This is a genomic window from Streptomyces sp. NPDC050548 (assembly GCF_044457385.1).
In the GTDB taxonomy this organism is placed as follows: domain Bacteria; phylum Actinomycetota; class Actinomycetes; order Streptomycetales; family Streptomycetaceae; genus Streptomyces.
In genome coordinates this window covers 464,237-657,784 of record NZ_JBITGV010000003.1, presented here as the reverse complement: position 1 = coordinate 657,784, position 193,548 = coordinate 464,237, and the positions used below count along the sequence as shown (strand labels likewise).

Below are 193,548 nucleotides of genomic sequence, written 5' to 3'. Positions count from 1 at the left end.
ATTCTAACGGGGGTCGCGTGGGACACCTCGCCGTGTGGGGGGGGGGGGGGGCGCGCCCCCCCCCCCCCCCCCCCCCCCCCCCCCCCCCCCCCCCCCCCCGGCGGCGGCCCCCCCCCCCCCCCCCCCCCCCCCCCCCCCCCCCCCCCACTCTGCTGTAACAGGTGAAACGGTTACTGGTCCCTGTACATCTCGGCGACGAGGAAGGCCAGGTCAAGGGACTGGCTGCGGTTGAGGCGCGGGTCGCAGGCCGTCTCGTAGCGCTGGTGCAGGTCGTCGACGAAGATCTCGTCGCCGCCGCCCACGCACTCGGTGACATCGTCACCGGTCAGCTCGACGTGGATGCCGCCCGGGTGGGTGCCGAGGCCCTTGTGGACCTCGAAGAAGCCCTTCACCTCGTCGAGCACGTCGTCGAAGCGGCGGGTCTTGTGGCCGGAGGCCGCCTCGTACGTGTTGCCGTGCATCGGGTCGGTGATCCAGGCGACGGTCGCGCCGGACGCGGTGACCTTCTCGACCAGCTCGGGCAGCTTGTCGCGGACCTTGTCCGCGCCCATCCGCACGATGAAGGTGAGCCGGCCCGGCTCGCGGTCCGGGTCGAGGCGCTCGATGTACTGCAGCGCGTCCTCGGCGGTGGTCGTCGGGCCGAGCTTGATGCCGATCGGGTTGCGGATCTGGGAGGCGAACTCGATGTGCGCGCCGTCCAGTTGGCGGGTGCGCTCGCCGATCCACACCATGTGCCCGGAGACGTCGTAGAGCCTGCCGGTGCGGGAGTCGACCCGGGTGAGGGCCGACTCGTAGTCCAGCAGCAGCGCCTCGTGCGAGGAGTAGAACTCGACGGTCTTGAACTCCTCCGGGTCGGTCCCGCAGGCCCGCATGAAGTTCAGCGCGTTGTCGATCTCCCGCGCGAGCTGCTCGTAGCGCTGACCCGACGGGGACGACTTCACGAAGTCCTGGTTCCAGGCGTGCACCTGGCGCAGGTCGGCGTAGCCGCCGGTGGTGAAGGCGCGGACCAGGTTGAGCGTGGAGGCGGACGCGTTGTACATCCGCTTCAGGCGCTCGGGGTCCGGGACACGGGCCTCTTCGGTGAAGGCGAAGCCGTTGACGGAGTCGCCCCGGTAGGTGGGGAGGGTCACCCCGTCGCGGGTCTCGGTCCCCTTGGAGCGCGGCTTGGAGTACTGGCCGGCGATACGGCCGACCTTGACCACCGGCACCGAGGCGGCGTACGTCAGTACGGCGCCCATCTGGAGGAGGGTCTTCAGCTTGTTGCGGATGTGGTCGGCGGACACCGCGTCGAAGGCCTCGGCACAGTCGCCGCCCTGGAGGAGGAACGCCTCTCCCTTGGCGACGGCCGCCAACCGGGCACGCAGCTGGTCGCACTCGCCCGCGAAGACGAGCGGCGGATACGACGCGAGGTCCGCGATCACTGCGCGCAGAGCCTCGGTGTCGGGGTACTCGGGCTGCTGCGCCGCGGGCAGGTCTCGCCAGGTGTTGCCAGCGCTGGCGCTGGTCTTAGCGTTCACGGTCACGTCCTCAACATTACGGGGTCGTGTCGAGTCGTTTTCGCACGGCTCGACAGGTGAGACGTCCCCATGCTCACCTGGGCGTGGGGTAGGGTGCGTGCCATGTTCGCGCATTCGACCCAGAACTGGTGGTGGACCGCTCATCCGGCGGCCCACTGACTGCGCGTACTCCCAGTACTTCGCGAAGGCCGCCTGAGGGCGGCCTTCGGCGTTTCCGGGGCCGTTCCTCACCCATCGATGGCAGAGGAACCATGGACCTGACACAGCTGCTGACCGACGACCGCCCGTTCGCCCTGCTGCGCCGCCGCACACCGGGCCACGACGAGAACACGGTCGAGGTCTTCCTCGGCCCGGTCTCCACCCACGACCGCCTCGCCGACCTCCCCGCCGAGGGCCTGGCCCTGATCCCCTTCCGCCAGATCCGCGAACGCGGCTTCGACGTCCGTGACGACGGCACTCCCCTGGCCTTCCTCACCCCCGAGGAGTCGTACGGCATCCCGCTCGCCGACGCCCTGGACCAGCTGCCCGCGCACGACGTACGGGTCGAGGGCGGTGGCTTCGACGTCGGTGACGAGGCGTACGGGGAGATCGTCGGGCGGGTGCTGCGGGAGGAGATCGGGCGCGGCGAGGGCGCCAACTTCGTCGTCCGGCGGACGTACGAGGGCGAGATCCCGGGGTTCTCGCGCAAAGACGCTCTCGCGCTCTTCCGACGGCTCCTCGAAGAAGAGCGGGGCGCGTACTGGACGTTCGTCGTGCACACCGGGGAGCGCACGCTCGTGGGCGCGAGCCCCGAGGTGCACGTGCGGATGTCCGGCGGGACCGTCGTCATGAACCCGATCAGCGGGACGTACCGCTATCCGGCGGAAGGTCCCACCCCCGAGCACCTGCTCGCCTTCCTCGCCGACGGCAAGGAGATCGAGGAGCTGTCGATGGTCGTCGACGAGGAACTCAAGATGATGTGCACGGTCGGCGACATGGGCGGGGTCGTCGTCGGGCCCCGGCTGAAGGAGATGGCCCATCTCGCGCACACCGAGTACGAGTTGCGCGGCCGGTCCACGCTGGACGTGCGGGAGGTCCTGAAGGAGACGATGTTCGCGGCGACCGTCACCGGGTCGCCGGTGCAGAACGCCTGCCGGGTCATCGAACGCCACGAGGTGGGCGGAAGGGGCTACTACGGCGCCGCACTGGCCCTGCTCGGCCACGACTCCGGCGGCGCCCAGACCCTCGACTCCCCCATCCTCATCCGCACCGCCGACATCGACCCGGCCGGCCGGCTGCGGGTCCCGGTGGGCGCCACCCTCGTCCGCGGCTCCGACCCGGCGGGCGAGGTCGCGGAGACCCACGCGAAGGCGGCGGGAGTCCTGGCGGCTCTCGGCGTACGACCGTCCCGGCCGCGCGAGGAGAGCACCCGCCCCCGGCTGGCCGACGACCCCCGGGTGCGCGCCGCCCTCGACGGTCGCCGCACCTCTCTGGCCCCCTTCTGGCTACGGATGCAGGAGCGCTCCGAGGAGCTGACCGGGCACGCGCTGGTCGTCGACGGGGAGGACACCTTCACGGCGATGCTCGCGCATGTGCTGCGGTCGAGCGGTCTGGAGGTGACCGTGCGGCGGTACGACGAGGAGGGGCTGCGGGAGGCGGTGCTCGCGCACGAGGGGCCGGTGGTCCTGGGGCCGGGCCCCGGTGACCCCTCCGACACGGCCGACCCGAAGATGCGGTTCCTGCGGGACCTGACCGCCGAGTCCCTCCGCGAGAACCGGCACGGCGTCCTCGGTGTGTGCCTCGGGCACGAACTGATCGCGGCGGAGCTGGGGTTGGAGATCGTACGCAAGGAGGTTCCGTACCAGGGGGCGCAGACGACGGTCGATCTGTTCGGGCGGGAGGAGACCGTCGGCTTCTACAACAGCTTCGTGGCACGCTGCGACGACGAGGCCGCCGCCGAGCTGGAGGCCCATGGTGTGGAGGTCAGCCGTAGCGCGAGTGGTGAGGTGCATGCGCTGCGGGGGCCGGGGTTCGCCGGTGTGCAGTTCCACCCGGAGTCCGTGCTGACGCTCAACGGGGCCGCTGTCGTACGGGAGTTGGTGGGTCAGCTGCGGGGGACGAGCACGCGGTCGGTGTAGTCGAAGCCGGTGGAGCGCCGGCCGGGCTGAGTCGCCCGGCCGGCGCCCGAAGTGCGGCCACGCCTCAGCCGAAGAACACCGCGACCTCCTCGTACAGCTTCGGATCCACCGTCTTCAGCTGGGCCGTGGCCTCCGCGATGGGTACGCGGACGATGTCCGTGCCGCGCAGGGCGACCATCTTGCCGAAGTCGCCGTCGCGGACCGCCTCGATGGCGTGCAGGCCGAAGCGGGTGGCCAGCCAGCGGTCGAAGGCGCTGGGCGTACCGCCGCGCTGGATGTGCCCGAGGACGGTGGTGCGGGCCTCCTTGCCGGTCCGCTTCTCGATCTCCTTGGCCAGCCATTCGCCGACCCCGGACAGCCGGACGTGCCCGAAGGAGTCGAGGGTGCCGTCCTTGAGGACCACGTCGCCGTCCTTGGGCATGGCCCCCTCCGCTACGACCACGATCGGGGCGTACGACGCCTTGAAGCGGGAGGTGATCCAGCCGCACACCTGCTCGACGTCGAAGCGCTGCTCGGGGATGAGGATGACGTTGGCGCCGCCGGCCAGGCCGGAGTGGATCGCTATCCAGCCGGCGTGCCGGCCCATGACCTCGCAGACGAGGACCCGCATGTGCGACTCGGCGGTGGTGTGCAGCCGGTCGATGGCCTCGGTGGCGATGCCCACGGCGGTGTCGAAGCCGAAGGTGTAGTCGGTGGCGGACAGGTCGTTGTCGATGGTCTTCGGTACGCCGACGCACGGCACGCCGTACTCGTCCGAGAGCCGCGCGGCCACGCCGAGGGTGTCTTCGCCGCCGATCACGATGAGTGCGTCGACCTCCTGCGCGGCGAGGTTGGCCTTGATGCGGCCGATGCCGTTCTCCAGCTTCAGCGGGTTGGTGCGGGAGGAGCCGAGGATGGTGCCGCCGCGGGGCAGGATGCCGCGCACCGCGGGGATGTCGAGACGGACGGTGTCGCCTTCGAGCGGGCCTCGCCAGCCGTCCCGGTAGCCGACGAAGTCGTAGCCGAACTCCTGGACGCCCTTGCGGACGATGCCCCGGATGACGGCGTTGAGTCCGGGGCAGTCGCCGCCTCCGGTCAGTACTCCGACGCGCATGGAAAATTCCCTTCGCCGCAGTTTCCTGTGACAGCCACGCTAATGGTGATCCAGGTCACAGGGGGATGGGCGGGAAGGTCAATTCCGAGATCAATTCAGTTGAATTGTCGGGTAGTTGATCTACCCCGGCCCGGCTACGCGTCGTCGAGGCCGCGCTCTATCGCGTACCGCACCAGCTCCACGCGGTTGTGCAACTGGAGCTTGCCCAGGGTGTTCTGGACGTGGTTCTGGACCGTGCGGTGCGAGATGACCAGGCGTTCGGCGATCTGCTTGTAGCTCAGGCCCTTGGCGACCAGGCGCAGCACCTCGGTCTCCCGGTCGGTGAGTTGGGGCGCCTTGGGCTCGTCGCTGCCGGCGGCCGGTGCCGGGTCGGAGGCCAGGCGGCGGTACTCGCCCAGGACCAGTCCGGCGAGCCCCGGGGTGAACACCGGGTCACCGACGGCCGTCCGCCGCACCGCGTCCAACAGCTCTTCCGTGGAAGCCGACTTGAGCAGATAACCCGTCGCGCCCGACTTCACCGCCTCCAGCACGTCGGCGTGCTCACCACTCGCCGAGAGCACCAGGACGCGCAACGCCGGGTTGGCGCCCACCAGTTCCTTGCAGACCTGGACACCGGGCAGCACCGGCAGGTTCAGGTCGAGGACCAACACGTCCGGGGCGGCGGCCCGGGCCCGGCGTACCGCCTGCTCGCCGTCCCCGGCGGTGGCGACCACCTCGAAGCCGGACTCGGCCAGGTCGCGCGCCACGGCATCGCGCCACATCGGATGGTCGTCGACCACCATGACCCTGATCGGGCCCCGCTGCTCACTCATCGTGCCCCCGCCTTCCCCCGCGCCTTCGGTACCTTCAACTCAACTTCCGTGCCCTGCCCGGGAATCGAGACCAACTCGGCACTGCCGCCCAGGTCCCGCAGCCGCCCCCGGATCGACAGGGCGACCCCGAGCCGCCCCTCCCCCTCGGCCTGCGCGAGCCGCCCCTCGGGGATACCGGGCCCGTCGTCCCGCACGGTCACCACGACCTCCCCGGGCTCGTCCTCGACCAGGATCCAGGCACGGGCCTCGTCACCGGCATGCCTGCGCACATTGTCCAGCGCGGCACCGACAGCGGCGGCCAGCTCCTTCGCGGCGGGCGCGGGCAACGGCACCGGGGCACCGGGCTCGGCGAAACTCACCTTCGCCGCGGCGTACGGGGCGAGCAGCGACCGAAGATCCACCGGACCGTCTTCGTCGACATCATCGGATTCCTCCTCCACGGCTCTCACGACCGCGCCCTCCGCCGCGTCCAGCGAGATCCGGGAGACGGGCACCAGGCCGCCGGAGACCAGGGTGCGCAGGGCGATCTCCTGCTCGCCCGCCATCCGGCCCAGTTCGCCCGCCTCGCCGCCGAGCACGGCACCGCGCCGCTGCACCATGGCCAGCACCTGGAGCACACCGTCGTGGATGTCCCGGGCGAGCCGCTCCCGCTCCCGGGTGGTGGCCTCGATCTCCAGGGCGCGGGCGAGGGTGCGCTCGGAGGCGCGGGCGACCTCCACGACGTAGCCGATGGCGATGGAGGCGACCCAGACGAGCACCACGTTGTGGACGGTGTCGCGGGCCGGGGAGCCGCGTTCGATCAGGTTGGCGACGGCGACCGGGGTGGAGGCGAACGCGGCCCAGCGCCAGCCGCCCTTGATGGCGTAGGCGAGGACCGAGCCTGCGGTCCATATCGACGGCAGGGTGGGGCCGCCGCTGTCGATGTGGTGGTCGTTGGCCGCGAGCGGGGTGAGGACGATGCCGGTCAGCGCGATCGCGAGGTCGGCGGCGAGGAAGCGCTTGGTGCAGGCGACCGCGCTCTGCACGCGGGGCAGGGTGGCGAGCGTCCAGACGAACAGGACGACGTAGAAGGCGATGGCGATGCCCGGGCGGTCGAACTGGTCGTACTCGGAGGCGAACAGTCCGACCGCGTACAGCATGGTCAGCACCCGGTAGCCGCTCAGGGCACGCCACAGCGGCTGCTCGACCGACATTCTGATGACGCGCTCGCGCTTGGCCAACTCCCCCACCCCCGACACAGCCGACCCCACCCTAGGGGCTGGTCTGTTCCTTCTCCGCTTGTGCGAGCGCGGCCTTGCCGGCCTTGTCCGCTTCCTTCTCGGCCTTCGCCGCCTCCGCGATCTGCCGCTTGGCGGCCGTCGCGTAGATGTCTACGTACTCCTGGCCGGAGAGCTTCATGATTTCGTACATGACCTCGTCGGTCACGGCGCGCAGCACGAAACGGTCGTGCTCCATGCCGTTGTACCGGCTGAAGTCGAGCGGCTTGCCGATCCGGATGCCCGGGCGCATCAGCTTCGGCACGACCTTGCCCGGCGGCTGGATCTTCTCCGTGTCGATCATCGCGACCGGGATCACCGGGGCACCGCTGGCGAGCGCCACGCGCGCGAGGCCGCCGGGTTTGCCGCGGTACAGGCGGCCGTCCGGGGAGCGCGTGCCCTCCGGATAGATACCGAACAGTTCACCGCGCTCCAGGACGTCGAGCCCGGCCTTGATCGCGGCCTCGCCCGCCCCGCGCGCACCCGAGCGGTCCACCGGAAGCTGGCCGGCACCCTTGAAGAACGCGGCCGTCAGCTTGCCCTTCACCCCGGGCGTCGTGAAGTACTCGGCCTTCGCGATGAAGGTCACCTTGCGGTCGAGGACCGCGGGCAGGAAGAACGAGTCCGAGAACGAGAGGTGATTGCTCGCCAGAATGGCGGCGCCCTCCGCCGGAATGTTCTCAAGGCCCTCCACCCACGGCCGGAAGGCGACCTTCAGCGGCCCACCGATGGCGACCTTCATCGTGCCGTACAACAACCGAGTGCCTCCTGTGCTCATCGATCAGACCTTAACCCGGAGCACCGTCAAAGGACCCGACGGCCCTGGTCGGTGTCAGTGCGGTCGCGTACGGTTAACCGCACCTGGACTCGTTCACGCCTCACTGACGCACACCCTTCTTCATGAACATGAACACGCCCCTCTCATGAACAGGAGACCGAAGGTGCCGGTCCTCCCCGGAGCCGAGCCGTACCGCCACGAGGGCGGGGAGGTCGGAGTTCTCCTCTGCCACGGCTTCACCGGTTCCCCGCAGTCGCTGCGCCCCTGGGCGGAGTATCTGGCCGAGCGCGGCCTCACCGTGTCGCTGCCGCTGCTGCCCGGGCACGGCACCCGCTGGGAGGACATGCAGCTCACCGGCTGGCAGGACTGGTACGCGGAGGTGGACCGCGAGCTGCGCGCCCTGCGCGAGCGCTGCTCGCAGGTCTTCGTCGCGGGCCTGTCCATGGGCGGCGCGCTGGCCCTGCGGCTGGCCGCGAAGCACGGCGACGAGATCAGCGGAGTCGTGGTCGTCAACCCCGGTATCAAGGTGCACGGCCTCGCCGCGTACGCCCTTCCGGTCGCCCGCCACCTGGTGCGTACGGCGCCGGGTATCGCCAGCGACATCGCGAAGGAGGGCAGCGACGAGGTCGGCTACGACAAGGTGCCGCTGCACTCCGCGCACTCGCTGCGCATTTTCTTCCGGCTGGTCGACCGCGAGCTGCCGCAGGTCACCCAGCCGCTTCTGCTGCTGCACAGCACCCAGGACCATGTGGTGCCGCCGGCCGACTCGGCCCGTGTCCTCAGCCGCGTTTCCTCGGCCGACGTGACGGAAATCCTGCTGGAACAGAGCTACCACGTCGCGACGTTGGACCACGACGCGGACCGGATTTTCGAGGAGAGCTTCACGTTCATCGGCCGGCTCGCACCCAGTGTCGGCAAGCAGGCGTCCGACACGGGCCGGGTGAGCGAGCAGGAAGGGACGGCCACAGGTGGCTGAGCACGACTCCGACCGCGAGGGCCTCGAACCGGACGAGCAGGGCGTCCCGTTCGACGAGGAGGCCGCGTGGGCCGCGATCGTCGCCGGATACGGTGACGAGCCCAAGGATCCGCCGGGCGCCAAGCCGTTCAAGTCGATCGAGGACCTGGCGCTGCTCGACCCCGAGAAGAACGACGAGCAGCCCAAGGCCAAGGAGCAGTCCTCCAAGGACAAGGACACAGGCGCGGAGGAGCCGCCGCCCGCCAAGCCGCTGGGCAGCTCCGTCTCCTTCGCTCCCGGCGTCGGCGGCCCCCGCGACTACACCGCGCCGGACGCCTCCGAGGAGGACTTCGACGAGGACGACGAGGGCCACTTCGTGCCGCCGGAGCCGCCGCCGCTGCCGGCCGCCGACACGACGGCCAAGTTCGCCTGGCTCGGGGTGATCGGCGGCCCGATCCTCCTCCTGCTGGCGGTGCTGCTCGGCTGGGACATGACCTGGTGGCTGGCGACCGTCGGCATCGGCGGCTTCCTGGGCGGCTTCGGCACGCTGGTGATGCGGATGCGGACGGACGACGAGGAGGGGGACGACCCCGGGCGCGGGGCCGTCGTCTAACTCGCGGGCACTTTGAGGGCGGCCAGGACCGGGAAGTGGTCCGTGGCCGCCCTCAAATCTGTCTCCGTCACTCCCGGCTGCTCCGACGGCACCCCGCACCCCAGCACCTCGACGCCCTGCGTCGCGAAGATCGCGTCGATGCGCTGGAAGGGGTTGCCGGGGGTCCAGGTGTACTCCTTGCCCCAGGGGCTGGTGACCCAGCAGTCCTGGAGGTCCTTGGCCAGCCGGGTGAAAGTCCGGCCTCCGGGGCGGTCGTTGAGGTCGCCGCCCGCGATCGCGTGGTCCACGCCCATGCCGGCCAGCCGGTCGAGCAGCATGCCGCCCTGGTCGTAGCGCTCGTCCTCGCGCAGGCTGAGGTGGCAGCTGAGGACGCCGAGCCGGGCGCCGCCGAAGCGGACGACCGCAGTCGCGAAGCCGCGGCGGTGTTCGCCGGGGGTGAGGGGGAGGAGTACGTCCTCGGTGCGTTCGACTGTCGCCCGGAGCGAGCAGAGCAGGGCCGGACCCGCGGCGGTGCCGCCGCCGGAGAGGACGACCAGGTCGGAGGCGGACGCCAGTCTGGCGAGCTTCTTGCGCCAGCGGAAGAAGCGGGGGGCTTCCTGGATGAGGACGAGGTCCGGGGCGCAGGCCCTGATCACCCGGGCCAGGGCGGCTGTGTCGTCGCGCATCGAGCGGATGTTGTAGCTCAGGACGCGGATGATCGCGGAACCGTCGGGTTCGGTGCGGGAGTTGGGGAGCGGCGCCATGTGGATCAATTTACGCCGCGACGGAAACGGCTGCGCGCCCAATGGCTCGGGGCGCGGGGTACGTGTGCGACTGCCGGTCGGATGTGGCTGGTCGCGCAGTTCCCCGCGCCCCAAAAGCAATAGCGAGGCGCGAGGAACACGAGCGGCTGCCGGTCGTTCGCGACTGGTCGCGCCCACGCGGCGGAGCCGCACATTTACACAGCCCCGCGCCCCTAAAGACATGAGGCGACGCGCTTTACATGATCGGGTCGGGCTCTCGTGCCAGGTCCGCCGCTCCGACCATCCCCGCCTTGTTGCCCAGCTGGGCCGCGATCACGTCGGCCACCGGGCGCCAGTTGCCGCCCACCAGCCAGCGTTTGTAGGACTTGCGGATCGGGTCGAGGACGAGTTCGCCCTCGTCCGAGAGGCCGCCGCCGACGATGAACGCGGAGGGGTCGAAGAGGGAGGCCAGGTCGGCGAGGCCGGCGCCGGCCCAGCGGGCCAGCTCGCGGTAGGAGTCGACGGCGACCGGGTCGCCCTGCCGGGCGGCCATGGAGATGTGCTTGCCCTCGATGCCCTCGGGGGTGCCGTCGCCGAGCGAGAGCAGGACGTCCGCGGCCTCGGGGGTCGCGTTGGCGCGCTGCTTGGCGTAGCGGACGAGGGCGCGGCCGGAGGCGTACTGCTCCCAGCAGCCCTGTGAGCCGCAGCCGCACAGCAGGCCGTCCGGCACCATGCGGATGTGGCCGAACTCGGCGGCCACCCCGAAGTGCCCGCGGCGCAGCTTGTTGCCGATGATGATGCCGCCGCCGAGGCCGGTGCCGAGGGTGATGCAGATGACGTTGCGGTGGCCCTTGCCGGCGCCGAACTTGTACTCGCCCCAGGCCGCGGCGTTCGCGTCGTTCTCCACGACGACGGGGAGGCCCACGCGGGCCTCGACCTTGTCCTTCAGCGGCTCCTGGCGCCAGTCGATGTTCGGCGCGAAGTAGACGGTGGAGCGCTGCCGGTTGACGTAACCTGCCGCGCCGATGCCCACGCCCACGATCTCGTGCCCGGCGCGCGCTCCGTCGACGGCGGCGGCGATGGCGTCGACGATGCCCTCGGGCGTGCCCGGGGTGGGCACCTGGTGGGTCGACAGGATGTTGCCTTCCTCATCGACCACGCCGGCCGCGATCTTGGTGCCGCCGATGTCGACGCCGATGGTGAGTCCCATGAATCCCTCAGTTTCGGTCGAGCCCCGCTACGGCCCACCGTACCCGAGGGGCCGGCGTCGGATTGGCGACGTCGGTCCGGAGAGCGGGCCCTCCGGAGCAGGTCCTAGTCGAGGTCGATGCGCTCTCCGGGGCCGGAGTCGTCGCCCGGGTCGCGCAGGTTCTTGAGTTCGCTGTCGCGGGCCGTCCAGCGCTGTTCCTGGGCCTGGACGGCTGAGCGGTACGCGGCGAGGAGTTCGTTTCCGGCCGCCGCGAGGTGGTCGAAGACGTCCGGGTTGCGTTCGATGACGGGCTCGACGGCGGCCTTGGCCTGCTGGACGACCTGCTTGACCACCTGCTGGGCGGCCGGTCCCGCGACCTGGCCGAGCAGCGGTGACTGAAGGCCGGCCAGCTTGTCCGTGACGGTGTCGACGAGCTTGCGCAGTTCCTCGGCGGCCGAGCCCGGGGGCGGGCCGTACTGGGTGCGGCGGCGGGCCTTCTCCGCCGCGAGGTCTTCGGCGGCCGCCGTCGCCCAGGCGTCGGCGTCGGTCGCCCGCACCTCGTCGAGCGCCTCTTCCTTGCCGGCCTCGTACGGGGGGAGCTCTTCGCTCATGACGGACTCCTGACTACGGTTCGTCTCTACGACGTTACCCGAATGGGCGTACGTGCTTCACGTCTCCGCACGCACCAATGCTCACCTTCCCTGCGGCCACAGTCCCGGGTCGGGTGTGAAGCGGATGCGCAGCTCGCCCTCGCGGAGGGCGGCGCCTGCCACGGTGCAGCGGCGCAGGGCCGAGGGCAGGGGGACGATACGGCGGAACTGGCCGACGGTGACGACCAGTTCGTCGCCGCGGCGGACGAGGTCCAGCTCGTCCCGTATCGCGCCGGGCAGCGGGATGTGCCAGACCAGAACTCCGTCTTCGGCGAGTTCGTCGGTCACGGGCCACTCGACCGTGGAGCCGGTCGCGTTGACACCGGGCACGGCGAGCGCGGCGAGGTCGTCGGTGCCGCGCGGGTCGTGGCCGAGGTGGCGGACGGGATGGCAGTCGTACGTGCCCTGCCACTCGTCCAGGGTCTTGCGCTGCTGGGCGTTGAGGCCGGCGAGCCAGGTGTCCTCGACGGACTCGGGCAGCACCCGGTTGGCGATCAGTACGTCCGGGCGCAGGCCGCGCAGGGCGAGGGCGAGACCGGCCGCGCGGACGGCGTCGGCGCCTGCCGGGCCGGGTTCGGCGACCAGGCGTACGGAGGTGTTCCGGTCGGCGAGGACCGCCTCGACGGCCGCCAGTTCCACGTCCCAGCGGCCCGCGGTGTCGTAGAGCCACTCCGAGGGCATCGGGACGCCGGCGAGGCGGCCGAGGACCGGGCGCAGGGCGCGGGCCGCCTGGCGCTCCGCGGGGAGGAGGCGGCGGAGGTAGCGGCGGAGTTCCTCGGGGAGGGCGAGGAGGGCGAGGGCCTGGGGGGTGGGCGGGAGGTCTACGACGAGGAGGTCGTAGGCCTCCGAGAGGGCCGCGTCGCGCAGGGCGCGGAGCAGGGCCAGTTCCTCGGCGCCGGGGAGGGGGGTGAGTTCTTCCGCGTCCAGGCGGGCGGCGCCCAGGAGTTCGAGGGCGGAGGAGGCCCGGTTCTGGAAGGCGGTGAGGTCTGCGCGGAACGACTCCGTGGCGTCGGGGCGCCAGGCGGTGAGGTGGTCGGTGACCCGGACGGGCGCCGCTCCTGTCGGCACGGCGAGGGCCGCGCCGAGGGTGTCGGCCCGGTCCGCCCCCAGGAGCAGGGTGCGAGTGCCGTTGCCTGCGGCGGCTTGTGCGGTGGCGGCGGCGAGGGTGCTGCGGCCGCTGCCGCCTGGGCCGGTGATCAGGAGGGTGCGCATATGAGTGAACGGTAGTCGGTCGGTGGGGGGTGAGCGCCGTTGCTGGGGGCTGCCGCCCCCAGGCCCCCGCTTCGGCCCTGAAGGGGCCTCGTCCTCAAACACCGGACGGGCTGACTGTGGCGGCCTGTGTCGAAAAGGCGCCGGACGGGCGGACAAGTGACCGGCGCCAATAAGTCGCCCTACTTCTCCCCCGACTCCACCCGCTTCTTCAGCCCCGCCAGCGCCCTGTCGATGATGACCTTCTCCGCCTTGCGCTTGATCATGCCCAGCATGGGGATCTTGACGTCCACGGTCAGCAGGTACGTGACCTCCGTGGCGCCCGCGCCCTTGGGCTTGAGGAGGTAGGAGCCGTCCAGGGAGCGCAGCATCTGGGACTTGACGAGGGTCCAGGAGACCTCGTTGTCGCCGGTCCAGGTGTACGCGAGGACCTGGTCGTCCTTGATCGCGCCGGCGTCCATGACGAGGCGGACCTGTTCGGCGCGGCCCCGCTCGTCGGTCTTGAGGACGTCCGCCTCCTTCACCTCGCCGGTCCAGTCCGGGTAGCGGGCGAAGTCGGCGATCACCTCCATGACGTCGGCCGGTGCCGCCTCGATCGTGATGCTCGAACTGGTGTGTTCCGCCATCGCTGTGGCTCCTCCAGATGCGGACCGGCAGGGCGTCGTCATCGTGCGCTTGTGCGTGCAGCGTGAAGGCTACCTCCCCGCCAACCCCCTTACCGCACCCCCTACCTGCGGCATCGGCGGGCGGTCACCATTCCAGTGCCCACGGCTTGCCGCTGCCCGCGAAGTGGCCGACGTTGACGCACTCGGTCGCGCCGATCCGCATCCTGCGGACGAGCGGCTGGTGGACGTGGCCGAACAGTGAATAGCGGGGCCTGCTGCGGCGGATCGCGTCCAGGAGGGCCCGGCTGCCGCGTTCGAAACGGCGCGCGACGGTGTCGTAGACCAGCTCGGGGACCTCGGGCGGGATGTGGGTGCACAGGACGTCGACCTCGCCGACGGCCTCGATCTTGGCGGCGTACTCCTCGTCGCTGATCTCGTACGGGGTGCGCATGGGGGTGCGCAGGCCGCCGCCGACGAAGCCGAAGGTCCAGCCGCCGATCTCCACGCGTTCGCCGTCGAGCACGGTGGTTCCGGGTTCGGCGTACTCGGGCCACAGGGTCGGTATGTCGACGTTGCCGTAGGTGGCGTACGTCGGGGTGGGGAAGGCGCCGAACATCTCCGCGTACTGCTTGCGGACCGCCTTCTCGATGAGCGCGGCGCGGTCCCCGCCGACCGTGCTCCACAGGCGGGCGCCGAGTTCGCGGGCCTCCTCGAAGCGGCGGGCGGTGCGCAGCTCGACCAGACGGTCGGCGTTCGCCTCGCCGAACAGTTCGGGGAAGATCCCGCGCGCGTGGTCGGCGTAGTCGAGGAAGAGGACGAGGTCGCCCAGGCAGATCAGGGCGTCGGCACCCTCGCCGGCTTCGGCCAGGTCACGGGCGTTGCCGTGCACGTCGCTGACCACATGGACGCGCGTCCGGGAGTTTCCGGATGGTGTGGGTGCCATGACGATCAAGCGTAGGCGTGTGCGGCAAACGTGAACAGTGGCGGCCTCCCTCGCGGTTACTGGCCAGTGAAGAAAGGGGTGGACTACTGTGCGCGAGGAAACACCAATCTGTGTGACGCAGCGAACATCTCGCCGGACCCCCCTGTCGTAGGAGCCATACCGGCGGGTAACGTCCGGGCAGTCCAGTCGTGCTCAGGATTTCCATCACCGGTCCTGACGCACCTGCCCGAGCCTTGGACCGGACCGTCGCATCACACAACGTCGTGGCGCCGGCGCCCTATGAGGAGCAGCAGTCTTGCGCGAGTTCAGCCTTCCGGCTTTGTACGAGGTCCCTGCGGACGGCAACCTGACCGACATCGTCCGCAGAAACGCCGCGCAGCACCCAGATGTCGCCGTCATCGCCCGCAAGGCGAACGGCGGCTGGCAGGACGTGACCGCCACGGTCTTCCTCGCCGAGGTGCACGCGGCTGCCAAGGGGCTCATCGCCTCCGGCGTCCAGCCCGGCGACCGGGTCGGGCTGATGTCCCGCACGCGGTACGAGTGGACGCTGCTCGACTTCGCGATCTGGTGCGCGGGCGCGATCACCGTGCCGGTGTACGAGACCAGCTCGCCGGAGCAGGTGCAGTGGATCCTGAGCGACTCGGGGGCCACCGCGCTCGTCGTGGAGCAGGACGGGCACGCCGCCGCCGTCGAGTCGGTGCGCGACCGGCTGCCCGCGCTCAAGCACGTCTGGCAGATCGACGCGGGCGCGATCGACGAGCTGGGCCGCGCGGGCAAGGACGTCTCGGACGCGACCGTCGAGGAGCGCAGCTCGGCGGCGAAGGCCGACGACCCGGCGACCATCGTGTACACCTCGGGTACTACGGGTCGTCCCAAGGGCTGTGTGCTGACCCACCGCAGCTTCTTCGCGGAGTGCGGCAACATCGTGGAGCGGCTGCGTCCGCTGTTCCGCACCGGCGAGTGCTCGGTGCTGCTGTTCCTGCCGCTCGCGCACGTCTTCGGGCGGCTGGTGCAGATCGCGCCGATGATGGCGCCGATCAAGCTGGGCCTGGTCCCGGACATCAAGAACCTCACGGATGAACTCGCCTCGTTCCGGCCGACGTTGATCCTCGGTGTGCCGCGTGTCTTCGAGAAGGTCTACAACTCGGCGCGTGCCAAGGCGCAGGCGGACGGCAAGGGCAAGATCTTCGACAAGGCGGCCGACACCGCGATCGCGTACAGCCGCGCGCTGGACACGCCGTCGGGTCCGTCCCTCGGTCTGAAGATCAAGTACAAGACCTTCGACAAGCTCGTCTACAGCAAGCTGCGTGCCGTCCTCGGCGGGCGGGGCGAGTACGCGATCTCCGGCGGCGCGCCGCTGGGCGAGCGGCTGGGGCACTTCTTCCGGGGCATCGGCTTCACGGTCCTTGAGGGGTACGGGCTGACCGAGTCCTGTGCCGCCACGGCCTTCAACCCCTGGGACCGGACGAAGATCGGCACGGTCGGGCAGCCGCTGCCGGGCTCGGTGGTGCGCATCGCGGACGACGGCGAGGTGCTGCTGCACGGCGAGCACCTGTTCAAGGGCTACTGGAACAACGAGGCCGCCACGGCCGAGGCGCTCGCGGACGGCTGGTTCCACACCGGGGACATCGGCACCCTCGACGAGGACGGCTACCTCAGGATCACCGGCCGCAAGAAGGAGATCATCGTCACCGCGGGCGGCAAGAACGTCGCCCCGGCCGTGATCGAGGACCGTATCCGCGCGCACGCGCTGGTCGCGGAGTGCATGGTCGTCGGGGACGGGCGGCCGTTCGTGGGCGCGCTGGTCACCATCGACGACGAGTTCCTGGGCCGCTGGGCGGCGGAGCACGGCAAGCCGGCGGGTTCCACCGCGGCGTCGCTGCGGGACGACCCGGATCTCGTTCAGGCGATCCAGGACGCCGTCGACGACGGCAACGCCGCGGTGTCGAAGGCGGAATCGGTGCGGAAGTTCCGCATTCTGTCCTCCCAGTTCACGGAGGAGTCGGGCCACCTGACGCCGTCCCTGAAGCTCAAGCGGAATGTGGTGGCGAGGGACTACGCGGACGAGATCGAGGCCATCTACCAGAAGTAGAGGGCGAGTTGGGGCTTTCGGCTCAGAAGTCCTCGGCGAGGACCCGTTCCAGCGTGCGCTCGGCGAGCGCGGTGATCGTGACGAACGGGTTCACGCCGATGTTGCCGGGCACCAGCGAACCGTCCGTGATGTACAGCTTCGGATACCCCTTCACCCGGCCGTAGTTGTCGGTCGCCTTGCCCAACACGCAGCCGCCCAGCGGGTGGTAGCAGAAGTCGTCCGCGAAGACCTTGCTGGGCGTGCCGAACAGGTCGGAGCGGTAGATCGTCGCGTTGGCCGAGTTGATCCGGTCGAACAGCTTCTTGGCCATGGCGACCGAGACCGCGCTCTGGGCCGCGGTCCAGCCCAGTTTCACCGTGCCGCTCGCCGAGTCGTAGGTGAACGAGGCCCGTTGGGGATTCTTGGTGATCGCCAGATAGAGGCTCACCCAGGTCTCGAACCCGATGGGCAGCGGGGCGATCTCCGCGAAGACCGGGTTGTCGGTGTTGGACCAGTCGTCGATGCCCATGACCGGCATGGTCGCCTGGTTGGCTCCGGTGGTGTCCCAGATGTGGTTGGCGCGGCCCACCATGGTGTTGCCGTTGGGCCCCCAGCCCGCCCCGACCGTGGCGTCCAGCGCGGGCAGCGTGCCGGTGTCCCGGGCGCGGACGAGGAGTTCGGTGGTACCGAGGCTGCCGCCGCCGAGGAACAGATAGGCGCAGCTGTACTGCTTGGTCTCGACGACCGCGCCGGTGTTGTCGATCCGGTCGACGGTCAGCAGGTACGACCCGTCGCTCGCCCGCGTGACGGCCTTGACCTTCTCCATGGTGTGGATGGTGACCTTGCCGGTGCCGAGCGCCGAGGCGAGGTAGGTCTTGTCGAGGCTCTTCTTGCCGTAGTTGTTGCCGTAGATGACCTCCTGGGCGAGCGCGGACTTGGCGGCGGTGCCGGCCGCCTCCTGCTGCATGTAGCCGAAGTCGTAGACGTTGGGCACGAACGTGGTCGTCAGACCGGTGTTGGCGGCGGCCTTCCGTGAGGTGCGGGTGAACTGGTACCACTCGGTCGACTCGAACCAGGTCGGGTCGACGGTGTTGACGCCGAGCATGGTGCGGGCGCGCGGGAAGTACGTGTTGTACATCGCGGTCGCGTCCACGGTGGGGAACTGCTCGGTGAAGTACGACTGACGCGGCGTGACCGCCATCCCGCCGTTGACCAGCGAGCCCCCGCCGACACCGCGTCCCACGTACACGGACATGCTGTCGTAGTGCACGCGGTCCAGGACGCCCGGGTACGGGGTGATGTCCTTGTTGACGACGTCCAGCCAGAGGAAGCTCGCGAGCGGGGCCTCGGTGCGGGTCTTGAACCACATGGAGCGCTGGTCCGGGTTGGCGGTGTTGCAGAAGATCTTGCCGTCGGAGCCGGGGGTGTTCCAGAGCCTGCCCATCTCCAGGACGAGCGTGGTGATGCCGGCCTGGCCCAGGCGGAGGGCGGCGACCGCTCCGCCGTAGCCGGAGCCGACGACGATCGCGGGGGCGGTTTCGACGGCCGCGGGTTCGACGGCCTGGGCCGACTGGAGGCCGATTCGGGTGAGACCGGCCGCTGCGGCGGTCTGGAGGGCGATCATGCCCAGTATTTGACGTCTCGTCAGCTGATGCTGCGTCAGTTTTGCTGTCATGCGCGCAGCATGTGCGGATTATTCGGTTCCGCCAAGGGGCTGCGCCGGTTTTGGGGCGCCGTGGGGGGGTACCGGGTGAGGTGGTCGGGCGGGTGCGGGTGCGTGGGGGCTGGTCGCGCAGTTCCCCGCGCCCCTGAAGACAGCGGCGCGGGGCTGTATCGATATGCGGCTCCGCCGCGTGGGCGCGACCAGCCCCTACAACAGCGCCCTCAGCCGCTCCGCCAGGAGGTCCCAGCGCCACCGTTCCTCGACCCAACTCCGGCCCCGCTCCCCCATGTTGCGGCGCAGTTCCGGGTCCGCGAGCAGCGCGACGATCCGGTCGGCGGCCTCCTCCGGGGACCCGCCCCGCACCACCCACCCGGTCTCGCCGTCGAGCACCGCGTCGGGCGCGCCGCCGGAGTCACCGGCGACCACGGGCAGCCCGGTGGCCGACGCCTCCAGGTAGACGATCCCGAGTCCCTCGACGTCGAGCCCGCCGCGCCGGGTCCGGCAGGGCATCGCGAAGACGTCACCGGCGCCGTAGTGCGCGGGCAGCTCGGCCCAGGGCACGGCCCCCGTGAACCGCACGGAGTCGCCGACGCCCGTCTCCCGGACCAACCGCCGCAGGTCCTTCTCGTACGGCCCGCCGCCCACGATCAGCAGGACGGCGGCGGGCTGCCGGGCGAGGATGCGCGGCATGGCGAGGATCAGCGTGTCCTGCCCCTTGCGCGGCACGAGCCGCGAGACGCACACGACGACGGGCCGCTCGGTGAGCCCGAGCCGCGCCCGCACCTCGGCGCCACCGGAACCCGGATGGAACACCTTCTCGTCGACACCCGGCGGCAGTTGGACCATCCGGGCCGCAGCCTCCGGACTCAGCGCACCGGCGATCCGCGACCGCGTGTACTCCCCGAGGTAGGTGATCGTGTCCGTCGACTCCCCGATGCGGTGCAGGAGTTGACGCGCGGCGGGCAGCTGCGCCCACCCGGCCTCGTGCCCGTGGGTCGTGGCCACCAGCCGCTCGGCACCGGCCTTCCGCAGCGCCGGCGCCATCAGCCCGAGCGGCGCCGCCGCCCCGAACCACACCGCCGTACACCCGTGTTCACGCAGCAGCCCGACAGCCGTCCGGGTCGCGGCGGGCGTCGGCAGCAGCATGGTCGTCGAGTCCCGTACGACCTTGAAGGGCTGCTCGGCGTCGAAGGCGGCGGTCGCCTCGGCGCCCTCCCGGCCGCGCTTCCAGGTGGAGGCGTAGACGACGAGCCGCTCGGGATCGAGGCGCAGCGCCATGTTGTGCAGGAAGGCCTGGATGCCCCCGGGCCGGGGCGGAAAGTCATTGGTCACGATCAGGGTCTTGCGCACGCGGCAGACCTTACCCGGGGAGGGTTCACAGCTCGGCACGGCCGCGCTTCATGGCCATCGCACAGCCGCTCGGGAGAACATGTGGCCCTCACCCGGCAGGCACGGCACGGAACAGGGGCTCAGGTGGAGATCGCGGGCGCGAGACGGCGGCTGGCAGCGCTGCTGGGGACCTGGGGCCTGACCCGGATCGTTCTGCTGCTGTTCGTCTTCAAGGTGTTCGTGTTCCCCGGTCCGGACGTCACCAGCGATGTGTCGGTGATCTACCAGGGCTGGTACGAGACTCTGCGCCACGGCAGCTTCCCGCTGGACGACGTCACCTGGCAGTACCCGCCCGCCGCCGCCCTCCCGATCCTCTCCCCCGCCCTGCTGGGCTTCCTCGACTACGCGTCGGCGTTCTTCGTCCTCGCCTGCCTCGCCGACCTCGCCGTCCTGGCCCTGCTCCTGTACACGGGCCTGCGCCCCGGCCGGACGCTCCGCGGCGCCTGGGTGTGGGTGGCGGGCGTCCCGCTGCTGGGCCCCACCGTGTACGCGCGCTACGACGTGATGGTGACCGCGGTCGCCGTGGCCGCGCTGCTCGCCGGCGCCCGGCACCCGCGCGTGATGGGCGCGCTGGTGGGCCTCGGCGCCCTGCTGAAGGTGTGGCCCGCGCTGCTCCTGCTGGGCGCGGTCAAGCGCCGGGCATGGGGCGCGGCGGCGGTGACCGTGGGCGTGGTCGCCTCCGTCTTCGCGGTGTCGATGCCGGGCGCGTTCGCCTTCCTGACCTTCCAGCGCGAGCGGGGCACGGAGGTGGAGTCGCTGGGCTCCCTGGTCTTCCATGTGGCCAGGCACTTCGGCTGGCAGGGCCAGGTGCTCCTCAACTACGGCTCGGTCGAGTTCGTCGGCCCCTACGTCAACTGGGTCAGCACGGCCGCCCTCGGCCTCACCGCGATCGCCTTCGGCTGGCTGATGCTGTGGCGCCTGATGGCGGCCCGCTTCCTCCCGCACACCCTCGCGGACGCGGCCTTCGTGGCGGTGCTGATGTTCACGGTCACCAGCCGGGTGATCAGCCCCCAGTACGTCGTCTGGCTGATCGGCCTCGCGGCCGTCTGCTCCTGCTTCCGCGCCAGCCGCATGAAACTCCCGGTCGGCCTGGTCCTGGCGGCGGCCTTCGTGACGGTCCTGGAGTTCCCGGTCTGGTTCGCCGACGTGGTCGCCAGCGACAACCTCGGCATCGTCCTCCTGCTCCTCCGCAACGGCCTCCTGGTCGCAGCGGCACTCACCGCCGCCCGCGAACTGTGGCGGGCCTCGGTCACCTGGGCGGACGTACCCCCGCTCCCGAGTCAGGCGACACGCTCGAAGACGGCCTCGACGTCCTCCTGACGCCGGGCCGCCCGCCGGAACAGCACCGCCACCCCCGCGCACTGCACGCAGGTCGAGAGCGCCATCGCCCGCCTGGATCAGGCGAGTTGAGTCCTGAGGTAGTCCCGCCACTGCGCGGTGAAGTCGTCCAGGCTCACTCCGAGGACCTTCTTCATCGCGTCCTCCACCGCCCCGGCCCGCTTCTTGTGGGCACCAACCGCCCGGTAGAACTTGCCCAGTTGGACCACTCCCCACCGGTCCTCGATCATCCGGCAGGCCAGCCAGCCGCCCTCGTAGGCCTGCGCCAGTTCGCCCGCCTCGCTGCTGAAGCCGAAGTCCTTGTCGGCGGGGAGCGCGGTCGGGACGTGGCCGTCCTCGACCGCGCGGTACAGCTCGGGCGCGGCCTGCGTCGGTGTGCGGCCCGTGCCCCGGTAGCCGATCCAGTCGGCGTAGCCCTCCGAGAGCCAGAGCGGGGTGGCGGGGGTGGTGTGGGCGCGGGTGGCCACGTGGGTCGTCTCGTGGGTGAGCACGACCTGCTTGCCGACCGAGCCCAGCAGGGCGTACGCGTCCGGGTTGACGATGATCCGGTCGGCCGGGGCGTCGCCCGAACCGCCCGCCTCCCCCGTCGTCACCGCGGCGATGCCCCGGTAGGACGCGGCGGGTGCGCCCAGGAGCCCCGCCATGGCGTCCAAGGAGTCGGGGACGAGCACGACGACGTGCCGGGTCCATCCGGTGCCCCAGGCCCCCGACACGGCCGGTACGGCGTGGTCGGCGAGCGTGCGGTACTCGCGCAGACCGGCGGCGGACTGCCCGACCCCCATCACGAGGCTGTGCGCGCCCTTGACGACGCTCACCTTCCCCTGGTCCCACAGCTGCTGGCCCGACTTCTTCGCGGGCTTGTCGGAGTCGACGTACCACTGCCCGTCGGCGGTCAGGCGGAGCGTGAGGGTACGGCCGACAGTCACGGGTGAGGTGTCGTAGCCCCGGACGCGGTAGCTGAGGTCGGCGTCGGCGGTCGCGGTGGCGCCGGAGCGGTGCAGCGAGGTCAGCCGGTAGGACCAGGACGCCAGCGGTACGGCGCTCAGGTTCTCGTACGCGGTGCGCGCGCCGGTGCGGGTGTACGCCGTCTCGTCGTGGTGCACGACGGCCGCCGCCTGGGTGTCCAGCAGGCGCTGCACCACCGCCTTCGCACTGTCCGCCGCCGGCTGCCCGCCGCACGCCACCAGCGAGCCGAACAGCAGACACAGCGCGAGCACTCCGGAGCGCGACGCCCGCCTACGACCAGTCACTTCCCGATCGTACGACCCTTTCGCGCCGGTCAGACCCTCGTGACCGACGAGACCGGCATCATGCCGACCGGGTCGTAGCGCACCGGCGCGCCGGGGTAGGGGGCGTGGATGACCTGGCCGTTGCCCGCGTACATCGCGACATGGCTGGCGTCGGAGCGGTAGACGACCAGATCGCCGGGCTGCGCCTGGGAGAGCGGGATCTGGTGGCCGGCGTAGCGCTGCTCCTGCGAGGTGCGCGGGAGGTGGACGCCCGCCCGGGCGTACGACCACTGCATCAGGCCGGAGCAGTCGAAGCCGCTGGGGCCGGTGGCGCCCCAGACGTAGGGCTTGCCGAGGGCGGACTGGGCGGCGGCCACGGCGGCCGCGGCGCGGCCCGAGGACGGGACGCCGGCGCCGAGGTCGGGGATGTCCACGCGGGAGGAGCGGGAGGCCCGGTCGAAGGCGGCGCGGTCGGCGAGCGGCATCCCGTTGAGGATCTGGCGGGCCTTGGCGAGCTTGCCCTCGACGGTCTTCTTGTGACCGGCGACGGCCTTGCGGCTGCGCTCCAGTTCGGCGAGGTGTCCGGAGGCCTCGCTGCGCTCCTGCGCGAGTTCGCGCATGGCGTCCTGGAGGTCCTTCAGCTCGCCCGCCTGCTCGGTGGTGATGCGGTCGAGGACGGAGGCCTTGTCGAGGTAGTCGGCCGGGTCGTCGGAGAACAGCAGCGCGACGGTGGGGTCGATGCCGCCGGAGCGGTACTGGGCGCCGGCGAGCGAACCCAGCGCGTCCCGCATGGTGTTGATGCGCTGCTGCTGCCGGGCGATCCGGTCCTGGGCGTCGCTGACCTGCCGGTGCAGCTGCCCGGCGCGCTCGTCGGCCTTGTCGTAGGCCTGGGTCGCCTTCTCGGCCTCCTGGTAGAGCCGGTCCACCTCGGCCCGGGCGTCGTCGTGCGGCGCGGCCATGGCGGAGGTGGCCGGAAGGGCGCCCAGTGCCGCGGCGGCGGCGGACATCACACAGACCGCGGCACTGGCGCCTCGGTCGAACCCGGACGGTGCTTGGCGACGACGGGATCCCACGGGAAGCCGCACTCCTTCCGCTGGCGGACACGGACCGCTCCCCCGATGCGGGGAAACGCGCCAGACAGTAGCTCTGTGAAGGGGTGCGGGCCAAAGACCTCCGCGGACACACAACGTGACGCCCCGCCTATGACGCAGGTCATGGGCGGGGCGTGGAGTCAGCGTGGTGTGTCGTAATTCGCCCGTTCGGGCGGTCCGGAACGACCGGATACGGACCGGATCAGATCCGGACGCCGAACTCGAACGTCATGTTGCCGATCGCCTCGTAGCGGACCACGGCACCGGTGTGCGGGGCGTGCAGCACCTGGCCGTTGCCGGCGTAGAGGCCGACGTGGTGGTAGTCGCCGTAGAAGATGACCAGGTCGCCGACCTTGAGGTCGCTCTCGCTGTAGATCCGGGTACCGGCGTTCGCCTGCGCCTCGGAGGTGCGGGGTATGGAGACACCCGCCTGCGCGTAGGCCCAGGAGGTGAGGCCGGAGCAGTCGAAGGAGGAGGGGCCGGAGGCGCCGTAGACGTACGGGGAGCCGATCACGGACTGGGCGGCGGCGAAGGCCGCGGCGGCGCGGCTGGAGGCGGAACCGGTGTTGCCGAGGTTCACGCGGGAGGTGGAGCGGCTGGCCGCGTTGGCCTGCTCCTTGGCGAGGGCCGCCTTCTCCGCCGCCGTCAGGGTGTTGAGCAGCTTCTGGGCCGAGGCCAGCTTCGCCTTGACCTCGTCCTTCTTCTTCTTGAGCTCGGTGCGGGTGGCGGAGAGGTCCTTGAGCTTGGTGCTCGCCTCCGCGCGCTCCTGGGCGAGTTCGCGCTGCTTGCTCTGGATCTTCGTGAGCGCCTCGACCTGCTGAGCGCTCAACTGGTCCATGGTGGACGCCTTGTCGAGGTAGTCGCTCGGGTCCGAGGAGAGGAAGAGCTGGATCGACGGGTCGATGCCGCCGGTGCGGTACTGGGCGCTGGCCATGGTGCCGAGGCCGTCCCGGAGCTTGTTGAGCTCCTCCTGGCCGCGGGCCACGTTGTCCTGGATGGTGGAGATCTCCTTCTGGAGCTTCTCCTGCTTCTCCTGGGCCCCGTCGAGCTTCTCGGTGGCCTGCTCGGCCTGCTCGTAGAGGGCGTCGACCTTCGACTTGACCTCGTCCTTGCTGGGCTTCTCGCTCGGCGCGGCGTTGGCGGCCTGAGCGCTGAAGGCAACGGCGGCAGCGGCTGCGGTGGTCAGCACGGTGACACGCGTGCGGCTCGGCTGCTTCGGTCGACGATGGGACGCCACGGAGTCGAGCTCCTTCTATTGAGTGATCACCCGTTCGGAGGTTCGAGGCACGACCCTAGTGATGATCCTGTGATCAGTTCAAATCCTCACACGAAAAAATGCCGTCACTCAAAGCATTCTTTGCACATAACCAACATGCAGTGATGGCCGATTGACGCTACGTTGCGTGACCGATCGGTCAATTCCGGCATTAAACCTGTACGTTGACCTTCACGACAGTCGCTTGAGGAGTACCGCAGAAGCGACGGGCCGCGCGCCCGCCTTCGCGATGCCGTCGGCCACCTCACGGTCGGTCGAGGCGACGATGACCGGCCTCCCCGGCGGCTCCGCGCGCACCAGCTGGCGGATCAACTCGTCGGCGGTGACGCCCGGTTTGGAGAACAGCACCCGTACTCCGCGCGGCGGCGCGAGCAGCACCGGCGCGGCCAGCTCGGCCCCGTCGAAGACACAGGTGACCTCGGCGCCGGTCTGCGCGGCCAGCTGGGAGAGCTGCCCCAGCAGCCTCAACCGCTGTTTCTCCAGGGGCATTTGGGGATAGCCGGTCTTGGTGACGTTGTAGCCGTCGACGACCAGATGGGCCTGCGGCAGCGCGAGCAACTGGTCCAGGATCGCGGGGTCGTTCTCGGACAGCGCCCGCGCCGCGATGTCTTTCGGGGTCATTCGTCCCGGTTCGACCGCGTCGACGGTCTCGGCGGGCCGTACGGAGACGGGCGGCAGCGCCAGTTCGCGGCGCAGCCCCTGGGTCGCCTCCAGTACGGTGTCGAGCAGCAGCCGTACCCGCATGTCCTCGACGCTGCGCCCCTCCCGGGCCGCCTTGCGGGTGGCCTCCAGGGCCGCCTCCGCCTCGGCGAGCCGGGCCTTGAGCCGCCGGCCCTCGCTCTCGGCCGCGGACAGCTGCGCCTGGCCCTCGGCGCGCGCGGTGTCCGTCTCGGCGCGCAGTTTGCGCAGGGCGGCCTCACCGCGCTTGATGTCGCTGTGCGCGGACCGCAGCTTGCGGTGCAGCGATTCCGTTTCCTTCTTCGCCGCGTCCAGCTCGGTGCGCAACCGCTCGGTCTCGGTCCGGGTCGCGTCCCGCGCCTGCGCCAACTCCTCGCGCAGCCGCTCCAGTTCGGCCCGGCTCTCCTCGTCGGCGCGCTCGGCGTCGGCGCGCAGCGCCTCCTCGCCGGCGGCGGTCACCAGCTTGACCCAGCCGGTGGGGCGCAGCACATAGGCCGCGGCCGCCACGTCGAGCGGATCCGCGGCCGGGGGCGGCGAGCCGGAGTCGAGGGCGCCGGTCAGCTCCGGCTGGGTCTCTCTCAGCTTCTCCCCGATACGCTGCCGGAACAGCGGATCGGTCTCCAGCGCGGCGGCCATCGCGTTGCCGGCGAACTTGGCGCGCCGGTTGGGGGCGAAGCGGGCGTACTGTCGTAGCTGCGCGGGCAGTTCGGCGACGGTGAGACCGCCGAACCCGTCCGACACGATCTGTACGACTCTCCTCCGCACGCCGTCGGGCAGCGGACGGTCGAGCACCTCGGCGGCGCCGTCGCCCGGCCCCCCGCCTGAGTTCTCCACCATCCCTCACACCCCAATACGTGTGCGGGGCCGCTCCCTCTCAGGAGCCGGCGCCCGGCCTGTCCACGAGTTCCACCTGATCCACGGCGTTGCACCAGCGGCAGCGCACCGACTCGATGGTCTCACTGACCACCTCGCGCTCCTCCACCTTCGGCTCACCCGCCAGGTCCAGGTGGAGGTACTCCACGACCTTCGACGAACGCGTCACGTCGAAGCGCGTGAGGTTGCCGCAGAGGGTGCAGCGCCACCGCGTCGAGGCGGTCGGCAGGGGTACCGTCATCGTGGCTGTCCGCTTCCTTCTTGTTCCAGTTTCCGTGATCGCCGGTTTGCCCGGCGAGTGTGGCTCGTAACCCTACGGCCTGGCGGGTACTCGCCGCTCGGTCGTCCACAGCGGCGAGGCACCCTGCCCCGGTGCGTCCCGTTACGTCATGCTCTGTATCCATGATCAGCACCTGGGCGACAGCGGCCGTCAGAGCCCTCCGGAACACCTCGGCACCGATGACATACGCCCTGATCGCCCTGTGCTGTCTGATCTTCGTCCTCGGCCCGGCCTCGGGCTTCGTCCCCTCCTACGGCACCGGGGACGCGCTGCTCGCCGCCCAGCGGGCGTACTTCCACCGCTGGGGAGTGGTACCGGCCGACCTGTTCGCGAGCCCGGGGCGAGAGGCGCTGACCCCGGTCACCGCCCTTTTCATTCACGGCAGCTGGATCCATCTCCTCGGCAACATGCTCTTCCTCTACGTCTTCGGAGCGATGACCGAGGAACGTCTTGGCCGAGTCGAGTTCACCCTCTTCTACCTGGCCTGCGGTTATCTGGCACTGCTGGGCTACGCGCTGGCCAACGCCGACTCCGCGCAGTCGCTGGTCGGCGCGTCCGGGGCGATCTCGGCGGTCCTCGGGGCGTTTCTCTACCTCTTCCCCCGGGCCCGCGTGACGAGCCTCCTCCCCTTCCTCTTCTTCCTGCCGCTGCGCTTCCCGGCGTGGGTCGTACTCCCGTTCTGGGCGGCGCTGCAGTGGCTCGCGGCGGGCCAGGCCGCACAGGGGCCCGGGGTGGCGTACCTCGCCCACCTGGTGGGCTTCACGCTGGGGTTCGGTTACGCGTGGGTCAGATTCAGGAAAAAGAAGGGCCCGAAGGGCGGCCTTGGAAGGGCGGTGGCGGGCGACGGGCGGGCGACTAGAGTGAGGGCCGCCCCAGCAACGGTCCCCGAGGGAGAGAACCAGCCGTGATCACCGCGATCGTCCTCATCAAGACCAGCGTGGACCGGATTCCGGAGATCGCCGAGTCGATCGCCGCGCTCGAATCCGTGAGCGAGGTCTTCTCCGTCACCGGTACGTACGACTTGATCGCGATGGTGCGGGTGCGACAGCACGAGGACCTGGCGGAGGTCATCCCCGGCCGGATCAGCAAGATCCCGGGCGTCGAGGGCACGGACACGCACGTGGCGTTCCGGACGTACTCCCAGCACGATCTTGAGGCTGCGTTCGCCATTGGGCTGGATTCTTGAGGTTGGGCGCCTAGTGGGGTGGGGGGCGCGGATCGTTTGCGACTGACCGTGCGTTGTGGCTGGTCGCGCAGTTCCCCGCGCCCCTGGGTGGGCTGCTCCCGAGGCCCGTCACCCGGAACCGTCGGGACGCACCGTCCTGTGTCTGCGTCACGTCCGCCCAGCGACGGACCTGCACACCGTACGGCCGCCGCCGCTCCGCTCGCCCCAAGTAGAATCCCCACCCCTGGACGGTCACACCGCCGGCACGCAACGGCCGTCCTGCGTACGGTAGTTCCACTTCGCGCCGTCGGTCACCAGTTCCCGTACTGCCGTCACGAAACGCTCGACGTGCTCGTCCGGGGTGCCCGCGCCGAAGCTGACGCGGATGGCGTTGAGGGACTTCTCGCCGGGGGCCGCCTCGGGGGAGCCGCACTCGCCCTGGGTCCCCGGGTCGCTGCCGAGCAGGGTGCGGACCAGGGGGTGGGCGCAGAAGAGGCCGTCGCGGACGCCGATGCCGTACTCGGCGGAGAGGGCGGCTGCGAAGTGGGAGCTGTTCCAGCCTTCGACGACGAAGGAGATCACGCCCACGCGCGGGGCGTCGTCGCCGAAGAGGGACAGGACCTTGACCTGGGGGATCGCCGCCAGGCCCGCGCGGACCTCGGCGATCAGGTGCTGCTCGCGGGCCACCAGCGCGTCGAAGCCCGCCTCCGTCAGCGCCTTGCAGGCCGACGCGATGGAGTAGGCGCCGATGACGTTCGGGGAGCCGGCCTCGTGGCGGGCGGCGCTGTCGTGCCACTCCACGTCAACTCCCCCGTCCTCACGCCGAGTTACCTTGCGGCTGGCGCCGCCGCCCGCGAGGTAGGGGTCGGCGGCCTGGAGCCAGTCGGCGCGGCCGGCGAGGACTCCGGAGCCGAAGGGGGCGTACAGCTTGTGGCCGGAGAAGGCGATCCAGTCGACGTCGAGGTCCTGGACGGACACCGGGTGGTGCGGGGCGAGTTGGGCGGCGTCTAGAACGATCCGGGCGCCGTGGGCGTGAGCCGCGGCGGCCAACTCCCGTACCGGCCACAGCTCGCCGGTGACGTTCGAGGCGCCGGTGACGCAGACCAGGGCCGGGCTGTAGGGGTCACGGGCGGCGAGGGCCTGCTGCAGGGTCTCGACGGCCTGGGCCGGAGTGCGCGGGGCGTTGAGGTAGGTGACCCGGGCGTCCTTCCAGGGCAGCAGGGACGCGTGGTGCTCGGTCTCGAAGACGAAGACCTGGCAGTCGGCGGGGAGGGCCGCGGCGAGGAGGTTCAGGGAGTCCGTGGTGGAGCGGGTGAAGATCAGCTGGTCGTCGGGGCGGCAGTCCAGGAACTCCTCGACCGTCTTCCGCGCGTTCTCGAAGAGGTCCGTCGACAGCTGCGAGAGGTAGCCGGCGCCTCGGTGGACGCTGCCGTAGTACGGGGCGTAGGCCGCCACGTCGTCCCAGACGCGCTGGAGGGCGGGGGCGCTGGCCGCGTAGTCGAGCGCCGCGTAGGTGACCTCGCCGCCCGTGACGAGCGGGACGGTGACATCCCGGCCGAGAACGGGCAGCGCCCCCGAAATGTCACTGCAAAGCGTCGTAGCGGTGGCCGTGGTGGAGACAGACATGGCGAACTCCTGTGAGAGGCAAGGCGGTTCCGCCGTGCGAGCGGGACATGGCTCAAGCACGGAGGGGGTGAAAGGGGATGTGCGGAGGCGGGGCTCGACGCCCTATCGCATTCGCTTGCTCACAGAGGGCTCCCTCGATGACCAGGACCCCTGGTGTCTTTCGAGGGGCCCGCGCTTGCCGCAGACCTCGCTGCCTACGGCCTGGTCTTCACCCGGGGCACCCCGCCACGGACGGAGGGTTGCCGGACAGTCGGCCGGGGCCTCATGACTGTCACTCATGACCTGGTCGGAAAACGTACGTGAAGTGATCGTCGTCCCGCAACCCGTGTCCGGATCGCGGGACGACGACCGCCGTACGGACGGCTACGCGTTGGTGGCGGCCGCCCAGCGCTCCAGGGTCCGCTTGGCGGCACCCGAGTCGATCGACTCCGCCGCCTTCTCCATCCCGGCCCTGATCCGGTCCGCCAACGGCCCGTCCCCCCGCTCCAGCGCCACCAGGGCAGCCGCCGAGTTCAGGAGTACGGCGTCCCGCACCGGGCCCGGCTCGCCGTCCAGGAGGCGGCGGGCGACGCCCGCGTTGTAGTCGGGGTCGGCGCCGCGCAGGGCCTCCACGGGGACGAGTTCGAGGCCGACGTCCCGGGGATCGAAGGACTCCTCGGTGACCTTGCCGTCGCGGACGATCCACACCCGGGAGGTCGCCGTGGTCGTCAGCTCGTCCAGACCGTCGTCACCGCGGAACACCAGCGCGGAGGAGCCGCGCTCGGCGAGCACGCCCGCGATGAGCCCGGCCATACGGGTGTCGAAGCAGCCGACCGCCGACGAGGTGACCTTCGCCGGGTTGGTGAGCGGGCCGAGGAGGTTGAACGCGGTCGGAATCCCCAGCGCCCCCCGGACCGCGCCGACGAACCGCATCGACGGGTGGAACTTGGCCGCGAAACAGAAGGTGATCCCGGCCTCCGCCGCCACCCGCGCCACCTGCTCGGTCGGCAGGTTCAGATTGATGCCGAGCTTCTCCAGCACGTCTGAGGAACCGCTCGCCGAGGACGCGGCCCGGTTGCCGTGCTTGACGACCTTCGCCCCCGTACCGGCGATCACGATCGCGGACATCGTCGAGATGTTGACCGTCTTGGCCCGGTCGCCGCCCGTACCGACGATGTCGACGGCAGGACCCGGAATGTCCAGCGGCTTCGCGTGGGCGTACATCGTCTCGACGAGACCGGTGATCTCCTCGACCGTCTCGCCCTTGGCCCGCAGCGCCACCAGGAAGCCCGCGATCTGCGCGTCCGCGGCCTCACCGCTCATGATGCGGTCCATCGCCCACGCCGTGTCGGCGGTGCTCAGGTCCTGTCCGGCCAGCAGCGCGCTCAGTACGTCGGGCCAGGAACGGGCCGCCGCGGTGTCGCCTCCAGCGGGGGTCACAGCGCTCATACGGCCGCTCCTGAGTGTCGTAGAAACATGGTTCAAATATGCGTCCCCACCCTATCCAGCTCAGGACACGGCGAAGGGCCCCGTCCGGTGTTCGGACGGGGCCCTTCGACTGTGGCGTGGCGACGCCTCAGCGATCAGTGGTGGCCGTGGCCGCTCGTGATCTCCTTGTACTCCTCGACGGTGGGCTTGGCGATCTGGGACTCCTCGCCGTAGTACGCCTCGCTCAGCTTGGCGCGCAGCTTCTCGGTGCCCTTGACCTTGCGCTCGACACCGTTCTCGTCGACCGTCGCGCCGATCGCGGCCGGCACGTACTGCTCGTGCGCGGTGAGCGTGTGCAGCGCGTCCTGGCTGAGCGGCTCGTGGATCTCGACGAACTCACCGTGCGGCAGGCGCTTGATGATGCCCGACTCGCGGCCGTGCAGCACCTTGTCCTTGTCGCGGCGCTGGAGGCCGAGGCAGATCCGCTTGGTGGCGATGAAGACGAGCACCGGCACCACGAAGAAGGCGACACGCACGAACCAGGTGATCGAGTTGATCGACAGGTGGAAGTGCGTGGCCCAGATGTCGTTGCCGCCACCGACGAGCAGGACGAAGTACCACGAGATCCACGCGGCACCGAAGGCCGTACGGGTCGGGACGTTGCGCGGGCGGTCCAGGATGTGGTGCTCGCTCTTGTCGCCGGTGACCCAGGACTCGATGAACGGGTAGACCGCGATCGCGACCAGGACCAGCGGGAAGATGATCAGCGGGATGAACACGCCCAGGACGAGCGTGTGACCCCAGAAGTTGATCTCCCAGCCGGGCATGAAGCGGATCAGGCCCTCGGAGAAGCCCATGTACCAGTCGGGCTGGGCGCCCGTGGACACCATGTCCGGGCGGTACGGGCCCATGGCCCAGATCGGGTTGATCGAGGCGATCGCCGCGATGGCCGCGATGACACCGAAGACCAGGAAGAAGAAGCCTCCGGCCTTGGCCATGTAGACCGGCAGCAGCGGCATGCCCACGACGTTGTTGTTCGTCTTTCCGGGACCCGCGAACTGCGTGTGCTTGTGGTAGAAGACCAGGATCAGGTGGCCGACCACCAGACCGAGCATGATGCCCGGCAGCAGCAGGATGTGGATCGAGTAGAACCGCGCGACGAAGTCGCCGCCCGGGAACTCTCCGCCGAAGAGGAAGAACGACAGGTACGTGCCGACGATCGGCACGGACAGGACCGCGCCCTCCATGAAGCGGACACCGGTGCCGGAGAGCAGGTCGTCCGGGAGCGAGTAACCGGTGAAGCCGGTGAACATGCCCAGGACGAACAGCAGGAAGCCGAACAGCCAGTTGACCTCACGCGGCTTGCGGAACGCACCCGTGAAGAACACGCGCATCATGTGCACGAACATGGCGGCCAGGAAGATCAGCGCCGCCCAGTGGTGGATCTGCCGGATCAGCAGACCGCCGCGCACATCGAAGGAGATGTGCATCGTCGAGTTGAACGCCTCCGACATCAGCTGCCCCTGGAGCGGGACATAGCTGCCGTGGTACGTCACCTCGTTCATCGACGGGTGGAAGAACAGCGTCAGATACACACCCGTGAGGATGATGATGATGAAGCTGTAGAGGCAGACCTCGCCCAGCATGAACGACCAGTGGTCGGGGAAGATCTTGCGCATGTTGGACTTGGCCAGGGAGTAGATCCCGAGGCGTCCGTCCGCCCAGTCGGCGATCTTCTCGCCGGCCGGTGCTTTGTCGCGCCGCTCGTTGGTCTCGTTGGTGCTCATCCGCGCTCCCAGAATGCAGGACCGACGGGCTCCTCGAAGTCGCCGAGCGCTTCGAGGTAACCCTCGTCGCTCACGCCGATGCGCAGCTGCGGCAGGGCGTGACCGGCCGGGCCGAAGATCACTCGGGCACCGTCGGAGAGGTCGAAGGTGGACTGGTGGCACGGGCACAGCACGTGGTGCGTCTGCTGCTCGTACAGGGAGATCGGGCAGCCCACGTGGGTGCAGATCTTCGAGAAGGCCACGATGCCCTCGTGCGCCCACTCCAGCTCGCGCTTGTCCTTGATGTTCTCCGGCTGCAGCCGGACGATCATCAGCGCCGCCTTGGCGATCTCGGTCTGGAACTCCTCGTCGGTCTCCTCCAGGCCCTCGGGCTTGGCGAAGGTGAGCGAGCCGACGGCCACGTCCGAGGGACGCAGCGGCAGGTTCGTGTTCATGTTGACGAGCAGCTTGCCCTTGGACCAGATGGTGTGGCGGAGCTTCGTCCCCGGCAGCGGGCCCAGGTCGCGCAGCAGCATGACACCGGAGAGCGGGAACAGGGCCAGCGCGCCGAACATCGTGTTGCGAATCAGCTTGCGACGGCCGAGCGCCGACTCCTTGGCACCCTGCTTGAAGTCGGCCAGAACCTTGGCCTTGACCTCGGGGGGCGCCTCGATCGCGTGCCGCTCGTCGGCGATCTCCACGTCGGACATCAGGGTGCGGGCCCAGTGGACCGCGCCCGCGCCGATGGTGAAGAGCGCTCCGCCGAGGGTCAGGCCCAGCGCGAAGTTGAGCGCGCTGATGTGACCGATCGGGAAGACGAAGATCGACTTGTCGGCCGGGATCGCCACGTACGAGGCGATGAAGCCGACCGTGAGGAGCATCGACAGCGTGAACAGGAAGGCGACGACGCGCTCGGACCGCTTGGCGGCCCGCTCGTCGATGTCCTGGACACGGTGCTCGTGCGGCGGCAGTCCCGGGTCGGCGAACGGGTTCTGCTCGTCCGCGACCGACACCGCGCCGTGCGCGTCCTGCTCAGCGGGCAGGTTCTCTTCTGGAATGTCTTGGCTACTCATGACTTCTTGGCCTTTGCGGTCCGAGCGGCGACCCAGACGGCTACCGCGATCAGCGCGCCCAGACCGAAGATCCAGGCGAAGAGACCCTCACTGACCGGACCGAGACCGCCCAGCTCAAGACCGCCGGGGCTCTCGGTGTTGTCGCCGTTGACCGCGTTGAGGTACGCGATGATGTCCTTCTTGTTCTTCGACGACAGCGTGGTGTCGGGGAAGGAAGGCATGTTCTGCGGGCCGGTCTGCATGGCCTCGTAGATGTGCTTCGGGGCAACGCCTTCGAGGCTCGGCGCGAACTTGCCGTGCGTCAGCGCGCCGCCCTTGCCCGTGAAGTTGTGGCACTGGGCGCAGTTGGTGCGGAACAGCTCGCCGCCCTTGGCGATGTCCGACCCCTCCGGCCCGTACTCGTTCTTCGTCGGGATGACCGGGCCGGCGCCCAGCGAGGCGATGTACGCCGCGAGCTGGTCGATCTCGGCCTGGGAGTAGATGACCTTCTTGGCCGGGATCTGAGCGCCCGGCTGCTGGGCCGGCATACGGCCGGTGCCCACCTGGAAGTCGACCGCCGCGGCGCCGACACCCACCAGGCTCGGCCCGTCGGAGGAGCCCTGACCGCCGGTGCCGTGGCAGCTGGCGCAACCGACGGCGAAGAGCTTCTTGCCCTCGTCGATGGAGAGGGACTGAGCGGACTCGTCGGCCTGCGCCTTGCTCGCGGGCGCGAGCAGGCTGAACGCCCCCCCGGCTGCCGCCAGCGCGAGGAGTAGTACGACGACCGCCGCCAGCGGATGGCGTCGTCGTGTGGAGAGCTTTTTCACGGATTACCCCGGTGTCAGGATCTTCTGCGTCGATGCTTCTGGAATGTGCGCTTCTTGGCCGCGCGCGGGATCGGGCCCGACTACTTGATCAAGTAGATCGTGGCGAAGAGGCCGATCCAGACGACATCGACGAAGTGCCAGTAGTAGGACACGACGATGGCCGCGGTCGCCTGTTCATGGGTGAACCTCTTCGCCGCGTAGGTGCGGCCGAGAACGAACAGGAAGGCGATGAGGCCGCCCGTCACGTGCATGCCGTGGAAGCCGGTGGTCAGGTAGAACACCGAGCCGTACGGGTCGGAGGACAGCGACAGGCCGTCCTTCTTCACCAGCTCCGTGTACTCGAAGATCTGACCGCCGATGAAGATCGCACCCATCACGAACGTGATGATGAACCAGCCCCTGAGCTTCTTCACGTCCCCGCGCTCGGCGGCGAAGACGCCGAGCTGGCAGGTGAGGGAGGAGAGCACCAGGATCGTGGTGTTGGTCGCGGAGAACGGAAGGTTGAGATGGCTCGCCATCTCCTTCCAGTGATCCGGACCGGTCACCGATCGCAGGGTGAAGTACATCGCGAAGAGGGCCGCGAAGAACATCAGCTCGGAACTCAGCCAGATGATGGTTCCGACGCTGGTGAGGTTCGGCCGGTTGACCGACGGGTGCGCGTGCCCGGTTTCTACTGTCGTTGCTGTCGCCACGACCGACATTATGTCGGTCGCTTATCCCGCCCTCACTCCGGGGGGTGCCGTTCGGAGTGTTCGCAGCGTGTGTACTGCCCGGATGGCCCATCGCAGGGGTGTTCCAACAGGTGTTGACGGGGTGTTCAAGGGAGTAGCATCCGCGCAACGGACCTTGGGAGGAAGAATGCAGCCGACCGCCACGGTGCTGGTCTACAGCGATGACTCCAACACCCGCGAGCAAGTCCGGCTGGCCGCGGGGCGCCGGCCGGCTCCGGACGCGCCGTTGGTCGAGTTCCTGGAGTGCGCGACGCCTGCGGCGGCTTTGAAGGAGCTGGACCGGGGTGGGGTCGATGTCTGTGTGTTCGACGGGGAGTCCGTGCCGATGGGTGGCATGGGGCTGTGCCGTCAGGTGAAGGACGAGATCTTCAACTGCCCGCCTGTGCTTGTCCTTATCGGGCGGCCGCAGGATGCGTGGCTTGCCACGTGGAGCCGGGCGGATGCGGCTGTGACGTTGCCTGTCGACCCTGTTGAGTTCGCTTCTGCTCTGGCGTCTCTGTTGCGTGAGAAGCGGGCTTTGAGCGCCTAGCAGCTCGGGGCGGCCCGCAGTTTTGCGGCTGCGGGCCGTCATCGGTTGCTCGCGCAGTTCCCCGCGCCCCTGACGGGGCGCTTCACACGGACTCTGGCCGCAAGCGCGCCGCGTCCTCAGGCCTCGGGCCGTCCGGTGTTCCGCCGACCAGGGCGCTGCCGCCCCGCCACTTCTTCCAGCCGACGTTCCAGTCGCCGAAGCCGTTGCCGAAGGGTTCCATGTCGTCGCCGTTGGAGTTGACGACCTTGACCACGTCGCCCTCGTGGATGGTGTCGAAGAACCACTCGGCGTTGCTGGTGCTCATGCCGGTGCAGCCGTGGCTGACGTTCTCGGAGCCCTGGGAGCCCACGGACCAGGGGGCCGCGTGGACGTACTCGCCGCTCCAGGTGACGCGGGTGGCGTAGTACACGGGGAGGTCGTACGAGTCCGAGGAACCCTCGGAGATGCCGACGGTGGTACCGCGCATCCGTACGAAGTACTCCTTGCCCAGTACGACCTTGACGCCGTTTCGGGTCTCGAAGCCGGGCTTGCCGGTGGTGACGGGGATCTCGTTGATCTCCTCGCCGTTCCTGTAGACCGTCATCTCGTGGGACGCGGCGTCCGTCACGGCGATGATCTTGTCGCCGGTGGTGAGTTTCAGCCCCTTGGACCTACCGCCCCACAGGCGGTCGCTGATCTTCACGCCGTCGAGGTCGCTGTGGACCTGGATGGTGGCGTGGGCGGGCCAGTACTCCTTGGGGCGGTAGTGGAGTTCCTTGTCGTCCACCCAGTGCCAGGCGCCCTCCACGGCGGGCACGGAGTCCACCCTGAGGGCGCGCTCCACGACGGCCCGCTGTGCCTTGTCCTTGACGGGCTTGTTGAGTTGGGCGGTGACCGGCTGGCCGACGCCGTAGGTGCCCGCGTCCGGACCGAACTTCACGGTCAGGCTCTTCTTGGTGGTGGGCTTGGTGGTGTCGAAGGTGAGGACCTTGCGGCCGGGGGCGCCGTCCTCGTCCTCCGTGCTCACCCGCACCGTGTAGTGGGCGTTGGCGGCCAGTGGGGAGGTGCTGCGCCAGCGGGTGCCGTCGGCGTTGAGTTCGCCCGTGACGTAGCGGCCCGTGGCGTCCGTGGCCGTGACGTCAGTGATCCGTCCGTCGTCCTCGGAGGTGGTGACCTCCAGGGGCTTGTCGGGGTCGGCCTTCTTGCCCTTGCCGGACGGGCCGTTGAAGGAGATCTGTCCCGCCGCGTCGTACGGCTTGGCCGACAGCGGGTTGCCGCCGTCGGACCCGCAGGCGGTGAAACCCGCGCCGAGCGAGATCACCAGCAGGGTGCAGCCGACGACGGTTCGGGTGCGCGGAGTGTGGCTCATGAGGTGAGGCTATGAAGCATCGTCAAGCTCGGCGCGGTGGGTAACTCGGACGAGCGACCCGCATTGCGGCAAAAGCACGAGCCCGGACCCTCCTGACGGAGTGTCCGGGCTCGTGTGCGTTCGGTGTGTGCTACTGAGTGCGGTTCTCACCGCGGTAGTACTCGAAGACCCAGCCGAACAGGCCGAGCATGATGAGCGGCGCCGAGAAGTACAGCAGCCACCAGCCGATGGCCACGCCGAGGAAGGCCAGCGCGCCACCGATGCCGAGGGCGAGGGGCTGCCAGCTGTGCGGGCTGAAGAAGCCCACCTCGCCGGCCTCGTCCGCGACGTCGGCCTCCTTGTTGTCCTGCGCCAGCGTGTCGACCCGCCGGGCGGTGAAGCCCAGGTAGAAGCCGATCATGACGCAGAGGCCGAAGGCCATGAAGAGGGCCGTGGTACCGGCCGCCTCCTTGGACCAGAGGCCGTAGACAACCGCCATGGCGAGCACGAAGACGCTCAGCCACATGAACATCCAGCCCTGGACCTTCACTTGCCCGCCTCCTTGCCGCCGGCGAGGGCCTTGTCAGCGTGGTGCGCGTTCTCCAGCTGGTCGAGAGCCGCGATCTCCGGGTGGTGCAGGTCGAACGCCGGGGATTCGCTGCGGATCCGGGGCAGGGTGAGGAAGTTGTGCCGCGGCGGCGGGCAGGACGTCGCCCATTCGAGCGAACGGCCGTAGCCCCACGGGTCGTCGACCTCGACCTTCTTGCCGTACTTGGCCGTCTTCCACACGTTGTAGAGGAACGGCAGGATCGACAGGCCGAGCAGGAAGGAGCTGATCGTCGAGATCGTGTTCAGGGCGGTGAAGCCGTCGGCCGCGAGGTAGTCCGCGTAACGACGGGGCATGCCCTCGGCACCCAGCCAGTGCTGGACCAGGAAGGTGCCGTGGAAGCCGATGAACAGCGTCCAGAACGTGATCTTGCCGAGGCGCTCGTCCAGCATCTTGCCGGTCATCTTCGGCCACCAGAAGTGGAAGGCGGAGAACATCGCGAACACGACCGTGCCGAACACCACGTAGTGGAAGTGCGCGACCACGAAGTACGAGTCCGAGACGTGGAAGTCCATCGGCGGCGAGGCCAGGATGACACCGGTCAGACCACCGAAGGTGAAGGTGATCAGGAAGCCGGTGGCCCAGAGCATCGGGGTCTCGAAGGACAAGGACCCCTTCCACATCGTTCCGATCCAGTTGAAGAACTTCACGCCCGTTGGCACGGCGATGAGGAACGTCATGAAGGAGAAGAACGGGAGGAGGACTCCGCCGGTGACGTACATGTGGTGGGCCCACACGGTCACGGACAGGCCGGCGATGGAGATGGTCGCGGCGATCAGGCCCATGTAGCCGAACATCGGCTTGCGGGAGAAGACCGGGATGACCTCGGAGATGATGCCGAAGAACGGCAGGGCGATGATGTACACCTCTGGATGGCCGAAGAACCAGAAGAGGTGCTGCCACAGCAACGCACCGCCGTTTGAGGCATCGAAGACATGTGCCCCGAATTTCCGATCCGCCTCCAGCGCGAAGAGCGCGGCGGCGAGAACCGGGAAGGCCAGCAGAACGAGTACGGCGGTCAGCAGCACGTTCCACACGAAGATCGGCATGCGGAACATCGTCATGCCCGGTGCGCGCATGCAGATGATCGTGGTGATGAAGTTGACCGCACCGAGGATCGTGCCGAAGCCGGAGAACGCCAGACCCATGATCCACATGTCGGCGCCGATACCCGGCGAACGGACCGCGTCCGACAGCGGGGAGTAGGCGAACCAGCCGAAGTCGGCCGCACCCTGCGGGGTGAGGAAGCCGCCCACCGCGATGGTCGAGCCGAAGAGGTAGAGCCAGTACGCGAACATGTTCAGCCGCGGGAACGCCACGTCGGGCGCGCCGATCTGCAGCGGCATGATCCAGTTCGTGAATCCGGCGAACAGCGGCGTCGCGAACATCAGCAGCATGATCGTGCCGTGCATCGTGAACGCCTGGTTGAACTGCTCGCTCGACAGGATCTGCAGACCCGGCCGCGCCAGCTCGGCGCGCATCAGCAGCGCCATGACGCCGCCGATCAGGAAGAACGCGAAGGACGTGACCAGATACAGCGTGCCGATCGTCTTGTGGTCGGTGGTGGTGAGCCACTTGATCACGACGTTGCCGGGTTGCTTGCGCCTTACCGGCAGCTCATCCGCGTAGTGGGACTCTGCTGCCGCGGCACCCTGAGGTTCGTTGAGGATGCTCACAGGTTGTTCGTCTCCCGGTTCTTCTCGTGGCTCGTCTGCGCGATGCCAGCGGGGATGTAACCGGTCTGCCCCTTCTTGGCGAGGTCCTTGAGGTGCTGCTGGTAACGCTCCGGCGAGACGACCTTCACGTTGAACAGCATCCGGGAGTGGTCGACGCCGCAGAGCTCGGCGCACTTGCCGAGGTAGGTGCCCTCCTTGGTGGGGGTCACCTGGAAGGCGTTGGTGTGACCCGGGACGACGTCCATCTTCATGAGGAACGGCACCACCCAGAAGTCGTGGATGACGTCACGCGAGGTGAGGACGAAGCGAACCGTCTCGCCCTTGGGGAGCCAGAGGGTCGGACCCGGGTTGCCGGTCTGCGGGTTCTTCGTGGCGGGCGTACCGACGTCGTAGACACCGCCGGCGTTCGCCGGGAAGTCCTTCTTGAACCGGTCCGGGATCGCGGCCAGGTTCTTGTCGGTCGTCGCGTCACCACTGACACCGTCGACGTTCTCGATGTAGTTGAAGCCCCAGCTCCACTGGAAGCCGACGACGTTGACCGTCACGTCGGGCTTCTTGTCGAGGCTCAGGAGCTTCGTCTCATCGCGGGCCGTGAAGTAGAACAGCACCGAGACGATGATGAGCGGAACAACCGTGTACAGCGCCTCGATGGGCATGTTGTACCGGGTCTGCGGGGGGATCTCGACCTTGGTGCGGCTGCGCCTGTGGAACACGACGCTCCACATGATCAGGGCCCACACCAGGACGCCGACGGCGAGCGCGGCAGCCCAGGATCCCTGCCACAGGGAGAGGATCCGCGGACCCTCCTCCGTGGTCGGGGTGGGGAAACCAAGGCGAGGGAAGTCCTTGGATGTGCAACCGGTCGCGGTCGCCAGGACCAGGCCCGCAGTCATTGCCTGCAGCAGCTTCCGCCGCATCGGGCGCCGCGGCGAGCGGTCGGAGCCGTTGGGACTCACGTAGCGCCTTCCCGAGAGTCTCGCCCGCGCGGATTGGCTGCGGCCTGCCTTCACGCGGGTCGGTCGCCGCCCTGCGTCGGGCAGGGGTTTGGATGTTTATGCGGACCAAACCCTAGCCGACGCCCTCCGGGGGTTCAGCGGGAGGGTGGCATACGCGCGGCGGGTTACTCCTTGCGCCTAATAGCTCGGGGGTTCAGGTGGTTTGGGCGGGTGCGGGGCGCGTTGTGGCTTGTCGCGCAGTTCCCCGCGCCCCTGCTTTGCTCGCCTTCGTTTTAACGTTGCCGTGTGTCCTACTTCGATGCTGCCTCTTCCGCTCCCCTTCATCCTGTCGCCCGGCAGGCGCTGTTGGCCGCTCTCGACGACGGGTGGGCGGATCCGGCTCGGCTCTATAGAGAAGGACGTAAGGCACGGTTGCTGCTCGACGCCGCGCGGGAGGCCGCTGCCGAGGCCGTCGGGTGCCGGGCCGACGAGTTGGTGTTCACCACCTCGGGTACTCGGGCCGTGCACACGGGAATTGCCGGGGCTCTGACAGGGCGGCGGCGCGTCGGACGTCACCTGATCGTGTCAGCGGTTGAACACTCTTCCGTGCTCCATTCGGCCGAGAGCCTGGTGGCGGCGGGCGGTTCGGTGACCGACGTTCCCGTGGACCGGACGGGCGCGGTGAGCGCGCGGACCTACGGCGAGGCCCTGCGCCCGGACACCGCGCTGGCCTGTCTGCAGTCGGCCAACCACGAGGTGGGGACCGTACAGCCGGTCGCCGAGGTGGCCGAGGTGTGCCGGGCGGCCGGGGTGCCGCTGCTGGTCGACGCGGCGCAGTCGCTGGGGTGGGGGCCGGTCGAGGGCGCGTGGTCGCTGCTCACGGCCAGCGCGCACAAGTGGGGCGGACCGGCCGGCGTCGGACTGCTGGTGGTACGCAAGGGGGTGCGGTTCGCGGCCCAAGGCCCCGTCGACGAACGGGAGTCGGGACGCTCCCCCGGCTTCGAGAACATCCCCGCCGTCGTGGCCGCGGCGGCCTCCCTGCGCGCGGTCCGCACGGAGGCGACCGAGGAGGCGCTACGACTGCGGGAGCTGACGGAGCGGATCCGGGCGCGGGTGCCGCAGCTGGTGCCCGACGTGGACGTGGTCGGCGATCCGGTGCGGCGACTGCCCGGGATCGTCACCTTCTCCTGTCTCTATGTCGACGGAGAGACTCTCCTGCACGAACTGGACCGCGCCGGTTTCTCCGTCTCGTCCGGATCGTCCTGCACGAGCAGCACGCTGACACCCAGCCATGTGCTGAAGGCGATGGGCGTGCTGAGTGAGGGAAACGTGCGGGTGTCGCTGCCGCCGGGCACGACGGAGGAGGACGTCGAGCGTTTCCTCGCGGTGCTGCCGGGGGCGGTGGCGGGGGTGCGGGAGAAGCTGGGGGCGGCGGCACCCACAGCCGTCGTGAAAGAGGACTCGTTGGTGGTGGACGCGCTCGGAAAGCGCTGCCCGATCCCGGTCATCGAACTCGCCAAGGTCATCGGTGACGTGCCCGTGGGCGGCACTGTGCGCGTCCTGTCCGACGACGAGGCAGCACGGTTGGACATCCCGGCATGGTGCGAGATGCGGGGCCAGGAGTACGTGGGCGAGGAGGAAGGCCCGGCGTACGTAGTCCGCCGGACCAGCTGACGCGCCCTAAAGGGGCGCGGGGAACTACGCGACCAGCCCCCACGCGCCCGCACACAACAAACCAGCTCAGCCCAGGTACTTACGTACTTCCACTGCCGCGTCATCCCCGTACGCCTTGGTGAACCGCTCCATGAAGTGCCCCCGAGACACCTGGTACTCCTGCGTACCGACCGTCTCGATGACGAGAGTCGCGAGCATGCAGCCGACCTGCGCCGCCCGCTCCAGCGAGACACCCCACGCCAGCCCCGACAGGAACCCCGCACGGAACGCGTCGCCGACACCCGTGGGGTCGGCCTTGCGCTCCTCCTCCGCGCAGCCGACCTCGATCGGGTCCTCGCCGACCCGCTCGATGCGGACGCCGCGCGAGCCGAGGGTGGTGACGCGGTGGCCGACCTTCGACAGGATCTCCGCGTCGCTCCAGCCGGTCTTGGACTCGATGAGGCCCTTCTCGTACTCGTTCGAGAAGAGGTACGCCGAGCCCTCCAGCAGGATGCGGATGTTGTCGCCGTCCATGCGCGCGATCTGCTGGGAGAAGTCCGCGGCGAAGGGGATGGAGCGGGTCCGGCACTCCTCCGTGTGGCGGAGCATCGCCTCGGGGTCGTCGGCGCCGATCAGGACCAGGTCGAGACCGCCCACGCGGTCGGCGACGGTCTTCAGCTCGATCTGGCGGGCCTCGCTCATCGCGCCGGTGTAGAAGGAGCCGATCTGGTTGTGGTCGGAGTCGGTGGTGCACACGAAGCGGGCGGTGTGCAGCGTCTCGGAGATACGGACCGAGTCGGTGTCGACGCCGTGACGGTCGAGCCAGTCGCGGTACTCGGCGAAGTCGGAGCCGGCGGCGCCGACCAGGATCGGCCTGGTGCCGAGCTGGCCCATGCCGAAGGCGATGTTGGCGCCGACGCCGCCCCGGCGTACGTCGAGGTTGTCGACCAGGAAGGAGAGCGACACCGTGTGCAGCTGGTCCGCGACCAGTTGGTCGGCGAAGCGGCCGGGGAAGGTCATGAGGTGGTCGGTGGCGATGGAGCCGGTGACTGCGATGCGCACGGCGAGGACTCTCCTGAGGGAGGCTGCGTTGACAGTTCACGCTACCCGGTCGGCCCGGCGGCTCTGAAGCGGCCAAAACTACCCGATAGTAGATCTTTCTTCGCGAGGTAAAGCGTGCATACGGTGCCGCTATGACGAACCTCAAAGTCGACGGCCCCGTTCCGGTCCACCTCGAAGGCGAAGGTGAGGCGGATCTCGCGGCACTGCGCGGCGACTGCGCGCGGATGGCTCCGCACTGGACGGTTCCGGACCGGATCGTTGCCCTTCCGGTGTCTCCGTCACTCATCCACGGTGTGTCGGTACCGTCGAAGTCGGCTCGGCTGCTGGACGCCATGGGCGAATACGGCGACTAGTCGGGAGCTCGCCGGCTCGATCGGCGCGTTCGGTGGAACCGTGCGCTCCCCCGCTGCGTCCCATCGCTGTCCCCCGTAAAGGGGATGCGGGATACGACCCTTCTGCCTGCCGCTTTGACAGGGGCGGGTCAGGGTCATGGGACAGTTGCGCAGCCGAAGGAGCGATGCGGTGAACACCGAACGACCCGACAACGAGGACGCGATCGGCGCCTCCGATGATGTGCCGGGCGTGGGGGACGCCGCGAAGGGCGCCGTGGAGGGGCCCGAGGTCGAGGACACGGAGGAGACTGCCGTTTCCGAGGAGGCCGAACGGCCGGAGGGAACGGAACCCGAGGCGACGGAGCCCGAGGCATCTGACGTAGAACCCGGCTCCTCGGAACAGCTCGACCCGGTGACGTCCGAGACGCGGCCCGACCAGCCGGAGGCGTCGGACACCTCCGAAATCTCCGAAATCTCCGACCGCTCCGACCGCTCCGACCGCTCCGACCGCTCCGACCGCTCCGACCGCTCCGACGACGAGTACCCGCCGCGATCCCGTTCCCGTTCCCCCCTCGTCATCGCCTCCGTGGCCGCCGCCGTACTGCTCGTCGGAGGTGGCGGGGCGTACCTCGCGTCCTCCTCGTCCTCCGGAGGTTCGGGCGACGGGACCGGATCCGCGGCATCCGGCACCGACGGCACTCCCCCGCCGCTCGCGCTCGACGGGTACGCGACGGGCGGTACGAACGGGATCGCGTCCGGCGAGCCGAATCCGTACGGCGAGACGTACAAGGCCCAGGGCACTCTGCCCGCCGGGCCCGGCTCCGCGGCCGTCTACTCACCGGAGGGCGCCGTCGCCAAGGACGAGGTGGCCCGGCTCGCCAAGGCGCTCGGTGTCGTGGGGACACCGGTGGCCGAGGGGCAGTACTGGAAGGTCGGCGGGCAGGACGGCAGTGGGCCGAGTCTGCAGGTGAACAAGGCGGCGCCCGGCCTGTGGACGTTCAACCGCTACGCGCCCGGCACCGACAACTGCACCGACACCCTCAAGTGCGCGCAGGATCCCGGCACTTCGGCCACCGACCCGGTGAGTGTCGCGGTCGCGAAGCAGGCCGCCGCCCCGATCCTCAAGGCCGTCGGCCAGGACGACGCGAAGGTGGACGCGAGTCAACTCATGGGCGCGCAGCGGATGGTGAACGCCGAACCGCTGATCGGCGGGCTGCCCACGCACGGCTGGACGACCGGGCTGACGGTCAGCGCCCAGGGTGAAGTCGTGGGCGGGAGCGGGCAGTTGGCGGCGCCGATGAAGGGTGACGTCTATCCGGTGCTGAGCGCGCAGAAGACGCTGGCCCTGCTGAACGCCGCGCCGGGGACCGACCACCGCATGGGGATCGGCGGCTGCGCCAGCCCCGTACCGCTGAAGGACCGGCTGGAGGCGCCCTGCGGATCGTCGACCGCGATCTCCGCCACGCCCGCGCAGGCCGCGGCGACCGTCGAGCACGCGGTGTTCGGGCTCGCCGCGCACTCCGTGGCCGGGAAGCAGACGCTGGTGCCGTCCTGGCTGTTCGAGGTGAAGCAGTCGGGTGGGCAGGACAGCTTCACGGTGACGTACCCGGCGATCGATCCCAAGTATCTGGCCTCGGCCGGTACGCCCACTCCGACGCCGACCCCGACGGCCACCGCGGCTCCGCACGATGTGAAGGCGGACGGCTACTCGGCCGACGGGAAGAGCCTCACCGTGGCCTTCACCGGCGGGGTGTGCGCCGACTACAAGGTGGCGGCCTCGGAGAGTTCGGACAAGGTGACGGTCACGGTGACCGCGACGCCCTGGCCGAACAAGGTCTGCGTCATGATCGCCAAGTTCTACCACCGGACCGTGCAGTTGAAGGCGCCGCTCGGCGACCGGGAGGTCGTGGGTCCGGACGGAAAGGCGATCCCCGTGGAGAAGAGCACCCAGCCGACCGCGGGCGCGGGGCCTTCGCCGGCCCGGTAGGCACTTGAGCACTCCTGCACTGCACGGGCATCGGAAAGGCCCGAAGGCGGCGGCCCTGTCGGAGGGGGCCGCCGCCTTCGCCGTACTACGACTGCTGGGTGGGGCTCAGCTGAACGAGTCGCCGCAGGCGCAGGAGCCCGTCGCGTTCGGGTTGTCGATCGTGAAGCCCTGCTTCTCGATCGTGTCGACGAAGTCGATGGACGCGCCGCCCAGGTAGGGGGCGCTCATGCGGTCGGTGACCACCTTGACGCCACCGAAGTCCTTGACGACATCGCCGTCGAGGGAGCGCTCGTCGAAGAAGAGCTGGTAGCGCAGGCCGGAGCAGCCACCGGGCTGCACGGCGACGCGCAGGGCCAGGTCCTCCCGGCCTTCCTGGTCGAGCAGGGCCTTGACCTTCGCCGCGGCGGCGTCGGACAGAAGGATGCCGTCGGTGACGGTGCTGGTCTCGTCCGATACGGACATCTACATCTCTCCCGGGTTGTACGGAGACTGCTTGCCGACGAGTTCAACCGCCGGGGCCGCGGATTCATTCCGGACCACGTCCGGTGTCTTTCCGTCGGCACCTCTCTCCATGCTCGCACACCCCCGCAAGGTCCCCCGCTGAGCGCGTATCGAGCACCTGCCGGGATTGATGTCACATCGACGCTATGGCCATCGTCAAACTGACGTGAAGCGGTTATGATAGATAGCGTCAATTCGACGAAAAGGCTTGTCTGTCAGAACAGAAAGGGTGCGTGTCGTGACCACCGCCCAGACCCAGGAGCTCGACGTTCAGCCGACGCCCCTCGCCCTGCTGCTGCTCGGCCGGGAGGCCGACCCGAGGAGCGAGCGCGGTGTCGAGTGCCCCGGCGACCTGCCCTCGCCGTCCGACCCGGACCTGGTCGAGCGGGCCCGCGCCGCCAAGGAGAAGCTCGGCGACAAGGTCTTCGTGCTCGGCCACCACTACCAGCGCGACGAGGTCATCCAGTTCGCCGATGTCACGGGCGACTCCTTCAAGCTGGCCAGGGACGCCGCCGCGCGCCCGGAGGCCGAGTACATCGTGTTCTGCGGTGTGCACTTCATGGCGGAGTCCGCGGACATCCTGACCGGCGACGACCAGAAGGTCGTCCTGCCCGACCTCGCGGCCGGCTGCTCGATGGCCGACATGGCCACCGCCGAGCAGGTCGCCGAGTGCTGGGACGCTTTGACCGAGGCCGGCATAGTCGAGCGGGTCGTGCCCGTCTCGTACATGAACTCGTCCGCGGACATCAAGGCGTTCACGGGCAGGCACGGCGGCACGATCTGCACCTCGTCGAACGCGCAGCGCGCCCTGGAGTGGGCCTTCGAGCAGGGCGAGCAGGTGCTGTTCCTGCCCGACCAGCACCTGGGCCGCAACACGGCCGTCCGCGACCTGGGCATGAGCCTCGACGACTGTGTCGTCTACAACCCGCACAAGCCCAACGGCGGCCTCACCACCGACCAGTTGAGGGCCGCGAAGATGATCCTGTGGCGCGGCCACTGCTCGGTGCACGGCCGCTTCTCGCTGGAGTCGGTGGAGGACGTACGGGCCCGCATCCCCGGTGTCAACGTCCTCGTCCACCCCGAGTGCAAGAACGAGGTCGTGGCCGCGGCCGACCATGTCGGCTCGACGGAGTACATCATCAAGGCACTTGAGGCGGCCCCGGCCGGTTCCAAGTGGGCCATCGGCACCGAGCTGAATCTCGTACGACGGCTCGCGAACCGTTTCGCGCCCGAGGGCAAGGAGATCGTCTTCCTCGACAAGACGGTCTGCTTCTGCTCGACGATGAACCGCATCGACCTCCCCCACCTGGTCTGGACCCTGGAGTCCCTCGCCGAGGGCAACCTCGTCAACCGCATCGAGGTCGACAAGGAGACGGAGACCTTCGCCAAGCTGGCGCTGGAGCGGATGCTGGCGCTGCCGTAAGCCTGCTGGCTTATTCCACCCGCGGCCGGACCAGCCCCGACTCGTAGGCGATGACGACGAGTTGGGCCCGGTCGCGGGCGCCGAGTTTGGCCATGGCGCGGTTGACGTGGGTCTTCACCGTCAGGGGGCTGACTTCGAGGCGTTCGGCGATCTCGTCGTTGGAGTGGCCGCCCGCGACCTGGACGAGGACCTCGCGTTCGCGCACGGTGAGGGCTTCGAGGCGTTCGGCGCGGGCCGGGTCGCGGTCCTCGTCAAGGTCGCCCTGGGCGAGGAAGCGGGCGATCAAACCCTTGGTCGCCACGGGGGACAGCAGGGCCTCGCCGGCCGCGGCGACCCTGATCGCGCTGAGGAGTTCCTCGGGCTCGGAGCCCTTGCCGAGGAAGCCGGAGGCGCCCGCGCGCAGCGACTGCACCACGTAGTCGTCGACCTCGAAGGTCGTCAGTATCACCACCCGGACGTGGGCGAGGGACGGGTCGGCGCTGATCATGCGGGTGGCGGCGAGGCCGTCCGTGCCGGGCATCCGGATGTCCATCAGCACCACGTCGGCCCGCTCCTCCTTCGCCAGCCGTACGGCCTCCGCACCGTCCGAGGCCTCTCCCACGACCTCCATGTCGGGCTCCGAGTCGACGAGTACGCGGAAGGCGCTGCGCAGCAGGGCCTGGTCGTCGGCGAGCAGGACACGGATCGTCGTCATGCGGGGTCCCCCGAGGCGCGTGGGCGGGTCTTGACCGGCAGGATCGCATGAACGCGGAAGCCGCCTCCGTACCGGGGACCGGTGGTGAGGGTGCCGCGCAGGGCGGTGACCCGCTCGCGCATGCCGAGCAGGCCGTGACCGCCGCCGGAGTCGGGGTCGTGGTCCTCGCCGGAACCGTTGTCGAGGACGGTGACCTCGACGTTCGGGCCGACCCGTACGACGCTCACCTCGGCCTTCGCCTCGATGCCGGCGTGCTTCTGGACGTTGGTGAGGGCCTCCTGGATGACCCGGTAGGCGGCCAGGTCCACGGCGGCGGGGAGGGTGGTGCCGTTGTCCGCGCGGGCGACCAGGACCTGGAGGCCGGCGCTGCGGAAGGTGCCGGCGAGTTCTTCGAGGCGGTCGAGGCCGGGGGCCGGTTCGGTGGGGGCCTCGGGGTCGCCGGACTGGCGCAACAGACCGACGGTGGCGCGGAGTTCGTTCAGCGCGGAACGGCTGGCCTCGCGTACGTGCGCGAGGGCTTCCTTGGCCTGGTCGGGGCGCTTGTCCATGACGTGCGCGGCGACTCCGGCCTGCACGTTGACCAGGGCGATGTGGTGGGCGACGACGTCGTGCAGGTCGCGGGCGATGCGCAGCCGTTCCTCGGCGACCCGGCGGCGGGCCTCCTCCTCGCGGGTGCGCTCGGCCCGTTCGGCGCGCTCGCGGATCGCGTGCACGAACTCCTTGCGGCTGCGTACGGCGTCCCCGGCCGCGGCGGCCATACCGGTCCAGGCGAAGATGCCGAGGTTCTCCTGCGCGTACCACGGGACCGGGCCGCCGAGCATCGCGGCGCCGGTCAGCACGATCATCGTGAGCAGGCCCACGCGCCAGGTGGTGGACCGGTCGGTGGAGACGGCGACGGTGAACAGGGCGACCACCGCGCACATCGCGACCGGCGCACGGGGATCACTGGTGACGCTCTCGACGAGGGAGGCGGTGCCGGTGACGGCGAGAACCAGCATGGGGGCGCGGCGGCGGAAGACGAGTGCGGCGGCGCCTACGGCCATCAGGACCAGACTGAGGGGGGCAGGGGTACGGATGCCCCAGCTGACGCCGTGCCCGCCGTGCGGGTCCACGAACGACCCGGCCACCATGCACACGAGGACCGCGGCGGCGAGCACCGCGTCCAGCGCGCAGGGGTGCGCGTTCGCTTGGCAGCGGGCTCGGTCGAGAACGCTCATTCTGGCACCGTACGGGGTCCCTGGCGGGGGCGGAACGGGGGGCAGCTGTACGTTCCCTGTGCTTGTGCGGGGTGTTGGTGTGGGCGTCTCGGGGGGCTCCGCCCCCGGGCCCCCGGTCGGCCCTGAAGGGGCCTCGTCCTCAAACGCCGGACGGGCTGATTTTGTTGGCCTGCGCTGAAAAGGCGCCGGACGGGCTGGTTGCAGTCACCGGCGTTGCAAGGTCAGCCCGGGATCAAGCCGTCGTCGCTCAGCAGGTCCCGGACTTCCTCCAGGGTCGCGTCCGGGGACGGGAGGATCAGCTCCGACGGCTCCAGGGAGTCGTCGGGGAGCGGCTCGCCCAGTTCGCGGACCTTGGCCAGGAGGGCCTGGAGGGTCTCGCGGAAGGCGGGGCCGTCGCCGTTCTGCACTTCCCTCAGGAGTACGTCGTCCAGCTTGTTCAGCTCGGTGAGGTGGCCGTCGGCCAGCCTCACCTGCCCCTCCCCCATGATCCGTACGATCATGTCGCCCTCCTCAGGCGTGGGCCGTCACATCACGTCACTGCTTGTCGAAGCGCGGGGTGTCCTGCGGCTGGGAGGAGGACTGCGACTGGGACTGGTCCTTGCCGCCCTCGATCGCCTGCTGCGACGACGATCCGCCGGCCAGCTCCGCCTTCATCCGCTGAAGTTCCAGCTCTACATCCGTACCACCCGACAGCCGTTCCAGCTCGGCCTGGATGTCGTCCTTGGCCATGCCGGTCGGGTCGTCGAGCGCTCCGGAGGCGAGCAGTTCGTCGATGGCGCCGGCGCGGGCCTGGAGCTGCTGGGTCTTGTCCTCGGCGCGCTGGATGGCAAGCCCGACATCGCCCATCTCCTCGGAGATGCCGCTGAAGGCCTCGCCGATCCGGGTCTGTGCCTGGGCCGCCGTGTACGTGGCCTTGATGGTCTCCTTCTTCGTACGGAAGGCGTCCACCTTGGCCTGGAGGCGTTGGGCCGCGAGGGTGAGCTTCTCCTCCTCGCCCTGGAGGGTGGTGTGCTGCGTCTCCAGGTCGGTCACCTGCTGCTGGAGCGCGGCCCGGCGCGAGAGCGCCTCGCGGGCCAGGTCCTCACGGCCCAGCGCGAGCGCCTTGCGGCCCTGGTCCTCCAGCTTCGAGGACTGCGACTGCAGCTGGTTGAGCTGGAGCTCCAGACGCTTGCGTGACGTGGCGACGTCGGCCACGCCCCGGCGCACCTTCTGAAGCAGCTCCAGCTGCTTCTGGTACGAGTAATCGAGGGTTTCGCGCGGGTCCTCGGCCCGGTCAAGGGCCTTGTTCGCCTTCGCGCGGAAGATCATCCCCATACGCTTCATGACACCGCTCATGGGCTTCGCGCGCCCCCTTCTGACGGACTCCAGCTCCAGCGACTACAACAGGACTCACAGTACGGGCCCTGCATCCATTACCGCACTGTTCGGGGACGGATGCGCTCATCCCCAAGGACGACTGCCTACGGTCCCGCTCCGGCGTAAGGAGTAGGTGTTCCCCGGGTAACGCCCCGGAGCCGCCCGTCTGCGACGTCTCTCTTGTCCCCCTACAGACGACTGGTGTTGCCGGATCGTTCCCCACCGGACTGGGGTCCAACCGCATGCACCCCTTAAGCTTGGGTTTTGTGTTCCGTAGCCGTGCCAAGGAAGAGAAGGCCGCGACCGCCGACCAGGCCTCGCCGACCGACTCCAAGCAGCCCCGAGACCCGCAGGCCCCCAAGGGTCGGCCCACGCCCAAGCGGAGTGAGTCGCAGACCCAGCGCCGCAGCGTGGCCAACACCACGCTGACGCGCAAGGACGCCTCCAAGCGCCAGCGCGACGAGCGGCGGGTGCAGCTGGAGAAGCAGCGCTCGGCGCTGGCCGGCCGCGGCAACGAGCGGGATCTGCCGCTCCGTGACAGGGGCCCGATCCGCAAGTTCGCGCGTGACTACATCGACGCGCGCTTCAACGTCGCCGAGTTCTTCCTGCCGATGGCCGTGGTGATCCTCGTGCTGAGCGTGGTGCAGGTGCCCGCGCTGCAGAACATCGCGCTGCTGCTGTGGCTCGTGATCATCATCCTGATCGTGGTCGACTCGTTCCTGAACGTGTTCCGGCTGCGCAAGCAGCTCGCCGAGCGCTTCCCGGGCCAGGACACCAAGGGCACGGTCTGGTACTCGCTGATGCGCTCCCTCCAGATGCGTCGACTCCGGCTGCCGAAGCCGCAGGTCAAGCGCGGAGAGAAGCCCTGAGCGCGGACTCCTTCTCCGGGGGCGCGGTGGATGCCTGGCTGGCGAAGCTGGGCGGGCTGCGGGATGTCGTACGCCAGGAGCTGGTGGCCCGGCAGCTCGACGAGCAGATAGCCGGGCGCTATCCCGTCGGGCAGCGGCTGCGGGTGCTGGACGTCGGGATGGGTCAGGGCACGCAGGCGCTGCGGCTGGCCCGGGCCGGGCATCAGGTGACCGGGCTCGAACAGGAACCGAAGATGGTCGCCGCGGCCCGTGCGGCACTGTCCGGCGAGCCGGAGGGCATCCGGGAGCGGGTGCGGATCATCGAGGGCGACGGCCGGGACACGGGCGTGCACTTCCTGCCGGGCAGTTTCGACGTCGTGCTCTGTCATGGCGTACTCATGTACGTGTCCGAGCCCGATCCGCTGCTCGCGGGGCTTGCCCGGATGCTGGCGCCGGGCGGGCTGCTCTCGCTGCTCGTACGGAACGCCGACGCGCTGGCGATGCGGCCCGGGCTGTCCTGGGACTGGGCGGCGGCGTCGGCCGCGTTCGACTCGACCGCCTACCGCAACCGGCTGGGGCTCGATGTGCGGGCGGACCGGCTGGACACCCTGACGGCGACGCTGGCCGGGATCGGGGCTCCGTTGCAGGCCTGGTACGGCGTGCGGGTCTTCACCGACACCGCCCCGGAAGGGGTCGAGATCCCGGCGGACGTCGAACCGCTGCTGGCCGCCGAGGAGCGGGCCGGGCGGTCGGATCCGTATCGTTCGGTGGCCGCGCTGCTGCATCTGTGCGGCGTGCGGGGCTGAGCGCGGACCCCTCGCCGGGGGCCCGTTCGGGCGAGCAGCACGAGCCGGACATTCACCCCAAAGAGACACTCGGCACATGGCCTTCTCCCCTGCCCGTGTCCGCGTCCTCCGGCCCATGGCTCTGCTCGTCTGTTCGCTCGCGCTGATCGCCGGATGCGGCGGCTCCGGGTCCTCCTCGAAGAAGGACACCTCGACCGCGCAGGCCGCCCAGGCCGCCGTACCGATGGCGAGCGACGACCTGCAGAGCGACTACCAGAAGGTGATCAAAGAGGTCCTGCCGTCGGTCGTGCAGATCCAGGCCAGCAGTGATCTGGGGTCGGGGGTCGTGTACGACGACCAGGGACACATCGTCACCAACGCGCACGTGGTCGGGGACGAGAAGACCTTCAAGGTGACCACCGCGAACAGCGAGGACGTGCTCACCGCCAAGCTCGTCTACTCGTATCCCGAGCAGGACCTGGCCGTCGTCAAGCTGGACAAGGTGCCGGACGGGCTGAAGGCGGCGACCTTCGCCGACTCGTCCAAGGTCCAGGTCGGGCAGATCGTCCTCGCCATGGGCTCGCCGCTCGGACTGTCGTCCAGCGTGACGCAGGGCATCGTCTCGGCGACCGGACGGACCGTCAGCGAGGGCGGCAGCGACGGGGGTACGGGCGCGACCATCGCCAACATGGTGCAGACCTCGGCGGCGATCAACCCCGGCAACAGCGGGGGCGGGCTGGTCAACCTGAACGGGCAGGTCATCGGCATCCCGACGCTCGCGGCGACCGACCCGAACCTCGGGGGCGGTGCCGCGCCCGGGATCGGGTTCGCGATCCCGGCCTCGATGGTGAAGACGGTCGCCGGCCAGATCGTCAAGGACGGCAAGGTGACCGACTCGGGGCGGGCCGCGCTCGGCATCACCGGCCGTACGGTCGTCGACGACAGCTACCAGGCGGCCGGGGTGGCCGTGGTCGAGGTGAGGAGCGGCGGGGCCGCGGACAAGGCCGGCATCCGGGCCGGCGACATCATCACGAAGCTCGGCGACACGGACATCAGCACGATCACCTCGCTGTCGGAGGCGCTGGCGTCCGAGAAGCCGGGGCAGAAGACGACGGTGACGTACACGCGGAACGGTGCGTCGAAGAAGGTCGATGTGACGCTGGGCGAGCAGTGAGAGAGAGGGCGGCCGGTGTCTCCCGGCCGCCCCCTCTCCTCCCCGTTACGCCTCCTCGGCGTGCAGGCTCATCGGGCCGTAGATCTCCGAAGAGTCCTCGAACAGCCGTACCTGGTCCGCGCCACCCGCGACGAGGTCCTTCCACACCTCGCCGAGCCAGGACTCCGCGTCCCCCTGCGTGGTGAACTCCTCCGGCGGGACCGCGGGTTCGACCTCGGTCCCGTCGGACTTCTCGAACCGCCAGATCCATGCCGCCATGTACGCCTCCAAGGTCTCAGCGCATGCAGAGCAGAAACCGGATCTTGGTCCGGCTTCTGCCGAGAAGCGTATTCGCTCTGCTGGGTTAGCGGGGGATGAGCTGCGGATATTCGTTCAGGCGCGGGCCGGTGGGGGCTGGTCGCGCAGTTCCCCGCGCCCCTAGGTGGGTATCGGCCGCGCGCGTCTATCAGTGACCGGAGAAAATCGAACCCGTGGAACTCACTCTGCTCGGTACCGGTGCCCCCGCCGGCCTCCCCCGCCTCGACTGTCCGTGTGCGGCCTGTGCCGTGTCGCTCGGAGTTGATGCCCGGGCTGCCACCGCCGTGCTCGTGGACGGGACGCTGTTGCTGGATCTGACGCCCGGCGCGGCCTTCGCGGCGGCTCGGGCCGGGCATTCGCTGGGGGGTGTGCGGCAGGTGCTGTTGTCGCATCCGCACGACGGGCCCGCCGTGGAGGTGCCGGTGGGGCTGCCGCAGCCGGGGCGGGTGCCGGACGGGCGGGAGCTGGCGTTGCTGACGGGGCACCGGGTGCGGGCGGTGGCGATGGACGCGCCGGGTACCGGGTACGCCGTCACGGGGCCGGACGGGCAGCGGGTGCTGTATCTGCCGCCGGGGGCCGCGCCGGCCGGGTTGGAGGAGGGGGGCGTCGAGTCGTACGACATGGTGCTCGCCGATGTCGTGGGGCGGCCGGACGCGCTGGCCAAGCTGCGGGCGGTGGGGGCGATGGGGCCCGCGACCGATGTGATCGCCGTGCATCTCGACCACGACGTTCCGCCGGGCGCGGAGTTGACGCGGCGGCTGGCCGCCGTGGGGGCACGGGCCGTGCCGGACGGGTCGACACTGACCGTGGGCGTCTACGAGGACGTGCCCGATGTGCCCCGGCGGACGCTGGTGCTGGGCGGGGCGCGGTCCGGGAAGTCGGTGGAGGCGGAGCGGCGGTTGGAGGCCTTTCCCGATGTGCTGTATGTCGCGACCGGCGGCTCGCGCAACGGGGACACCGAGTGGGCCTCCCGGGTCTCCGCGCACCGGGAGCGGCGGCCGGGGTCGTGGCGTACGGCGGAGACCTGTGACCTGGTGCCGTTGCTGGCGCAGGACGGGCCGCCGTTGCTCATCGACTGTCTGTCGCTGTGGCTGACGGACGCGATGGACTCCGTGGGGGCGTGGGACGACGCGGAGTGGGGGGACGGCGGGGAGAAGCAACTGCGGGAGCGGGTACGGGAGTTGACCGCCGCCGTGCGGGCCACCCGGCGGACTCTGGTCGCCGTGTCGAACGAGGTCGGCTCGGGGATCGTGCCGGCGACCGCGTCCGGGCGCCGGTACCGGGACGAGCTGGGCCGCCTGAACGCGGCGATCGCCGGTGAGTGCGAGCACGTGTTGTTGGTGGTTGCCGGGCAGGCTCTCGCGCTACGGGGCTGACGGCTTCCGGCGCGCGATCAGTCGCCGCGGGGCCGGGAGCCGGTCCGGGAGGCGGCGGTGTTCCAGGACGATCTCGCAGTCGTGGGGCGCCAGTTGGGCGCGCAGGTCGTCCGGGCGCCCCTCCAGCAGGAGGAGGCCGGCGGGGCGCAGGACCGTGAGGGCCGCGTGGAGCTCGGCGGCGGGGTCGGGGGCGGGGGTGCGGTCGCGGAGGAGGGTGACGATGTCGTAGCGGGCGTGCAGGGCGGAGGTGATGTGCGGGTCGGTGAGGTGGCCGGCGTAGGCCTCCTCGATGCGTTCGGCGGCGCGGGCGCGGACGGCTCGGGGGGTGGGGTCGAGGCCGTCGAAGGAGGTGTACGGGAAGAGTTCCTTCGCGGTCTCGGGGAAGTGGGCGTCGCCCGTGCCGACGTCGAGCCAGCTCTCCGGTTCGGGGAGCAGGCGCAGGATCGCGCGGGCCAGTGTCCGGTGACGGCGGCGCTCGTCGAGGGCGCTGACGCGGGTGCGCAGGCTGTTCATGGCGGCTCCCGGAGACGTACGGCAAAACGGTGCAAAACGATACGTACGGGATACCGATCTTCGAGGCAAGGACGTCCGGGGCGCGTGGTGGCCATGTGGCTCTGTCGCGCGCGATCGCTGCCGGTACTGTTCGGCGAATGAGCTCGCTTAATCTCGACGACTTCACCGATCTGATCGAGCGCCCCGACGGTGGTGTGCGCCGTGACGCCGAGGCGCGGCGTGAACGTCAGATCGTGCCGCCCGGGTCGCTGGGCCGACTCGACGAACTGGGTGAGTGGCTGGCGGCGGCGCAGTCCTCCGTGCCGGTGCGGCCGGTCGAACGGCCGCGGGTGGTGGTCTTCGCGGGCGACCACGGGGTCGCCGAACTCGGCGTGTCCGCACGGCCCGTGGGCACCGCCGACCAGTTGGTGCGGTCCCTGCTGGAGGGCGGCAGCCCGGCGGCCGTACTGGCCCGGCGGCTCGGGGTGCCGGTGCGGATCGTGGACATGGCCCTGGACTGCGAGCCGGACTCGCTGCCCGACGAGGTCGTGAAGCATCGCGTACGGCGGGGCAGCGGGCGGATCGACATCGAGGACGCGCTGACCCTGGAGGAGGCGACGGCCGCGTTCGAGGCGGGTGTCGCCGTCGCGAACGAGGAGGCCGACTCCGGTACGGATCTGGTGGTCCTCGGCGATGTGAGCGTCGGCGGTACGACCCCGGCCTGCGTCCTGATCGCCGCGCTGTGCGGCACCGACGCGTCCGTGGTCACCGGGCGCGGCGGGCTCGCGATCGACGACCTGGCGTGGATGCGCAAGTGCGCGGCGATCCGGGACGCGCTGCGCCGGGCCCGGCCCGTGCTGGGCGACCAGTTGCAGCTGCTCGCGACGGTGGGCGGGGCCGACCTCGCCGCGATGACCGGGTTCCTGCTGCAGAGTGCCGTACGGAAGCTGCCGGTGATCCTGGACGGAGTGGTGGCCGCCGCGTGCGCGCTGGTGGGGCAGCGGGTCGCGTTCCGGGCGCCGGACTGGTGGCTGGCCGGGCAGAACAGCGGGGAGCCGGGGCAGGCGAAGGCGCTGGACCGGATGGCGCTTGAGCCGCTGCTCGACCAGGGGGTGACCGTCGGCGAGGGCGCGGGCGCGCTGCTCGCGCTGCCGCTGGTGCAGGCCGCGGCGGCACTCGCGGCCGAACTCCCGCTCAAGCCGGAGGAACCGGCGGAGCCCGAAGAGGCCGAGAAGCCCGAGGAGTGATCCGAGCGTGATCGTTGCGGCGACGGAAAAGAACCGTTCGCCGCAACAACACCCATATGATCCTCCTTCATGGGAGATGTCCGGGTCGGGCCCGTTCAGGAACGTCACAGCACAGGCGCCTCGCGGCGGGCCGCGGCCTTCGCCGTCTGGTATCTGCGTGCCGTCGCGTTCATCAACTTCCTCAGCGCGGCGTGGGTTTCGCTGGGGCAGGACGTACGACGGCACAACCAGGAGAACTTCTTCACGCCGTATCTGCTGACGGCCGGTTTCGCGTCCGGGGTGTTCACGGCGTTCCTCGCCATCACCATGCGGCGCCGCAAACGCGCCGCATGGATCCTGAACCTGGTGGTCAGCGGGCTGTTCCTGGTGCTGTTCGGGTTCGCGATGTCGTTCCAGGAGATCCGCCAGTACGCGCAGAACTGGATCTCCCTGGGCCTGACCGCCGCGTTCGTCGCCGCACTGCTGGTGGGCCGCCGGGAGTTCTACGCGAAGGGCGACCGGTCCAACCCCCGGCTCGCCGCCGTCGTCGCCGTCGGCGGCACCCTGGCCGCCTCGCTGCTGGCCGCGCTGCTGGTGACGGTCACCAACCAGGCGCACGACGCGTCCCGTTCGACGTTCCTGGAGCGCTGGCACTACGGCTCGTTCCGGCTCGTGTCCATCGCCGCCCCGGAGAACCGCTTCCCGGGCATCTGGACCCCGAACTGGGTCAATGTCGCCATCAACGTGCTCAGCACCGTCCTGGTCCTCGCGGTCTTCTACGCCGCGTTCCGCTCCCGGCGCGCCGTCGACCCGCTCACCGAGGACGACGAGAAGAAGCTGCGGGCGCTCCTCGAACGGCAGGGCGAGCGGGACTCGCTCGGGTACTTCGCGCTGCGCAGGGAGAAGAGCGTGGTGTGGTCGCCGACCGGCAAGGCCGCCGTCGCCTACCGGGTCGTCGGCGGGGTGTCGCTGGCCTCCGGCGACCCGATCGGCGACCCCGAGGCGTGGCCCGGCGCGATCGAGCCCTGGCTCGCGGAAGCCCGCGTTCACGGATGGATTCCGGCCGTCATGGGCGCGAGCGAGGAGGCCGGCACCGTCTACGCGCGGCACGGGCTCGACGCCCTCGAACTCGGTGACGAAGCCCTCGTCGAGGTAGCCGACTTCACCCTTGAGGGCCGCGCCATGCGGACCGTACGGCAGGCCTACAACCGGGTGAAGCGCGCCGGGTACACGGTCCGCATCCGCCGCCACGAGGACATCCCGGCCGAGGAGATGGCGTACCTGCTGAAGCGGGCCGACGACTGGCGGGACGGGGCCACCGAGCGCGGCTTCAGCATGGCGCTCGGACGGCTCGGCGACCCGGACGACGGGCGGTGCGTGATGCTCGAATGCACGGACGGGGACGGCGAGTTGAGAGCGGTGCTGTCCTTCGTGCCGTGGGGCCCGCACGGGCTGTCGCTCGACCTGATGCGCCGGGACCGGGACTCCGACAACGGACTCATGGAGTTCATGGTGATCGAACTCCTGCGCCGCGCCCAGGAAATCGGAATCACCCAGGTGTCGCTCAACTTCGCCATGTTCCGCTCGGTCTTTGAACGTGGGGCGCGGATCGGCGCCGGACCGGTGCTGCGGCTGTGGAGATCACTCCTCAGCTTCTTCTCCCGGTGGTGGCAGATCGAGTCGCTGTACCGCGCCAACGCCAAGTACCGGCCCATCTGGGAACCCCGGTTCCTGCTCTTCGAGAAGAGCGCGGACCTCCTGCGCATCGGCCTCGCGTCGGCGCGCGCGGAAGGGTTCCTGGAGGCACCGGGCCTGCCGAAGTGGCTGCACCGCAAGCACCTGGAGACGCACAGATGAACCGCCTCGCCCGCTGGGCCCGCGCCGAATGGGGACTGCTCTACGTCACCGTGCGCGAGCCACTGCTGAAGCAGCGATGGCGGGCGATCCCGATGACGATCGGGGCGGTACTGCTGACGGCGGCACTGCAGTTCGTGCAGAACCAGTCCTGGGGCTACCAGTTCGTGCAGGACGCGGGCGCGGTCCGGGCCGAGGACCCGCTGTGGCTGGCCCTCCTCCGCACCCCGCTCTCCCTCTTCGTCCCGGCCCTCGACCTCCCCGTGTGGGGCGCCCTGGCCCAGATCCTGTTCGTCTTCGGCATCGCGGAGATGTGCATCGGCCGCTGGCGCACGCTGGTCATCGCCTACGCCGCGACCCTCGCCGGCACGCTGTACGCACGGCTGGGCATCTGGCTCGGCTTCGACAACCCGTTCGGACTGCCCGGCTCGGACCGCCTGGTCGTGGACACCGGTCCGTCCGCGGCCGTGGTCGGCCTCGCGGTCTTCGTCGCGTGGCGCTACGGCGCGTACGCCACGGCACTCGCGGTGACCGGCGCGATGGCCATCGAGGTCATGCTGAAGGGCAACCTCGCGGGCAAGGAACACCTGGCGGCGATCATCGCGGTGGGTCTGCTGTGCCTGGCTTCGGCGCTACGGCACCGGCGGGTGCGGGTGCGACAGTCGCGGCGGGGAGACCGTCACTGCCGGCCGGGGACGCGCGCCGGCACCGGGTCCGGCTTCCCCCCGATCCAGTCCTGGAAGGCCCGGCGCGGGCCCGCCCAGCGGCGGTCGTGGTGGTAGGCGCGGAGGGTCGAACGGGCCCGGGCCCGATGGCGGCGCTTGCGGTAGAAGCGCTTGGCCCAGGGGGAACCCGGGCGGGCCAGCCGGATCGCGCCGACTAGGGCGACCAGCGGGACCAGGACGCCGAAGACCGCCGTACGGGCCTTGCCCTTGCTCAGGGCGATGAGGGAGAAGAGGAAGTTCACCGCGACGGTGACGACGACACCGGCGCGGTCGTGGAGTTCGGCGGCGGTGAGGTCGTTGACGCCGAAGGGCGAGAACCCGGCGAGGACGAACCCGACCAGGGCCGCCGTCAGCACCACCGCCTCGACGCTCTTGCGGCCCGCCTCGGTCCAGTACACGTCGTCGAGGTAGAGGATCAGCGCGAACTCGTCCAGGACCAGGCCCGCACCGATGCCGAAGACGATCGCGAACAGGGCCGATCCGACGCCGTAGCGCGTGCTGGCCACCGCGCCGAAGCCACCGAGCACGGAGAGGACCACGCCCGGGACGACGTGGTGGATGTGCACGTCACCCGCCTTGATGTTGCCGAAGGGGCCCTTGCCCGCGCGGATCAGCCGGGTGATGACACGGGTGATGACGAACGTCAGGACGAAGGCGGTGAGCGCGAGGAGCAGGGGTAGTTTGCCCGGCTCGACGATGTTGCGGTGCAGCCAATGTCCCATATGCGCACTTTAACGATGACCGCCGGGACCGCCCTCCCGACCGCCGGGTAACCTGCGCCGGTGTCCAAGACCCCGCCCCTCGACGGCCTCCGCTTCGCGTTCGGCACGCTGACCGTTCTCCCGGTCAGGGTGACTCGCTGGGACCGGGAGGCCGCGCGCGCCGGAATGATGGCGGCGCCGGTTGTGGGGGTGGTCGTCGGCGGGTGTGCGGCCGGGCTCGGGCTGTTGCTGCTGTTCCTCGGCGCGGGCGCGCTGCTTGCGGCTGTCGCCACGGTCGCCGTACCCGCCGTTCTCACCCGCGGGCTCCATCTCGACGGGCTCGCGGACACCGCCGACGGGCTCGGCAGCGGGAAGCCCGCGGAGGACGCGCTGCGGATCATGAAGCAGTCGGACATCGGGCCGTTCGGGGTGCTCAGCCTCGTCTTCGTCCTGCTGGCTCAGGTGGCTGTGCTGGCGCAGCTCTACGACGACTCTCGGGCGCGGGGGGCGGCTGCGGCGATCGTGTCCGCGGTCGCCTCGCGGCTCGCGTTGACCTGGGCCGCCCGTGCGGGGGTGCCTGCGGCTCGGCCGGAGGGGCTGGGGGCTGCGGTCGCGGGGGTGGTGCCGGTTCGCTGGGCGCTGGGGCTGGTGCTGGGGGTTGTGGTCGTGGGGTGGGCGTGCGGGGTGGGTCTCGGGACGGAGGGGATCGCGCCCGCGGTTGTTGTGGCGCTGGTCGCCGCCGAGGTTCTTCTGCGGCACTGTCGGCGGCGGTTCGGTGGGGTTACCGGGGACGTGTTCGGGGGGCTTGCGGAGACTGCGGCTACGGCTGCGCTTGTGGTGCTTTCGGTGGGTGGGTGAGTGCGGGTGGGTGGGGGCTGGGCGCGCCCGCGCGGCGGAGCCGCAAATCGATACAGCCCCGCACCCCTTGGTGGGCTGCCCTCAGGTGTGTTTGACAGGACCGGAGTTGCTCAACAAGCCTTGCGCCAGGCTCCCAGTTCGTACTTCTTCTGCAGTGAACTCAGCTTCAGGCGGCGGGAGTTCGCGCAGAACTTGGACGTCGGGAGTTCGTACTCGACGTGGAAGACCGCCTTGTTCGCCTTGATGAAGGGCTTCAGGGTGTCGCATTCGCCGTACTGGGCGCACTGTTCGTTGACCGCGAAGTCGAAGTCGCCCACCAGGGCGGGGATTTGGTCGAGGTCGTTCTTGAGGCCGACCGCCATGCCTCGGTCGTGGGTCAGCTTCGCGATCAGGCGGTTGTAGCGGAGTTGGTCGGCCGCCTTCAGGGGGAAGCCGGTGTCGTTGCGGTAGCCGTCCATGTTGTCGGGTTCCACCGCGTCGAAGCCCTTCTCGCGGCACATGTCGAGGCGGGTCGCCATGAGGGGTTCGAGGATGTCGGTGCGGCGGATGTCGAGCCAGCGTTCGCCCTTCCAGCCGTTGCCCTTGCCCAGCACCGACTTGGGGAACTTCTTCGCGTCGGGGCGGAAGTCCTCCCAGGCGCCGGTGGAGAGGTAGCAGATGACCTTGCGGCCCTTGTCGTGCAGCGCGGTCACCGTGGCCCTGGACCGGTCGAAGCCGTCGATGTCGTAGACCGGGACGTCGACGGAGGTGTCCAGGCGTCCGCTGAGCTGCCACTGCCAGGCCACGCCCGGGCGGGGCTGCCAGCGTTTCCCCGCCTCCGGCTTGTCGTCGGGGGTGGCGGCGCAGCCCGCGAGGAGCAGGAGGGGGAGGAGCAGGGGGAACAGCGCGGTGGGGCGTCTCACGGGGCGGGCTCCAAGGTGTGGGGCGGGGACCCCGAGGATGGTCTCCCATGTCCGGTACCGCGCCGCGCACCGAGGCCCCCGTGCGAACGCTCCGTCGCGCACACGCGCGTAGGCTCCGTTCTGGGCCGTCACCAGCCCCCTGTGTCCACCGCCGCCGCAGGTCGGAAATAGGGTCGGTTGCCGGGCCCGGTCGACCCACCCCGTTCGACCGCGGAAACTTCACATCGGAAGCGAGAATTCACCACTGTGACTGCTCTCACTCTCAGCACCGCCGCGGCGCCCGGCCTGCGGGCCGACGCGATCGTGATCGGTGTCGGCAAGGGCGGCAAGGGCCCGGTCGTCGCACCGGGCGCCGACGCCGTGGACAAGGCGTACGACGGCAAACTCGCCGGCGTCCTGGAGACCCTGGGCGCCTCCGGTGCCGAAGGCGAGATCACGAAGCTGCCCGCCCCGGCCGGCTTCAAGGCGCCGCTCGTGCTCGCGGTGGGCCTCGGCGCCGAGCCCAAGGACGGCGACGCGTACGACGCCGAGGCGCTGCGCCGGGCCGCCGGTGTCGCGGCCCGTGCCCTGACCGGTGCCAAGAAGGCCGCCTTCGCGCTGCCCCTCACCGACGCGGCCGACGCCGGCGCGATCGCCGAGGGCGCGCTGCTCGGCGCGTACTCCTTCGACGCGTACAAGGACAACGGCAAGGACGCGAAGGGCAAGGGCCCGCTCGGCGAGGTCGCCCTGCTCGGCGGCAAGCCGCGCGACAAGGAGTACAAGGCGGCCGTAGAGCGTGCTCTGGCGGTCACCGAGGAGCTGAACCGCGCCCGCGACCTGATCAACACCCCGCCGAACGACCTCGACCCCGAGGCCTTCGCCGCCGTCGCGCAGACCGCGGCCAAGGAGCACGGCATCAAGGTCGAGGTGCTCGACGAGAAGGCCCTCGAAGAGGGCGGCTACGGCGGCATCCTCGGCGTCGGCGCCGGTTCCGCGGCCGGTCCGCGGCTGGTGAAGCTGTCGTACACGCACGCCGGGGCGAGCAAGCACCTCGCGTTCGTCGGCAAGGGCATCACCTACGACTCGGGCGGCATCTCGCTCAAGCCGGCCGGGCACAACGAGACGATGAAGTGCGACATGAGCGGTGCGGCGGCGGTCTTCGCCGCCGTGGTCGCCGCCGCGCGGCTGGGACTTGAGGTCAATGTCACCGGCTGGCTGGCGCTCGCCGAGAACATGCCGTCCGGTTCCGCGACCCGTCCCGGTGACGTGCTGCGCATGTACAGCGGCAAGACCGTCGAGGTCCTCAACACGGACGCGGAGGGCCGGCTGGTCCTCGCGGACGCGCTGTGGGCGGCGTCGGCGGAGAAGCCGGACGCGATCGTGGACGTGGCGACGCTGACCGGGGCGATGGTGCTGGCTCTCGGGAGCCGGACCTTCGGGGTCATGGCGAACGACGATGCCTTCCGTGCGGCGATCGTCGACGCGGCGGAGGAGGTCGGCGAGCCGTCGTGGCCGATGCCGCTGCCGGAGCACCTGCGCAAGGGGATGGACTCCCCCACCGCCGACATCGCGAACATGGGTGAGCGGATGGGTGGCGGGCTGGTCGCGGGGCTGTTCCTGCGGGAGTTCGTGGGTGAGGGGATCGCCTGGGCGCATCTCGACATCGCGGGGCCGGCGTTCAACGAGGGCGGGCCGTTCGGTTATACGCCCAAGGGTGGGACGGGGTCCGCTGTGCGGACGTTGGTGCGGCTTGCGGAGCTGACCGCTGCGGGGGATCTGGGCTGACGTTTCTCGCCCAGTAGCTCGACGCCTCGGGTGCGTGGGCGGCTGCGGGCCGGCTGTGGCCGGTCGCGCAGTTCCCCGCGCCCCTAGGGAGTCGCACCCAGGTGTCTCACCAATTCAACGTCTCTCATGTGAGCGTGTGGCGTCTCACACCCAGGCCCGGCGTCTCGTTGGGCCTCGACAAGTGCGAAGATGGGGCTCGGCAGGACAGGGCCCCCACCACAGGGCCGAAGAAAGAGCGGCCGGACACCAGCCGCCGCCCGGTCACTGACGACCGGCGTACGGCGCACATGCATGGAGGACGTGACGTGGCGAACGACGCCAGCACCGTTTTCGACCTAGTGATCCTCGGCGGTGGCAGTGGCGGTTACGCCGCGGCGCTGCGCGGGGCCCAGCTGGGACTGGACGTCGCCCTGATCGAGAAGGACAAGGTCGGCGGCACCTGCCTGCACCGGGGATGCATCCCCACCAAGGCTCTGCTCCACGCGGGCGAGATCGCCGACCAGGCCCGCGAGAGCGAGCAGTTCGGCGTCAAGGCCACCTTCGAGGGCATCGACGTACCGGCCGTCCACAAGTACAAGGACGGCGTCGTCTCCGGCCTGTACAAGGGTCTGCAGGGTCTGATCGCGTCCCGCAAGGTGCACTACATCGAGGGTGAGGGCAGGCTCTCCTCCCCCACCTCCGTCGATGTGAACGGCCAGCGCATCCAGGGCCGCCACGTCCTGCTGGCGACCGGCTCCGTGCCGAAGTCGCTGCCGGGCCTGGAGATCGACGGCAACCGGATCATCTCCTCGGACCACGCCCTCGTCCTGGACCGCGTGCCGCAGTCCGCGATCATCCTGGGCGGCGGTGTCATCGGCGTGGAGTTCGCCTCCGCGTGGAAGTCCTTCGGCGCCGACGTGACGATCATCGAGGGCCTCAAGCACCTCGCCCCCCTTGAGGACGAGAACTCCTCCAAGCTTCTTGAGCGCGCGTTCCGCAAGCGCGGCATCAAGTTCAACCTGGGCACCTTCTTCTCGAAGGCCGAGTACACCGAGAGCGGTGTCAAGGTCACCCTCGCCGACGGCAAGGAGTTCGAGGCCGAGCTGCTGCTCGTCGCCGTCGGCCGCGGGCCCGTCTCCGCCGGTCTCGGCTACGAGGAGCAGGGCGTCGCGATGGACCGCGGCTACGTCCTGGTCGACGAATACATGCGGACGAACGTGCCGACCATCTCCGCCGTCGGCGACCTGGTCCCCACCCTCCAGCTCGCGCACGTCGGCTTCGCCGAGGGCATCCTGGTGGCGGAGCGTCTCGCCGGTCTGAAGGCCGTCCCGATCGACTACGACGGTGTCCCCCGGGTGACCTACTGCCACCCCGAGGTCGCCTCCGTGGGCATCACCGAGGCCAAGGCCAAGGAGATCTACGGCGCGGACAAGGTCGTCGCTCTGAAGTACAACCTCGCGGGCAACGGCAAGAGCAAGATCCTCAACACCTCGGGCGAGATCAAGCTCGTCCAGGTGAAGGACGGTGCCGTGGTCGGCGTCCACATGGTCGGCGACCGCATGGGCGAGCAGGTCGGTGAAGCCCAGCTGATCTACAACTGGGAGGCGCTGCCCGCCGAGGTCGCGCAGCTCATCCACGCCCACCCGACGCAGAACGAGGCGCTCGGCGAGGCCCACCTGGCGCTGGCCGGCAAGCCTCTCCACTCCCACGACTGACCCCTCGGTCGGACGACGACACAGACTTCCGCAATTCGTAAGGAGCAACCGAAACCATGGCGGTTTCCGTAACCCTTCCGGCGCTCGGTGAAAGCGTCACCGAGGGCACTGTCACCCGCTGGCTGAAGGCCGAGGGCGAGCGCGTCGAGGCCGACGAGCCGCTGCTGGAGGTGTCGACCGACAAGGTCGACACCGAGATCCCCTCGCCCGTCGCCGGTGTCCTGGCCTCCATCAAGGTGGCCGAGGACGAGACCGTCGAGGTCGGCGCCGAGCTGGCCGTGATCGACGACGGCACCGGCGCGCCCGCCGCTGCCCCGGCCCCGGCCGCCGAGCCCGTGGCGGCTCCGGCCCCCGCCGCTCCGGCTCCGGTCGCCGAGGCCCCCGCGGCTCCGGCGCCCGCCCCGGCCGCGCCCGCCCCCGCTGCCGCCGCTCCGGCGGCCGGCGCCTCCGGTACCGACGTCGTGCTGCCCGCACTGGGCGAGTCGGTCACCGAGGGCACCGTCACCCGCTGGCTGAAGCAGGTCGGCGAGGAGGTCGCGGAGGACGAGCCCCTCCTTGAGGTCTCCACCGACAAGGTCGACACCGAGATCCCCTCGCCGGTCGCCGGCGTGCTGCTGGAGATCCTGGTCGGCGAGGACGAGACCGCCGAGGTCGGCGCCAAGCTCGCCGTCGTCGGCGCCGCGGGTGCCGCTCCGGCGGCTGCCCCGGCTCCGGCCGCTCCGGCCCCGGCTCCGGTGGCTGCCGCTCCGGCGCCCGCCCCCGTCGCGCCCCCGGTCCCGACCCCGGCTCCGGCGCCCGCCCCGGTCGCCGCCGCTCCGGTCGCCGCACCGGCTCCGGTCGCCCCCGCCGCCCCGGCCCCCGCGCCGGTCGCCGCTCCGGCCCCGGCCGCTCCGGCGCCCGCCGCCGCGCAGGCCACGGACGACGGCGCCTACGTCACCCCGCTGGTGCGCAAGCTCGCCGCCGAGAACGGCGTCGACCTGTCCACCGTCAAGGGCACCGGCGTCGGCGGCCGTATCCGCAAGCAGGACGTCCTCGCCGCCGCCGAGGCCGCGAAGGCGGCGGCTGCGGCTCCGGCTCCCGTCGCGGCCGCGGCCGCCCCGGCCGCCGTCGCCGCGAAGAAGACGCCGACCCTGGAGGCCTCACCTCTCCGTGGCCAGACCGTGAAGATGCCCCGCATCCGCAAGGTCATCGGCGACAACATGGTCAAGGCGCTGCACGAGCAGGCGCAGCTGTCCTCGGTCGTCGAGGTCGACGTCACGCGCCTGATGCGCCTGCGCGGCCAGGCGAAGGACTCCTTCGCGGCCCGTGAGGGCGTCAAGCTCTCCCCGATGCCGTTCTTCGTGAAGGCGGCGGCCCAGGCGCTGAAGGCCCACCCGGCCATCAACGCCCGGATCAACGTCGAAGAGGGCACGATCACCTACTTCGACACCGAGAGCGTCGGTATCGCGGTGGACTCCGAGAAGGGCCTGATGACCCCGGTCATCAAGCACGCGGGCGACCTGAACATCGCCGGTATCGCCAAGGCCACCGCCGAGCTGGCGGGCAAGGTCCGGGCGAACAAGATCACCCCGGACGAGCTGTCCGGCGCGACCTTCACCATCTCCAACACCGGTTCGCGCGGCGCGCTCTTCGACACGATCATCGTGCCCCCGAACCAGGTCGCGATCCTCGGCATCGGCGCCACGGTCAAGCGCCCCGCCGTCATCGAGACGGAGGAGGGCACGGTCATCGGCGTCCGCGACATGACGTACCTGACCCTCTCCTACGACCACCGTCTGGTGGACGGCGCCGACGCGGCCCGTTACCTGACGGCCGTCAAGGCGATCCTGGAAGCGGGCGAGTTCGAGGTCGAGCTCGGCCTGTAGCCCGGCCACCTGGCCTGTTTGTACCGTGCCCCCGTCCGGAACTCTCCGGGCGGGGGCACCGTGCGTTTCCCCCACGCGGTCTCGGCACTCCGCCCCGCGTCCGGGCGTACGATCCCGTCGGGTGCCGGGCGCCGACGACGCCGCCACACCCCCGCCGCGTGCGAACGCGCCCGCCGACACCCGGTCACCCCGTGGTCAGTGCCTCCGAGCCCACCCGCGCGAGCACCCGCGGTCCGCGCCGGCCCCGTACGAGTCTTTGCGCGGGACACCGCCCGGGGCGGCGTGTAAGTCTCGTCTCACCTGCATGAAAGCGCCCCCGTGCGCCCCTCCCGAGCGGGCGTGCGGCCTTATTGTCTAAACGTCAAACGCCCTTAAGGAGCTCTCATGACCGCGCCCGTCGTCCACTCGCTGCGCGAACAGATCCGCGAGCACATCGTGGAGGGGATCGTCAGCGGGCGCTGGAAGCCGGGCGAGCGGATCGTGGAGCGTCGGATCGCGACCGAGCTGGAGGTCAGCCAGACGCCGGTGCGGGAGGCGTTGCGCGAGCTGGAGTCGCTGCGGCTGATCGAGTCGGCGCCGAACAAGGGCGTACGGGTCCGGAATCTGACGGCGGCCGACCTGGAGGAGAGCTACCCGGTGCGGGCCGGCCTTGAGGCGATCGCGGCGGAGCTGGCGGCCGAGAAGCTGGCCGAGGACTGCTCGGCGCTCGAACCGCATGTCGCCGCGCTGTACGAGGCGGACCGCGCGGCGGACGGGACGGGCCAGGTGCGGCACACGGTCGGTTTCCACCGGGAGCTGGTGCGGGCGGCCGGCAACTCGGTGCTGCTGCACACCTGGGAGGGCCTCGGCATCGAGGTGTTCACGGCGCTGTCGATCCGTTGGCTGGGGACGGTGCAGCAGTCGTACGCGGAGGAGCACGAGGAGTTGGTGGCCGCGTTCCGGCGCCGGGATCCGCGGATCGCGGAGCTGGTGAAGGCACACGTTCTGGGCTGCGCCCCGCGCCCTTGAAGCGAAGAGGTTCGCAGCCGAGCGCAGCCATGCTCACCTGCGGAAACTCCCCGAAAAACGGCGGAAAACACGGCACCGCGTGCCCCCGCAAAAGGCACGCCGTGCCTACTTTCTCGTAATCAAGATATTTTGCCCGGGAACCTTTGATCGATCATCGATCAGGGAGTTACAGTCACCGACGGGCCCGCGGCGGAAGCCGCAAAGTGTCACAGCACAAGGGCCCGCCGCCCTGTCCTGCCAAAGACCAAGGGCACCCCCGAAAAACCCTTGCCGACGAGGGAACCCCCCTTCGACTGAGGAAGGCGGCGTCATGACCGACCCCTACGCCATCCAGCCGAGCGAGCTCGACCAGCTCCCGGACCGCGACCCCGAGGAGACCGCCGAATGGCAGGCCTCCCTGGACGCCGTCGCGAAGGCTGCCGGCCCGCACCGTGCCGCGTATCTGATGCGCCGCACGCTGGAGCGCGCGGAGGGCAACGGCATCGCGCTGCCCAAGCTGCTTGAGACGGACTACGTCAACACCATCCCGACCGCCGCCGAACCGGCCGCGCCCGGCGACGAGGCGCTGGAGCGCCGGATCACCGCGTGGAACCGCTGGAACGCGGCGGCCATGGTGACCCGGGGCGCGAAACACGGCGTCGGCGGCCACATCGCCACCTTCGCCTCGGCGGCCTGGCTGTACGAGACCGGCTTCAACCACTTCTTCAAGGGCAAGGAGGCGGACGGCTCCGGCGACCAGCTCTACATCCAGGGCCACGCCTCCCCCGGCATCTACGCCCGCGCCTTCCTCGACGGCCGCCTCACCGAGGCGCACCTCGACAACTTCCGCCAGGAGGCGGGCGGCAACGGCCTCCCGTCGTACCCGCACCCGCGTCGGCTGCCCTGGCTCTGGGAGTTCCCGACGGTGTCGATGGGCCTCGGCCCGCTTTCCGCGATCTACCAGGCGCGCTTCAACCGCTACCTCACCGCGCGCGGCATCAAGGACGTCTCCCAGTCCCACGTGTGGGCGTTCCTCGGCGACGGCGAGATGGACGAGCCCGAGTCGACGGCGGCCCTCGCACTGGCGAGCCGCGAGGGTCTCGACAACCTGACCTTCGTCATCAACTGCAACCTCCAGCGCCTCGACGGCCCGGTCCGCGCGAACTTCAAGATCGTGCAGGAGCTGGAGGCCCAGTTCCGGGGCGCCGGCTGGAACGTCGTCAAGTCCCTGTGGGGCAACGCCTGGGACGAGCTGTTCCGGCTCGACACCACGGGCGCGCTCGTACGCCGGCTGCGCGAGGTACCCGACGCCCAGGTGCAGACGTACCAGACCCGCGACGCGGCCTACATCCGCGAGGACTTCTTCGGCAAGGACCCGGCGCTCGTCGAGCTGGCGAAGCTGCTCAGCGACGACAAGATCCTGGAGTGTTTCCACCTCTCGCGCGGTGGTCACGAGTCGCGCAAGGTGTACGCGGCCTACAAGGCGGCCCTGGACCACAAGGGCGGCCCGACCGTCATCCTGGCCCAGACCGTCAAGGGCCACACGCTCGGCGAGGGCTTCGCGTCGAAGAACGCCAACCACCAGATGAAGAAGCTGTCGACGGACGAGTTCAAGCAGATGCGTGACCTGCTCGAACTCCCCATCTCCGACGCCCAGTTCATCGACGGTGTCGTCCCCTACGGCCACCCCGGCGCCGACTCCCCCGAGGTCCGCTACCTCCAGGAGCGCCGCGCGGCCCTCGGCGGTCCGGCCCCGGCCCGCCGTACGCACGCGATCGCTCCGCTGCCCTCCGCTTCGGAGAAGGCGTTCGCGTCCTTCGACAAGGGCTCGGGCACGCAGAACGTGGCGACGACGATGGCCTTCGTACGTCTCGTCAAGGACCTGGTCCGCGACAAGGAGACGGGCAAGCGCTGGGTGCCGATCGTCCCCGACGAGGCGCGCACGTTCGGCATGGAGAGCCTGTTCCCCTCGCTGGGGATCTACTCCCCGAAGGGCCAGACGTACGAGCCCGTCGACCGCGACCAGCTCATGTACTACAAGGAAGCCAAGAACGGCCAGATCCTCAACGAGGGGATCACCGAGGCCGGTTCGATGGCGGACTTCATCGCCGCGTCGACGTCGTACGCGACGCACGGCGAAGCGATGATCCCCTTCTACATCTTCTACTCGATGTTCGGCTGGCAGCGCACGGCCGACCAGATGTGGCAGCTCGGCGACCAGCTCGGCCGCGGCTTCCTGGTCGGTGCGACGGCGGGCCGTACGACGCTGACGGGCGAGGGTCTGCAGCACGCGGACGGCCACTCGCCGGTGATCGCGGCGACGAACCCGGCGGCGCTGTCGTACGACCCGGCGTTCGCGTACGAGGTCGCGGCGATCGTGAAGGACGGCATCCGCCGGATGTACGGCGAGACGGCCCAGGGTGAGGACCCGAACGTCTTCTACTACCTCACCGTCTACAACGAGCCGATCCCGCAGCCCGCGAAGCCCTCCGGGCTGGGCATCGACGAGGGCATCGTCAAGGGGCTGTACCGCTTCAACACGGCCGAGTCCGCGGGACTTTCGCCCGCTGCCAACGCGGCGCGGATCCAGCTTCTCGGTTCCGGTACGGCGATCCACTGGGCGCTGAAGGCGCAGCAGCTGCTCGCCGAGGACTGGGGTGTCGCGGCCGACGTCTGGTCGGCGACCTCCTGGACCGAGCTGCGGCGGGACGCGCTGGAGGCGGACGCGGCGCTGCTGCGGGGCGAGGAGCGGGTGCCGTATGTGCGGCAGGCGCTGCACGGTGCGGAGGGGCCGGTGCTCGCGGTCTCCGACTACATGCGGCAGGTTCCCGACCAGATCGCGCAGTGGGTCGAGCAGGACTACTCCTCGCTGGGCGCGGACGGATTCGGTCTGTCGGACACGCGGGACGCGGCTCGCCGGTACTTCGGCGTCGACGCGGAGTCGATCGTCGTGGCGGCGCTGGCGCAGTTGGCGCGGCGCGGGGAAGTGAAGGCGACGGCGGTGAAGGAAGCGCGGGAGCGGTACGGGCTGTAGGAGTTTTTCGCCCCCGCCGCCCCTACCCGTCCCATCCTTCTGGGGCTCCGCCCCAGACCCCGCTCCTCAAACGCCGGAGGGGCTGACTTTCAGCCCGTCCGGCGTTTGAGGACGAGGCCGTTCAGGCCGAAGCGGGGGTCTGGGGGCGCAGCCCCCAGGGACGGGACGGGTAGGGGCGCGGGGGCGATATCCCTCATCATGAACCCATGCGCGCTGCCCGCCTCATCAAAATGGTGCTGCTGCTCCAGTCCCGCCCCTCCATGACCGCCGCCGAGCTGGCCCGGGAGCTGGAGGTGTCCGAGCGGACGGTGACGCGCGACGCGCAGGCGCTGTCCGAGGCGGGTGTGCCGGTGTACGCGGAGCGGGGGCGGGCCGGTGGGTACCGGCTGATCGGCGGGTACCGGACGCGGCTCACCGGGCTGGCCCGGGGCGAGGCCGAGGCGCTCTTCCTGAGCGGTGTGCCCGGCGCGTTGCGCGAGATGGGGCTGGAGGACGCCGCGTCGGCCGCCCGGCTGAAGGTGTCCGCGGCCCTGCTCCCGTCCCTGTCGGACGCCTCCCGGGCGGCGGCCCAACGGTTCCATCTGGACGCGCCGAGCTGGTTCACGGACCCGAAGACCCCCGAACTGCTGCCCGCCGTGGCGGACGCGGTGTGGGACGACCGGCGGGTGGTGGCGCGGTATCGGCGCGGCGACTCCGACGTCGAGCGGGAGCTGGAGCCGTACGGGCTCGTGCTCAAGGCGGGCGTCTGGTACCTGTGCGCCCGGGTGGCGGACCACGATTCCTTCCGGGTGTACCGGATCGACCGTTTCACGGCGGTCGACCCGGCACCGTCCGACGAACGCTTCGCACGGCGGGAGGACTTCGACCTCCCGGCGTTCTGGGAGGACCGGGCGGAGCAGTTCGCGCGGTCGATCCTGCGGGCGGAGGTGGTGGTGCGGGTCTCCCCCGACGGCGCGCGAAGACTGCCGTACGCCGTCGATCCCTCCGCCGCGAGGGAGGCGCTGGAGCTCGCGGGCGTACCGGACGACGGCGGGGACCGGTGGGTGACGGTGACCCTCCCGGTGGAGTCCGAGGAGGTGGCCCACGGTCAGCTCGCGGGGCTGGGTCCTGAGGTGGAGGTGCTGGCTCCGGCGAGCCTGCGGGCGCGGTTCGTGAGCGACGCGGGGCGGCTGGGTGCGCTGTACGGGACATGACCACGCGGGACGCGGCCCTGCCGACGCCGCCGTACCGCCCATAACGATCTGCCCCTCTCCAGGTGACAATCCGCCGTACTCCACGTGCGCACCACCCGTCCAGGACCGATGCTTGACCCGTGATGGACGAGACGGAGTTCTGGGAGCTGGTGGACGCCACCCGCGAGGCCGCCGAGGGCGACCCCGAGGAGCAGGCCGACCTGCTGGTGGACCGGCTGCTGCTGCTGGACCCGGAGCTGGTGCTGGACTTCGCCCGTCATTTCGAGGCCCGTTACAACCGCGCCTACACCTGGGACCTGTGGGGTGCCGCGTGGGTGCTGCTGGACGGGGCGAGCGACGACGCGTTCGACTTCTTCCGGTGCTGGCTGATCGGCCAGGGCCGTGAGGTGTACGAGGGTGCCGTGCACGACGCCGACTCGCTGGCCGACCTCATCGACGACTTCGACGACGAGATCGACGGGGACGGGGAGGAGCTGGGGTACGCGGCCGACGAGGCGTACGAGCAGCTCACCGGTACCGTCGCCCCCGACCTGGGGATCCCGCCGGCGCCTGCGGAGCCGCTCGGGGCGCCGCTCGACCTGGAGAACGACGCGGTGCTGGCGGAACGGTTCCCGAAGCTGCGGGAGAGGTTCCGGCAGGAGTGAGCACGAGTGGACGGGGTACGGCGATGGTGCCCCGTCCGCCGTCCGACCGGATCCCAGTGAGGTCATCGTGGCTCGAATACCGTACCCGGAGCGTTCCGCCGAAGCCCTCGACAAGCTCCCCACTCCGCTGAACGCGTTCCGCATGTTCTCCCACGCGCCCGAACTGACGGGCCCCGCCATCGAGTTGGGACTGGGCGTGCTGGGTTCGTCGTTGCCGGTGCGGCTGCGTGAGCTGGTGGTGATGGCGGTGGCGGCACGCACGGACTGCGCCTACGGGATCGTCCAGCACCGCCCGATCGCGGAGCACGCGGGGCTCACGGTCGACCAGTTGGCGGCGGTCGTCGAACTCCGGCCCGAGGACGGCGAGTTCGACGCGGTCGAGTCGACACTGCTGACGGCGACGGAGGAACTCCTGACCCAACACACCCTCACGGACGCCACGTTGGGCACCCTGCGGGAGCATCTGACCGACCGTCAGGTGGTCGAACTGATCACGACGGTCGGTTACTACACGATGCTGGCCGGTCTCCTGAACGGCCTTGGCGTGGACATCGATCCGGTGGGCGAACAGTACGTGGGGCTGGGCAGGCACCCGGAAGACTGAGTCCGGACCCGCGCACCTCCGAGCGGACAGGAGCCGGCGGCCGAGTGGGATCAAGGGCGGGGAAGGGTAGTCGCTCCTGATGTGAACCCCGACGACCTGACGTACTGCGCGATCCACCCGACAGTCGGAGTCGCGCGCCTCGGGAACGCGCCCGACGACTTCTTCGTAGGGCCTGAGGCACCCGGAGTTCCGGTGCGTCCGGAGGGCGGCTTCAAGGATGCCGACAGGCGGGTCAAACGACAGGCCGCGCGCTTCCGATTATTCGGATACGACAAGGACCACACCCTGCTGGGCGAGGTGACCGCGCACGAGGCGACCGTGCGGTGGACGGTCGAACTCGCCAACGGAAAAGCGGCCAGGTTCAAGTTCCACGGCCGCTTCCATCAGTCGGAGGCACCCGAGAACCGGCGCAACCCCACGATCGGAGCAGCCGATCCGCGGCAGCGGGCGGCGCTGGTGATCAGCCCCGGCCCGCGCAGTGTGGAGGGCACGAACGCCGAGGGCGGCGACGCGAGGTTCGACACCGGTACGTTCCTGGGCACCCCCGTCCCGCTCGGCGAACTCCGCACGGACGAGGCGGGACGCCTGCTCGTGCTGGGCGGCTTCGGACACTCGGCGTGCCCACAGGGTCGGGGCACCGCGCCGCGTCCGTGACCACTGGCGGCTCACGCTGGGCGGCGAGGCGGTTCGCGCGCGCTACCTCATCGACGCCACAGGGTCCGGAGCGGCTGTCGCCCGCCGCCTGGGCGCGGCCGGCAGCCGCGACGACCGTCGGATCGCGCTCGCCGCACGGCTGCCGCCGGGAGACTCACCACGGCGCTCGTCACGGACGTCGCTCGTCGAGTCCGCCGCGCTCGGCTGGTGGTACACGGCACCGCTGCCGGACGGAACATCGGTCGTCATGCTGATGACCGACGCCGATCTCGTCGCCGAACACGCCCTGCGGCGTCCGGAGAACTGGTGGGACGGGCTCATGGCGACCACCCACGCCCGCACCCGCGTGACCCACGACGGCGGCCCGGCCACGGTCCGACTCCGGGTCGCGAGCGCCGTCACCTCCCGCGTCCACCCCTCGGCCGGGCCCGGTTGGGCGGCGGTCGGCGACGCCGCCACCGCGGCGGACCCGATCGCGGGCCGGGGCATCCTCACGGCGCTCGCCACCGGTGTCACCGCGGCGGAGGCCGTCGCAGCGGATGCCGCCGGAGACCGGGGAGCGCTCGGCCGGTACGCGGAACGGGTGCGGGCGATCCACACCGAATACCTCCGCGCACGCATGCTGTGCTACCGGGCCGAGGACCGCTGGGACACTCGCTTCTGGTCCCGTCGCCGCAGCCGTTCGCGCGACCGGTGACACGAGGTCAGGCGGCGGTCCGGCGCCGTGAGGTGTCCGTCGGGATGTAGGCCTGGTTCTGGTCGGCCCGCACCGCGTGGTGCATCGGGGCCGCGTTGGCCTGGTCGAGCGCGGAGGCCGTGACGGCGGCCGGGCCGAGGATGACGGTAGCGACGGCGCAGACAACGGCCCACGGCCCGCGGGCGGACTTGGCCCAACCGGCCGACTTCTCCGTGGTGTTGGAGTGACTGCTGTTCATGTTCCCCACCTCCCTGTCAGTGCGTGTTCATGACGATAGGGAGCTTGCTTCGGTGGACCCGGTGAGTTGCCTGCGAGAAACCTGTGAGCGCGGCGCCGCCAAGTGTTGGCGCAGTTCACAGACTTGAGGTCTTGACCCGTGCCGTGATGCCCGGCTTACGGTGGCCGCCGCCGAACAGGAGCGTCGTGCCCATGACCAGCCCGTACGTGAAGGGGATCACCCGCGAGGAACACCTCGCCCATCTGCGGCTGCACCCCGATGCGAGCCATCTGCAGATCCCCGAGTGGGCCGACGTGAAGCCCGACTGGACGGCGGAGAGCGTCGGTTGGTTCGAAGGGGACGCGCTGGTCGCCGCGGCCCTCGTGCTGTACCGGGCGTTCCCCGGCACCGGACGCTCCCTCGCCTACCTCCCCGACGGCCCCGCGATCGACTGGCGGAGCCAGCGCCTCGAACGCTGGCTGGACCCGCTCCTCGCGTACCTGGAGAAGGGGGGCGCCTTCTCGGTCCGCATCGGCCCGCCCCTCGTGGTCCGGCACTGGGACGCGGCCACCGTCGCGGCGGGCGTGGCCGACCCCGCCGTACGGCATCTGCGGGACCTGCCGACGGACGGGATCGACGGCTACGCGCTGGACGCGGCGGACCGTCTCGAACGGCTCGGCTGGCGACGCTGCAAGGAGAACGAGAACAGCGGATTCGGGGTCGGACAGCCCCGCTACGGCTGCCGAATTCCCTTGACCGGACGGTCGGTCGACGAACTGCGCCGCGGCCTCGCCCCGCACTGGCTGCAGTCCCTGCAGACCGCCGAGGGGGGCGGTGTCGGGGTCTTCTGGGGCTCGGCCGACGACCTGCCGGCCTTCCACCGCCTGTACCGTGCCACCGCCGAACGGGACGGCTTCAAGGCCCGCCCCCTGGACTACTTCCGGCGCATGTGGCAGGCGCTCAACGCCGAGGAGTCCGACCGGATGCGGATCTATCTCGCCGAGTACGACGACGAGGTCCTGTCCTCCGCCCTCATGATCGGCGTGGGCCCCCGCGTCTGGCACTCCTACCCCGCGTCCGGCCGCCGGGGCCGCGAACTCCGCCCCAGCAGCATCCTGTTGTGGCGCATGCTCTGCGAGGCCCTGGACTCGGGCGCCGACACCTACGACCTCCGCTCCATCACCCCGTCCCTGGTGGCCGAGGACCGCCTGGTGGGCCGCCTCCTCTTCAAAACCGGCGCGGGCGGCCAGGCAGTGGAGTACCTGGGCGAATGGGAACGCCCGGTGGGCACCCAGGGGAAGATGCTGCAGCGGGCGTTGGGGGTGTATCTCGGGCGGAGATGAAACCGTGCGGCGCCTTCCGCCGGTCACACCTCGCGGGCGTCCCGCTGGTGGAGTTCCTTCAGCACGCCGGACACGGTGGCGAAGTCGTTGTCGACATGGAGGACGGTGTGCCCGTGGTGAACCGCCGTGGCGCAGACAACCAGGTCGATCACCCCGGCCGCGCGATGCCGCCCCTGTTGCGTGAGCTTGTACTGGGCGGTGTCCACCCAGCGCCAAGCGTTCTTGGGCACCGGCGAGAGAGGGCAGAGGGTGTCCAACTCATCGGCCAGATCGTCCCGATGAGCCGGGCCGGTGGCCGAGAAGAGGAACTCGGCACGCGTGGGCTCGCAGATGTGGAACATCCCGGCGGCGATGTGGCTCTCCCACGACCGCAGCGCTCCCGGTGTGCGGGACAGATGCCACAGCGCCGACGTGTCCAGCAGATACGTGATCACTCGAAGGCGGCCCGCCGCGCGCGCTTCACCGCGTCGTACGCGGCCGAAGCCTGCTCGAACTCGCCGCGCGCTCCCCGTTCGGCCAGTCGCTCGGCGGCCTCAAGGCGTCTGATCCGTGCCACATAGTCCCGCAGGGCCGCGTTGACCGTTTCCTTCTTCGTCGTGGTGCCCATGAGCCGCATGGCTTCGGCGAGCGCCTCGTCATCGAGGTCGATCTGGGTCACGGTCACGGCACCCACCTCATCCATATTGGTGATGTACATGACTACGGTACATCACCAACATGCCTGCCCTGGAGGCTCGCCGCCCGCTCCCTGATGGCCGGGAGGCGGGACAGGAGTGCCGCCCCCGGACAACTCGTCATGTACCCGTCCTTGTGCCCCGCGAGAGCGGGAAGGACCGCGGTCGTACCAGACCGGTACCGACTGAGGCTGTTGCTCGACACCAGCCGCGCCTTGCCGCGCGGGTCGACATCCGCGAGCCCCAACTTCCACGCCGTCAGCGCAGCAATCGCATCCGTCATGGCCTTCGGCACCACCATCCCGGAGGTGAACGTCCCGATCGCCGCGATCCCCGCCGTACGGTGGTTGAACCCCTGCGTGTGCGCCCCGGTGACCGCCCGCTCGACACCCCCCGCCCGCCCCTCGTAGATCGTGCCGCACCGGTCGACGAGGAAGTTGTAGCCGATGTCGTCCCAGTCCCGGACACCGGTCTGCCCGGCGTACAGGTACCGGATGATGCGGGGCGCGTCCGCGCAGTCGTACCCGTTCGGCGAATCCGTGTGGTGGACGAAGACGGCGACGACCTTGTCGTCGTAGCGCGGCGGCGGCTGCGCGTGCCGGGAGAGCGCGTCGAGCCAGGCGGAGCGGGGCACGATGCGCGGCTGGGGCGCGGTGTGCCGGAGCGCGGCGGGGCGGGCCGCGACGGGGGCGTGCACGGCGGCCGTGGCACGGCGGCCGATGCCGTTGGCGCACAGCGCCAGCACGAGGACGGCGGCGAGACCGGGGAGGCAGGCCAGCAGCACGAGCGCGGGACGGGGTACGCGGGGTATCCGCACCCGTCGCCGGCGTCGTCGCGCACCCGGCGTTCTTCTCAGAACACGCATGATCACACTCTCGGCCGGAAACGCTCCGCCCGCGATGTGTGCTGTGCCACCCGGTGGAACCATCGTCCTGGTCCGGCACGTTTCTGGGGGTACACGCACGCGTGGTGGCTTCCCGTGGGCCACGCGCGCGTGACTGATCAGTGGGCCCGTTCCTCGCGTACTAAGGGTTCCGAGAGAAAGGCGGCTCCGTGGACCTGCTCGACCTGCTGTTGTTGCTGGTGATCCTCGCCTACGCGGCGTCCGGGTACCGGCGCGGCCTCGTCGCCGGATGTGTGTCGCTCGCCGGGTTCGTGGGCGGTGCGGTGGTCGGTGTGTGGGTGCTGCCGTGGGTGATGGACCTGGTGACACCGGGGACGACGGCGGCGACGGTGACCGCCGTGCTCACCGTGCTGGTCCCGGCGGTGGTGGGGCACGAACTGGCGGGGCGGCTGGCGCTGAAGCTGCGCAAGGAGCTGGACCGGGGACCGCTGCGGGTGGCCGACGGGATCGGCGGAGCGGCGGCGAACTCGGTGGCGGTGATGATCGTGGCGTGGGTGGCGGCGAGCGTCCTGGGCGCGTCCTCGTCCGCGCTGGTCACGACGGCGATCCGGGACTCGACGCTGCTCGGCAGCGTGCAGAAGCTGATGCCGGACACGACACCCGCGTGGTTCTCGCGGGCCACCTCCGCGCTCACGGAGGCGGGCTTCCCGCAGGTCTTCAACCCGTTCGAGAACGAGTCGACGGCCGAGGTCGCCAAGCCCACCGGCGACAGCGTCACGGCGGCGGCGACGAACGCGTCCAAGCGGAGCACGGTCAAGATCGAGGGTTCCTCGGGCACCCAGGGCCGCGAGGGCAGCGGCTTCGTGTACGCGCCGCAGCACGTGATGACCAACGCGCACGTGGTGGCGGGCATCGACGACCCGACCGTCCGCATCGGCGGGGTCGGGCGGTCGTACGAGGCACGGGTCGTCCTCTTCGACCCGAACAAGGACGTCGCCGTGCTGTACGTGCCGGGGCTGAAGGCACCTGTCCTGCGCTTCGACGACAGCGCCTCGCGCGGCGACTCGGCCGTGGTCGCGGGCTATCCGCAGGACGGTGACCTGAACCTCCAGGCGGCGACCGTCGCCAACCGGGTGAACGCGACCGGGCAGAACATCTACAACGACGGGACCGTCACCCGCGAGATCTACTCGATCCGCTCCACGGTCCGCCCCGGCAACTCCGGCGGCCCGCTCCTGACGACCGGCGGCAAGGTCTACGGCGTGGTCTTCGCCCGCTCCACCTCGGACGACGAGACGGGGTACGTGCTGACGGCCGACGAGGTCTCCGGGGACGCGCAGCGGGCCGCGACCGCGACGGCGGAGGTCGACACGGGCGACCTGGTCACGTCATGAACCACCAGGTCACACGGACCGGCCCATCAGCACGTCGTCGACGTACTCCCCGTCGAGCAGGAACTCCTCCGGCAGCACGCCCTCGACCGTGAAGCCCTCGGCCTCGTAGAGCTTCCGCGCCGGGGTGTTGTGCCCGAGCACGCGCAGCGTGAGCCGTCGGGCGCCGCGCCGCCGGGCCTCCTCGACGGCGGCCCGGATCAGCGCCCGGCCGACCCCGCGCCCGCGCGCCTCCTCGGCGACGGCGAGCCCCTGGATCTGCCGGACGTGCGCGTTGCAGGCGAGCGGGGTGGGAAAGGCCAGCCGGATGTAGCCGACGATCCGCCGGTCGAGTTCGGCGACCAGATGGTCCTCGGGCGTGTGCCGCTCGTCGAAGAAGGGGCCGTACGGCGGCTGCGGGCGCGGCATGACCGCGTGCAGGTACGACCAGGTCGCACGGTCCAGGGCGCCGAGTTCCTCGTCGTCGTCGGGCAGGGCGGTGCGTATGTTCGGCTCGGACATATGAGCCAGAGTACGGCGGGGGCGGTGCCGTCCTCATGGGGTTTTTATGGATCAACGAGGCAGGATGGACGCCATGGAACGCTCGCGAATCGCGGTGACCGGCGCCTCCGGTCTGATCGGCAGCGCACTGGTGCGGTCCCTGACCGCGGACGGTCACGAGGTGGTGCGCCTGGTGCGGCGGGCCGCCCGGGGCGCCGACGAGGTGTGCTGGGACCCCGAGGGTGAGTACGTCGACGCGGCGGCGCTCGACGGATGCGACGCCGTGGTCAACCTGGCCGGTGCCGGCGTCGGCGACCATCGCTGGACGGACGCCTACAAGAAGACGGTCCGCGACAGCCGCGTGCTCGGCACGGCGGCGCTCGCGGAGGCGGTGGCGGCGCTGGACCGGCCGCCGCGGGTGTGGGTGAACGGCAGCGCGATCGGCTTCTACGGCGAGACGGGCGAGCGTGCCGTGGACGAGGACGCGCCTCCCGGGGACGGCTTCCTGCCCTCCCTCTGCGTGGAGTGGGAGGAGGCGACGGCGCCCGTGCAGGAGGCGGGCGTGCGGACGGTGTTCGCGCGGACCGGCCTGGTCGTGGCGAAGGACGGCGGGGCGTGGGCCAAGCTGTTCCCCCTGTTCAAGGCGGGTGTCGGCGGGCGGTTCGGCGACGGGCGGCAGTACTGGTCGTTCGTCGCGCTGCACGACGAGGTCGCGGCTATCCGGCATCTCATCGACACCGAGGGCCTGTCGGGACCGTTCAACCTCACCGCCCCGAACCCGCTGACGAACCGTGAGATCGCGGCGGCGATGGGCCGCGTGCTGCACCGCCCGTCCCTCTTCACGGTGCCGGCGCCCGCGCTGAAGCTGGTGCTCGGCGAGATGTCGGGGGATGTGCTGGGGAGTCAACGGGTGCTGCCGAAACGGCTGTTGGAGTCGGGGTTCACCTTCGCGTTCCCGGACATCGAGGGGGCGATCCGGGCGGCGCTGTAAAGGGTGTATGCCCGATGATGACGCACGGCGACCGTATGCGACCGCCGTGCGACCGTGCCCTGCGTATGCGCGACTTCCCTTGACCGATCACGGCCCTAACCTCGACCCGAACTCGGGTATCCCTGGAGGCTGTTGGGGGCATGAGGCTTCCGCCGGCCGCGCAACCCTGAGGAGGGGCACGTGCTTGAGCACGCGTACCAGGCGGATGTCGTCGTCGTGGGAGCCGGGGTCGCCGGACTCGCCGCGGCTCATCGGCTGATCAGCGCAGGAGTAACGACCGCAGTCCTGGAGGCCGCCCCTTACGTGGGCGGCCGTATGTCGACCGAGAAGGTCGACGGTTTCCGGCTCGACCGGATCGGACAGCTCCTGTCCACGTCATACCCCGAACTGCGCCTCACCCCGGGCCTCGACGCCCTGGTCCTGCGCCCCTTCGCCCCGGGCGTCCTCCTCCACAGCGACGGCCGCCACCACCGCGCGGGCACCCCGGCGCCCGGAGGGAGCGCATGGGGCGCACTCCACGCGGTACGCGCCCTGGCGAGCGCCCCCAGGGTGGGGGCGGTACCGCGGGTACGGACGGGGTCGGCGCGGGGTGGGACAGGCTCTCCCGGACGCGGGACGACGCTCAGGGACCGTACGGACTCCTCCTGGGGCGGCCCCACTCTCAAGGACCGCCCCGTGGACGCCCGGAGGGTCGCCGCCGTGCCCAGGCCGCGGACCGGTGCCCCGCTCGGCGGCCCCGTCGACCAGGCCCGGCTCGGAGCCGCGCTGACGCGTCTCGCGGCGACGCCGGTCGAACGGCTGTTGTCCCGGCCCGAGTTGCCCGCCGGGCAGGCCCTCGCGGCGCGTGGGGTGCCCGCGCGGACCATCGACGGGTTCCTGCGCCCGCTGCTCGCCGCGCTGCTCTGCGACCCGGAGCTGACCACCTCCAGCCGGTGCGCCGACCTCGCGCTGCGCGCCTTCGCGGGCGGGCGGCTGTGCCTGCCGGAGGGCGGCGCGGAGATGCTGCCCGAGGTGCTGGCCGCCGCGCTGCCGCCGGGCACCGTGCACACCGGCGTGCGCGTCACCGCCGTATCGACGACCTCGGTGACCACCGCCGAACACGGCGAGATCCGCTGCCGGGCGGTGCTCGTCGCGACGGACGCGCACGCGGCGGCCGAACTCCTGCCCGGCCTGCGCGTACCCGACTTCCACCAGGTGACCGTCGTACACCACACGACCGACGACCCGCCCGCCACCGGAGCCGCCCTGCTCGTGGACTCCGACCGCGGCGGCCCGGTCGCGCACACCGCGATCGTCAGCGAGGTCGACCCGACCCGCGCGCCCGCCGGCCGCGCCCTCGTGTCCTCGACGGTCCTGGGCCCACCCCCGCCCGACGTCGAGACCGCCGTACGCACCCACCTGTCCCGCCTCTACCGCACCCCGACCACCCGCTGGGAGACCCTCGCCGTCCACCACACCGCCGCGGCCGTCCCGGCGATGCGCCCACCGCACGATCTACGGCGCCCCGTACGCCTGTTGGCCGGCCTGTACGTGTGCGGCGACCACCGGGACACCAGCACGGTGCAGGGGGCGCTCCACTCCGGCCACCGGGCGGCGAAAGCACTGCTGACGGACTTGGGCGCGGCGGGCTCGATGCACAGGGCGGACCCGATCCCCACAACTCAGGCCGCCTGAAACGCCCCAGGGGTGCGGGGAACTGCGCGACCAGCCACAACGGACCCGCGCAGTCCCACCGCCCCAGCCCCCGTCACCCAAACGCCGCGACCTTGTCGCGATACCCCCGCACCGGCGCAGCATCCTTGTACGGCTCAAGCCGCCGCTCGAAGTCCCGCACATACTCGATCGCCCGCACCGACCGCATCTCCGCCGCCTGCCCCGCCGCTTCCGCCCCCAGCGCACAGGCCTGATCAAGCTCACCCAGCCCGAGCCGGGCGGAGGCGAGAACAACACGACAGAACAGGCGACTCCGCGCAAACGCCGGCGCCCGCAACTGCAGCGAGCGCTCCGCGTGCTGCGCCGCGGCCCGGAACTGCTGCAGGTCCCGGTGCGCGTGCCCGAACTCGTCGGCGAGCTGCGCCTCGTCGAAGAACCGTGCCCAGTAAGGGACTTCGTCCCCGGCCCGTGCCGTTTCGAGGGCGCGCTCGGCCCGGACGAGCGCGGAGGTGCACGCCCGCACCTCCCCGAGCACCCCGTGCGCCCGCGCCTCCACGGAGTGCAGCAGCGCCTGCACGACAGGGGGCGCGCTGGTCCCGACCCCCTGCTGCGCCACCCGCGCCAGCTGCACGGCCTCGCGCCCGTGCCCGAGGTACACGGCCTGCCTGCTCATGGTCATGAGGACGTACGAGCCGTAGGCCCGGTCCCCGGCCGCCTGCGAGAGCCGCAGCGCCTGCACGAAGTACCGCTGCGCGAGCCCGTGCGCGGCGATGTCGTACGAGGTCCAGCCGGCGAGCCGGGTGAGGTCGGCCGCCGCGGCGAACAGGCGGCGGCCGGTCTGTTCGCCGTAGGTGCCGCGCAGCATCGGCTCGGTCTCGTGCTCCAGGTAGCGCACGAGGGCCTGCCGGGCGTGGCCGCCGCCGTAGGCGTTGTCGAGGGTGCGGAAGAGTTCGCCGACCGAGCGGAGGGCGGAGATGTCGCCGCCGGTGACCTTCTGGCCGGGGCCGCGTTCGGCCGCCCCGCGCTGGCGGGGTACGGCGGGACGGCCCTGCGGGGGCACCCGGTTCGCGGGTTCGGCGCGGCCGACCCGCTCGTCGGCGCGGCCGATCAGCCAGTCCCGGCTGGGCACGACGAGACCGGCCGGGGTGAAGGCGATCTTGCGCAGCTCGGCGTGGCTGCCGGAGTCCTTGCGCCACAGCCCGCTGACGATGTCGACGGCCTCCTCGGGGGTCGCGGCGAATTCGAGCCCGGCGTACACCGGCGCGCAGGCGTCGAGGCCGAGGTCCTGCGCGGTGAGCCGGCGCCCGAGCCGGCGGGTGAAGACCTCGGCGATGAGGGCGGGGGTGGTGCCTCGGGGCTGCTGGCCGCGCAGCCATCGGGTGACGGACGTCTTGTCGTATCTCAGGTCGAGTCCGTGCTCAAGACCGAGCTGGTCCACGCGACGGGCGAGACCTGCGTTGGAGAACCCCGCTTCTGCGATGAGCGCGGCGAGCTGACGGTTGGGAGTGCGCTGCGCGGGTCGTTCCGTCATCTGCGGTGCGGTCTCCTGCCTTTCGGGCCTCACAGAGGCCGATGCGACCCCTGCTGCCCGGATTGCCTGTGAGCAGCCCTTTTGGCCTCGTGAACGGCGCGAATGTAGCGGAGCGTAAGCGGCTCGTCGCACATTCCGACGTGCATTCATCCGATCGTGTGAGGATTGGTCGTAGGGCTGACGGTCCCGGCCGCCCGGTGGGGTGTCAGCGGTCGGTCGTACAGTGGCGTAGGCATGTTTCGTGCCTTACGACTCGTGGGTGCTGTGAGGGAGGCGCTTGCCGTGGGTGAGTTGCGGTTCGTCCGGATGGGGTTCGGCGCGGACGCCGTCGATTACCAGGAGGCGTGGGACGAGCAGCGCCGAGTGCACGCGGCCCGCTTCGAGGACGCGGTCCCCGACACCGTCCTGCTGCTGGAGCACCCGCCGGTCTATACGGCGGGCCGCCGCACGCAGGACAACGAGCGCCCGCTCGACGGCACCCCGGTCGTCGACGTCGACCGCGGCGGCAAGATCACCTGGCACGGCCCGGGCCAGCTGGTCGGCTACCCGATCCAGAAACTGCCCCGCCCGGTGGACGTCGTCGCGCATGTACGACGCCTGGAGGAGGCGCTGATCCGGGTGTGCGCGGAGTTCGGCGTGGAGACCAGCCGGGTCGAGGGCCGCAGCGGGGTGTGGGTGCTGGGTGATCCGGTGGAGCAGCGGCCGTCGATCGGCGGGCTGTCCCTGGACTTCGACCCCCGGCTGCACGACGAGGAGTTCGACCCGCGGATGAACGGCCCCGAGTACGCGCCCTCGAACGCCGGGCAGCGCCGCGAGGACCGCAAGATCGCCGCGATCGGCATCCGCGTGGCCAAGGGCGTCACGATGCACGGCTTCGCGCTGAACGTGAACCCGGACAACCGCTGGTTCGACCGCATCATCCCGTGCGGCATCCGCGACGCGGGCGTGGCCTCGCTCGCGGCCGAGCTGGGCCGGGACGTCACGATCGACGAGGTCCTGCCGGTGGTCGAGCGTCACCTGAAGGACGTACTGGAGCACGCGGATCTGAAGCCCCGGGAGATCGAGAAGGCGACCGCCTGACCCGGGAATGTGACTTTCCGCTCTGCGGTTGGCCTCAAGACGGGGGCCTGAAATCACGGGCGTACCCTGGTGTACGCCGAAGAATCGAAGCTACAGGGAGCCGATGTGTCCGCAGTCACCCCAGACGGACGCAAGATGCTGCGCCTGGAGGTCCGGAACGCCCAGACCCCCATCGAGCGCAAGCCCGAGTGGATCAAGACCCGGGCGAAAATGGGTCCCGAGTACACGAAGATGCAGGCGCTCGTGAAGAGCGAGGGCCTGCACACGGTCTGCCAGGAAGCCGGCTGCCCGAACATCTACGAGTGCTGGGAGGACCGCGAGGCGACCTTCCTCATCGGCGGCGACCAGTGCACGCGGCGCTGCGACTTCTGCCAGATCGACACCGGCAAGCCCGAGGCCCTCGACCGCGACGAGCCGCGCCGCGTGGGCGAGTCCGTGGTCACGATGGACCTGAACTACGCCACGATCACCGGCGTCGCCCGCGACGACCTGGAGGACGGCGGCGCCTGGCTGTACGCCGAGACGGTCCGTCAGATCCACCAGCAGACGGAGTCCCGCGAGGGCGGCCGTACGAAGGTCGAACTGCTCGCCCCCGACTTCAACGCGGTGCCGGAGCAGCTCGCCGAGGTCTTCTCCTCCCGCCCCGAGGTCTTCGCGCACAACGTCGAGACGGTCCCGCGCATCTTCAAGCGCATCCGCCCCGGCTTCCGCTACGACCGCTCCCTCAAGGTCATCACCGAGGCCCGCGACTACGGCCTGGTCACCAAGTCGAACCTGATCCTCGGCATGGGCGAGACCCGCGAGGAGGTCAGCGAGGCGCTGCGTCAACTGCACGAGGCGGGCTGCGAGTTGGTCACGATCACGCAGTATCTGCGGCCTTCGGTGCGTCACCACCCCGTGGAGCGCTGGGTGAAGCCGCACGAGTTCGTCGAACTCAAGGAGGAGGCCGAGCAGATCGGCTTCTCCGGTGTCATGTCCGGCCCGCTGGTGCGCTCTTCGTACCGTGCCGGCCGCCTCTACCAGATGGCGATCGAGAAGCGTGGCGCGTACGTGGCCTCGCAGGCGGTCTGAACCAAGACCGTGTGAATTCGCGCACAAGCAGCTACCCACCAGTAGCACCCGTCGTCGGCGCGGTCCTGACCGTCCTCCCAGTTGAGGGCGTTCATCAGGGCCGCGTCAGCGTTTCGGCCCTCCGCATCAAGGCTTCATTGGCGTTTGACCGGTCGGTCACGCCCTGGTAACACCAAACAGTGACACTCGACTTACAGCATGTAGCCCCGTACCCAGAGCCGTTCCGAGGGGGGACCTCCACGATGCAGGCCGCACCCGTCCGCGCCACCGCCATCCCGTCCGTCACCGACGCCCTGCGCGCCGTCGAGTCGCTGCTGATGAGCGGCGGCCAGCGCACCGCCCGCCGCAACGCGTGGACCTCCGTCCTGGAGGACCGCCGCCGCGCCAAGGACCGCGTCGAGGCACAGCTCGTCCTGGAACAGTCCCTCACCTCCCACTCCTGAACCCCCTCGCCCCGGACACCGCCGTCGTCGGCGCTCCGGGAGCCACGTAGACTCGTGGCATGGCGAGGAAGGACACGACAGCGGACAACGCTGCGAACCCCGGGCGACTCAAGCAGATCGTCCTGACGTACAAGATGACGCGCAAGGCCGACAAGACGATCGGTCTTGTACTCGCGGCTGTCGGAATTGTCACCTTCGGTGTCTTCCTCGCGATCGGCTTCTTGCTCGGTCACCCCATCTATCTGGGCATTCTCGGCCTGCTGCTCGCCTTCCTCGCGACGGCGATCGTCTTCGGACGACGCGCCGAGCGCGCCGCCTTCGGGCAGATGGAGGGCCAGCCGGGCGCCGCCGCCGCGGTACTGGACAACATCGGCCGGGGCTGGACGACGACTCCGGCGGTGGCGATGAACCGCAGCCAGGACGTGGTGCACCGCGCGGTCGGCAAGGCCGGCATCGTGCTGGTGGCCGAGGGCAACCCGAACCGGGTGAAGTCCCTGCTGGCCGCCGAGAAGAAGAAGATGAACCGCATCGTCGCGGACGTCCCGGTGCACGACGTGATGGTGGGCACCGGCGAGGGCCAGATCCCGCTGAAGAAGGTCCGTACGACGATGCTGAAGCTGCCGCGCGTCCTCACGGGCCCGCAGGTGACCGCGACCAACGACCGCCTGCGCGCGATGGGCGACCTGATGAGCAACATGCCGTTGCCGAAGGGCCCGATGCCGAAGGGCATGAAGCTCCCGAAGGGCGGCGGCAAGGCCCGCTGAGCCCCGGGCCGCCGAGACTCAGGCCAGCGTCCTGAACCCGCGGTCGTAATACACCATCGGGGACCCCTCCCCCAGTCGCACACCCGTCACCCGGCCGATCAGGACCGTATGGTCCCCGGCCGGGTGTCGTGCGTGTGCGGCGCAGTCCAGTTCGGACAGGGCCCGCTCGACCGTCGGCAGCCCGCCCGGGCTGAGGCCGAGGCCCTCGGAGGCGAACTTGTCGGTGCCCTTCGTCGCGAAGCGCACGGCGAGCGGGCGGTGGGCCGGGGCCAGCACGCTCACGGCGAAGCGGTCGCAGCGCTCGAACGACGGCGCCGAGTCCGCCGAGTTCGCCAGGCACACCAGCACCATCGGCGGCTCCAGCGAGACCGAGCAGAAGGAGCTGGCGGTGAATCCGCGCGGTGTCCCGTCCCCGCAGCGGGTGGTGACCACCACCACGCCCGAGGGGAAGCGGGCCATCGCGGCCCGGAAGTCCTCGGGCTCCACGGCGGCTTCGGCTTCCAGTACTTCCTGACGCTCCGTCATGACGGTGCACCACCTGTTGGCCTCTGCGGGCCTTCGTGGAGGCCGCCGCGAGTTCAGTGGCCTCGGGACGGCCTCGGACACGGCTCACCGACGGTGATCGAGATCGTCACCCGGCTCCAGATCGACTATGCGGTCACCACTCCCGACCGGCAACCGGGACCGGCTCAGTGCACGGCCCCCGCCCCTTCCCCGCCAGCCAGCGCCCAGGCGCCGTAGGCCGCGCCGGTCGTCTCGAAGGAGAGGGCGACGTGGGAGGCGGCGCTGTTCACGTCGCGCCAGAAGCGCTGTACGGGGTCGGAGGAGGACTGGCCGGAGGTGCCGCCGACGCGGAAGACCCGGTCGACCGCCGAGACGAGCAGCTCCACGGCCAGGGCGAGGTCGCGGGCGCCGCGGACCGCCGCCTCGCCGTCCGGGACGTGCTCCGTGCCGTCGGCCACCGCCGCCGTACGCAGGATGAGAAGTTCGGCGGCGTCCACCTCGGCCGCCGAGCGGGCCAGGGCGACTTGCGTCGAGGGCTTCTCGCCGACGGCCTGTCCCCGGCGGTCGACGCGCGCCCCCGTCCGGGCGATCCAGGCCCGCAGCGCGCCCCGGGCGGCGCCGACCAGCGGGGCGGCGAACGGCAGCGCGCTCACGGCGTACATCGGGACGAGGTGGCAGCGCGCGTCCGACGCGGGCGCCCGTCCGGCATGGACCGCCGACCGGGCCAGCGTCCGGTGCTCGGGCACGAAGGCGTCGGTCAGGAGCAGGGTGTCGCTGCCGGTGCCGCGCATCCCCACGGTGAACCAGCTGTCCTCGATGGCGAAGTCGGCCCGCGGCACGGCGAAGAACCGCACCTCGGGGCGTGCGTCCGGGTCGACGGGGCCCTCGGCGGGTACGGCCGCGCAGGCGAGCGCCCAGTCGGCGAAGTGCACCCCGCTGATGTACTTCCACTCACCGCTCAGCCGCCAGCCGCCCGTGACCGGTTCCGCCTTGCCGGAGGGCATCAGCGCGCCGGCGAGCAGGGCGTCGGGGCCGTCCGCCCAGATGTCGGCCTGCCCCTCCTTGGGCAGGAACGCCCCGTACCGCCCGGCGTACGCGGCCAGCGAGGCGGCCCAGGCCGCCGAGGTGCAGCCCTCCCCCACCAGGCCGACCGCGGAGGTCACGTCGGCGAAACCACCGGCTTCGCCACCATGGGCCCGCGGTACGAAGTGCCGCGCGAAGCCCGCGTCCCGCACCGCCTCGACCACCTGCGGCGAGAGCCGCCGGGCACTCTCCGCCTCCTCCGCGTACCGCGCCGCGATCTCCGCGACCATCGGCGCCCCGGCCACGACCGTCGACTTGTCGCCTGCTGCCATCCTGCCCACCACTTCCATCGGGAACGGCGACAGTGTCCCGGTCACAGCCGGTCACCGAGCGGACCCCGGGCCGAGACCGGCCGACGGTCACCCGCCCGGCACGCCAAAGGGGGCGGCCCGGGTCCCTCCGGGGCACCCCCTCGGTCGTACGACTACTGCTAGATCCGCACCTCGACCGTGCGGGCCAGCCGGTCGTGGAGGCCGCGGCCGTCGCGGTCCCAGATCAGGGCCGGGATCGCGACGCAGAGCAGGGCGGAGCGGAGCAGGGCGCGGAGGGGGTTGGGGCGGCCGGTGTCGAGGGCGTGGACGCGGAGGCCGAAAAGGCGCTTGCCCGGGGTGAAGCCAATGGTGCCGACGGTGAGGAGGCTCAGGACGAAGAAGACGAGGAGAGCCCAGTTGCCGGTCGCCTCCGGCTTGTAGCCGTGGGTGAGCAGGCCGTATGCGATCAACAGGCACAGGGCCCAGTCGACGGCGAGGGCGCCGAGGCGGCGGCCCGGGCGGGCGATGGAGCCGGGGCCGTGCTCGGGCAGGCCGAGCTGCTCGCCGCGGTAGCCGAAGTCGACACCTGCCCGCTCGGCGGCTTCCCGGGGCCCGGAGAGCCATGAGCCGATTGCATCCCTGTTGTCCACCCGTCCACGGTACTGCCCCCGTTCTGCCATGCGGACAGGAGGGGCCAGGCGGCTCAAGACCGGTTAACTTGGGCGAAACAAATGGGTCACGCCTGAGAAATCCCCCGTCCCTAAGGTCGGGTCCAGCGTGTGCCACCGCACTGGCCGCACGAACGAACTACCACCCCGGCACGGACGGTCGGGAGTAGGAGGAGCTGGATGTTCCAGAACGCCGACGAGGCCAAGAAGTTCATCGCGGACGAGGACGTCAAGTTCGTCGACGTCCGATTCTGCGATCTGCCGGGTGTGATGCAGCACTTCACGCTGCCGGCGACGGCCTTCGACCCGGACGAGGAACTCGCCTTCGACGGCTCCTCGATCCGCGGCTTCCAGGCCATCCACGAGTCCGACATGGCGCTCCGCGCCGACCTGTCGACCGCGCGCGTGGACCCCTTCCGCCGCGACAAGACGGTCAACATCAACTTCTTCATCCACGACCCGATCACGGGCGAGCAGTACTCCCGTGACCCGCGCAACGTGGCGAAGAAGGCCGAGGCGTACCTCGCCTCCACCGGCATCGCCGACACCGCGTACTTCGGTCCCGAGGCCGAGTTCTACGTCTTCGACAACGTGCGCTTCGACACCAAGTCGAACGAGGCCTTCTACCACATCGACTCCGAGGCCGGCGCCTGGAACACCGGTGCGGTCGAGGACAACCGCGGTTACAAGGTCCGCTACAAGGGCGGCTACTTCCCGACCCCGCCGGTCGACCACTTCGCCGACCTGCGTGCGGAGATCTCCCTGGAGCTGGCCGCGTCCGGCCTCCAGGTCGAGCGCCAGCACCACGAGGTGGGCACCGCCGGCCAGGCCGAGATCAACTACAAGTTCAACACGCTGCTCGCCGCGGCCGACGACCTCCAGCTCTTCAAGTACATCGTGAAGAACGTGGCCTGGCGCAACGGCAAGACCGCGACCTTCATGCCGAAGCCGATCTTCGGCGACAACGGCTCGGGCATGCACGTCCACTCGTCGCTGTGGGCGGGCGGCTCCCCGCTCTTCTACGACGAGGCCGGCTACGCGGGTCTGTCGGACATCGCCCGCTACTACATCGGCGGCATCCTCAAGCACGCCCCGTCGCTGCTCGCGTTCACCAACCCGACGGTGAACTCGTACCACCGCCTGGTCCCCGGCTTCGAGGCCCCGGTCAACCTGGTCTACTCGCAGCGCAACCGCTCCGCCGCGATGCGCATCCCGATCACGGGCTCCAACCCGAAGGCCAAGCGCGTCGAGTTCCGCGCGCCCGACTCCTCCGGCAACCCGTACCTCGCCTTCTCCGCCCTGCTCCTCGCGGGCCTTGACGGCATCAAGAACAAGATCGAGCCGGCCGAGCCGATCGACAAGGACCTCTACGAGCTGGCCCCCGAGGAGCACGCGGGCGTCGCCCAGGTCCCGACCTCCCTCCCGGCCGTCCTCGACCGCCTTGAGGCCGACCACGAGTTCCTCCTCGCGGGCGACGTCTTCACGTCCGACCTGATCGAGACGTGGATCGACTTCAAGCGCACGAACGAGATCGCGCCGCTGCAGCTGCGTCCGCACCCGCACGAGTTCGAGCTCTACTACGACGTGTGATCCAACCGATCGAACCGATCGCCGGGTGCCCCCGTCTCTCTTCGGAGAGGCGGGGGCACCGTCGTACACACACTGTGTTTTCCGGGAGGGGCAACGGGGATGGGACAACAGGACGACGAGAAGCGGGAGTTCGACATCAAGTGGGCCGACAGTGCCGAGCACAAGGAGCCCTCCGCGCGGGCCCGGATGCTCGCGGCCCGCTGGAAGGAGAACCCGCCTGGACCGGTGCCGTTCCGGGGTGAGCCCGAGGGGGTGGGGCCGCGGCGGTCGTCGTGGATGTCGACGGTGGTCGTGCTGGGGAGTGTCGCCGCGGTCATCGTGTTGCTGGGGTACGTCAACTTCCGGGCGCCGTAAAGGAGATGGACCAAAGTCGCGGCGAGAAGGTCGACCTCGGTGATGCCCTCGCGTGGCTGTGGCTGTGGCTGGACGAGGCGTTGCGGCATGAGCCGCATGCGCCCGCCGGGCTCGCCCGCACCGGCTGCCGTGGCGAAGGGCGGGGCGTACGACGAGGTTCTTCGGACCGCTGCTCAAGGCGCGCAGTTCCGCCGGGGTCACGGTGCTTCGGCGCGCCGGGCGGACCGACCTCGCGGTGGGGTTTCTGGACGATCCGGTGGCCGGGGTCGTGCGCGAGGTGACCGCGGCGCTGGTGCCCGAGGAGTGGCTGGGGGCAGGGTGGTCCCGGCCGGTGCGGGGCGCCGCGTTCCGGCTGGTCGACGCGCGGGGCGGGAGCGGCGGGCGGCCGAGGTGTTGTCGGACGATCCGGATGTGAAGGTGCGCGGGTGGGCCGAGCGGGCCGGGCCGTAAAGCGGGGGTGAGGACCGGACCCGGATTCACAGGGACCTTTTGCTCCGCCTAGGGCCGATCGGGACCACTTCATGGGAAGGCGCGGGTGCACACTGGGCAGTGGGACGAGTGCCTGACTGCGGGGTGATGGCAGATGCAGAGCCGCTTCCGGAGCGACCGGCGGCTGACCGTGCGTATGGGTCTGACGCTGTTCCTGCTCGGGCTGTTGTACGTGGCGTTCGTGGCCGCGCTGATCGTGTTGCTGAAGTCCTGGGTGCTGGTCGTGGTGCTGGCCGGCGGGCTGCTCGTCGCGCAGTACTGGTTCTCCGACCGGATCGCGCTGTACGCGATGAAGGGGCGGATCGTGGAGCGGGAGGAGTATCCCGAACTCCACGGTGTGATCGACCGGCTGTGTGCCGTGGCCGACATGCCCAAGCCCGTCGTCGCCGTGTCGGACATCGATATGCCGAACGCGTTCGCCACCGGGCGGAACGCCGACAACGCCGTCATCTGTGTCACCACCGGACTGCTGCGGCGGCTGGAGCCGGCCGAGCTGGAGGGTGTGCTCGCGCACGAGTTGTCGCACGTGGCGCACAAGGACGTGGCCGTGATCACGGTGGCCTCGTTCCTCGGGGTGCTCGCCGGGCTGATGGTGCGGTTCGCGTTCTACTCGCAGATCTTCCGGGGGCGGAAGGACCAGAACACGCTGGCCGTCTTCGCGGGGATCATGGGCATCTCGGCGGCCGTGTACGCGATCAGCTTCCTGCTGATCAGGGCCTTGTCCCGGTACCGGGAGCTGGCGGCGGACCGGGCGGCGGCCCTGCTCACCGGGAAGCCCTCGGCGCTGGCCTCCGCGCTCACCAAGGTCGACGGGGACATCGCCCGGATCCCGACCAAGGACCTGCGGACCGCGCAGGCCTTCAACGCCTTCTACTTCACGCCGGCGACCGGCACCGAGCCCGGTATCTCGAAGTACTTCTCGACGCACCCGAGCCTGGAGCAGCGGCTCGACCAACTGGGGCGGATCTCCGCCGAGTTGGGTGAGGCGGCGGTGCCCGGCATCGACAAGGCGGGCTGAGGATGGGGTTGCTGGACATCCTGCTCGGCCGTACGAAACCGGTCGCCCCCGATCTCGACCAGCTGTTCGCGCTGCCCTCGGCGGCGGTGACGCTGGAGGCGGCGGCCGGATTCACGGCGACCGGGCGCGGTGCGGTGTGCTTCGCCACGGTGGAGGGCGGGGCGTTCGAGCAGACGCACCGGGAGGTCCAGGCGCTCCTGGACGCGGACTCCGAACGCACCGGTCCCCCGGTGGAGTTGACCCAGGACGCCTACGGCTACTCGTGGCTGGTCTCGCACCGGGCGCCCGACCAGCTCTCCGCGCTGGTCAACGATCTGCACGCGGTCAACAGCGCGATGGAGGTCAACGGCTTCGGACCCCAACTGCTGTGCTCGCTCGCCGGGTTCGAGGACGACGGGGGGCGGCGGCTCGCGCTCGTCTATCTCTACAAGCGCGGGACGTTCTTCCCGTTCGCGCCGCTGGCCGGTGACGGGCAGCGGCGCGACAGCTCACTGGAACTGCAGGTCAAGTCGATGCTCGGCAACGACCTGCGGATCGAGCAGGATCTGAGCCGGTGGTTCCCGGTGTGGGGCGCCCCCGGGTTGTAGGGAGCGCCCCCTTGTCCTACTTGATCTCCCCTTGCTCTCACTTGCTCTTCTCGCGTGCCTGCCGACGCGACTCCAGGGGGCGTTCGCGCTGGTAGCGACGCTCCCACTTGGCCTGCTTGTCCCGGCGGTCGCGGTACGCGCGGTAGCTCGACGGAGTGGCTCCGCCTCCCGAGGAGGAGCCCGCGGCCGACGAGGACGACGCCGAGGAAGAGGACGAGGACGAGGAGTCGCGGCCGTACTGCACGTACAGGAAGAGGACGGCGACCGCGGCCAGCCACCAGACGTGGTTGCCGAAGCCGAAGACGACCAGGACGACGGTCCCGGATATGACGATGGTGCCCATGACGGGCCTCCGTGGGCGTGGGTGTGTACGAGCGGTGATCTTTTGTGGGCGCGACGGGGCGCTGGAGGAGGGCGTCCGGCCGTCGGTGCGTAGAGAGTAGCCCCGAGTCCGCGGGGTGGTACCTGTCCTGCCGAAAGCGGTGGTGGGCAGCTCCGCAACGTGTGTCCAGCGTAGGGGCGCGATCACTCGGCGTGCATCTGTTTTTTGGGCGGCCCCCGGTCGCCCCTGTCAGATCCCCGGTGCCGCGGTCACCACACCCGCCGCCACCGCCGCGTCCAGCGCGGCGTGGTCGGCGGCGGTCTGGCCGGCGTAGGCCGAGGCGAAGTCGGCCACGGCGTGTTCGAAGGTGTCGGTGCCGCCCAGGTACGCGGCGATGGCGACGCGGTCGCCGGAGCGGGCGTGGGCGCGGGCCAGCGCGGTGCCGCACAGGCGGCCGTAGGCGAGGAGTTCGGCCGGGCTCATGCCGGCGACGTCCGCGGAGCCCTTCATGTCGCGCAGCTGGCGCCAGTAGAAGGCGCGGCCCTGCGGTCCGGTCATCCAGCCGAGGAAGATGTCGCTCGCGGCCTGGAGCAGGCGCTGGCCGGCGACGACACGGTGACCGGGGTGGACGTACGGTCCGGTCGGCAGATGCTCCTCCAGTACGGACTTCCGCGCCTCCTTGATCTGCAGGAACAGCGGGTCGTCCTGGTCGCGGCCGGAGAGCAGCACGATGAAGCAGCGGGTGCCGACGCTGCCGACGCCCACGACCTTGCGGGCGGCGTCGACGAAGCGGTAGCGGTCGAGCAGCAGGCGGCGCTCCTCGGAGAGGGTGGAGCGGTAGTCGCTGAAGATCTTGCGTACGGCGGCCATGTCCGAGGCACCGGCCGGTTCCAGAAGGGGCGGGTCCTGGACGATACGGCGGCGGCCGTCGACGGTCTCGGTGAGCTTGCCGACGGCGTGCAGGCTGGTGCGGCGGCGGGCGCGGGTGAGGCTGGACTCGACCCGGCGGCGGTCGCGGGCGGAGCGGACCAGCGGCAGCAGGCTGTCGGCGTCGATCCGGTCGTACCAGACGGCGAGTTCGCCCTTGCGGGCCAGGGAACGCAGGGCCGTACGGTACGAGGCGGTCGCCTCCAGCGCCGCGCGGTGGGCCTTGGTGTCGCCGTGGCCGTTCTCGCGGGCGGCGACGGCGATGCTGGCGGCGAGGCGTTTGACGTCCCATTCGAAGGGGCCCGGGAATGTCTCGTCGAAGTCGTTGAGGTCGAAGAGCAGGGCACGTTCCGGGGACGCGTACAGGCCGAAGTTGAGGAGGTGCGCGTCACCGCACAGCTGCACGGTGAGTCCGGTGTGCGGCTGGGACGCGAGATCGGCGGCCATCACGGCGGCCGAGCCGCGCAGGAAGGCGAAGGGCGAGGCGACCATCCGGCCGTAGCGGATCGGGAGGAGTTCCGGGAGCCGGTCGCGGCCCTGGCGTTCCAGTACGGCGACGGGGTCGGGGCGGTCCACGGAGGGGATCCAGCCGGCGTGCGCGGACCGGGCAACGCGTTTGCGCGCGGCACGGCCACGCTCCGCTCGGTCGCCCGGTGTGGTCATGTACGCAGTGAAACCGGGTGGGCGTGGGGACGCATCGCCTGCACGGCGATCGGGTGAACGAACAGACTGTCCGCCCGCCGACCCACCCGTTTACTGTCGGTCGAGCAGTCACCCTTTCCAGCGGAGGTCCGGATGAGCAGCCCGCGCCACATCACCGCGGCCGAACGGCGGACCCGGCTCGCCCTCCGCCACCGTCTCGCCGCGAGCACCCGCGCCGGAACGCCCGAGGACGTCGCCGACTCCCTCGTCGCCCTGCACGGCTCGGACCCGGCGACGGTGTTCCTGGCCGTGGGGGCGCGGCTGGCCGACCCGACCGTCACCGTGGACGAGACCGCCCGCGCCCTGTACGAGGACCGCACCCTCCTGCGTATGCACGGCATGCGGCACACGGTGTTCGTGTTCCCCACCGCCCTGACGGCGGTCGTGCACGCGTCCACCGGACTCGCTGTTGCCGCACGTGAACGGGCCTCCCTGGTAAAGGACATGGCCAGGGCGGGGGCGCCGGACGCGGTCTGGCTGAAGGAGGTCGAGGACGCGACGCTCGCCGCGCTGGCCCGGCGCGGGCAGGCGACAGCGGCCGAACTCGCCGAGGACGAACCGAGGTTGAGGGAACAGTGGGTGTACGCGGCCGGGAAGAGCTACGAGGGCGTCCACACCTTGTCGACCCGGCTGCTGAGGGTGCTGGGGGTCGAGGGGAAGGTCGTACGGGGGCGTCCGCTCGGCGGCTGGACGTCGAGCCAGCTGCGCTGGGCGGTGGCGCCGGAACATCCCGAACTCGACGTGGCCGAGGCCCAGTCGGCCCTGCTCCGACGCTGGCTCACGACCTGCGGCCCGGCCACCGAGGCCGACCTGAAGTGGTGGACGGGGTGGAAGGTGACGGAGGTCCGCCGGGCGCTGGCCGCGATCGGCGCCGAGCCGGTGTCCCTGGACGAGGGCACGGGGTACGTCGCCGCCGGGGAACTCGATCCGCCGGCCGACCCCGCCGAACCGTGGGCCGCCCTGCTGCCCGCGCTCGATCCGACGGCGATGGGCTGGCAGCACCGGGACTGGTACCTGGCACCGGAGTTGCGCCCCGCGCTGTTCGACTACAGCGGCAACGTGGGGCCCACGGTGTGGTGGAACGGGCGGGTGGTGGGGAGTTGGGCCCAGCGGCCGGACGGCGAGATCGTGTGGCGCGTGCTCGACCGGACGGACGTCGGCCGGGAGGCGGAGGCGGCGATCGGTGAGGCGGCCGAGCGATTGCGGGGGTGGGTGGGGGCGACACGGGTGACACCGCGGTTCCGGACGCCGGTGGAGAAGGAGTTGTCGGCGTAGGGGTGCTGATATCGGGGGCACGCATTATGCAGCCCGTCCGGCGCTTGAGGACGAGGCCCCTTCTGGGCCGAAGCGGGGGCCTGGGGGCAGCAGCCCCCGGACCCCCGCACCAACACCGGTCACCCCTCAGCGCGAGTACCGCATCAGCGCCCGCACCATGTGACACGTCGTGTCCGACGGCGCGTGGACGCCGATCAGTTCGGCGGTGCTGCGGATCGTCTCGTTGCGGGCCTGGTTCGGGACGTACACGCCCGAGTCGAGCAGGGCGATGGCCAGCCGCATCGCCTTGAGGCGGCGGTTGTGCGTGACGTACCACTCCCGCGGGCGGCCGGGCGGCAGCGGCCGCTTCGCCACGGGCACGTAGGGCAGGTCGAGTTGGACGGAACGCTTCGCGGTGGACTGGGTCGGCAGCGGCTTCGGCTTCAGTGCGGCAGCGGGCACGGACATCCTCCTGTCGCGGTCAGGGCGCCGTCCGGACCCCCCGGCGACACCCTCGAACACTGCTTCTATTCTACTGCCCACCACTGACAAATGCCCTGGCCACAACGGCTGTTGAGGGCGTTGTGACGCAGGTGGAAGACGGGTTTTCGCGTACCGTGAGCCCCATGGAGATCTGGATCAACCCGGCCTGTTCCAAGTGCCGCAGCGCCGTGAGCCTGCTCGACGCCGAGGGTGCCGAGTACACCGTCCGCCGCTATCTGGAGGACGTGCCGAGCGAGGCCGAGATCAGGGACGTACTGGAACGGCTCGGGCTCGAACCGTGGGACATCACCCGCACCCAGGAGCCCGTGGCGAAGGAGCTGGGGCTCAAGGAGTGGGCGCGGGACGGCAGTTCGCGGGCGCGGTGGGTGTCGGCGCTCGCCGCGCAGCCGAAGCTGATCCAGCGGCCGATCATCACGGCGGACGACGGTACGGCGGTGGTCGCGCGCAGTGACGAGGCCGTGCGGGAGGCCCTTTCCCGGTAGCTCCCGGTGGCGGGGGCGCGACGCATGATCCACAACTCCTGTGTGGCGTACGTCACTTCAGTGACTTCTATGTCGGATGAGTTACATCGTTCGGCATCCCGTACATAGCGGCGTACGGTCGCCTACCCCACAGGAGACGCGCATGTCGCGCAGGAGAACTGCCAGCACGAAGAAGAAGCTGGCGCTGCTGGTCACCGCCGCGGCGGTCGCCGGAGGCGGGGCCTTCGCTCTCGCCACCACGTCGAACGCGTCGCAGTCGTCGGCCCAGAACGCCAAGACGCTGTCCGCCCCGAACTCGACGGTCTGCCAGGGGCTCGCCACCGCCCTCGGCAACAACCAGAGTTTCATCGCCGGCCAGAAGGCCAATCCCGACGCTCAGTCGGCGGCGCGGATCGCCAACCGCGAGGCGGTCATCGCGCAGATCAAGGTGCAGCAGAAGGCGTCCGGTTGCACGGTTGGGGAGTCGGCTCAGGGCTCCCAGGCCGCACAGCCCGCGCAGTCCGCACCCGCGGCCACGGCCACCTCCAAGGCGACCCCTCCGGCGGGCAACACCGGCAACACCGGCACGGGTGCCGCCGCGGGCAGCCAGGTGTGCAACGGCTCGACCGTCACGCTCTCCGGCGAGGCCGGTGCGCCCGCCGCCTCCAGCAACCAGTTCCCGGCGGGGACGACGCTGAAGGTCACCAACCTGGACAACAACAAGTCCACGACGGTGAAGGTGACTTCGGTCTCCGGCAGCTGTGTCCTGCTGAACAACGCCGCATTCGAACAGGTCCGTGAGCCCGGCAAGTTCCTCATCCGCCGTGCTCTGATCCAGAAGGTGGGGTGACGCTCAGGGTCCGAGAAAACCGGTGAGGTGACGGCCCAGTCGCTCAGGTGCGGACTGCGGCAGCGCGTGATGAGAAACGTTCGCGAGGATGTCGGTCTCCACGTGCGGCAGCAGACTCGCCGCCCGGGTCGCCACCAGGTGCGTGTCATAGGTCCTGCTGCTTCCGGCCAGAAGCAGCAGGACCGACGCGTTGAGCCCGCGCAGCGCGTCCGGCGCCGGGCGGGGACCGGTCACCGGTTTCGCGGACGGGAACCCCGCGCCCGCCTCCTGGAGGCGCAGCCAGTCGGGGTCCAGCGCCGCTCCCCCGGTCTCCCACTCCAGGAACGCGCGGACCCGGCGCGGGGTGGGCCGTAGCAGCATCGGCAGCGCGTGCAGCAGATACGCCGTCTCGAACCCGGCGAAGCACTGGGTCGGGTCGAGGAGGAACAGGCGGCGTATCCGGCCGGGCGCGTGCAGTGCGTAGTGCAGGGCGATCCAGCCGCCGTAGGAATGACCACCGAGGTCGGCGGCCGGAGTCACGCCCAGCCCGTCGAACACCTCGTCCAGCCAGGTCATCAGGTCGGCCACCGTGCGCGGGCGCCGGCCGGGCGCCGGGGCGCTGCGGCCGGGGAAGCCGATCAGGTCGACGGCGTGGACGCGGTGGCCGGCCCGGGCGAGTTCGCCGGCCTGGGCGTACCAGGACGCCGAGGTCGCTCCCCCGCCGCCGGGCAGCAGTACGAGCGAACGCCCGTCGGCCGGCCCGCAGACGTTGACATACGTCTCGCCGAACGGCGTCGGGACGCTCACCACCTCCCGCTCCTCGGGCCACTTCGCCATGACCTTGTCGTAGGCGGCCCCGAAGCGGTCGGGGTCGTACGTGCCGCGGATGCTCATGCCCACTCACCTCTCCCTCCCTCTGATACCCCTGCGCTAGGGCCAACCCCATCGCATACGAGCCATCAGGCCGCCTCCGTCTGCGACTGCGAACAGTGCGTCGGGCGCGGGTGGGGTGAATCGCGCCACAGCATGGCCAGGTAACACGGGGTTCACACTTGAGCAATGATCGGGAAATCGCATGTTGACAGGCTGCCCGGCATGAATCGCGGCGCTCCAGTGCCGCTGCGCCGCAGCACCCGCAAGTGCGACGAATGACCCACCCCGAAGGATGTGGCCCGTGACCTTCAAGGCTGAGTACATCTGGATCGACGGCACCCAGCCGACGGCCAAGCTCCGTTCCAAGACGAAGATTCTGGCCGACGACGCCAAGGGCGCCGAGCTCCCGATCTGGGGCTTCGACGGGTCGTCCACGAACCAGGCCGAGGGGCACTCCTCGGACCGCGTGCTCAAGCCGGTCGCCAGCTTCCCGGACCCGATCCGCGGCGGCGACGACATCCTCGTCATGTGCGAGGTCCTCGACATCGACATGACGCCGCACGAGTCCAACACGCGTGCCGCGCTCACCGAGGTCTCGGACAAGTTCGCCGCTCAGGAGCCGATCTTCGGCATCGAGCAGGAGTACACCTTCTTCGACGGCTCCCGCCCGCTGGGCTTCCCCGAGGGCGGCTTCCCGGCCCCCCAGGGCGGCTACTACTGCGGTGTCGGCGCCGACGAGATCTTCGGCCGCGAGATCGTCGAGGCCCACCTGGAGAACTGCCTCAAGGCCGGTCTCGCGATCTCCGGCATCAACGCCGAGGTCATGCCCGGCCAGTGGGAGTTCCAGGTCGGCCCGGTCTCCCCGCTGGAGGTCTCCGACCACCTGTGGATCGCCCGCTGGCTGCTCTACCGCACCGCCGAGGACTTCGGCGTCTCCGCGACCCTCGACCCCAAGCCGGTCAAGGGCGACTGGAACGGCGCCGGCGCGCACACCAACTTCTCCACCAAGGCGATGCGCGAGGGCTACGACGCGATCATCACCGCGTGCGAGTCCCTCGGCGAGGGCTCCAAGCCCCTCGACCACGTCAAGAACTACGGCGCCGGCATCGACGACCGCCTGACGGGCCTGCACGAGACCGCCCCGTGGAACGAGTACTCCTACGGCGTCTCCAACCGCGGTGCCTCGGTCCGTATCCCGTGGCAGGTCGAGAAGGACGGCAAGGGCTACATCGAGGACCGCCGTCCGAACGCCAACGTCGACCCGTACGTCGTCACCCGCCTGATCGTCGACACGTGCTGCTCCGCCCTGGAGAAGGCCGGCCAGGTCTGATCCGCCCCGCACTCGCGCGAGGGGGCGCCCACTGTCACGGTGGGCGCCCCCTCGCGTTGTCAGTGGCGCGTGCCAGTCTTGATCCATGGACATCGACGGGGGCCTCACGGGCATCGACGAGGGTCTCGACATCAAGGCCGAGACGGAGAACAGGCAGACGTACCCGCGGACTTCGGCCGTACGACTGCGGGAGCTGGTCGCGCGGATCGGGGGCGCCCACGACCGTTTCCTGATCGTGCAGCGGATACCCGACCTCCCGGACGTGTTCGCCCAGGTGTGGCACGAGAAGGGCGGCGACTACCGGCTGGAACACCGCCTGAGCGAGGCCGAGTTCTACGGCACGAACCTCACGGATCCCGTACTCGTGGCGGAGCTGCTGACCGCCTGGGCACGGCAGACGGCCGGCTGGGACGCGGGCCTCGACTGGGAGCCGGTCGACCTGGGCCCCCGCGAGGAGGTGCCCGAACTCCCGGACGAGGTGCGGGAGAAGGTCGAGGAGCGGGTCTGGACGCGGCTGCGCTGCGGCTACGACGACCGGAAGACGCTGACCGAGATCGCCGAGGACTACCTGGTCAAGGGTGACGAGCGGCCGGTCTCCCGCGCACAGGCCGCGCGGCTGGTGGACCGGCTGTGGGTGGAGCGCGTGACCGAGCAGGCGGCCTGGGAGGGCGTCACCGACCCGGAGCGGCTCACCCGCGCCTTCGAGGCGCTGGACGCGAGCGGCATCACGGCCCGGGAGAACTTCGCCTGCTGCCGGGGCTGCGGCCTCGCGGAGATAGGCGCGGAGCGGGAGGGTGCGCGTGGCTTCGTCTTCTTCCATCAGCAGGTCACCGAGCACGCCGCCGAGGGGCACGGACTCGCTCTGCACTACGGCGGGTTCGACGGCTCGGCCGAGACCGCCACGGCCGTCGGGCACGAGGTGCTGGCCGCGCTCCGGGCCGCCGGGCTGTCCGCCGGCTGGGACGGCGATCCGGACAAGGCGATCGACGTCGAGCCGCTGACCTGGCACAGACGGCTGGTGGGATGAGGGGTCGGACGTCAATTTCCCGCCAAGGGGGCGTCCAAGCTGTGAGAGGAGGGTCCTGTTGCGGGCGTGTGTCTGCTTCAATGGGCCCATGGGCAACTACCAGAAGTGCGGAGCGACGGGTCGCCATGACCTGGAGCCCTTCTGGCCTTCCCGTCAGCACCATGACTTCGACCGGGTGTGTTGTCGCGCGATGAACGCGCCGGCCCTCTAAAGCCGTACACCCTCGGCCTCCGGCCTGCGCGACTCGATGTACGTCCCTCGACGAACCTCTCGCGCGAAAGAGCTGACCTCTCATGGCGATCATCCGTTCACTGCCCTCCGCCACCCTCGACGCCCCGGCGCACTCCCCCGCCCCGAGCGGCGCGCGGAATCATCTGCGTGCCGTCGACCGGGACGAGGTGATCGACGTCGCGGAGTTCCTGCCGCCGGGTGCCACCTGGCTGCCGGCGCCGCCGCACACGCTGCCCACCCTGCCGGGGCAGCCGCCGATGGTCGGGTACCTCGTCCTCATCCCGGCCGACAGCCCGCATCTCGCCCGGACCGGACACCCCGACGTGCTGCCCGACGGCGGGCCCGGCATCACCGCCCGCCTCAGCGCCGACGCCGAACCGCTCGTCCGCATCGACACCGTGCAGCGCACCGCGCAGCTCAAGGGCGAGGAACTCGACCTCACCTACCTGGAGTTCGAACTCCTCGCCCACCTGGTGGCCCACCCCAACCGGGTGCACACCCGCGACCAGCTGGTCACCACGGTGTGGGGCTACGGGCATGTGGGCGACGGCCGTACCGTCGACGTCCACATCGCCCGGCTGCGCCGCAAGCTGGGCGTCGAGCACCGCAAGGCGATCCAGACGGTGCGCCGGGTCGGGTACAAGTACACGCCGCCGACCGCGCGTTGATCATCTGCTGACGGCAGATTCGCGTTCCGTTCCGCGGGCCGCGCGGGCAGAGTCGTCGACATGAGACTTCTGGTGCTGGGCGGTACGGAGTTCGCGGGACGGGCCGTCGTGGAGGCGGCCCTCGGGCGGGGCTGGGAGGTGACCGTCCTCAACCGGGGACGGCACGAGGCCCTGCCCGGGGTACGGGCGCTGCGGGGTGACCGCACCGCGCCCGGTGGGCTCGACGCGCTGGCCGGGGGCGAGTGGGACGCCGTTGTCGACACCTGGTCGGCGGCGCCCCGCGCGGTCCACGACGCTGCGCGGCTGCTCGCCGGGCGGGTGGGCCGGTATGTGTACGTGTCGAGCCGCTCGGTGTACGAGTGGGCGCCGCCCGCCGGGTACACCGAGGACGCGCCCGTCGTCGAGGGCGCCGAGGCCGACGCCGACAAGACGGACTACGCGCGCGACAAGCGGGGCGGGGAGCTGGCCGCGCTCGATGCGTTCGGGGCGGAGCGGTCGGTGCTCGTGCGGGCGGGGCTGATTCTCGGGCCGTACGAGAACATCGGGCGGCTGCCGTGGTGGCTGACCCGGGTCGCGCGCGGTGGGCCGGTGTTGGCGCCGGGACCGCGGGATCTCGCGCTCCAGTACGTGGATGTGCGGGACCTCGCGGAGTGGGTGCTCGGTTCTGTGGAGCGGGAGTTGAGCGGGGCGTACAACCTGACCTCTCCGCGGGGGCACGCGACGATGGGGTCGTTGTTGGACGCGTGTGTGCGGGTCACCGGTGGGCCGGCCGAGCTGCGGTGGACCTCTGCGGATGTCGTGCTCGGGGCGGGCATCGAGCCGTGGACCCAGTTGCCGGTGTGGATTCCGGCCGGGAGTGAGGGGTACGACGCGTTGCACTGTGCGGATGTGTCCCGGGCGGTGGCGACTGGGCTGAGCTGTCGTCCTGTGGAGGAGACGGTGGCTGATACGTGGGGGTGGTTGCAGGGCATCGGGGGTTCCGCACCTCAGCGGCCGGATCGGCCGACGGTGGGGCTCGACCCTGTTGTGGAAGCGAAGGTGCTTGGGGTGCCGTTGTAGGGGTGATTTGTCGGCTGCGGGTGCGTGGGAGCTGGTCGGGCAGTTCCCCGCGCCCCTAAAGGCAAAAGCCGCAGGGAACCGGTGTCGGTAGCGACACCCCCATCACGGTGCGCGGGCCCCGTGACCTTGTCGCCGCGCTCCGTGAGACTGGGCCCATGGACACGAACAGGGCCCGTACAGTCGTCATGGCCGGGCTGCGCGGGCTCGCGCTCGCTCTCATCTCCCTCTACGGGTCGCTCGTCCTCTTCGTTCTCACGCTCGTCTCCCTCCTGCTCGTCCCTGTGGGGATCGGGCTGATCACCACGCCCTGGGTGCTGGCCGGGGTGCGGGCGCACGCGAATCGGCGGCGGCTGTTCGCCGTGGAGTGGTGCGGGGTGCGGATTCCGGTGGAGCCGAGCGGGGCGAAGTCCTGGAAAGTCACCTTCCGGTTGCTCGGCTGGCTGTTCGTCGACATGACCGCCGGATTCGTCACCGCGCTGGTGCCGGCCGCCCTCGTGTTCTATCCGCTGGAGGGGTTCGCACTGGCCCTCGGGCTGTGGCGGGTGTTCACGGACGGGACGTACGTGGGGTGGTGGTACGGGTTCGTGCCGGTGAGTGGGCAGGGCAGTGCGCTGCTCGCGGGGCTGCTGGGTGTCGCGCTGCTCGTCGCTTCCTACTTCCTCACGCCCGCCCTGCTGCGGGTCCATTTCCTGCTGACGCGGGCCGTGCTAGCTCCGGGGCAAGGTGAACTCGCCGAGCGGGTGCGGGTGTTGACCGAGACGCGGCGGGACGCGGTGGACTCCTCGGCGGCCGAGCTGCGGCGGATCGAGCGCGATCTGCACGACGGTGCGCAGGCCCGGCTGGTGGCCATGGGGATGGATCTCGGGACCGTCGAGGCGCTCATCGAGAAGAATCCGGCGAAGGCCAAGGAGCTGCTGGCCCGGGCGCGTCAGTCCTCCGCCGAGGCGCTGGGCGAGCTGCGCGACCTCGTGCGCGGTATCCATCCGCCGGTGCTGGCGGAGCGTGGACTCGGCGATGCCGTAAGGGCGTTGGCGCTGCGGATGCCGGTGCCGACGGAGGTGGGCGTGGACATCGGGGGCGGGCGGGCGGACGCGCCGGTCGAGTCGGCCGCGTACTTCGCGGTGAGTGAGGTGCTGACCAATGCGGTGAAGCATTCGGGGGCCGACCGGATCTGGGTCGATCTCCAGCACGCGGAGGGGGTGCTGCGGATCTCCGTCACCGACAACGGTGGGGGTGGTGCCGTGGTCGGGGCGGGGTCGGGACTCTCCGGAGTCGGGCGGCGACTCGGTACATTCGACGGCGTCCTGGCCGTCAGCAGCCCCGCGGGCGGTCCCACCGTGGTGACCATGGAGATTCCGTGCGTGTTGTCCTAGCCGAAGACCTGTTCCTGCTGCGGGACGGTCTGGTGCGGCTGTTGGAGGCCTACGACTTCGAGATCGCCGCCGCTGTGGAGAGCGGGCCCGAACTCACCAGGGCGCTGGCCGAGTTGGCGCCGGACGTGGCCGTGGTCGACGTACGGCTGCCGCCCACGCACACCGACGAGGGGCTGCAGTGCGCGTTGCGGGCGCGGCGGGAGCGGCCCGGGTTTCCGGTGCTGGTGCTGTCGCAGCACGTGGAGCAGTTGTACGCGCGGGAGTTGCTCGCCGACGGGAGTGGCGGGGTGGGCTATCTGCTGAAGGACCGGGTGTTCGACGCGGAGCAGTTCGTGGACGCCGTACGGCGGGTGGCCGGAGGCGGGACGGTGATGGATCCGCAGGTGATTCAGCAGTTGCTGGCGCGGCGGGCGGCCGACGACCGGCCGCTGGGGCGGCTCACGCCCCGGGAGGTCGAGGTCCTCGAACTGATGGCGCAGGGGCGGTCGAACGCGGCGATCGCGGGGCAACTCGTCGTGACGGAACGGGCGATCGGAAAGCACACGTCCAATATTTTCGCCAAACTGGGGCTGGAAGTCTCGGACGACGACAATCGTCGTGTGCTGGCGGTATTGGCCTATTTGGACCAGGGACGCTGAGCACTAGCTGTGAGTCGATCACAACTGCCGGTGTTTAACGGCCAGTTGAGAGGGGACTTACCCAGGAACCTCTCATCAATTTATGAGACGGCTGAACACTCCTGGGACCTCCTGCGTATCTGAGGGAGCCGCTTCACTCCTGTCGGGCGCCTCGCTGCCCCGCAAGGAAGTCAGAGGAGTTCCATGGGACGCAATGATCGTAAACGCCGTACGCCGATGGCCACCAAGGCCATTGCCGCCTCGGCTGCCCTAGCGCTCGGTGGGGCCGGGCTGCTCTGGGCGCAGATGAACGCTTCGGCTCACGAGTCCAACTCGTCGGGCCAGAACACGACGAAGGCCGCTGCGGCGAGTGCTGTCGCGACGATCGCCTGCCCGGACGTCGGCCAGCAGCTGACGAACGTGCCGCAGAAGGCCAGCCAGGGCGTCGCCACCGAGTTGGCGAACCTTGACAAGCAGATCACCGAGGCCTACGCCCGGCTCGCCTCGACGCGCCAGGCACAGGCCAACGACCCGAACTTCGTGCAGAACGCGATCGTCGGCCCCCTCAAGGAGAAGCGGGCCGCGACGATCGACCGTATCCGCATCGACATCCAGCGAGTGGGCGGCAGTGTCAACGCGGCTGCACTGAAGCAACTCGCCGCCTGTACGACGCAGACCGCCAACAACACCACCGCCGGTGGCCAGAACAACAACGGCGGGCAGAACAACAACAACGGCGGGCAGAACAACAACGGCAACACCGCCGCCCCGAGTGCCAGCGCCAGCGCCAGCGCTTCCGCGCCCGCCGCCAACAACGGTGGCCAGGCAGGCAACGGCCCGACGGCCGCGGACTTCGTGGACATCACGAAGGTCGCGAACAACGTGCTGGCGAAGCCCCAGAACCAGGCTCAGGCCTCGACGGGTTCCTTCACCACCAAGTGCGGTGTCAACGCCAACAAGAACCACAACACCGACAACGTCATCGTGGCGCCCGGTGTGACCAACGGCGCGCACCACGAGCACGACTACGTCGGCAACCAGAAGGTCAACGCGTTCTCCACGAACGACTCGCTGCTGGCCGCCCCCTCCAGCTGCCAGAACCAGAGTGACCTCTCTTCGTACTACTGGCCGGTCGTGCGTGTGCAGGACGGCTCGCAGGAGTTCGACGCCAACGCGCTCGGCGGTGGCAAGGAAGGCAACGTCGGCAAGATCCTGACCCCGCAGTCGGCGCAGATCAAGTACGTCGGCTCGCCGGCCAGCAAGGTCGTCGCGATGCCGCAGTTCCTGCGCATCATCACCGGTGACGCCAAGACCCTCACCAACGGTCTGGCCAACGCCAACGCGCACTGGAGCTGCACCGGCTTCGAGAACAAGGTCCAGCTGACGGAGCAGTACCCGATCTGCCCGCAGGGCAGCAACGTGGTCCGCACCTTCGCCTTCCAGAGCTGCTGGGACGGCGTGAACATCGACAGCGCCAACCACCGTACGCACGTGGCCTTCGCGGACCCGGCGAGCGGTGTCTGCGGGAACGGCTTCAAGGCCATCCCCCAGCTGACGATGCGCCTGGTCTACAAGATCACGCCCCCCACCATCCAGGCGGACGGCACCGTGAAGAACGCCTACGCGGTGGACGGCTTCCCGGAGCAGCTGCACAAGGCGTCGACCGACCACGACGACTTCATCAGCGTCACCAAGAACAACCTGGCGGCGAAGATCGCCAACTGCGTCAACACCGGCAAGAAGTGCCAGTGAGCAGGTAGCCAGTAGGTAGTACGAAAGCGGGCGGTGGGATTCTCCCACCGCCCGCTTTCGTGTGTCCGTACCAGGAGTTCGGTACGAGGGGTTCAGCTGGTGTGCTTCGAGTGGTCGGTGCCGATCTCCTCGTCGCCGCCGAGCGTCGTCTGCAGCTTCTTGACGATCTTGTCGGTGCCGACGGCGACCCACTTGCGGCCGACGAGGTAGAAACCGCCGTAGTCCTTGGCGTCGTTGATCCACTCGCGCTGGCCGCGGTCGGTGGCGAAGGTCGCGAGGACGAACTTGCCGTAGCTCATCTTGCAGATGGCCTGGCGGAGTTCGTCGGCGTCGGTCTGGAGGTCGGGCGTGCACTTCACCTTGGCCGCCAGGCTCTCCAGGCTGCCGGTGGCCGCCGTCGGTACGGTCGCGGCCTTGGTGTCGGCGCCGCAGCCCACCAGCGCCAGCGCCGCCGTGGCGCCGGCCACCGCGAGCATCGGTCGGGTCAGCCTCATCTGTCGTTCCTCCGGTAGTCCGGTCAGCAGCATGCCGCAGACGGCCCCGACGAGGGGCCTTCTCCTTCGATACGGACACAACGGGCCCCGCACTCAAATCCTTGGGCCCCGGCTGGACGCGTGTGCGAAGGTGGCGCCCGTGAACAAAGACTGGGAAGACCGTACGGCCGCCGCCTGGGCGACCTTCGACGACTATCCGGAGGAGCGGGCCGCCGACTTCCGTGCGCTGATCGACGCGCTCGTCGCCGAACTCCCGGACGGCAGCCCGTTCGGACCCTTCGAGCGGGCCTGTGCCTGGGACTCGACCGGCCACTCGGACCAGGCGGTTCCGTTGTACCGGGAGGCGCTGGCACGCGGGCTGGACGGTTACAAGGGGCGTCGCGCGAAGATCCAACTCTCCAGTTCGCTGCGGAACATCGGCCAGGCGGAGGAGGGCGTCAAGCTGCTCACGCCCGAACTCGACGGTCCCTCCGACGAGTTGGACGACGCGGTACGCGCCTGCCTCGCGCTGTGTCTGTCCAGCCTCGGCCGCGACCGTGAGGGCCTGTCCCTCGTACTGGGCGCCCTCGCGCCCCATCTGCCGCGCTACCAGCGGTCGATGGCGAACTACGCGCGGGCACTGGTGGATCCCACCGGCTGAACCGCCTGAGTCGCCCGGGTGGCGGTGACCAACTCACGATTCGCTCGTTTTGCTGAACGTGCAGTCACAGGATGTCGCCAAGCGCCCCGCAGCTTCACCCACCGCCCCGGTCGTCGATGTCGAACAGGCCGAGGCCGCGCTCGTCGAGCACTATCCACGGCTCGTCCGGCTCGCCTATCTGGTGCTCCCCCCGAGCCTCGGCCGCAACCGGCGCGTCCTGACCGCGCACGCCCTCACCCAGCGCGCCCTGCCCAGGGGCCGCGCCTCGGCGTCCGCGATCCCGGCCCAGTCGACAGGCCGGGACGGCGACCCGGGCTACGCGTTCGTCCGCCTCCAGGTCGTGCGTACGGCACTGGAGGCGGGCCTCCCGCTGTCGTTCCGGGCGTGGCCCAAGCGCTCCCAACTCCCGCCGCTGCTCCCCCAGGTGTGGGGCCTGCGGCTCTTCCCCCGCTCGGGCGGCGCCGACGAACTCGCCCTGGACCAGCGGCTGTCGGCCCTGTCGGGACCGGCCCGCGCGGTGTACGCGCTGCGCGGCCTGGAGAAGCTGCCCGACGGCGACGTGCGCCGGGTGCTCGCGGCGGCCGGAGTCGACGAGGTGGACGCGGCGCTGCGCGAGGCCGACGAGGCGCCCGCGCAGTACGAGTTGCTGAACTCCCCCGAGTTCGACCCCTGTTCGCTGCACGCCCGGCCCACCGATCTGATGCGCCGCCGTCAGCACGGCAAGGCCGCGCTCGCCGCCGCGGCGGCTGTCGCCGTGTGCGGCGCGCTGCTCGCGCTGCCCGACGGCGGCTGGGGCCCGGACGGCGCCGCCGCACCCGCCTACGCGGAGAACCCGGCGGCCCAAGCCGCCCTGAATCCCGGCAAGTTGACCCGGATCGCGCCCACCGCGTGGGAGCTCTCCACACGCAAGGACTTCTCCGTCTGGCCCGCCCGCGGCGACCTCACCGAGAACACCGCCCTGCTGCGCCGCGCCCTCGCCGTCTGGGCCCGCCCCGGCGAGTCCGTCCAGGTCTCGGCGACCGCCGGCACCCCCTCCGGCGGCCCGGCGGGACCGCCCCAACTCCTGTACGCGGGAACGGTCGACAACGCCCGCGTGGTGATCCTCTACGACGGTCTGCGCATCGCCCGCTACGCCGAACCGAAGGACGGCACCAAGGGCGCCGCGCTGGACTTCGCGCGGGTCGACGGCGCGACCGGCACCGAGGCCGACGCGGTGGTCCTGGACCGGGCCGACGGCAACGTCCGCTATCTGACCGCCCCTTGGGTGAAGAAGGTCGCCGAGCGGGACCTGCTGAAGCCGAGCGCGGGCGCCCTGCCCATGACCCTCACCGACGGCATCACCTCGCCGCTCGCGTCCCCCGCCCAGCAGACCGGCGCGTGCACGTCGTGGAATGTGCTCCAGCTGACCGACGACACCGGCACCCGCCTGATGAGCGACCTCGGCGAGCTGGTCCCGGCACACCTCACCGCCGGGCGGCCCGGCGCGGCCCACGAGGTGTCCGGCGCGGAGACCCAGCGCGCCTGGGCGCCCTTCGCCTGCTCCCTCGGCGCGATGCGCTCGCTCGGCGTACGGTCCGTGAACGCCTGGCAGTACGCCGCCCAGCCGCTGCCCGACGCGAGCGGCACGGCGGTCTGGGTGTGCACCCGGGCCGAGACCTGGCAGGGCGGCGGCGAACGGGTGCTGGCGCAGTTCCACACCCCGGGCGGGACGTACGGCGCGGTCGCCGCGAAGGCGCAGGACGTGGCGGCGTGCGGGGCGCGCGACCCCCAGGTGCTGGCCGGGGTGCTGTGGAAGTCGGCGGCGGGCAGCTGGTATCTGCTGGCCGCCGGCGGCAAGGACACCAAGTCGATCAGGGCGACGGGCGGGGTGACCGGCTCGGCGCAGGGCGGCCTGCTGGCCGTGAAGACCAAGCAGGGCGTCCAGGCCGAGCTGAACGGCACGCTGGCCGACGGCAGGACGATCACCGGCCTCCGTTAGGCGCTCACCGAAGGCCCTAGCTGACACTCACGTCAACAAGTCCCCGCACAAGGGTTCCCCCCGGACTTACCCGTCAGTACATTGACGCCATGTCCAACAAGCAGCCGCTCAAGGCCCGAAAGGTGTCCTTCTCGTGGGAGGGCACCCCGCTGCACTGGGTGCCCGGCGATCCGTTCACGACGCACACCATCAACGTGCTGCATCTGCTGCTGCCCGCCGGGGAGCGGTGGTTCGTGCACGTCTACAAGCAGGTGCTGCCCCTCATCCGGGACGAGCGGCTGCGCGAGGACGTGATCGGGTTCATCGGCCAGGAGGCGATGCACTCCCAGGCCCACGACGAAGTCCTCCCGCATCTACGGGAGTTGGGCCTCGACCCGACGCCGTACACCGCGCAGGTCGACTGGTTCTTCGAGAAGCTGCTCGGCGACCGCACCCTGCCCCCGGGCCGGGCCCGCAAGTGGTGGCTGCTGGAGCGGGTCGCGATCATCGCGGCCATCGAGCACTACACCGCGTTCCTCGGCAACTGGGTGCTGAACGCCGAGGAGTTGGACCGCCGGGGCGCCGATCCGACCATGCTGGACCTGCTGCGCTGGCACGGCGCCGAGGAGGTCGAGCACCGGTCCGTCGCCTTCGATCTCTTCATGCACGTCGACGGCAACTACCGGCGGCGCGCCCGCACCTGGGCCACCGCGTTCGCCGCGCTGATGTTCCTGTGGCAGCGCGGGTCCCGCTTCTTCATGGCGAACGACCCGACCCTCGTCGACCGCCGCGCGAGCTTCAAGGACTTCTACGTCGCCGGTCGGCGCGGCACCCTGCCAGCCACCGGCGACATGCTCAGGTCCATACCCCGCTATCTGAGCCGCGCCTACCACCCCTCCCAGGAGGGCAGCACCGAGCAGGCCGTCGCCTATCTGGCCTCCTCGCCCGCGGCACTGGCCGCCGAGAAGAGGGCGGAGTAGTGCCGAAGCCGCTCACGGTCGCGGTGCTGGCCGGTGCCGCGCTGCTGACCCGGCGCGCGCTGCGGCGCCGGGTGCGGGTCTCACCGCTGTGGCCACTGCCCGCCCTGGACCCGCCGACCTCCGGCCGACCGCGCACCCGGGCACTGCGGCTGCGGGTCGCCGCGAAGGAGACGGTCGCCGAGGGCGTCGTACAACTGCGCCTGGAGGGAAGGGACTTGCCGGGCTGGGAACCGGGGGCGCACATCGATCTGGTGCTGCCTTCGGGGCTGGTGCGGCAGTACTCGCTGTGCGGGGATCCGGCGGACACCTCGTCGTACACGGTCGCCACGCGGCTGGTCGAGGACGGGCGGGGCGGGTCGCGCGAGGTGCACGAACAGGTTCGGGTGGGTACGGAGTTGGAGGTGCGGGGGCCGCGTAATCGGTTCCCGCTCGTCGCTGCGCCCACGTATGTCTTCGTGGCCGGCGGCATCGGGATCACGCCCATTCTGTCGATGCTGCGGGCGCTGCCGGAGGGCGCCGACTGGCGGCTGCTGTACGCCGGTCGGACGCGGGAGTCGATGCCGTTCCTGGCGGAGATCGAGGAGTTCGGCGCGGAACGGGTGACGGTCGTGGCCGGACTGCCGGATCTGGACCGGGAGTTGGCGAACGTACCGGAGGGTGCCGTCGTCTACTGCTGTGGGCCGGAGGGGCTCATGGCGGCCGTCGAGGTGCGCTTCCCGGACGTGCGTCTGGAGCGCTTCGCTCCCCGGACCTCGTCCATGGGCGAAGCCTTCGAACTCGAACTCCGGCGCAGCGGACGGACGTTGACCGTACCGGCCGACTCCACGGTGCTCGCCGCCGTCCGTGCGGAGCTGCCGAACACCCTCTACTCCTGCGAGCAGGGATTCTGCGGAACCTGTCAACAGCGAGTACTGGAAGGGGAAGTTGAGCACCGGGACGAGTTGCTGACGGACGCGGAGCGGGCCGACTCGATGCTGATCTGCGTGTCCCGGGCCCGAAGTGTGCGTCTGGTGTTGGATCTGTGATGGGGTGATGTGAACAACCCTGGTCGGTCCGGTCCGTTCGGGGCCGGATCAGATCGGTAAGGTGTTCGCATGAGTACCGGGGTTCGCCGCAGGATGGGAGTCGAGGAACGGCGGCAGCAGTTGATCGGCGTCGCTCTCGACCTGTTCAGCCATCGCTCGCCCGACGAGGTCTCCATCGACGAGATAGCCGCAGCCGCGGGCATCTCGCGACCGCTCGTCTACCACTACTTCCCCGGCAAACTCAGCCTGTACGAGGCCGCGTTGCAGCGCGCCTCGGACGATCTCGCCGGGCGGTTCGTGGTCCCCGAGGAGGGCTCGCTGGGGGGACGGCTGCTGCGGGTGATGGGCCGGTTCTTCGACTTCGTGGACGACCACGGACCCGGTTTCGCGGCGCTGATGCGCGGCGGTCCGGCGGTCGGCTCGTCCACCACCAACGCGCTCGTGGACGGGGTACGGCAGGCCGCGTACCTCCAGATCCTCTCCCACATGAAGGTCGAACAGCCGCCCGCCCGGCTGGAGTTGATGATCCGCTCATGGATATCGCTGGTCGAGTCGACGGCACTGATCTGGCTGGACGGCCGGCGTATCCCGCGCGCCGATCTGGAACGCCAACTCGTGCACGACTTCGGGGCGTTGGCGGCGGTGAGCGCGGCCTACGACGACGAACTGGCCGCACTGCTGCGCGAGTCCCTCCGGAACGAGCCGGGCGACGGGCCGTTCACCGACCTCGTCGTCCGGCTCATCGCCCTGGCGTCGTAGGAGACAGGCAGCGGTCTAGCGCTCGAACTTCCGGTAGGACGCGTCGAGTTCGCGTACCTCGGCGGAGGCGTGCAGCACGGAGCCGTCCTCGTCGATGTACTCGCGGAGGAGTCCCAGGACCTTTTCGGTCAGCTTGGCCTTGGTCTCCTCGGTGCGGCCGGCGAGCAGGCCGAGGGTGACATGGACGACGGTGTGTCCCAGCTCGTCGAGACCCTCGTATCCGAAGGCCGTGTACTCGGCCGGGCGGAACTGGGTCTTGCACGCCTCCGGCTTGGCCGCGGCGATCTCGACCACCGCTTCGTGCAGCGCACGGGCGAAACCGTCCTGGTCGAAGGAGATCGTGTGGGAGTGGTCGACGGTGATCTGCGGCATGGGATTCCCCTGTTGTTCTAGCCAATGACGGGCTCACCCTAGGGCCTGTCCGGCCGATCATGCCGCAGACGCGGGATCTGGCACGCGCATCTGCCGCGTTGTCGTCGGTTGCCGACGTCCCCCAGCCTTCGGCCGGGAGGTGCCCCCACCGCGTCGCCGCCCTCCTCCGCCTTGCAGCTGCACGCACCAGATCCCGCTCACCGGCGCCCATCAGGCACCGCTGGTTTCCTGCGACTTGATCGGCCGGACAGGCCCTAGCCGCAGCGCCAGCATCGCGATGTCGTCTCCCCGGTCGACGCCGAAGCAGTCGAGAAGGGTGTCGCACAGGGCGTCCAGGCCGGGCAGGGCGCCGGAGGCGGCGGCGCGGAGGTGTTCCATGGAGGCCGCGATGTCCGTGCCGCGGGTCTCGATCAGACCGTCGGTGATCATCAGGAGCCGGTCGGTGGGTTCGAGGAACAGTTCCGTGGGCGGCGGGTGGGAGAGGCCCACGCCGAGCAGCGGGCCCGCCGCCTTGGCGTAGTCCGCCGTGCCGGAGTCCCGGACGATCAGCGGCGGGATGTGGCCGGAGTTGGAGATCAGGGTGCGCCCGGTGCCGGGGTCGACGAGGGCCAGGCACATGGTGGCCGTGGTCTCGGGGTGGTAGTGCCGCAGCATCCGGTCCAGCCGCTCGGCGAGCACGCTCGGGTCGCTCTCGTCGACGCAGTAGGCGCGCAGCGCGTGCCGTATCTCCACCATGACGGTGGCCGCCTCCAGCGAGTGCCCGACGACGTCACCGACCGCGAAGAGCACTCCCCCGCCGGCCCGCAGGACGGCGTAGAAGTCGCCGCCGATCTCGGCGTCCTGAGAGGCGGGCACGTACCGGACGGCGGCCTCGACGCCCGCCAGTTCGGGCAGCTGGTCCGGTTTGGGCAGGAAGCTGCGCTGGAGTGTGAGGGCGACATGCCGTTCGACCTGGTACATGAGGAGCGGCTCGGCGGCCAGCGCGGTGGCCTGGGCGAGCTGCGCCAGCAGCGCCTCGGCCTCGGGGCCCACGCGGCGCAGCCCGCGGGTGGGCGCGGCGAGACAGACCGGGGCCCGGCCCTCCTGGGTGAGGACCACCGCGAGCCGGGCGTCGTGCTCCACTCCGGGCCGGAAGTAGCCGGTGGGCCACAGCGGCGCGGGCACCGTGGTGATCTGCACCCCGGACTGCCCCTGGGAGAGCCGCCGCAGCAGCCGGGCCACGGCCCGGTCGGCGCCGGGGGCCGGCAGCGCGACCGAGGTGCGCTCCCGCGGGAGGCCGCGGTACAGCTCGTCGTCCCGGTCGAGGACGAACACGGCGGCAGGGGTGTTGGTGAGGCGCGCGGTGCCGTCGGCGGCGACCTCGACGAGTTCCTGGAGGGAGCGCGCCGCCTGGATGGTGACGATCATCTCGGAGAGCAGGGTCAGCCGTTTGACGAGCGCCTGGTCGTCGGCGCGCAGCCGGGCGGCGCGGACCGCGGCCCGGACGGCCGCCTCGATCTCCTCGGGCTCGGCGGGCACGGTCAGATAGGCCTCGTCGCCCGCGTCGAGCGCCGGGCAGCGGTCGCTGGGCGGGGCGGCGAGGGCGGAGACGTGCACGACCGGCAGGCCCGCCATGCGCGGCCGTTCCTTGAGCAGCTGACAGAGGTCGAACCCGCTCATGTCCGGGAGGTGCACGTCGATCAGCGCCACATCGGGCAGATTCCCCTTGCGCAGCCGCACGTCGAGCTCGGCGAGCGCCTCGCCGCCGCTGCCGACCGCGAGCACCCGATGACCGGCCCTGCTCAGCACACTCTCGACCGCGAACCGGCTCGCGGGCTCGTCGTCCACGAGCAGCACGGTCGCGTGCGTCAGCTTGCCATTGACGTCCATTTGTCAGACCTGGCCCTTTGACACACCGGTGGGGCAGGCCGATGTCACAGCCCGCCCCACCACGATAATGCGCTTTCAGGATGTCCGGGTGAATACCGCCACTGTGCGCTCCGGAACCACGAAAGTACCGGTCCCCTTGTCGTAGGAAGCGGACTTCACCACGGCGTCCGCCCCCGCCGCCTGCACCGGGTGCAGCCGGAAACCGGTACCGGCCAGGGCACTCACCTTCTGCTCCTGCCCGCTCGGCGTCGCGTTGAACACGACGACAAGATCACCGAGTTCCATGGTGATCACCCCGGGCGTCTCGTCCTTCCCGGACAACGGGAACGACAGTTTCGCCTGCACCTGCCCGGCCGTGTCGAGCGAGAAGACACCCTCGGTCGTACGGATCCTCAGCAGATCCTGGTACGCGGCCGAGGCCCCCTCGATCTGCCCGCAGCCGACCTTGACCGACGCCAACAGGCCTTTGGCGTACGGCCACTTGGACGCGTTGTCGGCCGCCAACGGCAGCCCCCGCCCGAAGCCGTTGCCGTCGGCGCAGTTCCAGTGGATCGCGTTGAACCAGTCGCCGCTGTCGAAGGAGTTGCGGTCCAGGGACTTGGAGCGCAGCAGGTCGGTACCGGCCTGCGACAGCGAGGGACCCTGCGAGAGGGTGGCCGTGGCCATCGCGAGGACCTGCGCCCGGGCCCGGTCGGCGGCGCCGGTCCCGGCGGGCAGCTTGTACGTCAGCGCGTCGAACAGCGACTCGTTGTCGTGCGCGTCGACATAGGCGAGGGCGTCGCCTGGCGCGTCCGCGTATCCGGCGGCCGTGCCGTTGTAGTCGATCTCGGCGCCGGTGACGTCCTTCCCGTCGGTGTCGGTGAAGCGGTACTTGGCGAGGTTGCCGCTCAGGCCGACCTTGATGAGGTCCTGGTAGTGCAGGAGGCGGGCCTTCTGCTCGGCCGAAGTGCCGTTCGCCGTCGAGGAGTTGGGGTCGGTGTAGAGTCCGGACGCGAAGCCCTGGACACCGGGGTCCGCGTCGAAGGGGCTGCCGCCGCGCACCGCGTCACGGGCCCGGTCGGAGAAGGTGGCGATGCCCGTGCCGGCCATGTTCTTCTGCGTGGCCTGCACGAACCGGGCGTCGTCGGCGACCTCGCCGAAGTTCCAGCCCTCGCCGTACATGATGATCTTCTTGCCGTCGACGCCGTCCTTGGCGAGCGTCAGCGCGTCCAGCGCCTTGCGTACGGCGAGGATGTTGGCCTTCGGCTGGTGCCCCATGAGGTCGAAGCGGAAGCCGTCGACCTTGTACTCCTTGGCCCAGGTGACCACGGAGTCGACGACGAGCTTGCCCATCATGGCGTTCTCGGTGGCCGTGTTGGCGCAGCAGGTGGAGGTGGCCACGCTGCCGTCGGCCAGCAGCCGCTGGTAGTAGCCGGGCACGATCTTGTCGAGCACCGAGTAGTCCGCCTGCCCGCTGGCCGCCGTGTGGTTGTAGACCACGTCCATGACGACCCGAAGCCCGTCCTGATTCAGCGACTTGACCATCTTGCGGAACTCGACGGTACGGCCCGTGCCGTCCGGATCGGTCGCGTACGAACCCTCCGGAACCGTGAAGTGGTAAGGGTCGTAACCCCAGTTGTAGGCGTCCTTCGCGGCGACGGCCGCCACACACGCCTGCTGCTGCTCCGAGTCGGCCGCGTAGGAGGCGAGGTCGCAGTCGGTGGTGGACTGCTCGGACTTCTTCTCCGGGATGGTCGCGATGTCGAAGGCGGGCAGCAAGTGGACATACGACGTCCCGGACTTGGCCAGCTCCCGCAGATGCTTCGAGCCGTCGCTGTCCTTGTCGGTGAAGGCGAGGTACGTCCCCTGGTCCTTCGCGGGGACGGTCTTGTCGGCGACGGAGAAGTCCCGGATGTGCAGCTCCTGGATCTCGGCGTCCTTCAGCGCCACCGCCTTGGGCTTCTTCAGGGTCGACCAACCGCTCGGGGCAAGGGACTTGTCGTCGAGGTCGACGACGAGGCTGCGCTCGGAGTCGGCGGTGAGGGCGACCGAGTAGGGGTCGGTGACCTGGTTGGTGACGACCTTCCGGACGGTCGGCGCCCACACCTTCACGACGTACCGGTACGGCTTGTTCTCCCAGGAAGCCGGACCGGTCACGGACCAGACGCCGGTGGTGGCGTCACGGCTCATCCTCTTCAGCGAGCCGTCGAGGTCGAGGGACACGGTCTGTGCCGTCGGCGCCCAAACAGCCAGCGTGGGACGGCCCTTGCGGAAGGTCGGACCGAGGTCGGCCTTGGTCGCACCGGCGTACACGTCGTCGAGGACACCGGCGATCTGTACGCCGGTCGCCGCCAACACTGCGCCGTTGACGGCCCGTTGGGAGGCGACGAGCTGCCCGGTCAGGGCCTCCTGCACCCGGCTCCGGTCACGCGGGTCGACGGACCAGGCCGTGTAGTCCTTCAGGTAGGGGAACTTGGCCTTCTGCGCATCGGTGAGCGTGGTCTTCGACAGCCGCAGCCAGCGCTCGTCGTCGCTCGTCAGCGTGCCGTCCTGCACGGCGATCGAACCGTCGTGGGAGTACAGGAGTTGGGTGGAGGCAGCCGCGTCGGAGCCGTTCCAGGCGACCGTGTTCCGGTCGATCCAGACCGCCTTGGAGGTGGTCAGGTCGAGGGCCGCCGCGCTGCCGGCGGGCTGTGGCAGGAGGTACTTCTCCTGGCCGTTCAGCAGCCAGACCTCGTAGCCGTTGGTCTTGAGGTCGAGCGACTGGTCGGTGGAGAGGTCCTTCTCGTCGCCCTTGTGGAGGATGTAACTGAGGCTGGTGGCACCCGAGTTGAGCGGCACCTCGAAGACGGCGCCGTAGGCATCGGTCTTCACCGGCTGCAGCGGGCTCGACCAGTCGGTGGGGTTCGCGGCGCCCGTCCAGACGTGCAGGCCCCAGCCGGTGTAGTCGCCGTCGGCGCGGTGGTAGTGGATGACGGCCTTGGCGGTGTCCTGCGCCGGGTAGGACGGGCGTTCCGTCTGTACGGTGTCCTTGCCCTGCTCGATCCAGACCTCGCCGGTCTTGGTGACGTCGATCGAACGGTCGGCGGAGACATCCTTGTTGCCGTCCTTGTCGATCACCAGGAAGCCGACGTTCGTCGCCCCGGGCTTCAACTTGACGTAGGCGAAGGCACCGTAGGCATCACGCCCGACGAACGGGTGACTGGCCGGCCAGGTCGTCGCCTCGCCGTCGGCCAGGTCGCCCCAGGCGTACAGACCCCAGTTGTCGTAGTCGCCGTCGGTGCGCTTGTAGTGGACGACCGCGTAGTCGCGGGAGGAGGCGGTGGGGACCTCCTCGGCGGGCGGGGTGCCGGAGGTGGAGGCGGCTGTCGCGCTCGCCGTGCGTCCGGTGGAGTCGACCACAACTGCCTTGTACCGCAGAGCCGTTCCGGGCGCCACGTCCTTGCCGACGGTCTGCGTGACCTTGTACGGGGCGTGGTCGGCGGAACCGAGCGTCTGCCACGTGCCGTTGCCGGTCTGGGCGGCGAAGACGACCCGGTCGAGCTGGCCGCCCGCGACATCCGCGCTCAGCTCGACGGTGCCGGTGGCTCCGGCGTCCGGGGCTTTGAGGGTGATCGTGGGCTTGCTCACCGGCCGGGCAAGGGAACCGGCCGCCTTCAGCACGATCGCGGAACCGGTCGGGACGGTGACCGTCACCTTGTTGTCGGCGCCGCTCGTGACGGTGGCCGAACTCCCGTAGATCCCCCGGTACTTCATGTCCGGCGAACCGGTCGCGAAGGTCACCGTCCTGGCCGTGTCGGCGTTGTTGAGGGCGACGACGTACTCGGCGCCGCCACTGGTCCGGGTGAAGGCGTAGACCCCGGCACCGTCGGCCGCGTAACGCTCGGTCTGCACACCGTCGGTCAGCGCCGGGTTGTCCTTGCGTAGCTTGGAGAGAGCGGCGATCTCCTTGTACAGCGGGGCAGTCGGGTCGTAGGCGTCGCTCGCGGCCGTGCGATCGGTGCCGATCTCGTCGTCGTCCAGATAGTCGGCGACCTTCGACGCGAACATCGTCTGGCGGGCGTCCTTGTCGCCGCCGGAGCCGGTGAAGCCCTGTTCGTCGCCGTAGTAGACGACGGGGTTGCCGCGGCTGAGGAACATCAGCTCGTTGGCCAGCTTGTCCTTGGCGAGCAACTCCGCGTCGGTGGCCTTCGGGTTGTCCTGGTTCAGGAAGTAGCCGATGCGGCCCATGTCGTGGTTGCCGAGGAAGGTGACCTGCTCGTACGCGTTGGCCTTGTCGGTCGTGTACTTGTAGTCGTCGCCGAAGACACTCGCGAGCTTCTGCGCGCTGCCGCCCTGGGAGGCGTAGGCGCGGGCCGCGTCCTGGAAGGGGAAGTCGAGCGTGGCGTCCAGGCGGCCCTGGGTGACGTAGGGCGAAGTGACGGACGTGTCGGCGGAGTAGACCTCGCCGAACATGAAGAAGTTCTTCCGGCCGTGCGCGGCGGCGTACTTGTCGAGGGCCGTCGCCCACTGGGTCCAGAAGTCCATGTCGACGTGCTTGACGGTGTCGATGCGGAAGCCGTCGACGCCGAAGTCGCGGACCCACTTCTCGTAGATCTTCTCCATGCCGCTGACGACCTCGGGCCGTTCGGTCCACAGGTCGTCGAGGCCGGAGAAGTCGCCGTAGGTGGCGTTCTCGCCGACGTAGGTCGAGTCGCCCCGATTGTGGTACATCGTCGGGTCGTTGAGCCAGGACGGGACCTTCACGTCCGCCTTGCCGGCGGGGACGGTCGGGGTCTTCGGGAAGGAGGAGGTGGAGACGGCGGGGAAGGTCTTCGTGCCGTCCGCGTAGTCGGCGTCGTCGAAGGGCCGCCCGTCCTTGGTGAGGTAGGGGAAGGCGCCCTTGGAGAGGTAGTCGTAGGACTTGCCCTCGTAGTCGACGACGTCGGCGGTGTGGTTGGTGATGACGTCGAAGAAGACCTTCATGCCCTTGGCGTGGGCCTTGGAGATGAGGGTCGCGAGGTCCTTGTTGGTGCCGAAGTGCGGGTCGACCTTGGTGAAGTCCGTTATCCAGTAACCGTGGTAGCCGGCGGAGGCGTCGCTCCCCGTCCCCTGCACGGGCTGGTTCTTGAAGATCGGGGCCATCCAGATGGCGGTGGTGCCGAGGCCCTTGATGTAGTCGAGCCGGTCGGTCAGGCCCTTGAGGTCGCCGCCCTGGTAGAAGCCCTTGTCGGTGGGGTCGTATCCGGTGCTGAGGCGTGAACCGGTCAGCCCTCCTTGGTCGTTGGAGGTGTCGCCGTCGGCGAAGCGGTCCGGCATCACGAAGTAGAACTGCTCGCGGGTGTCGTCGTGCCGGGCGGGCGTGGCGGCAAGTTTCGCGTCGGACGGGGGTGCGGGCGGGATCGCGGCGTGGGCGGCGAGGGGTTGGAGGAACGCTGCGAGAAGTGCGGCGACGAGGATGCCCGTTGCCCTTCTCCGTCGCTCGGTGCGGCGCGTGCGGGACGCCGGCCATCTCGGTATCACAGGCGTGAACTCCTTGCGATTACGGCTCAGTTCGGGTCCGACCCCGGCGAGACCGTATCGCCGACGCAAGCATTGCAGCAAGAGTCATGAAACGCATGGAAAGAACTTTCACCGGCGGCCTTGGGTATTCCCCACCGAAAGGGTCTGGAACCGATCACTCCGAGAGCCCGTCCTACAGGCCGTACTTGTTGCACATCGCGGAACACGGAAACGGGCAGCCCCGCTCGCTACCCCTGTTCAATAGATTTACCTAGGCAACTAAGGGCATGTGAAAGGAAAGCCGTTGATGGAGCTATCCCGTCTGGCGGAGGCCCTGAGAGCGGAGGCGCTGGACGCCGCTCTGACCGATGACGGCCAGATCGTGGTCAACCTGCCCAGCAGCAGGGACCAGTTGATCCTGGGGCCCAGCCGGAGCGGCAGCGAGCCCCGGCTGTTCTGGCAGCGCCGTACCTTCCTGGGGACCCGTACGAACGAGTGCGGATATCTGGAGTGGCCCTCCACCCCGGAGCCCGTGGTCACGGCGATCCTCGACTACACACGCACCCCGGGGCAGAGCGGGCCGCAGTACGGCCCGGTCCTGGACGCGCTGCGGAGCAACGGGCTCGACGCGGGGGTCGTCACCACCAGTGGCGGCTGTCATCTGATCTGCGTCTACCTCGCCGACGGCACCCGACTCGTCATCGGCGCCCCGGAGGGGCTCCCGCCCCAACTGAGCCAGGTCACCGGCTGGCTGGTCCGGCACAAGGGCCCCGGCGGCAAGTCCGCGGTCGTCTACCAGTCGGCGCCACAGGAGCAGGAGGCAGGGGCGGCCGGTGGGACAGCGACCGGTGGGGCCGACGTCAGCCTGATGGCGAAGCACGTCTCCCGCTACGTCACCGAGGCGGGCCTGCGCCACGACGTCCACCGCCCGCTGCCCGTCCCGGCACCCGAGCAGGAGGTCACCGCGAGGGCACTGGCCCGGCTGGTCGGGGAACTGGCCCAACTGCCGTGTCACCAGGAGCAGTTGGACAACCCCGGCGGGGCCCTCATCACCATCACCGAGCGGGACGGCTCCAGCACCAGGACGGCGGAGGTCCCCGCCGAACTCGTGAGCCGTATCCACTCGGTCCTGCAGAGCATGCTCATCGTCATGCGGCCGTACGAAGAGGAGTAGCGGCCGGCGCCCCCGGCTTCGACGGGACCCCGCGTGGCTCCCGTCGGAGCCGGGCGGGACCATGGAAAGGATGACCACTACACGAGAACAGTTCGAGCAGCGGCTCGCCGCGCTGCGCGATCCCTGGATCACGCGCAGGCAGGTGGGTGAGCTGGCCGGCGTCTCGGAGAAGACTGTCCGCACCTGGGTGGCCGAAGGAATCCTCGGCCCGTCCACGATCCGCACGGGCCCGCACAACACCCAACTCATCGAGCGCGCGGCCGTCGCGGCACTGATCCGCCGGAACCTCTTCGAACCGAAGGACGACACCGGTGTGCTGCGCACCGGCCCACGCCTGGCCGCCGAGCCCCACCGACTGAGCCACGCGCCCGGCGAACAGTGGGGGTGGACCGACATCGCCCGGCGGCGCGGGGTGACACCCGGGGCCGTCAGCAACCTCGCCAAGTCCTACGAGAACCACCCGGTCAGGCCGTTCCCCCGCGCCGTAGGACGCAAGCGGGACGCGGCGGCCGTGGCCGACTGGTTCCTCTGGTACGACACCGAGCGCCCCGGATACGCGGCACGGCGCGCGGACGGACGCGTCCCGAAGGTCGTCGCCCGACTGGAGGCGGCCCTGACCGGCCCGGAGGACCTGACCACGACAAGACTCGCCCACGAACTGGGAGTCGCCCACACCGTGGCACGGGCCTATCTCGCCGAAGCGGCAAGCCAGTTGATGCCCCGTCATGGACTCATCGCCCGCAGCGACATCGCGGAACTCCTGGCCCGGTCCGGCCACGACGGCACCGCCGAACAGCGCCGCGAACGGGTCAGCACCCTGCTGCGCCGCAAGGACGCCCCGCGCAGACACATCACGGTCGGCGGCACCGACTACTACAAGAAGGCCGCGATCGACCGCCTGCTGTCGTCGGCGGGCGAGAGCTGACGCGTTCCGCTCCGAACAATCTCCCGCCGACTTCCGCGAACAAATCCGCCGGGCCGCGCATCGGAGTTCGTGTAGGGCACCGGAGGACGGCACAGGGCGCACACCGCGGCCCGGGCCGCGGAGCAGGAGTGGAGCACGATCACCGTGAACGAGCAGCAGAACACCACCGACCAGGCCGGCCCCGCCAAGCCCCGGCACCGCGCCGAGCGCCGCTTCGGGCGTACGGTGGTCGGTCTGGCCGCCGTAGCCGGGCTGGGGCTCGCGGCCTGGGCGACCACCGCCAACGCCGCGACCACCACGAGCACCGCGAGGGCGACGCCGACCTGCTCCGCCGGGGCGCTCAAGGCCACCTTCGGCCGCGGGCTCGCCGGTGGCATGAACCACCAGGGTGTGGTCATCACGCTGCGCAACCTCAGCGGCAGGACCTGCGCGCTGCGCGGCTACCCCGGCCTGGGCCTGGAGAACTCCGCGCACAGGAAGCTCACGGCCCACACCCACTGGGGCAACACCTGGTACGCGCACAACCCCGGCAAGAAGACCCTCACGCTCAAGGACGGCCAGAGCGCCGAGGCCGTCGTCGCCTGGACCCACGCCAACACGGGCACGTCGGGCGCGGTCCGCGCCTCCTTCCTGGAGATCACCCCGCCCGGCTCCACCCAGCACAAGACGCTGGCCTTCCCCCAGTGGGTCGACCACGGCGACCTGTCGGTCACCGCGCTGGCCAGGCACATCACCGTCAACGACTGACCTGGGCGGTCATACGACTGCCGGCTGCACCGTCAGTGTTCCTTCGGCCGTGTCGATGGTGGCCCGCGTGCCGAGCGGAACGGCCGGCGGATGCGGGCCGTGGCCGACCGGGAGCCCGCCGAGGACGGGAACGCCCAGGCGGGTGAGCCGGTCACGCAGGATGTCGGCGATGCCCCATCCCCCGAGGGCCGCGTCGTCGGCATCCTGCTCGAAGCCGATGAACTGGCCGAGCGCCACACCGCGCAAGCCCTCCAGCGCCCCGGCCCGGGCCAGCTGGGTCAGCGCGCGGTCGACCTCCCCGAGCCCTGTACCCCTCTTGTGTTCGAGAAAGAGGATCGCCCCCTTGAGGCTCGGCAGCCCGGCGCCGGTCTCGGTGCGGATCGCGTCGAGGTTGCCGCCGAGCAGGACGCCGGTCGCGGTGCCCTCGACGGTGACCGCGGCGGTGGCCTCGCCCGCGTCCCGGCGGATGACGACGGGCTCGGTGGTCATCAGGGCCCGGCGGACCGCGTCGGCCGAAGCGGGCCCGCACCGGTCGTCGCTCGCGTTGGGGAAGGGCCCGTGGAGGCAGGCCAGGCGGCAGCGGGCCCACAGCGCGAGGTGCAGGTGGGTGATGTCGCTGAAGCCGACCACCGGTTTCGGGTCACGGCGCAGCGCGTCGGTGTCGAGGTCGTCGACGATGCGGTAGGTGCCCTTGCCGCCCATGGCGGCGAACACCGCGCGGACCCCCGGATCACGGAACGCGGAGTTCAGGTCGGAGACCCGGTCCTCGTCCCGCCCGGCCATGTACCCCCACCGGTCGAAGACGTGCTCGCCCACCTCGGGCCGCAGCCCCCATGACGTCAACTCCTCGACGCCACGGGCGACATGCTCGCGTCCGGGCGGGCAGGCCGGGGCGACGATCCGCACCCGGTCGCCCGGCCGCAACCGCGGCGCTCTCCAGCTCGGGAGGTTGTCGGAAGTGTCCATACGGCGATCTTCCCCCGTACGCGGGGCCGGAACTCCCGCACCCCTCACGGGAGTTCCGGCCCCGCCCCGCTCAACAGCCGGTCTTGCCCGTGTAGATCGCGAGGGCAGTGTTGGAGCCCAGAGTGGCGGTGAACTGCCCGCTGGAGTTCACGGACACCGTCGTGTTGTTCTGGACGTTGCAGTACGTGCCCGCGGCCAGCGAGGTCTGATACGTCTGGGTCAGCGAGTACGACTCGTGGTTGATGGCCACGTAGCCCTTGCTGCCGCGCCCGAAGCCGATCGCGTCGTTGCCGTCGTCCCACCAGTTGGTGAGGGACTGGCCACTGGTGGCGTTGCGGAAGGCGACCATGGACTTGATCTCCGGCCAGGCGTGCTGGCACTTCCAGCCGTCCTGCCAACAGGCGGTCACCGCACCGTTGTTGGGCGGGCCGGCGTCCGTGTCCGACCATTCGTAGCCGGAGTTGATGTCCGGGGCGCCGTAGGGGTAGGCGAGCATGAAGACGTTGGCCAGGGTGTAGTTGGCGCCGTCCTTGTAGTTCAGGGTCGAGCCGTTGCGCTCGGTGTCGTGGTTGTCGACGAAGACTCCCGCCACCGAGCTGCTCATGTAGCCCCAGCCCTCGCCGTAGTTCTTCAGGTAGGCGAGGTTCTCGTTGTTGAAGACCCGCTTGAGGTCGTAGGCGTAGCGGAACTCCTGGACGTCCCCGTTGCCGGTGTACTCGGTGGGCTGGACGGCCTCTCCGCTGCCGTAGATGACCTCCTGCTTCCAGTACACCGACGGATTGCTCAGCCGGGACTTGATGTTCGCGAGGTCGGTCGCCGGGATGTGCTTGGCCGCGTCGATGCGGAAGCCGTCCGCGCCGTAGCCGAGGAGGCTGTTCATGTAACCGGCGATGGTGGCGCGGACGTACTCCTCGCCGGTGTCCAGGTCGGCGAGGCCGACGAGTTCGCAGTTCTGGACGTTGGCGCGGTTGGTGTAGTCGCTGACCGTCGCCGTGCAGTCGTCCATGTCGTACGAGGAGTACAGGCCCGGGTAGTTGTACTTCGTGTACGACGAACCGCCGGTGCCGGTGCCGCTGCCCGCCGACATGTGGTTGATGACGGTGTCGACGACGACCTTCACGCCCGCCGCGTGACAGGTGTTGATCATGTTCTGGAACGCGGTCGCGTCGCCGAGCCGCCCGGCGATCTTGTAGCTCACCGGCTGGTACGACGTCCACCACTGCGAGCCCTGTATGTGCTCGGCGGGCGGGGAGACCTGCACGTAGCCGTAGCCGGCCGGGCCGAGGGTGTTGGTGCACTCCTTGGCGACCGAGGCGAAGTTCCACTCGAAGAGGACGGCGGTGACGTCCTTGGTACCGGGCGGGGAGGCGTGTGCGGTGCCGGGCACCAGGACCGCCGTCGCGGCGGCGAGGGCGAAGGCGCCTGCAAGTGATCTGCTGCTGGCCATGTTGGGGTTCCTTCTCCGTTGAAGGCGCTTGAAGGTTCTTGCTGAAATCCCGTGGAAACCTTGCGGTGGCCAGATGTTAAAGGCCCGCCGCCCAAAAGGGCAGCGGGCCGTGTGAAGTTGCTGCAAGAACTTCCCGTGGCGGAGGGGTGGTTACGGGGTGGTGGTCCACCAGACCGTCGTGTCGGCGGGCAGCTTCGCCTCGCCGTCCGCCTCGGTCACCTCACCGCTGGCGAGCAGCAGCCGGCCGTACGCCGACGTCGTCACCGACTCCCCGCTCGTGTTCGCGACACACACGAACTCCCCCCGCCGGAAGGCGAGTACGCCCTCGGGCGCCCGCAGCCACTCCACCGAGTCGCCCGCGCCGAGGTCGGGCTGGGTGCGGCGGGCGGCGAGCGCGGCCCGGTACAGCTCCAGCGTCGAGCCGGCCGTCCCGGTCTGCGCCTCGATGCTCAACTCGCCCCAGCCGTCCGGCTGCGGCAGCCAACTCCCGCCGTTCCCGAAGCCGTACGACGATCCGGTGCGCGTCCACGGGATCGGCACCCGGCACCCGTCACGGAAGCCGTCCTGGCCCGCGCCCCTGAAGTAGGCGGGATCCTGGCGCACTTCGTCCGACAGGTCGACGACATCCGGCAGACCGAGTTCCTCGCCCTGGTAGACGTACGCCGAGCCGGGCAGCGCCAGCATCAGCAGCGTCGCCGCGCGGGCCCTGCGCAGGCCCAGTTCCCGGTCCCCGGCCGTGCGGATCTGGGTGCCGAGGCCGGGCGGGTTGGCGAAGCGGGTGGCGTGCCGGGTGACGTCGTGGTTGGAGAGGACCCAGGTGGCGGGGGCACCGACGGGACGCATGGCCTCCAGGGTGCGATCGATGACCGTACGGAGTTCCTTCGCGTCCCAATCCGTCGCCAGATACTGGAAGTTGAAGGCCTGGTGGAGCTCGTCCGGGCGGACGTAGTTGGCCGTCCGCTCCACGGTCGGGGTCCATGCCTCGGCGACGAAGATGCGCTCGCCCGCGTACTCGTCGAGGACCAGGCGCCACTGCCGGTAGATGTCGTGCACGCCGTCCTGGTCGAAGAACGGCATGACATCGTTGCCCAGCAGCTTGACCTGGTCGTGCGAGCCGAGGTCGGGCAGCCCCTCCGCCTTCACCAGCCCGTGGGCGACGTCGATCCGGAAACCGTCGACGCCGATGTCGAGCCAGAAGCGCAGGACGGACCTGAACTCGTCGCCCACCGCCGGGTGTTCCCAGTTGAAGTCGGGCTGCTCGGGGGCGAAGAGGTGCAAGTACCACTCCCCGTCCTCGACTCGGGTCCAGGCCGGGCCGCCGAAGATGGACTCCCAGTCGTTGGGCGGGAGTTCACCGTGCTCGCCCTTTCCGGGACGGAAGTGATAGCGCTCCCGCAGCGGCGAGCCGGGGCCTTCCCGCAACGCCCGCTTGAACCACTCGTGTTGATCGGAGGAGTGGTTGGGAACGAGGTCGACGATGACACGCAGACCGAGACCATGGGCGTCACGGATCAGCGCGTCGGCATCGAGCAGATTGCCGAACATCGGGTCCACGGCACGGTAGTCGGCGACGTCGTAGCCCGCGTCCGCCTGCGGCGAGGCGTAGAACGGGCTGAGCCAGACGGCGTCGACACCGAGGTCACGCAGATACGGGAGTCGGGAGCGTACGCCCTCCAGGTCGCCCATGCCGTCGCCGTCGCTGTCGGCGAAACTGCGCGGATAGACCTGGTAGATCACCGCGTCTCTCCACCAGTCGCCACGCTTGGCTTTGGCGGGGGTCTTCGGTGTCGGGGCGATGGCCGAGTGCTGCTGGGTCATGGCGTCCTTGGTACGTAACGGAAGTTGGAGCGAGGCGGCCGAAGTGTCAGCGGGGTCGGATGGACACAACGACCGCCCCGGGATGGGGGGTTTGGGGGCGAGCCCCCAAAGGGGCGCGGGGCTGTATCGATATGCGGCTCCGCCGCGTGGGCGCGACCAGCCACGACGGCGCAGCAGCCGACAACGAACCCGTCGTCAGCCCTTCGTGCCACCCGCGGTAAGCCCAGTAACCAAGTTCTTCTGCACGAGATAGAAGAACGCGGCCACAGGTATCGCGATCAGTACCGCGGTCGCAGCCATCAGGTTGCGCTGCGCATCGTGCTCGCTCACGAACGTCTGCAACCCGACCGCGAACGTGTACTTCGTGTCGGACAGCATGAACGTCGAGGCGAAGGCGACCTCGCCGAAAGCCGTGAGGAAGCTGTAGAACGCGGCGACCGCCAGGCCCGGCTTGGCGAGCGGCAGGATCAGTCGCGCGAACGTGCCGAAGGGGTTCAGCCCGTCGACGCGTCCGGCCTCGTCGATCTCGAACGGGATCGTGTCGAAGTAGCCCTTCAGCAGCCATGCGCAGTAGGGCACCGTGGTCGAGCAGTAGACGAGGATGAGACCAAGGTAGCTGTCGATCAGCTGGAGGTCCGCCAGGATCTGGTACATCGGCACGATGAGTACCGCGATCGGGAACATCTGGGTGACCAGGAGGACCCACATGAACTTCCGGTAGCCGGGGAAGCGCATCCGCGAGACGGCGTAACCGGTGGTCGCCGCGATCGTCACGCCGATGAACGAGGTGCCGAGCGAGACGATCATCGAACTCTTCAACCAGTCGAAGAACTCGGTGTGTTGGAGCACGAACGAGTAGTTGCCGAACGTCATCTTCTTCCAGATGCCGGCCGGGTGGAGGTAGTCGTCCGAGTCCGGGCCCAGCGAGAGGAAGACCAGCCAGGCGATCGGGAAGAGCGCGATCAGGCTCGCGACGATCAGGATGCCGTGCGAGGCGAGGGCGCCGGAGCGGCTCAACTCGCCCCGGCGGCGCACCCGTCGGGGCTGGGTGTCGGTCGTGCTGCTCATGGGGGCTCCTGTCTCAGATCGCGAGCTGTTGGTCATTGCGGTTCAGCCAGCGGCGGTAGAAGGAGGTGAAGACGATCAGGATGGCCAGCAGCAGGATGCCGTAGGCGGCCGACTGGGCGAAGTCACGCGGCTGTTGGCCGAAGCCGAGGTAGTACGACCAGGTGACGAGGATCGAGGCGTCGGGGGCCGTGTTGCCGAACAGCAGGAAGATGACGGCGAACTGGTTGAACGTCCAGATGACGCCGAGGAGTACGACGGTGGAGCTGACCGACCTGAGGCCCGGGAGGGTCACGTGGCGGAAGCGCTGCCAGGGGCTCGCGCCGTCCATCTCGGCGGCCTCGTAGAGCGCGGCGTCGATGGACTGCAGTCCGCCGAGCATGGAGACCATCATGAACGGCACCCCGCACCAGGTGTTGACCATGATCGCGGCGAACCGCTGCCAGAACGTGCTTTCCAGCCAGTCGGGTTGGGGCAGGCGCAGGGTGTGCAGCGCGGTGTTGATGATGCCGCCGTCGGCGAGCATGAAGCGCCAGCCGAACACGGTGACGAAGGTGGGGACGGCCCACGGCAGGATCAGCAGGAGCCGGTACAGGGTGCGTCCGCGCAGCTTCTGGTTGAGCAGCAGGGCGAGCGCCAGGCCGATCGTGTAGTGCAGGGTGACGCAGACCGCGGTCCAGACGATCGTCCAGATGAAGTGCGACCAGAAGCGGTCGTAGGACGTCGGGCCGAACAGGATGTCCTTGTAGTTGTCGAACCCGATGAACTTGTAGGTGGCGTCGATGTGGTTGACACCGATCGTGCGCGCGGTGTTGAGGCTGTTGGCGTCGGTGAGCGTCAGGTAGAGGCCGTACACCAGGGGGTAGAGCACGAGGACGCCGAGCACGACGACCACGGGGATGATCATCGCGTACGCGTACCAGTGCTTCTGGTAGGCGGACTTGAGGCGCCCGCGGGGTCCGGGTCGGGGTGCGCGGTCACCGTGGCGCTTGCCGGTCGCGCGGTCGATGGCGACTGTCATGGTTCGTTCGACACCTTCTGGAAGTTCAGGAGTTGGTCCTGGGCCTGCGCACAGGCCGACGGCCGTCGGATCCGTCCCCCCACGCTCACGCTGGCGGATCCGACGGCCGTACGGGGCTACTTGCTGAAGTCCGGGACCAGCTTGGCGATCGCCAGTTCGGCGTTGCTCAGGCCCTTGTCGAGGGACTCCTTGCCGCCGGCGATCTTGGGCAGCTCGGTGTCCAGCGGACCCCACAGCGAGCTGTACTCGGCGAGCGCCGGGCGCGGCTGGGCGACGCCGAGGACGCCCTGGAAGCCGGCGATGCCCGGGTCGGCCTTGACGGCGGCGGTGTAGGCGTCGTCGCGGGTCGGCAGCGTCGAGTTCTTCAGCGCGATCGTCGACTGGGAGGCGGCGGAGGTCATGAAGTTGAGGAACTTCAGGGACGCCTTCTGGTGCGCGGAGTCCGAGCCGGCGTAGACCGACAGGTTGTGACCGCCGGTCGGGGCACCGGACTTGCCGGTGGAGCCGGCCGGGATCTGGGCGATGCCGAGGTTGGACTTGTCCTTGAAGGCCGAGCCCTTGTAGAAGTTCGTGATCTCCCAGGGGCCCTGGATGATCGCGGCGACCTTGCCGTTGACGAACGCGTCCTGGATGTGGGCGTAGGCGTCGGCGGTGGTGTCGGCCTTGTGCAGGCCGGTGCCGGAGAACAGGCTCAGCCAGGTGCCGTAGGCCTTCTTCGCGGCGGCGGAGTCCACGGTGATCTTCTTGGCGGAGGCGTCGACGGTGTCGGTGCCCTCGCCGTAGAGGAAGGTCTGCGCGTAGTAGGCCTGGGTGGAGCCCCAGTAGCCGTCGACCTTGGCCTTCGCCTTGATCTTCGCCGCGTCGGTCTTCAACTCGTCCCAGGTGGTGGGCGCTTGAGTGATCCCGGCCTGGGCGAAGAGCGCCTTGTTGTAGACGAGGGCGAGGGTGTCGGTGACCAGCGGCACGCCGTACGTCTTGCCGTCGTACTGGGCCTGCGTGATCAGGTTCTGCTTGAACTTGGCCTGGTCCGCGAGGGCTTCGGTGCCGTCGAGCGGCAGGAAGTAGCCCTTCTTCGCGAAGGCGGGGGTCCAGCCGACCTCCGAACGCAGCACGTCCGGGGCGCCCTTGGAGCCGGCGGCGGTGTCGAACTTGTTCTGCGCCTGGTCGAAGGGCACGTTGACGTACTTGACCTTGATGTTCTTGTTGGCGGCCTCGAACTCGGCGACCAGGGCCTTGTACGTGGGTGCCTCATTGGTGGCGTTGGAGGTGTCCCACCAGGTGATGGTGACCGGCCCGTCCGACTTGCCGCTGTCACTGTCACTGCCGCCGCAGGCCGTCGCCGCGAGGGCGAGGGACGCCACCAGAGCGGTGGCCGCTATGCCACGCCGCATGAGTTCTCCTTGAGGGTGAAAGCCCGTGTGCCGCAGGGGGCGGGCCCGTCCGCCGCCCCTGTGACTCGCCGACCGCTCCTTCGCCGCCGCCGGGCGTCGCCGAACGTAACAGCGATGCAAGCGTTGCGAAAGTCCTTGCTGCAAAAAACTGCAAGACGGCTGGAGAGTTACCCGCCCGTGACCTCTCCTCGACCCTCGCGCAACCCAGTGTTGATGCGGCTGAGCGGGCAATGGGACACTTGTGCAAGACTCTGCAAGCACTTGCCGCATGTCGTACGTTGACCAGAACACGAGGGATCGCGATGACGCAGCAACCCGCAGCGCGCCGACGGCCGGTACAGTCCACTCCCGTGACCACACGGCTTGCCGACATCGCCGCCCAGGCGGGGGTGAGCGAAGCGACCGTCAGCCGCGTCCTCAACGGCAAGCCGGGCGTCGCCGCCACCACCCGCCAATCCGTCCTCGCCGCCCTCGACGTGCTCGGCTACGAACGTCCGGTACGGCTGCGGCAGCGCAGCGAGGGCCTGGTCGGTCTCATAACGCCGGAGCTGGAGAACCCGATATTCCCCGCCCTGGCACAGGTCATCGGCCAGGCGCTGACCCGGCAGGGCTACACCCCGGTGCTCGCCACCCAGACCCCGGGCGGGTCCACGGAGGACGAGCTGACCGAGATGCTCGTCGACCGCGGGGTCGCCGGCATCATCTTCGTCTCCGGACTGCACGCGGACACCTCCGCGGACATGCAGCGCTACGAGCAACTGCGGGCGCAGGGCGTGCCGTTCGTGCTCGTGGACGGCTTCTCGCCGAAGGTGCAGGCGCCGTTCATCTCCCCGGACGACCGCGCGGCGATGACCCTCGCCGTCACCCACCTCGTCTCGCTCGGCCACACCCGCATCGGTCTGGCCCTTGGCCCCAAGCGCTTCGTACCCGTACAACGCAAGATCGAGGGCTTCGTCCGCGCGATGCAAGATCAACTGACCCTGACCGCCGAGGACGTGGAGACACGGCTCGTCCAGCACTCGCTGTACACGCTGGAGGGCGGGCAGGCCGCCGCCGCCGCGCTGATCGACCGCGACTGCACGGCGATCGTGTGCGCGAGCGACATGATGGCGCTCGGCGCGATACGGGCGGCCCGGCAGCGGGGTCTGGCGGTGCCCCGGGAGGTCTCGGTGGTCGGCTTCGACGACTCCCCCCTGATCGCCTTCACCGATCCACCCCTGACCACGATCCGCAAGCCGGTGCCGGCGATGGGACAGGCGGCGGTGCGGACGTTGCTGGAGGAGATCGGCGGGACGCCCGCGCCGCACAGTGAGTTCGTGTTCATGCCGGAACTGGTGGTACGGGGTTCAACGGCTTCGGCGCCTGGGGAACGGAATCGTCCCTAAGAGGGAGAAAACGCGGCGGTTTCCCGTGCGCTGGTAGTATACGGGGACTCTTCTCGTCGTAGAACATGCGAGCCGGACCCGACCAAGGGATGATCGGTCGCGGAAGCCTTTTCTGGCAGACTTTGTGTCTATGGGTGAGACCACCGTGACGACATTGGAAGGCCGTGAAGAAGCCGTTCCGAGCCCCGTCGCGGACGCCGCGGGGCAGGGTTTCCTGCGCCGGCTGCGGACTCCGCGCCGGCCCCGGCTGTGGTTCGAGATCCTGCTGATCGCGGTGAGTTACTGGACGTACTCACAGATCCGCAACGCGGTTCCGGAACAGCGGACCGAGGCACTGCGCAACGCCGACTGGATCTGGCGTATGGAGAACCACCTCGGCATCGCCGTCGAGCAGTCGGTCAACCACGCCGTGAACTCGGTGACTTGGCTGATCGTCGGCATGAACTACTACTACGCCACGCTGCACTTCGTGGTGACTCTGGGTGTCCTGGTGTGGCTGTACCGCAGTCATCCGGGCCGGTACGCGGCGACCCGCCTGGTCCTCTTCGCGACCACCGCCGTGGCCCTGGTCGGCTACTACTTCTTCCCGCTGGCCCCGCCCCGCCTGATGAACGGCGGCCACTTCGTCGACACCGTCATGGTCCACCAGACCTGGGGTTCGATGGCCTCCGGCGACCTGAAGCACATGTCGAACCAGTACGCCGCGATGCCGTCCATGCACATCGGCTGGTCCCTGTGGTGCGGCCTGACGATCTTCGCCCTGGCGAAACTCCCCTGGGTCCGCATCCTCGGCCTCCTCTACCCGGCGGCCACCCTCATGGTCATCGTCTCCACCGCCAACCATTTCTGGCTCGACGCGGTCGGCGGCATGCTCTGCCTCGCCTTCGGCTTCGCCGTCTCCCGCGTCTGGTACGGCACCTTCCCGTACGCCTTGCCTCGTACGGTGGCGGTACGGGGGGTGGAGGGGCGCCGGCTGCCGACGAAGGCGTGAAGGCTCCGCCGCCGGGGGGGGCGGGATGTGCCGTCGTTTTCGGCTGCGGCGCCGTCGTGGCTGGTCGCGCAGTTCCCCGCGCCCCTGAGGGGCGCCTGCACTGGGCGCCATCTGGACTGGGGGCGCGGGGAACTGCGCGAGCAGCCCCCACCGACCCGCAGCCGACAACCGACTCGCCTACGCCCCGTAAAACAGCGAGTCCACAACCCCCCGGGCCCTGCGCGTGGTCCGCCGATAGTCATCGAGCATGTCGCCCACATGCCCCGGCCCGTACCCCAAGTACCGCCCCACCGCCGCAAGTTCACGCGGGTCGGACGGAAACGTGTCCCCCGCCCGCCCGCGCACCAACATCACCGCGTTGCGAACCCGCGTCGCCAACACCCACGCCTCGTCCAATGTGGACGCATCCTCGGCAGAGATCAGTTCGGCGGCACAGGCCGCCGCAAGAGCCTCGCGTGTCCGGGTCGTCCGCAGCCCCGGCTCGACCCACCCGTGCCGCAACTGCATGAGCTGCACGGTCCATTCGACGTCGGAGAGTCCCCCACGCCCCAGCTTGGTGTGCAGCGTAGGGTCCGCGCCGCGAGGCAACCGCTCGGACTCCATCCGCGCCTTCAGCCGCCGGATCTCCCGTACGGCGTCGTCACCGAGCCCCTCGGCCGGATACCGCAGCGGATCGATCAGCTCGATGAACTGGCGGCCCAACTCCTCGTCCCCGGCGACGGGTTCGGCCCGGAGCAGCGCCTGCGACTCCCAGACCAGCGACCACCGGCGGTAGTACGCCTCGTAGGAGTTCAACGACCGTACGAGCGGCCCCGACTTGCCCTCGGGGCGCAGGTCCGCGTCGATCAGCAGGGGCGGGTCCGAGCTGGCGACCTGGAGCAGCCGGCGCATCTCGGAGACGACCTTGTTGGCCGCGTCGGAGGCCTCGCGCTCGGGCACGCCCTCGCGGGGTTCGTGCACGAACAGGACGTCCGCGTCGGAGCCGTAGCCGAGTTCGTGGCCGCCGAAGCGGCCCATGCCGATGACGGCGAAGCGGGTGGGCAGGGTGTCGCCCCAGCCGTCACGGACGACCGCGCGCAGCGTGCCGGCGAGGGTCGCCGCGGTGAGGTCGGAGACGGCGCCGCCGACCCGGTCGACGAGCGCGCCCTGGTCGGCCTCGACGGGCTGCGTCTCGGTGCCGTAGGAGCCGACGATGTCGAAGGCGGCCGTGCGGAAGAGTTCGCGGCGGCGGACGCCGCGGGCGAAGGTGACGGCCTGGACGGCGTCGTCGGCGCGGCCGACCGCGGCCAGTATCTCCTGGTCCAGGTGGGCGCGTTCGCGGGGTTCGAGGCCGCTGCCGCCGTCGCCGTCGCCGAGCAGGGCGACCGCTTCGGGGGCGCGCATCAGGAGGTCGGGGGCGAGGCGGCCGGCGGACAGGACGCGGGCGAGGTTCTCGGCGGCGGCGCCCTCGTCCCGCAACAGCCGTAGGTACCAAGGGGTCTTGCCGAGCGCGTCGGAGACCTTGCGGAAGTTGAGGAGGCCCGCGTCCGGGTCGGCGGAGTCCGCGAACCAGCCCAACAGGACGGGCAGCAGGGTGCGTTGGATGGCGGCCTTGCGGGTGACGCCGGAGGCGAGGGCCTCGATGTGGCGCAGGGCCGCCGCCGGGTCGACGTAGCCGAGGGCCACCAGGCGTTCGCGGGCCGCCTCGGCGCTCAACCTGGCCTCGCCGGGGGCGAGTTGGGCGACCGCGTCGAGCAGCGGACGGTAGAAGAGCTTCTCGTGCAGGCGTCGTACGACGGTCGCGTGGCGCTTCCACTCGCGGTTCAGCTCGGCCACCGGGTCGGTGCGCAGGCCCATCGAGCGGCCGAGGCGGCGCTGGTCGGTCTCCTCGACGGGGACCAGGTGGGTGCGGCGCAACCGGTAGAGCTGGATGCGGTGTTCCATCGTACGCAGGAAGCGGTAGGCGTCGTCGAGCCGGGCGGCGTCCTCGCGGCCGACGTAGCCGCCGGCGGCGAGGGCCTGGAGCGCGACGAGCGTGGTGCCGCTGCGCAGCGAGATGTCGGCGCGGCCGTGCACCAACTGGAGGAGCTGGACGGCGAATTCGACGTCGCGGAGGCCGCCGGGGGCGAGTTTCAGTTCGCGGTCGATCTCGGCGGCGGGGATGTTCTCGACGACCCTGCGGCGCATCTTCTGCACGTCGGTGACGAAGTTCTCGCGCTCGGCGGCCTTCCACACGAGGGGTTCGAGGGCGGTGACGTACTCCGCGCCGAGCGCGAGGTCGCCGGCCACCGGGCGGGCCTTCAACAGGGCCTGGAACTCCCAGGTCTTGGCCCAGCGCTGGTAGTAGGCGAGGTGGCTGGCGAGGGTGCGGACCAGGGGGCCGTTGCGGCCCTCGGGGCGGAGGTTGGCGTCGACGGGCCAGATGGAGCCCTCGACGGTGGTCTCGGAGCAGATCCGCATCATGTGGGCGGCGAGCTTGGTGGCGGCGCGCAGCGCCTTGCCCTCGTCGGCGCCGTCGACCGCCTCGCCGACGAAGATGACGTCGACGTCGGAGACGTAGTTCAGCTCGTGCCCGCCGCACTTGCCCATCGCGATCACCGCGAGCCGGCACAGCGCGGCCTCGTCGGGTGCGGCGGCGCGCGCGATGGCGAGGGCGGCGCGGAGAGTGGCGGTGGCGAGGTCGGCGAGTTCGGCGGCGGTCTGCGCGAGGTCGGTGGTGCCGCACACATCGCGGGCGGCGATGGAGAGCAGACAGCGGCGGTAGGCGACGCGCAGGGCGACCGGGTCGATGGCCTCCGCCAGCCCTCGTTCGAACTCCTCCACCCCGGGGTGGAGGTCGCGGGGCTCGTACATGACGAGGGCGTGCCAGTCGCGCGGATGCCGGGCGAGATGGTCGCCGAGGGCGGCGGAGGCGCCGAGCACACCGAGCAGGCGGTCCCGTAGGGGTTTCGCCGCGATCAGCGTGTCCGTCAGCTCGCGCCGCGCGGTGGGCTCGGGCTGCGCCTCCAGGAGCCGTACGAGACCCTGAAGGGCGAGGTCGGGGTCGGCGGTGGCGCCCAGCGCTTCCAGCAGGACCGGGTCGTTCCTTATCGGCGCCAGCTCCGCGCTCTCCAGGAGCCGCTCGGCGGCCGAGGGATCGGTGAAGCCGTGCCGCAGCAGCCGCGTGAAGGTACTGCTTCTGCGTCCCGGCGCCGTCATCCTCGGCCTCCCTCGGATCAAGGTCGTAACGTCCCGAGCCTAACCGCAGGTGCGGGCGGTGGCCCCGGGGCGTGCGGCGATGAGTTCCGGAGGGGTACGGGGTCTCCACTACGGGACGACCGACGACTCCGGGAGAAGCCGATGACGTACGACTCAGGGACTAGGGGTATCCGATGACCGACAACGCACCGCAGACCCGTCTCGACCCCCGCTACAGCGACCCGGCGGCCACCGCGACCGACTGGGCCACGGCCGAGGCGCGGCTCTCGGCGGCCGAGCAGTTCTGGATCTCGACGGTGCGGCCGGACGGGCGCCCGCATGTGACGCCGTTGCCCGCGGTGTGGGCGGACGGCGCGCTGCACTTCTGCACCGGGCCGGAGGAGCGCAAGGCGCGCAACCTCGCCGAGAACCCGAACGTCGTGCTGACGACCGGCACGAGCACCTGGGACAAGGGGTACGACCTGGTCGTCGAGGGCGCGGCGGTGCGGGTCGAGGACGAGGACCGGCTGCGGGGACTGGCCGCCGCGTGGGAGGCGAAGTACGGCAGTTTCTGGCACTTCGAGGTGCGGGACGGGGCCTTCCAGCACGGTGGCGGATCCGCGTTCGTCTTCGCTGTGGCGCCCCGCACGGTTTTCGGCTTCGGTAAGGGGGAGCCGTTCAGCCAGACGCGGTGGCGGTTCGCGTGACGCGCCTGACAAAGGTGCCTGAAGACGTGCCTGAAGACGTGCCTGACAAAGGAGTCAAGCCATGGACATGACCCTCGAAGTGATCCTTCTCCCCGTCTCCGACGTGGACCGGGCCAAGGCGTTCTACCAGGACAAGGTCGGCTTCCATGTCGATCTCGACGGTGAGGTGATGGAGGGCGTACGGATCGTGCAGCTCACGCCGCCGGGGTCCGGCTGTTCGATCGCGCTGGTCGACGGTCTGCAGGTGCCGACCGGGACGCCGCAGCCGGGGACGTACCACGGCATGCAGCTGTGCGTGCAGGACGCGAAGGCGGCCTACGACGAGCTGACCGCGCGCGGGCTCGATGTCAGCGAGCCGGTGCAGTTCGCGCCGCAGGACGGGGCCACCTTCATGTACTTCAAGGACCCGGACGGGAACGGCTGGGCGATCCAGGAGTACCGGAAGCGGGCCACCGAGCCGCTGCATCAGGTGCTGGCCCAACTGGCGGCTGGAGAGCAGTAGTTCACCACTTCTTCATCCATCGGGTTGGGTGAGGTGGGATGCGGGCATTTTGGCGTGTGCATGCTCTGTCCGCACCGTCACCCCCGTCCTCCCCCCACCCGGAGGTTGAAGTGTCCGGCAGTTCTGACAGTTCTGGCAGTTCCCGCGGTTCCCGCGGTTCCGTTGGTTCCGTGTACCGTCGCGGTCGCGCCGTCGTGGCGTCCGCGCTCGCCTTCTCGGCAGCCGCCGTCGGGGTCTGGACCGGCTTCGGCACCGCCTCGACCGCGCATGCCGCGACCGTGGTGCCGACCCCGGACCACGTCGTCGTCGTGGTCATGGAGAACCACGCCTACAGCCAGGTCATCGGCTCCTCCAGTGCCCCCTACATCAACTCGCTCGCGTCCGGTGGCGCCGCCCTCACCCAGTCGTACGGGATCACTCACCCGAGCCAGCCGAACTACTTCGCCCTGTTCTCCGGCTCCACCCAGGGCATCACCAGCGACAGCTGCTACACGGCGGGCTTCTCCTCGGCCGCGAACCTCGCCTCCGAGGTGACGGCGGCGGGCGGCACCTGGGCCAGCTACAACGAGACGCTGCCCAGCCAAGGTTCGACGACGTGCAGCAGCGGCACCTACGCGCGCAAGCACAACCCCTGGTTCGGTTTCTCGAACGTCGCGACGTCGACGGCGAAGACCTTCGCGCAGTTCCCCACGGACTACACGACGCTCCCCGACATCTCCTTCGTGACGCCCAACCTGTGCAGCGACATGCACGACTGCTCGGTGGCGACCGGTGACACCTGGCTGAAGAACAACCTCGGCGCGTACGCGACCTGGGCCAAGACGCACAACAGCCTGCTCGTCGTCACCTTCGACGAGGACAACCTGCTCAGCGGCAACCGCATCCCGACGGTCTTCTACGGCCAGCCGGTGACCGCGGGTGCCACGTCCTCGACCACGTACAACCACTACAACCTGCTGCGGACCCTGGAGGACTCCCAGGGCCTGACCACCCACGCGGGCAACGCGGCCTCGGCCGCGGACATCACCGGCATCTGGGCGTCCTGAGATGTACGTGGCGGACAGCCGTGCCAACGCCAAAAGCACCACCGCGGGTACTACGGGTACTCCGGCGCGGGTGTCCGCCGTGGTCGCCCCCACGGTCTTCGCACTCGGCGCGGTCAGCCTGATCACCGACGTGTCGTCCGAGATGGTGACCGCGGTGCTGCCGCTGTACCTGGTGACGGGCCTCGGCCTGTCACCGCTGGGCTTCGGTCTCCTGGACGGCATCTACAACGGCTTCTCGGCACTCGTCCGCCTGGCCGGCGGCCACCTCGCCGACCGTGGCGGCGGCCGGCACAAGTGGGTCGCGGGCATCGGCTACGCCGTCTCGGCGGCCTGCAAGCCGCTCCTCCTCCTGGCCCACACCCTCACCCCCATCGGCCTGATCCTGGCCGCAGACCGCACGGGCAAGGGCCTGCGCACGGCACCGCGCGACGCGCTGATCTCCCTCTCCTCCACCCCGGAGAACCGCGGTCGCGCCTTCGGCGTACACCGCGCGATGGACACGGCGGGCGCGCTGCTCGGCCCACTGGTGGCGTTCCTGATCCTGCGGGCGACGGTGGACGGGTACGACGCGGTGTTCACGGTGAGTTTCTGCGTGGCGGTGGTGGGGGTGCTGGTACTGGTGCTGTTCGTGCCGGGCGGCCGGGCATGGGCGCCGACACCGGCACCGACACCTTCGAGCCGCCCCACCCTCCGCGCCGCCTTCGCCCTGCTCGCCCGCCGCGACCTGCGCCGCATCACCATCTGCGCACTGCTGCTGGGCCTGGCGACGGTGAGCGACTCCTTCGTGTACCTGCTCCTGCAACGCCGCCTCGGCGTCCCCGACCGCTGGTTCGCCCTGCTCCCCCTGGGCACGGCAGCGGCTTTCCTGCTCCTCGCCGTTCCCCTGGGCCGCCTCGCGGACCGCGTAGGCCGCTGGCGGATATTCCTGTCCGGCCACGGCGCCCTCCTCACGGCGTACGCCCTGCTGCTGACCTCCTGGCACGGCACGGCCCTCCCCTACGCCGTCCTCCTCCTGCACGGCGGTTTCTACGCGGCGACCGACGGCGTACTGATGGCCGCGGCCTCGGACAGCGTGCCGGAAGAGCTGCGCTCGTCGGGCCTGGCGCTGGTGCAGACGGGCCAGGCGGCGGCGCGGTTCGTGTGCTCGCTGGGCTTCGGCGCGGCATGGACGCTGTGGGGCGACCGTACGGCGCTCATGGCGTCGGCGGCGGCACTGACGCTCTGCGCGGTGTTCGCCCTGACACTCCGCCCCGGCCGATCATCAGTCCTGGAGCCTGCCCGATGACCCTGCGCAATCGCGTCCTGATCCTCACCACGGCGATAGTCCTGCTGGCGGGGATCGCCGTCGCCTCGGTTCTCCACGCGTCGGCGCGCGCTGGGCAGCGGGACCAGGTCCAGCCCGACGGCCCCCAGGTCACCGCGGGCCGGGTCACCCTCACGTCCCCCGGCACCATGGTGTTCCGCAACATGGCCTGGGGCCCCCACCGAGACGAACTCACGACGGTCCCCGCCTCCGACCCCTCCGCCCCACGCACCGCCTCCGGCCTCAAATGCCTCCGCTTCTACGCCAGTTCGGGCACCGGAGTCTGCCTCCAGGCGGTCCACGGCACGGTCACGGACACCTACCGCGCCCTGATCCTCGACGCCCACCTCAAGGAGAAGGCCCGCTACGACGTCCCCGGCATCCCCTCCCGGGCCCGCGTCTCCCCCACGGGTCACTACGCGGCCTGGACGGCATTCGTCGGCGGCGACTCGTACGCGGGCACGAACTTCTCGACCCGAGCGGCGATCGTAGACACGAGGTCGGGCCGGCTGACCCCGTCCCTGGAGTCGTTCCGCATCCTCAAGGACGGTCACGTCTACCACGCGGCCGACGTCAACTTCTGGGGCGTGACCTTCGCGGCGGACGACCGCACGTTCTACGCGACGCTGGCGACGAAGGGGACGACGTACCTGGTCAAGGGCGACCTGAAGGCGCACACGGTCACCACGATCCACACGAACGTCGAATGCCCGTCCCTGTCCCCCGACGGCACCCGCATCGCCTACAAGAAACGCGTCAAGGGCCTCCCGAAGGACGCCCCGTGGCACCTGTACGTCCTCGACCTCCGCACCATGCGCGAAACTCCGCTGGCCGAGCCCCGAAGCGTGGACGACCAGGCGGTGTGGCGGGACGACCGCACGATCGTCTACGCACTGCCCGGCGACTACGGGGCGGATCTGTACGAGGTACCGGCGGACGGCACGGGAAAGCCGCGGCGCATCAGCACCGCGGCCGTGTCCCCCGCGTTCGTGCAGTAGGACGGAAGCAGAACGGACCGGACTAGAGCACCGGCAGATTCTTCCGCAACTCGAACGCCGTGACCTCGCTGCGGTACTCCTCCCACTCCTGCCGCTTGTTGCGCAGGAAGAAGTCGAAGACGTGCTCGCCGAGGGCCTCGGCGACCAGGTCACTCCGCTCCATGAGAGTGAGCGCCTCGCCCAGGTTCTGGGGCAGGGGCTCGATGCCCATCGCGCGGCGTTCCGCGTCGGAGAGGGCCCAGACGTCGTCCTCGGCGCCCGGGGGGAGTTCGTAGCCCTCTTCGATGCCCTTCAGGCCGGCGGCGAGGAGGAGGGCGTAGGCCAGGTACGGGTTCGCGCCGGAGTCCAGGGAGCGGACCTCTACCCGTGCCGAGCCCGTCTTGCCGGGCTTGTACATGGGGACGCGGACCAGGGCGCTGCGGTTGTTGTGGCCCCAGCAGATGTACGAGGGGGCCTCGCCGCCGGCGCCGGCCGTGCGCTCGGAGCCGCCCCAGATGCGCTTGTAGGAGTTGACCCACTGGTTGGTGACCGCGGAGATCTCCGCCGCGTGCTTCAGCAGGCCCGCGATGAAGGAGCGGCCGACCTTGGAGAGCTGGTACTCCGAACCCGACTCGTAGAAGGCGTTGCGGTCGCCTTCGAACAAAGACAGGTGCGTGTGCATGCCGCTTCCCGGGTGTTCCGAGAACGGCTTCGGCATGAAGGTCGCCTGCACGCCCTGCTCCAGCGCCACCTGCTTCATGACCAGGCGGAACGTCATGATGTTGTCCGCCGTGGACAGGGCGTCCGCATACCTCAGATCGATTTCCTGCTGGCCCGGTGCGCCCTCGTGGTGGGAGAACTCGACCGAGATGCCCATCGACTCCAGCATGGTGATCGCCTGGCGGCGGAAGTCCATGCCCACGTTCTGCGGGGTGTGGTCGAAGTAGCCGGAGTTGTCGGCGGGGGTGGGGCGGGAGCCGTCGAGGGGGCGGTCCTTCAGGAGGAAGAACTCGATCTCGGGGTGGGTGTAGAAGGTGAAGCCGAGGTCGGAGGTCTTGGCGAGGGCGCGCTTCAGCACGTACCGCGGGTCCGCGAAGGACGGGGAGCCGTCCGGCATGAGGATGTCGCAGAACATGCGGGCCGTGCCGGGGGCCTCGGCGCGCCAGGGCAGGACCTGGAAGGTGGAGGGGTCCGGCTTGGCGATCATGTCGGACTCGTACACGCGGGCGAAGCCCTCGATCGCGGAGCCGTCGAAGCCGATGCCCTCGTCGAAGGCCTGTTCCAGCTCGGCGGGGGCCACGGCGACGGACTTGAGGAAGCCCAGCACGTCCGTGAACCACAGCCGTACGAACCGGATGTCGCGCTCCTCCAACGTCCGGAGCACGAACTCCTGCTGCTTGTCCATCTTCCGCTTCCCCATCCTTGCTGGTCAGGCCGCCTGTCCTCGTACCGCAGGAGGCGGTCGGGCACCTGAGCATCCCACCACAACACCATTTCGTGCGCGTTGCCGACCTTGATCGACCGGCCGTCCTCGGGTTGAACGGCTCACGAACGGCAGGTGTCCCGCGCTGATGCCTGTGCGATGCCCATCTGCTGACCATCTTGCCTGCTCGGACTGACATTCGTAATGCCTGGCCCGGGGCACTTCGCACTCTTCCGCGGTCTTTGCTGTGGGCGCCCTACGAGAACCCCTTACTCCCCCACTACGATCAGTGGGTTCCGACCTTCCCGTCCCTTCCCCCAAAAGGACACACATCTCATGGGTTCCGCGAAGAACACCGGCAACGCGGCGCGCAAGGCCCGCATCGAGGAGATGCGGCGCGCCGAGCAGGCCCGCGAGCGACGCGCCAAGCTCGTGAAGATCGTGGCGAGCGCGGTGGTCGTCGCCGGTCTCGTCATCGGCGGGGTCGCCGTCGTGCACGCGCAGTCCGGCAAGAAGGACAGTTCCGCGAGCGACTCGAAGAACAGCGGTTCGGGGCACTTCGTCGCGGGTTCGGACGGCGTGAACACGTGGAAGGGGACGCTGGGCCGCACCCACGTCACCGGCACGGTGAACTACCCGATGCACCCGCCGGTCGGCGGCAACCACAACCCGGTCTGGTTGAACTGCAACGGCGACGTCTACACCAAGGCCGTCAAGGACGAGAACGCGGTGCACGCGCTGGAGCACGGCGCGGTCTGGGTGACGTACAACAAGAAGGCCTCGGCGGCCGACGTCAAGGCGCTCGCGGCGAAGGTGAAGTCGACGCCGTACTCGCTGATGAGTCCGTACGACAGCCAGAAGGACCCGATCATGCTGTCGGCGTGGGGGCACCAGCGGACCGCGAAGAGCGCGAGCGACCCGGACGTGAACAAGTTCTTCGCCGAGTTCGTGCAGGGCAAGCAGACACCCGAGCCGGGTGCGGCCTGCACGGGCGGGCTGTCGCAGTGAGGCAGGTGGGACTGATCGCGGGGGCCGCGGCGGTGGCGCTGGTCGCGGCCGGCGCGATCACCTACGCGGTCGCCGAGGACGGCGGTGGATCGACCAACTCCCCCACTCCTACGGCCGATTCGGCGGACGCCGGGTTCGCGCGGGACATGGCGGTCCATCATCAGCAGGCCGTCGAGATGTCGTACATCGTGCGGGATCGCACGAAGAATGTGGAAGTGCGGCGCCTTGCGTACGACATCGCGCAGACGCAGGCCAATCAACGGGGCATGCTGCTGGGCTGGTTGGACCTGTGGGACCTGCCGAAGGTGTCGGCCGATCCGCCGATGACCTGGATGGGCATGGGTGACATGGCGTCCGGGAAGGACGGCGCGCTGATGCCGGGGATGGCGACCAACACCGAGCTGAAGAAGCTGAATTCGCTGAGCGGCAAGCCCGCCGAGGTGTTCTTCCTGCAGCTCATGACGGACCATCACAAGGGCGGGATCCACATGGCCGAGGGGTGTGTGGAGAAGTGCACGGTGGGGGTGGAGAAACGGCTGGCGCAGGGGATGGTGGACGCGCAGCAGTCGGAGATCCAGTTGATGGCCGACATGCTCAAGGAGCGTGGCGCAAAAGCGCGTTCGTAAAGCGTCCCCGGTCGTTCGTTACACGCCCGTAAGGAAAAAAGCGCCCAATTCGCCCTGAGTGACGGTTCCTTGGGTTTCTCTTGACTTTTGCGTTCCCCTGGCATGAACGGTTCATCGAAAGAGTGGGCCCACGTGTGATCCATCCGCGGACCTTCCCGCCGCAGGTTCCGTACGGATCGACGACGACCAACCACTCCATGCGTGGAACCGCATAGCAGGGGGTTTTATGAGATCCAATCGCGCCACCGTGCGCGCCGGCGTGAGCATGGCAGCGACACTGCCCATGATCGCCGGCGCTCTGGCGCTCGGTATACCCGCGGCGCACGCCGCGGACACCCCGGGCCGGGACGCCCTCGCGGGCACCAAGCCCGCGTGGGCGACGGCCAAGGCGGACAAGGGAGCCACCTCCGACAGCTCCAAGGTCTCCGCCCGGGTCTACCTCGCCGGCCGGAACGCCTCCGGTCTCGCGGCGTACGCCAAGGCCGTCTCGGACCCGAGTTCGGCTCTGTACGGCAAGTACCTGAGCGCCGCTCAGGTGCAGCAGCGCTTCGGCGCCACGACGGCCCAGGTGACCGCCGTCAAGTCCTGGCTGAAGTCCGCCGGGCTGAAGGTCACCGGCACCACGCAGCACTACGTCACCGTCTCCGGTGACGTGGCGGCGGTCGAGAAGGCGTTCAGCACCTCGCTGCACAACTACTCGAAGGGCTCGAAGACCTACCGCGCCCCGTCGAAGACGGCCTCCGCGCCGGACAGCCTCAACGGTGCCGTCCTGACCGTCACCGGTCTCGACAACGCCCCGCACCAGGCGAGCCACGACGACACGCTGCCGGGTCCGACCGCGGTGTTCAAGAACTCGGGACCGTTCTCCTCGTACTACGGCTCCAACACCGCGACCACCCTGCCCTCGGCCTACGGCAAGAAGATCCCGTACGCCGTCGAGGGGTACACCGGCAAGCAGCTGCGGGCCGCCTACGGCGCCGGCAAGTACACCGGCAAGGGCGTGCGCGTCGCCATCACCGACGCCTACGCCTCGCCGACCATCGCGTTCGACGCGGCCACCTACGCGAAGAACCACGGCGACGCCAAGTGGACGACCAGCCAGCTGAAGCAGGTCCTCCCCTCGGACTACACCGACACCGCCGCCGACAAGTGCGACGCCTCGGGCTGGTACGGCGAGGAGACCCTCGACGTCGAGGCCGTGCACGCGGTGGCGCCGGACGCGAACGTCACCTACGTGGGCGCCGCGTCCTGCAACGACGACGATCTGCTCGACTCGCTCAACAAGATCGTCGACAACCACCTGGCCGACATCGTCTCCAACTCGTGGGGCGACATCGAGGCCAACCAGACGCCGGACCTCGCGGCCGCCTACGACCAGGTGTTCCAGCTGGGCGCGGTCGAGGGCATCGGCTTCTACTTCTCCTCCGGTGACAACGGCGACGAGGTCGCCAACACCAAGACGAAGCAGGTCGACACCCCGGCCAACTCGGCGTGGGTGACGGCGGTCGGCGGTACCTCCCTCGCCGTCGGCAAGGGCGACAAGTACCTGTGGGAGACCGGCTGGGGCACCGAGAAGGCCTCGCTGTCGGCCGACGGCAAGAGCTGGACCGCCTTCCCGGGCGCCTTCACCTCGGGCGCGGGCGGCGGCACCAGCAAGACCGTGGCCGAGCCCTTCTACCAGAAGGGTGTCGTCCCGGACGCGCTCGCCAAGGCCAACAGCGCCACCGGCAACCGTGTCGTCCCGGACATCTCGGCGATCGCCGACCCGAACACCGGCTTCAAGGTCGGCCAGACGCAGACCCAGTCGGACGGTTCGGAGTCGTACAGCGAGTACCGGATCGGCGGCACCTCGCTCGCCTCCCCGGTGATCGCGGCGGTCCAGGCCCTGGCCCAGGAGGCGCGCGGCGGCAAGGCGATCGGTTTCGCCAACCCGTCGATCTACGCCAAGTACGGCACGAAGGTCTACCACGACGTGACCGACAAGCCGACCGGCACGGACCTCGCGGTCGCCCGCGTGGACTTCGCCAACGGCTTCGACGCCACCGAGGGCCTGCTGACCTCGGTCCGCAGCCTCGGCAAGGACAGCTCGCTGTCCGCGGTCAAGGGCTACGACGACGTGACCGGCGTGGGCACGCCCGCGAACGGCTACGTCGAGTCGTTCATCTCCCCCAAGGGTCACCACTGACCCGGTAGGCGGTGGGCGAGTCACCTGTTGATGGGGTGGCGTGGGGTATTCGACACCCCGCGCCACCCCATCGCGTCTCACTGACGATTACAGTGGACCCGTGCCTCCACTGAACTTCTGGTCGATCTATCAGCACGGCTTCGCCCGCGTCGCCGCCTGCACGGGCCACACCGTGATCGCGGACCCGCACGCCAACGCCGAAGCGGTCCTGCGCCACGCCCGCCGGTGCGACGAGGAGGGCGTCGCCGTCGCCGTCTTCGCGGAAATGGGCCTGTGCGGCTACTCCATCGAGGACCTGCTGCTCCAGGACGTGCTGCTCGACCAGGTCGAGGAGGCGCTGCGGGACGTGGTGACGGGGTCCGCGGACCTGCTGCCGGTGCTGGTCGTCGGCGCCCCGCTGCGGCACCGCAACCGGATCTACAACTGCGCGGTGCTGGTGCACCGGGGCCGGGTCCTGGGCGCCGTACCGAAGTCGTACCCGCCGAACTACCGCGAGTTCTACGAGCGCCGCCAGATCGCCGACGGCGCCGACGAGCGCGGCGGGACGATCCGCGTCGGCGGGGAGGAAGTCCCGTTCGGCGTGGACCTGTTGTTCGCGGCGCGGGACGTCCCGTCCCTCGTACTCCACGCGGAGATCTGCGAGGACATGTGGGTGCCGGTGCCGCCGAGCGCCGAGGCCGCTCTGGCGGGCGCCACGGTCCTCGTCAACCTCTCCGGCAGCCCGATCACGGTCGGCCGCGCCGAGGACCGCAAACTGCTCTGCCGCTCGGCGTCCGCGCGCTGTCTCGCCGCGTACGTCTACGCGGCGGCCGGCCTCGGCGAGTCGACGACGGACCTGTCCTGGGACGGCCAGGCGATGATCTACGAGAACGGCGCACTGCTGGCGGAGACCGACCGCTTCCCGCTGGGCGACGAGCACGCGGTGGCCGACATCGACCTCGATCTGCTGCGGCAGGAGCGGCAGCGGATGGGCACGTTCGACGACAACCGCCGTACGCACCGGGCGCGGACGTCGGACTTTCGCACGGTGGGCTTCGAACTCGCGCCGCCACTGGGTGACTTGGGGCTGCGGCGGCGCCTGGAGCGCTTCCCGTTCGTGCCGGCCGACGCGGAGCGGCTCGCGCAGGACTGCTACGAGGCGTACAACATCCAGGTCGAGGGCCTGCAGCAGCGGCTCGCGGCGATCGGCGGCCCGAAGGTCGTCATCGGGGTCTCCGGGGGTCTCGACTCCACGCACGCGCTGATCGTCGCCGCGCGCGCGATGGACCGCGCGGGCCGTCCGCGCAGCGACATCCTGGCCTGGACGCTGCCGGGCTTCGCGACCAGCGACCACACGAAGGACAACGCGCACGCGCTGATGCGGGCGATCGGCGTCACGGCGGCCGAGTTGGACATCACGCCGACCGCACGCCTGATGCTGAAGGAGATGGGCCACCCCTTCGCCTCCGGCGAGCCGGTGTACGACATCACCTTCGAGAACGTCCAGGCGGGCCTGCGCACGGACTACCTGTTCCGCCTGGCCAACCAGCGCAACGGCATCGTGCTGGGCACGGGCGACCTCTCGGAACTGGCCCTGGGCTGGTCGACGTACGGCGTCGGCGACCAGATGAGCCACTACAACGTCAACTCGGGCGTACCGAAGACCCTGATCCAGCACCTGATCCGCTGGGTGGTGAGCAGCGATCAGTTCGACGAGGAGACCGGCAAGATCCTCACCGCGATCCTCGACACGGAGATCAGTCCCGAGCTGGTGCCCGGCGAGGAGATGCAGTCGACGGAGTCGAAGATCGGCCCGTACGCGCTGCACGACTTCACGCTCTTCCACGTCCTGCGCTACGGCTTCCGCCCGTCGAAGATCGCGTTCCTGGCGTGGCACGCGTGGCACGACGCGGGGGCGGGGGCCTGGCCGCCCGGCTTCCCGGAGGAGAAGCGGGTGGCGTACGAACTGCCGGAGATCCGGCGGTGGTTGGAGGTCTTCTGCCGCCGCTTCTTCGGCTTCGCCCAGTTCAAGCGCTCGGCGATGCCGAACGGGCCGAAGGTGTCGGCGGGGGGTTCGCTGTCGCCCCGGGGAGACTGGCGGGCGCCTTCGGACGGGTCGGCCACGACCTGGCTGCGGGATCTGGAGCGGTTCGACTAGTCACTGATCGTTCGGCGCCCCTCTCGGAGGTCGGCGGCACGCGGGGCCTCCGAGAGGGTGAGCCGGGAGAGTGTGTCACTTCGCGCAGAAGTGTCACACTTCCTGACGGAGAGCCCCGTGCCGCCGGCGCACTTTCGGACCCCTGCGGTTTCGCCGGACCGCCGCACAGCTCGTACACCCAGGTCGTACGCCATGGAACCAAGACACAGCACCACGACGGGCCACACGAGCGGAGAGCCGGCGGGGATTGCCCCACTGATCAGCGCGGTGGTGGCCGTACCCGTACTGACCAGCGCGGTGAACGCGGGCCCGCTGGGTGCGCTCAGCAGGACTCCTGGGCTCACCGGCTCCGAAGGACCGGGCGGGTGACAGCAGTTCATGCCACACCGGCCACTGCGGTGACCGCGATCCGGGCACGCTCGGTGTACTGCCTGCCGAGTCGCTTGACCTTGCGTCGGACCCGTTCGCCGAACGTGTCGGGGAGCCGCTCGGCGAGCGCCGCCTGCCGCCAGCCGAGTTCCGGCGTCTCGGCCATGTCGCCGCCACGGTCGCTTCTTCCGGCGTGAGTCTGCGCAGCACCGCCGCGACCCGGCTCTCGCGCTCCCCGTGCAGCACCTGGGCCTCGGGCGTTCGAACCTCCACGAGGAGGTCCCGCAGGGTCAGATCGGTGCCGACCGGCCGACTGAGCAGGGACACCCTGCTGCCATTCACCTTGCGTTCCCACAGTGGTTGCAGATGTCGATGTTCGATCTCGGTGTGGCGCCGCAAGAGGTCCACCACGGCCGGATCACGAAGAACACCCCTGCCCAGCCTGTCGACCCAGTCACCCAGCAGCGCCATCTCCACCGCCTCGCGCCACCTCTCGGGGCGGGTGATCCCGAGCCAGATCCGGCCGAACTCGTCGACTGTCGCGTGATCCCCCTCGATCGCGGCATTGCGCGCTGTCAGCGCGGCGAGCAGGGCTTCCCGGGTGATCGGCGCGAGCTGCGGACCGCAGGCACGAGCGAGCATGAGCAGGGTTCGTGAGATGAGGTTCATCGACGAATGCGCCACATCCGCCGCGTCGTCGCGCCGGTCTCCCGTACGCCGTGAGCACTGCCATTTCCCGTCGGTCAAGCAGTCCGGGCATATCGACCGCAGGTAGACGTTCTCCTCCTCGAAACGCTCTCGGGTGTCCTGGATGCGCTTGATCATCCGCAGCACGAGGGCGTCCGTTCCCATCGCCGGATCAAGCGGAGGCAGAACCGCGGGAGGCCGAATGCGACCGTTGCCGCGCGGATCCGTCAGGTCCTCCTCCAGCTCCTTCATGGTCGAGGTGACCAGTTCGCGCAGATCGGTTGCGTCGTCGACTCCGACGTAGATGGTTATCAACGTGCGGCTCCTTGCCGAGAGGTCGGGAGAAAGGCTCTTACCTCTGGGCTCGGACGCTCGTCGTACCGGCAAAGAATCTTGAGGATTTCGATGTGTCGCTCGTCACATCGCAGCCTGTTGCCGTGGTGAACCCCTCAACTGCCCGAAACGGGCGGGTGGGCGAAATCAGGGGTGCAGTGCCGGGGAGGATCGGGTGGGGACATGCGCTGCGACCAGGCGTTCGCGACCCGGCACCGCCCGACGCCGGTCCACACTCCACGCCGTGGCGGCAACTCCCAAGCCCAGTACGGCCAACAGCGCGCCGGCCACGGCAGGTGACGTAGCGCCGAAGCCCGCCGCCAGGGCGAGGCCGCCGATCCAGGCGCCGCCCGCGTTGGCCAAGTTGAAGGCCGCCTGGTTCGCGGAGGAGGCCAACGAGGGGCCCGCGGCGGCCTTTTCCATCACCATCAGCTGGAGCGGGGAGCCCGTCACGAACGCCGCTACGCCCAGCAGGACGACCGCGAGTGCCGCGCTCCACTCCGTGGTCATCAGGAGCGGGAACAGGGCCAGGACCGCGCCCAGGGAGACCAATCCGCCGAACAGCGTGCCCCGGAGGGAGTGGTCCGCCAGGCGGCCGCCCAGCAGGTTGCCTGCCGTCGCGCCCACGCCGAACAGGGCCAGCAGCAGCGTCACGCTGCCGTCGGCGAAGCCCGCCGCTTCCGTGAGCATCGGCGTGATGTAGCTGTACGCCGAGAAGAGCGCGCCGAAGCCCGCCACCGTCGTGCCGAGGGCCAGCCAGACCGGGAGGGACTTCAGCGCCGCCATCTCGCGGCGCAGGCCCACCGCCGGGGCGTGTGCGTGGTCGTGCGGGATCAGCGCGGCCAGTGACGCTATCGCCGCCAGGCCGATCACGCTCACCGCGAGGAACGTGGCCCGCCAGCCCAGGTGTTGGCCCATCAGCGTGGCAGCGGGCACGCCCACGATGTTGGCGACCGTGAGGCCCAGGAACATCAACGAGACGGAGCGCGCCTTGCGTTCGGGCGCGACCATCGTCGTGGCGACGACGGCTCCTACGCCGAAGAAGGCGCCGTGCGGCAGGCCGCTGAGGAAGCGGGCGACGAGGAGGTAGTCGTAGTTCGCGGCGAGGGCCGACAGGGCGTTGCCCGCCACGAACAGGACCATCAGGCCGATCAGGACCGTGCGGCGGGACAGGCGGGCGGTGACCGCCGCGAGGAGCGGGGCGCCGATGACGACGCCCAGCGCGTACGCCGAGACCAGGTGTCCCGCCGTGGGGATCGAGACGTGGAGGTCGTCCGCGACCTCGGGCAGCAGGCCCATGATCACGAATTCGGTGGTGCCGATACCAAAAGCGCCGACGGCCAGAGCGAGCAGGGCCAGGGGCATGGAGGTGCCTGTGCCTTTCAAGGGGAGAGCGGAGTTCCGTACCGAACAGGTTAAGTTCAGTTACGGAACAAAGACTCCCAGGCGCTCTATTCCACGAGGTTAAGAGCTCGTGTCCAGGTTCACACGAGCCGCGATCGGGAGATGGTCGCTGCCGGTCCTGGGGAGCGTCCACGAGGTGACCGGCTCCACGCCCTGGACCATGATCTGGTCGATCCGCGCCATCGGGAACGAGGCCGGCCAGCTGAACCCGAAGCCGTCGCCCGCCGCGCCCTGCGTGGAGCGCATCTGGGCGGTGACGGCGTTCAGCGAACGGTCGTTCATCGTGCCGTTGAGGTCGCCGAGGAGGATCTTCCGCTTCAGCGGCTCGGCCGCGATGGCCTCACCGAGCGCGTCGGCGCTCGTGTCGCGCTGCCGGGCCGTGAACCCGGCCTTCAACTTCACCCGCACCGACGGGAGATGGGCGACGTAGACCGCGATCCGCCCCTCGGGGGTGGTGACGGTGGCGCGCATCGCGCGGGTCCAGCCCAGCTTTATGTCCACGGCCTGGACGTCGGTCATCGGGTCCTTGCTCCACAGGCCGACCGTGCCCTCGACCGCGTGGTACTTGTACGTCGACGCCAGCGCCTTCTCGTACGTCGGGACCGCCGAGGCCGTCAGTTCCTCCAGGGCGAGGATGTCCGCGCCGGACGCCGCCACGTCACGGGCCGTACCGGCCGGGTCGGGGTTGTCGGCGTTCACGTTGTGCGTGGCCACGGTCAGGTTGCCGCCGGTGCCGGTCTTGTCGCTGAGCAGCAGCCCGCCGAAGAGGTTCAGCCAGACGACCGCCGGGAGTACGACGGCGATCAGCGCGGTCGCCGACTTGCGGACCAGGCCGAGGACCAGCAGCAGCGGGATCGTGATCCCGAACCAGGGCAGGAAGGTCTCCGTGAGACTGCCCAGGTTGCCGATCCGGTTCGGGATGCGCGAGTGGAGCAGCATGACGAGGGCCAGGACGATCGCCAGCGCGGCGAGGACGAGACCCCGGCGCCAGATCCTCCGGTCGCCCCGCCAGCCGTCGAACAGTCTGTTCCGCAGGCGCCGAAGTCGGTTTCCGTGCGGCTCGTCCCCCGAGCCGCCGTCGTCCGTCTCCGCCACATACGCCTGCTGTGCCATACCTTCGCCTCACTACTGCCGTGCACACCATCGTCCCCGCGCCTACGACCCTAGGGGATGATCGGTTCCGATCCGCCGTCCCATGACGGCCGTACTGGCACGAGGACGAACAAGTCGGCGCCACGGGTTCCGAATCCGGGTCCGTAGGACCCGTTTGTGACGAGACGCGCATATACGGATCGGCTAGGACCTGTCCGGGCGCAGGGCCACCAGCACGGTGTCCACGAGGAGTTCGGACAGGCCCTCGGGGAGGTCGGCGTCGGCGCGCATGACGGTGCGCAGGAGCATCGGGCCGACCAGCATGTCGTTCATCAGCTCGGCGTCGAGGTCGGTGCGGAGTTCGCCGTTCTCCTGGCCCCGGCGCAGCAGCTCGACCTGCTTGCGGCGGCGGGGCTCCACGACGGTCGCGTGATAGGCGGCCCACACCTTCGGGGCGCTCTTCATCTGCGCGTACACGTTGTGCAGAAGGGCCGAGGAGCGGGTCATCAGGCCGCGCTGGCGCAGCTGTTCCATCATGGCGACGAGGTCGTCGCGCAGGGAGGCGCCGGGCAGTTCGGGGTCGTGCGGCTCGGCGTCACGGATGACGTCGACGAACAACTCCTCCTTGCCCGGCCAGCGGCGGTAGATGGTGGCCTTGCCGACACCGGCGGTGCGGGCGATGCGCTCGATGGAGAGTTCGGCCAGTGGCACGCCTTCCTCCAGGAGCTTCATCACACCTTCCGTGATGGCGCGTTCGACGGCCTCGCTGCGCGGGCGCCCCCTGGTGGGAGCGCACTGCCGGGTCCCGTTGTCGGTGCCGGTGGCGGTGCCGTTGTCGGCAAGGCTCACTTCACTCCGTCCCTTCGCTGTCACCCCGTTGCCGTCTGTGGTGATTGTCGTCGCTATTCGCCCACGACGACCAACTCCTGTTCCTCCTTGCCCTCCTGACGGACCGTCGGCTTCCCGGGCAGGAAGAGGAACGCGACCACCGCGCCTACGACCGCGACGCCCGCGCCGCACAGGGCGGTGACGTGCATGGCGTGCAGGAAGGCGTCGTTGGCCGGGCCGACCAGGGCCCTGCCCTGCGGGCCGAGCTTCGCGGCGACGCCGAGGGTGGCCTCGATGGACTCGCCGGCCGTGTCGCGCAGGGCGGCCGGCACCGAGCCGAGCTTGCCCTCGATGCCGTTGCGGTAGGCGGTGGAGAGCACCGAGCCGAGTACGGCGATGCCGAGCGCGCCGCCGACCTGACGGAAGGTGTTGCTCAGCGCGGACGCGGAGCCCGCCTTCTCACGCGGCAGTGCCTGCATGATGACCACGCTGGTCGGGGTCATGACGTGTGCCATGCCGGCGCCCATGAGGAAGAAGACGACCTCCAGGATCCAGATCGGCGTGTCCGCCTTGAGGGTCGCGAACGCGGAGAGCGTCCCGGCGAGCAGCAGCAGGCCGACGCCGGTCGTGATCCGGTTGCCGAAGCGGTCGACGACCAGCCGGGCGCGCGGCGCGAAGATCATCTGCGCGGCGGCCAGCGGCAGCATCAGCAGACCGGTCTGCAGCGGCGAGTAGCCGCGCACGCTCTGGGTGTAGAAGACCGAGAAGAAGGTCACGCCCATCAGTGCGAAGAAGACCAGCGCGATGGCGGCGATCGCGGCCGAGAACACCTTGTTCTTGAAGTACGTGACGTCGATGGACGGGTGGTCGCTGCGCTTCTCGAACCAGACGAACCCGGCGAGGACCGCGACACCGGCGAGGATCGTCGACAGCACCTTGGGCGCCGTGAAGTCGGCCAGCTCGCCGCCCTCGATGATGCCGTAGACCAGGAGGACGAGGCCTACGACGGACAGGATCACGCCGATCGGGTCGAGGCGGCCGGGCTTCGGGTCGCGGGAGTCGGGGACCAGCCAGATCATCAGGGCGAGCGCGACGATCACGATCGGCACGTTGATCAGGAAGACCGAGCCCCACCAGAAGTGGTCGAGGAGGACACCGCCGGTGATCGGGCCGATCGCGATGGCGAGGCCGACGCCGCCGGCCCAGATGCCGATGGCCTTGGGCTGCTCCTCGCGCTCGAAGACGTTCATGAGGACGGCGAGGGTGGCGGGCATCACGAAGGCGGCGCCGAGCGCCATCAGGGCCCGGAAGCCGATCAGCTGATCGGGCGAGCCGGACTCGGCGGCCAGCGCGGAGCCGATGCCGAACACGAGGAGACCGCCGAGCAGGACCTTCTTGCGGCCCAGCCGGTCGCCGAGGAGGCCGGCGGTGAACAGCAGGCCGGCGAAGACGAGGGTGTAGGCGTTGATCGCCCACTCCAGCTCGCTCTGTGTCGCGCCCAGGCCGGTCGGGGCCGGGGTGGAGATGGTCTTGATGGCGACGTTGAGGATCGAGTTGTCGAGCACCACGATCAGCAGGCTCAGCATCAGCACGCCGAGGATGGCCCAGCGGCGACGGTGCACCGCTTCGGGTATCCGGGTGCCCGGGACGGGTGGAGTGGTCATGCGGTCCAGACTAGGGAATTACGATACGGGACCGTGCCGTATCGTAAATCTTTTACTCAGACCTTACGTAGGTGTCGCACGTGATGTGGGTGACGCGGGCCCCTCTGGCCCTCCGTGGCACGAGGTGCCACCATGGAGGGGATCTGGGGACGCCGTGAGGGTGCCTCAAGATGACTGAAGGAGCCGTTGCAATGACGCAGCTTTCGGCTGCCCAGACTGGGAAGACCAGCTCCTCCGACGGCAGCAAGGCGCTGTACGGAGGCAAGGGCACACGCCGTATCACCGTTCGCGACATCGCTCTCGCCAAGGAACGCGGCGAGAAGTGGCCCATGCTCACCGCCTACGACGCGATGACCGCGTCCGTCTTCGACGAGGCCGGGATCCCGGTCATGCTCGTCGGCGACTCGGCGGGCAACTGCCACCTCGGGTACGAGTCGACCGTGCCCGTCACGCTGGACGAGATGACCATGCTGTCCGCCGCGGTCGTACGGGGCACACAGCGCGCGCTCATCGTCGGCGACCTGCCCTTCGGCTCCTACCAGGAGGGTCCGGTGCAGGCGCTGCGCTCGGCGACCCGGCTGGTGAAGGAGGCGGGCGTGGGTGCCGTGAAGTTGGAGGGCGGTGAGCGGTCCCACGAACAGATCCGGCTGCTCGTCGAGTCCGGTATCCCGGTCATGGCGCACATCGGTCTCACCCCGCAGTCCGTGAACGCGATGGGGTACCGCGTGCAGGGGCGCGGCGAGGAGGCCGCCCAGCAGTTGCTGCGGGACGCCAAGTCCGTGCAGGACGCGGGGGCGTTCGCGGTCGTACTGGAGCTGGTGCCGGCGGAGCTGGCGGCCGAGGTGACTCGGGTGCTGCACATTCCCACGGTCGGGATCGGGGCGGGGGCCGAGACCGACGCCCAAGTCCTGGTGTGGACCGACATGTTGGGGCTTACGGGCGGTCGGATGCCCAAGTTCGTGAAGCAGTACGCCAATCTGCGTGAGGTCATGGGCAACGCGGCGAAGGCGTTCGCGGAGGACGTGGTCGGCGGGGCGTTCCCGCTGGAGGAGCACTCCGTTCACTGAGCGGTTCAGAGCCACTGCGGCACCATGGCAGCCCGCCGAACTTCCCCCGTCGGCGGGCTGCCCCCTCTTTTGCGCCCAAACCGGCGCCGCTCTCGCGGAGGTGGTTGCTCGCCGTCGTGGTTCCTCAATTGATGGTTGCGGTGATCGTCGGAAGACTGTCGCTGCCGTCGGTCAGCTGTCGGTGGCTGTCGGTGGGATGTCGGTGTTCTGTCGGCAGGCCCTGGCAGTGTCATCGGCATGACGCGAATCGACAACACACCCAGCGGCACGGCAGTGACCGTGCGGGGGCTGGTCAAGCACTACGGCGAGACCAAGGCGCTGGACGGCGTCGACCTGGACGTCCGGGAGGGCACCGTGATGGGTGTGCTCGGGCCGAACGGTGCCGGTAAGACCACCCTCGTACGCATCCTGTCCACACTGCTCGCCCCGACCGCCGGCGAGGCCACCGTCGCCGGCTACGACATCCTGCGCCAGCCCCGCCAGCTGCGCCGGGTGATAGGCCTCACCGGCCAGTACGCCTCCGTCGACGAGAAGCTCCCCGGCTGGGAGAACCTGTACATGATCGGGCGGCTGCTGGACCTGTCCCGCAAGGACGCCCGCGCCCGCGCCGACGAGTTGTTGGAGCGGTTCTCCCTCACGGACGCCGCCAAGCGGCCCGCCAGTACGTACTCCGGCGGTATGCGGCGCCGGCTCGACCTGGCCGCCTCGATGATCGGGCACCCGCAGGTGCTGTTCCTCGACGAGCCGACCACCGGTCTCGACCCGCGCACCCGCATGGAGGTGTGGGACGAGGTGAAGTCCATGGTCGGCGGCGGCGTGACCGTGCTGCTCACCACCCAGTACATGGAGGAGGCCGAGGCGCTCGCCTCCGAGCTGACCGTGGTGGACCACGGCAAGGTCATCGCGAACGGCGGGATCGACGAGCTGAAGGCGAAGGTCGGTGGCCGGGCGCTGCGCATCCGGCCCGCCGATCCGCTGCAACTGCGGCCGCTGGCCCACGCGTTGGACGAGCTGGGGATCACCGGCCTGGCCACCGTCACCGTCGACGTGGAGAGCGGCACGGTCCTGGTGCCGATCCTCAGCGACGAGCAACTGACCGCCGTGGTCGGCGCGGTGAGCGCCCGCGGCCTCACCATCGCCTCCATCACCACCGAACTGCCCAGCCTGGACGAGGTGTTCCTCTCCCTCACCGGACACCGCGCCAGTGCCCCGCAGGACTCCGTGCCCACCCCCGACCGCGAGGAGGTCGCCGTATGAGCGCCATCGCCGTGAAGCCCGGCGCCGTCGCGTCGGACCCCCGTATCCCGCTGCGCAACCATCTGCGCCACACCGGCGCCCTGATCCGCCGCAACCTGCTGTGGATCCGGCAGGACCCGGAGTCGATGTTCGACGCCATCCTGTTCCCGGTCATCTTCACGCTGCTGTTCGTGTACGTCTTCGGCGGCTCGATCGGGCAGTCGCTGGGCGGCGGGCAGGAGGCGTACGTGCAGTACGTCGTGCCCGGTCTGCTCGCCATGATGGGGATGAACATGGCCCAGGGGGTGGGCACCGGCTTCAACACCGACTTCCACACCGGGGTCATGGACCGGTTCCGGTCGCTGCCCATCGGGCGGGCCTCGGTGCTGATCGCCAAGATCTCGGTCGAGATGATGCGGATGCTGGTCGCGTCCGCCGTGCTGATGGTCGTCGGTGTCCTCGTCGGCTTCCACATCCACCACTGGCTCGGCATGTTCGCCGCGATCGGACTGTCCGCGGTGTTCGGCTCGGCCCTGATGTGGGTGTTCCTCACCCTCGGCGTGACCATGAAGTCCGCGCAGTCCGTGCAGGCCATGGGCTTCCTGGTGCTGATGCCGCTGCAGTTCGGCTCGTCGATCTTCGCCCCGACCGGTTCGATGCCGGGCTGGCTGCAGAACTTCACCGACTACAACCCGCTCTCCGCCCTGGCGGACGCGGCCCGCGGGCTGATGGTGGGCGGCCCGGTCGCCCACGGCACGCTGCTGACGCTCGCCTGGTCGGTGGGGCTCACCGCGGTGATGGCCCCGATCTCGATCTACAAGTTCCGCACCAAGACCTGACCGGGCATGCGTCCCGTCCCAGCGGGTTCGTGCCGGCTCACACCAGGGCGGCGGCCTCCTTCGCGGAGAGGCCGCCGCCTTCGGCGTACCCGGCCGCGCACTCCTCGTAGGCCGCGTCGCCGAGCCTGCCGCGCGCGTGCAGTTCGGCCCGGCGGTAGACCTCCCGTTCCATGAAGGTCGGGACGTGCCCGGGCGGCAGCAGCGCCTTCGCCGCGACGAGGCAGCGGACGCCGTCCTTGGCCCGGTCGCCGCCGTCGAACTCGGTGAGGGCGACCGCGGCGATCCCCAGATACAGCGAGGTCATGTGCGGGGCGATGGCCTCGGACAGCGGGTCGCCGGCCCGCTTCAGCGCCTTGCGGATCTTGTCCAGGGACTCCTCGTACTCGCCGTCGAGCGCCGCCACCCAGGCCTCCGAGCCGAGGATGAACGCGTCGAAGACGACGAAGTGCGCAATGTGGAACTCCTCGCGCAGCAGGCGCAGTTCCTCGCGTGCCTCGGCGATCCGGCCGGACATGGCGAGGCGGCTCGCGAGGAACATCCGGGCGGCGGGCATCGCCTCGCTGCTCATGCCGCGCGGCCGGTCGATGACCTCGCGCAGGATGCGCTCGCCGCGTTCGAAGTCGCCCTTCTCGATGAGCACACTGCCGAGCCGGGCGCCGAGTACGGCCGTCTGCCCATGGGCACCGAGCCGTTCGGCGTGCTCGATCGCGGCCTCGTAGTCGGCGGCGGCGAGCTGGTACCGGCCGATGCGCTCCCGGGCCTCGGCGCGGGCCGAGAGCGCCTCGGCGACGCCCCAGATGTCACCGATGCGAAGGAAGATCTCCAGCGACTCGTCGGCGTCCCGGGCCGCGTCGCCCGCCCAGTCGGTGCGGTTGGCGAGCATGTTGGCGCGCATCTGGAGGACGGTCGCGAGCTCCCACTCCATGCCGGGGGTGGTCCGGCAGGTGTGGACGTCGGCGTCGAGGATCTCGGGCAGCCGCTGCACGCTGCCGCTCAGCATCACCGCGAAGAACCAGAACATGCCGGGCGTACGGCAGGTCTGCGGCATCCCCGGTTCGTAGACCTGGGCGATGAGGCGCAGTTTCTCCTTCGCGGCCGGTGCCTCCCAGGCGTCCAACTCCGTGTCCATACAGGCCAGATGGGCGAGATGGAGGCCGCGCCGGGCCTCGGCGAGGAGTTCTCCGGTGAGCGGGGGCGGGATGTCGGTGCAGCGCTGCCAGACCGGGGCGGCGCGCTGGACGGGGGCGGCGAAGGGGTCGGGGCCCAGGGCCATGACCTCGACGCACCAGTTGCGGGCCTCGACGCGGACGTCGCGCATCTGCCAGTACCAGATCAGCGACAGGACGAGGCAGATGGCCTCCTGTTCGTCGCGCTCGGCGACGGCGTGCCGCAGGGCGGTGCGGAGGTTCTCGTACTCGCGCTCCAGCCGCTCCACGGCGGCGAGTTGGCCGGGGCCGCGCAGCAACGGGTCGGTGGTGCGGGCGAGTTCGCGGTAGTACGTGAGATGGGCGCGCTCGGCGGCGGGGCGGCGGCCGGACTCCGCGAGCCGTTCGCCGGCGTACTCGGCGACGGTCTCCAGGAGCCGGTAACGCATCTCGCCCTCGCCCGAAGGGGCCGCCACGACAAGGGACTTGTCGACGAGGGAGCCGAGCGCGTCGAACGCGACGGGTCCGCAGACGGCCTCGGCGGCGGCGAGGTCGCAGCCGCCGGCGAACACGGACAGGGTGCTCAGCACGTCCCGCTCGTCCGCGTCGAGCAGGTCCCAGGACCAGTCGACGACGGCCCGCAGGGTCTGCTGCCGGGGCAGGAGCGTACGACTTCCGGAAGTGAGCAGCCGGAAACGGTCGTCGAGCCGGTCGGCGATCTGACGCGGCGTCAACATCCGTAGCCGGGCTGCCGCCAGCTCGATCGCGAGGGGCATGCCGTCGAGCCGTCGGCAGATCTCGGCGCAGGCCTCGATGTCGTCCTCGACCGTGAACCCCGGCCGGGCCGCCGCGCCCCGCTCGGCGAGCAGCCGTAGCGCTACGGGGTCGGGCAGGGGCTCCACCGGGCGCAGCAACTCCCCCGGTACGCCCAGGGGTTCACGGCTGGTGGCGAGCACGGTGAGTTCGGGGCAGCGCTCCAGCAGGGCCTCCACGAGGCGGGCGGCGGCGTCCACGACGTGTTCGCAGTTGTCGAGGACGATCAGCATCCGGCGCCGCCCGCAGTGTTCGGCGAGCCGCTCCACGGGATCGTCGTGCCGGTCTCCCCCGGCGGCCCGGATCGCCTCGGCCCCGGCGCCGTACAGCACGGTCTCGCGCGCCCCGAGGGCGGTGAGCACGGCCTCCGGTACGGCCTCGGGGTCGTCGACGGGGGCGAGTTCGGCCAGCCACACCCCGTCCCGCGCCGCGTCCCGCACCCCTTCGGCGGCCTCCTGCGACAGCCGCGTCTTCCCGGCCCCGCCGGGCCCGAGCAGCGTCACCAGCCGGGCGGCGACGAGATCGGTCCTGATGACGTCGATGTCGGCCTCCCGGCCGACGAAGGAGGTGAGACGGGCGCGGAGGTTGCCGGGAGGTGGTGAGGCGGGGGATTCATCGGTCCCGGTGCGCACGGGGATGGTCCGCGCCCCGCTCTCCCCGTCCGGGGACCGCAGCAACTCCCCGTGCAGCGCCCGCAGTTCGGGCCCCGGGTCGGAGCCCAGCCGGTCCGCGAGCAGTTGCCGTACGTCCTCGTAGGTGGCCAGTGCCTCAGCCGTGCGGCCGGTGGCGCGGAGGGCCTGGAGGCGGAGGGACTGGAGGGGTTCGTCGAGGGGGTGGGTGTCGCACAGGGCGGTCAGTTCGGGCAGGGCGGTGTCCGCGTCGCCCAGGGCCAGGGCCGCCGTCAGACGGGCGCGGCGGGCGTCCAGGTGACGGGTCTCCCAGCGGGCCGCCTCCGCCGTACGGTCGGGGAGGTCCGCGAGGGCCGGGCCGCCCCACAGGGCCAGCGCGTCGTCCAGGGCCTCCGCCGCCTTCGCGGGGTTGCCGTCGGCCAGCGCCCGCAGCCCCTCGGCGGTCAGCCGCTCGAAACGGTGCAGGTCGATGTCGTCCGCGGCGACGGCGAGCCGGTAGCCGCTCTCCGTCGAGCCGATCGCGTCCGCGCCGAGCGCCCGGCGCAACCTGCCCACCAGCGCCTGCAGCGCACCCGTCGCGTCGGCGGGCGGGTCGGCGCCCCACACCTCGTCCACCAGGAAGCTCGCGGGCACGGCCCGGTCGGGCCGCAGGGCGAGCACGGTGAGCAGGGCACGCAGCCGCGCCCCGCCGACCGGGACGGGCGTTCCGTCGGAGCGAAGTGCCTGGGTGGTGCCGAGGATGCGATAGCGCACGGGGTCCATTGTCTCCGGTGGCGACGGAAGCGGTCACGGGGTTGTGGCGGCGCGGCGCCGGGCACGGCGTACGTGAGCCGCCGCCCCCTGAGAAGGGGGGTGACGGGATCGCGGATCGCGTGCCAGAGTCCCATGCGCCCACCTTCCCCGGAACCGGTGGCCACCCGCGAGACGTTTTCCCTTGTGCCCGGTACCGTCGGGCTTCGCGAACCACCGACCCCCAGCAGGGAGCCCGCCCCCATGACCGCCACCACCACCCGCCCGAGCGACCGGCGGATCAGTCCCGTCTTCCTCGGGATCCTGGCCGTCACAGCGGTGACCGGCTGGGCCACCTGGAGCGGGTTCGCCGAGAAGCCGGGCATCGCCGTGTTCCTGTTCGTGACGGCGGCCTGGATCGTCTCCTTGTGTCTGCACGAGTACGCGCACGCGCGCACCGCGCTGCACAGCGGCGACAGCTCAGTAGGGGAAAAGGGGTATCTGAGCCTGAATCCTCTCGCCTACACGCACGCCCTGCTCAGCATCGTGCTCCCGGTGATCTTCGTCATCATGGGCGGCATCGGTCTGCCGGGCGGGGCGGTGTTCATCGAACGCAACCGCATTCACGGCCGCTGGAAGCACAGCCTGATCTCGGCGGCGGGCCCGCTGACGAACGTACTGTTCGCGGCGGTCTGCACGGCCCCGTTCTGGCTGCACTCCCTCGACGGGGTGCCGGCCGACTTCCAGTACGCGCTGGCCTTCCTGGCCCTGCTCCAGGTGACCGCGGCGATCCTGAACTTCCTGCCGGTGCCGGGCCTGGACGGCTACGGCGTGATCGAGCCCTGGCTGTCGTACGACATCAAGCGGCAGGTCGAGCCGTTCGCGCCGTTCGGCCTGCTGTTCGTGTTCGCGCTGCTGTGGGTGCCGTCGATCAACCGGGAGTTCTTCGACATGGTCGACGCGATCCTGCGGGGGCTGGGCGTCAGCGACTGGCAGACGTCGAGCGGCTACAGCCTCTACCAGTTCTGGCGGTAGGAAAGGTCTCAGGCCGCGCGTCCGCGCTTCAGGTAGTACCAGCACATGTTGGACGAGAGGCCGGCCAGCAGGACCCACACGATGCCGATCCAGCTGCCCTCCACGAAGGAGACGACCGCGGCCGCCACGGCGAGCAGGCAGACGACGAGGGCGTAGAGGGCGAGGCGGGGCATGGGATCGGCTCCTGTCGGCAGAACGAAGACATAACAAAGGGGACACTGCTGGTCGGTCGCCACCAGTGTCCCCCACCCGCTCAGACGTCCGTGACGCGCAGTCCCGCGTGCGCCTTGTAGCGGCGGTTGACGGAGATCAGGTTCGCGACCAGGGACTCCACCTGGTGGGCGTTGCGCAGCCGGCCCGCGAAGACACCCCGCATGCCGAGGATACGGCCGGCCAGCGCCTGCACGATCTCGACGTCGGCGCGCTCCTCGCCCAGCACCATCACGTCCGTGTCGATCTCGTCGATCTCCGTGTCCATGAGCAGGACGGCCGACAGGTGGTGGAAGGCGGCGGCGACCCGCGAGTCGGGCAGCAGGGCGGCGGCCTGTTCGGCGGCGCTGCCCTCCTCCGGCTTCAGCGCGTAGGCGCCCTTCTTGTCGAAGCCGAGCGGGTTGACGCAGTCGACGACGAGCTTCCCGGTCAGTTCCTCGCGCAGCGACTCCAGCGTCTTGCCGTGGCCTTCCCAGGGCACGGCGACGATCACGATGTCGCTGCGGCGCGCGGTCTCCGCGTTGTCGGCGCCCTCGACACCGTGGCCGAGTTCGTCGGCGGCGGCCTGCGCGCGGTCGGCGGCGCGGGAACCGATGATCACCTTCTGGCCGGCCTTGGCGAGCCGATAGGCGAGGCCCTTGCCCTGCGGCCCGGTCCCGCCGAGCACGCCGACGACCAGTCCGGAGACGTCGGGAAGGTCCCACGGGTCCTTGGCGGGGGCCTTCGCCGGGGGCGTCGCGGGGGTCTGTGCAGCACTGTCGGTAGAGGTCATGGGCCGACTTTACGTCCGCCTCCGCACCCGTATCGGCTCAGGTGAGGTCCGTCACGGGCACCCGCCGGAACGTGATCGTCTCGTACGCCCCGAAGTCCCCGGTCTCGTAGAGGAGTCCGACCGTGTCGTCGTCTACGCGGACGAGGTCGGAGTAGGCGGCGGGCAGGCCGTCGACCGTGAACGCCGGGCGCCAGGTGACGCCGCCGTCGGCCGAGTCGCGCAGGGTCATCAGGGCGCGGGCGGCCGGGTCGCCGGGGCCGGAGTACAACAGCACGTCGGGGTCGCGGAGTTGGAGGACGCTGCCCTCGCAGACGGGGGCGGCGAGGCCGGCCTGCGGGCGGAACGGCTTGACGAGGGTCTTGCCGCCGTCCTCGGAGTACGCGTCGGCGCGGTTGCCGGGGGACGGGGAGTCGTTGCGGGTGTTGAAGTAGACGCGCCCGTCCGGGAGTTCGGCGGCGGTGGTCTCGTTGCAGTTGACGTAGCCGTCGGTGTTCTCGTCGACGTAGCCGAGGTACCAGGTCTCGCCGCCGTCGTCGCTGAGCAGGCAGTGGCCGCTGTTGTACTCGGCCTCGTTGCCGACGTCGGTGCCGGTGGGCGGGACGGTGTGGTTGCCGGGGACGACCACGCGGCCGGTGCTCAGCTGGATGGCGTGCCCGGGGGTGGTGGCGTACCAGCGCCACTCGGGCTTCTTCACCTGCTCGGTGATCTCCTTCGGGCTGGACCAGGTGACCCCGTCGTCGTCGCTGTACGTCACCCACACCCGCCGTCCGTCGGCCGGCTTCACCTTGCCGCGCAGGATGGCGTCCTCGCTCGCGGAGGCGGCCGAGCGGACGTGGACGAGCAGGATGCGGCCGGTGTCCAGGACGACGGGGGCCGGGTTGCCCGCGAGGTCGGTGCCGTTGTCGGCGGCGACGGTCAACGGGCTCCAGGTGCGCCCGCCGTCCGTGGAGCGGCGCAGGACGATGTCGATGTGGCCGTAGTCGCTCGCGGAGGCGATCCGGCCCTCGCAGAACGCGAGGAGGGTACCGGCGCGGGAGACCACGACCGCCGGGATCCGGTAACTCGCGTAGCCCCCCTGCCCCGCGCTGAACGGAACGGTGACTTCTGCGGTGTCTGTCATGGGGCGGCTCCTTGTGCGACGTGATGTGCGGCCGATGAGCCCGCAACCATCCCCAAGTTGGGCGAATTCGTGGTGAACTCCACGTCACGAGTGACCGGTTGCGGCAGGATGCGCGGACATGGACGCCGTACGGGTCGCGCTGCTGCGTGAAGTGCTCGCCGGGACCGAGTGGTTGGGGGCCACGCGACGGTTCGCGGGGGTGCTGCGCGGGTCCGTGGTGGCGCACGGGGGCGGGCTGCTGCTGGTGGGCACGCCCGCGTACGAGCCGTGGCATCTCGCGGCCCATCTGGTCGACGAGGCCGCCTGGTCGGGCACACCGGAACTGACCCCGACTCTGGTACGGCACGACGCGCGCCCCTCCGACCCGGCCCATCTCGCCGTCGGACTCGGCCGGATCGAGGCGGCCCGGCGCGGCGAGACACTGCTCGTCGTGTCGCCAGAGGGGCCGGGCGATCCGCTCCTGGAACGGGTGCACGACGCCCGCCGGGCCGGCGCGACCGTCCTCTCGCTGGGCTCCGGGAACCGCGAACTGACGTCCCTGGCCCACGAGTCGCTCGCCGTCCCCGAGGGCACGGACCTGGATCTCGACACCGTGCAGCATCTGGTGAGCGCGGCGGCCGGGGAGAACGTGTTGCCTGCGGCGCGGGGGCGGAGGCGGTTCCGGGACCGGCTGTCACGGCTGACCGACCAACTGACGGCCCCGCCGCCCGCCCGTTGGTGATTTTCCCGCCCGCCCACCCGTCTCGGTCAGTTGAGAGGTGGACGACAAAAAGCGGTTGCCTCGCCCCCCTCCCCCGCGTGATCGTGGCCGCTTGTGACCGTCTCCGGCCTGCGTGCCCTCCTCCCCGACCTCGCCCCCTGGCACGCCTCCGCCGACTTCCGCAGACTCTGGCTCGCGGGGCTGGTCTCGAACTTCGGGAACTTCCTGACGTTCGTCGCGCTCCCGGTGCAGATGAAGGAACTCACCGGCTCCGCCGCGGCGGTGGGCGCGATCGGTGCCGTGGAACTCGTGCCGCTGATCGTGTTCGGGCTCTACGGCGGTGCGCTCGCCGACGCGTGGGACAAGCGGAAGCTGATCGTCTGGACCGAGGTGGGACTGGGCGTGCTGTGCGGGCTGCTGCTGCTCAACTCGCTGCTGCCGAGGCCCGCCGTATGGCCGCTGTACGTGATCGCGGCGCTGACTTCCGTCCTCGGTTCGGTCCAGCGGCCGGCCCTGGACTCGCTGTGGCCGCGGATCGTGGCGCACGAGCACATGACGGCCGCGTCCACGCTCAACTCGCTGCGCTGGACAGTCGGCGGGGTCATGGGCCCGGCGCTGGCGGGCGTGGTGGTGGCGTTCGCGGGGCTGCCCTACGCGTACGCGGCGGACGTGCTGACGTTCGTCGTGTCCGTGGTGCTGATCTTCCGGATCGCCGCCTCCCCCGGGGCTCATGAGGCGCAGAAGCCGTCCCTGCGGTCGATCGTGGAGGGCGCCCGGTACGCGTGGAGCCGCAAGGAGCTGCTCGGCACGTACGCGATCGACCTGGCGGCGATGTTCTTCGCGATGCCGCTGGCGGTGCTGCCGTTCCTCGCGGACGACCTGCACGCGGAGTGGGCGCTCGGGCTGATGTACTCGGCGGTCCCGGCCGGCGCCCTGCTGGTGAGCGTGACCAGCGGCTGGACCTCGCGGATCCACCGGCACGGGCGGATGGTGGTGCTGGCCGCCGCGCTGTGGGGCGCGGCGATCGCCTGCGCGGGTGCCGTGGGCAACGTATGGCTGGTACTGCTGTTTCTCACCGTCGCGGGCGGCTGCGACATGGTGAGCGGCATCTTCCGCGGGGTGATCTGGAACCAGACGATCCCGGACGAGCTGCGCGGGCGGCTCGCCGGGATCGAGCTGCTGTCCTACTCGGTGGGCCCGCAGCTGGGCCAGGTCAGGTCCGGTGGCATGGCCGCGCTGTCCGGGGTGCGGACCTCGGTGTGGGCGGGCGGGCTGATGTGCGTGGGCGCGGTGGGGCTGCTGGCCGTAGGACTGCCGAAGCTGATGTCGTACGACGCGAGGACGGACGAGCACGCGCTGCGGCTGAAGGCGCGGCGGGCGGCCACGACCCCGGCCGAGGTCTGATCAGTCGTCCTCGGCGCTCCCCTTCGTGGCGTCGTGCCACTTGGGGTCGTTCTCCCACTCCAGGTTGCGCTCGCGGGCCGTCTCCATCGCGTGCTCGGCCTCCGCGCGGGTGGCGTACGGCCCGAAACGGTCCTTGGCCGGGCACTCCGGCCCCTCCTCGACCTTCTTGTGTTCGAGGCAGTAGTACCACTCGCCGGGCTTCCCGACCGTGCGCTTCTTGAACAGGGCCATCAACGGCTCCTTTCCCTACGGCCATGTTCCCCCATGTCCGCTGGTTAGACTCGCTGGCATGTCTGGCCAGTCGCTGCTCGTACCAGGGGAGCTCTCTCCCACCCGTTCCGTGCCCGGAAACATCCGTCGCCCCGAGTACGTCGGCAAGCCCGCGCCGACCCCGTACACCGGGCCGGAGGTGCAGACCCCCGAGACGATCGAGGCGATGCGGATCGCCGGGCGGATCGCCGCGCGGGCGATGGCGGAGGCCGCGAAGGTCATCTCGCCGGGGGTGACCACGGACGAACTCGACCGGGTGGCGCACGAGTACATGTGCGACCACGGCGCCTATCCGTCGACGCTCGGCTACCGCGGCTTCCCCAAGTCCCTGTGCACCTCGCTCAACGAGGTGATCTGCCACGGCATTCCGGACTCCACGGTGCTGCGCGACGGCGACATCATCAACCTCGACGTGACGGCGTACATCGGCGGGGTGCACGGCGACAACAACGCGACGTACCTGGTCGGCGACGTCGACGAGGAGAGCCGCCTGCTGGTCGAGCGCACCCGCGAGTCGCTGGACCGGGCGATCAAGGCGGTAAAGCCCGGCCGCCAGATCAACATCATCGGCCGGGTCATCGAGTCGTACGCCAAGCGCTTCGGGTACGGCGTGGTCCGGGACTTCACCGGCCACGGCATCAACTCGTCCTTCCACTCCGGCCTGATCGTCCCGCACTACGACAGCCCGCACGCGACGACGGTCATCCAGCCCGGGATGACGTTCACGATCGAGCCGATGCTGACGCTGGGGACGTACGAGTACGACATGTGGGACGACGGGTGGACGGTCGTCACGAAGGACCGGAAGCGGACGGCGCAGTTCGAGCACACGCTGGTGGTGACGGAGACGGGGGTGGAGGTGCTCACGCTGCCGTAACGCCTCAAGACCCACTCTCCGCCGAGGGTGGGTCTTTTCTTGTACGCTTTTACCGACAGGGTGTCGGCAAACCTGTTGACTTAGGTAAGCCTTACCTTAGAGGATAGGCCCCATGGACTCCTTCTCGACAGTCATCCGCACCGCGTCCCACGAACAGCACGTGGAGGCCGAGACCTCCAGCTTCATGAGCGATCTGCTCGGCGGCCGGCTGGGCGTGGACGCGTACGCCCGCTACACCGAGCAACTTTGGTTCGTGTACGAGGCGTTGGAGACCGGTGCGGAGCGCCTCGCGGCGGATCCGGTGGCCGGGGCGTTCGTCCAGGCCGAGTTGTTCCGACTGCCCGCACTGGAGCGGGACTTGGCGCATCTGCGGGGTGCGAACTGGCGATCCGGGCTGACCGCGTTGCCAGCGACGCGGGCCTATGCGGAACGGGTGCGGGAGTGCGCGGAGTTGTGGCCCGCCGGGTACATCGCCCACCACTACACGCGTTACCTCGGGGATCTCTCCGGCGGGCAGATCATCCGGGACAAAGCGGAACGGACGTGGGGGTTCGCGCGGAAGGGGGACGGCGTGCGGTTCTACGTCTTCGAGGAGATCGGCAACCCGGCGGCGTTCAAGCGGGGGTACCGGGAGTTGCTGGACGGGCTTCCGGTCGATGACCTGGAGAAGCAGCGGGTGGTGGCGGAGTGCAAGCGTGCGTTCGCGTTGAACACGGGGGTGTTCCGGGCGTTGGGTGAGGAGTTTCCGCTGAGCGCGTGACGTCCGGCGGCGCCTGCGGGGCCACCGTCACAAGAAGCGCAGTTGCTCCATCGCCGTGCGCAAGTCACCGACCCAGCGGGCGTAGGCGGGAACCTGCTGCAACACCGCCAAGGACACGTGCTGACCCAGCCGATCGAAGTCGTACTCCGGCCGGTGCCGTGGGCCGAACGCCTCGGCCAGAGCCTTCTTCGGATCCGGAACCTTCTCGATGTCGCGAGGTGACCCGATCAGGTTCCGTACCGACGCCTCCGCCGTCGCGGTCGGCAGCGCGGCAGCGCGGCAGCGCGGCAGCGTCGGCGAGCATCCAGGCCTCCGTCTCCCGCACGGGGACGATCCCGATAAGCCGGTCCGCCGCCGCACCGCCGAGCCTCGCACGGACGGACTCGACTTTGCCCCGCTCGTTGTGGTCGTGATGGATCAGCACGATGTCCATGTGTTCCAGGAGCAAGGCGACCTCCTTGACCACGTCGTCGCGCGGCGCGACCGTGAAACGGCTTCCGGGCGCGGTGCCTCCGAAATCGAATCCAGGAGCGGACTCCGGCTCCAGCGCCGCCACTTGGCGGTCGATGAGCGGCAGCAGGAACCACTGGTCACTGAGCCCTTCGGTGAGCAGCGCAATGCTCAAGTACCTAAGACCCATGCGCGTATCCCACCGGGTCCAGGTACTGGCGTACTTCCATGGGCGTGACGTACGTGCCGCGCTCACCTGTCACGCCGACCTTCCGGGCCCGCGTCAATCTGGTCGGCGACTCTCTTCGCTCCAGCCGTGTGACCGTGTCCATGAACACCACGTCCTGTGAGGCCTCGTCCAGGAGCGAGGCCAGTACGACGGGAGAGTGGGAAGTGACGATGATCTGGCGGAGCGTGCCACGAACGCCTTCGTCGGGTTGCGTGTACGTGGCGAGATCCGTGACGCGTCCTTTCAGCCGCTCCAGCAGACGTGGGACGCGATTCGGGTGCAGGCCGTTCTCGGGTTCTTCGACCATCAGCACACCGGGGTGAGCCGGATCATGCGCGGCGGCGAGCAGGGCGAGGACCCGCAGCGTCCCGCCGGACACGACTCGCGGTGCCATCCTCGGCTCGTACTTGTGCTGGATCCAGATGTCCCACTTGGCGTGGTCTTCGTCCTGTACGACTTCGATCTCCCGCACGTCGGGCAGAACAGCCGCCACGTCGGCCAGGAAAGCGGCCTTTCGCTCCGGTCTCCTCCACAACCGGCCGAGTACGGCACCGAGGTTACGACCGTCCTCGGTCAACGCCTCGGTGTCGTACGCGTCGGCGGGTTGGCGCATGGCATCGGGCAGAGGATCCAGCAGGCGCCAGCCGCCGGTTGCTCGCTCCAGAGCGCGGTGCACCGCAGCATCAAGGCGAGGTTCCTCTCCCGGCTCCCCCCCGTACACCTGGGGAGCCGATTCGTCGATATCAGCGGCCACCTGTTCCTGCAGCGGAAGACCGGAGCTGCCCACTCCCCCGAAGAGCACCGCTACTTCCAACGGGTCCGGCGCCTCGCGATAGCCGATGTACGCGTGGACCCCTACGTGAACCACCCCGAACTCCGAGGTCTCCAGCAGAACATTCGCGCCGATGTGGATCTGCTCCACCAGGCTCCCGTCCGGACGCCGCCGGAACAGTTCACGCGGTCCGCCCCGTCTGGCATGGCGGACCAGCGTCTGACTGCCAGGGTTTCGTACTAGATGACCGAGCAGCGCGATCGCTTCCAGCAGATTGGACTTGCCGGAGCCGTTCGCCCCCAGCAGGACCAGGAAAGGCGGAACGTCGAGTGAGAAGTCGTCGAACGTCTTGAGGCCGTCGATCTCGATCCGGGTGATCACTGCTGCTCCTCACTCACCGCGTGTACGCGAAGCGGTTGCGCGGCCACACTATCCGTCCCCCTTCCGCCGTACGGTCAGCGGCTCGGTCGCGTGTACGCGCAGCGCAGGGCCCTCGTCCAGCGTCAGTACCACCGTGCGTTCGTGCGATTCGTGCTGCTCGGTATGGACGTCGAGGACCGCACGCCATGCACCCCATACCCGCACGTACTGCCCGGGGCGGACCATGACCGCCGCGACCTCCGTCACGACAGGCTCAGCCACGATGTCCGGCGCCTTCAGCTCCGCGAACACCGTTTTGCCGATCCCGCCCGCACGTTTCTCCACTCCCCAGCGATGGGCGAGCGCCTCGACCAGGAGCAGCCCGCGCCCACCCGTCTCCTCGTCTCCGGGCTCCCGTAACTCCGGCGTCCCCGCACCGGCGTCGCTGACCTCCAGCCGCAGCATCCCCTCGTCCACCTTGCGCACGATCCGTACGCCTACCTGGCGATCGCTCGGCACGGGGACGCGCAGCGCGTTGGTCACGAGTTCCGAGAGCACCAACTCGGCGTTGGCCAGCACCTCTTGATCGATACCCCAGTCACCGAGCACCGCGAGCAGCGCGGCCCGCGCTCTGGGCACGCTGCGATGGCAGCGGGGCAGCCGGAAGGTGACTTCGTTCGGTGCGGCCATGCGGTGGCCTCCTCGGGACTCGGCGACTGTGACGAACTCCCCGCAGTGCGGCTCCGGTTGGAGTCGCGGACATCAGCAGAATGCCCAAGGATGATGCGCGTCTGCAACGTTGCCGACTAGGATGATGCCGATATTCACTCCTTCGAGTTAAGTCACCGCCATTGCATCTGCCGTCCTGCTAGAAGGTGTTGCCATGCTTGCGAAAAGCACCACCCCGAACCCTTCGACCGTCCTGGGCCGTCAACTCGGCGACGAATTGCGCAGGTTGCGGGAAGCGGCGGAACTGACCACCGCCCAGGCGGCCGAAGCACTGGACTGCACCAAGGGCAAGATCAGCCGGATCGAGAATGGCCGGGTCGCCGTCCGGCTCCCGGACCTAACCGCGATGCTGCACGCCTACGGAGCGACGGACACCGAGCTGCGCGGTCGGCTCTCGGAGTTGGCCCGGAAGGCCAACCGCCGTCGCAGGCAAGGGTGGTGGAACGAGTACGGATCAGTGCTCGCGGACACCTACCGCGATTACATCGCCCTGGAGGCCATGGCCGGGACGATCCATACGTTTCAGGCGCAACTGGTTCCCGGCCTGCTCCAGACTCCGGAGTACACCCGCGCCGTCACCGTCGCCTCGCGGCAGTGGCAGACGGCGGACGAGATCGAGAAGTTCGTCCAGGTGCGTCTCGCCCGTCAGGAACGCCTCACCGGGGACTCCCCGCTCCACCTCTGGGCAGTCCTGTCGGAGGCGGTACTCCTCCAACAGGTCGGCGGGCCGGATGTGATGAAAGGGCAGCTGGCGCAGTTGCTGGCCGCCTCGGAGCAGTCAAATGTGACCATCCAGGTGCTGCCGTTCTCCCACGGCGCCCATGCGAGTATGTTCGGGCCGTACGTAGTCTTGGGTTTCCCCGAGGAGGCAGCACTCGACGTAGTGCTGGCGGACAACCCGACCGGCTCCATGTGGTTCGAACGGGAAACTGAAGTCGCCCGGTACCAGGAGCTGTTCGACGCCGCGCGCACGTCCGCGCTCTCTCCCGTGGAATCCCTCGCCGTCATCCGACACAGGGCCAAGGAGCACAGGGCATGAACACCGCACGCCACAGCACGCCGGACCTGTCGGGCGCGAGGTGGCGGTGCAGTAGCTACAGCGGTGGCAACAACGAGTGCCTCGAACTCGCCCCCGAAATCGCCGGCTTGGCCCCCGTCCGCGACAGCAAAAACCCCACCGGTCCGGTCATACCCTTTGGCCGCACCGCCTGGAGTTTCTTCGTCGCGCAGGTCAAGTAACCCTGTTCCCATAGGCGTTCAGCGCTCCAGGAACACCCGCCCCCCAACCTCCACCCATCCCCCCGGCTGCGGCGCCGTAAGAATCTGCGACCCCGCGCCCTGCGTGATGTTGAGAGCGCGGCCCAACTGGTCCGTCAGCAGCAACGCCGCCGCTCCCGTCGCCTCGTCCTCGTGGATGCCGTCGTCCCGGCCGGGGAAGGCGCGGGCGCGGACGCGGCCCGCTGCCTCGTCCTCCCAGGCCCAGGCGTAGATCCACTCGCCGGGCGGGGGGACGGGCAGGGCGTCGACCTCGGTGGCGGTGGCGTACTGGCGCAGGGTGCGCGGCGGGGCCCACTCCGGGAGGGCCTCGATCCAGCTGAACTCGCCGTCCAGGCGGGCGCCGACTATGCCTGCGGGGATGACCAGTTCGGGTATGTCCAGGAGCCAGGCCGTGCCGACGCAGGGGTGGCCGGCGAAGGGCAGGCGCAGGGTGGGGGTGTAGATGTCGATGACTCCGCGCTCGGGGTCGTCGACGAACACCGTCTCGCTGAAGCCGAGTTTCCCGGCGAACAGCTGTCGCTCGTCCGGGTCCGGCATGACGGAACCCTCGCGGACGACGCCGAGTTCGTTGCCGTATCCGCCACTTGGGCCGCAGAAGACACGCAGTACGTCGTAGTCGGTCACGGGGGAATTGAAGCACCCGCCGGGGTGGTCCCGTACATCGAGTACGGGACCACCCCGCCCCAGGCTTACGCCTCCGTACGCCGCCTGCGCATCGCGAACACCACGCCCGCGCCCGCCGCCACCGTCACCGCGGCTGCCGCGCCCAGTGCCGTTACCGGTACGTCGGAACCCGTCGAGGCGAGGGAGCCGGTCGCGCCGCCTGTCGTGGAACCTGTGACGCCGCCCGAAGTCGAGCCCGTCGTACCGGAGTTGCCGGAGGAGCCCGAGGACCCCGTGCCGGTCGACGACGACGAGCCGTCCGAGGGGAGGTCGGCGTCGTCGGTCAGCGCCACCGTCAGGTCGAGGGGGTCGAGTGCCGCGCCGGTCTGGTAGAAGCCGCCGAAGGCCTTCGCTCCGGCCGCCGTCAGGGTGGCGGTGACGTCGTCGAGGGTGATGACGTCATTCGTCGCGGTGAGGTCGGTCGAGCCCGCCTTCAGGTCGGCCAGGACCACGTCCTCGGACTTCTCGCCCAGGCTCGTCACGTCCGCCGTCAGTGTGCCGGAGCCGCCGTCGAGGGTCGCCTTGAGGTCGGTGAAGGTGAGGTCGAGGCCGTAAGTGCCGTTGTCCTCATGGCCCTTGAAGTTCACCGCGCCCTCGAAGGCGGCGGAGAGGGTGTCGGCGTCGGTGTCGTAGCCGCCGGTCGCGCCGGTGAAGGTGAAGAGGCCGTTGCCGGTGGCCTGGGCGGCGCCGTCGGAAGTCGTGATCTTGCCGTTGGCGACGCTGCCTACGACGTAGGAGCGGAAGGACTCCTTGACGCCCCAGGTGAGGGTGCCGTCCGCGATGTCGCCCTTGGTGGCGGCCGGTTCGGAGGCGGTGTCCGAAGGGCTCGCGGTGTCGGAGGGCGTGGCGCTCGGGGTCGTACTCGGGGTGGCCGTCTTGGTGGGGGTGGGGGACGGGGACGCCGACTCCGTCGACGAGTTGGACGGGGTCGGGGACGTCGTCGACACCGGCTTGACCGCCGACAGCGGGTCGCCGGCCGCGTTGGCGTACGACGGGCTGCCGAGGAAGTCGGCCGCCGCGCTGGTCAGCGTGGTGGCCAGGTTCGCCAGGTCCTGGCTGGTGGGCGCGGCGACCGTGGCGAGCGTCACGTCCTGCTGCTTGGCGCCGCCGTCGGAGACCAGGTCGGCGGTGAGGGTGCCCGCCGCGCTGTCGTACTGGAAGTCCGACATCTCCCGCACGAAGCCGTGCAGCGTCGACTTGGCGGTGACCGTGCCCTTGAAGGTGAGGTGCAGGGTGTGGCCGGCGGTGTCGTAGGTGCCCGTGCCTGCGGTGAAGGTGAAGGCGCCGTTCTCGGCGGCCTGCGAGGCGCCGTCCGTCGCGGTGAAGGAGCCCGCGGCGGCGCCGGTCACATAGCTGCGGTACGACTGCTTGATGTCCCAGGTCAACTCGTAGCCGCTGAGCGGGACTTCGGCCGCCGACGCGGTGGTCGTGGCGAGCGCGGTGGCGCCGAGCGCGGCGGCGGTCGCGACGGCCGCGGCGAGGGCGAGGGACGGGCGAGGTCGTCTGACGGGCATGGCCTTGGTTCTCCTTGAGAGATGAGTGGGTGGTCCGGTGGTCTGCCAACACGCGGACCGGGTACGGGGGTTACTCCGCTTCCGGTGACGCGCTGCCGGTCGCCGGGCGGGTGCGGCGCCTGCGGACGACGACGAGCGCGGACACCGCGGCCACCAGCAGCAGGGCGCCGGCCCCGAGAGTGATCGGCAGGGCGGTCGAACTGCCGCTGCCTGAGGTGGAGTTGTCGGCCACCGGCTCGGCAGAGTCCGAGGGCTTGGCCGACGGTTCCTCCGGGGTCCCGGTCACCGTGGGTGCAGTGCCCAGGTCGGGCAGCGCGGGCAACTTCGCGTCGTCGGTGAGGGCGACGGCCAGGGACACGGGGTCCATGGCAGTGCCCGCCTGGTACATCCCGCCGAAGGCTTTGGCGCCCTGCGCGGTGAGTTTCGCGGGTGCCTCGGTGAGCTTCGCGAGCCCCTTGACCGCCTTGAGGTTCCTGGCGGTGAAGGTGACCAGCGGGACCTTCTTCCCCGTGAAGTCGCTGTCGGCGCCCGCCACATCGGCGTAGAGCGTGCCCTTGCCGGCCTTGACGGTCGCCCGGACTCCGCTGATCCTCAGGTCGAGGCCCTGCGCGCCGGTGAAGCGCACCGCGCCCTTGAACGAGGCGGTCAACTCGCCGTTCTTGTACGTCCCTTCGCCGTCGGGGAAGCGGAAGAGGGCGCCGCCGTCCTCGGCTCCCGCCGACAGCGTCCACGACGGTCCGCCGGGGGACGTCTTCACCGAGGCGTTGCTCTCGGACGTCTACGACCAGCCGGTCGAGGTGTTTCCGCATCCGCGTACGGGGGCGGCCGTCGTGGCTCCGCGGCGGACCGCTTGACCTTTCATTGACCTTTCCTTGGCATCCATTTTCCGCCGTCGAGATCAAGCCGTGTCTGTGATTCTTCTGTGGGCAGTGAATACCCACCCGGGCGGGTATGAGTGAGGTAAGCCTCAGGTAAGTTAGGGCAGCCTCACCACAGTGCCGAACCACAGTGCCTCGCCGCACACTCTCGCTTGGAGCCTGCATGCGTGCCGTCCGACTTCCCGTCGTCACCGCTGTCGCCGCCGCGGCAGCACTGACCGCCGTCACGGCGTGCACCGCGAAGAGCGACGCCAAGGACGGTGACGCGATCCAGGTCACCGCGGCCGACTCCAAGTGCACGACCTCGACGAAGTCGATACCGGCCGGCCAGGTCACGCTGAAGATCGAGAACACCGGCTCGAAGGCGACCGAGGTCGAGATCCTCTTCCCGGACGACCGGATCGTCTCCGAGAAGGAGAACATCGGGCCGGGGACGAAGTACACGCTCACCGCCGAGGTGAAGGCGGGGGCGTACGAGATCGCCTGCCGGCCCGGGATGAAGGGGCACGGCGTTCGGCAGAAGCTGACCGTCACCGGGGGCAGCGCCGCCAAGCGCGACCCGAAGCTGGACGCGGCCGTCGCCGCCTACCGCGAGTACGCGCAGAACGAGGCGGACGCGACGATCCCGAAGGTGGAGACGTTCGTCAACGCCATCAAGGCGGGCGACCTCACCGCCGCCAAGAACGCCTACGCCCCCTCCCGCGTCGGCTGGGAGAGCACCGAGCCGATCGCCGAGTCGTTCGGGGACATCGACCCGAAGACCGACACCCGCGCCGACGGCCTGGAGAAGGGCCAGAAGTGGACCGGCTGGCACGCGCTGGAGAAGGCGCTGTGGGAGGACAAGAAGATCGGCGCCGAGCAGAAGGCCCTGGCCGACGAGCTGCTCACCGATCTGAAGGACTGGCAGCAGCGGGTCGGCAAGGCCGAGATCACCCCGACCTCCATGGCCAACGGCGCCAAGGAACTCCTCGACGAGGTCGCCACCGGCAAGGTCACCGGCGAGGAGGACCGCTACTCGCACACCGACCTGAGCGACTTCAAGGCCAACGTCGACGGCGCGGAGAAGGCGTACGAGCTGCTGAAGCCGGTCGCGCAGAAGAACGACGCGGCGCTGACCGCCGAGCTGGACAAGCAGTTCGCCGCGATCGACACGCTGCTCGACAAGTACCGGTCGACCTCGACCTCGGACGGCTTCGTGTCGTACGACAAGGTCACCGCAGACCAGCGCAAGGAGCTGTCGGACGCGGTCAACGCCCTCGCGGAGCCGCTGTCCAAGCTCGCCGCCGCCGTTGTGAAGTAGGCCTGAAATGACCGAAGTTCAGGAAACCGAAGTCCAGCAGAGCGGTGCTCCCTCCCGTCGTTCGCTGATCGGCTGGGGCGGTGCCGGGCTCGCGCTCGGTGCCGTCGCGGCCGGTGGCGGGGTCGCGATGAGCCGGGTCGGCGACGACGTCGACCCCACGGCTGCCGAGACGGGTGCCGCGGTCGCCTTCCACGGCGCCAACCAGGCGGGCATCGCCACGCCTGTGCAGGACCGGCTGCACTTCGCCGCGTTCGACGTGAAGACCGACGACCGCGCCGAGTTCGTGCAGATGCTGAAGGACTGGACGGCCGCCGCCCGTCGGATGACCGGCGGGCACGCGGTCGGCGAGGGGGCCTACGGCGGGCTCGCCGAGGCACCGCCGGACGACACCGGTGAGGCGCTGGGCCTGAAACCCTCGCGGCTGACCCTCACCATCGGGTTCGGGCCGTCGTTCTTCGAGAAGTTCGGGCTCAAGGACAGCCGTCCGGAAGCGCTCGTCGACCTTCCGCAGTTCCCCGGCGAGAACTTCGACAAGTCCCGTACGGGCGGCGACCTTTGCGTCCAGGCCTGCGCGGACGACCCGCAGGTCGCCGTGCACGCGATCCGCAACCTGGCCCGGATCGGCTTCGGCAAGGTCGCCGTCCGCTGGTCCCAACTCGGCTTCGGGAAGACCTCGTCGACGACCCCCGGGGCACAGACCCCGCGCAATCTCATGGGGTTCAAGGACGGCACCCGCAACATCGCGGGGACGGAAACGGACCGGCTGAAGAAGTTCGTGTGGGTCGCCGAGGGTGACAACAGCGCGAACTCGGCCTGGATGACCGGGGGTTCGTATCTCGTCGCCCGGCGCATCCGGATGAACATCGAGACCTGGGACCGGACCTCGCTCCAGGAGCAGGAGGACGTCTTCGGCCGCGACAAGGGCGAGGGCGCGCCGGTCGGCAAGGCGAAGGAGCACGACGCGCCGTTCCTGAAGGCGATGAAGCCCGACGCGCACGTCCGGCTCGCGCACCCCGACTCCAACGGCGGGGTCACCATCCTGCGCCGGGGCTACTCCTTCACCGACGGCACCGACGGCCTCGGCCGGCTCGACGCGGGCCTGTTCTTCCTGGCCTACCAACGCGACGTGCGCAAGGGGTTCATCCCGCTGCAGCGCAGGCTGTCGGCGACCGACGCGCTCAACGAGTACATCCAGCACGTGGGTTCGGCGGTCTTCGCCGTCCCGCCGGGCGTCCGTGACGAGGACGACTGGTGGGGCAGCGCGCTGTTCTCCACGGAAGCCAAGGAAGCCAAGAAAGCCAAAGAAGCGAAGGAGTCGTAGACCGTGTTCTCCAACTATCTGATCGGTCTGCGCGAAGGGCTGGAGGCCAGCCTCGTCGTCTGCATCCTGATCGCCTATCTGGTCAAGACGGAGCGGCGGGACGCGCTGAGGCCGATCTGGATCGGCATCGTCGTCGCGGTGCTCATCGCGATGGGCTTCGGGTGCGCGCTCGAATTCGGCTCCCAGGAGATGACGTTCCAGGCCCAGGAGGCGCTCGGCGGCTCGCTGTCGATCCTCGCGGTCGGTCTGGTGACGTGGATGGTGTTCTGGATGCGGCGCACCGCCCGGCACCTCAAGTCCGAACTGCACGGCAAGCTGGACGCGGCCCTCGCGATGGGCACCGGCGCGCTGGTCGCCACCGCGTTCCTCGCCGTCGGCCGCGAGGGTCTGGAGACCGCGCTGTTCGTGTGGGCGTCGGTGCACGCGGCGAGCGACGGCACCCCGCGCCCGCTGATCGGCGTGGGCCTCGGCCTGGCCACCGCCGTGTTCCTGGGCTGGCTGTTCTACCGCGGCGCCCTGAAGATCAACCTCGCCAAGTTCTTCACCTGGACCGGCGCGATGCTCGTCGTGGTCGCGGCCGGTGTGCTGGCCTACGGCTTCCACGACCTCCAAGAGGCCGACTGGATCCCGGGGTTGACGAATCAGGCCTTCGACATCAGCGGCACGATCCCGCCGGACAGCTGGTACGGCACCCTCCTCAAGGGCGTCTTCAACTTCCAGCCGGACCCGACCGTCCTGCAGATCACGGTGTGGCTGCTGTACCTGATCCCCACGCTCACCCTGTTCTTCGCCCCGGTAGGGTTCGCCTCCGGGAAGGGGAAGGTGAAGACACCTGATGAGCAGGGATCGCAGCCCTCGAAGGCTCCGCAGGCTTGACCGGCGCGTACTCATAGCGGCCTGGATGACCGCTTTGTCGCTGACGGCGAGCGGATGCGTGGTGGTCCACGGGGAACGCGAGATCCTCCCGGCCACCACGCGCGCCGAGGCCGCCAAGGCGCTCCAGCAGTTCACGACCGCCTACAACGCGGCGGACAAGGCGTACGACAGTTCCCTGGACGCCACGCATGTCACCGGCGCGCTCGGTGACATCGACGCGGCGCGGCTGAAGGCGGGGCACACCAACTACCCGTCGGGGAACCCGAATTACGCCCCGCTGGAGCTGACGGACGCGAAGTTCACCATCCCGAAGAAGGCCGGCTGGCCGCGCTGGTTCCTCGCCGACACCGCCGCCAACAAGGGCGGCGGCGCCCGCTGGCTGCTGGTGTTCACCCGCGACGACCTGTCCGAGCCGTGGCAGGTGGCGTATCTGACGCTGCTCGCGCCCGCCTCCGTACCGAAGTTCAGGACCGACAAGGACGGCTGGGCCGAGGCCGTGCCGACCAACTCGGCCGAACTCGCCGTCGCGCCAGGTGACTTGAGCAAGAGCTATACGACATACCTGAAGAGCGGCGGGACCGATTTCGCGGACGGCACGCACACCAGCGCGTGGCGCGCGGACCGCGCGAAGGCCACCAAGCCCGGTCTGGCTGTCCAGTTCCTCGACGAACCGGTGACGAACGGCGACTACGCTCCGCTGGCGCTGCGCACCGCGGACGGCGGGGCGCTGGTGTTCTACACCACGCGCTATTTCCAGAAGGAGACCGCGGCGGCAGGCACCTCGGTGCCGACCCAGAACAAGGACGTGCAGGCGCTGACGACGGGTGCCGTGCAGCAGTCCCTCACCCTCCAACTCATGTCCAACCAGGTGGCGTTGGACCCGAAGCGGGGCGGCAAGGTGTCGGTGCTGGGCCGGATCGAGGGGCTGACCTCCGCGCAGGGCGGCTGACGGATCAGGCGGTCACAACCTCTTGGGGGTCAACGGCCCAGCGGCCAGGCCGCGTTGGTGTGGTCGGGTTCCTGGCCGGCGTGACGGGCGCAGGCGTCCGTGAGGGTTTCCAGGAGGGTCAGCGGGTCGGGCAGCGGATGCTCGGGGCCGCGTACCCAGTGCACGGACTGGTTGTCGCCGGGCAGTTGGGCCGGGGGGACCAGGACGTAGGAACCGCGGCAGTGCCAGCGCAGCCCCGGGTGTTCGTCCATCGTCTCGGGGTGGCAGTCCAGTTCGCACGGCCACCACTCGTCCTCGTCCTCGGGGGTGCCGCGGGTGAGGGTGAAGAACAGCAGCCGTCCGTCGTCGCTCGCGGCGACCGGCCCGACCTCGATACCGGCGGCGAGCAGCCGCTCCAGCGCCTCGCGGCCGGCCTCCAGGGGGACGTCGAGGACGTCGTTGACCATGCCGGTCGCGGTGATGAAGTTGGCCTGCGGCTGGTGGCGGGCCCAGCGCTCGATCTGCGCGCGGTCGGTCGTGGACTGCGTCTGCCAGGCGAACGACACCGGGTGCCGGGCCGGTGTGGGGCAGCCCACACGGTCGCACGAACATCGGTACCCCGGGGCGGGGTGCGCGGCGGGCGCGAGCGGCAGTCCCGCTCCGGCGGCGGCGAGCAGCAGCGCCTCGCGCTCACTGCCGTCGGCGGCCTCGTCCTGCGGGCGGCGTCCGCGCAGCCACGAGGAGAGTCTGCCCTGCCGACCGGTCCGGCCACCGAACGTCGCGCTCATCTATCTCCTCGCCTCGCTGTTGTCGCCCTGCTGTTCTTGTCCTGTTGTTGTACGGAGAACCTCCCCCATCGTCGCACCATCCTGCGCCCGGGGAGGCGGTACCCCACATGCGGGGTAGGTGGGACGAGACACACCGAGACCCGGATCACCGCCTATCGGACGATTTGCCGTGATTTACGGCCTTCAGGCCTACGACGCCACGGCGCTCCGCCGCTACGACGGCCAGGGGTCTCCCCAGTTCGCGTCCCGTGCCGCCTTGTACAGGTCGCCGTGGCGTTTGGTGACCGTCGTCCGGCGGAGGTGCTCGTCGCTCTCGCAGAGGTCGAGGAGTACCTGCCCCTTGCGGATCTGCGGGCGCCGTACGATCCGGGCGGGGGCGGGTTCGACGGGCAGGCGGGTGGCGGCGACGTAGCTGAACTTCTCGTCCTCGTACGGCAGGGAGCCGCCCTTCACCTGCCGGTGCAGGGAGGAACGGCTGACCCGGGTCGAGAAGTGGCACCAGTCCTCGCCGGGGACGATCGGGCAGGCGGCGCTGTGCGGGCAGGGAGCGGCGATACGGAACCCGGCACCGATCAGCCGGTCCCGGGCCTCGATGACGCGGGCGTATCCGTCCGGGGTGCCGGCCTCGACGATCACCACGGCCTGGGCGGCGGACGCGGCGGCGTCGACGAGGGCGGCGCGGTCGGGGACCGTGAGTTCGTTGAGGACGTAGGAGACGGTGACGAGGTCGGTGGGGTCGAGGGCGAGCGCGGAGCCGATACGAGCGCGCCGCCAACTGGCGTTGCGCAGGCCGGGGTTGGCGGCGGCGATCTCTCTCCCCAGCGCGAGTGCGGGCTCGGCCCAGTCGAGTACGGTCACCGGGCGGTCGCCGGACCAGGTGGCGGTGACGGCCCAGGTCGCGGCGCCGGTACCGCCGCCGACGTCGGTGTGCCCCTGCGGAGCCCAGCCGGGCACGGCATCGGCGAACGCGTCCAGCGCGGAGCGTACGGCTTCGAAGGTGGCCGGCATTCGATAGGCGGCGTAGGCGACGACGTCCGCGCGGTCCCTGAGGATCGGGGCGTCGGTCGGGGTGGCCCCGCGGTACTTGCCGATCAGGCGCTCCACGGCACCGGCGGCCTGCCGGGGCGGAAGCCCGCCGAGCAGGGCGGCGAGAGCGGTACGGAGGGTTTCGGCCGGGGTCACGGGGTCGTTCACCCGCCGATTCTAAGTGGGCCGGGGTGGGGGTTGCCGTCCCTGGGGGCTCCGCCCCCAGACCCCCGTCCTTTGCCCACCCACCACCCGTTTGCTGTCGGCCAAGAAGTGACCGTTCAAAAGCCCCGCCCAGCCCGCCGACTCGGCCCACCGAACAGCGAGCGTCAAAAACCCCGTACCGCCCGTGCCACCCGCGTCCCCGCCGCTGCCCTCGGCCCGCTGTCCGGTCCCCGTCTCCGTGGATGCACCGTGTTCGCCAGCAACACCAAAAACGTGTCCGTCGCCGGATCCAGTACCACCGACGTTCCCGTGAAGCCCGTGTGGCCCACCGCCCCCCGGCCCGCCAACTCCCCCATGAACCAGGCCTGATCGACCCCGAAGCCGAGCCCGGGCGGGGTCAGGAGCAGCTCCACATAGTCCGCGCCCAGGATGCGGGCGGGGCCGTACGAGCCCCCGGCCAGCAGCGTGCGGCAGAACACAGCCAGGTCGCGGCCGGTCGAGAAGAGACCCGCGTGGCCCGCCACGCCCCCCAGTGCCCAGGCGTTCTCGTCGTGGACGACGCCCCGCAGCATTCCCCGGTCCGCCTTGGCCCACGGGCGGCGTTGGTCCTCGGTGGCCGCCGCGCCGGGGCAGGGGCCGAAGTCGGTGGACGTCATGCCCAGGGGGCGGGTGATGCCGTCGTGGACGAGGACGTCGAGGGTGCGTCCGCTGACGCGTTCCAGGACGAACTGGAGCAGGAGGAGGTTCAGGTCCGAGTACAGATACTCGCCGGGCTCCCCCACCGGTGCCTCCGCCCGCAGCATCGCCAGGCGTTCCGTGTCGTCCGCGCAGTCGTACAGCGGGAGTTCGGGGCGCAGGCCGGACGTGTGGGTGAGGAGCTGGCGGACGGTGATGTCGTGGCGGGCGGCGGCGCGGAAGTCCGGGAGGTAGGCGCCGACGCGGGCGTCGATGCCGAGGGTGCCCCGCTCGATCTGCTGCATCGCGGCGACGGACGTGAAGAGTTTGGTGAGGGACGCCAGGTCGAAAGGGGTGTCGACCGTCATCGGGACGCGGGAGGACGGCGGCAGTTCCACACCCGCGTCCGTCTCGGGGTCGTAGGCCGAATACCGTACGGCCCAGCCCGCCGCCTCCTCCACGGCGATCACCGGGCCGCGGCCCGCGACCACGACAATTCCCGCCGCCCAGGGGCGGTCGCCGGTGGTGAGGTCGTGGATCTCGCGGATCAGGTGACGTAGCTCCTCGGGGTCGAGGCCCGCTCGTTCCGGTGTGTCGCTGCGCAGTCTCGGGGCGCTCAGCTGCCCACTCCCTCCGGAGTCGTACGGGTGTTCCAGGGTCGGCACATTCCCACGAAGCAGGCCACCGCCACCAGTGCGGCCACCAGTTGGACGACGGCCATCGGGACGGCCGTGTGCTCGCCCGCGATGCCGACGAGCGGGGAGGCCACCGCACCGATGAGGAAGGAGGACGTGCCCAGCAGCGCGGAGGCGGAGCCGGCGGAGTGCTTGGTGCGCATGAGGGCCAGGGTCTGGGCGTTGGGGAGGGTCACGCCCATCGCCGACATGAGGACGAAGAGGGCGGTGGCCACCGGGGCCAGGCCCACCTCTCCGAACACGCCCGTCGCCATCAGGAGCAGGGCCGTCGCCGCCGCTACCACCACCGCCAGGCCGGCGCCCAGCACCTTGTCCATGGAGACCCGGCCGACCAGCAGCTTGCCGTTGATCTGCCCGACCGCGACCAGGCCGACCGAGTTGACGCCGAACAGCAGGCTGAAGGTCTGCGGGGAGGCGCCGTAGATCTCCTGGACGACGAAGGGGGACGCGGAGATGTAGGCGAACAGGGCGGCGAAGGCGAAGCCGCCGGTGAGCATGTAGCCGGTGAAGGGGAGGTCGGCGAGGAGGCGGCGCATGGAGTGCAGGGCCTCGCGGGTGCCGCCGATGTGCCGGTCGGCGGGGGCGAGGGTCTCGGGGAGGCGGGTCCAGACGAGGACCGCGAGGGCGGCCCCGACAAAGGTCAGGACGACGAACACGCCCCGCCAGTCCGTCACCCGCAGGATCTGGCCGCCGACGAGCGGCGCGACGATCGGGGCGACCCCGGAGACCAGCATGAGGGTGGAGAAGAAGCGGGCCATCGCGACGCCGTCGTAGAGGTCGCGGACGACCGCTCGCGCGATCACTATTCCGGCCGCGCCCGCCAGGCCCTGGAGCAGGCGGAAGGCGACCAGGAACTCCACGTTCGGCGCGACCGCGCACAGGGCGGTCGCGCCGACGTAGACGGCGAGGCCGGTCAGCAGCGGGCGTCTTCGGCCCCATCGGTCGCTCATCGGGCCGACCACCAGCTGCCCGAGCGCCATGCCGGCGAGGCACGCGGTGAGGGTGAGCTGGACGGTCGCGGCGGGCGCGTGCAGGGCGCGGGTGACGGCCGGGAGCGCGGGGAGGTACATGTCCATCGACAGCGGCGGGGTCGCGGTGAGGCCGCCGAGGATGAGGATGACGAGGAGGCCCGCTCGGCGGGTCGCCTTGAGCGACGACGGCGGTACGGCGGACTGCTGCGCGGCCGGTGCCTGCGCCTCCTGCTCGGGCATGTGCCCCTCCCTCTCTGGCTGATCCGCCACCTATGCTCTCAGCTCGTACAGGGTGCCGAGGGTCTGGTGAACGAGGGTGGGGCCGCGATGACGGAAGAGAACGTGCGCTGGGGAGTCCTGGCGACCGGTGGGATCGCCGCCGCGTTCACGGCGGCGCTGGTGGATCTGCCGGACGCCGAGGTGGTCGCGGTGGCCTCGCGGACGGAGGAGTCGGCGAAGGCGTTCGCGGACCGGTTCGGGATCGAGCGGGCCTACGGCGACTGGGCCGCGCTGGCACAGGACGGGGACATCGATGTCGTCTACGTCGCCACCCCGCACTCGGCGCACCGCACGGCGGCCGGTCTCTGTCTGGAGGCCGGGCGGAACGTGCTCGTCGAGAAGGCCTTCACCCTCAACTCCCGTGAGGCGAACGAACTTGTCGCCCTGGCGGCCGACCGCGACAGCTTCCTCATGGAGGCCATGTGGATGTACTGCAATCCGCTGGTACGGCGCCTGAAGGCGTTCGTGGACGACGGCGCGATCGGTGAAGTGCGTACCGTCCAGGCCGACTTCGGGCTCGCGGGGCCGTTCCCGCCCTCGCACCGGCTGCGGGACCCGGCGCAGGGCGGGGGCGCGCTGCTGGACCTCGGGGTGTACCCGGTGTCGTTCGCGCAGCTGCTGCTCGGTGAGCCCGCCGACATCAAGGCGTCGGCCGTGCTCTCCGCCGAGGGTGCCGATCTGCAGACGGCGGCCCTGTTCTCCTGGGACAGCGGCGCGCTGGCGGCGCTGCACTGCTCGATCGTCGGGGGTACGGGGACCTCGGCGTCGGTGACCGGTTCGCTGGGCCGGATCGACATCCCGGACGGCTTCTTCCACCCGGAGCGGTTCGTGCTGCACCGGGACGGCCGTGACCCCGAGGAGTTCGTCCTCGACCCGGCGGACGGGCCGCGCAACACGCTGCGGCACGAGGCGGCCGAGGTGATGCGGGCGCTGCGGGCCGGGGAGACCGAGTCGCCGCTGGTGCCGCTTGAGGGCACCCTCGCGGTGATGCGCACGCTGGACGCGGTGCGGGAGCGGATCGGGGTGCGCTACCCGCAGGAGGGCTGACCCCGGCTCGTAGGCTGCGGTCCATGAACGCTGAGCAATCGAGGATCGCCGTGGTGACCGGCGCGGGCTCCGGGATCGGCCGCGCGGTCGCCGTGGAACTGCTGCGCGCGGGCTGGTCGGTGGCGCTGGCCGGCCGCCGCGCCGGGACGCTGGAGGAGACGGCCGCGCTGGTGCCCGAGGGCGCCTCCATCGTCGTAGCGACGGATGTGGCGCGGCCGGAGGACGTGGCCGGGCTGTTCGCGGCGACCGTGGAGCGGTTCGGGCGGGTGGACCTGTTGTTCAACAACGCGGGGACGTTCGGGCCCGGCGGGGTGCCGGTGGAGGAGCTGCCCTACGACGCGTGGCGGCACGTGGTGGACACCAACCTCAACGGGGCGTTCCTGTGCGCGCAGGCCGCGTTCCGGCAGATGAAGGAGCAGGCGCCGCAGGGCGGGCGGATCATCAACAACGGGTCGATCTCCGCGCACACGCCCCGGCCGCACTCGGTGGCCTACACGGCGACCAAGCACGCGCTGACTGGACTGACGAAGTCGCTTTCGCTGGACGGGCGGCCGTACTCGATCGCGGTCGGACAGATCGACATCGGGAACGCGGCGACGGACATGACGCGGCGGATGGAGACCGGGGCGCTGCAGGCCAACGGGGTGGTAGCCCCGGAACCGGTGATGGATGTCGCGGATGTGGCGCGCACGGTGCGGCACATGGCGGAGTTGCCGTTGGCGGCGAATGTGCAGTTCGCGACGGTGTTGGCGACGTCGATGCCGTATGTGGGCCGTGGCTGAGGCAAGTTGCACAAACGGAATTTGACCGTCCGCACCATTGCGCCCGGTTGCTGACTTATGCTCAACTCTTCTCCACCAAAGCTTCACAGTTGGAGCACACGGCTTCCGCAGACCAAACCGAGGGGGGAGGCGACAGTCGTTCCACTGCCCGGGTGGGAGTGGGCCTCGCGTGGGACCGCGAGGTGTCACACCGGGCGGTGGAACGGCTGTCGCACAGTTCAACTCCCGTCTTCCTCACGGGACTTCGCCGCCGCTGCGGCCGCCCGCCGCCTCCGCAGCGCGAACGCGCCGCCCGCGAGCACGACCACCGTCCCGGCCGCGCCCTCCAGCAGATGCCACGGCGAAGTACCGTCCGCCGACGAGGCCGCCGCGCCCGTGGCCCCCGGAGCCCCCTTGGCACCCTTCCCCGACGGCGTCGGGCTCGCGCTCGCCCCGCCCTCGCTCAGCGGATCGACCAGCGTGCCCACCGCCTTGGCCGAACTCCCTTTCCCGAAGCCCCAGTCGAGCAGCGCCTCGGTCTCCTTGTAGACCTCGTTGCCGCCGTTGGCCGGGTGCATCACGGTCACCAGGAGGGTGCGGCCGTCGCGGGTGGCGGCGCCCGTGAAGGTGTTTCCGGCGTGGCTGGTGTAGCCGTTCTTGACGCCGATCATGCCCTTGTACGGGCGCAGTCCGTAGGCGCCGGTGAGCAGGCGGTCGGTGTTCTGGATCTGGAAGGTCTTCTTGCCGCCGGCCGGGAAGTTCGCGGTCCTGGTGGAGCAGTAGGCGCCGAAGTCCTCGTCGTGCAGGCCGTGCCGGGCGAAGAGGGTGAGGTCGTACGCCGAGGAGACCTGCCCGGGGTGGTCGAAGCCGTCCGGGCTCACCACATGCGTGTCCAGGGCCTGGAGGTCCTTCGCCTTGGCCTGCATCTCGGCGACCGTCTTGGCGATCCCGCCGTTCATGTGGGACAGCACATGCACGGCGTCGTTGCCGGAGCGGAGGAAGACGCCCTGCCACAGCTGGTGGACGGTGTAGGTGATGCCGGGCTTGACGCCGACCATGCTGGAGCCGGAGGGGACATCGGCGAGGTCGGCGTCGGTGACCCGGTAGGTCCGGGTCCGCTCGAACTTCCCCAGCACGGTGTCGGCGAACAGCATCTTCAGCGTGGACGCGGGCGCGAGACGCTGATGCGCGCGGTACGAGGCGAGCACCTCGCCGGTCTTGTGGTCGGCGACGAGCCAGGAACGGGCGGTGAGCTTCTTGGGCAGACCGGTGGCACCACTCGTCTGGATCCCGTCGCGGGCCAGACGCTCACCGCCTATCACTGTCGCCGCGGACGCGGGAGCGGCCGCCGCCACGGGAAGGGCGGCGGCGGTCAGACCGAGGGCGGCACGCCGGGTGAGCCGAGAGGAATCGCGCATCCGGGGACCGTACAAAATCGAGGCCGGGCGGTGCACGGCGGGGGTGGCGAAAAGACGTCGTGGCCAAGGCGCGGCACCCCACACCAACACGCCATTGAACTGGGGTTTCCTGGCAGGAAGCCCTCCGCAGCTTAGGAATGAGCTGTCTGACACAATTCTGATTTCGGGCGTCTTTTTCTCAGGCCAGACACATCCTTTACTCAGGTCGACTCAAAGGTTCCTCCATAGCTTGTGGCCGCGCCCACAGCGGGCGCCAAGAACCTTTGGGGAATGGGATGTTTGGCATCTATCTCAAGCGCGAGCTGAGCCGGCGCAAGAAGGCGGCCCTGGTCATCGCCATGGGTCTGGCGCTCGGTATCGCGCTGGTCATCACCGTCAACTCGGTGTCGGCCGGCATGAATCAGGCTCAGGACAAGGTCCTCAAGTCTCTGTACGGTCTCGGAACCGACATGACCGTGACCAAGGCGCAGTCGGCCCCCAAGGCCGGCAGCTCACAGGGTCCCAGCTTCAAGTTCGGCGGCACCTCCACCAGCAGCTCACAGAGCTCGGACCGGGTGAACACGCAGGGCGGTCAGGTCCTCGCGTCCTCTCTGGTCACCAAGGTCGCCGCGCAGAAGGGCGTGTCCGCCGCGGTCGGCTCGCTCACCCTGAACGTCACCAAGGTCGACGGCTCCTTCACCCAGGGCAAGGCGAAGTCCTCCACCACCTCCGGCTCCTCCCAGCAGGGCGGCCCCGGCGGCGGTGGCGGAACCGGCAGCACCGGCGCGCCCCAGGTCCAGGGCGGCGGCGCCAACTTCAACGTGAACTCGTACTCGGTCGCCGGCATCGACGTCACCAACCAGACGCTCGGCCCGCTGTCCACGTCGAAGATCACCTCCGGCAAGACGTTCACGACCTCGCAGACCAACGCGAAGGTCGCCGTCATCAGCGCCTCGTACGCCAAGTCGAAGAAGTACAAGGTCGGTTCGACCTTCAAGATCTCCAGCACCAAGTTCACGGTCATCGGCATCGCGACGCCCAACAGCAGCGAGTCCACGATCGACGTGTACCTGCCGCTGAAGCAGGCGCAGACGCTGGGCGACTCGAAGAACAAGGTCACCACGATCTACGTCAAGGCGACCGACTCCAAGCAGATCTCGACCGTCAAGACGACCATCCAGAAGAACATCTCGGGTACGACGGTCACCACCTCCGCCGACCTCGCGTCCACCGTGTCCGGCTCGCTGTCCACCGCCTCCAACCTGGCGACCAGCGTCGGCAAGTGGCTGTCCATCGCGGTCCTCATCGCCGCGTTCCTGGTGGCCGCGCTGCTCACCTCCTCCGCGGTGTCCCGCCGGGTGCGTGAGTTCGGCACCCTCAAGGCGCTCGGCTGGCCGAGCCGCAAGGTCACCCGGCAGGTCGTCGGCGAGTCCATGGTCAACGGTCTGATCGGCGGCGGTCTCGGTATCGCGCTGGGCCTCGCAGCGGCCTACACGGTCACCGCGATCAGCCCCAAGCTGACCGCGCAGCTCGGCAACACCGGCGGTGGCGGCCAGGGCGGCCCCGGCGGCGGTCAGGGCGGCGGCCCCGGCCAGCAGGCCACCCAGAACACCCTGGAGATCGCCCTGAACGCGCCGGTCTCGCTGACCACCATCGCCCTCGCGGTGGGCCTGGCCGTCACCGGCGGGCTGATCGCCGGCGCGATGGGCGGCTGGCGCGCCTCCCGGATGCGCCCGGCGGACGCCCTGCGCAGCGTCTCCTAGCCGCTGCCCCCCTTGATCCGGGGCGCCGCCTCCACTCCCCCCGGGAGGCGGCGCCCCAACTCTCTTCTTCTTCACGGACTCATCGACGGAGATCCCATGTACAAGCTCACCGGCGTCACCAAGCGCTACACGCGGGGCAAGGAGACGGTCGAGGCGCTGCGCGGCGTCGACCTGACGATCGAGGACGGCGACCAGCTCGTCATCCAGGGCCCCACCGGCGGCGGCAAGTCGACGCTGCTGCAGATGATCGGCGGCCTGGACCGCCCCACCGAGGGCAGTGTCGAGCTGGACGGCGTCAACCTCGCCACCATCAGCGAGGCCAAGCTGACGCGGCTGCGGGCCGAGAAGATCGGCATCATCTTCCAGTCCTTCAACCTCATCCCGACGCTCACCGCGCAGGAGAACGTCGAGACGGCCCTGGTCCCGCTCGGCGTCAAGCCGGCGGAACGCCGCGAGCGGGCGGCCGAGGCCCTCACCTCGGTCGGCCTCGGCGACCGCCTCAAGCACGCCCCCTCCGAGCTGTCCGGCGGCCAGCAGCAGCGCGTCGCGATCGCCCGCGCGCTGGTGAAGAAGCCGAAGGTGCTCCTCGCCGACGAGCCCACCGGCAACCTCGACGAGGGCACCCGCGACGACATCATGGGCCTGCTCGAAGGCCTCTGGCACGAGTACGGGCTGACCTTCATCATGGTCACCCACGACTCGTCCATCGCCCGCCGCGCCCCGCGCCTGGCCACCATCAAGGCCGGCCAGATCACGCTGACCGAACAGGGGCGGGGCGGCCAGTTCACCCCCCAGCAGCAGTACGCACAGCACGGCAACCAGGGTTACTGAGCCCGCCCGTTGACCCCGTCGGGGCCGTTCACCTCCCGGGCACCTGGTCGATCTCGGCCAACTGCCCGGCGGTGAGCGGCCCTTCGGCGATCACCCCGGCGTTCTCGTACGGCCGAGGCCGACCGACCGGCGGTGAGCCGCTCCTCCGCCGCCGCGCCCGCGCTCCCCAACGGCAGGGACCGGCCGCCCGCTGTCGCCCTCCCGTCGAACCGCCTACCGCCCCAGCACCCGATCGATCTCCGCCACCTGCCCCGCGCTGAGCGGCCCCTTCGCGATCGCGCCCGCGTTCTGTTCGGCCTGGGCGACCGAGCGGAAGCCCGGGATCGGGACGGTGCGCGGGCTGCGCGCCCACAGCCAGGCGAGGGCGCCCTGGGCGGACGTACGGCCCTCGGAGGTGAGGATCTCGCGCAGGGCGTCGACCCGGGCGACCCAGTCCTCGTCGGCCCCGGCGCCCTGCTTGAAGCCCTGCATCCAGGCGGGCGGGGTGTTGCGGATGTCGCCGGCCTCCAGGGTCCGCCCGGCGGCCTGCTTGCCGGTGAGCAGCCCCATCGCCAGGGGGCTGCGGTTGATGCTCGCGAGCCCCAACTCCTCGCACAGCGCGAACATTTCGGGCGCGTCCTGGAACACGTTCGCCGCGTGCTGTACGGCAGCGCAGTGCTCCCCCTCGGCGAACACGGCGGCGCGCGCGGGGTCGTCGGTGCTCCAGGCGTAGGCCCGGATCAGCCCCTCCCGCACGAACTCCTCGCACTGGTCCCGGAGTTGAGCCGCACGCCCCAAGTCGGCGTCGGACAGGTGCAGTTGGTAGAGGTCGACGTGGTCGGTGCCGAGCCGCTCCAGCGACGCGGTGAGCGCGCGGCGGGCGTACTCCGGGGAGTCGTCGGAGCCGGTGAGCGTGCGGGTCTCCTCGTCGAAGACGTTGCCCCACTTGGTGGCGAGGACGACATCGTCGCGGCGCTTGCCGAGCGCGCGGCCGAGGACACGCTCGCTGTGCCCGGCGCCGTAGGTGTCGGCGGTGTCGAAGAAGGTGACCCCCAGGTCGAGGGCGCGCCGGACCGCCCGTACGGACTCCTCGTCGTCGACCTTGCCCCAGCCCAGCGGCTGCCCGCTCGCGTCCTGCCACTCCCCGCCGATGGCCCAGCAGCCGAAGCCGAGAGCGCTCACGTCGATACCGGTGCGTCCGAGAGTCCTGCCGTTCGTCTCCATGCCTGCGGACACTAGGAGTTGGAGTGCACACCAAGGCAAGGGTTTTTACGTCGGACGGGCCGACCGATACTTCTACGCCTGCCCGGTCTCGAAGCGGGCGATCCGGCCGTCCTCGCCGACCGTGAAACTCCACCGGGTGCGCATCTCGCCCCAGGCGTCGTTGGAGTAGCGGGCCACGAGGGCCCGGCCGCCGTTCGACTCGCGGTCGACCTCCATGTGGCCGTGGGAGGAGAAGATCTCCCGGTCGATCCACTCCGCGAGGTCACGGTCGGAGCCGTCGTCCGCCATCGTCGCGCCGGGCGCGAGCAGCGCCAGGAAGGCGTCGCGGTCATGGGCGTTCACGGCGCTGACGAAGGCCCGGACGGACGGATCGCTGAGTTTGGCTGGCTGAATCGTCATGCGGGCCAGACTCACACCGTTCCTCGGGGGCCGCCACCCGAACGGCCGCGCGAACCCGCCCGCCGGACACCAGGGATGCGACGGTGGAGGGACCGTCCGCGCCGTCCGTCCGGGGAGTCACCGTGACCTGTTACGACCGACAAGATCTGGGCCTGCTGCTGCTCCGGCTGGGTACCGGCGGGGTGCTGGCCGCGCACGGTTCGCAGAAGCTGTTCGGCTGGTTCGGCGGGGGCGGGATCGAGGGCACCGGCGCGGCCATGGAGGCGATGGGCTACTCCCCCGGCAGGCAGAGCGCCACGATGGCGGGCCTCGCGGAGGCGGGCGGCGGCGCCCTCCTCGCGGTGGGCCTGGCGACTCCGGCGGCGGGCGCGGCGGCGGCCGGTGCGATGGTCGGCGCCGCCGCGGTGAGCAAGCCAAACGGCTTCTTCGCGGCGGCCGGCGGCTACGAGTACGCGGCGTCCCTCGCCCTGACCGCGGCCGGTCTCGCAGTCACGGGCCCGGGCCGTCTCTCCCTGGACCACGCGCTCGGCCACGCGGTGAACCGGGGCTGGATGGTCCCGGTCGCGCTCGCGGTGACCGGGGCGGCGACGGCCGTGGTGGTCGGGATGCGCAACCGGCGGGTGCGGGGTGCGGGGGCGGCGGAGTTCGGGCAGGAGACGCTGTTCGACGAGGCGGACGCGCTCTTCGGCAGCAGGGGGTGGTCCGACGCGTAGGGACCTGATGGCAGGCTGGATCCATGAGTGATCAGAAGGACCAGCCCGCCGGGCTCTGGACCGGTATCGAGGACCTCTGGACCTGGGTGGACACGAACCGTCCCCTCGACGGCCGGGAGGGGCTCCTCCTGCGCATCCTGAAGCTGTCCGAGGAGGTCGGCGAGGTCTCCGAGGCGGTGATCGGGGTGACCGGCCAGAACCCCCGCAAGGGCGTCACCCACACCTGGGACGACGTGCAGGCCGAACTGTGCGACGTCGTGATCACCGCGCTGATCGCGCTGCGCACCCTGACCCCCGACGCGCAGGAGGTCTTCACCCGCCACCTGGCCCGGGTCAGGGAACGCTCCCTCGGCCCGTCCGCCGTTGTTCACCCTCAGGACCTGCCCGCGCCGCGCGGAGTTGGTGAGATCCGCTGAGCCTTCTCGTCGACACCGAGCCGACGAAGGGGT

The 193,548-nt window shown here is 70.1% G+C and carries 178 protein-coding genes, 2 pseudogenes and 1 riboswitch; of the genes and pseudogenes, 94 read left to right on the top strand and 86 right to left on the bottom strand.

The genetic code is table 11. The annotated features are described in order from the left end of the window. Positions 1-170: 170 nt before the first annotated feature. Positions 171-1,523 (bottom strand): class II 3-deoxy-7-phosphoheptulonate synthase, encoded by a 1,353-nt coding sequence (locus tag ACIBJH_RS13205; protein ID WP_399116913.1) that lies wholly within the window; start codon positions 1,521-1,523, stop codon positions 171-173. Between the two features lie 63 nt (positions 1,524-1,586). On the opposite strand from ACIBJH_RS13205, the gene ACIBJH_RS13200 reads away from it, so the two are divergent. Then, a complete protein-coding gene (locus ACIBJH_RS13200; RefSeq protein WP_399116911.1) occupies positions 1,587-1,676 on the top strand; it encodes a trp operon leader peptide in 90 nt (29 codons plus the stop codon). 92 nt (positions 1,677-1,768) lie between these two features. Beyond that, complete coding sequence (locus ACIBJH_RS13195) at positions 1,769-3,634, top strand: anthranilate synthase family protein (protein WP_399116910.1); 1,866 nt, start codon at positions 1,769-1,771, stop codon at positions 3,632-3,634. A gap of 64 nt (positions 3,635-3,698) precedes the next feature. Here the strand turns inward: ACIBJH_RS13195 and ACIBJH_RS13190 are convergent, their stop codons facing one another. The 4 genes from ACIBJH_RS13190 to ACIBJH_RS13175 form a co-directional block, all read right to left on the bottom strand. Beyond that, a complete protein-coding gene (locus tag ACIBJH_RS13190; protein ID WP_399116909.1) occupies positions 3,699-4,727 on the bottom strand; it encodes a 6-phosphofructokinase in 1,029 nt (342 codons plus the stop codon). A 134-nt stretch (positions 4,728-4,861) separates the two neighbouring features. Beyond that, the gene (locus ACIBJH_RS13185; RefSeq protein WP_399116908.1) at positions 4,862-5,539 is read right to left on the bottom strand and encodes a response regulator; all 678 of its coding nucleotides are present in this window, start codon (positions 5,537-5,539) and stop codon (positions 4,862-4,864) included. Beyond that, positions 5,536-6,759, bottom strand: coding sequence for a MacS family sensor histidine kinase (gene macS, locus ACIBJH_RS13180; protein ID WP_399116946.1), 1,224 nt, complete (start codon positions 6,757-6,759; stop codon positions 5,536-5,538). Before macS ends, ACIBJH_RS13185 begins: the two co-directional genes overlap by 4 nt. A gap of 31 nt (positions 6,760-6,790) precedes the next feature. After that, positions 6,791-7,537, bottom strand: coding sequence for a lysophospholipid acyltransferase family protein (locus tag ACIBJH_RS13175; protein ID WP_399116945.1), 747 nt, complete (start codon positions 7,535-7,537; stop codon positions 6,791-6,793). Between the two features lie 199 nt (positions 7,538-7,736). Between ACIBJH_RS13175 and ACIBJH_RS13170 the strand changes: the two genes are divergently transcribed. After that, positions 7,737-8,549 carry an alpha/beta hydrolase gene (locus tag ACIBJH_RS13170; protein ID WP_399116944.1) on the top strand — a complete coding sequence of 271 codons (813 nt, stop codon included), beginning with the start codon at positions 7,737-7,739 and terminating at the stop codon, positions 8,547-8,549. After that, positions 8,542-9,141 (top strand): hypothetical protein, encoded by a 600-nt coding sequence (locus ACIBJH_RS13165; RefSeq protein WP_399116907.1) that lies wholly within the window; start codon positions 8,542-8,544, stop codon positions 9,139-9,141. Before ACIBJH_RS13170 ends, ACIBJH_RS13165 begins: the two co-directional genes overlap by 8 nt. Here ACIBJH_RS13165 and ACIBJH_RS13160 read toward each other — a convergent pair. From ACIBJH_RS13160 to ACIBJH_RS13135, 6 genes are all read right to left on the bottom strand, one after another. Next, the gene (locus ACIBJH_RS13160) at positions 9,138-9,884 is read right to left on the bottom strand and encodes an endonuclease/exonuclease/phosphatase family protein (RefSeq protein ID WP_399116906.1); all 747 of its coding nucleotides are present in this window, start codon (positions 9,882-9,884) and stop codon (positions 9,138-9,140) included. The two genes, ACIBJH_RS13165 and ACIBJH_RS13160, sit on opposite strands and share 4 nt — an antisense overlap. A 235-nt stretch (positions 9,885-10,119) precedes the next feature. Further along, entirely contained in the window at positions 10,120-11,073 is a 954-nt protein-coding gene (locus ACIBJH_RS13155; protein WP_200711589.1) for an ROK family glucokinase, read from the bottom strand. A gap of 104 nt (positions 11,074-11,177) precedes the next feature. After that, positions 11,178-11,663, bottom strand: a complete 486-nt coding sequence (locus ACIBJH_RS13150; protein WP_200711590.1) for a DUF5304 domain-containing protein — start codon at positions 11,661-11,663, stop codon at positions 11,178-11,180. Positions 11,664-11,744: 81 nt separating this feature from the next. Further along, positions 11,745-12,914, bottom strand: a complete 1,170-nt coding sequence (locus tag ACIBJH_RS13145; RefSeq protein ID WP_399116905.1) for an ArsA family ATPase — start codon at positions 12,912-12,914, stop codon at positions 11,745-11,747. A gap of 179 nt (positions 12,915-13,093) precedes the next feature. Beyond that, positions 13,094-13,537 carry an SRPBCC family protein gene (locus tag ACIBJH_RS13140; protein WP_200711592.1) on the bottom strand — a complete coding sequence of 148 codons (444 nt, stop codon included), beginning with the start codon at positions 13,535-13,537 and terminating at the stop codon, positions 13,094-13,096. A 124-nt stretch (positions 13,538-13,661) separates the two neighbouring features. Further along, positions 13,662-14,417, bottom strand: a complete 756-nt coding sequence (locus ACIBJH_RS13135; protein WP_399116943.1) for a metallophosphoesterase — start codon at positions 14,415-14,417, stop codon at positions 13,662-13,664. Positions 14,418-14,754: 337 nt separating this feature from the next. Here ACIBJH_RS13135 and ACIBJH_RS13130 point away from each other — a divergent pair, with 337 nt between their 5' ends. Further along, complete coding sequence (locus ACIBJH_RS13130) at positions 14,755-16,551, top strand: AMP-dependent synthetase/ligase (protein WP_399116904.1); 1,797 nt, start codon at positions 14,755-14,757, stop codon at positions 16,549-16,551. Positions 16,552-16,573: 22 nt separating this feature from the next. On the opposite strand, the gene ACIBJH_RS13125 is transcribed toward ACIBJH_RS13130, so the two are convergent. Both ACIBJH_RS13125 and ACIBJH_RS13120 read right to left on the bottom strand, forming a co-directional pair. After that, positions 16,574-18,154, bottom strand: coding sequence for a GMC oxidoreductase (locus ACIBJH_RS13125; protein WP_399116942.1), 1,581 nt, complete (start codon positions 18,152-18,154; stop codon positions 16,574-16,576). A gap of 246 nt (positions 18,155-18,400) precedes the next feature. After that, positions 18,401-19,543 carry a glycosyltransferase family 4 protein gene (locus ACIBJH_RS13120; protein WP_399116903.1) on the bottom strand — a complete coding sequence of 381 codons (1,143 nt, stop codon included), beginning with the start codon at positions 19,541-19,543 and terminating at the stop codon, positions 18,401-18,403. 123 nt (positions 19,544-19,666) lie between these two features. Here ACIBJH_RS13120 and ACIBJH_RS13115 point away from each other — a divergent pair, with 123 nt between their 5' ends. Continuing rightward, positions 19,667-20,902, top strand: a complete 1,236-nt coding sequence (locus tag ACIBJH_RS13115) for a glycosyltransferase 87 family protein (RefSeq protein ID WP_399116941.1) — start codon at positions 19,667-19,669, stop codon at positions 20,900-20,902. Positions 20,903-20,979: 77 nt separating this feature from the next. Here the strand turns inward: ACIBJH_RS13115 and ACIBJH_RS13110 are convergent, their stop codons facing one another. The 5 genes from ACIBJH_RS13110 to ACIBJH_RS13090 form a co-directional block, all read right to left on the bottom strand. Then, positions 20,980-22,170 (bottom strand): hypothetical protein, encoded by a 1,191-nt coding sequence (locus ACIBJH_RS13110; protein ID WP_399116902.1) that lies wholly within the window; start codon positions 22,168-22,170, stop codon positions 20,980-20,982. A 29-nt stretch (positions 22,171-22,199) separates the two neighbouring features. Continuing rightward, positions 22,200-23,222 (bottom strand): NlpC/P60 family protein, encoded by a 1,023-nt coding sequence (locus ACIBJH_RS13105; protein ID WP_399116901.1) that lies wholly within the window; start codon positions 23,220-23,222, stop codon positions 22,200-22,202. A gap of 220 nt (positions 23,223-23,442) precedes the next feature. Continuing rightward, positions 23,443-24,477 carry an NlpC/P60 family protein gene (locus tag ACIBJH_RS13100; protein ID WP_399116900.1) on the bottom strand — a complete coding sequence of 345 codons (1,035 nt, stop codon included), beginning with the start codon at positions 24,475-24,477 and terminating at the stop codon, positions 23,443-23,445. Between the two features lie 210 nt (positions 24,478-24,687). After that, entirely contained in the window at positions 24,688-26,031 is a 1,344-nt protein-coding gene (locus ACIBJH_RS13095; protein ID WP_399116899.1) for an NYN domain-containing protein, read from the bottom strand. 37 nt (positions 26,032-26,068) lie between these two features. After that, positions 26,069-26,308, bottom strand: coding sequence for a hypothetical protein (locus ACIBJH_RS13090; RefSeq protein ID WP_019067815.1), 240 nt, complete (start codon positions 26,306-26,308; stop codon positions 26,069-26,071). A gap of 161 nt (positions 26,309-26,469) precedes the next feature. Here ACIBJH_RS13090 and ACIBJH_RS13085 point away from each other — a divergent pair, with 161 nt between their 5' ends. Continuing rightward, positions 26,470-27,255, top strand: a complete 786-nt coding sequence (locus ACIBJH_RS13085; protein ID WP_399116898.1) for a rhomboid family intramembrane serine protease — start codon at positions 26,470-26,472, stop codon at positions 27,253-27,255. Beyond that, the gene (locus ACIBJH_RS13080) at positions 27,252-27,533 is read left to right on the top strand and encodes an Lrp/AsnC family transcriptional regulator (RefSeq protein WP_019062383.1); all 282 of its coding nucleotides are present in this window, start codon (positions 27,252-27,254) and stop codon (positions 27,531-27,533) included. Before ACIBJH_RS13085 ends, ACIBJH_RS13080 begins: the two co-directional genes overlap by 4 nt. Positions 27,534-27,764: 231 nt before the next feature. On the opposite strand, the gene ACIBJH_RS13075 is transcribed toward ACIBJH_RS13080, so the two are convergent. From ACIBJH_RS13075 to ACIBJH_RS13050, 6 genes are all read right to left on the bottom strand, one after another. Beyond that, on the bottom strand, positions 27,765-29,138 hold the full coding sequence (locus tag ACIBJH_RS13075; protein WP_399116897.1) for an aminotransferase class V-fold PLP-dependent enzyme: 1,374 nt from the start codon (positions 29,136-29,138) through the stop codon (positions 27,765-27,767). A 166-nt stretch (positions 29,139-29,304) separates the two neighbouring features. Next, positions 29,305-29,421: riboswitch (SAM riboswitch) on the bottom strand. An 80-nt stretch (positions 29,422-29,501) separates the two neighbouring features. Beyond that, positions 29,502-30,566: an anthranilate phosphoribosyltransferase gene (gene trpD / locus ACIBJH_RS13070; RefSeq protein ID WP_399116896.1), complete on the bottom strand. Its 1,065-nt coding sequence runs from the start codon at positions 30,564-30,566 to the stop codon at positions 29,502-29,504. 134 nt (positions 30,567-30,700) lie between these two features. After that, positions 30,701-32,332 carry a cytochrome bc complex cytochrome b subunit gene (locus ACIBJH_RS13065; protein ID WP_399116895.1) on the bottom strand — a complete coding sequence of 544 codons (1,632 nt, stop codon included), beginning with the start codon at positions 32,330-32,332 and terminating at the stop codon, positions 30,701-30,703. Then, complete coding sequence (locus ACIBJH_RS13060) at positions 32,329-33,384, bottom strand: Rieske 2Fe-2S domain-containing protein (RefSeq protein ID WP_399116894.1); 1,056 nt, start codon at positions 33,382-33,384, stop codon at positions 32,329-32,331. Before ACIBJH_RS13060 ends, ACIBJH_RS13065 begins: the two co-directional genes overlap by 4 nt. Continuing rightward, positions 33,381-34,190, bottom strand: coding sequence for a c-type cytochrome (locus ACIBJH_RS13055; RefSeq protein ID WP_019067822.1), 810 nt, complete (start codon positions 34,188-34,190; stop codon positions 33,381-33,383). The genes ACIBJH_RS13060 and ACIBJH_RS13055 overlap by 4 nt, the downstream gene beginning before the upstream one ends. Before the next feature lie 80 nt (positions 34,191-34,270). Further along, a complete protein-coding gene (locus ACIBJH_RS13050; RefSeq protein WP_019067823.1) occupies positions 34,271-34,891 on the bottom strand; it encodes a heme-copper oxidase subunit III in 621 nt (206 codons plus the stop codon). Positions 34,892-35,048: 157 nt separating this feature from the next. Between ACIBJH_RS13050 and ACIBJH_RS13045 the strand changes: the two genes are divergently transcribed. Then, positions 35,049-35,450 (top strand): hypothetical protein, encoded by a 402-nt coding sequence (locus ACIBJH_RS13045; protein WP_399116892.1) that lies wholly within the window; start codon positions 35,049-35,051, stop codon positions 35,448-35,450. An 82-nt stretch (positions 35,451-35,532) separates the two neighbouring features. Here the strand turns inward: ACIBJH_RS13045 and ACIBJH_RS13040 are convergent, their stop codons facing one another. From ACIBJH_RS13040 to coxB, 4 genes are all read right to left on the bottom strand, one after another. Then, entirely contained in the window at positions 35,533-36,798 is a 1,266-nt protein-coding gene (locus ACIBJH_RS13040; protein ID WP_399116891.1) for an Ig-like domain-containing protein, read from the bottom strand. A 130-nt stretch (positions 36,799-36,928) separates the two neighbouring features. After that, positions 36,929-37,327: a cytochrome c oxidase subunit 4 gene (locus ACIBJH_RS13035; protein ID WP_093625810.1), complete on the bottom strand. Its 399-nt coding sequence runs from the start codon at positions 37,325-37,327 to the stop codon at positions 36,929-36,931. Continuing rightward, on the bottom strand, positions 37,324-39,060 hold the full coding sequence (gene ctaD / locus ACIBJH_RS13030; RefSeq protein ID WP_399116890.1) for a cytochrome c oxidase subunit I: 1,737 nt from the start codon (positions 39,058-39,060) through the stop codon (positions 37,324-37,326). Before ctaD ends, ACIBJH_RS13035 begins: the two co-directional genes overlap by 4 nt. Then, positions 39,057-40,016 carry a cytochrome c oxidase subunit II gene (coxB, locus tag ACIBJH_RS13025; protein WP_019075805.1) on the bottom strand — a complete coding sequence of 320 codons (960 nt, stop codon included), beginning with the start codon at positions 40,014-40,016 and terminating at the stop codon, positions 39,057-39,059. Before coxB ends, ctaD begins: the two co-directional genes overlap by 4 nt. Positions 40,017-40,301: 285 nt before the next feature. On the opposite strand from coxB, the gene ACIBJH_RS13020 reads away from it, so the two are divergent. Beyond that, positions 40,302-41,669, top strand: a complete 1,368-nt coding sequence (locus tag ACIBJH_RS13020) for a cysteine desulfurase/sulfurtransferase TusA family protein (RefSeq protein WP_399116889.1) — start codon at positions 40,302-40,304, stop codon at positions 41,667-41,669. Between the two features lie 66 nt (positions 41,670-41,735). On the opposite strand, the gene ACIBJH_RS13015 is transcribed toward ACIBJH_RS13020, so the two are convergent. Continuing rightward, positions 41,736-42,710, bottom strand: a complete 975-nt coding sequence (locus ACIBJH_RS13015; RefSeq protein ID WP_399116888.1) for a carbohydrate kinase family protein — start codon at positions 42,708-42,710, stop codon at positions 41,736-41,738. A gap of 131 nt (positions 42,711-42,841) precedes the next feature. Between ACIBJH_RS13015 and ACIBJH_RS13010 the strand changes: the two genes are divergently transcribed. Continuing rightward, a complete protein-coding gene (locus ACIBJH_RS13010; protein ID WP_399116887.1) occupies positions 42,842-43,063 on the top strand; it encodes a hypothetical protein in 222 nt (73 codons plus the stop codon). A 169-nt stretch (positions 43,064-43,232) separates the two neighbouring features. After that, on the top strand, positions 43,233-45,029 hold the full coding sequence (locus tag ACIBJH_RS13005) for a hypothetical protein (RefSeq protein ID WP_399116886.1): 1,797 nt from the start codon (positions 43,233-43,235) through the stop codon (positions 45,027-45,029). Positions 45,030-45,134: 105 nt separating this feature from the next. Here ACIBJH_RS13005 and ACIBJH_RS13000 read toward each other — a convergent pair whose 3' ends face one another. Next, the gene (locus ACIBJH_RS13000; RefSeq protein WP_019065032.1) at positions 45,135-45,491 is read right to left on the bottom strand and encodes an iron-sulfur cluster assembly accessory protein; all 357 of its coding nucleotides are present in this window, start codon (positions 45,489-45,491) and stop codon (positions 45,135-45,137) included. Positions 45,492-45,768: 277 nt separating this feature from the next. Here ACIBJH_RS13000 and nadA point away from each other — a divergent pair, with 277 nt between their 5' ends. Further along, the gene (gene nadA / locus ACIBJH_RS12995; RefSeq protein WP_399116885.1) at positions 45,769-46,953 is read left to right on the top strand and encodes a quinolinate synthase NadA; all 1,185 of its coding nucleotides are present in this window, start codon (positions 45,769-45,771) and stop codon (positions 46,951-46,953) included. A 10-nt stretch (positions 46,954-46,963) separates the two neighbouring features. Here the strand turns inward: nadA and ACIBJH_RS12990 are convergent, their stop codons facing one another. The 4 genes from ACIBJH_RS12990 to ACIBJH_RS12975 form a co-directional block, all read right to left on the bottom strand. Further along, positions 46,964-47,647, bottom strand: coding sequence for a response regulator (locus tag ACIBJH_RS12990; RefSeq protein ID WP_399116884.1), 684 nt, complete (start codon positions 47,645-47,647; stop codon positions 46,964-46,966). Further along, positions 47,644-48,864, bottom strand: coding sequence for a sensor histidine kinase (locus ACIBJH_RS12985; protein WP_399116883.1), 1,221 nt, complete (start codon positions 48,862-48,864; stop codon positions 47,644-47,646). The genes ACIBJH_RS12990 and ACIBJH_RS12985 overlap by 4 nt, the downstream gene beginning before the upstream one ends. 221 nt (positions 48,865-49,085) lie before the next feature. Beyond that, complete coding sequence (locus ACIBJH_RS12980) at positions 49,086-49,364, bottom strand: hypothetical protein (protein ID WP_200716464.1); 279 nt, start codon at positions 49,362-49,364, stop codon at positions 49,086-49,088. A 34-nt stretch (positions 49,365-49,398) separates the two neighbouring features. Then, a complete protein-coding gene (locus tag ACIBJH_RS12975) occupies positions 49,399-50,199 on the bottom strand; it encodes a PspA/IM30 family protein (protein WP_399116882.1) in 801 nt (266 codons plus the stop codon). Between the two features lie 263 nt (positions 50,200-50,462). Between ACIBJH_RS12975 and ACIBJH_RS12970 the strand changes: the two genes are divergently transcribed. The 3 genes from ACIBJH_RS12970 to ACIBJH_RS12960 all read left to right on the top strand — a co-directional run bounded on the left by ACIBJH_RS12970 (position 50,463) and on the right by ACIBJH_RS12960 (position 53,027). Next, positions 50,463-51,089, top strand: a complete 627-nt coding sequence (locus tag ACIBJH_RS12970; RefSeq protein ID WP_399116881.1) for a DUF3043 domain-containing protein — start codon at positions 50,463-50,465, stop codon at positions 51,087-51,089. Positions 51,090-51,172: 83 nt separating this feature from the next. Next, positions 51,173-51,874, top strand: a complete 702-nt coding sequence (locus ACIBJH_RS12965; protein ID WP_399116940.1) for a class I SAM-dependent methyltransferase — start codon at positions 51,173-51,175, stop codon at positions 51,872-51,874. Between the two features lie 76 nt (positions 51,875-51,950). After that, a complete protein-coding gene (locus ACIBJH_RS12960; RefSeq protein WP_399116880.1) occupies positions 51,951-53,027 on the top strand; it encodes a S1C family serine protease in 1,077 nt (358 codons plus the stop codon). A 45-nt stretch (positions 53,028-53,072) separates the two neighbouring features. On the opposite strand, the gene ACIBJH_RS12955 is transcribed toward ACIBJH_RS12960, so the two are convergent. Further along, entirely contained in the window at positions 53,073-53,285 is a 213-nt protein-coding gene (locus ACIBJH_RS12955; RefSeq protein ID WP_399116879.1) for a hypothetical protein, read from the bottom strand. A 212-nt stretch (positions 53,286-53,497) separates the two neighbouring features. Here ACIBJH_RS12955 and ACIBJH_RS12950 point away from each other — a divergent pair, with 212 nt between their 5' ends. Beyond that, entirely contained in the window at positions 53,498-54,700 is a 1,203-nt protein-coding gene (locus ACIBJH_RS12950) for a bifunctional adenosylcobinamide kinase/adenosylcobinamide-phosphate guanylyltransferase (RefSeq protein WP_399116878.1), read from the top strand. Here ACIBJH_RS12950 and ACIBJH_RS12945 read toward each other — a convergent pair. Beyond that, entirely contained in the window at positions 54,689-55,213 is a 525-nt protein-coding gene (locus tag ACIBJH_RS12945; protein ID WP_399116877.1) for a methyltransferase domain-containing protein, read from the bottom strand. The genes ACIBJH_RS12950 and ACIBJH_RS12945 overlap by 12 nt on opposite strands. A 137-nt stretch (positions 55,214-55,350) precedes the next feature. On the opposite strand from ACIBJH_RS12945, the gene cobT reads away from it, so the two are divergent. From cobT to ACIBJH_RS12930, 3 genes are all read left to right on the top strand, one after another. Beyond that, complete coding sequence (gene cobT / locus ACIBJH_RS12940) at positions 55,351-56,439, top strand: nicotinate-nucleotide--dimethylbenzimidazole phosphoribosyltransferase (protein ID WP_399116876.1); 1,089 nt, start codon at positions 55,351-55,353, stop codon at positions 56,437-56,439. 69 nt (positions 56,440-56,508) lie between these two features. Further along, positions 56,509-58,275, top strand: coding sequence for a phosphatidylglycerol lysyltransferase domain-containing protein (locus ACIBJH_RS12935; protein ID WP_399116875.1), 1,767 nt, complete (start codon positions 56,509-56,511; stop codon positions 58,273-58,275). Beyond that, positions 58,272-59,054 carry a hypothetical protein gene (locus ACIBJH_RS12930; protein ID WP_399116874.1) on the top strand — a complete coding sequence of 261 codons (783 nt, stop codon included), beginning with the start codon at positions 58,272-58,274 and terminating at the stop codon, positions 59,052-59,054. Before ACIBJH_RS12935 ends, ACIBJH_RS12930 begins: the two co-directional genes overlap by 4 nt. On the opposite strand, the gene ACIBJH_RS12925 is transcribed toward ACIBJH_RS12930, so the two are convergent. Continuing rightward, entirely contained in the window at positions 58,952-59,719 is a 768-nt protein-coding gene (locus tag ACIBJH_RS12925) for a hypothetical protein (RefSeq protein WP_399116873.1), read from the bottom strand. The two genes, ACIBJH_RS12930 and ACIBJH_RS12925, sit on opposite strands and share 103 nt — an antisense overlap. Before the next feature lie 60 nt (positions 59,720-59,779). Between ACIBJH_RS12925 and ACIBJH_RS12920 the strand changes: the two genes are divergently transcribed. Beyond that, positions 59,780-60,556, top strand: coding sequence for an adenosylcobinamide-GDP ribazoletransferase (locus tag ACIBJH_RS12920; protein WP_399116872.1), 777 nt, complete (start codon positions 59,780-59,782; stop codon positions 60,554-60,556). Positions 60,557-60,666: 110 nt separating this feature from the next. Here ACIBJH_RS12920 and ACIBJH_RS12915 read toward each other — a convergent pair whose 3' ends face one another. Then, positions 60,667-61,458, bottom strand: a complete 792-nt coding sequence (locus tag ACIBJH_RS12915; protein ID WP_399116871.1) for an endo alpha-1,4 polygalactosaminidase — start codon at positions 61,456-61,458, stop codon at positions 60,667-60,669. A gap of 246 nt (positions 61,459-61,704) precedes the next feature. Between ACIBJH_RS12915 and ACIBJH_RS12910 the strand changes: the two genes are divergently transcribed. The 10 genes from ACIBJH_RS12910 to ACIBJH_RS12865 all read left to right on the top strand — a co-directional run bounded on the left by ACIBJH_RS12910 (position 61,705) and on the right by ACIBJH_RS12865 (position 74,594). Then, positions 61,705-63,222 (top strand): leucyl aminopeptidase, encoded by a 1,518-nt coding sequence (locus tag ACIBJH_RS12910; protein ID WP_399116870.1) that lies wholly within the window; start codon positions 61,705-61,707, stop codon positions 63,220-63,222. 305 nt (positions 63,223-63,527) lie between these two features. Next, positions 63,528-64,916, top strand: coding sequence for a dihydrolipoyl dehydrogenase (gene lpdA / locus ACIBJH_RS12905; RefSeq protein ID WP_399116869.1), 1,389 nt, complete (start codon positions 63,528-63,530; stop codon positions 64,914-64,916). Positions 64,917-64,972: 56 nt separating this feature from the next. Beyond that, complete coding sequence (gene sucB, locus ACIBJH_RS12900) at positions 64,973-66,781, top strand: 2-oxoglutarate dehydrogenase, E2 component, dihydrolipoamide succinyltransferase (protein ID WP_399116868.1); 1,809 nt, start codon at positions 64,973-64,975, stop codon at positions 66,779-66,781. A 384-nt stretch (positions 66,782-67,165) separates the two neighbouring features. After that, complete coding sequence (locus ACIBJH_RS12895; RefSeq protein WP_019075869.1) at positions 67,166-67,789, top strand: GntR family transcriptional regulator; 624 nt, start codon at positions 67,166-67,168, stop codon at positions 67,787-67,789. A gap of 310 nt (positions 67,790-68,099) precedes the next feature. Beyond that, positions 68,100-70,802 (top strand): pyruvate dehydrogenase (acetyl-transferring), homodimeric type, encoded by a 2,703-nt coding sequence (gene aceE, locus ACIBJH_RS12890; RefSeq protein WP_399116867.1) that lies wholly within the window; start codon positions 68,100-68,102, stop codon positions 70,800-70,802. A gap of 206 nt (positions 70,803-71,008) precedes the next feature. Beyond that, a complete protein-coding gene (locus tag ACIBJH_RS12885; RefSeq protein WP_399116866.1) occupies positions 71,009-71,995 on the top strand; it encodes a helix-turn-helix transcriptional regulator in 987 nt (328 codons plus the stop codon). A gap of 122 nt (positions 71,996-72,117) precedes the next feature. Next, positions 72,118-72,639 carry a DUF4240 domain-containing protein gene (locus ACIBJH_RS12880; RefSeq protein ID WP_200687563.1) on the top strand — a complete coding sequence of 174 codons (522 nt, stop codon included), beginning with the start codon at positions 72,118-72,120 and terminating at the stop codon, positions 72,637-72,639. Between the two features lie 67 nt (positions 72,640-72,706). Next, entirely contained in the window at positions 72,707-73,243 is a 537-nt protein-coding gene (locus tag ACIBJH_RS12875; RefSeq protein ID WP_399116865.1) for a carboxymuconolactone decarboxylase family protein, read from the top strand. Between the two features lie 81 nt (positions 73,244-73,324). Continuing rightward, entirely contained in the window at positions 73,325-73,897 is a 573-nt protein-coding gene (locus ACIBJH_RS12870) for a LodA/GoxA family CTQ-dependent oxidase (protein WP_399116864.1), read from the top strand. A gap of 16 nt (positions 73,898-73,913) precedes the next feature. Continuing rightward, positions 73,914-74,594 carry an NAD(P)/FAD-dependent oxidoreductase gene (locus ACIBJH_RS12865; RefSeq protein WP_399116939.1) on the top strand — a complete coding sequence of 227 codons (681 nt, stop codon included), beginning with the start codon at positions 73,914-73,916 and terminating at the stop codon, positions 74,592-74,594. Between the two features lie 7 nt (positions 74,595-74,601). Here ACIBJH_RS12865 and ACIBJH_RS12860 read toward each other — a convergent pair whose 3' ends face one another. Next, on the bottom strand, positions 74,602-74,832 hold the full coding sequence (locus ACIBJH_RS12860) for a hypothetical protein (protein ID WP_399116863.1): 231 nt from the start codon (positions 74,830-74,832) through the stop codon (positions 74,602-74,604). A gap of 191 nt (positions 74,833-75,023) precedes the next feature. Here ACIBJH_RS12860 and ACIBJH_RS12855 point away from each other — a divergent pair, with 191 nt between their 5' ends. Beyond that, positions 75,024-76,154 (top strand): lipid II:glycine glycyltransferase FemX, encoded by a 1,131-nt coding sequence (locus ACIBJH_RS12855; RefSeq protein ID WP_399116862.1) that lies wholly within the window; start codon positions 75,024-75,026, stop codon positions 76,152-76,154. Between the two features lie 23 nt (positions 76,155-76,177). Here the strand turns inward: ACIBJH_RS12855 and ACIBJH_RS12850 are convergent, their stop codons facing one another. The 3 genes from ACIBJH_RS12850 to ACIBJH_RS12840 are packed head-to-tail and all read right to left on the bottom strand — an operon-like array spanning position 76,178 to position 77,612. After that, positions 76,178-76,588 carry a PIN domain nuclease gene (locus ACIBJH_RS12850; RefSeq protein WP_399116861.1) on the bottom strand — a complete coding sequence of 137 codons (411 nt, stop codon included), beginning with the start codon at positions 76,586-76,588 and terminating at the stop codon, positions 76,178-76,180. Beyond that, a complete protein-coding gene (locus ACIBJH_RS12845) occupies positions 76,585-76,818 on the bottom strand; it encodes a type II toxin-antitoxin system VapB family antitoxin (protein ID WP_399116860.1) in 234 nt (77 codons plus the stop codon). The genes ACIBJH_RS12850 and ACIBJH_RS12845 overlap by 4 nt, the downstream gene beginning before the upstream one ends. Before the next feature lie 35 nt (positions 76,819-76,853). Next, a complete protein-coding gene (locus ACIBJH_RS12840) occupies positions 76,854-77,612 on the bottom strand; it encodes a peptidoglycan recognition protein (RefSeq protein ID WP_399116938.1) in 759 nt (252 codons plus the stop codon). A gap of 269 nt (positions 77,613-77,881) precedes the next feature. Here ACIBJH_RS12840 and ACIBJH_RS12835 point away from each other — a divergent pair, with 269 nt between their 5' ends. Then, positions 77,882-79,066: a MarP family serine protease gene (locus ACIBJH_RS12835; protein ID WP_200717279.1), complete on the top strand. Its 1,185-nt coding sequence runs from the start codon at positions 77,882-77,884 to the stop codon at positions 79,064-79,066. A 9-nt stretch (positions 79,067-79,075) separates the two neighbouring features. Here ACIBJH_RS12835 and ACIBJH_RS12830 read toward each other — a convergent pair whose 3' ends face one another. Further along, on the bottom strand, positions 79,076-79,564 hold the full coding sequence (locus ACIBJH_RS12830; protein WP_399116859.1) for a GNAT family N-acetyltransferase: 489 nt from the start codon (positions 79,562-79,564) through the stop codon (positions 79,076-79,078). Between the two features lie 73 nt (positions 79,565-79,637). Between ACIBJH_RS12830 and ACIBJH_RS12825 the strand changes: the two genes are divergently transcribed. Beyond that, the gene (locus ACIBJH_RS12825; RefSeq protein ID WP_399116858.1) at positions 79,638-80,534 is read left to right on the top strand and encodes a TIGR01777 family oxidoreductase; all 897 of its coding nucleotides are present in this window, start codon (positions 79,638-79,640) and stop codon (positions 80,532-80,534) included. 180 nt (positions 80,535-80,714) lie between these two features. After that, on the top strand, positions 80,715-82,208 hold the full coding sequence (locus ACIBJH_RS12820; protein ID WP_399116857.1) for an NAD(P)/FAD-dependent oxidoreductase: 1,494 nt from the start codon (positions 80,715-80,717) through the stop codon (positions 82,206-82,208). A 73-nt stretch (positions 82,209-82,281) separates the two neighbouring features. Here the strand turns inward: ACIBJH_RS12820 and ACIBJH_RS12815 are convergent, their stop codons facing one another. Beyond that, positions 82,282-83,718, bottom strand: a complete 1,437-nt coding sequence (locus ACIBJH_RS12815) for a regulator (RefSeq protein WP_399116856.1) — start codon at positions 83,716-83,718, stop codon at positions 82,282-82,284. Positions 83,719-84,000: 282 nt separating this feature from the next. Here ACIBJH_RS12815 and lipB point away from each other — a divergent pair, with 282 nt between their 5' ends. The 4 genes from lipB to ACIBJH_RS12795 all read left to right on the top strand — a co-directional run bounded on the left by lipB (position 84,001) and on the right by ACIBJH_RS12795 (position 87,076). Further along, positions 84,001-84,798, top strand: a complete 798-nt coding sequence (gene lipB, locus ACIBJH_RS12810) for a lipoyl(octanoyl) transferase LipB (protein ID WP_399116855.1) — start codon at positions 84,001-84,003, stop codon at positions 84,796-84,798. 105 nt (positions 84,799-84,903) lie between these two features. Further along, positions 84,904-85,869, top strand: a complete 966-nt coding sequence (gene lipA, locus ACIBJH_RS12805; protein ID WP_399116854.1) for a lipoyl synthase — start codon at positions 84,904-84,906, stop codon at positions 85,867-85,869. 242 nt (positions 85,870-86,111) lie between these two features. Further along, complete coding sequence (locus ACIBJH_RS12800; protein WP_019075886.1) at positions 86,112-86,312, top strand: hypothetical protein; 201 nt, start codon at positions 86,112-86,114, stop codon at positions 86,310-86,312. 59 nt (positions 86,313-86,371) lie between these two features. Continuing rightward, positions 86,372-87,076 (top strand): DUF4191 domain-containing protein, encoded by a 705-nt coding sequence (locus ACIBJH_RS12795; protein ID WP_019075887.1) that lies wholly within the window; start codon positions 86,372-86,374, stop codon positions 87,074-87,076. Positions 87,077-87,094: 18 nt separating this feature from the next. On the opposite strand, the gene ACIBJH_RS12790 is transcribed toward ACIBJH_RS12795, so the two are convergent. From ACIBJH_RS12790 to ACIBJH_RS12780, 3 genes are all read right to left on the bottom strand, one after another. Beyond that, positions 87,095-87,601, bottom strand: a complete 507-nt coding sequence (locus ACIBJH_RS12790; RefSeq protein WP_399116853.1) for a flavin reductase family protein — start codon at positions 87,599-87,601, stop codon at positions 87,095-87,097. A 164-nt stretch (positions 87,602-87,765) separates the two neighbouring features. Next, positions 87,766-88,935, bottom strand: coding sequence for an acyl-CoA dehydrogenase family protein (locus tag ACIBJH_RS12785; protein ID WP_399116852.1), 1,170 nt, complete (start codon positions 88,933-88,935; stop codon positions 87,766-87,768). 158 nt (positions 88,936-89,093) lie between these two features. After that, positions 89,094-89,564 carry an RDD family protein gene (locus ACIBJH_RS12780; RefSeq protein ID WP_399116851.1) on the bottom strand — a complete coding sequence of 157 codons (471 nt, stop codon included), beginning with the start codon at positions 89,562-89,564 and terminating at the stop codon, positions 89,094-89,096. Positions 89,565-89,762: 198 nt separating this feature from the next. Between ACIBJH_RS12780 and glnA (ACIBJH_RS12775) the strand changes: the two genes are divergently transcribed. The 5 genes from glnA (ACIBJH_RS12775) to ACIBJH_RS12755 all read left to right on the top strand — a co-directional run bounded on the left by glnA (ACIBJH_RS12775) (position 89,763) and on the right by ACIBJH_RS12755 (position 93,620). Continuing rightward, on the top strand, positions 89,763-91,172 hold the full coding sequence (gene glnA / locus ACIBJH_RS12775; protein WP_399116850.1) for a type I glutamate--ammonia ligase: 1,410 nt from the start codon (positions 89,763-89,765) through the stop codon (positions 91,170-91,172). Between the two features lie 99 nt (positions 91,173-91,271). Further along, a complete protein-coding gene (locus ACIBJH_RS12770) occupies positions 91,272-91,526 on the top strand; it encodes a hypothetical protein (protein WP_399116849.1) in 255 nt (84 codons plus the stop codon). A gap of 202 nt (positions 91,527-91,728) precedes the next feature. Beyond that, entirely contained in the window at positions 91,729-91,941 is a 213-nt protein-coding gene (locus ACIBJH_RS12765; protein ID WP_399116848.1) for a hypothetical protein, read from the top strand. Positions 91,942-92,109: 168 nt separating this feature from the next. After that, positions 92,110-93,033 (top strand): zinc metalloprotease HtpX, encoded by a 924-nt coding sequence (gene htpX, locus ACIBJH_RS12760; protein WP_262063000.1) that lies wholly within the window; start codon positions 92,110-92,112, stop codon positions 93,031-93,033. A 2-nt stretch (positions 93,034-93,035) separates the two neighbouring features. Further along, positions 93,036-93,620: a hypothetical protein gene (locus ACIBJH_RS12755; RefSeq protein WP_399116847.1), complete on the top strand. Its 585-nt coding sequence runs from the start codon at positions 93,036-93,038 to the stop codon at positions 93,618-93,620. Between the two features lie 37 nt (positions 93,621-93,657). Here the strand turns inward: ACIBJH_RS12755 and ACIBJH_RS12750 are convergent, their stop codons facing one another. Both ACIBJH_RS12750 and ACIBJH_RS12745 read right to left on the bottom strand, forming a co-directional pair. Beyond that, on the bottom strand, positions 93,658-93,963 hold the full coding sequence (locus ACIBJH_RS12750; protein WP_399116846.1) for a hypothetical protein: 306 nt from the start codon (positions 93,961-93,963) through the stop codon (positions 93,658-93,660). A 228-nt stretch (positions 93,964-94,191) separates the two neighbouring features. Next, complete coding sequence (locus ACIBJH_RS12745; RefSeq protein ID WP_399116845.1) at positions 94,192-95,532, bottom strand: DUF2252 domain-containing protein; 1,341 nt, start codon at positions 95,530-95,532, stop codon at positions 94,192-94,194. 132 nt (positions 95,533-95,664) lie between these two features. Between ACIBJH_RS12745 and ACIBJH_RS12740 the strand changes: the two genes are divergently transcribed. Next, entirely contained in the window at positions 95,665-96,846 is a 1,182-nt protein-coding gene (locus tag ACIBJH_RS12740; RefSeq protein WP_399116844.1) for a winged helix DNA-binding domain-containing protein, read from the top strand. Positions 96,847-96,972: 126 nt separating this feature from the next. Here the strand turns inward: ACIBJH_RS12740 and ACIBJH_RS12735 are convergent, their stop codons facing one another. Continuing rightward, positions 96,973-97,287: a hypothetical protein gene (locus ACIBJH_RS12735; protein ID WP_200716533.1), complete on the bottom strand. Its 315-nt coding sequence runs from the start codon at positions 97,285-97,287 to the stop codon at positions 96,973-96,975. Positions 97,288-97,451: 164 nt separating this feature from the next. On the opposite strand from ACIBJH_RS12735, the gene ACIBJH_RS12730 reads away from it, so the two are divergent. Next, complete coding sequence (locus tag ACIBJH_RS12730) at positions 97,452-97,811, top strand: arsenate reductase family protein (RefSeq protein WP_399116843.1); 360 nt, start codon at positions 97,452-97,454, stop codon at positions 97,809-97,811. 142 nt (positions 97,812-97,953) lie between these two features. Further along, on the top strand, positions 97,954-98,640 hold the full coding sequence (locus ACIBJH_RS12725) for a hypothetical protein (RefSeq protein WP_200716531.1): 687 nt from the start codon (positions 97,954-97,956) through the stop codon (positions 98,638-98,640). 3 nt (positions 98,641-98,643) lie between these two features. Here the strand turns inward: ACIBJH_RS12725 and ACIBJH_RS12720 are convergent, their stop codons facing one another. After that, positions 98,644-99,513, bottom strand: a complete 870-nt coding sequence (locus ACIBJH_RS12720) for an alpha/beta fold hydrolase (RefSeq protein WP_399116842.1) — start codon at positions 99,511-99,513, stop codon at positions 98,644-98,646. A gap of 280 nt (positions 99,514-99,793) precedes the next feature. Between ACIBJH_RS12720 and glnII the strand changes: the two genes are divergently transcribed. From glnII to ACIBJH_RS12685, 7 genes are all read left to right on the top strand, one after another. Beyond that, positions 99,794-100,822 (top strand): glutamine synthetase, encoded by a 1,029-nt coding sequence (gene glnII, locus ACIBJH_RS12715; RefSeq protein WP_399116841.1) that lies wholly within the window; start codon positions 99,794-99,796, stop codon positions 100,820-100,822. An 85-nt stretch (positions 100,823-100,907) separates the two neighbouring features. Next, the gene (locus tag ACIBJH_RS12710; protein ID WP_399116840.1) at positions 100,908-101,849 is read left to right on the top strand and encodes a DUF6891 domain-containing protein; all 942 of its coding nucleotides are present in this window, start codon (positions 100,908-100,910) and stop codon (positions 101,847-101,849) included. A 293-nt stretch (positions 101,850-102,142) separates the two neighbouring features. Then, entirely contained in the window at positions 102,143-102,748 is a 606-nt protein-coding gene (locus tag ACIBJH_RS12705; protein WP_399116839.1) for a winged helix-turn-helix domain-containing protein, read from the top strand. Positions 102,749-102,808: 60 nt separating this feature from the next. Next, positions 102,809-103,807: an NAD-dependent epimerase/dehydratase family protein gene (locus tag ACIBJH_RS12700; protein ID WP_399116838.1), complete on the top strand. Its 999-nt coding sequence runs from the start codon at positions 102,809-102,811 to the stop codon at positions 103,805-103,807. A 155-nt stretch (positions 103,808-103,962) separates the two neighbouring features. Then, positions 103,963-105,180, top strand: coding sequence for a sensor histidine kinase (locus ACIBJH_RS12695; protein ID WP_399116837.1), 1,218 nt, complete (start codon positions 103,963-103,965; stop codon positions 105,178-105,180). Further along, positions 105,165-105,818 carry a response regulator transcription factor gene (locus ACIBJH_RS12690; RefSeq protein ID WP_200711641.1) on the top strand — a complete coding sequence of 218 codons (654 nt, stop codon included), beginning with the start codon at positions 105,165-105,167 and terminating at the stop codon, positions 105,816-105,818. The genes ACIBJH_RS12695 and ACIBJH_RS12690 overlap by 16 nt, the downstream gene beginning before the upstream one ends. A gap of 183 nt (positions 105,819-106,001) precedes the next feature. Further along, positions 106,002-107,549 (top strand): DUF1996 domain-containing protein, encoded by a 1,548-nt coding sequence (locus ACIBJH_RS12685; RefSeq protein WP_399116836.1) that lies wholly within the window; start codon positions 106,002-106,004, stop codon positions 107,547-107,549. Between the two features lie 92 nt (positions 107,550-107,641). On the opposite strand, the gene ACIBJH_RS12680 is transcribed toward ACIBJH_RS12685, so the two are convergent. After that, positions 107,642-108,043: a hypothetical protein gene (locus tag ACIBJH_RS12680; protein ID WP_399116835.1), complete on the bottom strand. Its 402-nt coding sequence runs from the start codon at positions 108,041-108,043 to the stop codon at positions 107,642-107,644. Between the two features lie 139 nt (positions 108,044-108,182). On the opposite strand from ACIBJH_RS12680, the gene ACIBJH_RS12675 reads away from it, so the two are divergent. From ACIBJH_RS12675 to ACIBJH_RS12655, 5 genes are all read left to right on the top strand, one after another. Further along, positions 108,183-108,683 (top strand): tetratricopeptide repeat protein, encoded by a 501-nt coding sequence (locus tag ACIBJH_RS12675; RefSeq protein ID WP_399116834.1) that lies wholly within the window; start codon positions 108,183-108,185, stop codon positions 108,681-108,683. Positions 108,684-108,741: 58 nt separating this feature from the next. Continuing rightward, positions 108,742-110,661, top strand: a complete 1,920-nt coding sequence (locus ACIBJH_RS12670; protein WP_399116833.1) for a hypothetical protein — start codon at positions 108,742-108,744, stop codon at positions 110,659-110,661. A gap of 89 nt (positions 110,662-110,750) precedes the next feature. Next, positions 110,751-111,620: a metal-dependent hydrolase gene (locus tag ACIBJH_RS12665; RefSeq protein ID WP_399116832.1), complete on the top strand. Its 870-nt coding sequence runs from the start codon at positions 110,751-110,753 to the stop codon at positions 111,618-111,620. Continuing rightward, complete coding sequence (locus ACIBJH_RS12660) at positions 111,620-112,645, top strand: PDR/VanB family oxidoreductase (protein ID WP_399116831.1); 1,026 nt, start codon at positions 111,620-111,622, stop codon at positions 112,643-112,645. The genes ACIBJH_RS12665 and ACIBJH_RS12660 overlap by 1 nt, the downstream gene beginning before the upstream one ends. 69 nt (positions 112,646-112,714) lie before the next feature. Next, positions 112,715-113,404, top strand: a complete 690-nt coding sequence (locus tag ACIBJH_RS12655) for a TetR/AcrR family transcriptional regulator (protein ID WP_399116830.1) — start codon at positions 112,715-112,717, stop codon at positions 113,402-113,404. A gap of 15 nt (positions 113,405-113,419) precedes the next feature. Here the strand turns inward: ACIBJH_RS12655 and ACIBJH_RS12650 are convergent, their stop codons facing one another. The 3 genes from ACIBJH_RS12650 to pulA all read right to left on the bottom strand — a co-directional run bounded on the left by ACIBJH_RS12650 (position 113,420) and on the right by pulA (position 121,126). Beyond that, positions 113,420-113,776, bottom strand: coding sequence for a 5-carboxymethyl-2-hydroxymuconate Delta-isomerase (locus ACIBJH_RS12650; RefSeq protein WP_399116829.1), 357 nt, complete (start codon positions 113,774-113,776; stop codon positions 113,420-113,422). Between the two features lie 210 nt (positions 113,777-113,986). Further along, positions 113,987-115,645, bottom strand: coding sequence for a SpoIIE family protein phosphatase (locus tag ACIBJH_RS12645; RefSeq protein WP_399116828.1), 1,659 nt, complete (start codon positions 115,643-115,645; stop codon positions 113,987-113,989). Between the two features lie 75 nt (positions 115,646-115,720). Further along, positions 115,721-121,126 (bottom strand): pullulanase-type alpha-1,6-glucosidase, encoded by a 5,406-nt coding sequence (gene pulA, locus ACIBJH_RS12640; RefSeq protein WP_399116827.1) that lies wholly within the window; start codon positions 121,124-121,126, stop codon positions 115,721-115,723. A gap of 286 nt (positions 121,127-121,412) precedes the next feature. On the opposite strand from pulA, the gene ACIBJH_RS12635 reads away from it, so the two are divergent. From ACIBJH_RS12635 to ACIBJH_RS12625, 3 genes are all read left to right on the top strand, one after another. Beyond that, entirely contained in the window at positions 121,413-122,279 is an 867-nt protein-coding gene (locus tag ACIBJH_RS12635; RefSeq protein WP_399116826.1) for a hypothetical protein, read from the top strand. A gap of 70 nt (positions 122,280-122,349) precedes the next feature. Further along, on the top strand, positions 122,350-123,204 hold the full coding sequence (locus tag ACIBJH_RS12630) for a hypothetical protein (protein ID WP_399116825.1): 855 nt from the start codon (positions 122,350-122,352) through the stop codon (positions 123,202-123,204). A 144-nt stretch (positions 123,205-123,348) separates the two neighbouring features. Further along, positions 123,349-123,951 (top strand): DUF4232 domain-containing protein, encoded by a 603-nt coding sequence (locus ACIBJH_RS12625; RefSeq protein ID WP_399116824.1) that lies wholly within the window; start codon positions 123,349-123,351, stop codon positions 123,949-123,951. 9 nt (positions 123,952-123,960) lie between these two features. On the opposite strand, the gene ACIBJH_RS12620 is transcribed toward ACIBJH_RS12625, so the two are convergent. The 6 genes from ACIBJH_RS12620 to ACIBJH_RS12595 all read right to left on the bottom strand — a co-directional run bounded on the left by ACIBJH_RS12620 (position 123,961) and on the right by ACIBJH_RS12595 (position 131,659). Further along, a complete protein-coding gene (locus ACIBJH_RS12620) occupies positions 123,961-124,917 on the bottom strand; it encodes an LD-carboxypeptidase (RefSeq protein WP_399116823.1) in 957 nt (318 codons plus the stop codon). A gap of 70 nt (positions 124,918-124,987) precedes the next feature. Continuing rightward, positions 124,988-126,364 carry an alpha-amylase family protein gene (locus tag ACIBJH_RS12615; protein ID WP_399116822.1) on the bottom strand — a complete coding sequence of 459 codons (1,377 nt, stop codon included), beginning with the start codon at positions 126,362-126,364 and terminating at the stop codon, positions 124,988-124,990. Between the two features lie 150 nt (positions 126,365-126,514). Further along, positions 126,515-128,182 (bottom strand): glycoside hydrolase family 13 protein, encoded by a 1,668-nt coding sequence (locus ACIBJH_RS12610; RefSeq protein ID WP_399116821.1) that lies wholly within the window; start codon positions 128,180-128,182, stop codon positions 126,515-126,517. Positions 128,183-128,377: 195 nt separating this feature from the next. After that, positions 128,378-129,250: a sugar ABC transporter permease gene (locus ACIBJH_RS12605; protein ID WP_399116820.1), complete on the bottom strand. Its 873-nt coding sequence runs from the start codon at positions 129,248-129,250 to the stop codon at positions 128,378-128,380. 13 nt (positions 129,251-129,263) lie between these two features. Further along, on the bottom strand, positions 129,264-130,268 hold the full coding sequence (locus tag ACIBJH_RS12600) for a carbohydrate ABC transporter permease (protein WP_399116819.1): 1,005 nt from the start codon (positions 130,266-130,268) through the stop codon (positions 129,264-129,266). A gap of 116 nt (positions 130,269-130,384) precedes the next feature. Then, positions 130,385-131,659 carry an extracellular solute-binding protein gene (locus ACIBJH_RS12595; protein WP_399116818.1) on the bottom strand — a complete coding sequence of 425 codons (1,275 nt, stop codon included), beginning with the start codon at positions 131,657-131,659 and terminating at the stop codon, positions 130,385-130,387. Positions 131,660-132,009: 350 nt separating this feature from the next. Between ACIBJH_RS12595 and ACIBJH_RS12590 the strand changes: the two genes are divergently transcribed. Together ACIBJH_RS12590 and ACIBJH_RS12585 are read left to right on the top strand one after the other, a co-directional pair. After that, entirely contained in the window at positions 132,010-133,044 is a 1,035-nt protein-coding gene (locus tag ACIBJH_RS12590) for a LacI family DNA-binding transcriptional regulator (protein ID WP_399116817.1), read from the top strand. Between the two features lie 130 nt (positions 133,045-133,174). Beyond that, positions 133,175-134,035: a phosphatase PAP2 family protein gene (locus ACIBJH_RS12585; protein ID WP_399116816.1), complete on the top strand. Its 861-nt coding sequence runs from the start codon at positions 133,175-133,177 to the stop codon at positions 134,033-134,035. Positions 134,036-134,212: 177 nt separating this feature from the next. Here the strand turns inward: ACIBJH_RS12585 and ACIBJH_RS12580 are convergent, their stop codons facing one another. Next, positions 134,213-137,212 (bottom strand): bifunctional [glutamine synthetase] adenylyltransferase/[glutamine synthetase]-adenylyl-L-tyrosine phosphorylase, encoded by a 3,000-nt coding sequence (locus tag ACIBJH_RS12580; protein WP_399116814.1) that lies wholly within the window; start codon positions 137,210-137,212, stop codon positions 134,213-134,215. 173 nt (positions 137,213-137,385) lie between these two features. Here ACIBJH_RS12580 and ACIBJH_RS12575 point away from each other — a divergent pair, with 173 nt between their 5' ends. From ACIBJH_RS12575 to ACIBJH_RS12555, 5 genes are all read left to right on the top strand, one after another. Further along, on the top strand, positions 137,386-137,898 hold the full coding sequence (locus ACIBJH_RS12575; RefSeq protein WP_399116813.1) for a pyridoxamine 5'-phosphate oxidase family protein: 513 nt from the start codon (positions 137,386-137,388) through the stop codon (positions 137,896-137,898). A 61-nt stretch (positions 137,899-137,959) separates the two neighbouring features. Continuing rightward, a complete protein-coding gene (locus ACIBJH_RS12570) occupies positions 137,960-138,400 on the top strand; it encodes a VOC family protein (RefSeq protein ID WP_399116812.1) in 441 nt (146 codons plus the stop codon). 170 nt (positions 138,401-138,570) lie between these two features. Continuing rightward, positions 138,571-139,446: an alkaline phosphatase family protein gene (locus ACIBJH_RS12565; RefSeq protein WP_399116811.1), complete on the top strand. Its 876-nt coding sequence runs from the start codon at positions 138,571-138,573 to the stop codon at positions 139,444-139,446. Between the two features lies 1 nt (position 139,447). After that, on the top strand, positions 139,448-140,731 hold the full coding sequence (locus tag ACIBJH_RS12560; protein ID WP_399116810.1) for an MFS transporter: 1,284 nt from the start codon (positions 139,448-139,450) through the stop codon (positions 140,729-140,731). Next, positions 140,728-141,747: a TolB family protein gene (locus tag ACIBJH_RS12555; RefSeq protein WP_399116809.1), complete on the top strand. Its 1,020-nt coding sequence runs from the start codon at positions 140,728-140,730 to the stop codon at positions 141,745-141,747. Before ACIBJH_RS12560 ends, ACIBJH_RS12555 begins: the two co-directional genes overlap by 4 nt. A gap of 22 nt (positions 141,748-141,769) precedes the next feature. On the opposite strand, the gene glnA (ACIBJH_RS12550) is transcribed toward ACIBJH_RS12555, so the two are convergent. After that, positions 141,770-143,131, bottom strand: coding sequence for a type I glutamate--ammonia ligase (glnA, locus tag ACIBJH_RS12550; RefSeq protein ID WP_093631824.1), 1,362 nt, complete (start codon positions 143,129-143,131; stop codon positions 141,770-141,772). Positions 143,132-143,485: 354 nt separating this feature from the next. Between glnA (ACIBJH_RS12550) and ACIBJH_RS12545 the strand changes: the two genes are divergently transcribed. The 4 genes from ACIBJH_RS12545 (at position 143,486) to ACIBJH_RS12530 (ending at position 149,105) form a co-directional block, all read left to right on the top strand. Then, positions 143,486-144,157, top strand: a complete 672-nt coding sequence (locus ACIBJH_RS12545; protein ID WP_399116808.1) for a DUF3105 domain-containing protein — start codon at positions 143,486-143,488, stop codon at positions 144,155-144,157. Continuing rightward, the gene (locus tag ACIBJH_RS12540) at positions 144,154-144,783 is read left to right on the top strand and encodes a DUF305 domain-containing protein (RefSeq protein WP_399116807.1); all 630 of its coding nucleotides are present in this window, start codon (positions 144,154-144,156) and stop codon (positions 144,781-144,783) included. The genes ACIBJH_RS12545 and ACIBJH_RS12540 overlap by 4 nt, the downstream gene beginning before the upstream one ends. Before the next feature lie 226 nt (positions 144,784-145,009). Beyond that, a complete protein-coding gene (locus ACIBJH_RS12535; protein ID WP_399116806.1) occupies positions 145,010-146,968 on the top strand; it encodes a protease pro-enzyme activation domain-containing protein in 1,959 nt (652 codons plus the stop codon). 100 nt (positions 146,969-147,068) lie between these two features. After that, positions 147,069-149,105, top strand: coding sequence for an NAD(+) synthase (locus ACIBJH_RS12530; protein ID WP_399116805.1), 2,037 nt, complete (start codon positions 147,069-147,071; stop codon positions 149,103-149,105). Between the two features lie 93 nt (positions 149,106-149,198). Here the strand turns inward: ACIBJH_RS12530 and ACIBJH_RS12525 are convergent, their stop codons facing one another. From ACIBJH_RS12525 to ACIBJH_RS12505, 5 genes and pseudogenes are all read right to left on the bottom strand, one after another. Beyond that, complete coding sequence (locus tag ACIBJH_RS12525) at positions 149,199-150,476, bottom strand: hypothetical protein (protein ID WP_399116804.1); 1,278 nt, start codon at positions 150,474-150,476, stop codon at positions 149,199-149,201. 165 nt (positions 150,477-150,641) lie between these two features. After that, positions 150,642-151,859 carry an MFS transporter gene (locus ACIBJH_RS12520; protein ID WP_399116803.1) on the bottom strand — a complete coding sequence of 406 codons (1,218 nt, stop codon included), beginning with the start codon at positions 151,857-151,859 and terminating at the stop codon, positions 150,642-150,644. Positions 151,860-151,958: 99 nt separating this feature from the next. Further along, positions 151,959-152,910, bottom strand: a pseudogene (locus ACIBJH_RS12515) (endonuclease/exonuclease/phosphatase family protein). A gap of 284 nt (positions 152,911-153,194) precedes the next feature. Continuing rightward, positions 153,195-153,839 (bottom strand): TetR/AcrR family transcriptional regulator, encoded by a 645-nt coding sequence (locus ACIBJH_RS12510; RefSeq protein WP_399116802.1) that lies wholly within the window; start codon positions 153,837-153,839, stop codon positions 153,195-153,197. A gap of 53 nt (positions 153,840-153,892) precedes the next feature. Then, entirely contained in the window at positions 153,893-155,482 is a 1,590-nt protein-coding gene (locus tag ACIBJH_RS12505) for an MFS transporter (RefSeq protein WP_399116801.1), read from the bottom strand. A 191-nt stretch (positions 155,483-155,673) separates the two neighbouring features. Between ACIBJH_RS12505 and panB the strand changes: the two genes are divergently transcribed. From panB to ACIBJH_RS12490, 3 genes are all read left to right on the top strand, one after another. Then, on the top strand, positions 155,674-156,549 hold the full coding sequence (gene panB / locus ACIBJH_RS12500; RefSeq protein ID WP_399116800.1) for a 3-methyl-2-oxobutanoate hydroxymethyltransferase: 876 nt from the start codon (positions 155,674-155,676) through the stop codon (positions 156,547-156,549). A gap of 237 nt (positions 156,550-156,786) precedes the next feature. Further along, a complete protein-coding gene (locus ACIBJH_RS12495; protein ID WP_399116798.1) occupies positions 156,787-157,806 on the top strand; it encodes an ATP-binding cassette domain-containing protein in 1,020 nt (339 codons plus the stop codon). Then, on the top strand, positions 157,803-158,624 hold the full coding sequence (locus ACIBJH_RS12490; RefSeq protein WP_399116797.1) for an ABC transporter permease: 822 nt from the start codon (positions 157,803-157,805) through the stop codon (positions 158,622-158,624). The genes ACIBJH_RS12495 and ACIBJH_RS12490 overlap by 4 nt, the downstream gene beginning before the upstream one ends. A 37-nt stretch (positions 158,625-158,661) precedes the next feature. Here ACIBJH_RS12490 and ACIBJH_RS12485 read toward each other — a convergent pair whose 3' ends face one another. Next, the gene (locus tag ACIBJH_RS12485) at positions 158,662-161,973 is read right to left on the bottom strand and encodes an AfsR/SARP family transcriptional regulator (protein ID WP_399116796.1); all 3,312 of its coding nucleotides are present in this window, start codon (positions 161,971-161,973) and stop codon (positions 158,662-158,664) included. Positions 161,974-162,204: 231 nt separating this feature from the next. On the opposite strand from ACIBJH_RS12485, the gene ACIBJH_RS12480 reads away from it, so the two are divergent. Further along, a complete protein-coding gene (locus ACIBJH_RS12480; protein ID WP_399116795.1) occupies positions 162,205-162,975 on the top strand; it encodes a site-2 protease family protein in 771 nt (256 codons plus the stop codon). 8 nt (positions 162,976-162,983) lie between these two features. Here the strand turns inward: ACIBJH_RS12480 and ACIBJH_RS12475 are convergent, their stop codons facing one another. The 3 genes from ACIBJH_RS12475 to ACIBJH_RS12465 all read right to left on the bottom strand — a co-directional run bounded on the left by ACIBJH_RS12475 (position 162,984) and on the right by ACIBJH_RS12465 (position 165,077). After that, a complete protein-coding gene (locus ACIBJH_RS12475) occupies positions 162,984-163,148 on the bottom strand; it encodes a hypothetical protein (RefSeq protein ID WP_019067288.1) in 165 nt (54 codons plus the stop codon). 80 nt (positions 163,149-163,228) lie between these two features. Further along, positions 163,229-163,957 carry an NADPH-dependent F420 reductase gene (npdG, locus tag ACIBJH_RS12470; protein ID WP_399116794.1) on the bottom strand — a complete coding sequence of 243 codons (729 nt, stop codon included), beginning with the start codon at positions 163,955-163,957 and terminating at the stop codon, positions 163,229-163,231. Between the two features lie 37 nt (positions 163,958-163,994). After that, the gene (locus ACIBJH_RS12465) at positions 163,995-165,077 is read right to left on the bottom strand and encodes an exo-alpha-sialidase (RefSeq protein ID WP_399116793.1); all 1,083 of its coding nucleotides are present in this window, start codon (positions 165,075-165,077) and stop codon (positions 163,995-163,997) included. Between the two features lie 118 nt (positions 165,078-165,195). Here ACIBJH_RS12465 and ACIBJH_RS12460 point away from each other — a divergent pair, with 118 nt between their 5' ends. Continuing rightward, on the top strand, positions 165,196-165,798 hold the full coding sequence (locus ACIBJH_RS12460) for a hypothetical protein (protein ID WP_399116792.1): 603 nt from the start codon (positions 165,196-165,198) through the stop codon (positions 165,796-165,798). Positions 165,799-165,891: 93 nt separating this feature from the next. After that, positions 165,892-167,181, top strand: a complete 1,290-nt coding sequence (locus ACIBJH_RS12455; RefSeq protein WP_399116791.1) for an MFS transporter — start codon at positions 165,892-165,894, stop codon at positions 167,179-167,181. Here the strand turns inward: ACIBJH_RS12455 and ACIBJH_RS12450 are convergent, their stop codons facing one another. Next, the gene (locus ACIBJH_RS12450; protein ID WP_043686978.1) at positions 167,182-167,412 is read right to left on the bottom strand and encodes a hypothetical protein; all 231 of its coding nucleotides are present in this window, start codon (positions 167,410-167,412) and stop codon (positions 167,182-167,184) included. It lies immediately after the preceding gene. A 58-nt stretch (positions 167,413-167,470) separates the two neighbouring features. Between ACIBJH_RS12450 and map the strand changes: the two genes are divergently transcribed. Both map and ACIBJH_RS12440 read left to right on the top strand, forming a co-directional pair. Further along, positions 167,471-168,328, top strand: coding sequence for a type I methionyl aminopeptidase (gene map / locus ACIBJH_RS12445; protein WP_201050608.1), 858 nt, complete (start codon positions 167,471-167,473; stop codon positions 168,326-168,328). 112 nt (positions 168,329-168,440) lie between these two features. Further along, positions 168,441-169,088, top strand: coding sequence for a heme oxygenase (biliverdin-producing) (locus ACIBJH_RS12440; RefSeq protein WP_399116790.1), 648 nt, complete (start codon positions 168,441-168,443; stop codon positions 169,086-169,088). Positions 169,089-169,152: 64 nt separating this feature from the next. Here the strand turns inward: ACIBJH_RS12440 and ACIBJH_RS12435 are convergent, their stop codons facing one another. From ACIBJH_RS12435 to ACIBJH_RS12425, 3 genes are read right to left on the bottom strand one after another with little or no spacing between them, the layout of a single operon-like run. Then, complete coding sequence (locus ACIBJH_RS12435; protein WP_399116789.1) at positions 169,153-169,713, bottom strand: hypothetical protein; 561 nt, start codon at positions 169,711-169,713, stop codon at positions 169,153-169,155. Between the two features lie 4 nt (positions 169,714-169,717). Beyond that, complete coding sequence (locus ACIBJH_RS12430; RefSeq protein WP_399116788.1) at positions 169,718-170,920, bottom strand: AAA family ATPase; 1,203 nt, start codon at positions 170,918-170,920, stop codon at positions 169,718-169,720. A gap of 48 nt (positions 170,921-170,968) precedes the next feature. Then, positions 170,969-171,589, bottom strand: coding sequence for an ATP-binding protein (locus ACIBJH_RS12425; protein ID WP_399116787.1), 621 nt, complete (start codon positions 171,587-171,589; stop codon positions 170,969-170,971). A gap of 193 nt (positions 171,590-171,782) precedes the next feature. Between ACIBJH_RS12425 and ACIBJH_RS12420 the strand changes: the two genes are divergently transcribed. Continuing rightward, the gene (locus ACIBJH_RS12420; protein ID WP_399116786.1) at positions 171,783-172,667 is read left to right on the top strand and encodes a helix-turn-helix domain-containing protein; all 885 of its coding nucleotides are present in this window, start codon (positions 171,783-171,785) and stop codon (positions 172,665-172,667) included. Continuing rightward, complete coding sequence (locus ACIBJH_RS12415) at positions 172,664-172,867, top strand: DUF397 domain-containing protein (RefSeq protein WP_399116785.1); 204 nt, start codon at positions 172,664-172,666, stop codon at positions 172,865-172,867. Before ACIBJH_RS12420 ends, ACIBJH_RS12415 begins: the two co-directional genes overlap by 4 nt. An 18-nt stretch (positions 172,868-172,885) precedes the next feature. Here ACIBJH_RS12415 and ACIBJH_RS12410 read toward each other — a convergent pair whose 3' ends face one another. The 3 genes from ACIBJH_RS12410 to ACIBJH_RS12400 all read right to left on the bottom strand — a co-directional run bounded on the left by ACIBJH_RS12410 (position 172,886) and on the right by ACIBJH_RS12400 (position 175,840). Continuing rightward, positions 172,886-173,530, bottom strand: coding sequence for a PhzF family phenazine biosynthesis protein (locus ACIBJH_RS12410; RefSeq protein WP_399116784.1), 645 nt, complete (start codon positions 173,528-173,530; stop codon positions 172,886-172,888). A gap of 65 nt (positions 173,531-173,595) precedes the next feature. Beyond that, positions 173,596-175,083, bottom strand: a complete 1,488-nt coding sequence (locus ACIBJH_RS12405; protein ID WP_399116783.1) for an HtaA domain-containing protein — start codon at positions 175,081-175,083, stop codon at positions 173,596-173,598. Between the two features lie 70 nt (positions 175,084-175,153). Further along, complete coding sequence (locus ACIBJH_RS12400; RefSeq protein ID WP_399116782.1) at positions 175,154-175,840, bottom strand: HtaA domain-containing protein; 687 nt, start codon at positions 175,838-175,840, stop codon at positions 175,154-175,156. Here ACIBJH_RS12400 and ACIBJH_RS12395 point away from each other — a divergent pair. The 5 genes and pseudogenes from ACIBJH_RS12395 to ACIBJH_RS12375 all read left to right on the top strand — a co-directional run. Next, a pseudogene (locus tag ACIBJH_RS12395) lies at positions 175,815-175,937 on the top strand (hemin ABC transporter ATP-binding protein); the annotation flags it as partial. The gene ACIBJH_RS12400 and the pseudogene ACIBJH_RS12395 sit on opposite strands and share 26 nt — an antisense overlap. A gap of 187 nt (positions 175,938-176,124) precedes the next feature. Beyond that, complete coding sequence (gene efeO, locus ACIBJH_RS12390; protein ID WP_399116781.1) at positions 176,125-177,261, top strand: iron uptake system protein EfeO; 1,137 nt, start codon at positions 176,125-176,127, stop codon at positions 177,259-177,261. A gap of 7 nt (positions 177,262-177,268) precedes the next feature. Continuing rightward, complete coding sequence (gene efeB / locus ACIBJH_RS12385) at positions 177,269-178,582, top strand: iron uptake transporter deferrochelatase/peroxidase subunit (RefSeq protein WP_399116780.1); 1,314 nt, start codon at positions 177,269-177,271, stop codon at positions 178,580-178,582. 3 nt (positions 178,583-178,585) lie between these two features. Beyond that, positions 178,586-179,458, top strand: a complete 873-nt coding sequence (gene efeU, locus ACIBJH_RS12380) for an iron uptake transporter permease EfeU (RefSeq protein WP_399116779.1) — start codon at positions 178,586-178,588, stop codon at positions 179,456-179,458. Then, positions 179,418-180,407, top strand: a complete 990-nt coding sequence (locus ACIBJH_RS12375; protein ID WP_399116778.1) for a hypothetical protein — start codon at positions 179,418-179,420, stop codon at positions 180,405-180,407. Before efeU ends, ACIBJH_RS12375 begins: the two co-directional genes overlap by 41 nt. A gap of 29 nt (positions 180,408-180,436) precedes the next feature. Here the strand turns inward: ACIBJH_RS12375 and ACIBJH_RS12370 are convergent, their stop codons facing one another. The 4 genes from ACIBJH_RS12370 to ACIBJH_RS12355 all read right to left on the bottom strand — a co-directional run bounded on the left by ACIBJH_RS12370 (position 180,437) and on the right by ACIBJH_RS12355 (position 184,946). After that, positions 180,437-181,174 (bottom strand): bifunctional DNA primase/polymerase, encoded by a 738-nt coding sequence (locus ACIBJH_RS12370; RefSeq protein WP_399116777.1) that lies wholly within the window; start codon positions 181,172-181,174, stop codon positions 180,437-180,439. Positions 181,175-181,387: 213 nt separating this feature from the next. Beyond that, entirely contained in the window at positions 181,388-182,368 is a 981-nt protein-coding gene (locus ACIBJH_RS12365; protein ID WP_399116776.1) for a small ribosomal subunit Rsm22 family protein, read from the bottom strand. Positions 182,369-182,529: 161 nt separating this feature from the next. Continuing rightward, entirely contained in the window at positions 182,530-183,705 is a 1,176-nt protein-coding gene (locus ACIBJH_RS12360) for a serine hydrolase domain-containing protein (protein ID WP_399116775.1), read from the bottom strand. Beyond that, on the bottom strand, positions 183,657-184,946 hold the full coding sequence (locus ACIBJH_RS12355) for a multidrug effflux MFS transporter (RefSeq protein WP_399116774.1): 1,290 nt from the start codon (positions 184,944-184,946) through the stop codon (positions 183,657-183,659). Before ACIBJH_RS12355 ends, ACIBJH_RS12360 begins: the two co-directional genes overlap by 49 nt. A gap of 87 nt (positions 184,947-185,033) precedes the next feature. On the opposite strand from ACIBJH_RS12355, the gene ACIBJH_RS12350 reads away from it, so the two are divergent. Together ACIBJH_RS12350 and ACIBJH_RS12345 are read left to right on the top strand one after the other, a co-directional pair. Further along, on the top strand, positions 185,034-186,032 hold the full coding sequence (locus ACIBJH_RS12350) for a Gfo/Idh/MocA family protein (protein WP_399116773.1): 999 nt from the start codon (positions 185,034-185,036) through the stop codon (positions 186,030-186,032). Between the two features lie 23 nt (positions 186,033-186,055). After that, positions 186,056-186,814 (top strand): SDR family oxidoreductase, encoded by a 759-nt coding sequence (locus ACIBJH_RS12345; protein WP_399116772.1) that lies wholly within the window; start codon positions 186,056-186,058, stop codon positions 186,812-186,814. Between the two features lie 218 nt (positions 186,815-187,032). Here ACIBJH_RS12345 and ACIBJH_RS12340 read toward each other — a convergent pair whose 3' ends face one another. Further along, positions 187,033-188,211 carry a D-alanyl-D-alanine carboxypeptidase family protein gene (locus ACIBJH_RS12340; protein WP_399116771.1) on the bottom strand — a complete coding sequence of 393 codons (1,179 nt, stop codon included), beginning with the start codon at positions 188,209-188,211 and terminating at the stop codon, positions 187,033-187,035. A 275-nt stretch (positions 188,212-188,486) separates the two neighbouring features. Between ACIBJH_RS12340 and ACIBJH_RS12335 the strand changes: the two genes are divergently transcribed. Both ACIBJH_RS12335 and ACIBJH_RS12330 read left to right on the top strand, forming a co-directional pair. Beyond that, positions 188,487-189,953 carry an ABC transporter permease gene (locus tag ACIBJH_RS12335; protein WP_399116770.1) on the top strand — a complete coding sequence of 489 codons (1,467 nt, stop codon included), beginning with the start codon at positions 188,487-188,489 and terminating at the stop codon, positions 189,951-189,953. A 96-nt stretch (positions 189,954-190,049) separates the two neighbouring features. Further along, positions 190,050-190,784 (top strand): ABC transporter ATP-binding protein, encoded by a 735-nt coding sequence (locus ACIBJH_RS12330; protein WP_359613884.1) that lies wholly within the window; start codon positions 190,050-190,052, stop codon positions 190,782-190,784. Between the two features lie 213 nt (positions 190,785-190,997). On the opposite strand, the gene ACIBJH_RS12325 is transcribed toward ACIBJH_RS12330, so the two are convergent. Further along, positions 190,998-191,987 (bottom strand): aldo/keto reductase, encoded by a 990-nt coding sequence (locus ACIBJH_RS12325; RefSeq protein ID WP_399116769.1) that lies wholly within the window; start codon positions 191,985-191,987, stop codon positions 190,998-191,000. Positions 191,988-192,059: 72 nt separating this feature from the next. Continuing rightward, positions 192,060-192,386 (bottom strand): nuclear transport factor 2 family protein, encoded by a 327-nt coding sequence (locus ACIBJH_RS12320; RefSeq protein WP_399116768.1) that lies wholly within the window; start codon positions 192,384-192,386, stop codon positions 192,060-192,062. 122 nt (positions 192,387-192,508) lie between these two features. Between ACIBJH_RS12320 and ACIBJH_RS12315 the strand changes: the two genes are divergently transcribed. Continuing rightward, the gene (locus tag ACIBJH_RS12315; RefSeq protein WP_399116767.1) at positions 192,509-193,099 is read left to right on the top strand and encodes a DoxX family membrane protein; all 591 of its coding nucleotides are present in this window, start codon (positions 192,509-192,511) and stop codon (positions 193,097-193,099) included. Positions 193,100-193,122: 23 nt separating this feature from the next. After that, positions 193,123-193,515, top strand: a complete 393-nt coding sequence (locus ACIBJH_RS12310; protein WP_399116765.1) for a MazG-like family protein — start codon at positions 193,123-193,125, stop codon at positions 193,513-193,515. Positions 193,516-193,548: the final 33 nt, after the last annotated feature.

Bases quoted from the DNA above. Each gene is read 5' to 3' on its own strand.
- ACIBJH_RS12825 (WP_399116858.1), top strand. From the start codon at position 79,638: ATGGAACGCTCGCGAATCGCGGTGACCGGCGCCTCCGGTCTGATCGGC.
- ACIBJH_RS12700 (WP_399116838.1), top strand. From the start codon at position 102,809: ATGAGACTTCTGGTGCTGGGCGGTACGGAGTTCGCGGGACGGGCCGTC.
- ACIBJH_RS12830 (WP_399116859.1), bottom strand. From the start codon at position 79,564: ATGTCCGAGCCGAACATACGCACCGCCCTGCCCGACGACGACGAGGAA.
- map (WP_201050608.1), top strand. From the start codon at position 167,471: ATGTCTGGCCAGTCGCTGCTCGTACCAGGGGAGCTCTCTCCCACCCGT.
- ACIBJH_RS12665 (WP_399116832.1), top strand. From the start codon at position 110,751: ATGTCCAACAAGCAGCCGCTCAAGGCCCGAAAGGTGTCCTTCTCGTGG.
- ACIBJH_RS13125 (WP_399116942.1), bottom strand. From the start codon at position 18,154: ATGATCGCCCTCCAGACCGCCGCAGCGGCCGGTCTCACCCGAATCGGC.
- ACIBJH_RS12605 (WP_399116820.1), bottom strand. From the start codon at position 129,250: ATGAGCAGCACGACCGACACCCAGCCCCGACGGGTGCGCCGCCGGGGC.
- ACIBJH_RS12800 (WP_019075886.1), top strand. From the start codon at position 86,112: ATGCAGGCCGCACCCGTCCGCGCCACCGCCATCCCGTCCGTCACCGAC.
- ACIBJH_RS12930 (WP_399116874.1), top strand. From the start codon at position 58,272: ATGAACCGCCTCGCCCGCTGGGCCCGCGCCGAATGGGGACTGCTCTAC.
- ACIBJH_RS13075 (WP_399116897.1), bottom strand. From the start codon at position 29,138: ATGTCTGTCTCCACCACGGCCACCGCTACGACGCTTTGCAGTGACATT.
- ACIBJH_RS12370 (WP_399116777.1), bottom strand. From the start codon at position 181,174: ATGAGCGCGACGTTCGGTGGCCGGACCGGTCGGCAGGGCAGACTCTCC.
- ACIBJH_RS12685 (WP_399116836.1), top strand. From the start codon at position 106,002: ATGGGACGCAATGATCGTAAACGCCGTACGCCGATGGCCACCAAGGCC.
- ACIBJH_RS12460 (WP_399116792.1), top strand. From the start codon at position 165,196: ATGGACGCCGTACGGGTCGCGCTGCTGCGTGAAGTGCTCGCCGGGACC.
- cobT (WP_399116876.1), top strand. From the start codon at position 55,351: ATGAGCTCGCTTAATCTCGACGACTTCACCGATCTGATCGAGCGCCCC.
- npdG (WP_399116794.1), bottom strand. From the start codon at position 163,957: ATGACCTCTACCGACAGTGCTGCACAGACCCCCGCGACGCCCCCGGCG.
- ACIBJH_RS12795 (WP_019075887.1), top strand. From the start codon at position 86,372: ATGGCGAGGAAGGACACGACAGCGGACAACGCTGCGAACCCCGGGCGA.
- ACIBJH_RS12925 (WP_399116873.1), bottom strand. From the start codon at position 59,719: ATGGGACATTGGCTGCACCGCAACATCGTCGAGCCGGGCAAACTACCC.
- ACIBJH_RS13090 (WP_019067815.1), bottom strand. From the start codon at position 26,308: ATGACGGTACCCCTGCCGACCGCCTCGACGCGGTGGCGCTGCACCCTC.
- ACIBJH_RS12555 (WP_399116809.1), top strand. From the start codon at position 140,728: ATGACCCTGCGCAATCGCGTCCTGATCCTCACCACGGCGATAGTCCTG.
- ACIBJH_RS12415 (WP_399116785.1), top strand. From the start codon at position 172,664: ATGAACACCGCACGCCACAGCACGCCGGACCTGTCGGGCGCGAGGTGG.
- ACIBJH_RS12490 (WP_399116797.1), top strand. From the start codon at position 157,803: ATGAGCGCCATCGCCGTGAAGCCCGGCGCCGTCGCGTCGGACCCCCGT.
- ACIBJH_RS12990 (WP_399116884.1), bottom strand. From the start codon at position 47,647: ATGACGACGATCCGTGTCCTGCTCGCCGACGACCAGGCCCTGCTGCGC.
- ACIBJH_RS12855 (WP_399116862.1), top strand. From the start codon at position 75,024: ATGACCAGCCCGTACGTGAAGGGGATCACCCGCGAGGAACACCTCGCC.
- ACIBJH_RS12495 (WP_399116798.1), top strand. From the start codon at position 156,787: ATGACGCGAATCGACAACACACCCAGCGGCACGGCAGTGACCGTGCGG.
- sucB (WP_399116868.1), top strand. From the start codon at position 64,973: ATGGCGGTTTCCGTAACCCTTCCGGCGCTCGGTGAAAGCGTCACCGAG.
- ACIBJH_RS13140 (WP_200711592.1), bottom strand. From the start codon at position 13,537: ATGGCGGAACACACCAGTTCGAGCATCACGATCGAGGCGGCACCGGCC.
- trpD (WP_399116896.1), bottom strand. From the start codon at position 30,566: ATGAGCGCTGTGACCCCCGCTGGAGGCGACACCGCGGCGGCCCGTTCC.
- ACIBJH_RS12960 (WP_399116880.1), top strand. From the start codon at position 51,951: ATGGCCTTCTCCCCTGCCCGTGTCCGCGTCCTCCGGCCCATGGCTCTG.
- efeO (WP_399116781.1), top strand. From the start codon at position 176,125: ATGCGTGCCGTCCGACTTCCCGTCGTCACCGCTGTCGCCGCCGCGGCA.
- ACIBJH_RS12655 (WP_399116830.1), top strand. From the start codon at position 112,715: ATGAGTACCGGGGTTCGCCGCAGGATGGGAGTCGAGGAACGGCGGCAG.
- ACIBJH_RS13050 (WP_019067823.1), bottom strand. From the start codon at position 34,891: ATGTCGGTCGTGGCGACAGCAACGACAGTAGAAACCGGGCACGCGCAC.
- ACIBJH_RS12860 (WP_399116863.1), bottom strand. From the start codon at position 74,832: ATGAACAGCAGTCACTCCAACACCACGGAGAAGTCGGCCGGTTGGGCC.
- ACIBJH_RS13195 (WP_399116910.1), top strand. From the start codon at position 1,769: ATGGACCTGACACAGCTGCTGACCGACGACCGCCCGTTCGCCCTGCTG.
- ACIBJH_RS12680 (WP_399116835.1), bottom strand. From the start codon at position 108,043: ATGAGGCTGACCCGACCGATGCTCGCGGTGGCCGGCGCCACGGCGGCG.
- ACIBJH_RS12375 (WP_399116778.1), top strand. From the start codon at position 179,418: ATGAGCAGGGATCGCAGCCCTCGAAGGCTCCGCAGGCTTGACCGGCGC.
- ACIBJH_RS12570 (WP_399116812.1), top strand. From the start codon at position 137,960: ATGGACATGACCCTCGAAGTGATCCTTCTCCCCGTCTCCGACGTGGAC.
- ACIBJH_RS12790 (WP_399116853.1), bottom strand. From the start codon at position 87,601: ATGACGGAGCGTCAGGAAGTACTGGAAGCCGAAGCCGCCGTGGAGCCC.
- glnA (WP_399116850.1), top strand. From the start codon at position 89,763: ATGTTCCAGAACGCCGACGAGGCCAAGAAGTTCATCGCGGACGAGGAC.
- ACIBJH_RS13155 (WP_200711589.1), bottom strand. From the start codon at position 11,073: ATGGGACTCACCATCGGCGTCGACATCGGCGGCACCAAGATCGCGGCC.
- efeB (WP_399116780.1), top strand. From the start codon at position 177,269: ATGACCGAAGTTCAGGAAACCGAAGTCCAGCAGAGCGGTGCTCCCTCC.
- ACIBJH_RS12450 (WP_043686978.1), bottom strand. From the start codon at position 167,412: ATGGCCCTGTTCAAGAAGCGCACGGTCGGGAAGCCCGGCGAGTGGTAC.
- ACIBJH_RS12770 (WP_399116849.1), top strand. From the start codon at position 91,272: ATGGGACAACAGGACGACGAGAAGCGGGAGTTCGACATCAAGTGGGCC.
- ACIBJH_RS12695 (WP_399116837.1), top strand. From the start codon at position 103,963: ATGGACACGAACAGGGCCCGTACAGTCGTCATGGCCGGGCTGCGCGGG.
- ACIBJH_RS13145 (WP_399116905.1), bottom strand. From the start codon at position 12,914: ATGCGCACCCTCCTGATCACCGGCCCAGGCGGCAGCGGCCGCAGCACC.
- ACIBJH_RS13085 (WP_399116898.1), top strand. From the start codon at position 26,470: ATGATCAGCACCTGGGCGACAGCGGCCGTCAGAGCCCTCCGGAACACC.
- ACIBJH_RS12475 (WP_019067288.1), bottom strand. From the start codon at position 163,148: ATGCCCCGCCTCGCCCTCTACGCCCTCGTCGTCTGCCTGCTCGCCGTG.
- ACIBJH_RS12560 (WP_399116810.1), top strand. From the start codon at position 139,448: ATGTACGTGGCGGACAGCCGTGCCAACGCCAAAAGCACCACCGCGGGT.
- ACIBJH_RS12725 (WP_200716531.1), top strand. From the start codon at position 97,954: ATGTCGCGCAGGAGAACTGCCAGCACGAAGAAGAAGCTGGCGCTGCTG.
- ACIBJH_RS13200 (WP_399116911.1), top strand. From the start codon at position 1,587: ATGCTCACCTGGGCGTGGGGTAGGGTGCGTGCCATGTTCGCGCATTCG.
- ACIBJH_RS12755 (WP_399116847.1), top strand. From the start codon at position 93,036: ATGGGGTTGCTGGACATCCTGCTCGGCCGTACGAAACCGGTCGCCCCC.
- glnA (WP_093631824.1), bottom strand. From the start codon at position 143,131: ATGGACAAGCAGCAGGAGTTCGTGCTCCGGACGTTGGAGGAGCGCGAC.
- ACIBJH_RS12720 (WP_399116842.1), bottom strand. From the start codon at position 99,513: ATGAGCATCCGCGGCACGTACGACCCCGACCGCTTCGGGGCCGCCTAC.
- ACIBJH_RS13095 (WP_399116899.1), bottom strand. From the start codon at position 26,031: ATGGTGGAGAACTCAGGCGGGGGGCCGGGCGACGGCGCCGCCGAGGTG.
- ACIBJH_RS12650 (WP_399116829.1), bottom strand. From the start codon at position 113,776: ATGCCGCAGATCACCGTCGACCACTCCCACACGATCTCCTTCGACCAG.
- ACIBJH_RS12520 (WP_399116803.1), bottom strand. From the start codon at position 151,859: ATGCCCCTGGCCCTGCTCGCTCTGGCCGTCGGCGCTTTTGGTATCGGC.
- ACIBJH_RS12600 (WP_399116819.1), bottom strand. From the start codon at position 130,268: ATGACAGTCGCCATCGACCGCGCGACCGGCAAGCGCCACGGTGACCGC.
- ACIBJH_RS13000 (WP_019065032.1), bottom strand. From the start codon at position 45,491: ATGTCCGTATCGGACGAGACCAGCACCGTCACCGACGGCATCCTTCTG.
- ACIBJH_RS13190 (WP_399116909.1), bottom strand. From the start codon at position 4,727: ATGCGCGTCGGAGTACTGACCGGAGGCGGCGACTGCCCCGGACTCAAC.
- ACIBJH_RS12505 (WP_399116801.1), bottom strand. From the start codon at position 155,482: ATGACCACTCCACCCGTCCCGGGCACCCGGATACCCGAAGCGGTGCAC.
- htpX (WP_262063000.1), top strand. From the start codon at position 92,110: ATGCAGAGCCGCTTCCGGAGCGACCGGCGGCTGACCGTGCGTATGGGT.
- ACIBJH_RS12420 (WP_399116786.1), top strand. From the start codon at position 171,783: ATGCTTGCGAAAAGCACCACCCCGAACCCTTCGACCGTCCTGGGCCGT.
- ACIBJH_RS12945 (WP_399116877.1), bottom strand. From the start codon at position 55,213: ATGAACAGCCTGCGCACCCGCGTCAGCGCCCTCGACGAGCGCCGCCGT.
- ACIBJH_RS12955 (WP_399116879.1), bottom strand. From the start codon at position 53,285: ATGGCGGCATGGATCTGGCGGTTCGAGAAGTCCGACGGGACCGAGGTC.
- ACIBJH_RS12740 (WP_399116844.1), top strand. From the start codon at position 95,665: ATGAGCAGCCCGCGCCACATCACCGCGGCCGAACGGCGGACCCGGCTC.
- ACIBJH_RS12485 (WP_399116796.1), bottom strand. From the start codon at position 161,973: ATGGACCCCGTGCGCTATCGCATCCTCGGCACCACCCAGGCACTTCGC.
- ACIBJH_RS12405 (WP_399116783.1), bottom strand. From the start codon at position 175,083: ATGCCCGTCAGACGACCTCGCCCGTCCCTCGCCCTCGCCGCGGCCGTC.
- ACIBJH_RS12970 (WP_399116881.1), top strand. From the start codon at position 50,463: ATGCACCCCTTAAGCTTGGGTTTTGTGTTCCGTAGCCGTGCCAAGGAA.
- ACIBJH_RS13160 (WP_399116906.1), bottom strand. From the start codon at position 9,884: ATGGCGCCGCTCCCCAACTCCCGCACCGAACCCGACGGTTCCGCGATC.
- ACIBJH_RS12310 (WP_399116765.1), top strand. From the start codon at position 193,123: ATGAGTGATCAGAAGGACCAGCCCGCCGGGCTCTGGACCGGTATCGAG.
- ACIBJH_RS13065 (WP_399116895.1), bottom strand. From the start codon at position 32,332: ATGAGCACCAACGAGACCAACGAGCGGCGCGACAAAGCACCGGCCGGC.
- ACIBJH_RS12465 (WP_399116793.1), bottom strand. From the start codon at position 165,077: ATGACAGACACCGCAGAAGTCACCGTTCCGTTCAGCGCGGGGCAGGGG.
- ACIBJH_RS12330 (WP_359613884.1), top strand. From the start codon at position 190,050: ATGTACAAGCTCACCGGCGTCACCAAGCGCTACACGCGGGGCAAGGAG.
- ACIBJH_RS12980 (WP_200716464.1), bottom strand. From the start codon at position 49,364: ATGATCGTACGGATCATGGGGGAGGGGCAGGTGAGGCTGGCCGACGGC.
- ACIBJH_RS13040 (WP_399116891.1), bottom strand. From the start codon at position 36,798: ATGAGCCACACTCCGCGCACCCGAACCGTCGTCGGCTGCACCCTGCTG.
- ACIBJH_RS12440 (WP_399116790.1), top strand. From the start codon at position 168,441: ATGGACTCCTTCTCGACAGTCATCCGCACCGCGTCCCACGAACAGCAC.
- ACIBJH_RS13150 (WP_200711590.1), bottom strand. From the start codon at position 11,663: ATGAGCGAAGAGCTCCCCCCGTACGAGGCCGGCAAGGAAGAGGCGCTC.
- ACIBJH_RS12535 (WP_399116806.1), top strand. From the start codon at position 145,010: ATGAGATCCAATCGCGCCACCGTGCGCGCCGGCGTGAGCATGGCAGCG.
- ACIBJH_RS12710 (WP_399116840.1), top strand. From the start codon at position 100,908: ATGGACATCGACGGGGGCCTCACGGGCATCGACGAGGGTCTCGACATC.
- ACIBJH_RS12610 (WP_399116821.1), bottom strand. From the start codon at position 128,182: ATGACCCAGCAGCACTCGGCCATCGCCCCGACACCGAAGACCCCCGCC.
- ACIBJH_RS12935 (WP_399116875.1), top strand. From the start codon at position 56,509: ATGGGAGATGTCCGGGTCGGGCCCGTTCAGGAACGTCACAGCACAGGC.
- panB (WP_399116800.1), top strand. From the start codon at position 155,674: ATGACGCAGCTTTCGGCTGCCCAGACTGGGAAGACCAGCTCCTCCGAC.
- ACIBJH_RS12335 (WP_399116770.1), top strand. From the start codon at position 188,487: ATGTTTGGCATCTATCTCAAGCGCGAGCTGAGCCGGCGCAAGAAGGCG.
- ACIBJH_RS12730 (WP_399116843.1), top strand. From the start codon at position 97,452: ATGGAGATCTGGATCAACCCGGCCTGTTCCAAGTGCCGCAGCGCCGTG.
- ACIBJH_RS12595 (WP_399116818.1), bottom strand. From the start codon at position 131,659: ATGCGGCGTGGCATAGCGGCCACCGCTCTGGTGGCGTCCCTCGCCCTC.
- ACIBJH_RS12480 (WP_399116795.1), top strand. From the start codon at position 162,205: ATGACCGCCACCACCACCCGCCCGAGCGACCGGCGGATCAGTCCCGTC.
- ACIBJH_RS12645 (WP_399116828.1), bottom strand. From the start codon at position 115,645: ATGGACGTCAATGGCAAGCTGACGCACGCGACCGTGCTGCTCGTGGAC.
- ACIBJH_RS12580 (WP_399116814.1), bottom strand. From the start codon at position 137,212: ATGACGGCGCCGGGACGCAGAAGCAGTACCTTCACGCGGCTGCTGCGG.
- ACIBJH_RS12345 (WP_399116772.1), top strand. From the start codon at position 186,056: ATGAACGCTGAGCAATCGAGGATCGCCGTGGTGACCGGCGCGGGCTCC.
- ACIBJH_RS12895 (WP_019075869.1), top strand. From the start codon at position 67,166: ATGACCGCGCCCGTCGTCCACTCGCTGCGCGAACAGATCCGCGAGCAC.
- ACIBJH_RS12750 (WP_399116846.1), bottom strand. From the start codon at position 93,963: ATGGGCACCATCGTCATATCCGGGACCGTCGTCCTGGTCGTCTTCGGC.
- ACIBJH_RS12585 (WP_399116816.1), top strand. From the start codon at position 133,175: ATGGGTGAGACCACCGTGACGACATTGGAAGGCCGTGAAGAAGCCGTT.
- ACIBJH_RS12350 (WP_399116773.1), top strand. From the start codon at position 185,034: ATGACGGAAGAGAACGTGCGCTGGGGAGTCCTGGCGACCGGTGGGATC.
- ACIBJH_RS12620 (WP_399116823.1), bottom strand. From the start codon at position 124,917: ATGGACACTTCCGACAACCTCCCGAGCTGGAGAGCGCCGCGGTTGCGG.
- ACIBJH_RS13175 (WP_399116945.1), bottom strand. From the start codon at position 7,537: ATGAAGGTCGCCATCGGTGGGCCGCTGAAGGTCGCCTTCCGGCCGTGG.
- ACIBJH_RS12320 (WP_399116768.1), bottom strand. From the start codon at position 192,386: ATGACGATTCAGCCAGCCAAACTCAGCGATCCGTCCGTCCGGGCCTTC.
- ACIBJH_RS12985 (WP_399116883.1), bottom strand. From the start codon at position 48,864: ATGAGCGTTCTCGACCGAGCCCGCTGCCAAGCGAACGCGCACCCCTGC.
- ACIBJH_RS12615 (WP_399116822.1), bottom strand. From the start codon at position 126,364: ATGGCCAGCAGCAGATCACTTGCAGGCGCCTTCGCCCTCGCCGCCGCG.
- aceE (WP_399116867.1), top strand. From the start codon at position 68,100: ATGACCGACCCCTACGCCATCCAGCCGAGCGAGCTCGACCAGCTCCCG.
- ACIBJH_RS12815 (WP_399116856.1), bottom strand. From the start codon at position 83,718: ATGACGGAACGACCCGCGCAGCGCACTCCCAACCGTCAGCTCGCCGCG.
- ACIBJH_RS13045 (WP_399116892.1), top strand. From the start codon at position 35,049: ATGCAGCCGACCGCCACGGTGCTGGTCTACAGCGATGACTCCAACACC.
- ACIBJH_RS12340 (WP_399116771.1), bottom strand. From the start codon at position 188,211: ATGCGCGATTCCTCTCGGCTCACCCGGCGTGCCGCCCTCGGTCTGACC.
- ACIBJH_RS13060 (WP_399116894.1), bottom strand. From the start codon at position 33,384: ATGAGTAGCCAAGACATTCCAGAAGAGAACCTGCCCGCTGAGCAGGAC.
- ACIBJH_RS12975 (WP_399116882.1), bottom strand. From the start codon at position 50,199: ATGAGCGGTGTCATGAAGCGTATGGGGATGATCTTCCGCGCGAAGGCG.
- ACIBJH_RS12325 (WP_399116769.1), bottom strand. From the start codon at position 191,987: ATGGAGACGAACGGCAGGACTCTCGGACGCACCGGTATCGACGTGAGC.
- ACIBJH_RS12705 (WP_399116839.1), top strand. From the start codon at position 102,143: ATGGCGATCATCCGTTCACTGCCCTCCGCCACCCTCGACGCCCCGGCG.
- ACIBJH_RS12355 (WP_399116774.1), bottom strand. From the start codon at position 184,946: ATGCCCGAGCAGGAGGCGCAGGCACCGGCCGCGCAGCAGTCCGCCGTA.
- ACIBJH_RS12545 (WP_399116808.1), top strand. From the start codon at position 143,486: ATGGGTTCCGCGAAGAACACCGGCAACGCGGCGCGCAAGGCCCGCATC.
- ACIBJH_RS12880 (WP_200687563.1), top strand. From the start codon at position 72,118: ATGGACGAGACGGAGTTCTGGGAGCTGGTGGACGCCACCCGCGAGGCC.
- ACIBJH_RS13185 (WP_399116908.1), bottom strand. From the start codon at position 5,539: ATGAGTGAGCAGCGGGGCCCGATCAGGGTCATGGTGGTCGACGACCAT.
- ACIBJH_RS13010 (WP_399116887.1), top strand. From the start codon at position 42,842: ATGACGAACCTCAAAGTCGACGGCCCCGTTCCGGTCCACCTCGAAGGC.
- ACIBJH_RS12745 (WP_399116845.1), bottom strand. From the start codon at position 95,532: ATGACCACACCGGGCGACCGAGCGGAGCGTGGCCGTGCCGCGCGCAAA.
- ACIBJH_RS12635 (WP_399116826.1), top strand. From the start codon at position 121,413: ATGGAGCTATCCCGTCTGGCGGAGGCCCTGAGAGCGGAGGCGCTGGAC.
- ACIBJH_RS12575 (WP_399116813.1), top strand. From the start codon at position 137,386: ATGACCGACAACGCACCGCAGACCCGTCTCGACCCCCGCTACAGCGAC.
- ACIBJH_RS12785 (WP_399116852.1), bottom strand. From the start codon at position 88,935: ATGGCAGCAGGCGACAAGTCGACGGTCGTGGCCGGGGCGCCGATGGTC.
- ACIBJH_RS12425 (WP_399116787.1), bottom strand. From the start codon at position 171,589: ATGGCCGCACCGAACGAAGTCACCTTCCGGCTGCCCCGCTGCCATCGC.
- ACIBJH_RS12630 (WP_399116825.1), top strand. From the start codon at position 122,350: ATGACCACTACACGAGAACAGTTCGAGCAGCGGCTCGCCGCGCTGCGC.
- ACIBJH_RS12885 (WP_399116866.1), top strand. From the start codon at position 71,009: ATGCGCGCTGCCCGCCTCATCAAAATGGTGCTGCTGCTCCAGTCCCGC.